This window comes from Pseudarthrobacter sulfonivorans, assembly GCF_024391045.1.
GTDB lineage: Bacteria > Actinomycetota > Actinomycetes > Actinomycetales > Micrococcaceae > Arthrobacter > Arthrobacter sulfonivorans_B.
In genome coordinates this window covers 57,672-219,596 of the sequence record NZ_JANFCZ010000004.1, presented here as the reverse complement: position 1 = coordinate 219,596, position 161,925 = coordinate 57,672, and the positions used below count along the sequence as shown (strand labels likewise).

The following is a 161,925-nucleotide window of genomic DNA, read 5'->3' as shown; positions in this document are numbered from 1 at the left end:
CCAAACCGACATCACCTGTGGTCAGGCCGGTCCAGACGTCAGTGTAATGGTCTTCTCGATGACCTCACTGCCGTCCTGGCCGCGCAACTCCCACTGGTTTTTCCACCTGCACCCGACATACGTCAGCGCCCTGACGACTTCGTCGGGATCAGCCCAACGGCGACTGCGAAGTGGGCTTCGCCATACAGTTCATGATCGAGTCAAACGCTGCCGGACAAGGGCGAACTCAAGTCGGGCGACCTGAAGTCCGTGTGGACCTCCGACCTGGATCCAGGCTCTGTCTTTGCCGCCCGCAACCGCCTCGGTGAGGTCGGCGGGTACTTCGCGCGGGTCAATTAGCGCTTCGGCTCATAGTGGAAGGTCCCCTTAAGGTTGTCCAGGCAGCCAAAAGGTACGGCTAGGTCACCAGAGAACATGCCTACTCCCGCAGTCCGGGCACGTAGTTTCTTACGAAGGGTGAGCAGGCAATGACCGACAAGATTGAGATCGGTCTTCTGGCACTCGCAGTTAAACGGCTGAAGGCCCCGCAGCGCCTGGCCGCGGGACCCTCAGTAATCCATAACAGGGAACTTGCCCCTGTCTTCCCTTCAGGTTAGTCCGATGGCCGCAGCGCACCAAGCACCGATCGAACGGGTCCTTCAACACAGGATTAGCCCGGAGGCCTCGCACCCTACATCCGAGAAACACCAGCCCTGCATGAAGCCATCCGGCTCAAACGTTGGAACGTTGACCTATCAGGCGCCGTCTAGGAAGCCCTGCGTATTTTCAAAGTCGTCTTCGCGACGCCGTGGATTAGCGGCTCTATGAGTGGAACGCCTGCTGGCCGTCACGGCAGCCAAATACGTATGACGTAATCGTTGACAGTGTCAACACCCCGCTTGGCCAGACAAACATGGCCGCCTACTACCGAGCAAACGTCCAGGAGCAGCTTTCCAAGATAGAAGTACAGCGAATCTGGCAACGTCATGTCGTGAACGCCGCCAAGAACCATGAATAGGTGTTGGCCACCCACGACCAACTCGACAGAACCGGAACGAGGTACCGCATAACCCCAGTCGCAGCAGCCGGAAGGCCCACTAGGGGTGGCTTGTGAAAAAGTGAAATATCCGACGCTAAGGTCTTGGGACCGTCGTAGTGGTGGGAGCAAAGGCGGCTGAACGGCTACATCGTGGAGCAGGCCCTCGTACCTCTCCGAGATCTTTCTTACGACGTGGACGCCCACCAGGAATGGGAGTCCGTGATCAGGGATGAAGCCGAATACTTTAACCACATGGCCCAGCGTCTGTGGTGTGACCGATCATCCAAGTCCCAACAGCCAGCCCCGGATCGTCTCACGCTTTAAGGCAGCAGCTCCCCCGCCAACCACTTTGCAGACACCCTGCCTGGTCGTAGGTGAGACCGGGCAGATCATAGAGATGCATTCACAATCTGCTTCATCCCCAATGAAGCAATGACTGCAGCTAAGACCATGAAACATGCAGCCATTATCACTGCGTTTTGGTGGCTGGAAACCACGAAGGCAACAAAGGTCGGGTACACCAGGCGTGTCATGGTTCCAGACAGTCCGAAGGCAGCCATATAGCGAGGTTCACGGGTGGAATCCTCGGGTGAGGAAAACAAAAAGTAGGCTGAGAAACTGGCCAAAGCGATGCAGGCGGAGAGAACAACCGTAACCCCGACTGCAAGCTCGGGACTTATCTTTCCGGCGGCAACGGCGGAACCGAACGCAATGACACCTGTGATGCAGAGGGCTGCGCTGCATGCAAAAATCCATGCCGCGGACTGTATTGAGCGTATGTGGGGGGTAACGAAAGCGAAGATGAGCGCCCCGATGCTGACGTCAATGGCAATAGTGAGAGGGACGATTTCCTGTAGGGACTCCAGGTTGCCCAGCGCAATGAGCGGCAATCCGTAGGTAACCACAGCTCCACCGGACATGATTATTGCTAGTGACAAGGAGACGACGATAAGACCGATAGGTGCCTTCGTCTTATTCCTAGAGAGTTCGCGCACTTCCATTGGCTGCAATGGCATCGTGATGCATCGGTACATGAAGGCGTTCAAGATAAAGGAAACACCGTTGAGAACGATCAACAAAAGAGGGGACACGGTTACGGCGCTCAACTGAGTCGCTGCAGCGCACCATGCGCCAAGTGCCAGGCCCAGCGTGTTGATGAGCTGGCGGAGGGACAGGGTTGCGCTCCGATGTTCTCCCTCCGCAACATAGTTCAAGACGCCTTGGGACCCTGGATAGGTGAATCTCTCTAGAACGACATGCAGGGCCAACAGAACCGAAAATACAGAACCGGGCAGCAGTACCATCAGGAAACAAATCAGGGCGCGTAGTAGTGCCAGATGAACGACCAATGGTCGTGCACCATAGCGCCTTACAGCCTTCGCGCTCAAAGGTGTCAGCAAGACAGCACCGATCGCGCCGGAAGTCAGGCCAAGCGTCACGGATACTGCTGAATCTGTACGGCTAATGCCGAAGAGGACTACCACCGCATTAAACAGCCCCGAGCCGAAAGAGTTCACAAAGGATGCTGTGATGATGAAACGCGTGTTCCGGTTTCGAAGGAGAGTCTTATAAGTATTGAGCACAGATCAGGTCCTCAGACAAAGGGATCCACGGGGACGTTGACCGGTACGCCGTTTAGCGGAACTGACAAGTTTCCCCGGTCAATAATGGCCCGAGTAAGATAAGCGCCCTCCCAGGAGATAAGGGGGTACAACAGAATGTCGTCTCTTGAGAATTCAAGACGCCTTGGGGCGGTGGATTCTGTGCAGCGTTCGACGAGCTCGGCAAAGTACCTGCGGCGATCCTTTGCTAGCGGTCCCGACAGACTACCCAACTTTGTAGTCGATGAAGCCTTCACATACGGAGATTCCATTTTTCCGATGACACCCTCAGCTACCATTAACGCCTCGGCCTGTGAATGTTCCAGAGCGGGTTCGAGGAGATCGCGAATCGCTGAGCCAATGACGAAGACGTCTTCTCCTTCGATGACGCTTATGCAAAGGTAATCATCAGTGCCGACAAGTCCCCAGTAGGACGAAAGAGTAAGACTTCCAGGCAGGGCGAGTGACTCCTGAAACTCAAGCTTAAACACCTCCGAGGAGTACCAAAGCCTAAAGAGCGCCGCACGCTCCACGATTTCCCGAATAGCAGCATGCTCTGATGCGCTGCGATCGGCATGGATAGCCAGCCCGTTAGCCTTGTGCAGACCGGATTTTGTCGTCTGCCAGCGATCTGGGAGCAGCTCGGACCTGCGCATGCCAGGGAATACCGGGTCCTGAGATGCGATCCTTCGTGGAACGACTATAGAGTCGTTAGCCTCCGTAACCCAGCGAATACTCAAAAGTCGCTCGCGAAACTCCCACAGGGAGCTTTGCTCAGCCTGAGACAGGTTGCGTGAACAACCAAAACCGATGACGGTCAAGGGATGACCTTGCACATGCAGTCGTGTGGCATGTCTAACCAGATGCCATTCTGGCCCGATGGACAAAGCATGATGAGTTCGTGTGACCGGCACTGCACGGGCAAGGTCATCCAATGAAGTGATCATAAAGTTCGCTAGACCAATCCTCGAACCATGTTGGCGCAGGACTCACGGACCTGAACGCCGGCTTCGGTCAAGTTGGCGTTCTTCGTAATGGTGTCGTATCCGTGCCAAAAGCGCTTCATGGCGGTATCGCGGGCGTCGAAAAGGGCCGGCCGGTTCTCGGCCAATGCGTAGCGATGAAGCATTCGAGAAATCCTGCTCAGAACGAACATGGCGTGGAAGATACCGTACAGAGGTCGCGGATCCCACCTGATGGGCGCACTGAACCTACCCTCGAAACCGTTCATAATCAGCGGATCAGTGGCCATGATCGCATGAAGCAAGATGTGGCTGGTCTCATGCGTCACATGATCGAGGAAGTACATGATGGGCTCGTCCCGCTCCAGCCCAGGGTCAGGAACCCGCAACAAGATCGCACCCCAGCACCGGGGGCTCGTAATCCCTCGCGCTGTATGACCCTTGAAGAGTCGTATCTGGGCAACAAATGCGTCGAACTCAATGGCCAATTGAGGATCAAGGACCCTCATCGCTTCGATGGAGTTGGTCAACCAGTCCTCTCCCGCGACAAGTTCCGAGGGCGTGAGTTTCTGAATTTCGGGCAGGTTTCCCTCCCTTGATCTAGGGCCGTCGGGGCCTGCAAGGAAGGCATAGATCTCGTTATCCAGCGTGTCCCACTGAAGATTTTCATGCCGGAACCCGTCGAAGTGCTTTTGGTCGTCGGGAATCATGCACAGCTTGCCAAGAGCCGAGCCTACAAGCCCGAAGTTTCGTTCGCGCTGTCCGTAAGTCAGTTGCCATAGAAGCGTGAAATACATCGGATTGATACGTCTGGACGGATCAAGCTTGGCGATATCGCCGAGGGCAGAGTCAACCATCTCGGGATACAGCTTCTTGGCGGCAAACAGGTACTTCTTGAGATCACTGATGAGGAGACGATTCATGTTGCCGCGAAGTTCCTCGGCCCTGAGCTCAGAGGGGATCGCACTGTAGAGCTCATTTTCAGAAGTTAAGAGTTTCATTCTTCTCCGTTCGACGCATGTGCTGGGTCGCCAAAGGCTGGCAACCCAGCACATGCGTTAACATTGCGCCGTCTTCTTGATGATCTGACTAGCTGATCTGGACAGCAGGTGAGGTGATGGCCAAGTAGCTTTCTTCCACCGGCTCAAATTCAAGTACTTCGATCTTTTCGTCAATTACTTCCTGAGTCTTTTCCACTATTCCCTCCTTTCGGTCTGATCTTTTCTGAAAACTACTGTCTCGGAAATGCGGCTTGCTGTCTCTTCATGACGGGACATTTCCAGTAGCATCAGTCCTTCACTTTGAAGGTCGGGGTGCTCATCCAAACCGGACAGTCGAGATGAGAGCTGTGAAGCGATCGTGTGATTGTCGGCCTTCATTACCCCGGTAAATCTGACACGTGTCACAGGTGCCATCCCTACCGATTGGCCAAGATTAAGTATCTCCTCGATTTCTAAAGGGTTCTCATGAAATACGCCAAGGTGACGGTCCACTTTCTTATGCCAGTGGTCGATATTCGACGCCAAAGCATTTTCCGGTTTGCTCATATCCCACTGGACCTCGGAGACAATGATCAGTGCTCTGGCGAGCCTTCTTGCTTCCTCAAGGCATCGACGTGGGGAAGGCAGATGATGAAGGGTATGTCGAATAGTCACGAAATCGAACGAATTGCTGGGACCGCCGGGGTTCTCGGCATTTGCTCTGAAGGTCTTCACCCCGGACCCCTGCAAAAGGGGGTGCGGTCCGTCATTCACATCAATCCCGTAACTGCGAATACCGCGCTCATCCGCTGCTTTGAGTAGTTCTCCGTGACCGAACCCGATGTCTAGCAGGCTCTGAGGCTGCATTCCCAGGACAAACGCGATGTAGGCTCGCAGACTCTCTGCCTCATCTAGCCTGCTCGTTCCAATGACGGTATCGAGTTGATTCTTCATTAGAGGCGGAGGAATGAATCGAACATTCCGGGGTGATCGGAGGAATCTATATCAGGATGAGCGAAGGCCAAGGCTAAGCCGCGACGGGGCCTGGTGCTGGTATTCGGTTCTGACCAATGGATAGCGAAGCCCGTGTGCACCGATGCATCACCAGGCTGGAGGTCCTCGGTGAGGCCGAGCGCCTTCTGCACTGGAGTGTCGAGAACATAATCTACGTCTCCCCTTACGTGCCTGCGTAATGTCCTGTCTCCGCCCATCGGCAGATAGTGCACTCCTCCGTTGTCCACTGTCGACGGATCAAGCGCAATCCATACCGTCAAGAAGTCGGTAGGAATAACGTGGGTCCAGTGCGCGGCATCTTGATGTGGTGGTTTGGGGGTCCCACCTGCGGGTTTAAGCCAAGCCGTAGAGGCGAAGAGAGTGACTTCATTCGTGTCAAAATACGATTTTGCGATACCAACCGCATTGTCTAAGCGACCGTTGGAAAAAATCTCAGGATAGTGAAGGTGAACGTCTTTGGCCTTCCGAGGTATCAGCTTCTCATCTTGGACAAATTGCACGTTCGGACTCCGATTGATCACCATTTCGTGGATCAAATCAGATAGGAAGATCACTGTATCCGAAGATATGACTGAACGAACGTAGGTAAATCCATCAAGTTCGATTCTTTGCACAGTTGCCCCAATTCAACTAGCTCATTTGATGGCATGACATTATTCAGTTTCTGTCAAATTTGCTTGACAGGCTGTCATGCAGGCGAATCTACCATCGAGTAGCTCGCTTGTCATGTCTTGTCTGCCAGTTCATGCGGCTGCTAGACGGCGCGGGTACTGTTGGCGGCGTTGGACTGCCCAGAAGCCCTATGCGCCCGTTTTCCATTATTTCAACAGTTCCTCTGCTCCAAACGGCAGTGCTCGCAGCGCTATCTGTCAGCGCATCGATCGAAACTACGGGTGATGCCCCAAAGAGTGGGTACGACTCCTACCACTCCGTGAAACGACTTTCGAAAATTGACAATGTCTAAGCTGTGTCGGGTAACGTTCGTTCGCGAGACACTCCCGGGAATGTGTATCGAATGTCGGTTTCAGAAGTTGCCTGCACCACTTCATGCGGAAGCATGGCCCGGGTGCACGGGACTGTTGACATCCGTTTGTCAGAAGTCATCTGCACTGTCGGCATTTCCATCAGAAGTTGCCTGCACTAGCCTGAATTATGGTCAAGAGTCGTCTGCACCGTCGGCGCCAGTCATGACATCGGATGACCCGCAGATCTTGGAGCGGGGCCTGCTGGGCATGTCGGATGAGGCGTGGGAGCGCCTGCGCCGGCAGGACGAGGTCATTGCGCCTTTGGCGGCCATGACCACGGTCACCCACGCGGCGGCGGACAGCGCGGCCGAAGAGTTGGGATTGTCGAGACGGCAGGTCTACACCCTGATCGGCCGGCGCCGAAAGGGCACCGGTCTGCTGACGGACCTGGCCCCGGGCCGGTCCGCCGGCGGCCGGGGAGGCGGGCGCCTGCCGGAGCCTGTGGAGGCCGTAATTCGTGAAGTCGTCCGGAAGACTTACCTGACGAAGCAAAAGCCGTCCCTGGCGGTTGTGCACCGCCAAATCATGCGCGAATGCAAGACGCTGGGGTTGGCCGTGCCGGCAAGGAATACTGTCGCCCACCGGATCGAGGCGCTGCACCCGGTGGAAGTCAGGCGCAGGCGTGAGGGCAGCGACGCCGCCCGGCCTCTGCAGTCGGCCGGCGGAAAGGTGCCGGACATCGTGGCCCCGTTGGACCAGGTCCAGATCGACCACACCGTGATTGACCTGATCATCGTCGATGACCGGGACCGGCAGCCCATCGGCCGGCCCTACCTGACGGTGGCCATCGAGGTTTACAGCCGGTGCATTCTGGGAATGGTCGTGACCCTGGAGGCACCGTCTGCGGTGTCGGTTGGCTTGTGCATCGCGCACATGGCATGTGACAAGCGGCCCTGGCTGGAAGCCCTGGGCGTGGACGCGGCCTGGCCGATGAGCGGCAAACCCTGCGCACTCTATTTAGACAACGCTTCGGAATTTAAGAGCGCGGCGTTGCGCCGCGGGTGCGAGCAGCACGGTATCAATCTCAATTACCGGCCACTTGGGCGCCCGCACTACGGCGGCATAGTGGAGCGTATTGTCGGAACGGTGATGCAGCGGGTCCATGAACTTCCCGGGACGACTTTCTCGAACCCGGGACAGCGGGGCAGTTACGATGCCGACAAAATGTCCGCCCTGACCTTGACGGAGCTGGAAAGCTGGCTGGCCTTGGCTGTCGCCGGCTACCACGGCAGCGTCCACGGATCCCTGAACCAGACACCCGCCGGGCGCTGGGACGAGGGCGTGAAAGAGTTCGGTGCGCAGCCTGTCGTTGCGCATCCCGCCGCGTTTCTCGTCGATTTCCTGCCTGTCATCCGGCGCCGAATCACCCGTACCGGTTTCGTCATCGACCACGTCCACTACTTCGCGAACGTGCTCAAACCCTGGATCGCACGGCGGGAGCGGGAGGAAAAATTCATCATCCGGCGGGATCCGCGGGACATCAGCAGGGTCTGGGTGCTGGAACCGGAAGGAACGGCCTATGTGGAAGTCCCATACCGCACCGTTTCCCACCCGGCGGTGACGTTGTGGGAACACCGGCAGGCACTGGCGCGGCTCCGTCAACAGGGACATGACCAGGTCAACGAGGAAGCACTGTTCCGCATGATGGATCAGATGCGCGAGATCACCGCCACGGCCCAAAAAGAAACCCGCAGATCACGCCGGGACCTGCAACGGCGGCGCCACCTCCAGGCCTCCGGACCCGCGATGAACCCGTCGGCTCCACCTGATGAAATGCTCCCGCCCACGAATGACGAGGCGGCAGCCCGTCCTTTTGAAGAGGTCGAGCAGTGGTGAACATCGATGACTACCCGCCGCCGGATCTGTCCCATCTACAGCCCTGGGCGCAGGCTATGGCGCGCCTGCCGGCGGAGGAACGGATCCGGCGCATTCGGGCGGACCGCTGGATCGGCTACCCCCGGGCCGTGCAGACTCTCACCCGGCTCGAAACACTCTATGACTGGCCCGGCAAACAACGCATGCCTAACCTCCTGCTGATCGGACCGACCAACAACGGCAAGTCCATGATCATTGAACGGTTCCACCGCCAGCACCCGGCACACTCCACGGCGGACCGGGAACACATCCCAGTGCTGTGTGTCCAGATGCCCTCCGAACCGTCCGTCCCGCGGTTCTACACGGCCGTCCTCGCCGCGCTCGGTGCGCCCCCGGGACCGCGCCGGCGCGTAGCTGACCTGGAACAGCTCACCCTCGCTGTGCTGCGGCGCGTCGGTGTGCGGATCCTGGTGATTGACGAACTGCATAATGTGCTGTCCGGCCGCGCCGATGTCCGGCGCGAATTCCTGAATCTGCTGCGCTTCCTGGGAAACGAACTGCGGATCCCGCTGGTGGGGGTCGGGACCCGTGAGGCCTATCTTGCGATCCGCTCCGATGACCAGCTCGAAAACCGGTTTGAGCCCGTGACGCTGCCCTTATGGGAAGCCGATGCCGACCTGCTATCTCTGCTGGCCAGCTTCGGCTCCTCCTTCCCGCTGCGTACGCGCTCGAATCTGGGGACCGATGACATGGCCCGCTACCTCCTGACCCGCAGCGAGGGCACTATCGGGGAGCTCACATCGCTCCTGACCGAAGCCGCAGTAGCCGCAGTGGACAGCGGCGAAGAAGCCATCAACCACCGGACGCTGACCCTGGCCGAATATGACGGTCCCAGCGTCCGGCGCCGGAAGTTCGAACGCGAACTCAGATGAGACCGCCGGAACGCTGGCCCTTGCACCCGGCGCCGGCAGAAACGGAATCGTTGTCCTCCTGGCTGCGGCGGATTGCCGCCAGCTACGGCATATACTCCTCCGAACTGCTCGAACACGGCCTCGGCCACCGGGAACTCAGCGACCCCGAGCTCGATCTGAACCCGCCGACGGACCTGCTCGAAGAGCTCGCCAAACGCACAGGTCTTGACCAACACCGCGTAAACGCCATGACAATGGCCGGATGGGTGCCATGGCTCTTCGACAGCCTCGACCCTGCCCCCGACGCTTACGAAACCTATGTGCACCAGCTCTCGGTGCTCCTGCCGCCCAAGCGGCGCACTATCTACACCCCGCGGAAGTGGCTGCCATGGCTGCCGGAAACCGGGACGCGGCGGGGCTGCCCGGACTGCCTGGAATCCAGCCCGACGCTACTGCTCTTCTGGCAATTGCCGCTCATGGCCAGCTGCCCGGTCCACGGGCGCCGACTCGAAACCTACGAAGGACACCCTCCTGACTACATCCTGTGGGCAACTCCCGCCGATGACCAGCGGCCCCTGCCGGAGCCGTTGTCCCTCATGGACCGGCGCACATGGCAGGCGATAACCACCGGATCCGTTGACCTGCCCCGGTATCCGGTTCACGCCGGCACCTGGTTCCGGCTGCTGCGGACCCTCCTGGACGAACTCACCACAGCCCAGGGACGATACGGCCGGCAACTGGACGACGTCCGCCGTGTCTGGAAACACTGCGGACACCCCTTCCGGGCCGGCCTGCAGTCGTGGCAACCCTTCGAGACCCTCCACTGGAGCAGACAGCAGCAACTGCTCGAAGCAGCCGCCGCCGCGATGGAAATGATCGAAGCCGGCTCACTGACCGCCCTGGGAACCTCCGCACACCTCCTCAGGCCCGAACCAAACCCCCGGATCAGCGACGGAACCCCGCCTAGCACACTGACAGCACGCGCCGGCGCTCAAGAAAGACCGACCCTCGATGAGCTCTTGAAACAGGCAGCCGACGCACTGGACGCCTGCATCGCAGCAGCCAAAGAAGACCCGCTCGTAGCGCAGCACCTCTTCGACTTCGCACGGTACGGATGCCGCAGTGACCAATCCCTGCGCGGCCTCCGGCAAACCTTCGCCGAGCTTCAGATACCCCTCGACTTTCTGTCACAAACAGAGAACCAATCACCCTTTGCATGACTTAGAATAAATAACGGGTTAAGTGACATATTTTGCATCCGCTCTGATTTGCAATCCCGTTGTCACTTAAACGAACGTATAAGTGACATAGGGAGCTGCTGTGCTGGTCGGATATATGCGCGTCTCAAAAGCCGACGGGTCCCAGGCGACGGACCTGCAGCGCGACGCGCTGACGGCGGAGGGCGTCGGGCCGGGACAGCTGTATGAGGACAAGGCGTCGGGTAAGCGCGAGGACCGGCCCGAACTGGTCTCGTGCCTGAAGTCCCTGCGGGCCGGAGACACATTGATGGTGTGGAAGCTCGACCGGCTCGGCCGGGATCTCCGCCACCTGGTCAACATCGTCCACGACCTCACCGAACGCGGCATCGGACTGAAAGTCCTCACCGGCCAAGGCGCCGCCATCGACACCACCACCGCCTCCGGCAAACTCGTCTTCGGAATCTTCGCCGCCCTCGCCGAATTCGAACGGGAGCTCATCTCCGAACGCACCCTCGCCGGCCTCGCCTCTGCGCGGGCACGTGGCCGCAATGGCGGGCGCCCTTACAAGATGACCCCAGCAAAACTCCGGCTCGCCGTGGCATCAATGGGGCAACCCACCACGAAGGTCAGCGAACTTTGCACCGAGCTCGGCATCACCCGCCAGACCCTCTACCGGCATGTATCACCCGCCGGAGAACTGCGTCCCGACGGCCGAAAGTTACTGTCCTGCTAGCCATTTGCCGAAGGGCGATCGTCCTTGGCCTAGGGAGACCACAGTGAAGAAACTGATGCCTCGAATACCTCATCCGGCTCGCTTCACCACCTAACGGAAGCGCTCGGTGACCCGGAGCGGCACAGCTCCCGGTCACTTTGCTTTAACCCAGGTCCGGGAGGGCCGCCGCACAGGCAGCTGCAGCTGTGGTAGGCGCCGAGGGCCCGCCAATCCTGTAACGTTGCGTCGCCCTCACCGGCCCTCCGGGACCCACCACTGGAGGTCAGGCCAGCAGGGACGGAGAAAGCCGCGGGCTGCGGGGCAAATGAGGGGTCTAACCCCTCCGTAAATCGGTGCCCGGCTAATTCCGCTATCACTTCCCGGCCTTTCGCTTCCTGTTGATTGTGCCGACCACCAGCCCCAGAAGGCAAAGTGCTCCTAGTGCAAGTTGGAGTACAGCCTTCCAGGTTTCCCCCTGCGTAGTTAGAGTAACGACACCAAGTACGCCCCAGAATATTACTAGCAACGATAGCCAGATGAGCGTTACCCGAGGGGGATTGAAGGGCTTCATTTGGGGTCCTTTTTCGAGCGGTATCGGGGGTGTCAGCACGTAAAGGGAGTAAGGAAAAGAACTCCGAAAGCCCAGAGATCAATGCCGGGCAAAAATATGGATGTCATCGCGATCCCGAAGCCTAGTTTGCATCCCCCCGTCATCTGATCCGGGGGCCCGCCAGTTCCGAAGTTCGGAGAATAGTATGTCGGATCGGGACAGACAAGATCTCCGCAGGCAAAGAATAGCCCGCTTGGATCGCTACTGTTTACAGGATTTGCCCCTGCATAGAGGTAGCGGTTTTGTTCTTGGCCTGATGGGTCGGGTTGAGTGAAGCGGCCGCGGAAGGGGTTGTAGTAGCGGGCGCCGAATTTGATGCGGTTGCTGGTGGTGTCGTTGTATCCGCCGGCGTAGGTCCAGGGGTTGGTGGCTGACTGGGTTCCTGTGGCGGTGGTCGTTTGGCCCCAGGAGTCGTAGGCGTAGGCCGCGGCCGGGGCCTGGGTGCTGTCGGTCAGCAGGATGGTCGAGCCGAGCGCGTCGGTGGTGTAGTAGTAGCTGGCCCCGCTGCTGGTGCGCATGCTGATGAGCGTACCGTCCGGGTCCCGGATAAACGAGGTGCTGGCCCCGCCGGTGGTTTGGCGGGTGGTGCCGAGGGAGCCGTTGAGGAACGCGGTGGCCCCGGCGGTGAGCCGTTCGTCGTTCCGCGGCCCGGCGTAGGTGTAGTTGGTGGTCCCGCCGTTGGTGTTGGCGGTGAACTGGTCAAAGACGTTGTACGCCTGGGTCGTTGTTCCGGCGGTGGTGGTGTTGCCGTTGGCGTCGTAGGCATAGGTTGTTGCCCCGGTCGGGGGTGTGGCGCAGGTCCCGGCGCTGGCCCCGGACCAGCAGAGCTGGTCTGCTCCGTTGTAGGCGTTGTACACGTTGGCGGTCCCGGTCTTGGTGTCCAGGGTTCGGTTGCCGTTTTTGTCGTAGGCCCAGGTCTCAGTGCTGCCGGTGATGGCAGCGGAGGTGAGGCGGTTGACCTCGTCGTAGGTGTAGGTGGTGACGGCGCCTGCCTGGTCGGTGACGGTTTTGCGCAATGCCCCGTCTTTGGTCCCGTTGGTGGTGAAGGTGTAGGCCCGCTTGGCCAGGACGGCCGCGCTGGTGTTGGTCGCGGTGATGGAGGTGGTCCTGCCGGCGCCGTCGTAGACGGTGGTGTTCTTCACACCGTTGGGGTAGGTCGTGGTAGTGCGGCGGTCGGCGTTGTCGTAGCCGAATCCGGTGCATTTGGTGCTGTTCGGGAACACCGGGGTCGCGGGGCAGGACCCGCCGGGTTCGGCCAGGGACACGAGCCGGTTCGCGGCGTCGTACTTGTAATTGACGGTCCCGGTCGGGTCGGTGAAGCTGGTGACATTGGAGGCTGCGTCGTAGGTGACCGAGGTCGTGACCCCGCCGGCGGTTTTGGACGTGGGCCGGTTCTGCGCGTCATAGGTGTAGGTGGTGATCCCGGAATCGTCCTTGCGTTCGAGCAGGTTTCCGCGCCCGTCGTAATCGTAGGAGACACACTTGCTGGCGCAATTGACGCCCTTGTTGATCTCGACCAGCCGGTCGTTATCGTCGTAGTAGTAGTCGGTGACCTGGCCTTTGCCGTCGGTGGAGCTCAGCAGCCTCCCCGAGTCGTAGTAGGCGTTCGTGACCGCCCCGAGCGGGGCGGGGTACGTGATGGTCGTCGGCATGCCCAGGGCCCCGTAGGTGTAGCTGGTGACGTTGCCGTTCCCGTCGGTGGACTTGCAGACCTGGCCCTTCTTCGCCCCGCAGGTCGTGCCGGCAGCGTCGCCCTGGTAGTTCAGCTTCGGGGTCCCGCCGGCCCCGCCCCCGGCGCCCGGGGTGGTGGTCTGGTACCGGTTGTTAGTGGCCGCGTCGTAGCTGTAGGCGGTGGTCTGGTTCTCGCTGCTGATCGATGAGGTGGGCTGGTAGTTCGAGAGCGGATTGCCGGTGTTTGACGGGTACGCGAACGTCGTTTCCGCGCCCGCGGACCCTCCGGCAGGGTTGGTGACCTTCGTCAGGGAGTTGTTCGCGTTGTACGCGTAGGTTGTCGTGTTGCCCAGCCCGTTTAGGGAAGTGAGCCGGTTGTCGTGCCCGTCGAAGCTCCCCTGCGTGGTGTGCCCGAGCGCGTCGGTGATTTTGGTGACCTGCCCGGAGGCGTTGAACTCGTAGTTCGTGTCACGGTTCAGCGGATCCGTTCCCTTGGAGAGCGTTCCGGACGGGTAACTGTAGCCGTAGATGCTCTGGACGGGTTTGCCGGTGGCGTATTTGGCCTGGACGAGCTTTTTCGACGTGGCGTCGTACGCCAAGGTCGTGACGATGTTGGAGTCGTCGGTGATCGTGGTGATCCGGTTGCTCGGAGCCCCGTACCCAAAGATCATGACCTCACCGTTGGCATCGGTGATCTCGGACATCGCCCCGCCGGGTCCGTTGTATTCGAACCAGATATCCCGCACCTCGGCGTCATCATGGATCTGGGAGGGCTGCTCCGGGTTGTTCGGATCATCGTAGGCGAAGGTGACTGGACGGCCGCCGATGGTGTCGGTGATCGTGGTCAGCAGGCCCGCGGCGTCGTAGGTATAGGTGATCTTGTTCGGCGCCGTGGCGTTCTGGTCGTTCTCGGACACGAGCCGAAACACCGACCCGACCTTCGCGTACTCGTTGCTGAACCCGGTGTCGTTGAAACGGATCGTCACCGCCGTTGAGGTGAAATTGGTGATGGTCGCGTTCAGCCCCGGAGGCATCGTCCAGGCCCCGGCGCCGGCCGGGACGAACTTGTATGTCCCGCCATCCGGCGCCGTGTAGGACACGGAACTGTCCGCACCGACGGTCACCGCCGCTTCGGAGGCTCCCACGGACAGCGTCGGGCGTGCATCGTTGAGGGAGTTGTACCGCCAGCCGATGCCCAGATCCCGGCCGGCCCCCTTGATGTGCAGCAGCTGCCCGGCCAGGACCATGTTGCCGTTCGTCGGGTTCCACGAAATGGCCGTCCTGTCCGTCAGGTGCCGCGTCACCATCGACGCCGCGGACCGGTTCCCCGACTTGATCCCGTCCGGACCCGACGCCGGCGGCAAAACCATCGGCGCCATCCCCAGCGCCGGGGCGGCCGCGGCTTCCACACCCGCTCCCCGGGGCAGTGCGCTGGCCGGGGCCCGGCCCGGTGGCTGAACCTTGACCGGCGCTTCAGTCACCGCGAATGAAGGCACGGCGAGGCCCGTGAGAACAACCGCGGAAAGAACGAGACCTGACAAAAGAGACCGTAAAGCAGCCATGCTGCGCCCCCAATTCAATGTGCTCCCCAGTGAGCAACTCGCGCTCCCCAGTGAGCACACGATGATCATCTGCGACCCGACTCCCAAAAGGCAATACCTCAGCTGCCTTTTTTCCATAGAGTTGAAAAACTTTCCGCATGTCAGCTGCGGCGAATGCCGTCGGATGACACACTTTCGGGCACCGGCGCGTCTCCGTGGGAACCACCTTACGGGGCCGTTCCGGCCCTTGAAGTGCTGCGGTTTTTAGTGCCGGACCGGCCACGTCGGGCGCCATTTTCCGGGCCTTCTTACTCCCGTCCATCAGTCACATAGAGTGACCGCTTGACCACCGTTTGAATGCAATTGTCACAAGCTTGACACTATGTAGAACGCCGGAGCACCGGGTGCCTTCGGGCGCGCGGCCTGGCACCGAAGTCCCGCTGCGTGCAGAGGACTTCTGACATCCCGTGCAGACGACTTCTGAAACTGACATCGAACCTCACAACCACGTGGCAAGTTTTGTAGTGCTTCCCGTGTACGTGCCTGTGTAATGCTTAGCGGGGTTAGTGATACGTTTTGGTGATGCGAGTTGGATACGGACGGGTCTCTACCCGCGATCAGCACCCCGAAGCCCAGCATGACGCCCTGACTGCGGCCGGTTGCGAGCAGATCTTCCTCGACATGGCCTCAGGAAAGCTGGCACGCAGGGCCGAACTGGACAAGGCCCTGCTCTCGGCCAACAGGGCAGGGGATCAGATTGTCGTTACCAAGCTCGACCGGCTCGGCCGGTCGCTGGAGAACCTCATCGACCTGTCCAAGACGCTGCAGGAACGCGGTGTGGACTTGGTCGTCCTGGACCAGGGCATCGATACCTCCACAGCCATCGGTCGGATGTTCTTCCAGATCCTCGGCTCGATCGCCGAGTTCGAACACGCCCTGATGTCCGAACGGACCCGTGACGGGCTCGCCGCGGCCCGTGCGCGGGGCCGGACCGGCGGGCAGAAACCAAAACTAGGCCCCCGCCAGGTCAGGCTGGCGCGGGAAATGTATGAAGAAAAGGGGCCCGACGGCAAGCGTGCACACACGGTCGAACACATCGCCCAGGAATTCGGCGTCACCCGGCCCACCATCTACCGACACCTCGCCAAACCATGAACGACGGGCCTTGCGCGCCGCAGCAGAACGGCAGCATGTCCGCGGGACACGGTGGCGTCGTAGATAAGGACTTCTGACGTGGCTCTGCGTTCTTTGCTCACGGCTGCCGAGCGTAGCCAGATTCTGGCAATACCCACTAGAGCAGAGGACATTGCAGCCCACTACACGCTCAGCGAGGCGGATATTTCGTTGATCCGGCAACGCCGCGGGGACGCGAACAGGTTGGGCTTTGCCATCCAGCTGGGTCTGCTGCGTCACCCGGGTATCGCGCTGGCCGAAGACACCGAAGTCGCGCCTGAACTGCTTTCCTGGCTGGCTTCCCGTCTGGCCGTTTCGCCTGATGCATGGACAGACTACGGGGAACGTGAGGAAACGCGGCAGGAGCACGGAAGAGAGATTCGCGCGTATCTGGGCATGTCAGCGTTCGGAATTGCAGACTTCCGCCAGCTTGTGGAGCACGTGGGCAATGTGGCTGCGCAAACAGACAAGGGCCTGCTCCTGGTCGAAAGCGCCAGGGACTTCCTGCGGACAAGGAGGGTCGCTCTGCCTGGCGTCAGCGTCATTGAACGGGCCTGCGCACAGGCCCTGACTAAGGCGAACCGGAACATTTACGCCACCCTGGGAGGCCACCTCTCGGTAGAGCACCAAAAACACCTGGACGGGTTGCTTCTCCGTCGCCCTGAGAGTTCATCGACTCAAATCGGCTGGCTGCGGCAGGCACCGCTGCGCGCCAACGCACGGTCGATGAACGAGCACATTGACCGGCTTACTGCCTGGCGTGCCCTTGATCTCCCGTGGGCGGCGGGCCGGCTGGTTCACCGGAACAGGCTGCTGAAGCTTGCCCGGGAGGGTGCAGCGATGACCGCGGCGGATCTGGCCAGGTTCGAACCCGCACGCCGATACGCGACCCTCTTTGCCGTGGCAGTGGAAAGCATGGCAACCGTCACCGACGAAATCATCGAGCTGCACGACAGGATCATTGGCCGGCTCATCCGGACAGCGCAGAACAAACAGAACCAGGACACGCTTGCGTCCCGTTCCACAGTCACAGCCATGATGCGTATGCACTCAAGGCTCGGTGACGCCCTTTTCGCGGCCAAGGAAAACGGCGAAGACCCCTTCGCCGCGATCGAAACCGCCATCGGTTGGGAATCCCTGGCGACAAGCATCGCCCAGGCGAAGGAACTAACCCGGCCGGCCTTCGAAGATCATCTGGCCCTCGTCAGCGCGCACTTCACCACGCTGCGCCGCTATACGCCGGCGTTCCTTGGCGTCCTTGACCTCCACGCAGCCCCCGCGGCACAGGACTTGCTGGCCGCGATCAACCTCATCCGAGCCCTGAACACCAACGGCGCCAGAAGGATCCCGGAGGATGCACCCACCTCGTTCATCAGGCCACGGTGGAAGCCGCTGGTCTTCACCGACGACGGCTTCCACCGGGGCTTCTACGAGTTCTGTGCCCTCGCGGAACTGAAGAATGCCCTGCGTTCCGGGGACATGTGGGTCGCCGGATCACGTCAGTTCCGCGACTTCGATGACTACCTTGTTGCCGGCGATGACTACACCGGGATAAAGAACTCCGGGAAGCTGCCTCTGATCACCACCGACGGAAGCATCCAGTACCTCGAGGGCAGGCTTGCCCTTCTTCAGAAGCGGCTGCAGGAAGTCAACAACCTCGCCGCCCGCGACGAACTCCCCGGGGTGCTGGTCACCGAGAAAGGTGTGAAAATCACCCCTTTGGAGACGATCGTCCCCGCGCACGCGCAGCCACTGATCGACCAACAAGCGCCATGTTCCCGCGAATCCGGATCACCGACCTGCTGATGGAAGTAGATACCTGGACCGGATTCACCCGCCACTTCACCAGCCTTAAATCCGGCCAGCCGTCCAAGGACAGGCAGCTCCTGCTCACCGCCATCCTCGCTGACGGGATCAACCTGGGTCTGACGAAAATGGCCGAATCCTGCACGGGCGTCAGCTACGCCCAGCTGAACCACCACCAAGCCTCGTACATCCGGGACGAAACCTACAGCGCCGCGCTGGCGGAACTCGTGAACACCCAGCACGGCCACCCCTTTGCCGCACAATGGGGAGACGGGACCACCTCGTCCTCTGACGGGCAGCGCTTCCGGGCCGGCAGCAAAGCCGAGTCCACCGGGCACGTGAACCCCAAGTACGGTGCCGAACCCGGCCGGCTCGTCTACACGCACGTCTCGGACCAGTACTCGCCCTTCCACAGCAAACTCGTCAACGTCGGAGACCGCGACGCGACCTACGTCCTGGACGGTCTGCTCTATCACGAGTCTGAACTGCAAATCCAGGAACACTACACCGACACCGCCGGATTCACGGACCATCTCTTCGCCCTCATGCACCTGCTCGGCTACCGGTTCGCACCACGAATCCGCAACATCGGTGACACCCGCCTCTACACACCCACCAACGATCCCGGACTGTCGGCATTGGCCCCGCTGATCGGCGGGAGCATTAACACCACAACGATCGCCCTGCACTGGGACGAGATCCTCCGCCTGGCCGCGTCCATCAAAACCGGCACCGTAACCGCGTCCCTGATGATGCGCAAACTCGGCGCCTACCCCCGCCAGAACGGGCTCGCCCTCGCCCTGCGGGAACTGGGCAGACTTGAACGGACCCTCTTCCTGCTGGACTGGCTCCAGGACCCCAGCCTGCGCCGCAAAGTCACCGCAGGCCTGAACAAGGGCGAAGCCCGGAACACCCTCGCCCGGGCCGTGTTCTTCAACCGGCTCGGCGAAATCCGCGACCGATCCTTCGAGCAGCAACGCTACCGCGCCAGCGGGCTGAACCTTCTCACCGCAGCCATCGTCCTCTGGAACACGGTCTACCTGGACCGTACAGTTGCCACCCTGACCAGCAACGGCAGTGAAATCAACCCGGACCTCTTGCGGTTCCTCTCACCGCTGGGTTGGGAACACATCAACCTCACCGGCGACTACACCTGGCCCCGCGCCAACCACATCAAACCCGGCAAATACAGGCCACTACGACGCCCCGCAAAACCCTAGCGTCGGATATTTCACTTTTTCACAAGCCACCCCCACTAGCCAGGGTCTTGAACCCGTCACCCCACACACCTGAACAGGCCACCGCGGCGGCCAGGCCACAGCCCGCACACCAGCCGTCCGAGCGACGCGACCACAAGCTTTGTCAACACGTCAAAGCAAAATCGCCTCTGACGAAGGAAAACGTAGTGCCCGAGGTGGGACTCGAACTGCATTCCAGCCCCTGCAAACACTGCGCTCCCCCGGAAACATGCGGAATCCGGTACAGTCCGCCACCAGTCCGACCCGATCTGGAGCCCAGGGTGTGCACATTGTGCACACCCCAAAATTGGCCATTCTGCGCAGCCCGCAACGCCGACCATGAACTTTTCGGCAAGCAATCACATGACCAAACCACGAAACCGCAAGCAGCAGGCCAATCTAGCCAACATGGAAACTTCAGCCCGCTCGCTTCGACGACGTTTCTTCGGTGACGTACTTCGGATACGGGTACTGTCTCAGCGACGTCGCGATGACTCCCCGAAGCCAGTCCACCGGGGGCGACGCAACGTCGCGACGATAGGTGTAAAGGGTGACGCGGCCGGGTTCAAGGGTGAACGGGAGGTCGAACTGCCGGACCAGTCCGTGTGACTCAATGATGTCGGCGAGGGCTTTGGGTACGACGCTGACGTGCTCGGTAACGGCAAGAGTCTGCGCCACCACTGCAAAGCTTGGGAGAGTAACGGTGACTGAGTCACGGACGCCCAGCTCGGCCAGACGATGGACCACATGCTCGTGTCCCAGTGCACTCGAGACGACGACATGCTTTTCAGCTGCGATCTCCTCCAGTGACGGGCTGTTCGAGATGCGCGGATGTGTCGCTGCACAGACGCCTACGTAGGGCATGTCCATGAGGAGCTCTCCCAGTACGTCGCTCTCGTGGAGGGCAGGGATCCCGATCGCGGCATCAATCTCGTTGCGCCTTAGCCTCTCGTGGAGCTGCGAGATGTCCAACGGTATGACGTCAATCCGAACATTCGGCGCGGCTTCAAGGATGGCCGCGACGATGTAGGGGAACAACGCCATAAGACCGAGGTCCGTCATCATGAGGCGGAACCGGTGGGAGGTCGTCGCCGGGTCGAATTCGGAAATGCCCTGCACCGCCGAGTCAATTGTCCGGAGGGATTGGCTCAGCTCCGGGTAGAGGCCGATGGCCGTTGGCGTTGCCTCCAGACCCTTGGGCCCCCGGTGAAAGAGCGGGTCGCTGAAGAGTTTGCGCAGCTTCGACAACGCGTAGCTCACGGACGGTTGGCTGATGGCCAGAATCTCCGCGGCGTCGGTCACGCTGCGCGTCTCATAGACAAGTACGAAGACCCGCAGAAGATTCAGATCGTACTTCCCTGGTTCCTGCATAGAGCAAGGATATGGGATCGACCGTAGCCTGCATAGAATTCATCTATATTCGGATACTTACATTCTATTTGATAAATAACCTTCTGAAACCTAGCCTTGAATCAGTGGTAATTTACACCACAGAACAACCAGGCCAAGGTTCATGGTTGATCCGCTGCCCTCCCCGAGCAGACGATTCCTTTGGCCGCCCTAGCTATTAGAGGTGGCAACAATGACGTACACCGTCGACTCAATGCGAACAGCACCGGAGACCTACGCCTGGAGCCGTTTCGGACAGCCCGAATACACGGACTGGCTCGACGAGAGCCTGTCTTGGAAGGAAACCTGCTACATCGGCGACTGGTCTTTCCTGTGGCAGCACCGCTTCACCGGCCCCGACACGCTCCGGCTGTTTTCGGACATCACCGTCAACAGCTACAAGAAATTCGAAATCGGCCAGTCCAAGCACGCGATCCACACCAACAAAGACGGCAAAGTCATCCACGAAGGTGTGCTGACCCGGTTCGGCGAAGAGGACTTCGTGGTTCACGGCCGCGGTGGGTTCTGGGCCGCATTCAATCTGGAACGCGGCGACTACGACGCCAAGGTGACCCGCGAGGACTGGTTCATCTTCCAGGTGTCAGGGCCCAATGCCATCAAGGTCCTGCACGAACTGACCGATTCCCGGGAACTCATGGAAGCCAAGTACATGTACGCGGTGCCCGTCACCGTTGCCGGGCACGAGATCTTCGCGCTGCGGCAGGGCATGGCCGGCGAGGTCGGATTCGAGCTCCAGGGCCCCAAGCAAATCGCCGAGGACATCTACACCGCGGTGCTGGAGGCCGGTCAGGATCACGGCATCCGTAAGCTGGGCGGCCGGGTAGCCATGATCAACCATCTGGAGGCGTGCTTCCCCACGATCGCCACGGACTACATCCCTGCCATCTTCGACGAAGACATGGCCGACTACCTCGAATACTTCCGTGCCGCCATGCCGGCGTTTGCGCAGCCGGCCTACATCGCCGGCAGCTACAACGGCCAGGAAATCAGCGAATACTACCGCAGCCCCGTCGAGCTGGGGTGGGGCAAAGTCGTGAACACCGACCGGTTCATCCTGTGTGCCGGGCTCGGCGTCGGCGGACAGCAACCCGTGCCAGCCAGGTGCAGGCATACCCTGCCGTGAATAACGCTGCTGTAACGCTGCCCTGCCTAGACTCGGGCTTCATCAAGGGTAGGACGTCGGTTGGAGAACATCGAGGCGGGCCCATCTGGCGACGCGAAGCAGCGCGGCGGACGGCCTGCTTCACGCGACTCATCTGGCAGCCCGCCGTTCTTACGTCTCGAAGGATGGTCATGAACTACATCACTCTGCTCGCTCACATAGCGCGCATCAATCCGGCAATATGGGATGCAATTCACCCGCATGGCCCGTTGATCCGCCAAAGATATGACGCTGTCGCCCTCAACCCCCAGCCGCTCCCTCCGAAGGAGAATGGCGAGCGACTGCAGTTGGAAGCCGGATTTATGGCACGTGAACTCGTCCGACTAGCCGTAGAGGCCGACCTGCGCGGTGATGATCCTATCCGCATGGTGCGTGAAGTGATCGATGACTGGTGCGGCACGCCGTGGCCTCGCAAGTGGCCCTTCCCGTGGCCGGGACCGGGACCGGGACCAACTGATGGTCCCCAGCCTGAACCCTGGCAAATCAACGCCGGTCGGGTCGTCGGCGCCACCGTCTTCGCTTCCTATGCATCCCGGCTCGGGGAAGGACCGCTCAGGGAAGCCTTAGCTGACGGCGCTGAACGATTAGCCCAAGCCGCGGTTGGCGGGTGATCCCCCAATGTTCGCTGCGGTCCTGAGCGGGAAAGGCTTCGGCATGTGAACATCCTTGCTGCAAGGAACTAATCCTCCCAAGTCAGGAGTCAAGCAAACCCGGGGCAGTCCCAGTTCCCCGCTCGTGGACAGCCGACCTCGCGTCCGAGCGGGCACTCACCGCCCGGTTCCAAGCGGTGGCATTGCCCGTGCCCGTCAGGGCGCCGCGGCCGCGGTTCGCGCGCGATGGATCGCTGAGCATTATCGCTTGAGCCGGCGCCTTTGCCGGGGCGTCACCGAGACGCTGTTCTTCGACGGGACGGGGGCATACCACCGAGAATTCAACCTGGGGACTTTTGGCCCTGTTGCGCGGCGGGAGAGGAACGGAAACTTTTCGGTAGTTGGGTCCGACTGCCTACCATTTAGGGGTGACCAAGATGACTTGGAGCAAGGTCAGTAGCTATTCGCTCGGTTTCAACATCGTGGACAAGCAGTTCTATTTCTACTATTCACTCGAAGGCGACTCGTCGGCATACCAAATCTTCGTGAACGCCGCTGAACAGGCCGCTCTGGCGAATATGTTCCGCAATGAGGGTCCCATTTCCTTCAACAGCGAGGGACACTACTTCGTCACTGACCCCGAGAGAATTGGGGAAGGCGAGATCGTCTCCGTGTCGCCGAGCTAGACGGGCCTTCTTTGGTTGCACGTCAAGTCATGCGTGTCTGAAGTCGGCGGAAGATCTGGCGGAAAGCATCGACTTTGTGAATCCATGCCGAACCTCGGCGTGTCAGCCTGGTCCGGGACCAGCAGGGCTTCTGCTGTGGTCGTCGTCTGGAGCTGCGACCGAGGTTGGGGCGGCCTATCGGCTCAATTCCGAGATCGGGCCTGGCGACGACGAATTCGGCTTGGTCGACGCCGTCGTGAGAGCACACGCGGACACCTCGATTACAGTGCCGCCGGCGCCGAGCTCCGTCTTGGGCCGGAGCGGTCTGCGCCGTCCGATGGGCTTTAGCTGAGCGTAGGCTCGGGAAGGCTCACCGTCACGCAGCGTCTCGACGGGAGCGCCCCACCCAGGCCACCGGTTCACTGTCCAGGCGAGCGCCGACGACGGGTGGACGTGGCCGACGGTGGCTGTGGGGCTCATCGAGCCCCACGTCGACCTTTTTGGCGAGGCCTATGTGCCCGGGGAAGGAATCGCTCGTGAAGGTCATCTCAACGAATGGCTCACGACAACGGAGACCTTGGGCTAGAAGGGTCTGACCGGCAGGGGAACAGTGGCGGGGCTGTCCTTTGCGGCTACGCCCTCCACTGCCCCCTATGGAAGGATTGGCTTGGAAAGGCCGCGATTGGCTACGACCCCGGACTGAGCTTTCCCAAAATGAACATAGGGACAGGAAACGGCACCTGACGACCTCCACGGAAAATGTTTTCCCCGGAGCCGCCCGCCCCTTGGCGCGTTGGCCGAGGCCTTCCCTGGGTGTCGTATACCAGCCATTTGCAGGGCCGGTACGGAACACTGGGTGACATCGGGAGGGCAACCGCGCTCACACCACCGCCTCCACGGTGGAGATCGACCACGTGGCGCGTGGCCTTCTAGAACGGCCTTGGGAACACCCGCACCCTGAAGAACGCCCAGACGTCCCCTCTCAAAAGGCTGCGTCCCTGCACGTCGACAGCACAGAGACTAACCGTTTACCCGCGTCTAATCAGGGGTGGTTGAGAAATTTGACGGTCACGCATGGATCGCTCGGCCCGGTTGTGCCGTTGGAAGGTGTCGGGGAAAACTGTTAGTCACAGTCGGCCGCGTGCCGATGCGGCGGTCGTGCTGACGGAGAGCCTTTTCAGGACCGTTCTCAGCCGAGTGAATCAAGGGTGCTCCGGAAGCAGGAACTGTCCCGAAAACCTTCTCACCGGTTCGGGCACGCACTCGTTGCTAAGTCTCCCTGCGCTCGGATTTAGAGGGAATGACAAAGTTTGCCTTGCCAAGTCGATGGCCCACTACATGTCCTATGTGCGTTCCGAGGACACCTACGACAGAGGTAATTAGCGCCAACATGGTATCCGGCGACGGTTTGGGTTCAGCTGTCACGAACACAACTAGGCCGACTGTCAATGCTAAAGCTGCCACGCCAACCAAGGCTGCAGTTAGTTTCCCTGTCCCTTCCGGCTCTTTGGCCATTCCTTGCGCGCCTCTCCCTGACCGCCCCGCTGCTCGACCTGTTGATCGGACCTCACTCCACGAGTTCGGCGCCGTCCTCGAATTCACTCTGGCACAATCTGCCGTCGATAGTATCGACTCAACGACCACCTACGACCGTAAACAGTGGGTCGGGAGCTTCCGTCCGTTCAACAAGACCCTTTATTTTGGAGCTAGGTTTCACGCCGAGTTCACGCGCCACAAGCCGTTCATATGCGTGATAGGTTCGGCGTGCCTCGACAATGTTTCCCTCCGCCAGGTGGACTTCCATCAAGGCCCTTTGGGCGCTCTCGCGCAAGGGATCTATGTCCACGGCGTTTATGGCGACCTCAACGGCTTCAGCAAGGCGATTCAGCCGAATCAGCTGGCAACACAGTGCTTCGAGACCGTGCAACATCCGCTGGCGCAACCTTTCCCGCTCAAAAACAACCCAGTCGTCATACCACCCTGGAAGGAGGTCGAGGGCCTCCATGCTCAATGGGGGTATCTGCAAATCAGATGCAATCGCGGTTCCGGCGATGATCCGCCCGGCCCAGTCTCGCAATGAATGGATATCGAGTCCTGTGTCTTTCTTCAGACCGATTAGTATCTTGTCCACGTCAAGAACCTCGATGCCTGCTCCGCGGAGTCGCCAGAGTGCCGACCTCAAGTTGCCGGACGCACGTTCATCACAAACGTATGGCCACAGCGTTCCAGCCGCGAAGCGGCGGTCTACGCTCCCTTCGTGGAGTGCCACAAAAACCAGGAGCCTCTTGCTACCTTCCGGCACCATGATCCGTCGCTCTGACTGAATTACATAGGGCCCGCCCAACAGGCAAACAGAATTCCCTTCGTGGGTGGACGATTCCCATTTTTTGCTGGTATCAGCCGACATCTTTCCTCCTCGAACGAAAACACGGACGAACGAGAGGCTAGCGGTGACGACGTTACAACACCGTCACCAATTCGTTTCGGTCATGCCAAAGAGGACTCTCCGTCGTTGCTTCCAGATACTTCGTCTACAGCACCATTCCCGTCGCCACTCCTTCTGCCGCACCCGCAGTCACGCCCGTTGTGGTCATACCCGTCGTGGTCATGCCCGTCGTGGTCATGCCCGTCGTGGTCATGCTTGGTGTGTCGATCCCACTCCCCTTGACGATGGTCTTTCGCCCAGTTCTTGTCATAGATGACCAGTATTTCCTCGACCGTCTTGGTCTCTAGTCGAATACAGCGGTCCCTGCCGGCCTCCAGCTTGCACTCCAGGACAGCTCTCGCCCCCGTAAGCTCCGACACCGCTTTGCATCCGTTAGTCCAGCAGTTGAGTGTGGAGCACAGGCAGTCCACGAAATCGCCGATGTCGTCGAACCCGTTCCAAACTCGCCTCACTTCCCGGTCAGCCACCAGTGCCTTTGCGTAGACGGTTTTCAGATCGGTAGTCGCCGGGTCTGCCATGAGTGCGGCGCTGATCCCGTCAATGTCGGCCTTGCGTGCTGCGACGCGAACTTCGAGAGCGGCAGGCTCGCCGACCAGCCGAGTAAAGCAAGCTTGAGCGGCATCCGTCCACTGCTGGTATTTGCTGATCCGCTTGACCAACTCTTCATCCAATTTATCTTGAGTAACACCGCTTACGTCAGTGTCGAACTGGCATTCGTCTTCTCTGCAGCAGCAACCATCCCCCTTCTGGCATGCATCGAGTTCCTCGACGACCTGCAGGAACGCTTTGTCGATGCACCGCACGACCTTTTCCTGTTCGATCTTGCACCGCAGTCGTTCCGTTAGCTGCTTGACTTGATGTCTCAGGTCCTGGACCTTCAGCTGCGAATCGTGTCTTTTCTGCCGGTAGTCCTGCCGCGCTTGTTCGTAATCGGCTTTGGCCTTGACCAACAAGTCTTTGAACTGAGCGTTATATTCAGCCTGTTTCGCAATGCCCCGCATGCGGCACTGTACGTCATCAATCTGTTGTGGATCGCAGGCCGGGTCATCTTTGGGTGCGGATTTGCCGTTGCGCTCGTCCTCGCGCCCTACGTCATTCTCAGTGTCCATCAGCGTTCCTTCCGTGAGCGCGCTGGTAATTCTCACCAGCAGCACCCCCAGCCTTCTATGGCGCTGTCACCGCGTGGTCACGGCTTCTTTTTCACGTCGAGAGGCGGTGAGACGGCCTGGTGACGCAAGGCATCCAGAATGGGCAGCATGGCTGGATACCAGGCCCTCGCTGCCGCCGGATTGAGCATTGTCGCACTACTCAATCGACGGTTTCGCGCGGTCCCGGCGGCCGCACAACTTAACGCCTTCCTGGCCAGCACCAATGAGCTCAAGACGATGAGGAACAATCAGGGCCTGTTGATCCAACAGCCTGCCATCGCTCTCTACTGCTACCGCGTCAGTGTAGATAGTGAAACCAGACCCGGATGGTCCAGCGTGGCAAGCATCGACGGAATACCCCGCATTCCGCTGCGAATGCACTTCCTCATCGCCGCATGGGCGCCGAACGCGTGGGACGAGTTGCGATTTCTGGGGCTCGCGGCACAAACACTGGAATGCGACAGCATCTTGACCGGTCCGCTACTTGACCCCGTCGGGGAGTGGGGAGCCGGCGACGCGGTGCAGATCGTTCCGGACGATCTGGCGCTGGTTTCAATGAGTGAGGCGTTTCAGGCACTGAGCACCGACTTCAGGCTGACGCTGCCATATATTGCGCGGGTCATCTGCATAGAAGGCCGGCTGGAGCCGGGTCGGGAACCGGTGTCCACCGTTGCCACGCGAACTGAGGCGGGCATCTGATGACCGTTGAGACAGCTATCGGCACGGCCAGGATCGTGCATCAACTGGCCCTGGGAGTTGTGTGTCTGGATCAAGTCAGCGGCGCTCCCGTCCGCACTCCGATACGCATAGGCAGGCAGGTGCCGGCTAGTCACCTTCGCAACAGAAACCCGGACCCGAGCTGGCCCTGCAGCGATCTCGAGGACTCCGGGACGGGCCGCTTCAAGCTTCGATACGGATCCTCGGTTCCCGGTCTGCTCGTGGTTCGCGTGGATGATCCGGCCCGAAGGTACGTGCCTCGCAGGTTCTCCGTGCATCTGTGGCCGCCTGCGGCGGTCAGCGCCACCGCACAGGGTCCGTACGTTCCGGTCTCATCCCGTCTGCTGCGGGTGTGGCTCTCGCCAGGGTCGGCGTACGTGTTTCCGCGAGGCACCACTCTGGTCCGCGGCCGGGTAGCCGAGAGGGGCATCCCGGTCCGTTGGGCCCGAATCACCGCCATCGGGCCCAACGGCAGGGTCGCCGGGCGGGCCCACGCGGATGACCGTGGCGAGTTCCTGCTAGTCGTAACCGATCCGGACCAGAATCCGCTTCAGGACACCGTGGACCTGGACCTGGTGGCTTCTGCCCCGGGCGAGCTGAATCTCGTGGATACCCGGGACCGCTGCGCTGACCTGGCCATTGAGACAGTCATACGGTCATCGGTGCCGCCGACTTCGCAAGACCTGGACAATGCTATTCTCCGCGGCGTCAGCCCGCCGCCGCGCTACGTGTCCTCGCTTGTACCCCTGCGACTCAAGAAAGTCCCTATCGGCGCCGAACTCACCCTTCGCAACGACGTTCCCTTCAAACCTCAAGTGTGACCTAGGAGGTCCACATGCCTGAATACCTGACCCCTGGTGTCTACCTCGAGGAAACCAGTTTTCGGTCCAAGTCAATCGAGGGCGTCTCCACCTCCACTTTCGGGATGGCCGGGCTCACTAAATACGGACCGGTCCCCTATGTTGTCGGCCGGGTAGGTGCGGATTCGGTTATTATGACGCCGAAACCCACGCTTGTATCAAGTTTCACCGAATTCGAGCGGGCCTTCGGCGGCCTCGACACCGTTGGGCCCGACGAGAAGGTAAACTATCTCGCCTACGCCGCCCGGGCGTTCTTCGGAAATGGCGGGCGGCGACTGTATGTGGCCAGAGTTTTTAATTTCAGCGGTGCTGTTGACCTGAACGTGCACTTTGCCAGTCTGCCAGTGCCGGTTGCAGGACCGCCTGTGGCAACCTGGCGGGCACGCTGGCCAGGCGAAGCTGGCAGGAAGTTCAGCGTGGAAGTCAGCCTGCAGCGCAGCAAGAACATCCTGGTCCAACAACCCGGGCCGGTCCCGGGCGTGATCATCGGAAAACTGCAGGGAGTCACACCCGAGGCACTTGTCGAAACTTTCGCTAAGCCCGAGGATATTCCGACTAAACCTGATCCGGCGACACGAAAGCCTCGCCTTCCAGTGCCTGCCGCGGTCAAGATCGTCCGTAGGGACGCGGCCGGAGCCCTCGGCTTCTACGACCCGGCTACCAACTCGGTAACCCCCGCCCCGTCAGACGGAAGCGCAGCCAGTCACCTGACAGTCACCGTCACCGTGACCTGGGGAAGCCGGGTGGACGTTTACCCGGGGCTCGAAGTGGGCGCAGACCACCCGCGCTCAATCTCCAAGGTTCTGCAGGCGTTCGACCCTGTCGATGAATTCAGCCTCGTCTGGTTGGACACATCCAACCCCCCACCGGCCGGATCCGACCTGCTGACGGCGCTCCTGTCGCTGGGTGGTAAGACATTTCTGAGCGGAGGAAATGAAGGCGCTAGCCTCGACGCCGCAACCATCGCTGGCGAAGTGGCAGACCCCGACGATGTGACAAAGTCAGCCTCCGGCCTCGAGGCGCTCGCTGAGATCGATGACATAGCCATCGTCTCGTCCCCGAACGCTGTCAGTCTGGACGCGGCACAACATAAGACTGCAACTGACAACCTGATCCAACACTGCGAGGCCCGCGGCGCTTACAGGATCGGAATCATTGATCCCCCAGCCGACCTATCCATTTCGGACGTCCGCAGCTTCCGCTCCCAGTTCGACAGTACATACGCGGCGCTCTACTACCCTTGGGTGAAAATCGTCGATCCCACGGCCAAAGTTGACCCCACAGCGGGTACGACTCTGCTCGACCTGCCGCCGTCCGGCTTCACCGCAGGCATTTACGCCCGCAATGACATCCAACGCGGCGTTCACAAGGCACCGGCCAACGAGGTAGTTCTCGGGATGACACGCTTTGTCCAGAACGTCACCTATGACCGGCAATCGGTTCTGAATCCGGAGGGAATCAACGCCCTGCGGTTCTTCGAGGGCCGGGCCAACCGAGTGTGGGGCGCCCGGACTGTCAGCTCGGACCCGGAATGGAAGTACGTCAACGTGCGCCGGCTGTTCATCTATCTGGAGCACTCCATCGATAAGTCCACCCAGTGGGCAGTGTTCGAGCCCAACAACGAGCGGCTCTGGGCGTCGATCCGCCAGTCCATCGAGGACTTCCTCCTCACGGCCTGGCGAACCGGGGCGCTGATGGGCACCAAACCGGAAGAAGCGTTCTTTGTGCGCTGTGACCGGACCACTATGACGCAGAATGATTTGGACAACGGCCGACTCATCTGCCTTATCGGAGTGGCCCCAACCTATCCGGCGGAATTCGTGATCTTCCGCATCGGTCAGTGGACCGCTGACGCGCAGCAAGGCTGAGGTGTAGTGAATCATGGCAACCCGAGACAACCCTTACGGCGCCTTCAACTTCATGGTCAAGCTTGGTGATGCTGGCGGCGAGGAACTCATCGCCGGCGGCTTCTCCGACGTCAGCGGCCTGGGCAATGAAATTAAGTTCTCCGAGTACCGCAATGGCAATGACCGCGACAACCACGTCCGCAAAGTGCCCAACATCAACAGCACCGACGACGTGACGCTCAAGCGGGGAGTCATCGGCGATCTACGCCTGTTCATCTGGCTACAGAACACCAGCCGCGGCGATATTCAACCTCGCACCGTGACCATCACGCTATTGGATGAGCGGCGGAGCGCCGTCTGTAGCTGGATTCTGCGACAGGCCCAGCCGAAGAAATGGGTTGGCCCCACCCTGACAGGCAAGGGAGGCGGTGAAGTAGCAATGGAGGAACTGCACCTGGTCGCCGAAAGCATTGACTACCAGTCCACGTGACCGCCGGCCTGCAGCTGGGTCGCCCTGGCATCTACCGCCACGCCATGCGTCCGGACGAACCCGCCGCCTTAGATGCGGTGCGGCTGGATGAAACAGGTTTTGTGGGTGTTGCCCTCCGAGGGCCGGTCCACACTCCGGTCCTGGTCACTAGCTGGTCGGGCTATGTGCGCAGCTTTGGCGGCTTTGAACGTCCGAGGGGCGCTCCTAACCGTCTTCTGCCGTACGCGGTACAGGCTTTTTTCGCCCAAGGCGGGGAACGCGCCTGGATCCTGCGCGTGGCTCCGCCCAATGCGCCGCACTCCAGCGCTGACGATGCCACCGCGCAGTTCCGCGTTGGTTCCGTAGACGACGGCGGCCCAGCCCTTGCCGCAGCCAACGAGGGAACTTGGGGCAATGGGTTGCAAATTCGGCTCGGCTATGAGGTGCTGCAATCCTTCGTTAGCACTCTGGACGACGACGGCGGCATCCGGCTACCCGCCGGGGCTGCCTTGGCGCCTTGGACGCTCGTGCGCCTACGCCCGCTGGCCCCCACCGCACCGCCGCTGCTGAACTGGGTGACGGGTGAACGCCGCACCGACCCGCGCATGTCCGGGCGTTCCGCCGTCTTCGAATCGCCGCCGAATGAACCGGCCGCCAAGTCTTTCGGGGTGGACGTTGTTACGGCGGTAATCGAAGTCAGTGAGGCGGGAGCGGCACCCGGCTCCGCCGAACGACTGACCGGGCTGGGGCTGCGACCTGGCCATCCGCGATTTTTACCAAAGGTGCTGGACATTGAGTCAACGCTCTTGCGCTCCGCTGGTGACTGGACCCAGCAATCGCTGACACCGGAACCGCTGCTCGCGGACGCCCGCATCAAGCGCGTACAGGACGGAGCCGATCGCAGCCCGGAAATCGGCTACAACAGCTTCTTCGACGATGGTCCGGCAGACCAGGACCCCTTGGATGAAGAACACCACCGCGGTGTGGACGCCATGGGCAGGGAATCCCGGATCGGGCTGCTCTGCGTGCCGGACCTGACTTGGCGTTCCTTCCACAGCCCGTCCGAACCCGAACCATTGCCAGCCCCGGAATCGCAGGACCGTAGTAACTGCTGTGATTCCTGCAGCAGTTTCCTGCCTGAGGCTGTGGAACCGATCTACGCGCCCAGTGGGGATGCTGCCCCGGGGCTGGACGCCCGGAGTCCCGCGGATCTCGCGGAAATACTGGCGCGCCAGCGGAGGCTGGTGGAAGTAGCCGAGCTGCGGCACCGGTTCGTGGCACTGTTGGATGTGCCGGAAGGCATGTCACGTCGCCAGATCCTGGACTGGCGGGCTTGTTTCCAGACCAGTTACGCGGCAGCCTATTACCCGTGGCTGGGGGTTCCGCGTGCCGACGGCACGCGGACCTCACTTGTCCAGGTGCCGCCGTCATCATTCGCCGCAGGCATCACGGCGGACCGCGAGCGCAGGCTCGGCCTGTCCTGGGGTCCGGCGAATGCCGTCGCTGCCGGAGCGGTGCTGGCGGCCGAGACCGTCACAGATGCCACGCATGACGAACTGCATCTGCGGGGCATCAACGTCTACCGGCAGGAACGGGACGGCTTCCGGCTCTCCGCGGCCCGCACTCTGTCCACCGAACCTGAATACATCCAGCTGAGCGTCCGTCGCCTGATGACCATGCTGGCTCTGACGCTGGAAAGCCAATCTCAGTGGCTGGTGTTCGAACCCAACACTGCGCAGCTGCGCGACTCGCTGCAGCGGATGGTGACCGAATTCCTCCGCGTCCAGCACCGCCTGGGTGCGTTCGCGGGCAAAACGGAGGCGGAGTCCTTCTTCGTCCGGTGCGACGACGGCCTGAACGCACCGCAGTCTCTGGGACTGGGCCGGTTGGTCGCCGAAATAGGAGTGGCCCCCGCCTCGCCGTTGGAGTATCTGGTGTTGCGTATTTCCCAAGACGTCGACGGCGCCCTGCAGGCCTCGGAAACAGGACAGGAAAGCCTCCGTGGATGACGAATTGCTTCAAACATTCAGGTTCCGGGTCACTCTGACACCGAGCGTCCCCGGTCCGCGCGGGGAGCCGATCTGCGTGGACGGGGCCTTCTCCGAATGCAGCGGCCTACAGCTTGAGGCCGACGTGCGGGAGTACCTGGAAGGCGGCCGCAACGACGGCGTCGTCCGCCGGGTGGGGCGCGTCAAGCTCACCCCGGTGGTCCTGAAGCGAGGCATGTTCATCAGCGGCCGCGGCGAAGTGGATGCGCAGCTGTGGAACTGGCTGACCTCGATGGTCAGCGGGGCACTGCCGGTCGCCCGGTACGACGGCGAAATCCGCGTCGATGACGCCTCCGGGGGCCGTCCGCTGGCTCGTTGGATCTTCTCCCGAGGCCTACCGATGAAGGTCTCAGGGCCAACACTGAACGCGAAGACCGGAGAGATCGCCGTAGAGGAAGTCACTATTGCCCATGAGGGCCTGCGGCTGGGAAAGGAGCTGACACAGTGAGCGAAACCCTGGAGAAAGCGAAGCTGGTCCGGCTCGTGAAAACCCCCGGCAAGGGAGCAAAAGCGCGGGCCACCGTTGCCCCAGCCGAGAACGGCACCTTCGACGTCCAGTTCAATCCGACATCCCTGAAAATTTCGCGGCAAAACAATGTGGACAAGGGCGGCTCTACCACCCGTACGCAAGCGCGGCAAAACCCCTCAGCGCAGTCAGCGACCCTGAGTTTCGATCTGGAGTACGACACAGCGGAAGGCGACGCCTCCGGACAACCTGCCGATGTCCGGGACCAGACCGCGAAGGTGCGCCAATTCGTTGAACCTGATAAGGACCACGCGGCGGACGCGCCCCCGCCCGTCCGGTTCGTCTGGGGCACCTTCCACTTCAGCGGCATCGTAACCCAGCTCACCGAGGACCTTGACTACTTCTCGCCCGCGGGACGGCCGCTGCGCGCCAAACTCGCGATCACCATCACCGAACAGGATCCGGCCTGGGAAGCCAACGCCACGGGGCCGGGGGCGCAGGACGCCAAGGCTGCAATCAGACCGGGCGAAGCCGGAGTCCGGACAGGGCTGGGGGCCGCACCTGCCCCCCGACCGGACAGCACCGCCACAGCCCAAGGCGGAGAAAGCGTGCAGCAGCTACTCGCCCGGGTGGGCGCGGATCCGGCTACGTGGCGGGCTGCCATGGCCGGTCTGAACGGCCCTCTCGCGTTGACCGCCGGCACGCAGGTCCAGCTCAGCGCAGGCCTGAGCGCGGAAGCCGGAATGGGCATGTCCGCAGGCTTTGCCGCCGGAAGCCAACTTGGAACTGCCGCGTTGCTCGGCACTGTCCTGGGCATCACTTCTGGCGCCGGTCTCGAAACCGGGACCGATGCCAGTGGCGGCGTCAGGATCAACGCTGGTGCGGCGATCAATGCCGGGGCGGGCGTCACTGCAGAAATGGCGGCGGGATTCGCGCTGGCGGCCGGCGGCGGCGTTTGTGCATCGGTGAACACGATGCTGTCTGCCCGCGCCGAGCTGCAGATCGGAACGGCCCGGGCGGCCTTCGACGTTCCGGCAACCCGAACCACAGCCCTGGCCGGGTCATCCGCCGGCGCTTCCCGGATGGCGCACAATTCGGTGAACGCTGCGGCGCCGTTGGACCCACGGACGCAGAGTTTCGGCATGGCCATTCCTCTAAGACCACGCCCCGGAATCCTCGCTTCTGGGGGAGCCCCAAATACGCCTACGTAATCTTCGCCTGGCACGTCAGACCGGAACGTCCTTCCAGCGGACGTTTGGTGGCTGCGATCGACGCCGTGTGTTCGACGCCGTTACTGGCAATGGAATCACCAGCGACGGCAGCGTGACGCAGCCCAGCCAACATAGAAGGGTCACAAGCGAACAAACAAATTGCGAACAGACAACTGATCGAAAGCGGGAGGTGGGTCACCAATGGGCGTACATGTGGGCGAAATCCACACGGACGTGGCGCCTGCCGCGAGCGCAGCGGGCAGCGCTTCGCAAGCCAGGCTACCCGAACCGCTGGGCGCCGCCCAGGAGCGCTGGGGCGAATTCTGCCGCACAGCGGAAGACCTCGTCCGGCGGACTGCCTGCGAGGGCTTCGATGACTGACCCGCTCCTGGCCGCCGTCTCCCCCGTCTTCACAGTCAATGGCGAACTCATTCCGAGCCTGGCCCGTGACTGTGTCCGTCTGGAGGTGGCGGAGGGCTCTGAGGGCCTGCGCACCCTGCAGGCGACCTTCGTCGCCGTCGGGCCCGGTGCCTCCGGGCCGCCGGCCAGGATGCTCTACCTGGACGGCAGCGCCTTGGACTTCGGCAAGTCAGTCGACGTCGCCCTCGGCCCCCCAGGAACCCAACGCACCGTCTTCGAGGGGACCATCTCCGGAATTGAGGCGGTCTTTCTGGACAGTGAACCCCCGCGCGTCGTGGTGTACGCGGAAGATGCGCTGATGAGGCTGCGAATGACCCGCCGCATGCGCACATACCAGAACGTCACGGACGCGGACCTTGCTCATCGGATCGCCGCCGAGCACGGCCTGCAGACGGACATCGCCGCTGATGGCCCCCGGTACGACGTCGTCCAGCAGGTCAACCAAAGCGACCTTGCCTTTCTGCGCGAACGCGCTCGGCTGCTGCAGGCCGAAGTCTGGTGCACCGGAAGGAAACTGCATTTCACCTCCCGGCCGCAGCGCCGCGGCACTGCGCTGACGCTGGTGCAAGGCAACCAGCTGCTCTCGGTGAAGCTGCGCGCCGACCTCGCCCACCAGCGCAGCGAAGTCGTAGTCACGGGCTATGACGCCTCCACCAGATCCGTTATTGAAGAACATGCCGGCGTCGACATCGTCGAAGGCGAAGCCATGAGCGGACTCAGCGGCCCGCGGGTCCTCGAAAAAGCGCTCGGAGCCAGCGTCTCCCTCCGGGTTCGCGAAGCTGCCCTCACCTCGTCGGAAGCCAAGGCGTGGGCGGACGCGGAAATGCTGCGCCGAGGGCGCGGCTTTGTCACCGCCGTTGGCACCACACGCGGCACGCCGGACATGGTGGTGGGCAGCAACCTGGCTCTTCAGTCCGTGGGCTCTCCCTTCGCCGGCCCCGGCTACTACGTGACCCGTGTGCGTCACGTCTTCGAGCACGAACACGGACTCCGGACCGGGTTCGAGGCCGAGCGCTCAACCATAAACGAAGCCTTCCAATGACTCTGACCCATCCCATGGACGGAGGGACCCCCGGCTACTTCGGGGTGTATCCGGCGTTGGTCACCGACATCGTGGACACCGAAAAGCTCGGGCGAATTGAAATCCGGTTTCCCACGCTGGGAACCACCGGGGACCGGGACGTGCGCGCGTGGGCCACGCTCTGCACACCTTACGCGGACAAAGACCAGGGCCTGGCCATCCTGCCCGAAGTCGGCAGCGAAGTGGTGGCCGCCTTCGAAGCGGGCAATTGGCGCCGCCCCTATATTGTCGGCTGCGCCTGGAACGGCCAGGCCGCGCTGCCGCATGCCCCGGAATCCGCCAACAACATCCGCATGCTGCGATCCCGGGGGGACAGCAGGCTTGAGTTCGACGATACTGCCGGCGCCCTGAAGCTGAGCATCACCATGAGCGCCGGCCACAGAGTGGTCCTCAACGATGCCACCAAGGAGATCACCATCCAGCACCAGAACGGGTGCTCCGTCCGCATAACTGCAGCTGGCGCCATTGAAATCCAGGCCAACTCCCAGGTCAGCGTCACCGCGCCGACGATGAACGTCCACTCCGCCGTCGCGACCTTCGACGGCGTCGTCAAGTGCACCACCCTGCAGGCTAGCGTGCTGGTCAGCTCGCCTGCGTACACTCCCGGTGTCGGGAATCTCTGGTGACCGCCATGGACACTGGATTCCAGTTGCGGGCCCCGTGGTACGTTCGCGAACGCGATCACCTCTCCCTCCAGAACGCGAAAGCGCGCCGCCCCAGCATCCAGATGTACGACGATTCGACCTTCGTGGAGCGACTGCTGAAGGACCCGCGGGACTCGCTGAAGACCGGCGCAGACGACCAATGGAGCTACCCCGTTCCGGTGGCCCTGTCCTCCGGCGTCAAAGGGCGCGAACGGTTCGCCACCAGCACGCTGCTCACCACGGGCTTGCGCAAGCTATACCAGCCCGGCCACGATCGTTTCTATGCCCTGGTGGTGGAGGTCTTCTGCGACCAGTCGGGCCTGCCCCGCGCCGGCTCCCACGAGGACCTCGAGGTCCGCTTCGTCATGCGGCGCCGGTTCACTTCAGTCACTGGCAACAAACGGCCCGTCCGGCAGTTAGCCCGAAACGTGCTGGTGGACCTGGCCAAGACGCAGCACCGCACGGTGGTCACGAAAGGTCTGCCCCGGGACTTGCCGGACGTCTTTTGGGCGGACGACGCTGCCCGCCTCCGGTTCGAGGAGGACAATGCCAAACTGCTGAACGAAGTCCGCTTTCACGCCGATAACCAAGCGTGGATCACCGGCCCGGGCGGAAGCGGCTGGCGCACCGTTGGCCCGTTGGGCAAGGACGAAAAGGAAGAGGACTTCCCAATGTGGCGCCTTCCTCCCGCCGAGGTGGGCGACTGCGAAGCGGCCCACACGCGCTCCCTGTGGTTCGGCGTTATCCCCACGTTCTCGCCCACGCATTGGGTCGACTCGACCAAGAAGACTTTGCCCAAGCTGGACGAGCACGCGGTCTACGAACTCCTCTGTTTTGTGCGGCAGAAACAGGACGCCGCCCGGAAGTGCCCGACGGAAGCATCCTGGGGTGAGGCCACTGAACCCTTCCGACTTGCTGCCCCATACGATCCCGACGGCACCAAGAACCACACGACGTCGGTCACACTGCCCGACTTCCGACGGCTCGCCGCCCGCGCGGGTTCGCCACAAGGGCAAGGCGGGATGCGGGTCACGACGCCCCCCGGTTCCGCACTCCCACCTCCTTCTCTGAAGGATGTTACCGACGGCAAAAGGCAGGATGTCGGACCCGGCGGCAGCGTCTGCACCTTCGCCATCGAACTTTTCTTCATCGTTGCGTTCTTCCTGTTCATGCTCTTTTTGCCGATCGTCGTTTTCATCTTCCAGCTTTGGTGGATGCTCGCCCTGCGGTTCTGCTTCCCGCCGTCCGCGTCGTTCGGAATCCTGACTGACTTCTTCCTCGCCGGAAACAGCCTGCCGGACCTTGCCAAGCCGGCCAACAAGGCGACCAAAGACAGAGTCAACAAGCTGCTGGGTTCGCCCGAGGGGGTCGACCTGCTGATCAAGGATCCGAAATTTGCCGCCAAGCCAGAACTGTTCGAAGAGCTAATAGCCGGCATGGATCCGGCCAAGAACACTGTCACTCCTGCCCCGCCCGTTTCAGAGGAAAAGCCGGACGATCCAATGTGCGGGCAGTCATGATCGCACGAGTTGGCATGCACAAAGTTGAGGGAGTCCAGGCGGCTCCGCCCCGACCCGGGCTGCACAGCGAATCTGAGTCTGCCGCTGCTGACGGCCCAGTTTCAGAGCCCTACCAGACCCTTGTTTGGCGCTCCCCCAATTTGGGCCTGTCGACGGAACTTCCAGTGAGCCGACCGGAGGACCGCCAGGAAAAGGATGCTGAACGCATGGCCAGTCGCGTCGAACACTACGCTCGCCTTGGATCGGGCAATCCGGCGGGAATGCCTAGCGATCTGCGACCGCCGGCGGCCGGTCTACGTCGGACGGCTGCAAACTCGGTCGGATCAATCGTTCCATCGAACTCCGGACAGCCCTTGGAAGAACATACGAGAGCTGCGCTTGAACCACTATTTGGTGCGGCCTTCAGCGAAGTCCGGATCCACACTGACGCCGCCGCCGCTCAAGCATCGGATCGACTCGCCGCCAAAGCCTTCACTGTGGGTCCCCACATAAGCTTCGGTGCAGGGCAGTACCAACCCCGAACAAACCGGGGTCAGCAGCTCATCGCGCACGAACTAACCCATGTTGTCCAGGCGCGTGATCCTGCGGCGAACTCCAGGGTCCAACGCGACGTCATTGAGACCAACCCTGTCCTCATCAAGGCCGGCGACACCACTGCGCAAGGCGAACGAAGGCAAAACATTTCCAATGGCGCTATTGCTACCCTACCCATCTGGGCCAGCAACTACGCGAACCTCTGGCTCACGGCAGGGACCACGGCGCTCGCAGGCGTGCCGGAGCCTGATGACGCGGCGGCGAGGCAGAACTGGTGGATCGCGCTGGCGGGAAATCTCACCTGGGCCGCCACCTCGCTACTCGCTCCAGAGGCGACAGTCGCCATCCGGGTGATGTCTTTCGGCGGGGCAGCCGCCGGCAGTGGTGTCCTTGCGTCCGGGACAGCACCCTCTGGCAAGGGCTTGGTCGGCCTTCAGCTTGCCCGAGCACGCGATGCGATGGTGAGGGCAGCCGGCCCGCTCGTCATAGAGGTCGCCGTGGACTGCGGCTTCGGCCTAGTCGAGGACATCGAAAAGCAAAAGCAGCGTCTGTGGAACCGCATGCTCCCAGGGGTACCGTACGAACAGAGCGAGGCCATCACCGCCAGTATGCAGGCCGGGATCGCTGCAGGCCTGCACCAGTTCCTTGAACAGTGGAAGGCGTGGGAGAGCGGGGACGAGGGAGCAACGCCGGAAAAGCTCGGTGCTGCATTGAAGAAGCGGAGCTGGTTTGAGGATCTCGTCGCTCAACCCGGCGACACGTTTATCCTCATGGAGCAACTCCGCCAACAGTGGAAGGCTGATCATCCCTTCAAGCCAATCCTCACATTTTGATCAAGGGCAAGCATGGTGTTGCTGCGAAGCTGGCACCGCCGCGCTGATGACGCCGCCGCAATACCACTTACGCAGCGCGAGGGGGTTCTTGGAAACCAGGGCCGGCGCCAATACCAATTTCTCCGCGAAACGCCGCCGTGACGCCGCCCGTCACACCATAGACTTATGGCGGACGTGTCCTCAACAGCTCAATCCAATGACATCGCGGACCAGTGGACCGGCGTCGGACTGCGCTTCCCCTTGCGGCCCGGCTCCGAAACCCTCAGCATCGAACGCATCGGCGGCATGGAACTGATCCGACAGTCCATCACCACCATCCTGGACACCCAACCTGGAGAGCGCATAATGCTCCCGTCCTTCGGCTGCGGGCTGCTGCGGTACCTGATGGAGCCGAACACTCTGGGCACGCGCACGTCCATGGAGCAGGACATAGTCCAGGCGCTGTCCCAGTGGGAACCCAGGATCCGCCTGACGAACGTTGCGGTGACGCCCGGAGAGGATCCTTCATTGCTATGGATAGATATCTCCTACGTGCGGCTGGCGGACCTGCGGCCGGACAACCTCGTGTATCCGTTCTATCTGAAGTAGCGACCCAATGGCACTGATCAGCCCGATCCTGGACAACCGATCCTACGAGCAACTGCGCGACGAGCTGATCCGCCGCATTCCCGTCTACGCGCCGGAGTGGACCAACCACAATGAGAGCGATCCGGGCATCGCGCTCGTGGAGCTGTTTGCCTATCTAGGCGAATCGCTGCTCTACCAGTTCAACCAGCTCCCGGATGCCGCGCGGATTGAATTCCTGCGGCTGCTGGGTGTTCGGCCCCGTCCGCCTCAGCCAGCGATAACGCTGCTGGCAGCCACCACCGAGCGGGCAGAGGGCGTGCAGGTCCTCAAAGGCGTGGAGGCCGCCGCGGGCTCCACGCCGTTCCAGACCACAGACGAGGTGTATGTGTGGCCGCTGGAAGTGCTCGCAGCGGGCAAATCGCCTGAGACACCGGCGACGCCGGCGGCTCAGGAGAGCAGCGAGGACGCGCTCGTCCGGGCCAAGGTCAAGACGGAAACCGCCCAGTTCTACCGCACCACGCTGGTCTCGCAGGACCCGCTGGCCGATGGCGCCGTCACGGTGGATGTTAGCGCCCAAGCGGACGGAGCTTTGTGGATTGCGCTTCTCCGGAAGGACACCACTGAGGTGGAAAAACTGGCCAAACGCACGCTCTTCGTGGGGATCGCCTTTGACGAGAAGTTGCCGGAGCCACTGCGCCTCGAGTCGCTGGACGCTGCCGGCGCAGCGGCCTTCCGCTCGGCTGGTCTGACTTCCAGCCCTCCGCCCATGCAGTGGCGGCTGTGGAACGGGCCCCAATCCGAAGCCGCCGCCCCGCAAACAAACAAGCCGCCGGCGTTCCATGACCTGACTGTCCTGGGGGATACCACAAAGGGCTTGGTCACCACTGGCGTGGTCAAGCTGGAGCTGCCCCCCAGGCTTCCGGACCTGACCGGAGCCGCCAGCGGGGGCACGGACAGCCCGCCTCCTCTGGATGATGAGAAGCTGGCCAGGCACGTGATCGCGTGGATCCAGGTCAGCCGCCCGGCACCTCAAACGCCAAACGCCCAAACCGTCAGGAACGATTCCATCGGCAAGGTCCGGTGGGTCGGCGTGAACGCCGTTCAGGCGATCCAGTCCCGAACGGCTGCCGCTGAGCTCTTAGGCAACGGCACCGGCGACGGCGATCAGCGCTACCCGCTGAACCACCACCCCGTAGTCGCTGGCAGCGTCCGGCTGGAAGTGGAGGATGTAGGGGGTTGGAAGCCGTGGCTGGAGGTGCAGAATTTCTCCGACACCCGCCCCACGGATCGGCACTTCATGGTCGACTACGAACACGGGTCCGTGTCTTTCGGCCGCGCTCTCGTGCCGCAGATCGGCGAGCGAATCCGTGTCCTGTCCTACCAATTCGGCGGTGGTGCCGCCGGTAACGTAGGCGGCAGAGCTGTCACTGCCCTCCCCGGTACAGCCGGCGTCAAGGTCACCAATCCACTGCCTGCGGTAGGCGGAAAGGACGGCGTCGGGCTGGCCGAGGCGATGGATGCCATCCCTGCCGAAGTTCACCGCCACGACAGGGCTGTGATCGCGGAGGACTTCCGGGAATTGGCCCTGATGGTGTCCGATGTGCAGCGCGCCGAGACGCTGCCACTCTTGCATCCGGACAATCCCACGGTGCCGGCTGCCGGCGTCGTGAGCGTGATGGTCTTTCCAGAGGCTGATTTGCAGAACCCCGGCGCGCCGCAGCCTGACCTGGGCCTTCTGCGCCGAGTGGCAGCCTATCTGGACGCCCGCCGGCTGGTCACCACGGAGCTGTACATTATTCCCCCCGAGTACGTGAAAATCGGCGTGTCCGTCGGTGTGCAAGTTCGCGACGGCTACCAGGTGGATGCGGTGCGGCGCTGGGTGGAACAGATCCTGCGCCAATATCTGGCACCCCTTCCCCCCTTCGGTCCGGAGGGCGGCGGCTGGCCGCTGGGCCGCACCATCCGCCGTGCGGAGCTCGAGGCGGTGGCTGTCCAAGTGGAAGGGGTCGAGTATCTTGAGGATCTGCTTCTGGCTCCGGTCCCCCAAGTCGGAACAAGCCAAGCCGGGCAGGGCCATCCCGTCCGGGAATCCCAGCAGCGCATCGATCTGATGCCCTGGCAGGTGCCGGAGCTCGCCGAGATCACCGTATTATCCGGACCGCCGCTGCCGCTGGGCACCGACTACGCACCCGCCCCGGCGAAGAAAATTCCAGTCCCCCTTCCTCCGGAGGTCTGCTGATGTATGCGGACCGGACCCTGACCCTGCTGGTACAGCCTGACCAGTGGGCCCGCTGCGCACACGAACACACAGCATTGCTGCCCGGCGGCGGTGTGGTGCTGGACTGGACCGAACCAGCAACCATGCCCGAGGACGACTGTGCGGCCCAGCAGTTTAGTGTCGCCCTGCCGGTTCCGTGCCTCGCCGGCCTCGCCTTTGACCGGTGGTGCCGTGCTTACCGCTCCCGTCCCGAGGCCGGACGGGTGGACGTCTTCGATCAGGACGGCACGCAGTCCCCTACCACGGGCCACGGTACGCTGGGCCGTCCCGGCGCTCTGGCCGTGGACAGGTCCCAGCGGCTGTATGTTGTCGAAGCCTCCGGCCACGCGGTGCTGGTGGTCGATCTGTGGGCCCAGCGGCTGCTGCGCCGGGTTCCGTTCGGCCGCACCCGGCCGGTCGATGTCGCCGCTGATTGCGGGCGGGCAGCGGTACTGCTGCGCCGCCCGGACCAAATCGTATTTCTGGACGGCCGCCGCGGACCCCGGCCGGGCCCCGTCTTGGTGGATCCGTGTTGTTTTCCGGGGCTTGCGCCCACCCGCATCACCGCCCACTTCACCGGCGGCCTCCTGGTGCTCTGGCGCGGCGGCGGACACAGCGCTGTCGCCTCCCCTGACGGTACCGTGCAGCTTGAGGTCGAGGGCGCCACCGACATCGAGGCAACTTCGAACGGTCTGCTTGTGGTCGCCCGGGCGCCCGGGCAGCCGTTCCTACGCTTCCAGCACGATGATGAGTGCGGCTGGACAGAGTTGGAGCCGGCAGAGGCTCCGGACTTCGACGGCGGGGCCCTTACGATATCCCCCGCAGGGCGGATCGTTTTCACGACAGCCTGTGGCTTCTCTTCCACCGCCGGCTCCGCGGCCCGGCATGCGCCGTCCGGATCCGTGGTCACGTACCGGCTCGACAGTGGCCATTACCATACCCGGTGGGGCCGAGTCTTTCTGGAGGCCTGCCTGCCAGCGGGCACCGGCGCCACCCTGAAGTTCCTGACAAGCGAGGGCGAGGACGTGCTGGACCCGGTAGAGGCTACCGCGCCTTCCCGCGGCTCGCGGCCCGTACCGCATCCTGAGCAGACACCCCCGCTGCCTTCCCGCGAACTCCTTGACGGACTAACCCGTGAAGGCACTGTTTTCCGTCGCCCCAATGGACCGGAACAATCATGGCCGAATGCCCCGGAGGGCGGCTTTGCCACCTACGAATCCCAGGTCACCGCCGCTCCGGGCCGCTATCTTTGGCTCAAACTGTGCCTCACCGGAACAGCCAACGCCAGCCCCCGCGTTCGTGCCATACGCATTGAATGCCCCGGCCACCGGTTGCTTAACAGCCTGCCGCGCGCGTGGTCCCGCGACGACGCGGACGCCGACTTCCTGCACCGTTTCCTGGCCCCGTTGGAAGGCACTCTCCATGAGCTGGAATGGCGCGCAGCCGAACGTGCCATCCTGCTGGATCCGCGCACCGCCCCGCAGGAGGCGCTGCCCTGGCTGGCCAGCTTCGCCGGGCTGGTGCTGGACCAGCGCTGGCCGGAATCCGCTCGGCGCACGTTGGTTGCGGAAGCCTACCGGCTTTTCACAAGGCGGGGCACTCGGGGCGCACTGATCCGGATGCTGGAACTGTACCTTGGCCGGGCGCCGGTGATCATCGAAGCCTGGCAGCTTAGGGGCCTCGGCGGCATGGTGCTCGGTGCCGGGCCAGGCGGCGCAGCGGCCCCCGCCGTCGGCGGGAATGCCCGTGCTACCGGTGTGCTGGGCCGCTTCGCGATCGGCGGAGTTGCCCTGCCGGTCAAATCCCCTGCCGGAACCTCCGCGGCTGAGCCAGCAGGCACCGGCCCGGCACTTGGGCAGGATTCCTTCCAGCGCTCCGCGCACCGTTTCACGCTACTAGTCCCGGGTAGGCTCACCGAAGAGCAGCGCGCCGTAGTCCGCAGCATCCTGGACGTGCACCGCCCTGCACACACTGTCTACGAGGTCTGCGAGCTCGGGACCGGGATGCGGGTGGGTCAGCGGCTGCATTTGAACCTGACGTCTTTCGTGGGGCCGGACACCGGCTGGGCCCCGGCCGTATTGGGCCAGTTTAGAGTCGGTGGCGACGGCATCGTCGGTACTCCGGCGGCTGGTTCCCGGGTCGGCGACGCGTCCGTGGGGCAGGTGAGAGTCGGATGACAGACCTATTCATCGGCACCCTGAGCGCCACCGCTTTGCCGCCGACGGGGCAGCCGGAGACCGGCGCGAAGGACGACGGCGGTTACTCCGTTGACGCGGCCGGACCGGCGGGGCTGGGCCGGAGACTGCAGCACATGCTTGAGAATCTGGCCGGGTACCGGCTGGACGAGGCTCTGTCCGGGGTGGATTTCCCCGACGGCGAGTGGTGCCTGCGCCGGCTGGATTTACTGCTGTCCCTGGACCCCGAACGCCCCGGCCCGTCCCTGGAACTCGAATGGGCGAAGGCACTGGTCAATGAATTGCGCCAGCGCATCAACGACGGCACTCCCCGCGTACTGCATTTCCCCAGGCGCGCCGACGCCCTCCACGATCTGGCAGCGTCACTGACTGCCGGAAGCACGGAGAATGCCTGGGCCTGGTACCAGCTGGGGCTTCTTGAACCGTCGGACCCGGACCCTGAGAGCTCCCCGGAAAGGGCTCTACTGGCCGCCCTGCGCCGCTGGCCCGAACAGGCCGTGCCAGCCGTAGTCCATGCGGCACAGTCATCCGGGGCCGCGTCCCTGCACCGACTGCTCGGTCGAGGCGGCTGGTCGGAGCTCGCCGCACTTGTCTTGGCAGCTGTCGGAGCGCATGCCAACCTCATGGTCGGGTCCCTTCAGCGCCGGGAAGGTCCGTCCGGCGGCACCATTGACTTGATGCCGACTGGGCCTGCCAACCGCAAAGAGGATTCCATCCGCGGGAAGGCAGGTTCCGCCCGAGGCCTGGCAGCCGGACGCACCGAGAACTCCTTCGGCGGGAACGCAGATGGCCGCAAAGGTCCCCTGGCCCCGAGCGCACCCGCCTTCGATGCCGGCAGCCGCTTCGCCGACCGCGCAGCCGACGTCATCCGCCACTCGAGTCTGGCTAGAGCCATGAAACGCAGCGTCCTGCGCGCCGATGGTGCAACCGCCGCCGCGTGGGCGGTCCTGTCCCTCGCCGAGGTTGATCCGGGGCTGCTCCGCGGCCCCGAATCAGCGCAGCTACTGCATGCCGTGAGCTTAGGATTTGACCCGGCCTCCGTGTTGGGGAACGCCTTCGTTACGTCCGACGCCCCTGTCGCAGCGGCATCCGGCACCCGTGTACAGTCCGTCACCCAACCGCCGCCGGATGAGCAAGTCCGGCACACAGAGACTCGGGCTAAGTCCGCACTGGAAGCTGCAGACATCCCTGTAAGTGGGGCCGAAGATCCCGAGGAGCCCGAGAACCCGGCCGACGCGGACCAATTTTGCACGCTGTGGGCCGGGCTGCCGTTCCTATTCGCTACTGCAGCGGACGCCGGCATACCTGATGGCCTCCTCGCGGCCCCGGTGCTCTCCGGCAGGCCGCTGCGCTGGCTGCTGCACCGTGTGGGTCAACTGCTGGTGCCTGCAGCACCCAACGACCCTGCCGTCCTGGTCTTCGCCGGGCTGCTTCCGGGAGCGGAACCTCCCGACGGCGATGAAGCATCAGTATCGGAGCTAGCGGCCCTGCAAACCTGGGCCGGCAACTGGGCCCGGACCACAGCTGTGCGCCTCGGGCGCCCGCACCACGATCCGTTCGACGTCGTGGCAGGGACTGCCTTCCGCCGCGGAATCGTCCTCGCCCAGCCCGGTTGGATTGAAGTGCATCTGGATCTGGCGGACGTGGACATGGACATCCGGCGTGCCGGACTGGATCTGGATCCCGGCTGGATCCCGTGGCTGGGGGTAGTGGTGCGCTATGTCTATTCCTAGGCTCGAACGTCAAGGCACATCCCGACCAGCTGTTTCCTACATCAGCGCGGATCTGACCGCCCGCAGCGCGCGGATCGCTCGCGATGTGGCTGCGGTGCTGGAGCTGCACGGAAGTGCAGCGTCCGGCGCCGCCGAAGCTGCGGCATTCCTGAGCAACTGGGCCGATGCAGCTTCCGTGGGTCCCGAATTAGTGGACGCACCGCTGGACGCCCTAGTCTCCCACTTCGCGTTGTCGCCGCCTGAGGTGGATCTGATACTGCTGGCCGGGCTGGCGGAGGAACACGAAGGGATCGCGGCCACATTTCGCAGCCTGCATCCGCAGGGTGAACCCCATCCCACCCTCGGGATCGCAGCCGTGGTCCTCGCCGGCGCACTTGTTCCGGATGTAGCGGAAAACCGTACTCTCGATCCAGCAGCGGCCGGCTCGGCGGACGGTCGTCCTGAGCTGCGACGTCTCTTGGCCGGCCCAGCCGTCTGTAGAGGGCTCCTGCGGCTCGTTGGCAGCGGCCCGCTCTTCGAACGCTCCCTGCGCCTAGCTGACGCGCTCTGGGAGGCACTGCACGGCTATGACATCTGGCCGGCCGCTCTGGCGCGCGTGGACATCGGTCCGGTCCCCCCCGGACTCAGCGGCTGGTTGGCCGGAGCCGGGCCGCGAGCAGCAGTGGCAGCACTGGCGGCAAACCTTCCCTGCACCATAATCGCCGCCGGCTCGGAGGACACGATCACGCTCAGCCGTGCGTCGGCCGTGGCAGCCGCAGCGGGGCGGCGGGTGGCCACGGCACGGCTGAAAGCCGGAGATACAACCGGCGCCGCCCTTCTTGCCATCCATGCGGCCCTGCGCAGGGCCGTACCGCTGCTGATCTTGGCCGGTTCCGACCAGCCGGATCACGCTGAATGGGCGGACCAGAGTCAGTTGACCCTCGGCACCCATGCGGGGCCGGTGCTGGTGTGCTCGGCTACCACCTCGGTACGCGTCTCCGGGTCACGTCCTCTGTTGACTCTGGACACCGGACCGGTGGGAGCCAAAGACCAGCAAGACGCCTGGGCGGCGGCCCTCCCGGGATCCGCCGGGCAGGCCGCGGGTCTGGCGGCCCGGCACCCGCTGGACCCGGCGCTGATCGCCGAACTCGCCGTCGACGCCGCTTCTCAGGGCACCCAAAGCCCCAGTCCCGAGGCTATCCCCGCTACGCATCTGCGGCTTTCACAGGTGACGGCACTGGTCCGGGCCCGCGCCGGGTTGAGCCTGCCCCCCGGCGTTGAACTGCTCAGCCCGACCGTCAAGTGGAGTCAGCTGGTGCTTCCGGACGAATGCGCCTTGCAGTTGCGGGACGCTGTTGCGCGGCTCGACCATCAGGCGGTAGTGCTCGAAGACTGGCAGCTGAGGGACCGGGCGCATGCCGCCCGCGGCACTCGGATGCTGTTCACCGGTCCTCCCGGCACCGGCAAATCCCTCGCTGCCCACGCGGTCGCCGCCGCCGCCGGCACGGATCTGCTGCTGATGGACGTTTCCCGGGTGGTCTCCAAGTGGCTCGGCGAAACCGAGAAGCACCTCGCCGCCGCCTTCGATACTGCGGAACGGACACGGGCGGTGCTACTGCTAGATGAGGCGGACGCGCTGTTCGCCACCCGCACGGAAATTTCCGACGCCAATGACCGCTACGCCAACTTGGAAACAGCTTACCTGCTGCAGCGGCTGGACCATTTCGACGGCCTGGTCATCCTCACCACCAACCTTCGCTCAAACATCGACGCTGCGTTCATTAGGCGGATGGACTTCGTAGTCGAATTCCCGCTCCCGGACGCCGACCGACGGGCCGAGTTGTGGGCCCAGCACCTGCCCCCTGACGCCCTCGCCGGGGACATCGACCTGCCCGCCCTGGCACACCTGTATCCCGTGCCCGGCGGCTGGATCCGAAACGCCGCCATCGCCTCCGCCTACGTGGCTGCAGCCTCAGGGGACCGGATCGGCCAGAGGCATCTGGTTGCTTCTATGCAGCGCGAATATGCCAAGGCATCGCTTCGCTTTCCCGGCGAACCTCCAAGGAGACTAAATGACTGATCAGCCCAGCTCCGAGATGCACGGCTCCACACAGCGCTCCGGGTCCTGCGGCTGCAACTCCTGCAGCGCGGCGGACCTTCAGGCCAGCCCTTTCGTCTCCCTTCGCGTCGCGTACGGCATGCTGCTCGGCGAGTCCGATTTCCACGCCCTGATGGCCAACCCGCGGGGCAAGCAGATGCTTCACAATGCCTGGCTCCACGGCTCCGGCGTGGTGCACGGATTGGACGTCCACCGCGACGGCACACGCAACCTCGAGGTCCTGCCAGGACTGGCTCTGGACGGCGTCGGGCGGGAGCTGTACCAGGACAGCAGGAAGCTGCTCGATGTCCGGCAATTGCTTAAGGACGCCGGCATCACCAGGTCCGACCAAGCAGACCGAAGGGCAGCTGACCAGAGTGACAGCGCCGCAGAAACGCTCACCCTGCACCTGGTCGCGGAGTTTGATGCCTGTCCTTCCAATGCCGTGCCCACTCTTGCCGATCCTTGCGACGTCACCCGCCAACGTGACCAGTTCTCCCGGGTCCGCGAACAAGTGAGCTATAGCCTCCGCCGCACGGGCGAGGACAAGGCGAGCACGAAACGTGCACCTGGGTCCCGAGGCTACCACCGGGTCCGCGTGCTGCTGGGGCTCGAGAAACAGCAGGGCGACGATGACGACGCGGGACGCGACGCCGTCGCCGCCCGGCAGCGAGCCGCTGCGGCGCCTCCTGTCGAAAGGGCCGGTGAACTGTTGCACGAATTCCGTCTGCTCGCCGCGGCCGATGAAGTAGAGCTGAAGGCCGCCATCGACTCCGGCGGCTGCTACCCAACCATCTTCCCCGAGGAGGAGGACAAGGCAGGCGTGGTGCTGGCTGCCGTCGTTCTGTCCCTCCGTGATGCCCCCGGCACGCTCGACACAACCATTGACGACGTGGATATTTCCGTCCGGACGGTCCTGTTGCCCACCTCGGCCGTCCAGGACCTGCTTTGTGGACTGGCCCCGGCGCTGATCGGGATCACAGGGACAGACGACGGCGGTGGCCCGCGCGTTGTCGGCGACGCTTCCCTGTCCGACGACGGGCGCACGCTCAGCTTCGAGGTCAGCGCACCCGTCCTGCAATCCTCGCTGCGCCGGGCCATCGGCATCACGTCGCTGTCCGAACGCGGTTGGGTGGAAGAGGACATTGATACGGTCCGCTATGAGGACAAACCCCAGCGTGTCGTCATCGAACTGGCCGACCGTCCCGTCAATGAGCTCATTCGGCTGATCGTACTCGGCACCGGGCCCACCCCCGTCTACGGCGATAGCCCCCGCGTACCGTTGGCCGGACGCGTGGGCGGTCCTCCCGGTACCGCCGACAACGGCCACGACGCCGTCCTGACGTTTGCGAACCCACTGACCAACAGGAGGGCCGAAGCATGACCGGCATGGTCCAGCAACCCGGCAGTTTACCCGGCCCCACCGTCCCCGGCGACATCACACGCCTGAACCCGGTAGACGGCCTGTTCCTGCGAGGCGAACATCTGGCCGTGATACAGACCTACGCACGACAGCTCGCCGAAGCGGTAGGGACAGTTGGCGGCACTGGCGTGGTGTATGGATACAGCATGGTCTTGGACGGGAAGACGCTGCGAGTCGGCCCGGGTCTGGCCATCGACCCGTCCGGGTGCCCACTGCGCTCCACCGCGGAGGCAGTGCTGGAGCTGAAGGAAACGGCAATCCTCGATCCTAATGGCTTCCTCCGCGTAGAGGTGGGTCCGGCCGAGTGGCCAGCCGGGCATGAGAAGACCTATGGGGACCCCTGCGGGAGCACATGTTCCGGCTCTGGCGAGGGCATCCAGCCGTGGATGGAGACCGGTGTCACTGTTCATGTAGAGCCGGACAGTTTACCGGGCTTAGCCCAATCATTCTCCCGCGACCGACGAGGACGTCTTGCCTCTGCATACTTTGAACGTGAACGCCATCAAGGCAAGCCGTGGCTGGCTACCACACCAAATGGCCAGCCGCTGAACCCTCTGACCCGGTGGCCCTGGGCGGCGGGAACCGAGCGGGCCCCGGCCGGCAGGGTTCCCCTGGCAGCACTGCAACGTTTCAACAACAATTGGGTGCTGGACGTATGGACGGCGCGCCGTGACGTCGGAGGCCCGCCGGCCGCGGCCGCCTGGCAGTCCCGCCTGCAGATGCGTCCGTGGAACATCTTCATGGCGCAGGTTTTGCAGTTCCAAGCACAGCTATCAGCAAATGCGGCAGTACTCGACAAGATCGATTTCGACACCGACACGTTCAAAAAGTACAAGGTTCTGCGGGATTTCCGAAGCCGAGTCAAGATCGACGAAGCAACGCGGCAAGAGCTCGGCGAGGACTTCCTTCGGCAAGTGGATGCAGCGGCCCGATCGGCCCCCTTCGCCAGGGCCAAGTCCGGGGTGTCCCTGGTCTCTCTAGGATTCCAGGAACTGCCTCCAGCCGGCTACCTCCCCGTGCCCCGCGGTGCCCCTACGGTCGAATCCGCAGTCAGTATGTTCTTCGGAACCCACATCGACTACCGCGTGATCTCATGCGACCCGGACTACATTCCGCAGGCCGTCGAAGAAGCACAGCACCGTGAGCGTATTCCGCTGGCTCAGCCGGCGCCGTATCCGCGGGTTGATGTCCTCGTGCCGCGCTATCAAAGCGGCAAGGAGGCGCCCTCCCCTTGGGTGGCATTCGTACGCCGGAGCGAGGGAAATGTACAGCCAACTCCGACGGACCCGATCGATGTTTTCATCGACATCGTCGACCATCAAGGGACTACGACTAAATACACGGAGGGCACAGCGGTCGATCCGAAGAAGAAGATTGTCACTATGGAATACCCTGCCAACGGTTGGGCTTACCCGGGTCAGGAGGTGTCTCTGAAAGTTCTCAAAGAGCTGTCGGAACAAGTACCTGAACCGCGAAACATGGTCATGACGGTCGTGGGTCTTGCTTCAACGGCGGAACGCCGTCCCTTGCTGTCGCTGCGGGCCTCGCTGCTCGCCGCGTCTCTCGACACCGGCCTCCCGGCTCCCCCCATCTACACCTTTAGAGGTGCCGACAAGCAGCGGGAAGCAATTGTCATAGTCTTCGAGCATCAGGGGTGAATACAGTGAAGGCGACACATCTCGAACAGATCGGCGTGTGCATAGTGCGCTTGGAAACACAGACGGAAAACCTCCTCATCGCAGTCACGGCCAGGCGGGATGTCGCACGAAACCTTCATGGAGCCTCCGACGATCGCCCCCGCTACTTCACCAACCCCGACGACGCGCTCGCCGTGATCGCCGGGTTCCTGAATTCCTTTAGAAATCCGGATCGCGAATAAGTTTCGGCTTTCCACGACCAGCGCGGACACGATTGCGGCACGCCCTAAACAGCACCCGCAGATGAATAGCCATCGCAGATGCTCGTGTCGTTCCTTTGCTGCCATTAGCTCCAGACACTGGGAATACTGTTTGGTGCTGACCGGTAAGTGACCCCGCAGAGGGATTGTCGTAGGGTCTTTCTACAAAATCTGGGTGACCTCCATCGCCCGTTCATGGACACCCTTCCGCGGGGCGCCATACCCCACTGGCACGCAGTACTCAAGCAACTCAAGGCCAGTGCGCGCCCCCGGACCCTCTCATCATCCTAGAGTCCTGTGACATTCCTACCATGCCCGGGACAGGAGCCATTTCTCGACGCGGAATACCCCCTTCTGGTAGTGCTGGGCGAAGCCGGAACGGGAAAGACAAGAGTTGCTGCCGTTGCCGTCCGCAACATTTTCGACCACGCCCAACCGACGCACATGAGAGGGGGCTGCCCTCTGAGCTGCACGATGAGCTGGAACTGGTCATGACTGGTACCTGAACCACGCTGGTCAGTCCCGGCGAGCCGCTGCCACACGATGCCGCAGCGGTCGTGTCAGATCTGGTGCGGCCGCATCCCGCAGCGTTCTCCGCGACGCGACTTCAACCGCCTGAGCACATAGTCTGACCGGGACGAGTACATCGCGGAAGGCTGGACGGTGACCGGCCCGAGAGTAAAGCTTCATAGTGCATGTGTGCCGAGGTAGGTGATCGCCGCAACGGCCCGGTGACACCGGTCGGCGACGATCGTGGGAACCCTGGAACGGGGGAAACCACGATCAGAGGCGGGTGACGTCCCATGGGGGGCACTGCCGACCGGGCGACCGAGCCTGTCGGACCGCTGTGACCCAGCTGGGTCAGCAGCCCGCCGGACCCGTGCCGGACAAGGCCGCGCCAGCAGCGCCGGCACGGCGGTCCCCCGCGCGGCGGCCGGCTCCACCTGTGACGGGCAGGACGCTGGCGCACGAGCTGGGCCATGTGGTCCCAAAGACCGACTCCGCGCCGTCGTCGATTACGCCGAGGGCCGGGGACCAAAGAACGAGCCTTGTTGCTGCGTCGCTCGCTTCCGCCGAGGCGCCGCTGCCGCACTTGGGACGCATCCAACGTGCATTCGGGCCGTACGACGTCACCGGCGTACGCACCCAGACGGGCGGTGATGCCGGTGCGATGGCGTCCCAGCTGGGCGCCCGCGGGTTCGCCCTTGATGACCGGATCGGTTTCCGCCAGCCACCCGACCTCAGACTCGCTGCGCACGAGATGGCCCATGTCGTCCAGGCGCACGCCGGCCTGCAGCAAGGGGGACCCGGAGACGACCCGTACGAGCGCAGCGCGACAGCCATCGCCGACGCCGTCGTGTCGGGTCATAGCGCCGTACCGCTGCTGAACAGTGCCCCGCGCGGGCTCGGGACCGTCGGGCTCGACCCGGATCCGCTCACCGGGAATCCGCTCGGCACGACGACGTACGACGACCATGCGCAGATGTGCATCGCGCCCGTGGCGCCGCCGCCGCTGCCGCAGTGTCTGCCCTCCGGGCTGGACCTCGAGATCCCGCACATCCGCCCGGGCGGTGCGCCGGAAGGCACCGTGAAGCAGCGGATCGAGTTCGAGGACCAGATCCTCGACGCGCCCAGCGTCGTGCTGTACGCCGTGCCGCGCTGGGCCGTGGACGTGGCGCACGACGAGTCCCGGGGGGTGTGCGAGACGGGCGAGGAACCGACGTCGGCGCCCGAGGCGCAGCTCCCATTCGGCCCTGGGACGACCGCCCCCGTGTCACCGTTCACGCCAGCCGTCGTGCCCCAGTGGCAGCCGCCGCAGCCGCAGGAGGCTCAAGTCTCACGGCCGCTGCTCGAAGCCCTCGCGCTCCGCGGCGACTACGCGATCACCACGCGGTACACCACGCTCGCCGTCGGCGCGGGGAGCGTGCGGGTGGTCAGGACGAAGAACGGCGTTTCGTTGATCGATGCGGGCGTCGGCCCCCATGCCCACAGCGAGATCACCGCCGAGGTGATGAAGCAGCTCGAGCTGGTGATTGGAGACGCGCCGATCAACGAGGTGCTGCTGTCCCATCTGCATCAGGACCACACCAGCCTATTACCGGAGCTTGCGGCCAAATTCCGGATCGGCACGGTCCGCGTCAATGCCTACCAGCTGCAAGACCCGCGCATGGTCCAGGTCCTCGTGGAGGTGGCCCGCCGACAGGCCCGGCGGATCGGAGAGCAGGTACGCGACCAGGCAAGCGCGACCCGGTCGGCGTGGGAGACCGACCCGAAGACCGGCGTGCTACAATTCGATCCGACAACCCGCGAGGTGCGCTGGAACGAGCACGTCGACCGCCTCGTCGAGGCGGAGCTGGCCAAGTCGGCGATCAGGCTCGAGACGCTCTTCGTGAACAAGGCCGGCGAGCTGCACGTCGTCAAGTCGCCAATTCTCGGCGAGCTGGTGCTGCCGAAGACCGAGTCCGCACCGGTGTTGCTAGAACGTGGCCTGCTCGAGACCGACACGCCCAGCGGAACCCGGATCTCGACGGCACGTCCGAAGATAGCAGAGGACCTCGACGCCCTGATCAAGAAGCAGGTTGCCGCGGCGGCGGCGAACCCACAGGGAACGGTTCCACGGGCCAGCAACGAAAGCATCGACGCCAACGAGACGACGTACGTCATCGAGTTCCAGGGCGGGTTCCGCTTGTTCATCAGCCCTGACAAGCGGGCCCCCGACCTGAAGTCGATGGAGTCCCTGCTCCGCGCGGATGTCGAACGGCTCAACGCCGAGCTCGCCCGGCTCGGTCGCAAGCCCGCCGAGTTGCATGCCTGGGACCTCAGCCACCACGCGCAGAAGGGCTTCGTCAGCGGGACCGGCGAGATGCGGACCCTGATCGAGAGCCTGAGCGCGCTCACCAGGGTCAAGCGCGCGTCCGGCGGCATGACGACGGACATCGTCATCGTGTCCGGCCACATCGACGCCACCAACCCCGCCGCGACACTCGTCGACCCGCTCACGGTCTGGCTGCTGAACGAACTCAAGATCGAAGTTTACGTCGCGGCGAACAAGCAAGCCGTCGACCTGCTCGAGGTGGTGCTGGGGCCGGAGAAGACTATCGCCGGGGTCACTCAGGACCCGTACCGGACCGGAATTGTGAGCAAGGGGCTCCTCCGCAGGTCGGACGCGGCGCTGGACGCCATCGAGAGATCGATCACTGAGCTGCTGGCGACCCGCCCCCGGAAAAAGGGGACTCCGGCCGCGGAGTTCCGCCAGAAAACGGGGGAAAGCAACACCAAGGTCCAAGCCCTGGGACAGCTCCGACGACAGATCATCAAGGCACGTAACGCCTACATAGAGCACTACGAGTCTAAGCTGCGTCCGCCGGATCCCGGCAAATCCGCACCCGGCGTGGCATCCGACGACCCGATCGCCGCCGCCCGGCACACCGCATTGGAGACGCTGCTCGCCGATGAACGGGTCAAGTTCGTAGCGACCGACGCTCCCGTCGGGGAGCCCAAGTTCGACCCGGTTGCCCTCACGCTGCTGAAACAACCACCCGGCGGGATCACCGAGGCACAGCGCCAGATTGCAGACGCGATCCTGCGGGTCGACGCGCTGCGCGAGACACTACGCACGACAGACACCATCGAGACCCGTGCCGAGTTCGCGAAAGAGCTGACTTCGCTTAAGCCGATGCTGTCGAAGTACGCCGAGACCGCGCCGGAGGCGACCAAGGAACTGCTGCAGCACGAGCTGAAGAACGTCGACACCGAACTTGCCCAAGTGACCAAGCCGATCGGCGGTGCGCCGGGCGACGTGGCGAGCGTGACGACACCCGACGGCACGGTCGTCGAGCAGCGCACAAGGTTCACCAAGGCCGACCGGGTCCGCCAGATCGCCGACCTAACCACCCGGCCGATGGGCGCCATCATGATCTATTCGATGGTCAAGAAGAAGGAGGGCGCGACCCAGCAGTACCTCGACGAGCAGATCGACCTCCCCGAGTACCTGATCGGCACGGTGCACACGGCGTACGGCGTCACCGTCGGCGTCCGGATGCTGAACAAGATACCCGTCAGCAACACGGAGTTCGTCGTCCTGGCCGTGCTCGACGTCGTGGAGGCGAGCTCGCACCGGTACGCCACCGACGCGGAGCGCAACGCCTCGATCACCTACTCGTTGATCCGCAACGGGCTGCAGGTCGGGTGTCAGTACCTCGGCGGCGCGATGATGAGGTCGGGGAACGCGTTTGTCGCCGCGGCGGGGTTCGCGCTGCAGTTCGCGGTCGACCCGTTCTTGGAGTGGGTCGGCCTGTACGACTGGCTGGAGCGCAAGTACGACTTCCTGCCGGACGACGTCGCGCGTTCGCGGCAGGAGATCAAGAAGCTGATGAAGGAGTACACGGTCCTGATCGGCCTTCTCGAGTTGGCCGACCGGCCGACCCCGAACGACCAGCTGAAGACCAAGATCGCCGAGGAGGTCCGCGCCTATCGCGAGAAGGTCACCACGAAGGAGCGCGACCTGCTCAAGGCGTTCGCCGGGGGCTACGATGAGGCGAAGACTGCATGGGCCGGTCTGCCCGAGCTCGACATCATGCGGGAGCAGTTCGTGCAGCTTCAGTTTCGGGCGCATCAGGGCGACGCAGAGCACGTGGCGGAGTCCCGCAGGCAGATCCTCGAGTCAATGCAGTCGACCGAAGCCAAGCTCTCCCTCGACGGGATGTCCGCGGAGGAGATCCGCAAGATGGAGCAGTGGGACATGATCGACTCCCGTATCGGCGTGCTCAGGATGATCGGGAGCTGGCTTCTCCGCGAGCCCCGATCCGTCGACTGGGCGATGATCCGCAAGCACGAGAGCGAGCTGACACAGATGCTGGACAACGCCCGCTACCGCCTCGATCCCACGGTCGGCGGGTCGCGGCCCTCGCCCCTGCTGACGCCGGGATCGGAGGCGCGCGCGGCCTACGAACAGCAGCTGTCCGTCCGTGAGGCGAGCGTCGCGGGGATGCACGAGCTCCTGCTGGGCGTCGAGCGCGTCGACCCGGCCCTCAGCCCGACCGACGCGACGATCATCCAGGCCGAGCGCTTGGTGGCGCAGTACGCCGCCAACTTGGCCATCGTTCCGCCGTTCCAGGGCCTCACTGCGGAGCGCCTGCAGGAGAACTCCTACGACCTCGCGAAGACCTACGTCACCTATGTGGACGACCACGGGGACTACCGTCAGGCGCTGGAGAAGCTGCAGGTCACCGAGCTGGCGATGCAGTCGGCCGGCGCGCACATGGACATGGTCGTCGCGCCGGTAATGTCGGAGTCCGTCTCCTCCTTCGTGCGTACTCGGGTTGAGAGGGTTCAGGCCGCGATGGCCGAGCAGCTGACCGACCGCGTCAAGCGCGGGTTCCTCTACCCTGACGAGGCGAAGCAGCGCGCGATAGAGCTGCGCGTACTGGAGAACCGTGCCGTTGCCGCCAAGCTCGGCGAGAAGGATGCGCCGGCCCTGTCGTCGGCCGCCCGCACAGCGATCATCGAGCGGGATCTTAAGGTCTCGACCGTCGGCACGGTCGTGGACCGGCTCAACGCGATGCCGATGCTGTCGCGCGTCGGCGCCAGCGGCTACATGGACAGCGTCTACCGGTACGTCGACCGTCACACGCCGGAGAGCGGGAACGCCCTCGTGGGCGACCTGCGCCGGACGGCCGAGGTTCCCGGGCTGGCCGATGAGAGGGTCGAGGTCCACCTGTACGTGCCGTTGAACGCAGCGGCGGACAAGCTTTGGGGCAAGGGCAACTGGTTCATGCACGGCGACCCGATCATTGGGCGCAGCGTGTTCGCTGACGTCCCGGTCGGGACCCTGGCGTTCGATGACGACGAGGTCGAGAACAACTTCAAGCGGGTCCGGTTCGAGGAGCTGAAGCCGTGATGCCCGAACCTCTTGCCGTTGGCTGCCTCGATGCGCTGCGTCGTACCAGCATCTCGCTGGCCGGCACCGAGCGCCGGGTCACCCTGGACCCCCCGCGCTGTGCGGACGTCGCGGGTCTCGTCGTCGACCCGCCCCGGCGCCCCGGCCGCGAACGAGCGTTGTTGCGCGGCGAGCTGGTGCAGACCGTCGATCTGGATGGCGCGCCCATATGGGCCGAGCACGCCGATCTGATTATCGACGACCCGGTGGCGCTACCCGCGGTCATTGCCGCTCGGGAGCGCTTGTACGCGTTTCTGGTCGAGCAAGGCCGTGCATTTGCGGTGTGCCCGTCCTGCGCCGCGGACGTCGAGCTGGATCTTGCGTTCTACGCCGTCGCACTGCGCCTCGCGCCTTGGCAGGTGACCGATGGACCCTTCCTTGCGGTTCCCCGCCTGGCGCTCCCCGAGCCGCCCGCACCGCCGATGCTGTGCCCGAACGAGGAACGCCCGGCGGTGGTGCGCAAAATCGCACCACGGCCGCCGTCACCACTGCGCGCCGAACGGATCGACTTCGTGCTCCCGTCGGTCCGGGCCGGCCTCACCGGGACTGACGATGCTGTGGCCGGCTCGCTCGGCGACATCGAGCCCGCGGTGGAGGCGGCGGCCTGGCGCAGGTGGGCACCGCCGGGGCAGGACCAACCAGATGAACGGATGTACTGGGCGCCGACCCGGGCCGGGTTCCGCGCGATGCTGCGGATCTCGGTGGCTTTGACGTCACTGCGCGACGCCCGGTCGAGACCGATCGCGCCGACCCCGGAGTCGGTGGAACAGCTCCTATTCGCAGACCTCCAGTTCCTCGACGTGCTGTACACGGCAACGCATGATCTTCCCGTCGAACTGCCAGCGGATGGCCGCGAGCCAAGCGGCACAGTGCACTGTCCGTCGGGCCATCCGTTTCTCCCCGTCCGCTAAGCCGACAGGAAGCGAACAAGGCCAACCACGGCCATCGAAAGGGTTATAAAGGAGGCCCGTATGCCCGTTACATTTATTGGGTCCCCGAGCGCCGGGGGCATGGTCGCTGGACCCGGTATGACTTTCTCGCCCTGTCACTGATGATCCGGGGGGTGTTGTCGCCGGGTTCGGAGGCACTTGTTGACCGCTGATAGGGACAAGGCCGGACCAATGGGTCCAGGTCTCTTAGTAACGTGGGTGCCGGCATCGGGTGTCGTGACTGCGGCCATATAGTGGTGCAAAGGAGCGCCGATATGGATCAGGGATTCGACGTTTATTGCGGACTCGATGTCGGCAAGAGCGAACACCATGCCACCGCGTTGAACCGCGCCGGCGAACGTCTTTTTGATAAGCCGTTGCCGCAGGACGAAGCCCGGCTGCGGGAGCTCTTTATGAGCCTGCAGCACCATGGGACCGTGCTAATCGTCGTGGATCAGCCGAACACGATTGGCGCGCTTTCCGTGGCAGTGGCCCGGGACTGCGGGTGCGAAGTCGCCTACCTGCCGGGCCTGGCAATGCGAAAAGCAGCGGATCTGTATCCCGGAAACTCAAAAACTGATGCCCGTGACGCGTTCATCATCGCCGAGACGGCCCGGGCGATGCCGCACACCCTTCGCGCGGTCGACCGTGACAGCGAGGTGCTTTCGGCACTTAAGGTGCTCTCCGGGTTTGATACCGACCTGACTCACGAATGCACGCGGGCAATCAACCGGCTCCGATCACTGATGCTGCAGATCTTTCCTGCCCTGGAACGAGCCTTTCCCGGCACCATCCTGACCCGTTCCCTGGTCTTGGAACTGCTGATCAAATACGCGGGCCCGACCGGTCTTCGTGCCGCCGGACGTGGGAACGTGCTGCGCTGGGCCCGCAACCACAGCCGCAAAGACCCGGCCACGCTCATCGACACCGTGTTCGCCGCCTTGGGCGAGCAGACAGTCACCGTCGCCGGGACCGAGGCCGTGGAGCTGGTCATCCCGCGCGTGGCCGCCCAGATCAAGGAACTCAAACACCAGCGGACCATCGTGGCAGAAGAAGTCGAGAAACTCCTGGACGACTTCCCTCTTTCCAAGGTCTTGATGTCCATGCCGGGAGTCGGCATCAAGACCGCCGCCACCATACTCCTGGCCATCGGCGACGGAAGCAGCTTCCGGACTTCGGGACACCTCGCTGCCTACGCCGGCATCGCACCCGTCACACGGCGCTCCGGCACCTCCATCCGCGGAGAATTCCCTGCCCGCTCCGGCAACAAGGAACTCAAGAACGCACTGTTCCGATCCGCCTGGATGGCCTCCTGCCACGATCCGCTATCCAAGGCCTACTACGAGCGGAAGCGCGCCGAAGGGAAGAAACACAACGCTGCCATCATCTGCCTCGCCCGGCGCCGCTGCGACGTCATCTTCGCCATGCTCAAAAACGGAACCCTCTACCAGGAAAAAGCTCCCCAAGCCGCTTGACTAAAAGCATAGGGACACCCCCCATCCCAGAAGCAGAGGACCAACCAGCCAGGGCTCTGAACCCACCACCCTCGTAACTTCATGGGCCACCGCGGTGCCAGGCCAAGCCGAGGACAAGCGTCAGAGGGACCCGAGCACGGTCAATGTCAACACCTTAAAGCAAAAACCCCTCCGACGAGGGGATATGCTGTGCCCGAGGTGGGACTCGAACCCACACACCTTTCGATACCGCATTTTGAGTGCGGCGCGTCTGCCAATTCCGCCACTCGGGCGCGGAATACGAGATGCAAACCGGTACGCCCACAGCTGATTGTGAGCAACGCGATCGCTTCACGTACGCGGAATTACTCTACATGCAGATAGGCTAAATTCCAGAATCGCGCCGCTGAAGCCGCAACAGACCATGCAGTTCAAAGTACGGCCGCGGGCGCACCTAAAATGGTGATGTTCCCCCGTACCTTTCCAAGGAGATCCCGTGACTGAACCGACGGAGTCAAACCCCACGTCCCAGCCGGCGCGCCGCGTCATTGTGGCCGAAGATGAAACCCTCATCCGGCTCGACATCATCGAGATCCTGCGCGGCGAGGGGTACGACGTCGTGGGCGAGGCAGACAACGGCGAGAAGGCCGTGCAGCTCGCCGAAGAACTCAAGCCGGACCTCGTGCTCATGGACGTCAAGATGCCGGTCATGGATGGCATTAGCGCCGCCGAGAAGATTGTCAAGGCCCGCATCGCCCCCGTGGTCCTGCTGACGGCGTTCAGCCAGAAGGAACTCGTGGAGCGCGCCCGCGACGCCGGCGCCATGGCGTACGTGGTCAAGCCGTTCACCCCCGCGGACCTCATCCCCGCCCTAGAGATCGCCCTCTCCCGGCACGAGGAAATCAAGGCCCTCGAGAGCGAGGTTTCGGACCTGCAGGAGCAGTTCGCCACCCGCAAGCTCGTTGAGCGCGCCAAGAGCCTGCTCACCACCAAGATGGGCCTGACGGAGCCGGAGGCCTTCCGCTGGATCCAGAAGACCTCCATGGACCGCCGCCTCAGCATGCGCGAAGTCGCCGAGACCATCATCAACCAGGTCAACTAGGCCCCAAGCTCCCAGCGGGACCCAGCGGTTAAACGAAAGGACCCCTGCCAGCCGGCAGGGGTCCTTCCATTTAATTCCTTAGGACGTCGGCCAGGGGCCGAGCTTCTCCCTGGGCGCACCTGCGCTGCCGTCGCCCAGGCTGCCGGCGTCGGCGAAGTCGCCCACCCTGTGTGCCTTCAGGATGTTGGTGGAACCGGCCTTGCCGGGAGGGGAACCGGCGGCGATGACCACCAGGTCACCGTCCTTCACCAGCTTCATCTCCAGCAGGCTGCGGTCCACCTGTGCGGTCATCTCATCGGTGTGGCCCACCATGGGAACCAGCACCGGCTGGATGCCCCACGTCAGTGCCAGCTGGTTCCATACGTGCTCCACCGGGGTGAAGGCGAACACCGGCCTGATGGGACGCAGCCGGGAGAGGCGGCGTGCGGAATCACCGGACTGGGTGAAGGTACAGATGTACTTCGCTTCCAGCTGGTCAGCGATTTCGACGGCGGCACGGGTGATGGCGCCGCCACGGGTCTTGGGCTTGGTCCCCAACGGGGGTACGCGCTCCAGGCCGTGGACCTCGGTGGATTCGATGATCCGGGCCATGACCTTGACGGTCTCGATCGGGTACTTGCCCACGCTGGTCTCACCGGAGAGCATGACAGCATCCGCACCGTCAAGGACGGCGTTGGCGCAGTCGGACGCTTCCGCGCGGGTGGGGCGCGGGTTATCTATCATCGATTCGAGGACCTGGGTGGCCACGATGACCGGCTTTGCCCAGCGGCGTGCCAGTTCAATGGCGCGCTTCTGCACGATCGGCACTTCCTCAAGGGGAAGTTCCACACCGAGGTCGCCTCGGGCCACCATGATGGCGTCGAAGGCGTCGATGATTTCGTGGAGCTGCTCCACGGCCTGCGGCTTTTCGATCTTGGCGATGACCGGCACGCGGCGGCCTTCTTCGTCCATGATCTCGTGCACGCGGGTGATGTCTGACGCGTCGCGAACGAAGGACAGCGCAATGAGGTCCACACCGCGGCGCATCGCCCAGCGAAGATCGTCCTCATCCTTTTCGCTCAATGCCGGAACGTTCACGGCCACGCCCGGAAGGTTGATGCCCTTGTTGTTTGACACCATCCCGCCGACGGTGACCACCGTGACCACCTTGACGTCGTCCACCGCGGTCGCACGCAGCGCCACCTTGCCGTCGTCGATCAGCAGGGCATCGCCCACCTTGACATCTTCGGTCAGGCTCTTGAGCGTGGTGGAGCAGATGTCCTTGGTGCCGGGAACATCCTCAGTGGTGATGGTGAAAACGTCACCCTCGGCGAGGGCGTGCGGGCCATCCACAAAACGGCCCAGACGGATCTTCGGCCCCTGCAGGTCGGCCATGATGGCCACCGGCTTGCTCAGCTGGGCTGCGGCCTTGCGAACGTTCTCGTAGGTGTTGTCGTGCACGGAATAGTCGCCGTGGCTCATGTTCATCCGGGCAACGTCCACACCGGCTTCCAACACCGCCAAGGTGTTCTCAAAGCTGGCAATTGCCGGGCCAAAAGTGGCCACAATCTTAGCGCGTCTCATATACCTACCCTAATAGTGTGCTGCATTGGTTAAGTCGTTATGGAAGTGAACCTGAGGCGAACTGACCGTGCGTCGAAGTCCGGACGTCAGAGCACGGCGATGGCGCGGTCCGTCGGTGCCACGGGCGCGGGCAGGATGGTGCTGCCCATGAGGAACTTGTCCACCGCGGCAGCGCAGGCACGGCCTTCGGCGATGGCCCACACAATGAGCGACTGCCCGCGGCCGGCGTCACCGGCCACGAAGATCCCCTCGGTGTTGGTCATGTAGTAGCCGTCACGGGACACGTTGCCGCGGCCGTCGAATTCGGCGCTGACCTGCTCGGTGATGCCGGCCCGCTCCGCCCCGGTGAAGCCCAGGGACAGGAACACCAGGTCAGCCGGAATAATCCGCTCGGTGCCTGCCTTCGGGAGACGCTTGCCGTCCACGAATTCCGTTTCAGCCACCTTCACGCCGGTGAGCTTGCCGTTCTCCCCCACGAACTCCACGGTGGAGGCGAGGTAAGTGCGTTCGCCGCCCTCCTCGTGCGCGCTGGCCATTTCGAACAGGGTGGGGAACGTCGGCCAGGGCTGGTGCCCCGCGCGTTCCGACGGCGGCTGCTTGCCGATGGCGAGCGTGGTCACCGAAGCGGCCCCGTGGCGGTGCGCGGTGCCGAGGCAGTCCGCGCCCGTGTCGCCGCCGCCCAGGATCACCACGTGCTTGCCCTTGGCATGGATCTGGTTTTCCACGGTCTCCCCCGCCACCACGCGGTTGGCCGGAACCAGGTAATCCATCGCGTAGTGAACGCCGTCCAGGTCGCGGCCGGGAATGGGCAGATCACGCGGGACGGTGGCGCCGGTGGCAACCACCACGGCGTCATACCGGCGGCGCAGCTGCTCCCACGTCACGTCGGTACCCACGGCAACGCCGGTACGGAAGCGGGTGCCTTCAGCCTTCATCTGCTCGATGCGGCGGTCAACCTGTTCCTTCTCCATTTTGAAGTCGGGTATGCCGTAGCGGAGGAGTCCGCCGATCTTGTCGTCGCGCTCATAAACCGCCACGGTGTGGCCCACGCGGGTCAGCTGCTGCGCCACGGCCAGGCCGGCGGGGCCGGAGCCGACGACCGCAACGGTCTTCCCGGTCAGGCGCGTCGGCGGCAGCGGGGTGACCCAGCCGTTGTTCCAGGCATCGTCAGCGATGGAGACCTCAACCTGCTTGATGGTGACGGCGGGCTGGTTGATCCCCAGGACGCACGACGCCTCGCAGGGCGCCGGGCACAGCCGGCCGGTCCATTCGGGGAAGTTGTTGGTGGCATGCAGCCGCTCAATCGCTTCCTCGCCCTTGCCCCGCCACGTGAGGTCGTTCCACTCCGGGATCAGGTTGCCCAGCGGGCAGCCCTGGTGGCAGAACGGGACGCCGCAGTCCATGCAGCGGCCGGCCTGGGCCTTCAGGACGCCCTTTTCCTGGGCCTCGTAAACTTCCTTCCAGTCCATGATGCGGACCGGAACCGGGCGGCGTGGCTGTGTTTCGCGCTGGCGTACTTTTAGAAATCCGCGTGGATCAGCCACCGGTTACCTCCAGGATTCGAGCCCATACTTCTTCGCCGTCGGGGTCAAGGCCCTCTTCGATGGCGCTGAGCCGGGTTTGCTGGACTGCCGCGTAATCGCGCGGCAGCACTTTGGTGATGCGGGCTGCAGTGTCGTCGAAGTTCTCCAGCAGCCGCGCAGCGTGCAGCGACTCCGTTTCTTCAACATGCTTGACCAGCAGGCCGTGGACAATGTCCCGGTCTTCGGCGTCGAGTTCCACGAGTTGAAGTTCCCCGGACTCCAGCGCGTCCTTGTTGACCCGTGTGGTCCGCAGGTCCAGCACGTAGGCGGTGCCGCCGGACATGCCGGCACCGAAGTTGCGTCCGGTCCGGCCGATAATCAGCGTCTGGCCGCCGGTCATGTACTCGCAGCCGTGGTCGCCGATGCCTTCAACAACGGCGGTGGCTCCCGAGTTGCGGACCAGGAAGCGCTCGCCCACCTGGCCGCGCAGGAACATTTCGCCGCTGGTGGCGCCATAGCCGATCACGTTGCCGGCAATGACGTTCCCCTCAGCTTTGAAGACGTTGGACCGGTCCGGCCGGACAATGATGCGTCCGCCGGAAAGGCCCTTGCCCACGTAGTCGTTCGAGTCGCCGAACAGGCGCAGTGTGATGCCGGCGGGCAGGAAGGCACCCAGCGACTGTCCCGCAGTGCCCGTCAGGGTGATGTCGATGGTGTCCGGCGCCAGCACGTCGGTGCTGAACGTCTTGGTCACCGTGTGGCCGAGCATCGTGCCCACCGAGCGGTCGGTGTTGATGACGTCCACCGCGATTTTCACCGGGCTGCGGTCGGTCAGCGCCTCCGTGGCCATGGTGATCAGCCGCTGGTCAAAGTGCTTGTCCAGCTCGTGGTTCTGCGAGGTCATGTTGCGCAGCGGGGCATCGTCGTCGAACTCGAGGCCGTGCAGGATCGGATCCAGGTCCAGGCCGTCGGCCTTCCAGTGGTTGATCGCCTCCCGGGCATCCAGCACCTCGGCATGGCCAATGGCTTCCTCGATGCTGCGGAATCCGAGTTCCGCGAGGATCTCGCGGACTTCCTCGGCCAGGAACTCGAAGAAATTGACCACGAACTCCGGCTTGCCGCTGAAGCGGGCCCGCAGTTCGGGGTTCTGGGTGGCCACACCCACCGGGCAGGTGTCCAGATGGCAGACGCGCATCATGATGCAGCCTTCCACCACGAGCGGCGCGGTGGCGAAACCGAACTCCTCACCACCCAGCAGGGCAGCAATCACGACGTCGCGGCCGGTCTTCAGCTGACCGTCCACCTGCACTACCACGCGGTCGCGCAGGCCGTTAAGCATCAGCGTCTGCTGCGTCTCGGCGAGGCCGAGTTCCCACGGCACACCCGCGTGCTTGAGCGAGTTCAGCGGCGAGGCGCCGGTGCCGCCGTCGTGTCCGGAAACGAGTACGACGTCGGCCTTCGCCTTCGTGACACCCGATGCCACAGTGCCGATCCCCACTTCGGAGACGAGCTTGACGTGGACCCGGGCCGAGGGGTTGGCGCGCTTGGCATCATAGATGAGCTGCGCGAGGTCCTCGATGGAGTAGATGTCGTGGTGCGGGGGCGGCGAGATGAGTCCGACGCCGGGTGTTGAGTGCCGCGTCCGGGCCACCCACGGGTAGACCTTCTGCGCCATCAGCTGGCCGCCTTCGCCGGGCTTGGCACCCTGCGCCATCTTGATCTGGATGTCGTCCGCGTTGGTCAGGTACAGGCTGGTGACACCGAACCGGCCCGAGGCGATCTGCTTGACGGCGGAGCGGCGTTTCGGGTCCAGCAGGCGGTCCACGTCCTCGCCGCCTTCACCGGTGTTGGACTTGCCGCCCAAGTGGTTCATGGCGATCGCAAGCGTCTCGTGGGCTTCCTTGGAAATGGATCCGTAGCTCATGGCGCCGGTGGAGAAGCGCTTCACGATGCTGGAGACGGACTCCACTTCCTCCAAGGGCACAGCGGGACGCTCGGTCTTGAACTTGAGGAGCCCACGCAGGGTCATCAGGTTCTCGGACTGGTCATCCACGCCCTTGGTGTAGGCCTTGAAGATGTCGTAGCGGCGTTCACGCGTGGCGTGCTGCAGCCGGAACACCGTCTCCGGGTTGAACAGGTGCGGCTCGCCGTCCCGGCGCCACTGGTACTCGCCGCCGCCAAGCAGCGGGCGGTGCGGCTGCTCGATGCCGCCTTCCGGGTAGGCCATCTGGTGCCGCGCCGAAACCTCGGCCGCAATGACGTCCAGGCCCACGCCGCCCAGCTGGGAGTGCGTGCCGGCGAAGAATTCGTCCACCAGCTCCTGCCCAAGGCCCAGGGCCTCGAACGTCTGCGCACCGGTGTAGGACGCAACGGTGGAGATGCCCATCTTGGACATGATCTTCAGGACACCCTTGCCCAGGCCCTTGATCAGGTTGTAGACGCCGTCCTGCGGGGTCACTCCCACCACGTCGCCGCTGGAAATCAGCTGCTCCACGGATTCCATGGCCAGGTACGGGTTGACGGCCGACGCGCCATAACCGATCAGGACCGCAACGTGGTGCGTCTCGCGGACGTCGCCGGCCTCGACCACTAGGGCGGTCTTGGTGCGGTTGGCACTGCGGAGCAGGTGGTGGTGCACTGCGCTGACCAGCAGCAGCGACGGAATCGGCGCCCACTGGGCGTTCGAGTCGCGGTCGGAGAGCACCACGTACTGCACGCCGCGGTTGATGGCGCCGGAAACCTGCTCGCAGATTTCGGTGAGACGCGCACGCAGCGCGGACTCGCCACCTTCGGGGCGGTAAAGGCCACGGACCTTCATGGCGATGCGGTCGCCGTCGGGCGTTTCAATGTTGGCGATCTTGGCGAGCTGGTCATTATTGATCACCGGGAACGGCAGGGAAACCTGCGGCTGCCGCACCTGCTTGGTGTCCAGCAGGTTGCCGTTGGGGCCGATGGCAGTGGTCAGCGAGGTGACCAGCTCTTCACGGATGGCGTCCAGCGGCGGGTTGGTGACCTGCGCGAATGACTGCACAAAGTAGTCGAACAGCAGGCGCGGCCGCTTGGACAGCACCGCCACCGGAGTGTCGGAACCCATGGCACCCAGCGGTTCGGCACCGGTGCGGGCCATCGGGCCCAGGAGGATCTTCAGTTCCTCGGTGGTGTACCCGAAGGTCCGCTGGCGGATGTTCACCGACGCAGCGGTGTGGACCACGTGCTCGCGCTCGGGGAGGTCCTTGAGGTCGATGAGGTTTTCTTTGAGCCAGGCGGCCCATGGGTTCGCTTGGGCCACTTCGGCCTTGACCTCTTCGTCATCAATGATCCGGCCGGCGTCGGTGTCCACCAGGAACATCTTGCCCGGCGAAACCCGGCCCTTCTTGACCACTTTGGAGGGTTCGACGTCGATGACGCCCACCTCGGACGCGAAGACAACCAGGCCGTCCTCGGTGATCCAGTAGCGTCCCGGGCGCAGTCCGTTGCGGTCCAGGGTGGCACCCACCAGGGTGCCGTCAGTGAAGGACACGGCAGCGGGGCCGTCCCACGGTTCCATCAGCAGTGAGTGGTACTCGTAGAACGCACGCCGTGCGGGATCCATGGTGGCGTGGTTCTCCCACGCCTCGGGGATCATCATCATGATCGAGTGCGTGATGGGGCGGCCGGAGAGCCATAGCAGCTCTGCTACTTCGTCGAAGGACGCGGAGTCGGAGGCACCGGGCGTGCAGATGGGGTACAGCTCTTCGGGGGAATCCCCCAACAGGGGGTTGGCGAGCTGGGACTGGCGGGCGCGCATCCAGTTCCGGTTGCCCTTGACGGTGTTGATTTCACCGTTGTGGGCGATGGTGCGGAACGGCTGGGCCAGCGGCCAGGAGGGGAACGTGTTGGTGGAGAAGCGCGAGTGGACGATGGCCAGCTTGGTCTTGAAGCGCTTGTCGGAGAGGTCCGGGTAGAACGGCTCCAGCTGGGCCGTGGTGAGCATGCCCTTGTAGACGATGGTGCGGGAGGACAGGGACGGGAAGTAGACACCGAACTTGTTCTGGGCACGCTTGCGGATCCGCCACGCGCGGGCGTCGAGCTCATTGTGGCTCAGGGTCTCGCCGGCGGCCGAGGCAAAGAAGGGCTGGGAGAAGTACGGCATGCAGGCACGGGCCATGGCACCGACCAGGTCGGCCACAATGGGCACTTCGCGCCAGCCGAGGACGGTGAGGCCTTCGTCGGCGGCGAGGCCTTCAATGCCCGCCTTGGCGGCATCGGCCTCGCGCTGCTCGGACGGCAGGAAGGCCGTGCCGGCCACGTACTGTCCGGGCGCGGGTAGTTCGAATTCTGTGACCGCCCGGAAGAATTCATCGGGGATCTGCATCAGGAGGCCGGCACCGTCACCGGTGCCTTCGTCTGCGCCCACGGCACCGCGGTGCTCGAGGTTGCGCAGGGCAGTCAGGGCGGCGTCGACGATGTCGTAGCCGGGCTCACCGCGGAGTGTGGCGATGATCGCCAGGCCACACGCGTCTTTTTCATTGTCCGGGTTGTAAAGACCCCGGGCCTCCGGCAGCGCAGCGAAGCGCTTGAACGGAGAGACGGGGCCGTCGGATCCTATTTTTTCGGACCAACGTGGGCTATGAAGATGGGTCATTGAAGACGTCCTTCCTCGAGATCGTACGTATGGAAGGGACACCGTTGGCCCCACTTCTGAGCGCCGGTGTGATGGGCACAACAAAGTGTTTATTTACAGGAAATTGTAGGCCAGACAGGCCTGCTGAACGAAGAGTTACGCAGGCCGCTGGCCCGGGCTTGACCGGGCAGCGGCTATCTGCTGTCCGGGCGGGCCCTGTTTGCCACGACATTGTGGTGGGTGGGCGCTCCGAGCGGTGGCTCTGCTGCCCTGCCGTGCCGGCGTCCTACCTGCTGGTGCCAGCCTCCGGCGCGGATTCCGATACCTCGCGGCCGGAATTTCCGGTCTCCGGCGTCACGGGGATGGCCTTGTTGCCGTCCCCGGATGCCGGTTCCTCTTCCGTTGGGGTGGAAGAATTTCCGGATCCATTTTGGATATCAGGCAGATTATCATGCGATTCACTATCTGAGACACGGGTATCCGCATCGCGGACAGCCGGGACGGTGGCGGCGGCTTTGACCCCGGCGTCGTCCCCGGTCTTGTCCGTGACCTGGTCCTGGTCTGAGCCGGCCACCGGACCGCGGTCTGCAAGATAGGGTGTGTCCGGTTCCGGCCTGCCCTTCATCCCTATCAGGATGAAGACCACCAGGGCTGCGACGAACACAAAGATGCTGGTCCAGACGTTGAGCCGGGTGGTGATGCCGAAGAGGTTGATCTGCTCGGCCTCGTCGATCCGCATCGCTTCGATCCAGACCCGGCCCAGCGTGTAGTACATCGCGTAGAGCCAGAAGAGCCGGGCACGGCGGAAGTGGAACCTGCGGTCAAGGGCCAGCAGGATCAGCACGCCCGCGATGTTCCAGAGTGATTCATACAGGAACGTGGGGTGGAAGAGCGTATCTGCCGGCATCCCCGCGGGGAAGTTGGGGTTGTCGGCGTCGATCTGCAGGCCCCAGGGCAGCGTCGTGGGACCGCCGAAGAGTTCCTGGTTGAAGTAGTTGCCCCACCGGCCCACGGCCTGCGCCAGCAGGAGCCCCGGTGCCGCGGCGTCCAGGAAGGCGGTCAGTTTCACGCCCGCACGCCGGCAACCGATCCAGGCGCCCACAACACCCAGGACAACGGCGCCCCAGATTCCCAGGCCGCCCCGCTGGATCTGCGGGATCAGCCAGAGGTCGCCGGTGCCGTCGAACCCGGGACCGAAGTACTGGTCCGGCGACGAGACAACGTGGTACAGCCGTCCGCCGATAATGCCGAAGGGAATCGCCCAGATGACAATGTCCCAGACGCTGCCTTCCGGCGCACCGCGCCGGGCCCAGCGGACCGACGTGAGCCAGAGGCCCAGGACGATGCCTGCCAGGATGCACAGGGCATAGGCGTGGATCCGCAGGGTCCCCCACGGCAACGGGATGTCGAAGCCGGACCAGTCAGGGCTGGGGATGCTGGCCGGCACCAGGGCGGCGGCGTGAAGGAGCGTCTGCATAGGGGCTAGGCCACTTCCCTGGCGAGTCCGGCGCTCAGGTCGCGGGTGAGTTCTGCGACGGCGGGGACACCGCCGTCGCGGATTGCGGCCACCAGCGCGGTGCCGACGATGACGCCGTCGGCGTAGGCAGCGATCTCGCGGACGTGGCCGGCGTTGGACACGCCGAGCCCCACGCAGACACGCTCGGCCCCCGCGGCATGGGTGTCGGCAACGAGCTGCTCGGCGCTGCTGCTGACATCCTGGCGGGTGCCCGTGACGCCCATGATGGACACCGCGTACACAAAGCCACGGCTCGCCTTCACGGTCATGGCCAGGCGCTCGGGAGTGGAGGAAGGAGCCACGAGGAAAACCCGGTCCAGTCCGTACTTATCCGAGGCGGCGAACCATTGCGACGCTTCGTCCGGGATGAGGTCCGGCGTAATCAGCCCTGCTCCCCCGGCCTCGGCCAGCCTGCGGGAAAACTCGTCAACGCCCATCCGGAGCACCGGGTTCCAGTAGGTCATGACCAGCACGGCAACATCGGTGGCTGCCGTAATGCCGGCCACGACGTCGAACACGCTCTCCACGCGGAAGCCGTTGGCGATGGCCTCGGTGGTGGCCGCCTGGATAACCGGGCCGTCCATGACCGGGTCAGAGTAGGGAATGCCGATTTCGATCAGGTCGGCACCGTTCTTCGCCATGGCGATGCCGGCGTCGATGGTGGCCTGGACATCGGGGTACCCGGCCGGCAGGTAGCAGACCAGGGCTGAGCGTCCGGCGTCGCGGGCGCGGTCGATGGCGGCGGCGGACTTGCTGGCCGTCAGTTCAGTCATCAGTGGTCCTCGTTGTTGTCAGCGGCAGTGTGATCTGCGGCGGCCGTGCCGGCCGCGGCAGGGACCGCTTCCGTCTCGGCGCGGTCGGCAGGTCCCTTGGGCTTGCGCGTGGAAAGGGTGGTGCCCTTGACGTTTCCGTCCTCGTCCAGCATGTGGAACCACTCGGCGGCGGTCTCCACGTCCTTGTCGCCGCGGCCGGAAAGGTTGACGATGATCACCGTGTCGGACGGGTTGGCGCTGCCTTCGGTCAGGCGCTTGCCCACCTTGATGGCACCGGCGAGGGCGTGGGACGACTCGATGGCGGGGATGATGCCTTCAGTGCGGCACAGCAGCTTGAACGCGTCCATGGCTTCGGTGTCCGTGATGGGCTCGTAGGTGACGCGGCCGATATCGGCCAGGTAGGCGTGCTCCGGGCCCACGCCCGGGTAGTCCAGGCCGGCCGAGATGGAGTGCGACTCGATGGTCTGCCCGTCATCGTCCTGCATGAGGTAGGAGCGCGCACCGTGCAGGACGCCGGGCTTGCCGAGCGTGATGGTGGCCGCGTGCCGGCCGGTTTCGACGCCGTCGCCGCCGGCCTCGAAGCCGTAGATCTTGACGCTGGGGTCATCCAGGAAGCCGTGGAAGATGCCGATCGCGTTGGACCCGCCGCCGATGCAGGCAACGACGGCGTCGGGCAGCCTGCCGGTCTGCTCCAGGATCTGTGCCCGGGCTTCCTCGCCGATGACTTCGTGGAAGAAGCGCACCATTGCGGGGAACGGGTGGGCGCCGGCGGCCGTGCCCAGCAGGTAGTGCGTGGTGTCAACGTTGCTGACCCAGTCCCGGAGGGCGTCGTTGATGGCGTCTTTGAGGGTCTGGGAACCGTTCGTTACCGGCACCACCGTGGCGCCCAGCAGCTGCATGCGGGCGACGTTGAGCGCCTGGCGGCGGCAGTCTTCGGCGCCCATGTAGACGACGCATTCGAGGCCGAGGAGGGCGGCGGCGGTGGCACTGGCCACGCCGTGCTGGCCCGCGCCGGTCTCCGCGATCACTCGGGTCTTGCCCATGCGCTTGGCCAGCAGGGCCTGGCCCAGCACGTTGTTGATCTTGTGCGATCCGGTGTGGTTCAGGTCCTCGCGCTTGAGGAAGATCCGGGCCCCGCCGGCGTGCTGGGAGAAGCGCTTGGCTTCTGTCAGCAGCGAGGGACGGCCGGAGTAGTTCTTGTTCAGGTCTGCGATCTGGGCCAGGAACTCAGGATCGGCCTTGGCCTTTTCGAAGGTGTCCTCAAGCTCGTCCAGTGCGGCGATGAGCGATTCGGGCATCCAGCGTCCGCCGTAACCGCCAAAATACGGCCCCGGGGCATGCTTCAGTGAGCCGCCCTGCAGGAATGCCTCGGCGGCGTTGTTCTCAGCGTTTTCTGAGGGTGCATCAACCATCAGTCTCACCGTCCTGTTCCAGTTGATCGTTCAGAAGTGTTGTGCCGCCGGCACCGGGGCCGGCGGTTGCGCGCTCTAGGCGCGCGCGGCGATGGCGGCGGCGCCGGCCGCAGTGAACTCGGCGATCCGCTCCCGCGGAGTCGAATCGCTCACCAGGGCTTCGCCCACCAGGATCGCGTTGGCGCCGCTCGCGGCGTAGTGCGTTACGTCGTCCACGCTGCGCACGCCGGATTCGGCGATCACCAGCGCTTCGCCGGGGATCAGGCCGGCGAGGGACGCGAAAACGGAACGGTCGACGTCGAGCGTCTTGAGGTTGCGGACGTTGACGCCGATGATGCGCGCCTTCGCCGCCACGGCACGTTCGATTTCCGCTTCGGTGTGGGTCTCCACCAGGACGTTCATGCCCAGTTCGCGGCTGAGGGCGCTGAATTCCTGCAGCTGGGCGTCGGAGAGCGCCGCCACGATGAGGAGGATCAGGTCCGCGCCGTGGGCACGGGCTTCCCAGATCTGGTACTCGTCGAGCGTGAAATCCTTGCGAAGCAGCGGAATATCCACGCGGGCACGGACGGCGTCCAGGTCAGCGAGGGAGCCCCTGAAACGCCGCTGCTCGGTGAGGACACTGATCACGGCGGCGCCGCCGTCGGCATACTGCGCCGCAAGTGACGCCGGATCCCCAATGGTGGCCAGATCCCCCTTCGAGGGACTGCGGCGCTTGATTTCGGCGATGACTTTGAGCTGGTCGCGCGGTGCTGCCGGACCGCCAAGGGCCGCCCACGCATCACGCGCCGGGGCGGCCGCGACGGCCTGTTCCTTCAGTTCCGCAAGGGAAACCAGGCGCTTTCTGGCCTCCATATCCTCCCTGACACCGGCATTGATGTCATCGAGAACGGTGGCCATCAGTGGCCGGTGTTCTTCAGCTTGCTGCCTTCGACGCCGTAGCCTGCCTTGCGCATGATGTAACCCAGGATCAGGCCGAGGACCATAACGCACGCGCCGGCGATGAAGATGGGAGTGTTGGCGATGACAAAGGCAATCGCCGCAATGAGTGCGCCCACCAGCATGACAATGACGCAGGTCCACGCAGCGGGGCTGTTGCCGTGGCCCAGATCCTGGCTGTGGTCAACGCCGTGGTGCACAGCAGGTGCCGGGGCGGTTTTGGACGCGGGTGCGGGTGCTTTGCTCATGTGAAATCTCCTCAGGATCAATACTGCTTACATTCTGCCATTTTTTGGCCACAAACTGCCCATCGGCGGCCCTGGCCGCGGTTTGAGCGCCTTGCCGTGGGCGGCTGCCGGCGGAGCTCAGGTGGGGTCGTCGCCGCGCGAGAGCCTGTCCCAGCTGTCGATCTCGTCCACCGGCCCTGCTGCCGTGGCGGAAGTTCCCGCCCCCGCAGCTGACACGGCCGCGTCATATTTGGTGCGCGACTTCCAATACCGGCCCGCCGGCACGATCAGCAGGGCGCCGAGTGCCAGCAGAATTCCGACGACGACGGCGAGCACCGGGAAGGCGGTCACCTCGGTTCCGGCGCGGCTTCCGTTGACCCCGGTGGCGGCAGCGATGGAGCCCTGGGCGGCGGAAAGCGGATCAGACAACACGGTAGCGGCTGCGGTAACGATGCCGGCTGCGGCGAGCACCACAATGACGGTAATGACCCACCGGGCCACCTTCCCGGCAATGGAAGCGGCCAGCCCGCCGGCCAAGGCCACCAGTGCCAGCGCTGTCACGGCCGTGGCTGCCTTGCTGCCTTGCACCGCAAGGCTGTTCTGGCCCCCCGCTGCCTGGCCCGCCTGGTCAGGGTCAAGCGTGACCGTGATCCACGTCTGGGTCGTCGTGCCGAAAACTGCCAAGGCCAGCACGGCGATCAGGAGGACCAGCGTGGATTTCCGGGCCCACACGGGGGTCATTCGCGGGCCTCCCCCGGGTCGGGAAGCGACCCCGCGGAAATGTTGCGTAAGGATCCCGCCGTATGCACTGCCCGGAGCGGCGCGGCGGCCTTGTTCACGGTTTCGATCGCTTCGGTGGGGTTCACCGAGTCCGCCACGATGCCACCGCCGGCCTGCACGTAGGCGCGCCCTTCCCGGAGCAGCGCGGAGCGGATGGCGATGGCCATATCCATGTCGCCGGCGAAGTCGAGATAGCCCACCACACCGCCATAGATCCCGCGCCGGTGCGGCTCAAGCTGGTCCAGCAGCCGCAGGGCCCGGGGCTTGGGTGCGCCGGAGAGCGTGCCGGCCGGGAAGGTTGCCTTCAGGACGTCGTAGGCCTTGGCCTGCGGGGACAGCGTCCCCACCACCGTGGACACCAGGTGCATGATGTGGCTGAACCGTTCCACCTCCATGAACTGGGTGACGTCCACCGTGCCGGCTACGCAGACCTTGGACAGGTCGTTGCGGGACAGGTCCACCAGCATCAGGTGCTCGGCGCGTTCCTTCTCGTCGGCCAGGAGCTCTTCCGCCAAGGCTTTGTCGCCTTCAACCGTCTTGCCGCGGGGCCGCGATCCGGCGATGGGGTGCGTGATGACTTCGTCGCCGGTCACGGTCACCAGGGCCTCCGGGGAGGACCCCACGATGGTGTACTCCCGGCCGTCGGCGTCCTCAAGGCTGAAGAGGTACATGTAAGGGCTGGGGTTCGTGTTGCGCAGGACCCGGTAGACGTCCAGGGGCGAGGCTCCGCACTCCATTTCGAAGCGGCGGGAAATCACCACCTGGAAGACTTCGCCGTCCACGATGGCTTCCTTGCCCCGGTCCAGGGCCTCCAGGTAAGCGGGTTCGGCCCAACGCTCCTGGACACTGGAGGCGAAGTCCAAGGCAGCCGGTTCCAGGACGGACACTGGCTGCGCTACCGGTGTGCTCACTTTGCCGAGCAGGGCCTGCACCCGTTCGACGGCGTCGTGCCACGCCTCGTCCACCCGCTCGGAGCTGTTGTCGAAGTTGATGGCGTTGGCGATGAGCAGCACGCTGCCGTCATGGTTGTCATGGACGGCCATGTCCGTCACCAGGTTCAGTGCCAGCTCCGGCAGGTGGAGGTCGTCCTCGGGCGGGCTGGTGAGCCGTTCCCAGTGCCGGACGGTTTCCCAGCCGAGGAAGCCCACCAGTCCGGACGTGAACGGCGGCAGCCCTTCGAACCTGCTGGTCCGCAGCGCGTCAACGGTATCGCGGATGGCGTCCACAGGGTTGCCATCCATGGGCACGCCTGCAGGGGGCTCCCCTAGCCAGTGCGCCTGGCCGTCCTTAGTGGTCAGCGTGGCCCGGGACCTGGCTCCGATGAACGAGTACCGCGACCAGGTGCCGCCAACCGCCGCGGACTCCATCAGGAAAGTTCCTGGCTGGCCGTTGGCCAGCTTCCGGTACAGGCCGATGGGAGTTTCAGCGTCCGCCAGCACTTTGAGCGTCACGGGGATGACCCTGCTGGTGCGGGCGAGTTCGCGGAACTCCTCGAGGCCCGGGCTGATGATTCCAAGGTCCTGCATGGCTATGCTTCTCCGCCTGTTCTTGTGTGCCGCCGCGGGCGGCATCCGTCGTGGTACTGGCTTGGTGCTGGCAAAAGTGTGAAAGCTGCGGCGGGTTCCGCCCAGGGATCGGGTCAGGAGGCCGGGCCGGTCCGGACGTCCAATTCGCGTCCGTCGAAGCAGGTCCGGGTTCCCGTGTGGCAGGCCGCGCCCACCTGGTCCACCCGGACCAGCAGGGCATCGCCGTCGCAGTCCATGGCCACGGACTTGACCCACTGGACGTGGCCGGACGTATCGCCCTTGCGCCAGTATTCCTGGCGCGAGCGGGAGTAGAACGTGACCCGGCCGCTGGTCATGGTGCGGTGCAGCGCCTCATCATCCATCCACCCCAGCATCAGCACCTCGTTCGTATCGAACTGCTGGACCACTGCCGCAACGAGACCGGCGCTGTCGCGCTTGAGCGCGGCTGCCACCTCAGGTGGAAGCGGATTGGAGGTGGGTGCCGGGACGGGCACGGGGGCGGGGGCAGGCTGCTCAGACATCAGGTCAAGTCTAGTGCCTGATCAGCGGCCCCTAAATATACGTCAACGGGCATATAAGGAGGGTGTCAGCGACGGGGCCTCCACCGTGGCGATTCTGCTGCCCAACTCCCTGCTCTCGTGCTAGTTTCACAAGTGATGCATTACGTTGACCCGTCCCGCGAAGTCCTGGCCGAAACCCTCCTGGCGGCCGGTCCTGATGCCCCCACCCTCTGCCGAGGCTGGCGCACCAGGGACCTTGCCGCGCACCTTTACCTGCGCGAACGCAAGGCGGCCGTGGGGCTTGGCCTGATCATCAAGAGCCTCTCCAAAGCCTCGGACAAGGCCACCGCCAAACTCGCCGCGAAGCTGAAGGCGCCGGACGACTACGCGGGCCTCGTGAACACGTTCCGCAGCGGTCCACCGGCCCTGTCCCCCATGAAGATCAAGGCGTTGGACGAGAGCTCCAACCTGATCGAGTACTTCGTCCACACGGAGGACATCCGCCGGGCCGTTGACCGCTGGGCTCCACGGGCCCTGGACGAGGCGTACTCGGACGCGCTATGGGACGAGCTCATCAAACGGGCCGCCATCCTGTACCGCGGCGTGGATCTCGGCATTGTGCTGGTGCGGCCCTCCGGCCCCCGGCACGTGGCCAAGCGCGCCCCTGTTTCGGTGGCCATCGTCGGCGAGCCGGGCGAACTGCTGATGCACGCCCACGGCCGCACCCGCCACGCCCTCGTCACGTTCGAAGGCCAGCCCGACGCCGTCGCCCTCCTCCAGTCAGCCGAAGTAGGACTGTAGAAACAAGGGCCTTTGACCAGAGTGGGCGAAAGTGGGCCCACGCCCGCAGGGTTCCCTGGCCGAGCTTGCGAGGTTAGGGGGCGGGTGGGGACTAGCGGACTTCGAAGCCTGCTTCGCGGATGGCCTGCTTGACCTGGGCCATCATGTTGTCCGGGCCCCAGTGGAAGATCGAGGCGGCCAGGACGGCGTCGGCGCCTGCAGCCACGGCCGGCGGGAAGTGGGCGGGTTCGCCGGCACCGCCGGAGGCGATGATCGGCACCTTGACGGCGGCCCGGACCAGCCGGATGAGCTCCAGGTCGAAGCCGTCCTTGGTGCCGTCCGCGTCGATGGAGTTCAGCAGGATTTCGCCGATCCCGCGGTCGGCAGCTTCCTTGGCCCACGCGATGGCATCGATGCCGGTGCCGGTGCGGCCGCCGTGGGTGGTTACTTCGAAGCCCGACGGCGTGGGCTGGGATCCGGGGCGTGTCCGGCGGGCGTCGACTGACAGGACCAGGACCTGGGACCCGAAGTGCCGGCTAATCTCGTTGATGACGTCCGGCCGGGCGACGGCTGCCGTGTTGATGGAGGCCTTGTCTGCGCCGAAACGCAGGAGCTTGTCCACCTCGGCCACGCCGCGGACGCCGCCGCCGACCGTCAGTGGTATGAAGACTTCCTCGGCGGTGCGGCGGACCACGTCGAACGTGGTTTCGCGGTTGCCCGACGAGGCCGTGACGTCAAGGAATGTCAGCTCATCAGCGCCCGCATTGTCGTAACGGTGGGCCAGTTCCACAGGGTCGCCTGCGTCGCGGAGCCCTTCGAAGTTGATGCCCTTCACGACGCGGCCGGCATCGACGTCGAGGCACGGGATGACTCGTACAGCTACAGCCATTGCTACTCCTAAATCAGATGCGGCAGGCGTGGATGCTGCTGACCAGGATGGCGCGGGCGCCAAGGTCGTAGAGCTCGTCCATGATGCGGTTGGTCTCCCGCTTCGGGACCATGGACCGCACGGCCACCCACTCGGAGTCCCGCAGCGGGGAGACGGTGGGTGACTCCAGGCCCGGGGTCAGGGCTGCGGCCTGCTCCACGAGGTCCTTGCGGATGTCGTAATCCATGAGGACGTACTGCCGTGCCACCAGGACACCCTGGAGGCGGCGCATGAGGACCTCAATCTCCCTGGCGGTGCCGTTCGCGGCGCCGCCTTCACCGGTGCGGCCGATCAGGACGGCCTCGGACTTGAGGATCGGATCACCGAAGATCTCCATGCCGGCGGCCTTGAGGGTGTTACCGGTTTCGACGACGTCGGCAATGGCGTCCGCGACTCCCAGGCGTACGGAGGATTCGACTGCGCCGTCGAGCCGCACTACATGGGCGTTGACGCCGCGTTCCGCGAGGTAGCCGCGGAGCAAACCGTCGTAGCTGGTGGCGAGGCGTTTGCCTTCGAGCTCCTCCACCTTGGCGAAGTCGCCGACCGGACCGGCGAAGCGGAACGTGGACGCTGCGAAGCCCAGGGGCAGCAGCTCCTTTGCCTCCACCTCGGCGTCCAGCAGCAGGTCGCGGCCGGTGATGCCGACGTCGAGGATTCCGCGGCCGACGTAGACGGCGATGTCGCGGGGACGGAGGAAGAAGAATTCGATGTCATTGTCCGGGTCCATCATGACCAGTTCGCGGGTGTCGCGGCGTTGGCGGTAGCCCGCCTCGGACAGCATCGCGGACGCGGATTCGGACAGGGAGCCCTTATTGGGGACGGCTACTCGCAGCATGGGGGTCTTTCTTGTTGGGAAGGTCTGTTGATCAAGCAATCGGGCCACGGAGGGCGCGCGGGCCGGGAAGGCCGGGCGGCGCCGCAGTGGCTACAGATGCTTGTAGACGTCTTCCAGGGTCAGCCCTTTGGCGAGCATCAGAACCTGCAGGTGGTAGAGCAGCTGGGAGATTTCCTCGGCCGCGGCTTCGTCGGACTCGTACTCGGCAGCCATCCAGACTTCGGCCGCTTCCTCCACGACTTTCTTGCCGATGCCGTGGACTCCGGACTCCAATTCAGCGACGGTGCGGGAGCCTGCCGGGCGGGTGGCTGCCTTCTCACTCAGTTCAGCGAACAGCGTCTCGAAATTCTTCACGCCCTACAGCCTACTTGCTGCGGGCAGCACGGCGCGTGTCGGGCCGTAGCATGACGGGGGCGATGTGAGTGAACACACACCGCGCCCCGCCAGCCCGGGACCTCTATTTGCCGTACGGCTTGAGCAAAACGGCGGTGGCGAGGGCCGCCGTCACCGCTTCATGGCCTTTGTCCTCGTTGGAGCCGGGCAGGCCGGCACGGTCCAGGCCCTGCTGCTCCGTATCGCAGGTCAGCACGCCGAAGCCCACCGGCACCCCGGTGGAGACGCTCACGTCCGTAAGTCCCGACGTCGCCGCCTGGCACACGTACTCAAAGTGCGGCGTACCGCCGCGGATCACGACGCCGAGGGCCACTACCGCGTCAAAGTGCGGTGCCAGCCGCGCGGCAGCGACCGGAAGCTCAAAGGCGCCCGGAACGCGCAGGACGGTCGGTTCGCTGATGCCTGCGTCCTTGGCGGCGCGCAGGGCGCCGTCGAGGAGACCGTCCATGATCTGGGTGTGCCAGCTGGCTGCAACGATGGCCAGCCGGAGCTGCGACGTTTCCGCCGGGTTGAGGGTGGTGAGGTCGATATCTGGTGCGCCGTGTCCGCTCATGCGTATTTCGTGTTCCGTTCAGTCTTGTTCGTTGTCAAAAGTGTCAGCCGCGGCTGCAGGCACTGTGGCCACGTGGGTGTCCAGCGTCAGCCGGTGCTCCATGCGGTCCTTCTTGGTCTGCAGGTAGCGGATGTTCTGGTCGCGGGACGGCACCTCGGTGGGCACCATTTCCACAACCCTGACGCCCGCCTGTGCCAGCCTGTTCTGTTTGTCCGGGTTGTTGCTGAGGAGCCGCACTTCGTGGAGTCCCATCTCCGCCAGGATCTGGGCAGCGGCTTTGTAGCAGCGGGCGTCCACCGGCAGGCCGAGCTGTTCGTTGGCCTCCACAGTGTCGAAGCCGGCTTCCTGGAGGGCGTAGGCCTTGATCTTGTTGGCCAGGCCGATGCCGCGCCCTTCCTGGCCGCGCAGGTACAGCAGGGTGCCGCCGTATTCGTTGATCATCTCCAAAGCGAAGGCAAGCTGTTCGCCGCAGTCGCAACGGTACGACCCGAAAACGTCCCCCGTCAGGCATTCCGAATGCAGGCGCACCAGCGGCGCCCGGCCGTCGAGCGGCGGATTGGGCGACGTGACGGCTAGGTGCTCGGCACCGGTGGCCAGGTCAATCCAAGCCTGGGCCACAAAGTCACCAAACGGGGTGGGCAGTTGGACGATGGGTCCGCCGCTTACCGGGTGAGGAGTCTTGCCGTTACTGGCAGCCTTCGGGTGGTGGCCGTTCATATGGCCGTCATCCGAAACACGTGAAGCCGTCATTGTTCCTCCTCTACTCCGTCCGGGCGTCCGGCCCGGTGTCACTGTCCGCGGGGGCCGCAGCCCCTGCTTCAAGATAAGCCACAAGATCCTCAATGGAGATCAGGGGGCATCCGTGTTCGGCAGCGAACGCCCGCAGGCCGTCAAGCCGCATCATTTCACCGTCGTCGTACACCACTTCGGCGATGACGCCCACGGGCTCCAGACCGGCAAGCCGGCAGAGGTCCACGGCCGCTTCGGTGTGGCCGGGGCGTTCACGCACTCCCCCATTAACGGCCCGCAGCGGGAAAATATGCCCGGGCCGTGTCACGGCGGCGGGTCCGGCGGCGGGATCTGCCAGGACACGTGCGGTCAGGGCGCGGTCCGTGGCGGAAATCCCGGTGCTTACCCCCACGGCCGCGTCGCAGGAAACGGTGTACGCCGTGCCCTTGGAATCCTCGTTCACGGCCGTCATGGGCGGCAGCGCCATGGCGTCGGCACGGTCGCCGGTCAGCGGGACGCAAATGACGCCGGAGCTGTACCGGATGGTCCAGCCCATCAGCGCGGGTGTGGCGTGCTGGGCGGCGAAGATGATGTCGCCTTCGTTTTCACGGTCCTCGTTGTCCACCACAAGCACGGGCTGGCCCGCAGCGATGGCGCGGACGGCCACCTCCACCGGGTCCAGGACCGTCGCCGCGGCCGTCACCGTGCTCCCGTCGAGTGCCGGCTCCAGCCGGATGGTTACGTTCATCGGTTTCCTCCGTTCGCTGCGCCGGTGCTGAAGGCCATCAGCCGCTCGGTGTATTTGGCCAGCACATCCACTTCAAGGTTGACCCGGCTGCCGGTGATCTTGGCGCCCAGGCCGGTTTCGGCGAGGGTGGTGGGGATCAGCCCTACTTCAAACCACGGTTCAGCTTCCGCCGCCGGGCTCACGGCGGTCACGGTGAGCGACACGCCGTCGATGGCGATGGAGCCTTTTTCCGCGATGTAGCGGGCAAGGTTCGCCGGCACGCCAAACCGGAGGCGCTCCCAGTTGCCGAGGGCCTCGCGTTCCAGCAGCTGACCAACGCCGTCGACGTGGCCCTGGACAACGTGTCCGTCCAGCCGGCCGCCCGCAGGGACGCAGCGCTCCAGGTTGACCGAATCTCCGGCCGCGAGTTCACCGATGGTGCTGCGCACCAGCGTTTCGCCCATGACGTCAACGCTGAACTCCTTGCCGGCGATGTCGGTGGCGGTCAGGCAGACGCCGTTCACGGCAATGGAGCCGCCAAGGGCAAGGCCCTCGGTGGTGCCGGGGGCGCGCAGGCGGAGGGTTGCGCTGGTATCGCCGTCCCGCTCCACGGACAGCACCTGTCCTTGTTCGGCAATTATTCCGGTAAACATCAGTAGCCTCCCATGGCTGGTTCCGCGGCAGTGCGGGATGGTTGTGGTTCCAAAGCTTCGAGGGGTTCGGGGCGCAGGTGCAGCCTCAGGTCCCGGCCCAGGGTCTGGACGGCGCCGCCGTCTGACGGGTCCCATTCCCAATGCCGGGCGTCGGCGAGGGTGGTGATTCCGAGGCCGCTGAGGGCAGGCGTTCCGGAGCCAAGCAGGGTGGGCGCGAGGTAGACGATGAGTTCGTCCACGAGCCCGGCCGCCAGGAATGAGCTGAGGATGCGGGACCCGCCTTCCACCATGACGTGCCGGATGCCCTGGGCATACAGCACCGAGAGCGCCTCGTGCGGATCGCGCGTCGGCAGGTGCAGGACGTACCCATCCTCACCGTGGACTGCCGCGTCCGCCGGGATCTCCCGGAGGCCCATGACGGCGCGCAGCGGCTGCTTGCCGGACGTTGTTCCGGATGCGTCGCGCGCCGTGAGCCGGGGGTTGTCCACCAGCACCGTCTGGGTGCCCACGAGGATGGCGTCGATCCGTCCCCGCAGGCCGTGGTTGTCCGCGAGGGACTCGGGGGACGAAATCCACTGGCTGGTCCCGTCCTCCGCAGCGATCCGGCTGTCCAAGGTCTGGGCGATGTGGAGGGTCACGAAGGGCCGGTGGGCGGCCACGGCCAGGAACCATTGGCGGTTGAGCTCGAAAGCTTCGACGGCGGCAAGCCCGCTGCGGACCATGACGCCGGCATTCCGCAGGGTGGCTGCGCCGCCGGCGGCCGGGTCATGGGGGTCATCAACGGCGTAGACCACATCCTTGATCCCCGCGGCGATGATCGCCTGTGTGCAGGGACCTGTCCGGCCGCTGTGGTCGCAGGGTTCCAGGGTGATCACCATGGTGCAGTCGGTCAGGTCCAGCCCTGCCGCTGCGGCCTGGCCTATCGCGTCCGCTTCGGCGTGGGGCGTCCCGGCACCGCGGTGGTACCCGGTCACCAAGGGCCGCCCTTCGGCATCGATGACGACGGCGCCCACCAGGGGGTTCGCTCCGCGCGGCCCGCGCAGGGCTGCTTCGAGGGCGGTATCCATGGCGGCGGTCTCGGCGGCGCTGAATGCCGTGACGTTGCCGGCCCCGGTCATAGGGCGGCCGCCGTTGTGGCGTTTGCGGCGTCCCGTGTGCGGGGCGCCCTGGCTTCAAAGAGCCATCGCAAAGGGTTCATGTGTGTGTCGTTCCTTCCCTCTAGAACCGCGATGGCTCCGGGGGTATACGACAGCAGAAGGCTTCGGCGTCACCATGACGCCGCAGATACAGCTGTACGTGCTTCTCTCATCCAGACTTTAACTGTCGGTACCGGAATTTCACCGGTTCAACCGTCCGCCGGTTCCCTCCCAGGTGGGGAAGCACCGGCTCGCGGGTCGCGGACTATCACCGCCGGTTCGGACTTACACCGACCCCGGAGCACGTATTGTGTGTTGCTATTGTGCCATAACTGACAGGAGGCCCGGACTATTCCCCGGACCTGCTGCGTAACTTAAGGCTGCCGGCCTCGCGCAACCGTCCGATGGCGGCGGCGGGGTCCCCGGCACCGTACACGGCCGAGCCGGCCACAAAGACGTTGGCGCCCGCTTCGGCGGCCCGAAGGATCGTCTCCTCGGTGATACCGCCGTCGACCTGGAGGGCCACCTCCAGCCCGGAGCCGTCAATGGCCGCGCGGGCCCGGCGGATCTTGGGAAGGGTCAGGTCAAGGAACGCCTGGCCGCCGAAGCCCGGCTCCACGGTCATGATCAGGAGCATGTCCAGTTCTTGGAGCATGTCCAGATACGGTTCCACTGCAGTGGCAGGACGGAGTGCCATGCCGGCCTTGGAACCACGGGCCCGCAGTTCCCGGGCCAGCTTGACCGGCGCAATGGACGCCTCGGCGTGGAAGGTCACCGACGCCAGCCCTGCGTCGGCAAAACCTGGCGCCCAGCGATCGGCGTCGGCGATCATCAGGTGGGCGTCCAGCGGGACAGGACTGACCGCCTGGATCCGCTGGACCACGGGCAGCCCAAGGGTGAGGTTGGGGACAAAGTGGTTGTCCATGACGTCCACGTGGACGGCGTCTGCGTTGCTGATCCGCTGCAGTTCGGCTTCGAGGTTGACGAAATCGGCGGAGAGGATGCTCGGGTTGATGCAGCATTGCGGCATGGGCAAACCTTTCACGGGTCAGGCCTTCTTGCGGATGAGGGCCAGGAACATGGCATCGGTGCTGTGGATGTGCGGCCAGAGCTGGGCCGTGGAGTCGTGGCCCGCCCCCAGGTTCCCGGTGAGGCTCACACTGTCCATTACGGCGCCAGCGTCCAGCAGTTCCAGGTCCTCGCGTTTGCGGAGCGCGTCGGTGACGACGGCGGTTGTTTCGGCCGGGTGCGGGGAACAGGTGACGTAGGCCACCACTCCGCCGGGGCGGACGGCGTCCAGCGCTGATTTGAGGAGGGCACGCTGCAACGGACCGAGATCGGCCAGGTCCTTGGGGGTGCGCCGCCAGCGGGACTCCGGCCGGCGTCGAAGGGCACCGAGTCCGCTGCAGGGAACGTCCACTAAGACACGGTCGAAGGACCCGGGTTGTTCAGTGCCCACCTCCCGGCCGTCGCCGGTCCGGACGCGCCAGACATCCTTCGGTACGGCGGACAGGGCCTGGCTGACGAGCTTGGCACGGTGCGGGGCCGGCTCGTTGGCGAGCAGCGTGGCACCTTGTTGCCGGGCGAGGGCGGCGAGCAGCGCGGCTTTCCCGCCCGGACCGGCGCACAGATCGAGCCAGCGTTCGTCTGCACCGTTGGGCTCCGGGTTGGTAGCCGGACCGAGATCGGCGGCGGCCATGGCCCGGGCCACCAGCTGTGAGCCGACGTCCTGGACGCGGGTGCTGCCTTCGCGGACCGAGGCGAGCCTGCCCAGGTCTCCGCCGCTGGAAAGTGCTGAGCCTTCCACGAGTTCACCCGGGGTGGCCCCGTTTTCCAAAGCCTCGTCCAGGCTGCCGAGCCCCGGCAGGGCGACCAGGTTGACCACCGGTGCGGCGTTGTCGGCTTCCAGGAGGTCGTTGATTTCGGTGGCGGAACGTCCGTGCGCCACGAGGGACTGGCGCATGGCCCGGACAATCCACTCGGGGTGGGCGTACCGGAGGGATGCGATCTTGGTTTCATCGCTTTCCCCGGCCACCAACAGCTCCAGCCACTCGTCCAGGGTGTGGGCCGTGACCTTCCGCAGGACCGCATTGATCAGGGCGGACGGGCCAGCGCCGATCACTGCGCGGGCCAGTCCCACCGTCTGGTCCAGTGCAGCGTGCGCGGGAACGCGCATGGCCAGCAGCTGATGGACGCCGATGCGCAGGGCATCAAGGATGGCAGGGTCCAGCTGGTCCAGCGGCCGGTCCACGCAGTGGGCCAGAATGGCATCGTAGGTGCCCTGGCCCCGCAGGGCACCGTAGCTCAGCTCGGTGGCGAATCCGGCGTCGCGTTTGTCCAGGCCGTGGTGGCGGATGCGGGACGGGAGCACCAGGTTCGCATAGGCGTCCTCTGCGGCGACCGCACGGAGCACCTCGAAGGCCACCAGGCGTGCAGGATCGGCCCGGCGCGTGCGCTGAGCGGGAGCGTTCTCGGTGAAACTCTTCTGGGAACTCCGGTTCCGTTCGCGGCCCTGGGCATTCCGCTTGCTGGAGTCGCGCGGTCCGCCCTTGCCCCGGCCGCTGCCGCCCCTGCCTCGGCCGCCTGCATTACCGCCGGACTCGCTCATTCGAACACCACGCTTTCAAGTGAAGCCATGCCGCGGGCCCAATCCGCCGCGGCCATCATTTTTTTGCCGGCAGGCTGGATCCGGGTCAGCTCCACCGCGTGGGACCCTGTCCCCACCAGGACGTTTTTGCCGTCCAGCACCAGCGTCCCGGGCGCCAGGGCCGGGGCGCCCGGACGAAGCCGGACGGGTTCCAGCTTGACCCGCTGACCTTCCAGCATGGTCCAGGCCCCGGGCTCGGGAGTAACCCCCCTGGCCCGCCGGCCGATGGCCAACGCGGGCTGCTTCCAGTCGAGCCTGCCGTCATCGATGGTCAGTTTGGGTGCCAGCGAAATGTCGCCTGCCTGCGGCTGGGGTGCGGCCTTCCCGGCATCAATGGCGGACAGTGTTTGTGCGAGCAGGACCGACCCACTGTGGGACAGCCGTTCCAGCAGGGCGCCGGCAGTGTCGTCGACCCTGACGCTTTCGGTCAGCGTTCCGAAAACAGGTCCGGTATCCAGTCCTTCTTCCAGCAGGAAGGTGACGGCGCCGGTCACATCATCCCCGGCGATGACGGCCCGCTGCACGGGGGCAGCCCCTCGCCAGGCAGGCAGGAGCGAAAAGTGCAGGTTAATCCAGCCATGAGGCGGCACATCCAGGGCGGCGCGGGGAATCAATCCGCCGTATGCCACGATGGCTGCGACATCCGGTTTGGCGGCCGCGATTTGCGCCGTCACGGCGTCATCAACGCGGGTGGCGTGTATGACGGCGATGCCCAGTTCCGCGGCACGCGCAGCAACGGGCGACGGCGTGAGCACGCGTTTGCGGCCAATCGGCGCATCCGGGCGGGTCAGGACAGCGACGACGTCAAAGCCCGACCGGACCAGGGCATCCAGGGAGGGAACGGCGACAGCCGGTGTCCCGGCAAAAAGGACCCTCATGGGTTCGTGCCGCCGCCGAAGCCGGTCCCGCCAAAGCTGGCGCCCCCAAAACTGGACCCGACCGTTTTGGCGCGCTTCGCCGTCGTGCGTTCCGTAATGGCGTCGTAGTTCGCGTTGCGGATGGAACGCAGTGCGGTCTTCCGGTCCTCGCCTTCGAGGCGGTCGGTATAGAGGATGCCGTCGAGGTGGTCGGTCTCGTGCTGGAAGCAGCGTGCCAGCATTCCCTCGCCCTCCACGGTAACGGGGTTGCCGTGCAGGTCCACGCCGGTGACTTTGGTGGCCCTGAACCGGCGGACGGGGAATCCCAGACCGGGGATGGAGAGGCAGCCTTCAACGTGGTCGGGCTGGTAATCGTCGCTGTTTTCGAGGACCGGGTTGATGATGTGGCCATCGACCCCGCCCACCCGGTACGTAAAGACGCGCTGGCTGACGCCGATCTGGGGAGCGGCCAGGCCGGCACCCTCCACGTCCTCCATGGTTTCGGTCATGTCCGCGACAAGCTTGGCGAGCTCGGGCCCGAATTCCGTCACAGGATCGGCAACCGTGCGCAGCACGGGATCTCCAATGATGCGGATGTTCAGAATGGCCATGTGCTGTCTTTCCTCACGGTGGGTGTTGGCGAACCTATCCAGTTTAGGTGCAGGGGCCTGGCTCCCGGGACTGACGCTGTGGAGCGCCCACGGTACTGCTAGGCGCTGCGAACCTGCGCGGACGGCGGCGGAGCGACTGGAAGGAGGGCGTTGCCGGCGGCGAGTGTGTCCGCCGAGAGCTCCCAGACCCGGCGCAGGGCGCAGAACTTCCACCAGTGGTGCTTGAGGACATCGGGGTTGGCACGGACCGGGCGGACCTCAGTCTCACCGATGGCCACCGCAAGGAGCAGCGGGCTTTCCCCGTACTTCCACGGCTCCCACTCCCCTGCAACCGGGTCCACCAGACTTTCCTCGGCCTTCATGCCGGCCACCAACTGCATGACCACCTTGTCATCCAGCGGTTTGACCGTACCGTCCCGGGTGGTGCCTTTGGTCTTGTAGTCGATAAGGCAGATCCGCCCGTTGATGCGGGCCACGAGGTCCAACGTCCCGGCATAGCCCACGGACTTGTTCCACACGGTGATTTCGGGGGCGATCGGTTCCACATCGTAGAGTTCCCACCACTCGTCAAACCGCACGGCAAAGGCTTCTTCCCCGTTGGCCGCCAGAGCCTCGCGGGTTTCTTTCATGGCATGCGGCCGGCCCAAGGCCCGGAGGGCAACCTGCTCACAGTAGTTATGGACCCGGTCCCCGCGCCGGGCGGCATCATCGCGGTAGGTTTCGGCTGCCTTGGAGGCCCGGTTCACGGCCTGCCGGATTTTTGCCGGGCTGCCCAGGCATTCGGCGAGCAACGGGTCCTTGGCCAGGCTGCTGGCACCCATGTATCCGAACCAGCCATCCAGCCCGTGCGGCTGCTGGCCGATGACGGTGGTGATGGACGGAACAGAGAACTGTTCGGAGGTGGACCGCGCATACATGCGGCCGTATTCCGTGGCGTGGGCAAGGAGTGGATCAGTCATACAAAGACTCTTTCACAGGGGGCTGACATTACCGGTGGACACAAAAAAGTCCGTTCCCGCTCAGGTTGAGCGGGAACGGACTTGATTCCTCGGTGGGCGATACTGGGTTCGAACCAGTGACCTCTTCGGTGTGAACGAAGCGCGCTACCACTGCGCCAATCGCCCCGATGCCTTTGAATGCTAGCCGACCCGACGGGGTTTATGGAAATCGAGATTGCGCCGCAGCCGAATTACAGGTCTGTAATTCACAAAAACCCCTAGATTGCAGGGATCCGCGCCCGCCGCCGCCCGACCGGGATGCCCGATTTGGAGATTCCCTGAACCTCCTATAGAGTTCTTACTCGTTGGAACGCGAGGAAACGCCCGAAACGGCGCGGAATCAACGGTCAACATGCGGACGTAGCTCAGCTGGTAGAGCACCACCTTGCCAAGGTGGATGTCGCGAGTTCGAATCTCGTCGTCCGCTCGCAGGACACTGTCACGGCAACGGCTCTTCGGAACCGGCGCTTACACGGTGGGTTGGCCGAGAGGCGAGGCAGCGGCCTGCAAAGCCGTTTACACGGGTTCGAATCCCGTACCCACCTCGGTGAAAACCATGGTTTTCCGGTTCATCCCGGATGGCAATGGGCGATTGGCGCAGCGGTAGCGCGCTTCCCTGACACGGAAGAGGTCACTGGTTCGATCCCAGTATCGCCCACCAAGCAAGGAAACTTGCTTCATGCAGTACTTTTGGCTTCTGCCGAAAACTACTTCATACGCGGACGTAGCTCAGCTGGTAGAGCACCACCTTGCCAAGGTGGATGTCGCGAGTTCGAATCTCGTCGTCCGCTCTCATTTCCTTAGATATACCCCATCAAGCCGGTCGTCCGGTTCCGGGCGATTGGCGCAGCGGTAGCGCGCTTCCCTGACACGGAAGAGGTCACTGGTTCGATCCCAGTATCGCCCACAGCAGCAGCTCCCCCGGGAGCTGCTTTTTTTGTTGCCCGATTTTAGCCAACGGAAGCAGTCACCGGATCCGCGCTCAGCGAACGCCCACCACGCCTTATTCCCTTGGCACGCCAGGGAGACGGAGCTAGGATCGGTTGCGGAGGAGCGACCTGGCTCCGCGATTGAAGGGAGGTGCTCGTGGGACTAATTGACGATCTTAAGGGCAAGGCTCAGGGCCTGATCCAAGGCAACGAGCAGGCCATCAAGGACGGCATCACCAAGGCCGGGGACTTCGTCGACACCAAGACCGGCGGCAAGTTCGCCGAGCAGGTCGACAAGATCCAGGATGGCGCTTCCAAACTCGTTGATCAAAACGGAACACCGGACGAGGCCCCTGCCGCTGAGCAGGTCCCGCCGGTCAACCCGGCTCCGCCGGTTGAGCAGGTTCCGTAACAAGGATTTGGCCCGGGCTTAGCCCAGGTACGTCAAGGAGGTGTGGGTCCCGCCGGGAGGCGGCACCCGCACCTTTGGCGTTTAACGGGCCGGAGGCAAGCACACCGGCGGCAACCCCGGCCTGGCGGCTGTTCCCCGCGTCATGGACTAATCCCCGTGAAACGCCACGGGAAAAGTCCATCAGGCGGGGAAAACCCGCGGCAGGACTTGCGGGGAAAACCCGCGGCGGGCCTACCGGAGCCGGGCCCACCGCGGGCCTGCCGGAGCCGGGAAAGCCTAGGAGGGTTCGTGGTTCTGGCCTTCACGGGCCAGCGCGGTGAGGCGGGAGACGGCGCGGAAGTACTTCTTCATGTACCCGCCGGCCATCATCTCGTCGGTGAACAGCTTGTCGAACGGGACGCCGCTGGCCAGGATGGGCACGTCCTTGTCGTAGAGGCGGTCGGCCAGCACCACGAACCGCAGGGCAACGGCCTGCTCGGTGATGGTTTCAACGTTGCGCCACACCACGCCGTCGATGCCGTCAATAAGCTGCCGGTACCGGCTGGGATGCACGCCGGCAAGATGGCCGATCAGGGAGCTGAATTCATCCTGCGCCACGGTCTTGCCGTCGAACTCAGCCTTCATCTGGGCCGAAAGCTGGCTGTTCTTCAGCGGGGCCGGGGCAGCCGGCAGGCCGCGGTGGCGGAAGTCCTCGCCGTCGATCCGGATCACGTCGAACTGGTCAGCGAGGACCTGGATCTCACGGGCGAAGTCGACGGCGGCAAAGCGGCCGTCACCCAGTGAGCCCGGCAGGGTGTTGGACGTGGCCGCGAGCTTCACGCCGGCGTCGGCCAGTTCACGCATCAGCCGGGACATCAGCACCGTGTCGCCCGGATCATCGAGCTCGAATTCGTCGATGCACACCAGCTTGTAGTGGCTGAGGGCCTCCACGGTCTTGCGGAACGACAGGGCGCCCACCAGGTTGGTGTACTCCACGAAGGTGCCAAAAGCCTTGGGCCCCGGGGCCGCATGCCACAGTGACGCCAGCAGGTGCGTTTTACCCACGCCGAATCCGCCGTCCAGGTAGATCCCTGCCCTGGTTTCGACCTTCTTGGCGAAAAGTTTCTTGAACAACCCGGCTCCGTCGCCGGCACCGACACCGGCCGCGAATCCTTCCAGCGCCTTGACCGCCGCCGCCTGGGAGGGCTGGTTGGGGTCCGGGCGGTAGCTGCCGAAGGAAACCTGGCCGAACCGGGGGGAAGGATAGAAACCCTTAAGGAGCTCATCCACCGATACCGCCGGAGTGCGTGCGGCAAGCTGTTCGATCTGTACCAAGGTGGTCCGTTCTGCTGGTGGGTTGTCCCCAGAAAGAATACCGGCAACCACCCGTGGCTCCCCCAGCGGGACCGCCTTCTGAGGCCTCCGCATGACGAAGACCACATTTCCCCCGGTTAACAGGCGGGCGGACAGGCCGGTCTGCCGTGGCTAGGCTGGAGTGAGGTTCGGACCGCAGATCCGCCATTTACCTCGATGAAAGGTCATCTCCATGCCCTACGCCGTTGAACAGAACGAGAAGTTTGCCGCTTACGCCAACCCGGAGCGCCTGGTGTCCACCGAATGGCTTGCCACCGCGCTGGAGTCGGGCGCAGTTGCCGACGGCAAGTTAGTGGTGGTCGAGTCCGATGAAGACGTCCTCCTCTACGAGACAGGCCACATCCCGGGTGCCGTCAAAATTGACTGGCACACGGACCTCAACGATGACGTGACGCGTGACTACGTGGACGGCGAAGCGTTCGCCAAACTGGCCGCCTCGAAGGGGATCTCCCGTGATTCCACAGTGGTCATCTACGGGGACAAGTCGAACTGGTGGGCGGCCTACGCCCTGTGGGTCTTCACCCTTTTCGGTCACGAGGATGTGCGGCTGCTCGACGGCGGGCGGGACAAGTGGATTGCCGAAGGCCACAAGCTGACCACCGAACGGCCCTCGCCCGCCCCCGGCGAGTACCCGGTGGTGGAGCGCAACGATGCTCCCATCCGCGCGTTCAAGGAAGATGTCCTGGCCCACTTCGGCAAGCCGCTCATTGATGTCCGTTCCACCGAGGAGTACACCGGCCAGCGGACCCACATGCCGGCCTACCCGGAGGAAGGCGCACTGCGGGGCGGCCACATTCCGACGGCAGCATCGATCCCCTGGGCACGCGCGGCAGCCGGTGACGGCACCTACCGCAACCGCGAGGAGCTGGAGGCGCTGTACCTGGGCGAGGCCGGACTCAAGGAGGGCGACGACGTCGTGGCCTACTGCCGCATCGGCGAGCGTTCCAGCCACACCTGGTTCGCCCTGAAGTACCTTCTGGGCTTCGAGACCGTGCGCAACTACGACGGCTCCTGGACTGAGTGGGGCAACGCCGTCCGTGTGCCGATTACCAAGGGAACCGAGCGCGGGACGGTACCGGCGTAAGCTGGACGTGATGAATACCCAAGCCCTTCCCGCCGCGCTGGCGGAAATAGTTGACGATTTCCAGGCCCTGGCTGAACCCGAGCGGCTGCAATTGTTGCTGGAATTCTCCCAGGGTCTCCCCGAGCTTCCGGACCGGTTGAAGGACCATCCCGAACTCCTGGAACAGGTGGTGGAATGCCAGTCGCCGCTGTTCCTGACCATCGAGGTGGAAAAGAACGACGCCGGTGCCGCCAATGCGGTGCGGCTTTACTTCAAAGCACCCCAGGAAGCCCCCACAACACGCGGATTCGCGGGAGTTCTGCATGAAGGACTTGACGGTCTCAGCGCTGCGGAAATCCTGGCCGTTCCGGATGACATGCCGGAGCAGCTGGGGCTCACCCGTGCCATCACGCCCCTGCGGATGCGGGGCATGACTGCCATGTTGGGACGGATCAAGCGCAAGGTTGCCGCCACCCAGCAGCTCGAAGCCTGAGGTCCGGACCCGCCAGGCCATGGGACGGAAAACCTCGTCGCAGGGAACGCCGGCCACCGCAGCACTGGCTGCGGCCGGCGTTCCCTGTGTGCTTCATCCGTACGTACACGATCCGGCTGCTTCCAGCTACGGAATGGAGGCCGCCGAAGTCCTCGGCATCCCGCCGGAGAAGATCTTCAAGACCCTGATGGTGGAGGTCGAAGGCCGGCTGGCGGTGGCAGTGGTCCCGGTCAGCGGCAACCTTGACCTCAAAGCCTTCGCTGCCGCCCTCGGCGCCAAGAAGGCGGTCATGGCGAACCCGGCTGCCGCCGAACGCCGCACCGGCTATGTCCTGGGCGGGATCTCTCCGCTGGGACAGCGCCAGTCCTCACCCACAGTGGTGGATGCCAGCGCCCTCAGCCTCACCACGATGCTGGTGTCCGGCGGCCGGCGCGGCATGGACATTGAACTGGCCCCGGCCGAGCTCATCCGGCTGACGTCCGCCCTGACAGCGGCTATCGGCACCCGCGCCGGTTAGGGCTCCTGCGGATCGCGCTGACCCTGCGGACCGTGCTGGCCGGGGTTGGTCCGGGGAGCAAGGTGGACGCCGAGCCAGGCCTTGACCAGGCCCTCCCAGCGCTGAGGATCAACGTTCCATTCCTTGGTGTGCCTGGCGCGGCTGAAGGACTCGAAAGTAACCATGTCCGGATTCCGTTCGGCCAGGACGGCCGAGGGCTCATACGGCACGTACTCGTCGTCGACGCTGTGGATGATCAGCGTGGGTGTGCGGACCTCGACGGCACGCGCCACCCAGTCCATGGCCTTGAGGTCGACGGGTGCGGAGAGGCCGGTGAGCCTGCGCCCCAGCGGGTGGCCCAGCATCAGTTGCCCGTAGCGTCCCACCAGGGACGGAATCCTGTTCAACTGGGCATGGTGGGCCAGTACATTGACCCAATTGATGACCGGCGCATTCAGGACCATCGCCCGGATCAGGTGCCGGTAACGCGACAGATCCGCCGTCTGCAGGCAAATGGCACCGCCCATGGACCAGCCGAAGAGCACAATCTCCTCGGCGCCGTGAGCCAGCGCGTACTCGATGGCCGCTTCCACATCGCGCCACTCCGTGGACCCGAGGCCATACCGGCCGTCGTCGGCGGACGGGGCAAGTCCGTCGTTCCGGTACGAGATCAGCAGGCTGGTCAGTCCCAGTTCCCGGGCCGGGCTGACGGCGCGCATTGCCTCCTGGCGGGTTGCCCCGCGGCCGTGCACCATGATGGCCCAGATCCGGGCACCGCCCTCTGATGCTCCGCCCGCTGCATTCGCGCCCGCTGCCCTGATAAGCCACGCCGGCGCCTGGCCGCCGTCGACCTCGATCAGCACGTCCTCTGATTCGATCCCGGCGGCGGCCGGATCCGGGTAAAGCGCACCGCTCCACCAGCCGCGGCGGGCGGCGCCGAAGTCGCCGGCGTAGACGGCCTCCACTTCCCGCAGGACCGTGCCGTCCGCCGGCGAGTAGGACACGATCCGACCGATCCGTGCGTGGCCCTTGCCGCCGTCGAAGAAGAAGCCGTAGACACCCTCCACGGTTGTTTCCGGCGTGGCCGCCAGGATGACCTGCATTCCGGCACCCTCCCCGATGACCGCCAGGACTTCCTGGTCCGCCGTCCGTTGCTTGACGGGAGTGATCACCCGCCGGGCAAAGTACAGGGCGAGGGCGGAGGAACCTGTGGCAAGCAGGCCCGCAATCGACCCGCCCCCGATTGCACCGCCCAAAGCCCACTTGGCGCGCAGCGAGATGCCACCCTCGGTGTGGTTCGGAGCTGTCGGCGCGGGCGTGCGGGGGGAAGGTGCCATGCAACCATTCTTACCGCCCACGGCCGGTTGGCCACATTTCCGCTGCCGTGGCGTCCTGTGCAGGCCCCGCTGCTCACGACTAGGCTGATGCCATGAGCGATCCAATCGTCATTCTGACTGAAGAACCCCTGGGTGCAGATGACCGTGTCAACATCCAACGGCTGGTGGACGGCTCGGACACGCGCCTTGTCCTGCTGGTCCCGTCGAACACCGAGCGGCATCTCCTGGTGGACTTCCTGGAGAATTTGTCCATGCTGGATGTCGCCAAGGCCTTCCGGGACCTGACCGCGCACGCCCCCGACCCCAGCGCCGAACGGGCGGAGGCCGCGGAGACGCTGACGGTCTCGCTGGCCGCCCTGGACGGGCTGGGCGGCGGTGTCACCGGCGAAGTGGTGGATGGCGGCGCCGTGAGTGGCCTGGTTGCCAAGGTGAAGGAACTGGGTGCTTCCCAGGCGGTGGTGATCACCCGGCCGCATGCGGTTGCGGACACCTTCCACACGGATTGGGCCAACAAGGCCCAGGATCAGCTGGGGCTCCCCGTCCTGCACCTGTATGCCGGTTCGGGATTTATCGGCGACTCCTGAGCGTTGAGGACAACATGAGCATCTTTGGAAAGAGCGTTTTCGGAAACAAGGCCACCGACTCCATCCCGGCATCCATGGCAGGGGCCGGCACTGGCGCGCCGGAGCCCGCCGTCCGGAAGTCCGACGACGAGTGGCGGCAGGAACTGACCCCCGAGGAGTACCACGTCCTGCGCCAGGCGGGCACAGAGCGCCCCTACACCGGCGAGTACGTGGACACCCACACTGAGGGTGTCTACCAATGCCGTGCCTGCGGGGCGGAACTCTTCCGGAGCAACGAAAAATTCGACTCCCACTGCGGCTGGCCATCGTTCTGGGCGCCCTTGGCTGACGGCACGGTGCGGTACATCCACGACCGCACGCTGGGCATGGACCGGGTGGAGGTGCGGTGCTCGAACTGCGACTCCCACCTGGGCCACGTGTTTGCGGGGGAAGGTTACGGAACTCCCACTGACCAGCGGTACTGCATCAATTCGGTCTCCCTGAAACTGGTCCCGCGGGATGCAGACGGGTCCGAATCGGCAGGGTCCTAGGACCGCCAGGACGAGGCCGGGCCGCACCTGGCAGCACTTGCGTGCCAGCCAAGCATGAGACTTTCTTATGCTCGGCCGTCTTTTGGGTTAGCGACCCTGGTTGCTTGCTACGCTCGCCGTAGATGCCCCAAGCAAGAAAGGCTGTCCGCAATGACCGTCACCACCACCGCCCGCCCCACCAGGATCACTGCCGAAAACCCCGCCTGGCTGAGACTCAGGAGCGCCGCCGAATCGCTGCAGGCACTGCAGATCCAGGACGGTTCGGTGCCTGACGCGGGACGCCATGCCGCGGCCGCCGCCGACGTTGCCGCCATCACCGAAGCGATCAGCGAACTGGCGCCCCTCTTCCCGCACGACGCCGCTTACCTGGACGCCGTCGTCGCGGACTTCGAGGCCTGGGCGAAAAATGGCTTCGGCGTGCCGGACTTCCTCTCCTCGCTACTGGCTTTCCAGCCGCAGCTCCAGCGCCAGGACGGCCTGGCACACCTTGTCGTCTTCCCCATGTACACCCAGAACGGAAGCACCAGCAGACTGGTGGAAGCTGTCCTGGTGGAGGTCATTTGGCCCGAGTTCGTGGCCGAACTGGAGGCCGGAGACTATTCCAACAAGCTCTTTGTGCCCATCCGGTTCCTGGACTTCACCCGCGGCTACAACACCAACTCGGCCGTCCTTTTCCCGGAGACTGTTGCCGTCCGGGAAACGCCCACCTTTACCTGGGGCGCCATTTTCGCGGACCGTGAAGCCGCGCGTTTCCGACGCGTCCTGCGTGCGGCCGCGGACATCACCTGCCTGGACCTGCCCGAAGGCGCAAAGGAACTGCTGGCCGACCAGGAACTGGCAGAGGCCACCTTTGTGATGTGGGACCTGATCCACGACCGCACCCACATGCGCGGGGACCTGCCCTTTGACCCGTTCATGATCAAGCAGCGGATGCCCTACTTCCTGTATTCGCTCGAAGAGCTGCGCTGCGACCTCACCGCCTTCCGGGAGTCCGTCCGGATCGAAAAGGACGACGACGCCAGGCCGGAGGCGCGGCGACACGCGAAGCTCGTGCAGTACGCCATCATCTTCGACCGCATCTTCCGCTTCGCGATCACCGGCAGCCGGGTGCGCAACTATGACGGCCTTGGCGGCCAGTTGCTCTTCGCCTGGCTGCACCAGCACCACGTCCTGCACTGGACCGACACCCGGCTCCGCATCGACTGGGACCAGGTGCCGGACGCGGTGATTGCTTTGGGGACAGCCATTGATGACCTCTACTGGCGCTCCATCGACCGGCCCAAGACGGCCCATTGGCTGGCTGCCTATGACCTGATTTCCGCCACGGTCACGCCCAGTCCGGCATCGGTCTGGGCCAGGGGCGCCGATGCCCTTCCCGTGTCCGGCCCGCCGCGCGGCCTCACGGACCAGGTGCTGGATGACGAATTCCCGCTGTCCATGTTCTACGAGGCATTGGAGAGGAAAATGCGCCCGGTCATCGAATCCACCGCAGGCATCACAGGAGCCTCCGCCCTATGAACGACAACCACATGAACGTCCTGGTCACCGGGGGCAGCGGACCCTCCGGGGTGGCCGTGGCCAAGGCGCTGCGGCAGGGCGGGTTCCGGGTCTTCACGGTGGGTTCGGACAAAGCGCGGATCGACGCCGCCGCTGCACAATCGGGCGACGGCGTCACTCCCCTGGTGCGCGACCTCGCGGATTTGGCCGGCGTACACGCCCTCCGGGCCGAACTGGCGGAAACGGCCGGAACGATGGACGCCGTCATCCACCTGGTGGGTGGCTGGCGGGGAGCCCAAGGCATCACGGACCAGAGCGACGCCGACTGGGACTTCCTCGAACGCGGCGCCGTCACCACGCTCCGGAATGTGTCCCGGGTCTTCTTCGACGACGTGGCAGGCTCCGGCGCGGGCAGGTTTGCCATCGTCTCCTCCACCGCGGTTGAAAAACCAACGGCGGCGACGGCCAGTTACGTGGCAGCCAAGGCCGCTGCGGAAGCATGGACCATGGCCATGGCCGACGGCCTGGCCCGGTCGGCCGCCGCCGCGGGCACAGAACTGCGCGGCGCCGCCGTCGTGCTCGTGGTCAAGGCGCTGGTGGACGCAGGGCTGCGGAAGGCGCATCCCGAACGCACCTTTCCCGGTGCCACCGATGTCGAAGACCTGGCGGCCGCCGTCGTCGGACTGTTCAGCCGCCCGGCCACCGACCTGAACGGCCGGAAGCTGCGGCTCGTTCCGGAACCCGGCATGCAGGCACCCGCCGCCCATCTGACTTCCCTAGACTGAGAACGTGAGCGAATCAATGACAACCACGGCGCATGCCGTCACCCGGCCGTCCGGCGCCACCGCGCGCCTGCACGATCCGTCCATCCGCGGCTTCGCGTCCGACAATTACTCAGGCGTCCATCCTGAGGTCCTGGCCGCCCTCGCGGCAGCCAACGAAGGCCACCAGGTGTCCTACGGCGAGGACGACTACACGGCCCGCCTGCAGGAACTGATGGATGAGCACTTCGGACCTGGCATCGAATGCTTCCCGGTCTTCAACGGCACGGGCGCCAACGTCTTGTCCCTGCAGTCCCTGCTGCCGCGCTGGGGTGCCGTGGTGTGCGCAGCGACGGCCCACATCAACATGGATGAAAACGGCGCCCCGGAACGCATCGGCGGCATGAAGTTGCTGCAGGTCCCCACCCCGGACGGCAAGCTGACCCCGGAGCTGATCGACCGCGAGGCGTGGGGCTTCGGCGACGAGCACCGCGCTCAGCCGCTGGCCGTCTCCATCACCCAGACCACCGAGCTGGGCACCTGCTACACGCCGGACGAGGTCCGTGCCATCGCCGAGCACGCCCACTCCAAAGGCATGAAACTCCACATGGACGGCGCCCGGCTGGCCAACGCGGCTGCCCACCTTGGCGTACCGCTGCGGGCTTTCACGCGCGACGCCGGCGTGGACATCCTCTCCTTCGGCGGCACCAAGAACGGGCTGCTTTACGGCGAGGTGGTGGTGGCCCTGAACCCCGAGGCCGCCCACGGCCTGGTCTACCTGCGCAAGATGAACATGCAGCTCGCCTCGAAAATGCGGTTCCTCTCGGCCCAGTTCATTGCACTGCTGGAGGGCGATCTGTGGCTTCGTTCAGCGGCCCACGCGAACGCCATGGCTGCCCGCCTCAGGGCTGCCGTGGACACGATTGACGGCGTGGAGCCCACCCAGAAGACCGAGTCAAACGGCGTGTTCGCAGTCCTCCCGGCCGGGGTGGCTGACCGGTTGCGCGAATCCTTCCGTTTCTACGACTGGGATGAAGCCGCCCGGGAGGTCCGCTGGATGTGCTCTTTCGATACCCGCGAAGAGGACATCGATGCCTTCGTGGACGCAATCCGCCGGGAACTTGCGGCCCACCATGAAGGCAGGACGGCCAGGTAGCATGACCGGCCGACGGCGAGCCTGCGCTGTGTGCCTGGCCCTGTTGCGTAATCTGCGATGGTGAACGCACTCGCCCAGGTTCCCCCGGAATTTCTCCACGCCTTGGGAACACTCAGGAAAGCCCGGTGCCGCAGTGAACTGCGCCTGGCGGAAATTCCGGCGCCGGCGCGGCTGGCACCGTTCGCGGTGGCACTCGGAGCCGAGGTCATGGCGCCCGGTCCCGGCAGCGGCACCACTCCTCTCCACGGCCCCGCAGCCATGGCCCTGGCCGCAGCCTCAGGCACGGAGGACGAAGACACCGAGCTGGCCACCGGCCGGTTCATCCTGCTGCATGACCCCGAAGGCTCCGCGGTCTGGGACGGGGAATTCCGCATCGTGACCTACATTCGGGCCCAGCTTGAGCCCGAGATGGGCAATGATGAAATGCTCGGCACCGTGGCCTGGACGTGGCTCGTTGAAGCCCTCGAGAACCACAAGGCCCCCTACCGGGCGGCCGGCGGGACTGCCACCCGCGTCCTGTCGGAGAGCTTCGGCACGCTTTCGGACCGGCCCGGGTCGATCGACATCGAACTGCGCGCTTCGTGGACCCCGGCGTCGTCGGACGTCACGGCACACCTGGAGGCGTGGTCCGACATGGTGTGTACGTTCGCCGGCCTGCCTCCCCTGCCCGACGGCGTCTCCGCACTTCCCAACCGCCGCCGGAACTAGGACCGCACCCTGTCAATGACCACTGATCGCTAAACTGAAAGCATCATGACCCCACACACTCCGGATAACACCACAGCCGGCGCCCCGGCTGATGACACTGATGACACAACTGACCACATCATGGTGGAAGGCTTCGACAGCCAAGTCCCCGTGGTCATTGACCTCGACGCACCCCGTGACGGCGTGCCGCTGGTCATTGAAACGCAGTCCGGGCTGGAGCGGTGCGCGGCAGCCATCGCCGCCGGAACCGGGCCCGCGGGGGTCGACGCCGAACGTGCCTCGGGATTCCGCTACGGCCAGCGCGCCTTCCTGGTCCAGATCCGCCGCGAAGGCTCGGGCACCTGGCTGATCGACCCCGAACCATTCGATGACCTCGCCATCATCAACGATGCGCTCAAAGGCGTGGAGTGGATCCTGCACGCGGCCAGCCAGGACCTGCCCTGCCTGCTGGAGCTCGGCATGTGGCCGGACAAACTGTTCGATACGGAATTGGCCGCACGCCTTGCCGGACTGCCCCGCGTGGGCCTGGCTGCCGTCATCGAACAGCTGCTGGGCTTTGGACTGGCTAAAGAACACTCCGCCGCTGACTGGTCCACCCGGCCGCTGCCGGAACCCTGGCTGCGCTATGCGGCCCTGGACGTGGAAGTCCTGACGGAGCTGCGCGAGGAACTCATCGACCTGCTGGTGGCGGACGGCAAGCTGGACTACGCGGAGCAGGAGTTCGCCGCCATCCTCGCCGCCGGCGTGGCGCCGCCCAGGATCGATCCCTGGCGCAAGACTTCGGGCCTGCACCAGATCCGGGACCGCCGGCAGCTGGCGGCAGTCCGGGAAATGTGGCTCGAACGGGACTCGCTGGCGCAAAAGCGCGACGTCGCACCGGGCCGGCTCATTCCCGATTCCGCCCTCGTGTCCGCGGCCAAGGCCATGCCCGCCACCGTGCCCCAGCTCCTGGGCACCAAGGGTTTCCACGGGCGGGCGGCGCAGCGCGAGGCGCCCCGCTGGCTTCGGTGCATCGCTGCTGCCCGGGACCTTGAGGAGCTGCCGCCGCTGCACCTGCCCACCAACGCCCCTCCCCCGCCCCGCGTCTGGGCGGACCGCGATCCTGAGGCCGCCGCCCGCCTGTCCACGGCCCGCCCGCTCCTGCAGGCCAAGGCCGACGAGCTGAACCTGCCGATGGAAAACCTGCTCACTCCTGACTACCTGCGCCGCGTGGCCTGGCGTCCGCCGGTGGACGTCACCGTCGAGACGGTGGCCGCCGACCTCCGCTCCCTGGGTGCCCGCGAGTGGCAGATCGGCCTGGCCGCGCCGCTGATCACTGCCGCCTTCCTCAACCCGCAGCCGCTGCCGCCGAAGGAACCCAAGGCCGCCGAGTAGCACCCCTGCCGGGACTCTTGCACTCTATGTTACTCACGAGTAACATAGAGTGCACTGCCGCCCTGAGGAGTGCTGCCGGCTTTTTTGTCCAGATAATCGCCCTGACGGGCCCGGAATGACGGATTATCTGGAAAAAAACTCGTCGCATCCTCGGACGGTGCCAATGTCTCGATGAGGAGTAAACGTGAGCCAAGCCCGTCCCAGCGGAGAACACAGCAGCGGATCCCCGCGCACTGTCCGCGACGTCGTCTTTGTTGACGGCGTCCGCACCCCCTTCGGGAAGGCCGGCGAGAAAGGCATCTATGCCGGCACCCGCGCCGATGACCTGATGGTGAAGTGCATCCGCGAACTGCTGCGCCGCAACCCCTCCCTGCCCGCGGCGCGGATCGACGAAGTGGCCGTAGCTGCCACCACCCAGACCGGAGACCAGGGCCTGACGCTCGGCCGCACGGCTGCGCTCCTCGCCGGGCTCCCCCGCACCGTGCCCGGCTTCGCCATCGACCGGATGTGTGCAGGGGCCATGACCGCAGTCACCACGACGGCGAGCGGCATCGGCTTCGGCGCGTACGACGTCGTGATTGCCGGCGGTGTGGAGCACATGGGCAACCATCCGATGGGCTCGGGCGCCGATCCGAACCCGCGTTTTATGTCCGAGCGCCTGGTTGATCCGGCCGCGCTGAACATGGGCAACACAGCCGAAAACCTCCATGACCGCTTCCCCGCCATCACGAAGGAACGCACCGACGCCTACGCCATTGCCTCGCAGCAGAAACTTGCGGCGGCCTACGCCAGCGACCGGATCCAGCCGGACCTTGTCCCGGTGGCCAGCCTGAAGCCGGGCCAGGGCTGGACGGTGAACACCGTTGACGAGCCGCCCCGGCCGGGCACCACGTTAGAGGACCTCGCGGCCCTGCGCACACCGTTCCGCGCCCACGGCCGGGTGACGGCAGGCAACGCCGCCGGCCTGAACGACGGCGCCACCGCAGCGGTGCTGGCATCCTCCGAGGCCGCCGCGGAGCTGGGCCTGCCGGTCAAGATGCGCCTGGTCAGCTACGCCTACGCGGGAGTTGAGCCCGAGGTGATGGGCATCGGTCCCGTCCCCGCCACCGAAAAGGCACTCAAGAACGCCGGACTCAGCATTGAGGACATCGGACTGTTCGAGATCAACGAAGCCTTCGCCGTCCAGGTGCTCAGCTTCCTGGACCACTTTGGAATTTCCGACGACGACCCCCGCGTGAACCGCTACGGCGGCGCCATCGCAGTGGGCCACCCGCTGGCCTCCTCCGGCGTCAGGCTCATGAACCAGCTCGCCCGGCAGTTCGAAGAAGACCCTTCCGTCCGGTACGGCATCACCACCATGTGCATCGGCCTGGGCATGGGCGCCACCGTCATCTGGGAAAACCCGCATCATTCTGACTACACAGACTCCAGCGCTGCCAGCACCGAAACGGCCGCCGCAGCAACCACCGAAGGAGCCGCCGCATGAGCGCCGCCGATTTCATCAAGCTTGCCGAACTCTTTCCGAATGAGACTGTGACGCACTCGTATGTGCAGGACATTGACCTGCCGGCGGCACCGGGCCGGCCAAGCCCTGGAGTCTTTGCCCTGATCACCCTCGATAACGGGCTGGACCACTCCAAACCCACCACGCTGGGCCCGAACACCCTGCTGGAACTCGGCACCGTCCTGGAGGGGCTGAAGGAACGCGCCGCCCGCGGGGAAATCGTGGGCGTCGGCGTCACCGGCAAACCCTATTTCCTGGTGGCCGGTGCGGACCTGTCCGCGGTCAAGTCCCTGGAGAACCGGGAGCACGGCCTGTGGATGGCCCAGCTCGGACACGATGTTTACGCAACCCTTGCCAACCTCGGCGTCCCCAGCTTCGCCTTCATCAACGGCGTAGCCCTCGGCGGCGGCCTGGAGATCGCGCTGCAGTCCACCTACCGGACGGTGTCCACCGGGGCGGGCGCGCTGGCCCTGCCTGAGGCGTTCCTTGGCCTGGTCCCGGGCTGGGGCGGCGTCTACATCCTGCCGCGGCTGATCGGCCCGGAGAACGCGGTCAAGGTGATGATCGAGAATCCGCTCAGCAACAATCGCACGCTCAGCGGAACGCAGGCCTTCGAACTCGGCGTCGCCGATGCCCTGTTCGAACCCGCCGACTTCCTGGAACAGTCCCTCCTTTGGGCTGCGAAGGTGATCAGCGGCGAGGCTGTTCCGGAACGGGCCAGCGCCGTCGATCCCGCCGATCCCGCCGTCGCCGGTCGGTGGGCCGCGGCAGTGGCCGCCGGCCGGTCGTTCGTGGAAGCCAAAACGTCCAACGCCTCCCCGGCACCGGCAAAGGTCCTGGACATCATGGAGGCCAACCGGACCATGAGCCAGGCCGAGTCCGCAGCCCTCGAGTGCGAGACGCTGGCCGGGCTGATGCAGAGCGATGAATTCCGGGCCACGGTGTACGCGTTCCTCGACCTGGTGCAAAAGCGGTCCAAGCGGCCGGCAGGTGCGCCGGACCGGAAGCTTGCCCGGCCGGTGACCAAGGTGGGCGTGGTGGGTGCGGGCCTGATGGCAAGCCAACTCGCGCTGCTGTTCGCCCGCCAGCTAAAGGTCCCCGTGGTCATGACGGACATCGACCAGGCTCGGGTGGACAAGGGCGTGGGCTATGTCCACGCCGAGGTGGAGAAGCTCCTGGGCAAGAAGCGGATCAGCCCGGACGCCGCAAACCGCACCAAAGCACTGGTAACAGGTTCCGTGTCCAAGGAAGCCTTCGCGGACGCCGACTTCGTCATCGAAGCCGTCTTTGAGGAGCTGAACGTCAAGAAGCAGGTCTTCGCCGAAGTCGAGGCCATCGTCTCACCGGAGTGTATCCTCGCCACCAACACCTCATCCCTCTCCGTCACGGCCATGGCGGCTGACCTCCAGTACCCGGAACGGCTGGTGGGCTTCCACTTCTTCAACCCGGTGGCCGTCATGCCGCTGCTGGAAGTCGTGCGCGCACCCAGAACCGGGGATGCCGTGCTGGCCACCGCGTTTGAGCTGGCCAAGGGCCTGAAAAAGACCGCCGTGCTGGTCAAGGATGCCCCCGCCTTCGTGGTGAACAGGGTCCTGCTGCGGCTCATGGGCGAGGTGGTGGCGGCCTTTGATGAAGGCACCCCGGCCGAGGTCGCGGACAACGCCCTCCGTCCCATGGGGCTGCCGATGACCCCGTTCACCCTGGGCGCCATGGTGGGCCTGCCGGTGGCGCAACACGTCCAGGAATCCCTGCACGCCGCGTTCGGCGACCGCTTCGAGGTGTCCGCCAACCTGCAGAAGCTGATCGACAACGGCGTGAAGTCACTCTGGGCCCCGAGCGCAGACGGCAGCCAGGAAATCCCCGCGTCCACGCTGTCCCTGATGTCCTTCGGCACGTCCCCCTCCACCGGAGCCGACGTCCTGCACCGGGTCCAGGACGCCCTGGCCGAGGAAATCGGCCTGATGCTCACCGAAGGTGTGGTTGCCGGCCCCGAGGACATCGACCTCTGCATGATCCTCGGCGCCGGCTGGCCCATGTTCCTGGGCGGCATCACGCCCTACCTGGACCGGATGGGGGCTTCGGAACGGGTGAACGGCAAGCGGTTCCACGCACCGGGAACCGCCTCCAGCGCCGCGGCGGCGGCTCCCAGCCACGCCTGAAGCCCCTCGGCTGAGGAGTTTTTGGCCAGATAATGCCGTTCTTAGGCCTTTAAAGCCGGATTATCTGGCCAAAAACTCCGAGGGGGGCTTCACACGTCCCGCAGGCGGCCAGCGTCGAGGCGTACCAGCCGGTGCGCCAGGGAGCGCGCATAGGCCAGGTCATGCGTTACGAGGACGACGGCGGCGCCCTCCTCCGCGGCGTGCCGCACCGTTGCGTCCAGCATCGCCAGGCTGTGGCGGTCGAGGGCGACCGTCGGCTCATCCAAAGCCATCACCCGCGGCTGCCTGGCCAGCACCGTGGCCAGTGCGAGGAGCCGCTGCTGCGAGGCCGGCAGTTCAGCGGGGTGCTTTTGGGCCACCTCCGCCAGGCCCACGGCGGCCAAAGCCCGTCCCACCGAGGCCGTGGCAGCAGGGCCGCCAGCCAGCCCGAAGCCGACTTCCCGCTCCGCTGTCCGCTCAAACAACTGGTCCCGAGGCTCCTGGAAGAGCAGCCCGACATCCGCGGCCACCCTGCCGGGGAGCAGCCCGGCGATGTCCTGCCCGCTGACCCGGACGCTGCCGGCCAGCGGCTGCTGCAGCCCGTTCAAGTGCCGCAGCAAGGTGGACTTGCCGGCACCATTCGGCCCGATGACGGCAACGATTTCACCGGGGTGCACTGAAAGGCTGACGCCGTTCAGGACCGAGGGCCCGGGCGTGCGTAGGGCGGACCGGCCCAACCGCTTCCGGTCCTTCGGCCGTTCATAGGCAAAGCTGACATCGCGGAGCTCCAGCGCCGGAACGCCCGACGGCGCAGTTCCGCCCCCTCTTGGACGGGCCCGGGCCGCCTGGTCCGGCGGCAATCCGTCCCGTTCGTTCCGGGCCACCACGACACCGGCGGCGGCGAGATCAGGAGTGGTGGCCAGTTGCGCCGGCGTTCCCGCCATGACCGACGCGCCATCATGCAGCAGGATCCAGCGGTCTGCGTCGGACAGCAGGGCGTGCACGGCCTGGCTCAAAACGACGACGGCGGTGCCACCGGCCACGAGGTTCCGCAGCAGGACCGTCAGGGCCCCAGCACCGTCGGTGTCCAGCGAGGCGAAAGGTTCGTCAAGTACCAGTACCGGCGGGCTGGTGATAACGGCACAGCCAATGGCGAGGCGGCGAAGCTCACCCCCTGAGAGCCTGGCCGGGTCACGGTCCAGCAGATTGCCCAGCCCGGTGAGGGACGCCACCCGGCGGACGGCCTCCTGCATCTTCGGCCGGCCCGTCCCGAGGTTCTCCAGGCCGAAGGCCAGCTCTTCGGCCACGGTGGCACGAACGGTGGACAACGACGCCGCCGCGTCCTGCGGCACAAAACCAACCTGCCGGCACCACCCGGCCGGGTCGATCCGTGGATCCTCCGGCGCTCCCCGGAACTCGAGCCGGGTGCCGGCCAGTTCCAGGAATCCATCCATGGCGCCGCCGCTGCCGGGACGCAGCCAACCGGCCAGGAGCCGCCCCAGGGTTGACTTGCCGCTGCCCGAACCGCCCAGGACGGCTGTCAGGGATCCTGGAGCCACCGACACGTTGACACCCGCCAGTGCCGGGCCCGAAGCACCGTGGTACGTGAAGCTCGTCACGCGGGCCGCCAGCGCCGGAGTGAACGTGCCGGACATCCTCAGGCACCCGCCGTCGGGAGCGCCACCCGGGCCGCGATGGCAGCAACAGCGGCCAGTAACAGCACCAGCCGGAGCACACGCTGGAATGGCGGATCCGGAACCTCGCGGTAGCTCGTGCGGGGGCCCCTGCTGCCGAACCCGCGTGCCTCCAATGCCTGGGCGCGTGTTCCGGCCTCGTCAACCAGGGAGAAGACCAGCGGCACCGCCTGCAGCCGGAACGCGACCATGCGCTGCACCCAGCCCCGGCGGATCACCAGGCCGCGGGATTCCTGCGCTTGCCGGATCCGCAGCACCCGCCCGCTGATGGCCGGCAACAGGGTCAGGGTCGAGGCCAGGACATAGGCGAACCGGCCGCTGACTCCCCGCGACGACAGGGCCGCCACCAGGTCAGGCACGCTGACACGGAAGGAAAACAACAGCAGCGCCAGGACGGCGGCCGAAAGCTGCGCCGTTCGTTCGGCGGCGAACTCCAGGCCTTCGGCCGTCAGCCGCGCCGGTCCCCACTCAGCCAGCACGGTGATTCCCCCGGGAAAGAACAGTCCGTGCAGCACCAGCAGGGACAACCCCAGGGGAAGCAGAATCGCGACTGCGGCCGGGAGCAGCCGGTGAGCGATTCCGGCCGCCAGCGCGAGCCCCACGGCACCGGCACAAACGGCGACGGACAGCGGCCAGCTGGCGGCCGCCGTCGTGATCACCGCAGTACTTCCGGCAGCCGCCAGCGACGTCAGGGGGTGGAGGCGCATCAGGGACGGATCAGGAGTTCCGGCCGGCCAGCACGCGGTGGCGCCGTACGAAGGGGAACTGCAGCCTGGTGCGCCGCGGCAGGGCGTACACCAGGAGGGCCACGAGCGTGAAAACAATGGCCTTGTCCATCGGGTCCGAGATCAAAGCCTGCTTGGTGATGGCCGCCAGCAGGCTGTCACCCATGGCACGGAAGGCGCTGACGATGGCGCCGGTTGCCAGGCCCGACGTGCCGCCAAAGACGAAGGCGGCAACGGGAGCGGAGACCACGCCGCTGATGATCCCGGTCAGGAAACCGGCCACGGGGGCGAGGTAGAAACGGCGGAAGAGCCCGTAGCGCGCGGCGAGCCCGGCAAGGCAGCCGATCAGGGCGGCGCCGGCGGCGAACGGCAGGACCGTGGGGTTGAAAAAGGACCAGATGATGCTGCTCAGGGCGCCGGTGGCAGCTCCTGCCGCCGGACCGGCCAGGACGGCGATCAGCACGGTGCCGATGGCGTCGAGGTAAAAGGGCACCAACGTGCTCCCCACGAACTGGCCCAGCACGATGTTAAGCACCAGGGCAACCGGAATCAGCACCAGGGTGGACACCGGAAGCGTGGGCAGCACGGCCACGATCAGCAGGACGGCTCCCACGAGGAACCCGGACAGTGCTGTCAGCGCCGAGGCGCTGCCGGGGCCGCCGGTAATGTCGTCGGGCTGGTTCAGGACCAGGTAGATGTAGGTCCCTGCGATGGCCAGGGCGCCGAGAATTTCCAGGAGGCGGCGCTTCCGGGCTGCGGCCGGTGTGTGTGGCGGCAACGTGAGAGATGGCGATGACATGGCGTTCCTTCTGGGGGGCAGGTTCTGACACCCGGCATGTCCGGGCGGCGCGAAACGCCGCCTATGTCACCTCGGCGGCAGCCGGGGGCATCAGCGCCGGCCCGGTCCGCGGTCCATTCTACCGGGACGGACAGGCGCGGAGAATGCAGCGTAGACTCCCTGAAAACCCGCCTCGACGCGCCGCTGACTACGGAAAGGCCGAACCATGCCCCATTACGATCTCGCCATCATCGGTTCCGGATCCGGCAACTCCCTGATCACCCCGTTCTGGGACGGCAAGCGGGTTGCCCTCATCGACGGCGGTGTCTTCGGCGGCACCTGCGTGAACGTCGGCTGCATCCCGACGAAAATGTTTGTGTACCCGTCGGCCTTGGCAGCCGTTCCCGCTGAAGCCTCGCGTCTCGGCGTCGACCTCACCCTTGAGAAGGTGCGCTGGAATGCCATCCGCGACCGGATCTTCGGCCGGATCGATGCCATCTCCGACGACGGCCGGCGCTACCGGGCAGAGGAATTGGAGAACGTTGATCTCTATGAGGAGTTCGTGCGTTTCACCGGGCCCAGGTCGCTGCGGACGGAGTCCGGTACCGGCATCACCGCCGACCAGGTGGTGGTGGCCGCCGGCTCCCGGGCGGTGAAGCCGGACGTCCCCGGCATGGACCTTCCCCAGGTGCATACCTCGGACACCGTCATGCGCATCGACGGGCCGCCCCGGCAGGTGGTGGTGGTTGGCGGCGGATACATCGCCGCGGAGTTTGCCGCCATCTTCCACGGCTTCGGGTCCGAAGTGGTCCAAGTCAACCGGTCCGGGCGTCTCCTTCGTGGCAATGACGAGGAAATTGCACGGCACTTCGCCGAGGCCGCCGCCCGGCGCTGGAAGCTGGAGCTCGGCTTCGCGCTGCGGTCTGTGGAGGACAACGGGGACGGCCGGGTCACTGCAGTGTTCGACGACGGCGACGGCAGGCAGTTGCGTCTCGAGACGGACATCGTGCTCCTGGCCACGGGACGTGTTCCCAACACGGACCGGCTGGACGCCGGCGCGGCCGGCTTTGACCTGAACGCGGACGGGACGTTGTCCGTGGACGGGCAGCTGCGGATCCTCGCCGGCGGTCAACCGTTGGAGGGTGTCTATGCACTGGGTGACATCGCCAACCGATATCAGCTCAAACACGTGGCCAACCGGGAGGCACGGGTGGTGGCCCACAACCTCGAACACCCGGACGGGCTGCGGAGCATCGACTACACCGGCGTTCCCTTTGCGGTGTTCAGCAATCCTCAAGTCGCCGCCGTCGGCCTGACGGAGGAGGAAGCCCGGAGCGGCGCCCGTGACGGGGAGGATGTTGTGGTGGCTGTTCAGGAATACGGCAGCACCGCGTATGGCTGGGCAATGGAGGACGCCGAGGGAATCGTCAAGCTGATCGCCGACAGGTCCACGGGCCTGCTGCTGGGAGCACACATCATGGGCCACGAGGCGTCCATCCTCATCCAGCCGCTGGTCCAGGCAATCGCCCTGTCCACCACGGTGCCCAACCTGGCACGTGGGCCGTACTGGATCCACCCGGCGCTGACCGAGGTGGTGGAAAACGCCTTGCTGGCGCTGGACGTGGACGTGCCGGCCGACGCGCCGCTGTAGGCGCGGCTCCGCAGGCGCGGCCGGCAGGGGGCCCGCCGGGAGGCCGCAGGGTCAGCGCAGCCGTGCCGCCAGGCCGCCGATGGACCGGATCAATTCCCCGAACGCCTGCTCAGGCTTGTTGTCCGCGACGATCCGGGCGTTGGGCGGCTGCTTCCACAGGTTCCGGTAGTCGGCCACGGTGGTGCCCATCAACAGCGCCGATTCCACTTCAACGTCCACGGTGGCCAGGCGGGTCGCGTAGTCGAGCCTCCCGGCTGCCACACCGGCGGCGAAGTAATCGTGCACGTGCGCCACGTATCCCTGCCCGTAGAGCCGGTGGAACTCGAAGTAGAAACGCAGGGCATCGGACAGGTGCCGTACCAGCGGGCTGTCCGCGGTGCTCCTGAGCCCTTCAGGCTGCTTTGGCAGCACCAGCTCACGCTCCGAGCAGCCCGCTGCCTCGGCGAGCCGCATCACGTGCTCGGGCCGCAGCTCGATCCGCTCAGTGGTGTCCAGCGAGCAGACGATGGGCAACCGGTCCACCGGCAGGCCACGGTAGGCTGCATAGACTTCCTTGGCCGCCTGCGGATCAACGTGGGTGTTCCACTCGGCGGTCGGGGTGGTGTTCCCCTGGTGGTAGAAGCTGCCGCCCATGATCACCACTTTGCCCAGCAGTTCGGGCAGCCGGGGTTCACGCCGGATGGCCAGCGCAAAGTTCGTCAGCGGCGCCGTAATCAGGGCCGTCAGCTCCCCCGGGCTGGCCCGGGCCGCCTCCACCCACAGGTCAGCGGCATGCCGGGGCGATACCGTTCCGGACGGCGGCGGCAGGACGGCGTAGCCGATGCCCTGGGGTCCGTGGGTTTCCGGCGTGGTCACCAGCGGGATGGCCAGCGGACCCTCAGCGCCGACGGCGACCGGCACCCCTGTCCGTCCGCACAGCTCCAGCATGGCGAGCGTGTTTAGCGCCACCTGGTGCGCGTCCACGTTTCCCGGCGACGCCGTGACGGCCGCGAACTCCACGTCGGGAAGGGAGGCCAGGTAGGCCAGCGCCAGGGCGTCGTCGATCCCGGTGTCAACATCCAGCAGGAGCCTGGTCATCGGCGTTCCTCCTAGAAGAGTGCGACTTTGGGGACCTTCGGGAAGATCGTGTCGAGTTCGTCCAGCTCGGCCGGCGTGGGTGTCCAGGCAACGGCCTCGGCATTCTGGCGGATCTGTTCGGGCTTGGTGGCCCCGGCGATCACACTGCCCACCGACGGCTGCGCCGCCAGCCAGGAGAAGGCAACCTGAACTTCGGTCAGGTCCCGTTCTGCCGCGAACGCGCTGAAGCGGCCGAGCTGGTCCCAATCGGCGTCGTGCACCATGTTGGTCCGCGTATGGCTCAGCCGGGACCCTGCAGGTGCGGTGTCCGGCGAATACTTTCCGGTGAGCAAACCGTTGGCCAGCGGGAAATAGGGCAGCACTCCCAGGCCGTAGGCCTCGGCCGCGGGCGTGACTTCGAGCTCGGCCCGCCGGTCCAGGAGGTTGTAGTGGTTCTGGGTGGAAATAAACCGCGTCCCGCCGTTGGCGCGGGCCACAAATTCCGCCTCGGCAATCTGCCAGCCGGCCCGGTTTGAGTGCCCGATGTAGCGGACCTTGCCGCTGGTGACCAGGTCATCGAGGGCGGACAGGGTTTCGTCGATGGGGGTCAGCGGGTCCGGGGTATGGAACTGGTACAGGTCAATCCAGTCCGTGCCGAGCCTGCGCAGCGACGCTTCCGCTGCCCGCACAATGTAGCGCCGGGAGCCCCTGGCACCAAAGTCAGGACCGTTGGCGCCGCGCAGGTCCATCCCGAACTTGGTGGCCACCACGGCGGTGTCGCGCCGCCCGGCGAGGGCTTTGCCGAGCATGGTTTCGCTGAGTCCCGGCTCCTTGCCGTAGTTGTCCGCAACGTCAAAGAGCGTGACGCCGGCATCCAGCGCCGCATGCACGACGGCGTCAGTCCCCTCCTGGGATTCGGTCACGGTATTGGCGCGGCCCAGGTTGTTGCAGCCGAGCCCCACCACGGAGACGGACAGCCCCGATATACCCAGTCGGCGGTATGCAGTCATGTGTTTTTCCCCTAGAGACTAAAGCTGTTGGCGGGCTTCGCGGAGTGCTTGAGTTTGAAGTTTGCCGGTTCGCTGAACGCAGCGGCGCCGATGCTCAGCTTGGTGAAGTCCAGGTCCTCGCCGCGGCTGCAGACCTTGATGGCGTTGACGGCCTTGTTGACGTCCGGGCACAGGCAAAAGATGTTCAGCTTGTACTCGCTGAATTCGCAGCGTTCAACAGTTCCCAGACCGCGCCAGGCCAGGTGGCTGATGAGCGCGTTCTTGGCTTTTTCCTCAAGGTAGCGGTCCCGGTCGGTGCCTTCCTTGGTTTTGAGGGCGAACTGGGCAACCACCCAGAACTGCTCGTCGTCGGGGATTTCGGCGTAGCCGTCCTCCGCGCACTGTACCGCGAAGGCATCCATCAGGCCTTCCGCGGCTGCGGCGTCGGCAACGTCGGTTTCCTCGGTTGTGCTCTGGTGGCCCACCACGCCGTAGTTCATTACAAACTGGCTGTAGTCCTCGTCGAACCAGCCTTCACGGAAGTGGAGCACTCCCTCGTCGTCCCGTTTGTAGACCCTGATGATGCCGCTCATGACCGACCCTTCGTAAACCATTCAACGTCTGAACCGTCGAACGGTGCCTGTTGCGCCTTGACGGCCTGATAAAGCTCTTCCGTGGCCACCTGGATGTCGTGCACCAGGAGTTCCGGATAGTTCATGGTGGCTGCATGCTCTGCAAACTCGTCCTGGTCATCGATAAAGACGCCGCGTCCGTCCATCCGGATGACGTCCAGATCCATGTCGATCACATGGAACTCGGTGACGGCCGGCCGGATTTCAGTCCACTCGTGGGCCACCGCGAGATCAATGTAGATCCGGACCCCGTTCGGGTGGGCGGAATCGTAAAAGGTGGCAACCCAGTCCCCGGACCGGGGCACCAGCAGCACCGCGTCTGAGCGGGTGTAGAACGCGGCGCCGGGCCGCGAGCAGAACTCATTGGTTCCCTGGAAGATCCACCAGCCGTGCCGGTCCTCCCCCAGATACTTGCCCGGCACCACCCAGTGGGCCTTCCCGTTCCACTTCCGGTTCCTCGCCACCACCAGCTGGCCTGGCTGGAGTCCTGCCGGAATCCTCGTGGTGCTGGTGTGCGTGGCCGGCCCGTATTCCCCTGCGGCGCCAGGATACTTCAGGGCGTCTTCGTCCCTCACAGGATCGGGAGGCTGCCGGTGGTGGGGTGCTCCTGGCCCGGCAGCGGGCGGGCAAACGGAACCTTTGTTCCCAAAACCTGAGCGACGACGTCGTGCGTTATTTGCTGTGCCGTCAGGCCGACGCGTTCCATGACCTGGCTCCTGGTGCCGTGGTCCAGGAACTCCGCGGGAAGGCCCACCTCATTCAGAGCGGTGTCCACTCCGGCGGCGCGCATTTCCTGCCGGATCCGTGATCCCACTCCGCCGGCGCGGACGCCGTCCTCGATGCAGATGACCAGCCGGTGATGCGAGGCGAGTGCGATGATGGAGCGCCGCACGGGCAGCACCCAGCGCGGGTCCACCACCGTGGTGCTGATGCCCTGGGCACCGAGCCGGTTGGAGACGTCCAGGGCCAGTTCGGACATGGCGCCGACGCTGACGATCAGGACGTCGTTCTCCGATGAGCCTGCGGGGCGGCGGGCCAACACGTCCACACCGTCGCTGAGGCGCTCGATGGCTTCCACTTCGGCCCCTACCGTGCCTTTGGAGAAGCGCACCACAGTGGGCGCGTCATCGATGGCGACGGCTTCTCGAAGCTCTTCTCGCAGCCTGTTGGCATCGCGGGGCGCGGCAAGGTGCAGCCCCGGCACAATCTGGACCATGGCCATGTCCCACATGCCGTGGTGGCTGGCCCCGTCCGGACCGGTCACGCCGGCGCGGTCCAGCACGATTGTGACGCCGGCTTTGTGCAGGGCGACGTCCATCAGGAGCTGGTCGAAGGCACGGTTGAGGAAGGTGGCGTAGACAGCCACCACCGGATGGAGTCCGCCGAACGCCATGCCGGCGGCGGAGGTCAGTGCGTGCTGCTCGGCAATGCCGACGTCGATCACGCGGTCGGGATGCTTGGCGGCGAATTTGTGGAGCCCGACGGGGATCAGCATCGCACCGGTGATGCCCACGATGTCGGGGCGCTCGTCGGAGATGGCCGCGATTTCATCGGCGAAAACAGAGGTCCAGGACTGTGCGCCGGAGGCTCCCGTGGGCTCACCGGTTTCGGGGTCGATGATGCCTACAGCGTGGAACTGGTCTGCCTCATGGGCGCGGGCGGGTGCATAGCCGTGGCCCTTTTCGGTCATGGCGTGGACAATGACGGGCCCGGCGTAGTTCCTGGCCGTCGACAGGGCATGTTCCATGGCCTGGAGGTTGTGACCGTCAACGGGACCGATGTACTTCATGCCGAGGTCTTCGAACATCCCCTGCGGCGCCCACCAGTCCTTGACGCCCTTTTTCATGGCGTGCAGGCTCTTGTAGGTGAACTGGCCCACCGGGCCGCCGTTCTGGAGTTTCTTCTTCCACCAGTCCAGGGTGCCCTCGTAGGCGGGTGCAGCGCGGAAGGAATCAATGGTGGGACGAAGCGAGGCGAGATAGTCGGCGAAGCCGCCGACGGTGGGTGCGTATGAGCGGCCGTTGTCGTTCACGACAATCACCACACGGCGCCGTTTGTCCGCCGCGATGTTGTTGATGGCTTCCCAGGCCATTCCGCCGGTGAGCGCACCGTCACCAACGATCGCGACGACGTACCGGTCACCTTCTCCGGTGAGCTGCCGGGCGCGGGAAATGCCGTCCGCCCAGGAAAGGGACGATGAGGCGTGCGAGCTCTCCACGATGTCGTGTTCAGACTCTGCACGGGACGGGTAGCCGGACATGCCGCCCTGCTGGCGCAGGGTGCTGAAATCCTGGCGGCCGGTCAGGAGCTTGTGCACATAGGACTGGTGCCCGGTGTCGAACACGATGCTGTCGCGCGGTGAATCGAAGATGCGGTGTACGGCCAGTGTCAGTTCCACCACACCGAGGTTGGGGCCCAGGTGTCCACCCGTCTGGGAAACATTGGATATGAGGAAGCTCCTGACTTCATCAGCCAGTTCTTCGAGCTGCCCCAGGGACAACCCATGCAGGTCCTGCGGATTCCGGATGGTGTCCAAGATTCCCAAATGACCCCTCCTTCGGGTGGTAGACGTGCCTATTAACTCTAACGCCTTGGGTGAAATGCAAAGCCGAAGCCCCGGCTGGTCGCTGACCGGCCGGGGCTTCGGGAGGATGCTGCGGTGAGCAGAAACCTACTAGTTGGCGGAGATCTGGCGCAGGACGTACTGCAGGATGCCGCCGTTGCGGTAGTAGTCCGCTTCACCCGGGGTATCGATGCGCAGTACCGCGTCGAAGGACTTCGCGGTTCCGTCTTCGGCGGTGGCGGTGACCTTCAGGGTCTTGGGCGTGGTGCCTTCGTTCAGGGCGGTGACGCCCTCAACCGAGAAGGTTTCCGTGCCGGTCAGGCCCAGGGTGGCCGCTGACTCGCCGGCCGGGAACTGCAGGGGCAGGACGCCCATGCCGATCAGGTTGGAGCGGTGGATGCGCTCGTAGCTTTCGGCGATGACGGCCTTGACGCCCAGGAGCGCCGTGCCCTTCGCAGCCCAGTCACGGGAGGATCCGGAACCGTATTCCTTGCCTGCCAGGACCACCAGCGGGGTGCCGGCTGCCTGGTAGTTCTGGGCGGCGTCGTAGACGTATGCCTGCGGGCCGTCGGCCTGGGTGAAGTCGCGGGTGAAGCCACCCTCGACGCCGTCCAGGAGCTGGTTCTTGATGCGGATGTTCGCGAACGTGCCGCGGATCATGACTTCGTGGTTGCCACGGCGTGAACCGTAGGAGTTGAAGTCCTTGCGCTCCACACCGTTGGCCAGCAGGTACTGGCCGGCCGGGGTGTCCGACTTGAAGGAACCCGCCGGTGAGATGTGGTCGGTGGTGACCGAATCGCCCAGCTTCAGCAGCACGCGTGCGCCGGTGATGTCCTGGACGGGCTCCGGCTGCGCCTTCATGCCCTCGAAGTACGGGGGCTTCCGGACGTACGTGGAGTTCGGATCCCAGGCGAACGTGTCACCGGCAGGCGTGTCGAGCGCCTTCCAGCGTGCGTCGCCGTCGAAAACGCCCTCGTAGCCGCGGGCGAACATGTCCTTGTCAATCGAGGAATCGATGACCTGCTGGACCTCAACCGGGTTCGGCCAGATGTCCTTCAGGAAGACGTCGTTGCCGGCTTCGTCCTTGCCCAGGGAATCGGTGTCGAAGTCGAAGTCCATGGAACCGGCCAGGGCGTAGGCGATGACCAGCGGCGGGGAGGCCAGGTAGTTCATCTTTACGTCCGGGTTGATCCGGCCTTCGAAGTTGCGGTTACCGGACAGCACGGCGGTGACGGAAAGGTCGTTGGCCTGGATGGCCTCGGAAATTTCAGCGTCCAGCGGGCCGGAGTTGCCGATACAGGTGGCGCAGCCGTAGCCCACGATGTAGAAGCCAAGCTTCTCCAGGTACGGGGTCAGTCCGGACTTCTCGTAGTAGTCGGTGACTACCTTGGAGCCGGGAGCCACGGAGGTCTTGACCCACGGCTTGGCGACGAGGCCCTTTTCGACGGCGTTGCGGGCCAGCAACGCGGCTGCCAGCATCACGGACGGGTTGGACGTGTTGGTGCAGGACGTGATGGAGGCGATGGACACCGCTCCGTGGTCCAGCTCGAACTCGCGGCCGTCTTCGGTCTTGATGTGCACCGGGCTGCTCGGACGCCCGTTGGCGCCGTTCGCTGCGGACACAACACGGCTGGTCTCGGTGGTGTGCGAGTCAGCGTGCGTGAAGGACGGCGCATCCGAGGCCGGGAACGATTCGTCGAGGGACTCGTCCACGCTGCCGTCTTCGATGGCGACGTAGTTGTGGATGTCCTTGCGGAACTGCTCCTTGGCATCCGTGAGCTCGATGCGGTCCTGGGGACGCTTCGGGCCGGAGATGGAGGGAACAACCGTGGACAGGTCCAGCTCGAGGTACTCGGAGAACTTGATCTCCTTGGAAGGATCGTGCCAGAGGCCCTGCTCCTTGGCGTAGGACTCCACGAGGGCGACGTTCTCCTCGGACCGGCCGGTGAGGCGCAGGTAGTCCAATGTGACGTCGTCGATCGGGAACATTGCGGCCGTGGAACCGAATTCCGGGCTCATGTTGCCGATGGTGGCGCGGTTGGCCAGCGGCACGGCCGCGACGCCTTCGCCATAGAATTCCACGAATTTGCCCACCACACCGTGCTTGCGGAGCTGCTCGGTGATGGTCAGCACAACGTCCGTGGCGGTGGCGCCGGCGGGGATGGACCCGGTCAGCTTGAAGCCCACAACGCGCGGGATGAGCATCGAGACGGGCTGTCCCAGCATGGCCGCTTCGGCTTCGATACCGCCAACGCCCCAGCCCAGGACACCCAAGCCGTTGACCATGGTGGTGTGCGAGTCGGTGCCAACGCAGGTGTCGGGGTACGCCCGGACCACGCCGTCAACTTCGCGGGTCATGACCGTGCGCGCCAGGTACTCGATGTTGACCTGGTGCACGATGCCGGTTCCCGGCGGCACAACCTTGAAGTCGTCGAACGCCGTCTGGCCCCAGCGAAGGAACTGGTAACGCTCGCCGTTGCGCTGGTATTCGATCTCCATGTTGCGCTCCAGTGCGCCGGAGTTGCCGAAAGCGTCGATCTGGACGGAGTGGTCAATGACCATTTCCGCAGGAGCCAACGGGTTGACCCGCTTGGGGTCGCCGCCGAGTTCCTTGACCGCTTCACGCATGGTCGCCAGGTCCACCACGCAGGGGACGCCGGTGAAGTCCTGCATGATCACGCGGGCAGGCGTGAACTGGATTTCTGTGTCGGGCTGGGCGTTCGGGTCCCAGCCGGCCAAGGCACGCACGTGATCGGCAGTGATGTTCGCGCCGTCCTCGGTCCTCAACAGGTTCTCAAGCAATACCTTGAGGCTGAACGGAAGGTTTTCTGCACCTTCAACGGAGTTCAACCGGAAAATTTCGTATTCGGTTCCGGCTACATTAAGTTTGCCTTTTGAACCGAAGCTGTCCACTGTGCTCATCGCAGGACTCCTCTCGCAACAGTTTCATCTTTGTCGCGCGGTAGACCGCTTGCTAGTTAGGCAGGCCTAAGTAGTGCTGGCCACAAAATTGCAGAGGTCAGCGGTGAATACTCACCCGTGAATACGGCGCGACGTGGGATTACTACCGTCATCCTAGTATCTTCCCCGGGCCGGCGTCAGCAACGCCACCGTCTCCAGGTGGTGGGTGTGCGGATACAGATCAAACGCACGCAGTCCGGCCAGCGACCACCCCGCCTGCTGGAAGTACCCCACGTCACGGGCAAACGACGCCGGATCACACGAAACGTAGGCAACGGCACGCGGTCCGGCGGCAACCAGTTGGCTGACCACGGCCTTGCCCGCGCCCGCGCGGGGTGGATCCAGCACCAGGGCATCAAAATTCCGCGGTTTCTGGCGGAGGATGCGCTCCACGCGGCCCTGCACGATTTCCACCTGCGGGGCCCCATGGAGGTTCTTGCGGGCGTCCCGGCTGGTTCCCGGGGAGCCTTCCACTGAAAGGACGGCGCCCGTCTGGCCTACCGCATCCGCCAGCGGCGCCGTGAACAGCCCGGCTCCGGCGTAGAGGTCCGCCACCACTGAACCCGGCTGGAGGAAGCCGCCCGCGTGGAGGAATTCTGTGACAGCACCCACAAGGGTCCCGGGCGCGTCGCGGTGGATCTGCCAGAAGCCCGCACCGGTCACCCGGTACTCGTGGCCGGCGGCTGACTCCTGCACCCAGGTCCGGCCACGCAACTGGCTGACTTCCTCGGTGAGGGGATCGAAGGAGGCCACGGAAACGTCGTCCGGGAGCTGGGCGGCGACAGCGTTGAGCCGTTTGGGGCTGGTTCCGGGTGCCGGGGCGAGCAGCACCAGAGGGCGTGAACCGTTCGACGGCGCTGCTACTTCAACGCGTTCGATGCCCTGGAAGTCGAGGTCCCACAGCCGCAACCGGTTAATGCCCTCGGAGGCCAGGGGCATCTCCCGGACGGCAATGACCTGGTCCGAACGGTGCGCGTGCATGCCCAGTTTTCCGCCGGCGGTGACCGAGAAGCTGGCCCGGGTCCGCCACCCAAGCCCGGTCCCGGCGTCGTACGTTGCATCCGCCCCGGACGCGGACGCAGGGCCGCCGCCCTCTACTGCCTCCACCAGGTTCACCGTGTCCAGGCCCTGGATTCCGGGCAACGCTTCGACGCCGGCGAGGCGCTTGAGCTGTTCCGCCAGGACCGCCGATTTCAGGCCGCGCTGGTGGGACAGGGAAATGTGGCCGAATTCGGCACCGCCCACGGGCGGGTGCCCATGCTGCCACGACCGGAGGGAATCCGCCGCGTGCCAGAAGTGCTCCACGCGGTCGGGGGAGGCCGCCAGCACTTCCACGACGTCGGCCCGCCAGAATTTGGCCGACTCCCCCGCTTCGGTCACGCGGACACGGACCTTTTCGCCGGGAATCGCGTGCCGGACGAAGATCACCCTGCCTTCGTGGCGGCCCACACAGTGGCCGCCATGGGCCACCGGGCCAATGTCGAGTACCAGCTCGACGGCGGCCTCCTGGGCGGGTGCGGTGGCGGACGTGGGCTGTGGGGTCATTGGATATCCTGCAGGTTCTTGGCTTCTTCGGACGATTTAAGCTGCCACGGAACGCTGGCCACCATGACGCCAGGTTCGAAGTGCAGCCGGGTCTTGATGCGCAGTGCTGTCTGGTTGTGGACCAGCTGCTCCCACCACTTGCCCACCACGTACTCGGGGATGTACACCACCACGAGGTCGCGGGGCGAGTCGCGGCGCATGTTCTTCACATATTCCATGATGGGGGTGATGGTCTCGCGGTACGGGCTCGCCAGGACAGTGAGCGGCACCGGGATCTCCAGCTTTTCCCAGTCGGCCACGGTGTGGGCGGTCTCTTCGGCGTTGATGTCCACGGTGATGGCGTCAAGCCGCGAGGGCCGTGACGCCCGCGCGTAGGCCAGGGCGCGCAGCACGGGCTTGCGCACATGCGAGACCAGCAGGACGGCGTGCACACGGGACGGCAGGGCCCGCGGGGAGGAGTCCTCGTCCACGGCCAGCTCCTTGGCCACATTGTCGTAGTGCGCGCGGATGCTCCACATGATCAGGAACAGGATGAACATAGCCAGCAGTGCGATCCAGGCCCCCTGTTCGAACTTGGTGATCAGCACGATGACCAGCACCAGGGCCGTCATGCCGAAGCCGATGGTGTTGATGGTGCGGGACTTCATCATCCGCCGCCGGACGGCCTTGTCCTTGGCAAGCTTCAGGTGCCTGCCCCAGTGCCTGATCATGCCCAGCTGGCTGAGGGTGAATGAGATGAAGACGCCCACAATGTAGAGCTGGATCAGCTTGGTGACGTCGGCGTTGAACGCCACGATCAGTACCAGTGCGCCGGCGGCCAGGGCAATGACGCCGTTGCTGAAGGCCAGGCGGTCTCCCCTGGTGCGCAACTGGCGGGGAAGGTAGCCGTCCTGGGCGAGGATGGAGCCCAGCACGGGAAAGCCGTTGAACGCCGTGTTCGCGGCGAACACAAGGATAATGCCGGTGGCCGCCACCACGATGTAGAACGGGATGGACCCGGGGCCGAAGATGGTCTGCGCGATCTGGCTGATGGCCGGAGTCTGGATGTAGCCCTCGGGCAGAGGCAGGCCGTTCAGGAGGAATTCGGTGGCCGGGTCAAGCACAATATGGACCCGGGTGGCGTTGGCCAGGTAGATAATGCCTGCCAGCATCGCAGCGCCGATGGAACCGAGCAACAGCAGCGTGGTGGCCGCGTTTTTGCTCTTGGGCACCTTGAAGTTGGGCACCCCGTTGCTGATGGCCTCAACACCGGTCAGGGCGGCGGCGCCCGAGGAGAAGGCCCGCAGGAGCAGGAAGGCGCCGGCCAGTCCCACCAGGCCTTGGTCGAAGCCGGGTGCAGGCACAATCTCAAAGTTCGCCGAGGGCGCCTCGCCCAGCTGGCCGGTGATCGCCTGGAAGGCGCCCACCGCCGTCATGCCAAGGATCGCGGCCATAAAAATGTAGGTGGGAACCGCGAAAACGGTCCCGGCCTCCTTGATCCCGCGGAGGTTGACCAGCGCGAGGAGGACCACTCCGATGGTGGCCAGGAGCGCCTGCTGCCCGTGCAGGGAGGGAATTGCCGTGGTGAGGTAGGCCGCAGCGGACGACATCGAGACCGCCACGGTCAGGACGTAGTCCACGAGGAGGGCGGAGGCCACCGTCAGCCCGGCGTACTTACCGAGGTTTTCGTTGGCGATTTCGTAGTCTCCACCACCGGAAGGGTAGGCATGGACATTCTGGCGGTAGGACGCCACCACCGTCAGCAGGACCACCATGACGGCAAGGCCCACCCACGGCGAAATGGCCACGGCGCTCACCCCGGCGAGGGCAAGGGTCAGGAGGATTTCGTCCGGCGCGTAGGCCACTGAGGACAATGCGTCGGAGGCGAACACCGGCAGTGCTATCCGTTTGGGCAGCAGGGTGTGGGCGAGCCTGTCATTCCTGAAGGGCCTGCCCACCAGCACCCGTTTGACGGCATTCAATATTGTCAGCACTCCACAAAGCTAGTCTTATTCGCGGCGCATGTCATGACGGCGTCGAAGCGGCTGCCGTACCCGGCCTGCCGGTAGAGTTCTTGCAGCAGCAACAGCCGACGGAAGGTAAGGAAACACGGTGGCGCATTTCGTGATCATGGGATGTGGCCGGGTGGGGGCGACCCTGGCGCACACGCTGGAGGACGCCGGCCATTCCGTCGCGATCATCGACCAGGACGACCGGGCGTTCCGCCGGCTCCGCCCGGGCTTCACCGGGCGCAAAGTCACCGGTGTGGGCTTCGACCGGGACACGCTCCAACAGGCCGGAGTGGCCGAGGCCTACGCCTTCGCCGCTGTGTCCAGCGGTGACAACTCCAACATCCTGGCAACCCGGGTGGCGCGCGAGACCTACCACGTCCCCCATGTTGTGGCCAGGATCTACGATCCCGGCCGGGCCGAAATCTACCAGCGGCTCGGCATTCCCACCGTCGCTGCCGTGCGTTGGAGCGCGGACCAGGTGCTGCGCCGCATCTTGCCCGAGCAGCACCTCGCCGGCGATTTCCGCGAGCCCTCGGGGCGGCTGGTGCTCAGCGAAGTGGATCTTGAGACCGGCTGGATCGGCCACCGGATTACCGAGATCGAAAAAGCTGCCAGCATCAGGGTGGCGTACCTCACCAGGTTCGGCGAAGGCATGCTGCCCCAGTCGGGCACCCTCTACCAAGACGGCGACACCGTGCATGCCATGCTGCCGGTGGACCGCAGTTCCCAGGTCGCCCAGATCCTGGCCAAAGCACCTGCCAAGGAGTTGTAGTGAAAGTTGTCATCGTCGGTGCAGGCAGTGTGGGGTCCTCGATCGCCAGGGAACTGCTGGCGCACAAACACGACATCCTGCTGATCGACCTGAAGCCTGAGGTCATCGGCCGCAGCGGTCTGCGCGGCGCGCACTGGCTGGTGGGCGATGCCTGCGAGCTCAGTACCCTGCAGGGGGCAAAAGTGGAGGACGCCGACGTCGTGGTCTCCGCAACGGGGGACGACAAGGTCAACCTGGTGGTCTCACTGCTGGCAAAAACCGAATTCGGCGTGGGCCGTACCGTGGGCCGGGTCAACAACCCCAAAAACGACTGGATGTTCAACGATTCCTGGGGCGTGGACGTGGCCGTCAACACGCCTCAGCTGATGACGGCGCTCGTGGAAGAGGCGGTGGAAATCGGTGACCTGGTCAGGTTACTGACGCTGCAGACCGGGGTTTCCTCCCTGGTGGAGTTCACCGTGCCGCACGATTCCCATGTCATCGGCCTGACAGTTGGCGACATCAGCTGGCCGGAAGACGCCACCCTGGTGGCTATCCTCCGTGACCACGCGCCCATTACACCCAGCCGCGACGACGTGATCGACGGCGGCGACGAGTTGTTCTTTGTCACCACCATCGCCGCCGAAGACGAACTGCGGGCACTGCTGTCCGCGGAAACGGGTGAGGCTGCCGGCCACGACGCACACGAAGGCGTGCAGCCCGCCGGGTATCAGGCGCCGGAGGACGACGGCTTCGACGGCTGAGCGTCGGCGGCGGCCGGTGCTGGCCGGGTGACCAGCCACGCGATCCACACGCCCAGGATGTACAGCGGGGCACCCATGATCAGGCGGGTGGTGGCCAGGGCCGCGAGTCCGTCCGGCCCCATCAGGTACAGCGGGACCTGGACCAGCAGCCGAAGCACCAGGACAGCCACAATGATCCACGTGCCCAGGCGGTAGGCCCTGACCCGGGCTGGGTCCCTCCGCCATTCAACGCCTTCGTTGCGGATGAAACCGAACAGCAGGCCCGCCAAAGGCCACTTGACGGCAATGGAGAGGACCATGCCGAGGATGTAGGCGGCGTTGGTGAAGAAACCGGGAAGGTAGAAGTCCTCAGCCTTGCCTGTGGTGTTGGCGAGCCAGGCCGATATGCCCACGCCCACGACACCGGCGAGGGCCTGGGTCAGCGGGCGCCGCTGGGCGAGGCGGACCACGGTAAAAACTGCGGCGGATGCCAGTGCCGCCACAAGCGACGGTGTGAGGTCCCTGGTGATGGTGAACGCCACGAGGAAAACCAGGCCCGGCACGATGCTCTCGGCGATGCCCTGAATGCCGCCGGCACTCTTGAGGACGTCGATCCGGCCGTCATGGGTGCGGTGCAGCCCCGCTTTGGCCGCATAACCTTCCGCAAGTCCGGCCATCGGGGACTGTTCAGGCCCGGACACTTCGGGATGGTCCGGTTCCGGACTGGGCCGGCCCGGGCCGGAAACAGGTCCGGAAATCGGTCCGGAATGCGGTTCGGGCAGCTGGGACGGGCTCATTAGTGCTCCTGGCTGGAGATGATTTCGTAGCGCGGATTGAACATGGTGGGCAGGCCGTGGCTTTGGGTCAGCATGCCTTCGACGCGCACTTCGGTGCCGGCTTCGATGCCCGGCACCCTGCGCCGGCCCAACCAGACCACGCGGAGGCGCTTTTCGTTTACATGACCGGCGCCCGCCCCGGTACCCGGACGGGCATCGTCGGGATCCGCGACGATCGCCGTGAACGCCGGACTTTCATTGGGCGGCAGGAACGTCACCGATTCGATGTACCCGTGGCACAGGACCCGGCCCTTTTCCGGGAGCCGGCTGACCGGAATCCCGGCCTGCGGCGTCGGGTCCGGGGACCCCTGGGATTCAGCCAATCTGGGTGATTTCCGGGCCGCGCTCCGGCTCCGTGAATTCGGGGGCGTGAGGCGGCGGCGTGGTGCTGGCGTCCTTGGGCAGGCGGAGTTGGAGGAGGTCCCGCGGCGGCATGGGGCTGTCGCCACGGATCACCACGATCCGGCGGAACAGGGCTTCGAGCGGAGCAGCGGCCTCACGCTCCATGGCCGCGTCGCCGCCAAGGACCCCGCGCAGGAACCAACGCGGTCCGTCCACGCCGATGAAGCGGGCCACCCGGTAACCCTGGCTGCCATCCGGGGCGCCGGCAGGCAGCTTGGCCACCAGTTCAGTGCCGAAGGCGCCCTCGACTTCCTCCACCTGACCGCCCTGGCTTCCCACGGACTGGCCGATCTGCTCACGGATTTCGTCCCACAGACCCTCGGTTTTGGGGGCCGCAAAGGCCTGCAGTTGCAGGCTTGAACCGTTCAGGTCCATGGTCACGGCAACCACACGCTGGGTTGCTTCCTCGACCTCGAGCCGGAGCTGAAGTCCCTCACTCGCAGCAATGAGCAGGGCCCCGAGATCAACGTAGCCGTCACGGCTGTCGATTTCGGACACATCGAAGGGTCCATTGGCCCGCCGGTCCGTATCTTCCGGGGCTGCCGGAAGGGACTCCTCTGATTCCGCCTGCGTGGAGGATTCGTCCAGTTCGGCGTCCTGTGCCTTCTTGGATTTCCTGCCGAGCCCAAAAACCATGGGTTTGTCTCCTTAGTTGTGAAAGCACCCGGCCGGGCGCTTTGCCCCGCTGAAATCATCAACGCTGCAGGGGGCAGCCTTTGCGCCGCCGCGTGTACGTTGTGGTTGCATGCTGGTGGCGGCGGTCAGGCGTTTTGCGGGGTGAATCCGCCGGTGGAACCGAACCCGCCGGCGCCCCGAACGGATTCGCTCAATTCGTTGACAGGGACAAATTGCGCGTATTCCACCCGCTGGATGACCATTTGTGCAATTCTATCGCCGCGCCGGAGTTCGATGGCCTCCCGCGCGTCGGTGTTCAGCAGCGTCACGGAAATTTCCCCGCGGTAGCCGGCATCCACTGTGCCCGGCGCGTTGACGATGGTCAGTCCGTGCTTCGTGGCGAGGCCGGACCGGGGGTGGATCAGCGCGACAAAGCCGTCCGGAAGTGCGATGGCGACGCCCGTGGGCACCAGTTTCCGCTCGCCTGGCTGCAACACCACGTCCTCCCTTGCCCTGAGGTCCGCGCCGGCATCACCGGGGTGCGCGTACGACGGCGCTGCCAGGCCGGCGTCGAGCATTTTCAGCTGCACCTGGAGCGTGGGGGCAGCGTGCAGGGCAGGTGCGGCGTGGGGGGCGGCCGGTTCCGGCGCAGAGCCGGACAGACCAGAGCCGGAGGCACCGGGGCCGGGAGCGGTTTCAACAGTGGCGAGTTCGTCAGTCACAGTCACTCACTCTAACGCGCAGCCACCGGTCCCTCCTAGACGCGTGTGCGACCCCGGCGGGCGGCCAAGATGAATTAGCCGCCCAAAGATGGAAAGCTGATGGCATGCCCGAATCCAGTTCAGCCACACCTGTCCCCAATGTCCCGCCCGCCGGTGCCCCGGCGGCTTTCCGGGAGAGGCTGTGGCCCAACGTCTGGATCTGGATCATCGCGGCGGGGATCTCCGCCGCCGGCATCCTGGTTCTCGCTCCCATCAGCATGGGAGCGGGCTACACCGCCGCGGTGGTGATGTTTGCGATCATTGCCATCCTGCTGGTGCTCTCGACTCCCACCATCATGGTCACCGACGAGGCCTTGACCGTGGGCCGGGCCACCATCGATCGCCGGTTCATCGGCTCCGTGGAGACCTTCAGGGGCAAGGACGCGACGGCGCAGCGAGGCACGAAGCTCAACGGCCTCGCCTACCTCTGCATCCGGGGCTGGATTGATCCGGTGGTGCGGATCGAGATCACCGACCCCTCCGACCGGACGCCCTACTGGCTGGCCTCCTCACGGCGGCCCGAGGAACTCGCCGCCGCGCTCTCCGGGAAGTAACGCCCCCGGAACGTCAGGTCCGCCGGAAGCCGGGAATTTCCGGACCCGGGAAGGAAGACCTGCGAAAAACGCATCGGCGCCGGGAATCCTGGCGCCCGCGGCAAGCGCGTTTTCGTCCGCCTCCCCCGCTGCAGTCCCGGAATATCGCGGCGCGCCCTTGCTCCTAACCGAAAACAGGGCGCGTCAGTGGCAGAGTTTCGATTGATAGTAATGCCAGGGTGGAGGATTTGCATGCAGGATCTACGGCTTGTAGGCGTACACGACGACGGGGAGCATCTCCTGTTGAGCGGTGCCGGCGGCGAGATGTTCCGGCTGCCGATTGATGAAGCACTGCGGGCGGCCAGCCGGTCTTCGGCGAAAACGGCGAATGCCGTTGCGTCCGTTGCCATGTCGCCGCGGGATATTCAGGCCCGGATCCGCAGCGGTGCCACCGCAGCGGAAGTGGCCGAGCTCTCCGGGCTGCCCCTTGCCAAGGTGGAGCGGTACGAGGGCCCGGTCCTTGCTGAGCGGGAATACGTGGCCCAGCAGGCGCGCAAGGTGGAAGTGGCCTCACCTTCCCCCGGGCACGACACCTACCGCTCAATTTTCGGGGACAACCCCGCCACCCTCGATGACATGGTCAGGCACCGGCTTTCTGCCCACGGCGTTGAGCCGTCCTCCGTTGAGTGGGATTCCTGGCGGCGCCAGGACGGAAGCTGGACGGTTGCGGCCCGGTTCGAACCGCAGCGGGAAGGCCACGCCGGTATCGGTGAGGGGCCGCCGGCGCTGTGGACCTTTAGCCCGGCCCGGAAATCGCTGCAAAACACCAACCGCTGGGCCCAGCAGCTGAGCGAACTCGAACCATTGGACGGCCCCGTCCCCGCACGCCGGCTCACCGCAGTGTCGGACCGGCCGTTCGACTTTGAAACCGACGCTGAGGCCGCTGCCCGCAACGCGACCGGTCCGCAGCCCGTTGTGCCGGCCAAGGAATCCGATGGACTGCTGGATATGCTTCGTTCCCGCCGCGGCCAGCGCCTGGGTGTGGACGAGGACGCCGACGACGCCTTGGCGCTGCTGCTGACCCACGGAGTTCCGGCCGCGCACCCGCGCCCGTCTGAGGTTGTGCCGGAGCAGGCAGATGAGGACCCGGAGCAGGCCGGCGCGGACGACGCACCTGCGGAGGGCACCGAGCCGGAAAGCGAAGCACCGGCGGCGCCCGGGGATCCCCTGGTGCGCAGGCGTGACGGGCGTCCGTCCATGCTCTCGCGCCTCAGCCTCATTCCGCCGCACCGCGACGCCGACGATGAGGATGACATCCTGAAACTGCACGACGGCGTCAGCACGGAGACGCGGGAAATCACCATTGTGGCGTCCCCGCTGCGTCCTGCGGCTCCGGATGCCCCGGCTGAAGGCCAGGGAGACTCCGGTGCGGGGGCCCCGAGTGTGGGATTGGACGAACTCCTGGGCGGCGGCCCCCGTCGGGCAGCCTACGCGGCCGGGAGCGATCAGCCGGCACCGGGCCGGCACCATGAGGCCGATTCGCCGGAGCGTCAGCCGGCCAAGCCGAAACGGTCCACCGTGCCCAGCTGGGACGAGATCGTTTTCGGCACCAAGCGGGAATAAGCCTCAGCGGCGGCGGGGTTTTCCTTCGGCCGCAAAGCACAGGAGCGGAACTTCACGTTCGGCTTTGGTGAGTGACCCGTGCTGGCCCACCACTTCCATGGCCGCAGGCCGCACCCGGCGGGTGTCATAGAGGGCCAAAGCATCCCGCGCGGCAATCATCACGTCCCCCATCCGGGGCGCGACGGCAGGACTCACGGGCCCGAACAGACCGGCTGCGACGGCGTCTTCCCGGCCAAATGCCCAGATCCTGTCGCCAAAGCGGGACCGCCAGGCGGCGAGCAGCCGCTCGCGGGCGCTGGCCTCGGCCGGGTCGTCAAGGTAGAGGTGCACCATCCGCGGTTCTCCGGCTGTATGCCGAACCCCCTCAATCAGCGACAGGTCCGCCGCGTAGTCGATCCGCTGCTGTTCCGGCACGTCCAACATGCCGTGGTCCGCGGTGAGCAGGACGGTGGTCCCGGCCGGCAGGACGGAATTGAGCCGTTTGACGGTTGCGTCCAGCTCTTCGAGCTGGTGTTCCCACTGTTCGGACTGGCAGCCGTAGCGGTGGCCTGCCTTGTCCAGTTCGTTGACGTAGAAGTACATCAGCGAAGGTCCGGCCACTGCCATCGCTTCGGCGGCGGCGGCCGTGCGGGCGTGGGCCGTGACGGCGGAGACGAAATTGCCGCCGCGCAATGCTGCCTGGGTCATCGGTGAATTGCCGAACTGCGGCAGGCTGACGGTGGTGACGGTGACTGAAGCGGCGGCGCGCTCGAACACAGTGGGGTGTGGCTGCCAGGCGAGCGGGTCGACGTTGGCGTCCCAGTTCCCCAGCATGTTGACCACTTTGTCCTGCACGGGGTCCAGGACGTCATATCCCACCATGCCGTGCCGGCCGGGCGGGAGTCCGGTGCCAAAACTGGCCAGGGCTGCTGCCGTGGTTGAGGGGAAGGTGGAGTCTAGCGACACCGGAACTTCTCCCTGCCCGGCCTGCATAACGGAGCGCAGGAAGGGGGTGTGGGCGGACTTTTGCTTCAGCAGGTTCCGGCCCAGCCCGTCCGCCAGGACCACACAGACACGCTGCGCGGGCGGCAGCCCCAGGGTATTGGTGAACCCCTCCACGCCGAGGCTTGCCGCGGCGCTGGTGAGGACCTCGGCAACGGACCGCCTGCCAAAGGCGGGGGCCGGCGGCATGTTCAGTGGCCGGGTGGTCCCTTCGGACAGAGCTCCAGAGGTTGTTGTTTTTGCTTGCTCCGGCATCTCAGCGCTGGTGCCCGCGGCTGAGCCTGTTGCCGAACACGCCGGTCCGGGGCCGGGGCTGGATGGCCTGGCCGGTGTGGAGCAGCGGGGCTGTGGAACCGGTGTTCACGGCCCGGAGGGCGCGGGCAAAGAGTTTGGCATCCTGGACTGCCTGGGGGCCGTCTGCTTCGGCGCTGATGCGCAGGACGATGTCTTCCTGGGCGATGGTGCCGCTGTAGCCGTGGTCAGCCTCGCACTGCGGGTCACCGCAGCTGGCCGGTCCCATGTCCAGGCGCTGGCCGCCGGACCAGGCGATGGCAAGGGTGACTTCCTTGACCGGATCGGAGGGCTTGTAGTTTTGTGGCTGGGAATACATGTAGCTCAGGACCACCGAACGGATCTGCGCCACCGGCACGGACTCGGTGGAGATCTGGGCGACGATTTGTTCGCCGGCCTCATCGAGCTGCTGGTCATCCACGTGGGTGATCACCAGCATGTCGGAGGTCAGGACCAGCACCGTGATGTGGCGGCGGACCTCAGCCCGGTCAAAGTGGGTTTCCAGGTGCACCAGGTGGGCCACGCATTCGCGGCCGTCCAAGGCGTCGTCCACGACGTCAGCCACCAGCGGCGGGTAGAAGCCGGCCTTCTGGAGGGCGTCGTCCAGGCTTAGTGCCTGCGGCGTGTGGCTCTGTGAGCTGTGGGGTCGGGGTGCCTGGTTGTCATTGCCGGGCATGGATGGCGTCGACTGGGAAGGCTGTGAGCTCATGCCCTCATTTTCACAGATCGGCCGGGGACATGCTAACTGCGCTCAGCCCAGCATGGCACGGCGGGCGCTGTCCGTACGCCTGGCGGCGTTGCCGATCCGGATCTCCGCAGCCAGGATGGACAGGCCCTGGGTGCCACATAGGACAGGGTTGAACTCGACAAGCGCGATTTCGGGATGGTTGTCCTTCATCCAGGCCAGCCTGCGGGCCAGGTCCTCGAGGGCGGCCAGGTCGACGGCGGGCAGGCCCTGGTAGCCCGACAGCTTGCGGGTGGCCCGCGGCGCACGGATGAAATCCTTGACATCAGTAACTGAGAGCGGCGGGACCCGGTGGGCCCAATCGTCCAGCAGGTTGACGGCGTCCCCGGCCAGGCCGAAGGAGATTACCGGCCCCAGGAGCGGATCCTCGATGGCCCGGAAGGTGCAGGCCTGCCCTACGGGCGCCATTGACTGCACCTCCAGAGAGGATGAACCATAGGGCGCCAGCGACCGCCGCATTTGCACGATGGTCCGGCGCAGGGAGTCTGCGTCCTCAATGTCCAGCCGCACCCCACCCAGGTCCAGTCGATGCCGGAGGGCCGGATCCGTGGTTTTCAGGGCCACCGGCCACCCGAGCCGGTCTGCTGCCTCAACCGCCTCAGCCTCGGACTCGAACCCGGCGGACGGCAAAACCTGAATGCCGTAGTGCGCCAGCAGTGACGCCGTGGACGCGGCGTCCAAGGCCTTCAGCTCGGCTCCCTGGACATCACGGAGCTGTTCCTCCAGGAAGAAGCCCGCGCTTTCCGGATCGCAGCCAGCGGGCTCCACCACCAGGCCCGGATCCCGGGCAAGCCATTCGGAATAGCGCACGACGGCGGCGAGCGCCGCCACAGCCGCGCCGGGGTTGGAGAAGCACGGTACGGTCAGCGCCCCGGAGCCTACCATACCCTCCACGTAGACGGAGGCATCAAGGATTCCCGTAAAGGCCGCCACTGCCGGTTTGCCGGCTTCCGCTGAGCACTCGGCCAGCACCTCGGCGATGCTGTCCACCGTGAGGCCGCGGGCCGGCAGCAGCGCAGCCACCACAGCGTGGACGGCGTCAGAGGCGAGCGTCTCCCGGAGCTTGCGGCGGAGGGCCGGCAGCGCAACAGACATCCCGGCGTCGAGATCCACGTCGGTGACGATCCCGTGCACGGCCAGCCCGTGGGCTTCGGAGCTGTCGGCCACCACTTTGCCCAGTGCCATGGAGTTGCTGAAGATGGCCACGCCCGGGCCTGCGGGCAGCGGCTGCCCGGCAACAATCTGGGAAACATCCATGAGTTGCTCGACGGTTTCCACCCGGATGACGCCGGCTTGCCGCATCATGGCATCCAGGGCCCCGGCCGGCGCCTGGGTGGTGCGGACGGCATGGCCGGGCGGGAGCCGCAGGCCCATGGTCTCGGACTTGGCCACGACCACCGGCTTGCTGCGGGCCAGCCGCCGTGCGATCCGGGAGAATTTGCGCGGGTTGCCGATGGACTCGAGGTAGAGGCCCACGGCGGTGGTGCCGGCGTCGTCCTCCCAGAACTGCATGATGTCGTTGCCGGAGACGTCCGCCCTGTTGCCCGCCGAGAGGAACGTGGACAGTCCCAGCCGGCGGCGGCTGGACGCCGCGTAGAGGGCCACGCCGATGGCTGCCGACTGGCTGAACAGTCCCAGGCCGCCACGGAGCGGCATCGCAGGTGCCATGGACGCATTGAGCAGAACGTCGGGGTGTGTGTTCACGATCCCCAGTGACGACGGTCCGATGACACGCATGCCGTTGGCACGTGCCTTCCGCACCAGGTCGCGCTGACGCTGCAGGCCGCGTTCGCCGTCGTCCGCGAAGCCGGCGGACGCAATGACCAGCCCTTTGACTCCGGCCGCGGCGCAGTCATCCACCACACCCGGCACTTCCGTATACGGCACAGCGATGACCGCGAGCTGTACCGGGTCCGGGACCTCGGAAAGCTTGCCGTACGACATCATCCCGGCGAGCTCCAGCGCCTCGGGGTTGATGGCATACACCGGCCCCGGGAAACCGCCTTCGATGATGTGTTCGAGCAGTTGGTGGCCTACGGTCCCCCACTTGCGGCTGGCGCCGATGACCGCGATGGACGACGGCGTCAGCAGGTCCCGCACGCTCTTCGCCTCGGCGCGGTGCTCGCGTGACTCCATCACGGCCCGCGATCTTTCCGTGGGACCGATGTTGAACTCCAGGCTGACCACGCCGTCGTCGAAATGGCGTTTGACGTCATAGCCGGCGTCGGCGAAGACCATCAGCATTTTGCGGTTTTCCGGCAGCACCTCGGCGGTGAACCGGCGGATGCCGTTTTCGTGGGCGGCTGCGGCGAGGTGTTCCAGGAGGATGGAACCGATTCCCCTGCCCTGGTGGACGTCCGCGATGTTGAAGGCGACCTCGGCTTCCGTCGGATCATCGAGCCTGTCGTAGCGGCCGATTCCCAGGATTTCGCCGCCAAAGGTGATGACCAGCGCCACCCGGTCCTTGTAGTCCACTTCCGTGAAGCGTTTGACCTCTTTGGTGGACAGCCGGGCCTTGAAGGTGAAGAAGCGCATGTAGATTGAGTTCTGTGACTGTCCGGCATGGAAGGCCTGGACAGCGTCCGCGTCGCTGGGATGAATTGGCCTCAGGTGCGCGGTGCCGCCGTCCCTGAGCACGACATCGGCTTCCCAATGTTCCGGATATTCGCCGTCCCCGGGCTGATCCACCATAGGCTTAGCCTAACCACAAACGGACGCCGCAGGCCCTGCGCCAACAAAACGGCGCCGGAAAACTGCGCCCTGCCAGAGCACCACCAGAAGGATCCACCAGTCATATGGCCCGCCGCCAAAGCCCGCCCCCTGCCGGGGCAGCCACCCAGGATTACGTCGAGAACATCGTGGACATCGATGTCACGTCCGAAATGGAAGGCTCCTTCCTGGAGTACGCCTATTCGGTGATTTACTCCCGGGCCCTGCCGGACGCCAGGGACGGGCTCAAGCCGGTGCAGCGCCGCATCCTGTACATGATGAGCGAGATGGGCCTCCGGCCGGACCGCGGCCACGTCAAGAGTGCCCGTGTGGTGGGCGAGGTCATGGGTAAGCTCCACCCCCACGGCGATACGGCCATCTACGACGCCATGGTGCGCATGGCCCAGGACTTCTCACTGCGCCTGCCGCTCATCGACGGCCACGGCAACTTCGGCTCGCTCGACGACGGCCCGGCGGCCCCGCGGTACACCGAGGCCCGCCTCGCGGCGGCGGCCCTGACACTGACGGACCACCTCGACGAAGACGTGGTGGACTTTGTCCCCAACTACGACAACCAGCTGACCCAGCCGGACGTGCTGCCGGCCGCGTTCCCCAACCTGCTGGTCAACGGCGCCACCGGCATCGCCGTGGGCATGGCCACCAACATGGCCCCGCACAACCTGGTGGAAGTCATCTCAGCGGCAAGGCACCTGATCGCGCATCCGGACGCCACCCTCAATGACCTGATGCGGTTCGTCCCCGGACCGGACCTTCCGACCGGCGGCCGCATCGTGGGCCTGGACGGTATCCGCGACGCGTATGCGACCGGGCGCGGATCTTTCAAGACCCGCGCGAAGGTGGAGATCGAACAGCTCTCCGCCCGCCGCACGGGCCTGGTGGTCACCGAACTGCCGTACATGGTGGGCCCGGAAAAGGTGATCGAGAAGATCAAGGATGCGGTCAACAGCAAGAAGCTGACGGGCATCAGTGACATCGTGGACCTCACAGACCGCAAACACGGCCTGCGCCTGGTGATCGAGCTGAAGAACGGCTTCAACCCGAACGCGGTCCTCCAGCAGCTCTACCGCTACTCCCCCATGGAAGATTCCTTCGGCATCAACAACGTGACGCTGGTGGACGGCCAGCCGCAGACGCTGGGGCTGGTGGACTTGCTGTCCGTGTATGTGGGCCACCGCATCGATGTGGTACGCCGCCGCACGACGTACCGGCTGGGCAAGAAGAAGGACCGCCTGCACCTGGTGGAGGGTCTGCTGATCGCCATCGTGGACATCGACGAGGTCATCCAGATCATCCGGTCCTCGGACGAGGTGGCCGCCGCCCGCGAACGGCTGATGTCCATCTATGACCTCACCGAAATCCAGGCCAACTACATCCTGGAACTGCGGCTGCGCCAGCTGACCAAGTACTCCCGGATCGAGCTTGAAAAGGAACAGGACGAGCTGCGCCGCGAGATTGCCGAGCTTGAGGCCATCCTGGGCTCGGAGCAGCGGCTGCGAGAACTTGTGTCCACGGAACTGGGCGACATCGCGGAAAAATACGGCACGCCCCGCCGGACCGTGCTGCTCGAATCCGAGGCCGTCTCCCCCACAGTGGCCGCCGCCCTGGCTGCCGCCCCCGGAGTGAAGGGCAAAGCCGCGCCGCTGGCCCTGGAGATCCCCGACGATCCGTGCTGGGCGATCCTGACCGCGTCCGGCCAGATTGCCCGCACATCCAACCAGGACCCGCTGGCCGAGTCGGGACCCCGCGTCCGGCATGACGTCTTCCGATCGGTGGTCAGGACGTCCGCCCGCGGAGAGATCGCCGCGGTCACCTCGCAGGGGCGCATGCTGCGGCTCCAGGTCATGGACATGCCGGTACTGCCGCCGATGTCAGGCCTGCCCAACCTGGCGGGCGGTGTCCCGGCCAAGGACTTCATTACCCTGAACAAGGGTGAGTCGCTCGTGGCTTTCGTCCCGTTGGACGAGGTCCTGGCCATCGGAACGGTCCAGGGCGTGGTCAAGCGGGTCCAGCCGGATTACCCCCTGAACCGCGAGGACTGGGAAGTCATTGCCCTCAAGGACAAGGACACCGTGGTGGGCGTCGCTCCGGCCGGCTCCGACGACACCGACCTCGTGTTTGTGACCCGCGAAGCGCAGCTGCTCCGGTTCAGTGCGGCCAACGTCCGCCCGCAGGGCCGCACAGCAGGCGGCATGGGCGGCATCAAGCTCGGCGCCGGCGACCACGTGGTGTTCTTCGGTGCGGTGGCCCCGAACGATGACGCCGCCGTCGTGGTTACCATCGCGGGGACCGACGGCGCCCTGCCGGGGACCGCGCCCGGCGCCGCGAAGGTGACCGCTTTCGCCGAGTATCCGGCCAAGGGCCGCGCCACGGCGGGTGTCCGCGCCCACCGGTTCCTCAAGGGCGAAGACACCCTGCTGCTGGGCTGGGCAGGGCACGGACCGGCCAAGGCATCCTCGCTGGCCGGCGTGGCCAGGTCGCTGCCGCAGGAACACGGCCGGCGTGACGGTTCGGGCATTCCGCTGTCCCAGGCCGTGGATGCGGTGGGACCGGCCATGGCCTGGGCCGATCCGGCCTAGACTGCTGCCATGCCTATCACTCCTGACCAAAAGGACTGGACGTGGGTGCTGTCCCGGCCATGCCCGGAATGCTCCTTCGACGCTTCCACCGTCACCCCTGCCACCGTGCCGGGGAGTGTGGAGAACATGCTGCCGCGGTGGCGGGCCGTCCTGCGCCGCCCCGAGGTGGCGGAACGTCCGGACGAGGGCACTTGGTCGGCGCTGGAGTACGCCTGCCATGTCCGCGACGTCTTCACCCTGTTCGACCAGCGGCTGAACATGATGCTGGAAGCCGAGGACGCGCGCTTCGAGAACTGGGACCAGGACAACACAGCCATCGAGAAGGACTACGGCAGCGCCGATCCGGCGGTGGTCAGCACCGAACTGACAGCCGAGGGCGAGCAGATCGCGGAGTCCTTCTCCAGGGTCCGCGAGGAGGACTGGGGCCGGACGGGCCTGCGCGGCAACGGCTCCGAGTTCACCGTCCTGACCCTGGCCCAGTACTTCCTGCACGACGTGGTGCATCACTTGCACGACGTCGACGGCTGACACTATGGCGAATAACAGCCTGGCGAATAACAGTCTGGCAAATATCGGCCTAGCGAAGGCTCCCGGCCGGAGACGGCACCCTGACGCTGCCCGCGCCACCGGTCCGTGAGGCCGCGGAGAGGTCCAGCAGGGTGTCGGCCGGATGGATGTCGGCCGGGTTGTGGGTCACCATGACCACCGTGCGGTCCATGAGCCCGGCGCGGAGGTCGGCCAGCATGTCCCGTCCCGCCGCCGCGTCCAGGTGGGCTGTGGGCTCGTCCAGCAGGATCACGTCCGCGCCGGTCAGGATGGTCCGCGCCACCGCGAGCCGCTGCCGCTCACCACCGCTCAGGAATGAGCCGCCCGGCCCGATCCTGGTGTCCAGTCCGTCAGGAAGCCGTGACACCAGGCTGTTAAGGCCGACGGCGGCCAGCGCTGCCGTCAGCTCCGTGTCCCGTGCTGCAGACGGGAGCGCTACGGACGGAAGTTCTGCGGAGGTGGGTGCCGGAGCAGGCAGGCCCAGCAGCAGGTTGCCGCGGAGCGTTGAATCGAACAGGTGCGCCTCCTGGGGGCACCAGGCCGCCGTCCCGGTCACCGCTGCCTTGCCTGCTGCGGCCGGGAGGAATCCCAGCAGCACCGCGAGGAGCGTGGATTTGCCGGCACCGGAGGGACCGGTCACGGCCAGCCAGTTCCCGGGCACGGCTGTCGCCGAGACCCGTGAGAACACCGTGCCGCCGCCTGGCCACGCTGCCGAAAGGTTAGAGAGTTCCACTCCCGAGGCGCCCCCGTCGCGGGCAGGGACGTGGTGCAGCCCGTCACCTTCCGTTTGCCCGGCTGCGTTGGAGTCCTCCCCGGCTGCGTCTGCCTCCAGCACGCCGGAATCCGCGACCCGCCGCATGACCGCACGCAGGGCGGGGAACTGGCGGACCGCCGTCGTCATGGCTGCATAGGGTTCCACCAGCGCCAGTTGCAGGAGCACCATCACCGCGGCCGTGGCCGGTTCCATGGCGCCGGAAATGACCTGGGGTGCGGTGAGCACGGCCGCCGCGAGTGCCGCCGTTCCGCACGCAGCCACTGTGAGGGCCTGGCCCAGGCCTTCCGCCCAGGCGGACCGCTGGGACGCCCGGGTTGCCGTGCGGTCCTCGGAGCGCAGGGCATCCAGGACTGTTGCGGCGATGCCGTTGGCGTGCAGCTCCGCCCGGGCGTCCAGGGCAGCGGAGGTGCGCCGCAGCACACCGGCGCGCAGCCGCTGTTCCGCGGTGGCGGACTGCCTGTCGCCCATGAGCGCAGCTGCGGGCGCCACGATCAGGCTCACGGCGGCGGCAATGGCCACCGCAGGCAGTGCGGCCGGCGCCACCAGGGTGGTGGCCAGCAGTGCCGAGCCGGCCACCGCAAGGGCAGTCACGGGCGGCAGGACAACGCGCGGCAGCAGGTCCCGGATGGTATCGACGTCGTCAATCACCGTCGCCAGGACGTTGCCGCCCTGCAGGAGCCGCCGCAGTGACAGGGCCTTGCGGCTCAGCGATTCCCAGAGGCGGCCGCGGAGCCGGGTGAGGGCGCTGAAGACGGCGTCGTGCAGCAGGAGCCGTTCCCAATAGCGCAGGACGGCCCGCCCGATCCCGAAGAACCGTACGCCGACGATGGCAGTCAGCAGGTAGAGGATGGGCGGCTGCTCGCTCGCCCTGATGATGAGCCAGCCGGACAGCCCGGACAGGGCCACGGCGAAGATCGCGGCGAGCGTCCCCACCACGGCGGCGCCCGTGAACCGGCCGGCCACCGGGGCCAGGAGGCCGCTGAGCAGCTTTGCCGTGGGAGCCGGGCGGACATCCTCTGCCACGGGCACGCCGTGGCCGGGGGTTACGGTAGCCGGCTGATGTGCACCGCCGCCGGCTGCGCTGTCGAGGCTCGCAGTACAGTCCAGTCCTGCTGCAGCCTCCGCCGCGCGCGGCATGGCAGCGGTCCTGGACCGTGCCGTGATGCCGCGGGCCGAGACGGGCACCAGGTGGTCGGCCAGTTCGCGGGTCTGTTGGTCGTGGGCCACCAGGATCACGGTGACCTGGCCGCGGAGGGCGCGGACGGACTCCTGCACCAGCGCGGCTGAAACGGCATCCAGGTGGGCGGTCGGTTCGTCCAGCAGGAGGATGGTGGCACCGGCCCGGATCCGGGCCAGGCCGCGGGCCAGGGCCACACGCCGCAGCTCCCCCGGGCTCAGCTCGGCGGGATGATGGCCGGCAAGGTGCCCGGCGGCAGCCGCGGCCAGGCACTCCCGGGCCGCATCCTGCGCCTCGTGGTCCGCCACATGCCCGGATCCGCCGTTGATGTACAGCGTGACCTCTTCGAGGACCGAGTCCGCCACCATGACCGGGTGCTGCGGAACCCAGGCGACTGCGGCCCGGTCAAAGCCGGCCAGGTGCCCGGACACTTCGGTTCCGCCGCCGTGGCCCACTATGCCGGCGAGCACGCCGAGCACTGTGCTCTTGCCCGCGCCGCTGGGGCCGTCAAGGGCCGTGATCCGGCCCGGCGGGGCGGTGAAGGTGAGAGGCCCGACGGCGGCTGCCGACCTGCCCGCGTGGGTGACCGTGAGATTGGTGACAGTCACCCCGGCGGGGCCGACGGCGGAAGGCCCCGTGCCGTCGTCGTCCGCGGGACGGATACCGCGGGCAGGAACTCCGGCGGACGCCGCCGCGGTGCGCCCTGCAGGGAGCGGCTGCGGCTCGGGCGCCTCGGTAACTGTCCGGGTGGCTGCGAGCGCTGCCCGGCCGTCGTCGCTGGCGTGGTGGGCGGTGCCCAGTTCGCGCAGCGGCAGGTAGCAGTCCGGTGCGAGGATGAGCGCCAGGAGGCCGGCTTCGAGGGCCATGTCGCCGTGGACCAGGCGGACACCGATGAAGACGGCCACCACGGCCACGGAAATGGTGGCGATGAGTTCCAGGGCCAGGGCGGACAGGAACGCGGTGCGCAGCGTTCCCATGGTTTTGGTCCGGTATTCGTCGGAGATTTCCTCCAGGGCCTTGCGCTGGGCGGTGGCACGGCCCAGGCCAACCAGCACGGGCAGCCCCTTGGCCAGCTCCAGCATGTGGGCGGACAGCCGGGTGAGGGTTTCCTGCGCCTCCCGGACGTGGTCCTCCGTGTACCTGCCGATCAGCACCATAAACAGCGGGACCAGGGGAACCGTCAGGACCACCACCACGGCACTGACCCAGTCGGCGAAGAGGATGCGCGCACCGAGGAGCAGCGGGATCGTGGCACAGTTCACCAGCGCGGGCAGGAACTGGGTGTAGTAGCTGTCCAGCGCGTCCAGGCCTCGCGTCGCCAGGACGGCCAGGCCGCCGTCGCCCGGGCCGGCACTCCGGGCGCCGTTCCGCAGCGCGCGGGCCAGCAGTTCCTGCCTTAGCTCTTCCTTGATGCCCAGGGCGGCGCGGCGGGCGGCGATCCCCTGCGCCCATACGGTGACGGACCGCAGGACAACGCCGGCCAGGCCCCACGTCAGCTGGTCCTGCCAGGAGGCGCTGACCGTAGCCAGCCCCGCCAGCATGGCCGCCACCGCCTGGCCCATGAGGACCAGGGAGAGGGCTTTCAGGGCTGACAGCAGGCCAAGCCAGTAGATGGCGGAACGCGTGGCCGGTCCGGCCGGGAAGTCTGGGCGCACGCAGGTTCAGCCCTTCGTGGTGAATGCCCGGGCGGCAACAGCCGGCAGGAAGCTGTGGGCGGCCGGGATGTGCGCAGCGCTGACCCGGCGGCGGAACACCCAGTACGTCCACGCCTGGTAGGCGATCACCAGGGGGAGGCCGAACGCGGCCACCACACTCATGAGTCCCAGGGTGTAGTCCGAGGAGGAGGCGTTGGCGATGGTCAGGTCAAACATGGGGTCCAGCGTGGAGGGAAGCACCACCGGGAAGACTGCACCGAAGATCGAGGCGCTGCCCAGCACCAGGAACCCGCCCATTGCCGCAAAGGCGCGGCCTTCGGATCCGCGCTTGGCCAGGAACCATGCCGCGACGGCGGCCACCACCGCCAGGAGCACTGCCGCCCAGGTCCACGGCTTGCCTTCCAGGAACTGGATAACCAGGGCCCAGGCAGCCAGCGGAAGCAGCAGGACGGGCAGCAGCCGGACGAACCAGGCGCGCGCCCGGTGCCGCACATCGCCGTCGGTCTTCAGCGCCAGGAACGCGAGCGCATGCAGGAGGGAGAACCCCACCACGGCCAGCCCGCCCAGGACGGCGTAGCCGCTGAACCAGGCCATGGCGCCGCCTTCGCGGTCGCCGTTCGCGTTCAGCGGCAGGCCGGTGGTGGTCAAGGCCAGCGCGGCGCCCACGCCGAAGGCGGCGAAGAAGGAGCCCAGCGCGATGGCCCAGTCCCAGCGTGCACGCCAGCTGTGGTTGTCCACCTTGCCACGGTATTCGAAGGCCACCGCACGGAAGATCAGGGCCACGAGGACCACCAGAAGGGGCAGGTAGAGGGCGGAGAACAGCGAGGCATACCAGAGCGGAAAGGCCGCGAAGGTGGCGGCGCCGGCCGTGATCAGCCACACCTCGTTGCCGTCCCAGACCGGGCCGACGGTGTTGAGCAGCACCCTGCGCTCGGTGTCGTTCCGGGCGAACAGCTTCATCAGCATGCCGACGCCGAGGTCAAAGCCTTCCAGGAAGAGGTAGCCGGTCCAGAGCAGCGCGATGACAATGAACCAGATAGTGGGCAGCAGTTCCATATCGAATATCCTCTGCTCTGCTTAGTAGGCGAATGCCAGGACGTCGTCGGCGGGTTTGGCGGGGGCGTCGGGGCCCGGGGTGCCGTCCGGGTGCTCGTCAGCCGGCACGCGGGCCAGTTCCGGCATCGCAGAGACCACTCCGCCGCGGATGTATTTGACCAGGAGTTTGACCTCCACGACCAGCAGGACTGCGTAGACAGCGGTCAGGACGATGAGTGAGGTCAGCAGTTCACCGGCCGACACTCCGGGCGAGACGGCCGCCGCGGTGAACATAAACACCTGGTCGATGCCGTTGAGGTCCGGGTTGGGCGCCACGACGAAGGGCTGCCGGCCCATCTCGGTGAAGATCCAGCCTGCGGCGTTGGCGCCGAACGGGGCCAGGATTCCGAAGACTGCCAGGCGCATCAGCCAGGGAGACGCGGGTACGGTGCCCTTCCTGGTCAGCCAGAGGGCCACGAGGGCTGCCAGCGCCGCCAGTCCGCCGAAGCCGATCATCATCCGGAAGCCCCAGTAGGTGACCTCCATGACGGGCACGTACTGGATTTCCTGGCCGGCACGCTCGCCGTAGATGGGGTTGTCCGGCAGGTGCGTGCCGTAGTCGGCCTTGTACTGGTCCAGGAGACCGTTGACGCCCCTGACCTGGGTGGTGAAGTCACCGTTGGCGAGGAAGGACAGGATGCCCGGCACTTCGATCACAGCCGTGATGTCGTCGCAGTTCTTGGACCCGAGGTTGCCCACGCTGAGCACGGAGAAGCCCGTGCCGTCGTGGCAGGCAGCCTCGGCCGCCGCCATCTTCATGGGCTGCTGTTCAAACATCAGCTTGCCCTGCAGGTCGCCGGTGACGGCGGTGCCCGCGAACGAGATCATGGCCACGATGGCGCCGATACGCAGTGAGCGGATCCAGACTTTGTAGTCCGTCTTGTCCCGGCCGGGAATCGAGGCTTCGCCGGGAACCACCCTGCCGTCCGGACCGATGGTGTCGATGCCGTCCTTGCGCCGGCGCCAGAGGTGGTACCAGGCGATGCCGAGGAGGAAGCCGCCGGCCACGGCCAGGGCGCCCATCAGGGTGTGCGGGAAGGCCACCAACGCGGTGTTGTTCGTGAAGACTGCCCAGGCGTCCGTCATGACCGGCCGGCCGTTGATGATTTCCGCGCCCACCGGGTGCTGCATCCAACTGTTGGCCACAATGATGAAGTAGGCGGAGAAGACTGATCCCACCACCGCTATCCACAGGCAGGCGAGGTGGATGGCCGGCTTCAGTTGCTTCCAACCGAAGATCCACAGCCCCAGGAACGTGGACTCGACGAAGAACGCCAACAGCGACTCCAGTGCGAGCGGAGCCCCGAAGATGTCACCGACGAACCGGCTGTATTCGCTCCAGGCCATGCCGAACTGGAACTCCTGCACGATGCCGGTGGCCACGCCCATGATGAAGTTGATCAGGAACAGCTTGCCCCAGAACTTCGTCATCCTGAGGTACTCGACCTTGCCGGTCCGGTGCCAGATGGTCTGCATGACGGCCACCACCAGGCCCAGCCCGATTGTCAGGGGCACCATCATGAAGTGGTACACGGTGGTGATGCCGAATTGCCAGCGTGCGATTTCCAGAGCTTCCACAGCAGTCCCTCGGGGTTGGGGTTCAACTTCTACGAAACGTAGAACTCTTACTTCTACAGAGTGTAGAACAATGCGGCAGGCACTGTAAAAACAAGACTTGCACGCCCTCCCGGCCCCTACAAGGCCGCGCAACCCGCCGTGTTCTACCGGACGTAGAAACTCAGGCAAAAAACAGGTAAATTTGATTGTGTATCTGTAGTCAAGAAATGCAGGCACCGCGGCGCTCAGCCTGCGGATGCGGGAACAAGAAGGATGTAGGCAATGGCAAGTCTTGGGGAACTGGAACGGGCAGTGATGGACCTGCTCTGGGCGGGCCACGAAGCAGCCACCGCAAATACCCTGCGTGACAAGCTGGCAACCAGCACGGAGGCGAAAGGCGACGCTGCAGGCCATGAGGGTAAGGAACTTGCCGTCACCACCGTGCTGACGGTCCTCTCCCGGCTGGAGAAAAAGGGCCTCGTCGAGCGGGAACGCGGCACCAGGCCGCACCGCTACCAGGCGGTTTCAAGCCGGGAAGAACACACAGCCGAACTAATGCACGAAGTGCTGGGCTCCGCCCCGGACCGCGAAGCCGTCCTGGCGCAGTTCATCGGGTCTGTTACAGAAAGCGAAGCCGAAACACTGCGCAAACTGCTCGGCCACGTCTAGCGGGCCGATGTTCTGGACCTCATACCTCCTGGCGGTCCTTGCGATAGTCCTGGCGTGGCCAGTGCCTATCTTTCTTTCGCGTGCCCAGTGGCCGGGCCGGTCACCTTTCACCGCCATGCTTCTCTGGCAGGCCATTGCTCTCGCCGGCGGGCTTTCGATGATCGGTGCCATGCTGGTCTACGGGCTCGAGCCGGTGGGCGACAACCTGCTGGCCGGGCTCCGGGCCCTCGCGGGCATGGTGCTCTTTAATGCGCCCACCACGGCGCTGGGCTTCTGGCATCTGTTTGCCCTCTCCGCGGCAGCACTGCTGACCGCGCACCTGGTTTTCACCCTGCTGCTCACGTATTACAAGATCGAGCGGCAGCGCCGGCGCCACCGTGAACTGCTGGCTCTCCTGGCCTCACCCTCCGCAGAGGGGGCAGGAACCGTGGTCATCAGCCACGACTCCCCCGTCGCCTACTGCCTGCCCGGCGGGGCACGTTCGGTCACTGTGCTCTCCGACGGCCTCATGGCAGCCCTGGAGCCGGCCGAGCTGCGGGCAGTCCTGGGCCATGAGAACGCCCACCTCAACCAACGCCACCACCTGCTCCTCTGGGCGTTCGCCGCCTGGCGCCAGGCGCTCCCCTGGCTTCCCACCACCCGGCTGGCCCAGGAGTCGGTGAACTCGCTCATCGAGATGCTGGCTGATGACGTAGCGCTGAAGTCGGAGAGCCGGGCAACCCTCATCAAGGCCATAGCAATCGTGGCCAGCGGTTCGGCGGGGGGCGGCGCTTTCCGCCCGGCCGGCCGGGCAGGCCTGGCCCTCGACGGACTGGAGGCCGCAGCCGGTGTTACCGGCTCCGACACCGCCCGCACCACGGCTTCGCGGGTCAGCCGGCTGTTGTCGCCTCAGCCTGAACTTTCTGCCACGGCCCGCGGCTCGGTCCTGGCCGGCTGCATCCTGCTGCTGGCACTGCCCACGGCCCTGCTGATTGTGCCCGGCCTGCTGGGCTAAGCAGGCCGGCCCTGGCCTGCCCGTCAGGCGTCGATCCGCTCCCGGTCCAGGCTGGAGGCACCGGCAATGATGAAGTCCTTCCGCGGCGCCACGTCCGAGCCCATCAGCAGGTCGAATGTGTCCTCGGCCTGCTTGGCGTTCTCAATGCCCACCTTGCGCAGGGTGCGGTGCCGCGGATCCATGGTGGTCTCCGCCAGCTGTTCGGCGTCCATTTCGCCGAGGCCCTTGTACCGCTGGATCGGCTCCTTGTAGCGCTTGCCTTCCTTGGCCAGCCGGGAAAGGAGCGCGTGGAGTTCCGCCTCGGAGTAGGTGTAGATCATTTCGTTGGCCTTCTGGCCCGCGTTGATCACCTCGACGCGGTGCAGCGGCGGGACGGCGGCAAAAACGCGGCCCTCGTCGATCATGGGCCGCATGTACCGGAAGAACAGGGTAAGCAGCAGCGTGCGGATGTGGGCGCCGTCGACGTCAGCGTCTGTCATGAGGATGACCTTGCCGTACCGGGCCGCGCTGATATCGAAGCTGCGGCCTGAGCCGGCCCCGACCACTTGGATCAGGGCAGCACACTCCGCGTTGGAGAGCATGTCCCCCACCGAAGCCTTCTGGACATTGAGGATTTTGCCGCGGATGGGCAGCAGAGCCTGGAAGTCCGACGACCGTGCCAGCTTTGCCGTACCCAGCGCCGAATCACCTTCCACAATGAACAGCTCTGAACGCTCGACGTCGTCCGTCCGGCAGTCGGCAAGCTTGGTGGGCATGGAGGACGTTTCCAGGGCGTTCTTGCGCCGCTGCGTTTCCTTGTGTACCCGCGCGGAAATACGCGACTTCATCTCGCTGACGATCTTTTCGAGCAGCAGCGCGGACTGGGCCTTGTCGTTGCGGTTGGCGGAGTTCAGCTTGGCGTTGATCTCGTGCTCCACCACCTTTGCCACAATGGCCCGCACTGCCGAGGTGCCGAGGATCTCCTTGGTCTGGCCTTCGAACTGCGGCTCAGCCAGCCGGACCGTCAGGACAGCCGTCAGCCCGGCGAAGATATCGTCCTTTTCAATTTTGTCGTTGCCGGCCTTGAGCTTGCGGGCGTTGGCTTCCACTGACTTCCGGAACGTTTTGACCAGGGCCTGTTCGAAGCCTGACTGGTGCGTTCCGCCCTTGGGCGTGGAGATGATGTTCACAAAACTGCGGACCGTGCTGTCATAGCCGATGCCCCAGCGCAGGGCGACGTCCACTTCGCAGTCGCGCTCGACCTCGGCGAGCTGGCTGTGGCCACGCTCATCGAGTACCGGCACCGTTTCCTTGAACTTGCCCGAGCCGTGGAGCCGCCAGATGTCGGTCACGGCGGGGTCTGCGGCGAGGAAGTCGACAAACTCCGAGATGCCGCCGTCGTGGTGGAACACTTCCTCATGGGGACCTGCTTCACCCGGTGTTCCGGCCAGCCTGCGTTCGTCCCGGACGGTGAGCTTGAGGCCCGGAACCAGGAAGGATGTCTGGCGCGCCCGCGCAGCCAGTTCGTCGTAGGAGAACTTCGCGTCCGGCGTGAAGATCTGCCGGTCGGCCCAGTAGCGGATCCTGGTCCCGGTCACCCCGCGCTTGGCCTTGCCAATCACGTCCAGTACGGAGTCATTAACAAACGGTTCGAACGCCGATGCCGGATCGGACTTGGTGCCCGAGTCCTTGAACCGCCCGGGTTCGCCCCGCCGGAACGACATCTTGTAGGTCTTGCTGCCCCGGTCCACTTCCACGTCCAGCCGGGAGGACAACGCGTTGACCACGGAGGCACCCACGCCGTGCAGGCCGCCGGAGGCGGTGTAGGAACCGCCGCCAAACTTGCCGCCCGCGTGCAGCTTGGTGAACACGACCTCGACGCCGGTGAGTCCCGTCTTAGGCTCCACGTCGATGGGGATGCCGCGGCCGTCGTCGTGGATTTCCACGGAGTTGTCTGAATGCAGGATGATCTTGATGTCGTGCCCAAAGCCCGCCAGCGCCTCATCCACCGAGTTGTCGATGATCTCCCAGAGGCAGTGCATCAGGCCGCGCGAGTCGGTGGAACCGATGTACATGCCGGGGCGTTTGCGGACGGCTTCGAGGCCCTCCAGGACAGAAAGGTGCCGGGCGGTGTACTCAGAACTTGGTGCCACGGGTGGTGAACTCCTTCAGTGACGGAACAGCTGGCGCTGCGGACGCTCGTTCAATGCTAGTCGGCGCGGGCCCCGGGAAACTGCTTTCACACCCCGCGGGAGCTGTGGCCGCGGCCACTCGTGACTCCCCCGTGACCCTAATCCGCGACTTGAGACATTCTTGTGGCTACGCGGTCAGCGAACTTGACCCGTCCTTGCGATGGGATTGCTACGAATGCTGGTTATATAGACATACAGATCTACTAAGGAGGCCGATATGACAACAGCAGTGGCAGACCGCACACTCAACGCACTGGACCGGTGCGATCGTTGCGGGGCTCAAGCATATGTCCGCGTTGTACTTGAGACCTCCGGCGGTGAGCTGCTTTTCTGCGGCCACCATGCCCGTGCAGTTGAGGCGACCCTCAGGCCCATGAGCTCTGACTGGCACGATGAGACCGGCAGGCTTCACGAGAAGGCTCCCGTAGCCGTCGACTGACCTGCAAGACATCCGGACAGGACCCCCTCCCGCTGGGAGGGGGTCCTGTTTGCTTTAAGCCCCCTGGCCAAGCCGGGGCGCCGCAGACCGGAGTGCGGCAAAAGCAACGCGGGGTCAGTTTCTGCACCAAAATCGTTCGATTCAGTGCAGGAACTGACCCCGCGTTGCGTGTGTTCCGGTTCTAGTCCAGGTAGTCCCTGAGCACCTGCGACCGCGACGGGTGGCGGAGCTTGGACATGGTCTTGGACTCTATCTGGCGGATACGCTCACGCGTGACACCGTAGACCTTGCCGATTTCGTCTAAAGTCTTCGGCTGGCCGTCGGTGAGGCCGAAACGCATGGCCACCACACCGGCTTCACGTTCCGAGAGTGTGTCAAGTACCGAGTGGAGCTGTTCCTGCAGCAGCGTGAAGCTCACGGCGTCGGCAGGGACCACGGCCTCGGAGTCCTCAATGAGGTCACCGAACTCGGAGTCGCCGTCCTCGCCAAGCGGGGTGTGCAGCGAGATCGGCTCGCGGCCGTACTTCTGGACTTCCACGACCTTTTCAGGCGTCATGTCCAGTTCGAGGGCCAGCTCTTCGGGCGTGGGTTCGCGGCCAAGGTCCTGCAGCATCTGGCGCTGGACGCGGGCCAGCTTGTTGATTACCTCCACCATGTGCACCGGGATGCGGATGGTGCGGGCCTGGTCAGCCATGGCACGGGTGATGGCCTGGCGGATCCACCACGTGGCATACGTGGAAAACTTGAAGCCCTTGGTGTAGTCGAACTTCTCCACTGCACGGATCAGGCCCAGGTTGCCTTCCTGGATGAGGTCCAGGAAGAGCATGCCGCGGCCGGTGTAACGCTTGGCGAGCGAAACCACCAGGCGGAGGTTGGCCTCGAGCAAGTGGTTCTTGGCACGCTTGCCGTCGTGAATGACAAACTCAAGCTCACGCTTGAACTTGGGGTCCATGGAACCGTCGTCGGCGTTGATCTTCTCTTCGGCAAAGAGCCCGGCTTCGATCCGGAGCGCCAGGTCGACTTCCTGCTCGGCGTTGAGCAGTGCAACCTTGCCGATCTGCTTGAGGTAGTCCTTAACGGGGTCAGCCGTGGCACCGGCGGACATGACCTGCTGGACGGGGGCATCGTCGTCGTCGGCGTCCGAGTAGACAAAACCCTTGCCGGTGGCTGCTGATGCGGCCTTGGCGGCGTCGATCTCGGTGTCATCGCCGGCATCGGCGCCCTCAAGCACGATGTCGTCGAGGTCTTCGACTTCATCCTCATCGGAATCGGATGCGCCGCGGGCGGTTTTTCCGGCTGCCTCGGCGGCAGCTTTGGCGCCGGGCTTGGGCCCGCGCTTCTTGGGCTCAGGCTTGCCGTCGACGGCGGTGTCACCGGCGGCGTCCTTGACGGCTTTGTTGGCTGCCCGCGTTGCTGCTCGCTTGGCGTTCGTTGCAGCCTGCTTCTCCTCAGGGGACAAGACGTCCTGAGTGGCGGGGTCCTTCTTCGCGGAAGACGGGGTCACAGAAAACCTTTCTAGCGGCGGTCTGTGGAATCACCATACGGGCAACACCACTATGACCCTGTCAAGTCCGTGATCAACATCAGGCGCAACCACGGCCGGCAGAGCCTATAAATAGAACTGCCAGCACGGCTGTAATGTTCCCGTAAGGGGGGCATTACGTGCACTTGATACACGGACCCAACCGGGTCTCGGCAACCATTGTCTCACGGTTTTCCCCTGCAAGGCTCAAGAAGCAGCAGGACCTAGGCTGCATCCGGTTCGAATCGACGCCAGGCCGCCTCCTTCCGCGCGGCCCAGCCGCACAGGGTTCCGCGGCGCACCAGTTCCAGCATGAGTTCAGCCAGCCGGTAGCCCGGTTCCTCGTCCAGGGCCCGGCCGAGGTAGGCGGCAGCGTAGGATCCCCTGCCCCGGCACCACGCAATCCAGCCGCGGCCCGTGAGGGCTGCCGCGCCGGACTGTCCGCCGCAGGCCGCCAGCTGTTCCAGGACGGCATCCAGCCGGTTCAGGCCGTCCCAATCCGGAGCGCCAGGTTCCAGGCCCAGCAGGACCTGGCCGTAACTTGGCAGGCCGCGGCTGTCATCCGGCACGGTTCCGGCATCCCGCGGGTGCAGGCCCGCGGGACTGACAGGCGCGAGGGTGCAGTCGTCGTCGAAGATGCCAAAGTCCTCGGCGCCCGCGAGGGCCGCCGGCGTGCCCGCCGCAGCCATAACAAAAACCGCATCCCGCCAGGCCGGAGCGCGGAGGGAGGCCCGAAGGTACGCGACACTGTCCGCGGGCAGCTCCTCTGCTCGTGCCAGGACCAAACCCCATTGGGCCAGGAGGGTGTTGAATTGTTCCCTGCTCCCCCGGCGCCGGTCGAGTTGCGCTGCCCAGGCGTCTTCCGCCGCGAGGACTGCGGCTCGCTCTGAACCTGTGACGGCAGCGGCCTGCAGGGCGGCGTTTGCGGGCGCCGGGCCCACGCTGCTGCCGCGATAGACCATCTCGGCGTTCAGCATGCTGTCCCTGATGACCTGCACCGGCATGCCCGGCAAGGGGCAGCACGCCAGGTCGGGGCAGTTGGCGCTCCGCCAGTAGTCATCTCCCACGTACCACGCGTCGCGTACCGCCATTCCCGCGGCGTCGAGACTGCTTTCCAAGGCAGCCAGGAGACCCACGTATGTCCCCGGCGGTTCCATCCAGCCGTGGTTGGTGAAGATGGCCAGCAGCGCGCCGTTGGCATTGCGGTCTGCGGAGAGGTAGTCGCGCACGGTCCGGGCGTAACCCCTCGGGTCTGCGAGTGTTTCCGGGCCGGGGAGGTCAAGCCGAAGGGTCGCGCCGAGCCGAGTACCGTGCATGGTCATGGCCACCAGGCTGTCTGCGGGCCAGTACCCCAGGGAGTGCGGAATGAACCCGAGGATGTCTTCAGGGCCTCGGACGGTCAGGTGTTCTGGAGGTTTCATGACTCCAGCTTTGGCCCGGCGCCGGCTGCATTGAAGCCCCTACCCGGGCTATGTCAACAACTGCCCGCCCCAGGCAGATGTGGAGGAGAAGTGCCGGACCTAGTCCGCGCTGTCCTGCCGGCGCCGCGCGACGCTGGCCCGCCGCTGCTGTGCCATGGCCTGGAGCAGCGGGGGTACCACCACGCCCTGCGCCGCCATCTGCCGGCGCACCTTGCGCCGGCACCGCAGCATCATGACGGCGCCGAAGGCCAGCAGCAGGAAGTGAACGCTCAACGCGATCCGGAAGGGTTTCAGGCCGTAAAGCTCGCCGCCGGAATAGCCGCTGGCCAGCAGGACGTCCAGGACGAAGCCGATCAGGAAGATCGCCACCAGTGCGGCGATGAATCCCCCCACGTTGACAATCCCCGTGGCGGTACCGATCCGGTGCGTGGGATTAAAGGTCCGGGCAAAGTCGAAGCCGATCATGGACCCCGGGCCGCCGATGGCCAGCACCACCACCAGGATGGCGAGCAACCACAGCGGAGACGGTCCCGGTGTCAGCAGGACCACGGCCCAGGCTGCGGCCGTGGCTCCCGAGATCAGCAGCACCATGGTGGAGCGGCGGAGCGGGTGCCTGGCGACAAAGCTTCCAATGAAAGGACCGGCGGCGAGTCCGGCGGCAACGTAGAGGGTCATCAGTCCGGCCACCGTTCCGGGCTCCAGGCCCTGCCCGGAGATGAGGAACGGGTAGCCCCAGGTCATCGCAAACACCGTGCCGCTGAACTGGATGGTGAAGTGGCTCCACATGCCCAGCCTGGTCCCGGGCTGGTGCCAGGCGCTGGCGAGTGAGACGCCGGTTGCCCGCAACCCCCGGCGGACTTCCGGGGTGGCCGTTCCGGGCGGCTGGTCCTTCAGGAGAACCACCACCAGGACCACTGCCAGCGCGGACATGCCGGCGAGCATCAGGAAACCGGGGGTCCAGCCGAAGGAATGCAGCACAAAGGCGAACGGCAGCACGCTGAAAAGCTGCCCCAGCTGGCCGGACATACCCGTCAGCTGCGTGACCAGGGGGACCCGCGCCGGGGCGAACCACAGGGGAATCAGGCGGATGACGGAGACAAACGTCATGGCGTCGCCGGCACCCACCAGCACCCGGCCGGCCACGCCGCCGGGAATGCTCTCCGCAAAGGCGAGCTGGAGCTGGCCCAGCCCCATCAGGATGGCTCCGCCGGAGATCATGGCCCGCGAGCCGAACCGGTCCACCAGCACGCCCACCGGGATCTGAAGGCCTGCATAGACCAGCAACTGCAGCACGGTAAAGAAGGAGATCGCCGAGGCACTGGCATGGAACCGGTCGGTGGCTTCCAGCCCCACGACGCCGAACGACGTGCGCTGCGAGACCGCCACCAGATAAGCGAAGATACCGATGGTCCAGATCAGCCAGGCTCGGGGGGAAGTCACCCCTTCATTATGCCCGGGCCGCCCCGGGGATCGTGGCAACCGTCTGCCATGCGGACACGTCGCCACGGGCGCCCGCCCGGTCCGCGCAGGAGCAGGGCGGGCAAGCTCAGGCCACGCTAGAGGCCGGGGTTCTCGCGGGCAAGGTACGCCTCAACGGCGGCGCCCAGTTCTTCCCCGTTGGGCAGTTCGTCGTTCGCATCCGCCAGCAGTGAGCGCCGTACCGTGCCGTCCGCCTTCTCGTCGTACCGTTCCTCAAGGCGGGAAACCACCTGCCGGACATCGTCGGAGGCCTCGACCTGCTCGCCGATCTGGCGTGCCACCTCACGGCCTGCCTCGCGCAGCCTGTCGGTGGGGAGCATCAGGGATGTGGCCGCGCCCAGGAATTCGAGTCCGGCAACAGCGGCGGTGGGGTATTCCGCTTCGGCGAGGTAGTGCGGGACGTGGATGACGTAGCCGGCAACGTTGCGTCCGGCGCCTACGAGCCGGAGTTCCAGGATGTGCCCCACAGCTGCGGGGACTTCCACCGTGGGCTTCCACACCGAAATGCCCTCAATAAGTTCGGGCCGGTTACCGTGGACCGTGACGCCCACCGGGCGCGTGTGCGGCACCGGCATGGGAATCGAATGGATCCAGGTCACGAGGTTCACATCGAGCTTTTCCACGATGCCCACAACGGCGCGGCTGAACCGCTCCCACTGCAGATCGGGTTCGAACCCGGCCAGGAGGAGGAAGGCGTTGCCAAGCCCGTCCTTTAATTTGTACAAGGCGAGCTTCGGCGCCTGGTAGTCCTGAATATGGTCTTCAACGAAGGAGATGTGGGGCCGGCGCGACCGGTAATCGATGAGCTGGTCGGCGTCGAAGACTGCCACCGTTTCGGCCTCGAGTGTGTCCAGCAGCTCCGCGTTGATCTGCTTCACGACGTGGCCGGCATCGGCAAAGCCGGTGAAACCCATCACCAGGTTCAGCCCGCGAAGCTCCGGGCTGTGGAACAGCTCGATGTTGCTCGCGTAGAGCGCATCGGGGTCCAGCAGTGAGCCGGAAATCCGTTCAAGCACAACGTCTTCCTTTCGAGGATTCAAGTGGACAGTTTGTACAACACCGCCGGGAGGCCCGGCATTCCGCCGGCCGGTGTGGCGCAGGTCTCAGGAGATTCCGCTCCCGCGGCCACCAGCGGCTACGATCGACAAGTGGCCTGCCGGACGGGCTTGGCCGGCACCCCGGCCCCATCGCGGCCGGACGGCCGCAGGATTTCCGTGGCCGGCGTCAGACATCCATTCCTGCGCGCACAGCCTTTTCGAGAATTGAGGACTTTACCCCGTGGTCAAGAATACTGAAATCAACCTTAGTACCCTCGCCAAGGACCTGAAGAGGGCCACCAGTGACGCCGTGGTCATCGGCGTGGGACAGGGTCCCGACGGCCCGGTGCTGCTCGATAACCCGCTCGCTGCGAAGTCAGCCGAGGCGCTGAACGAATCCCTCAAGGTCCTGGGCATCACCGGGGCAGCCGATCAGGCGGTACGGCTCCCGGGCCTGCCTGAAACCGGCGCCGGCGTGCTCGTCCTGGCGGGAGTCGGCAAGGTCGCCGCCGGCCAGCCGCTCTCCGGGGAAGCCCTCCGGCGCGCTGCCGGTTCCGCCGTCCGCCAACTGGCAGGGCTGCCCACAGTTGTCCTCGCGTTCCCGACGACGGGAGTCGCCGACGTCGCGGCCGTCGCCGAGGGTGCCGCCCTGGGCGCGTACTCCTTTACCGAACACAGGTCCACCAGCGACGGCCTCAAGGACCCGGTGCGCAACGCGGTGATCTACACGGACGTCGCTTCCGGCGACGAACTGACTGCGGCGCTGAAGCGTGCAAGCCTGATCGGAGAGGCAGTGAACGCCACCCGCTCGCTGGTGAACCAGCCGCCCAGCCACCTCTACCCCGAATCATTCGCCGAAGCCGCGAAGGAACTGGCCAAGGGCCTGTCCGTCAAGGTGACCGTCTGGGACGAAAAGCGGCTGGAGAAAGAAGGCTTCGGCGGCATCATGGGTGTGGGCAAGGGTTCCAGCCGCCAGCCCCGCCTCGTGAAAGTGGAGTACGCCCCTGCGAAGGCGACAAAGAAGATCGCCCTCGTCGGCAAGGGAATCACCTTCGACACCGGCGGCATTTCCTTGAAGCCCGCCCTCGGCATGGGTGACATGAAGAGCGACATGGCGGGCGCCGCCGTCGTACTTAACACTGTCCTGGCAATCGCCCGCCTGGGCTTGCCCGTCAAGGCCACCGCCTGGCTGTGCATCGCCGAGAACATGCCCGGTGGAGCGGCATCGCGGCCCGCAGATGTCCTCACCATGTTCGGCGGAAAGACCGTTGAGGTGCTGAACACCGACGCCGAAGGCCGCCTGGTCATGGCGGACGGCATCGTCGCGGCGAGCCGCGAATACCCGGACGCCATCATCGACGTCGCCACGCTCACCGGCGCCCAGCTGATTGCCCTCGGAAACCGGACGGCCGGGATCATGGGTGCAGACAGCGTCACAGGCCCGCTCAAGGCCGCCGCCGACCGTGCCGGCGAGCTGGTGTGGCCCATGCCGCTGCCCGAGGAACTGCGTCCAAGCATCGACTCCCAGGTGGCGGACCTGGCCAACATCGGCGAACGCCACGGCGGCATGATGACCGCCGCCGTCTTCCTGCGCGAGTTCGTGGGCAAGGGCAAGGACGGGGAGCAGATCCCCTGGGCCCACATCGACATCGCCGGTCCGTCCTTCAACAACGGCAGCCCCTACGGCTACACGCACAAACAGGCCACCGGCTGCACCGTGCGTACCCTGCTGGCCTACGTGGAAGACGTCCTCGCGGCCGCTTAGCCAGAACCCCGACACGTGTGACGCGGCTTTGTGGCAGCGGGAGGATCCCCTGGCCACAAAGACGCGTGACACTCACCACAAGCGCTCCACAAACACGGCGGCGAGGTGGAGCATGGATAAGTGGTTCGCTAAGGTGAACCACGGTAGTCACAAATGAAAGCGAACCTGCCTGCTGGCATAATCACGGCAGTACAAGTTCCAAGACCAGATGATGCGCAAGATCGCGTCATCGTTCACGCGAGGGAGCGTCTAAGTGGCCGATCAGGCAACTGCGCAAGAATTCGACATCCTGGTACTCGGCGGCGGAAGCGGCGGCTACGCCACCGCGCTGCGTGCCGTTCAGCTTGGCTTCACCGTCGGCCTCGTGGAGAAGGGCAAGCTCGGCGGCACCTGCCTGCACAACGGCTGCATCCCCACCAAGGCACTGCTGCACTCTGCAGAGCTGGCCGACCACGCCCGCGACTCCTCCAAGTACGGCGTGAATGTCACCCTGGACAGCATCGACATCAACGCTGTCAACGCATACAAAGACGGCATCATCGCTGGCAAGTTCAAGGGCCTGCAGGGCCTCATCAAGTCCAAGGGCATCACTGTCATCGAAGGCGACGGCAAGCTGACCGCCCCGGACACCGTCACCGTTAACGGCACGGCTTACAAGGGCAAGAACATCGTGCTCGCCACCGGTTCCTACTCCCGCACCCTGCCGGGCCTGGAAATCGGCGGCAAGGTCATCACCTCGGACGAAGCCCTCACCATGGACTACATCCCGAAGAGCGCCATCATCCTGGGCGGCGGCGTGATCGGCGTCGAGTTCGCATCAGTCTGGAAGTCCTTCGGCGTCGACGTCACCATCGTCGAGGGCCTGCCCTCGCTGGTCCCGAACGAGGACGCAACGATCGTGAAGAACTTCGAGCGTGCCTTCAAGAAGCGCGGCATCAAGTTCTCCACCGGTGTGTTCTTCCAGGGTGTTGAGCAGAATAACGACGGCGTCAAGGTCACCTTGGTGGACGGCAAGACTTTCGAAGCCGACCTGCTCCTCGTTGCCGTGGGCCGCGGCCCCGTCACCGCCAACCTGGGCTACGAGGAAGCCGGCGTCACCATCGACCGCGGCTTCGTCATCACCAACGAGCGCCTCCACACCGGCGTCGGCAACATCTACGCCGTGGGCGACATCGTTCCCGGCGTCCAGCTGGCACACCGCGGCTACCAGCAGGGCATCTTCGTGGCCGAGGAAATCGCCGGCCTGAAGCCCGTCGTCGTCGAGGACATCAACATCCCCAAGGTCACATACTCCGAGCCGGAGATCGCCACCGTTGGGTACTCCGAAAAGGCTGCCAAGGCGAAGTTCGGCGACGACCAGGTGGAGACCCAGGAGTACAACCTGGCCGGCAACGGCAAGAGCTCCATCCTCGGCACCAGCGGCATCGTGAAGCTGGTCCGCCAGAAGGACGGTCCTGTCGTGGGCGTACACATGATCGGTGCCCGCATGGGCGAGCAGATCGGTGAAGCACAGCTGATCGTGAACTGGGAAGCCTACCCCGAGGATGTGGCCGCACTGGTCCACGCCCACCCGACCCAGAACGAGGCCCTGGGTGAGGCCCACCTCGCACTCGCGGGCAAGGCCCTGCACGGCTAAACAGGCCCCGTTTCACCGCAATACATCAGGGTTTGGTGCACCCGGCTCATTCTGCCGGGTGCACTAAGCTCGAACAGGCAGCAATCATCCGCACTAAAGATCAATAAGGAGAACGGGGACGACATGTCTGAATCCGTTAACTTGCCCGCCCTCGGTGAGAGTGTCACCGAAGGAACCGTCACCCGCTGGCTCAAGCAGGTAGGTGACCGGGTAGAGGTGGACGAACCGCTGCTCGAGGTTTCCACCGACAAAGTAGACACTGAAATCCCCTCTCCGGTAGCCGGCATCATCGAGGAAATCCTCGTGGCCGAAGACGAGACCGCCGAGGTCGGCGCACCCCTGGTCCGCATCGGCGACGGTTCCGGCGCCGGCGCCGCTCCTGCCGCTGCTCCGGCCGCAGAAGAAGCTCCCGCCGAACAAGCACCGGCAGCGGAAGCACCGGCTGCACCTGCTGAAGAAGCTCCCGCCGCACCTGCCGCAGCGCCAGCTGCAGAGGCCGCGGCCGCCGGCGGCGGCGAAGGCCACGAGGTCACCCTCCCCGCACTGGGCGAAAGCGTCACCGAAGGCACCGTCACCCGTTGGCTGAAGTCCGTGGGCGACACCGTGGCTGTTGACGAGCCGCTGCTCGAGGTATCCACCGACAAGGTTGACACCGAGATCCCCTCCCCTGTCGCCGGCACGCTCCAGGAAATCCGCGTGAACGAGGACGAGACCGCAGAGGTCGGTGCCGTCCTGGCCGTCATCGGTTCCGGCGCGGCAGCCCCGGCCGCTGCTGCACCCGCTGCCCCCGCAGCACCCCAGTCCGAGCCTGCAGCACCTGCTGCCGCCCCTGCCCCCGCCCCGGCTGCACCGGCAGCACCCAAGGCGGAAGCAGCTCCGGCTCCCGCAGCAGCTCCGGCTCCCGCGGCCGCTCCGGCTCCCGCCCCCGCTGCCGCACCGGCGCCTGCTGCAGAATCCGCAGCCGGTGGCGAGTCCGGCTACGTCACTCCGCTGGTCCGCAAGCTGGCCAACCAGCACGGTGTTGACGTGTCTGCACTGTCGGGCACCGGCGTCGGTGGCCGCATCCGTAAGCAGGACGTACTCGCCGCAGCAGAAGCCAAGGCCGCCCCGGCAGCAGCTCCTGCCGCAGCCGCTGCCAAGCCGTCCGCCGCTCCTGTGGTTGCTTCCAGCCTCCGCGGAACCACGGAGAAGGCCCCCCGCATCCGCCAGGTCATCGCCCGCCGCATGCGTGAGTCGCTGGACACTTCCGCCCAGCTGACCCAGGTGCACGAAGTCGACATGACCCGCATCGTCAAGCTCCGCACCGCAGGCAAGGACAACTTCCTCGCCACCAACGGCGTCAAGCTGACCTACCTGCCGTTCATCGCCAAGGCTGTAGCGGAGGCCCTGAAGCAGCACCCGAAGCTGAACGCAGAGTACAACGAGGAAACCCAGCAGATCACCTACCACAACGCCGAACACCTGGCGATTGCGGTGGACACCGAAAAGGGTCTCCTGGTTCCCGTTATCTCCAACGCCGGCGACCTCAACCTGGGCGGCATTGCCGGGAAGATCGCCGACGTCGCTTCCCGCACACGCCAGGGCAAAATCGGTCCTGACGAACTGTCCGGCGGCACCTTCTCCATCACCAACATCGGCAGTGTCGGCGCGCTCTTCGACACCCCGGTCATCAACCAGCCGAACGTCGCAATCCTCGGGACCGGCACGATCGTCAAGCGTGCCGTTGTGGTGTCTGACGAAAATGGCGATGACTCCATCGCCATCCGCTCCATGATGTACCTGTCGCTGACCTACGATCACCGACTGGTGGACGGCGCTGACGCAGGCCGCTTCCTCCAGACCCTGAAGGCACGCCTTGAAGAAGGCGCCTTCGAGGCCGAACTGGGTCTCTAGCCCCCAAAGGGCAGGACAAGCGAAGGGCGGGGGAGGCGCGGGTGGGACACCACCGGCACCTGCCCCGCCTTTTTCTTTGGCACCGAACGTTTCATGGCGCTGTACTTTTCGCGGCGCTCTGCGTGGCTTTGCTACATTGCGTAGAACCTACTGGATAAGCTTGGTCCCATGACTATCGTCTTCAGCATCCTGGTGTTTCTGCACATCGTCGGCGCCGCAATGATTGTTGGCTACTGGATCGCCACCCTCAAAGAGCCCACGGTCCACCCCCGCCAGCGGGACGGCGCCTTCGTGCAGCTCCTGACAGGCATCGCCATGATGGGCATCATCCCCATGCTGCCCAACGCGGACCCCAACTACTTCAAGCTCGGCATCAAGTTCGCCATCGGTCTGGCCGTCGCGGTGTTGGCTGTCATCGGCACCCGAAAGGTCAAGAAGGGTGAGCCGGTCTCTACCGGACTCGCCCACGGCGTGGGCGGACTGGCCCTGGTCAACATCGCCATCGCCACGCTCTGGAACTGATCGCCCAAGAACCACCCGCGACGGCGCCGCTCCCTTCTCCGGGGAGCGGCGCCGTCGCGCATTAAGCCACCGGCCGCGGTCACAATCCACTGAGAGCGGACAGCCCGTGCAAGCGTGCATGCGAGTCCCTAGGATGGGAACCGGCGGGGGCGGCAACGGCCGGCCCCGGTTCGTATCGACTTTGAGGAGTGGACATGGCAGCAATACGCACCGCACACACAGTATGGAACGGCGACCTGATGTCAGGGTCGGGACAGACCACCCTGGACAGCTCCGGCCTGGGCACGTTTGACGTTACCTGGAAGGCACGCACCGAGGCGGCCGAGGGCAAGACCAGCCCCGAAGAACTGATCGCGGCAGCCCACGCGAGCTGCTTCTCGATGGCTTTCAGCCATGCCCTGGCGCAGGCCGGGCACGCTCCCGAGGAAGTAAACACCAAAGCGGACGTCACCTTCGTTCCGGGCACCGGCATCACCGGCAGCCACCTGACCATGTCGGCGAAGGTCCCGGGCCTTTCCGAAGAAGAATTCCAGCGGATCGCCAACGAGGCCAAGACGGGCTGCCCCGTTTCCGGCGCCCTCGCCAGCATCGAGATCACCCTGGACGCGACCCTGCAGTCCTAACAGCTCCTGCGGACTGGCCGCGGCGGAGAACAACTAAGGCCCTGCTCCTTTCCGGATAACCGGTGGGAGCAGGGCCTTATGCGTTGAAAGGCGGCCGCTGTCAGCTGCGGCGGCCCGGGAGCGGCGCGGGCCGCAGCCGACGGTAGCCTTCGCGGACCGGCGGCCGGTCCGTAGGCAGTTCCTGGATCATTTCCCGCAGGGCACCGATGCCGTATTCCAGCTGCGGATCCTGCCCGGCCGCGTAGGCGTGCGGCGGGTAGGTGACTTCGATGTCAGGATCCACGCCGTAGTTTTCCACGGACCAGCCCACGCCGCCGCCGAACCAGGTGGCGTAGCGCGGCTGGGTGACGCCGGTGCCGTCGGCCAGGGAGAACCTGTTGTCGATGCCCACCACACCGCCCCAGGTCCGCGTGCCGATGACCGGCCCGATGCCCCGCAGCTTGGACACCTGAGTGATGATGTCGCCGTCGGACCCGGCAAACTCATCGGCGAGGATGATCACCGGGCCCCGCGGGGCGTGGTGCGGGTACGTGCGCGGACGTTCCCCGCGCGGCATGCTCCAACCGGTGACCTTCCGGCCGATCAGCTCGGCCACCAGCTGCGACGTGTGGCCGCCGCGGTTGCGCCGGACATCCACGATCAATCCGTCGAGGGCCGTCTCGGTGTCAAGGTCACGGTGCAGCTGGGCCCAGCCGTTGGCCATCATGTCCGGGATGTGGAGGTACCCGTAGCGACCGCCCGAGGCCTCCCGGACCGTCCGCCGGTTCGATGCCACCCACTCCTGGTAGCGGAGGCGTTCCTCGTCCCTGACCGGGACGACGGCGATGCGCCGCTGCTTCCCTGCCTCCGTCCCGTGGCCGGAGCCGTTGCGCAGCGTCAGCTCCACAGCACGCCCGGCGGCGCCCACCAGCTGGCTGGCAGGTGTCACCGATTCGGACAGCGGCACCCCGTCAATGGCCAGGAGCACGTCCCCCGCCTTGGCGGCGGCACCGGGCCGGGTCAACGGTGAGGTGGCCAGCGGGTCAGAGGACTCCCCCGCCAGGATCCGGGTGATTTCCCAGCCGGCGGCCGTGAAGGCAAGGTCGGCGCCCAGCCGCCCCTGGCCGTTGCTGCCGTTTTCGGGGACCAGCGCGGGCCGGACATAGGCATGGGACGTGCCCAGCTCACCGTGCAGTTCCCACAACAGGTCCACCAGGTCGTCGTGCGATCCCAGCCGGTCCACTAGAGGCCGGTACCGCTTGTGGATCGATTCCCAGTCCTGGCCGGCCATGTCCTCGGCCCAGAAGAAATCACGCTGCAGGCGCCAGGCCTCGTCAAAGGCCTGGCCCCAGACGCTGACCGGGTCCATCATGACCCGGATCCGGCCCAGGTCCACCTTGACCAGTTGCCCTGATTCCTCGTCCGCCTTGGCGGCGGAGGGAACAACACTGACCTGCTTGTCATTGATCAGAACCACCTTCCGGCGGTCTCCGGAGACCCGGTAACTGTCCAGAGCTTCAACCAGGGTGGCGGGTTTGCGCCGTGCGACGTCGAAACGGACCAGGCTGGGGCGCGCGTCCTTGTCGTCCCGGCTGGCCTTGCCGTCGCCCGTGACGCCGGCGAGTGCCCAGTCAAGCCACAGCAGCGCACCCTCCGTGGCTGTCAGCGCCGTGTAGTTTCCCTGCGGCACCGGGACGCCAATAACGCGGTGGGCGAGGCCGTCCGGATCCACCTGTACTTCGGCCGCGTCCGCCCCGTCCGGCTTTTCGACCGCATTGGTGGCGGTTGCCAGGTCAACAGCGGGACCAAAGGGCGACGGCGTTGCGGCCGCAAGTGCCACGAGGTAGGGCTTGATGGGGCTCGGGAACGAAAGGTCAAAGGAGTGTCCGTCGTACACCGGGTCAAAGCTGCGGTTCGACAGGAACGCCAGGAACTTCCCGTCCGGTGTGAAACTCGGCGAACCGTCGCAGAAGCGCCCATCAGTGACCTCAACAATCCCCTCTCCCAACTGCGCCACTCGTGCCAGCCGCAGCCGGCTCCGGGATCCGAACGACGTGACCGGTTCAGACCACGCCAGCCACTGCGAATCCGGCGACCACGCCAGTTCCTCGATGGTGCCCTCGCCGATGCTGGTCACCGGTGAGAGCTCCCCCGTCACCGTGTTGGCCACGTACACATCCCCGAACGAAGTCCCCACGGCAAGCCACTTGCCGTCGGGGCTGGCTTCCATGGAGCTGGCGCGCGAGGGCTTCGGAAAGGCGATACGGGCCGTGCCCTCGGCCGGGGTTTTGGCCGGAACGACGGCGGTGTTGGTCCCTGCGGTGTTCCCCGAGGGGTTAACGCCTGCGGCGGGGCCGGCAGCAGGGGACGTGGCATCATCGGCAACCACGACGTCGGCGGTCACCACAGCGGCCGAACCGGCCGCCGGAACGGGGCGCGGAAGCATTGGGGCCATCTCCTCCTCCGCTGCTCCACCACGGGCGGCCGCCGCGGCCGGAATCGCAGGTGCGTGGACGGCCGCGGGGGCAGCAGCAGGTGCGGCAACTTCGGGAGCGATTTCCCTGATGTGGATGGCCTCCGCACCGTCGTGGTCGGCAACGTAAGCGAGACGTCCGCCGTCGAGCGGCCTGGGCAGCCGCGCCCGGACGCCGGGGGTTGCTTCGACGACCCGGGAGGGACCGTCCTTGTGCCGGATCCAGTGGATGGTGCCGTGGGCCTCGACGGCGCTGGCGGAGCCGGCGGCGTCCGGGATCACCGCGCCCAGGTGCTTCGGAACCTTCAGCAGGGCGGGCCGCCGCGACTGCGACGCCGAGCCCAGGGTGATATCCAGCCGCACGGCCTCCGAGGACAGGTCATTGAGGACCCAGAGTTCACCGGCGGATTCGAAGACGACCCGTTCGCCGTCGCTCGCTGCGTGCCTGACGTAGAAGTCTTCGTGGTCCGTGTGCCGGCGCAGGTCACCGCCGCCGGGAAGCACCGAATACAGGTTGCCGAACCCCTCATGGTCGGAGAGGAACGCGACCCGACCCTTCACCCACATGGGGTCGGTGAGGTTTCCGTCCAGTTCGGGAACCAGCCGGTCGAACTCGCCGTTGCCGTCGGCGTCAATCCACAGCTTGCCGGCGGTTCCGCCCCGGTAACGCTTCCACCAGGCGGGCTCGCGGGACAGCACGCTGGCCAGGACAACCGGCCGCTCGTCTCCGACTTCCGGACCGAAGGCCACGGACTCCACGGGACCGAAGGGGAGCTCCTCGGCCCAGCCGCCCTCCACGGGCAGGCTGTAGGCGTAGGTGTGCCGGCTTTCGGCCTGGCGGAAGGCACTGGTCACCACGACGTCACCGGCGGCGGTGAAGCCCTTGACCTTCGTGGTGGCGTGGCCGAAATACGTCAGCTGGCGGTAGCCCCCGCCGTCCACCTCGGCTGAAACCACTTCCGGGGCTGTCCCCTGGACAACAGTCCAGACCAGCCGCTTGCCGTCGGGAGTGAAGCGGGGATTGCGCGCAGGCAACTGCAGTGATGAAACACGCCACGCCCGGCCGCCGCTGAGCGGCGCGATCCAGACGTCGTCCTCGGCCACAAAAGTGACCAGATCGCCGTGGACATGCGGAAATCGGAAGTAGCTCGAAGAAGTCATCGTTCGATCATAGTCAACCCACGCTGACGTCCCCGGGAGGTACTACGGTTCCGTCTGAGGTTGGGCCGTGGTGAGATGGATCATGCACATCGTCATAGCCGGAGCCTCCGGGCTGATCGGCACCCATTTGACCGCAACGCTCCGCGCAGCCGGCCATGAAGTGGTTACCCTGGTCCGGCGCACACCCTCCTCGCCCGGTGAGGTCCAGTGGGATCCCGCAGCCCGCCGCCTGGACCCGGCGGCCCTGTCCGGCGCCGGCACCGTCATTAACCTCTCCGGGGCCGGAATCGGTGACAGGCCCTGGACCCGGCACCGGATCACCGAGCTGTTCACATCACGGCTGAGCGCCACCCGCACCCTGACCGCAGCCATGGACCGGCTCGACGTACCGCCCGCGACGTTCATCAGCCAATCCGCCTCCGGGTACTACGGCGACTCCGGACCCGCGCAGCTCCAGGAGAACGCCTCGCCGGGTGCCGGCGTCCTGGCCCGGCTCTGCCTCGAATGGGAGGCGGCCGCGCACGAGGCCCCCGCCGGCGTCCGGGTAGTGACGACGCGTATGGGGATCGTGCTCAACCCGACCGGCGGTGCGCTGGGGCGGCTGCTGCCGCTGATCCGGCTGGGCGTCGGCGGCCCGCTGGGCAACGGCAGGCAGTACTGGCCCTGGATCACGTTGCCCGACGTCTCAGCGACCTTTGCTTTCC

General features: G+C 65.3%; 124 protein-coding genes, 7 tRNA genes, 1 pseudogene and 1 riboswitch (1 of these 133 cut by a window edge). Of the genes and pseudogenes, 68 read left to right on the top strand and 64 right to left on the bottom strand.

From position 1 onward, the window contains the following. Nucleotides 1-1,407: 1,407 nt before the first annotated feature. The 5 genes from NQJ30_RS04815 to NQJ30_RS04795 form a co-directional block, all read right to left on the bottom strand. The gene (locus NQJ30_RS04815) at nucleotides 1,408-2,601 is read right to left on the bottom strand and encodes a hypothetical protein (protein WP_255768605.1); all 1,194 of its coding nucleotides are present in this window, start codon (nucleotides 2,599-2,601) and stop codon (nucleotides 1,408-1,410) included. Nucleotides 2,602-2,612: 11 nt separating this feature from the next. Further along, nucleotides 2,613-3,440, bottom strand: a complete 828-nt coding sequence (locus tag NQJ30_RS04810; protein WP_255768604.1) for a hypothetical protein — start codon at nucleotides 3,438-3,440, stop codon at nucleotides 2,613-2,615. A gap of 134 nt (nucleotides 3,441-3,574) precedes the next feature. Then, nucleotides 3,575-4,582, bottom strand: coding sequence for an aKG-HExxH-type peptide beta-hydroxylase (locus NQJ30_RS04805; protein WP_255768603.1), 1,008 nt, complete (start codon nucleotides 4,580-4,582; stop codon nucleotides 3,575-3,577). A gap of 195 nt (nucleotides 4,583-4,777) precedes the next feature. Then, a complete protein-coding gene (locus NQJ30_RS04800; protein WP_255768602.1) occupies nucleotides 4,778-5,515 on the bottom strand; it encodes a class I SAM-dependent methyltransferase in 738 nt (245 codons plus the stop codon). Then, nucleotides 5,515-6,189, bottom strand: coding sequence for a phytanoyl-CoA dioxygenase family protein (locus NQJ30_RS04795; RefSeq protein WP_255768601.1), 675 nt, complete (start codon nucleotides 6,187-6,189; stop codon nucleotides 5,515-5,517). Before NQJ30_RS04795 ends, NQJ30_RS04800 begins: the two co-directional genes overlap by 1 nt. 573 nt (nucleotides 6,190-6,762) lie before the next feature. Between NQJ30_RS04795 and NQJ30_RS04790 the strand changes: the two genes are divergently transcribed. From NQJ30_RS04790 to NQJ30_RS04775, 4 genes are all read left to right on the top strand, one after another. After that, the gene (locus NQJ30_RS04790) at nucleotides 6,763-8,436 is read left to right on the top strand and encodes a Mu transposase C-terminal domain-containing protein (RefSeq protein ID WP_255768600.1); all 1,674 of its coding nucleotides are present in this window, start codon (nucleotides 6,763-6,765) and stop codon (nucleotides 8,434-8,436) included. After that, on the top strand, nucleotides 8,430-9,347 hold the full coding sequence (locus tag NQJ30_RS04785; protein ID WP_441339088.1) for a TniB family NTP-binding protein: 918 nt from the start codon (nucleotides 8,430-8,432) through the stop codon (nucleotides 9,345-9,347). Before NQJ30_RS04790 ends, NQJ30_RS04785 begins: the two co-directional genes overlap by 7 nt. Then, on the top strand, nucleotides 9,344-10,546 hold the full coding sequence (locus NQJ30_RS04780) for a TniQ family protein (protein WP_255768599.1): 1,203 nt from the start codon (nucleotides 9,344-9,346) through the stop codon (nucleotides 10,544-10,546). The genes NQJ30_RS04785 and NQJ30_RS04780 overlap by 4 nt, the downstream gene beginning before the upstream one ends. Before the next feature lie 100 nt (nucleotides 10,547-10,646). Next, nucleotides 10,647-11,258 (top strand): recombinase family protein, encoded by a 612-nt coding sequence (locus NQJ30_RS04775; RefSeq protein WP_255768598.1) that lies wholly within the window; start codon nucleotides 10,647-10,649, stop codon nucleotides 11,256-11,258. Nucleotides 11,259-11,840: 582 nt separating this feature from the next. Here the strand turns inward: NQJ30_RS04775 and NQJ30_RS04770 are convergent. Then, nucleotides 11,841-15,014, bottom strand: a complete 3,174-nt coding sequence (locus NQJ30_RS04770; protein WP_255768597.1) for an RHS repeat-associated core domain-containing protein — start codon at nucleotides 15,012-15,014, stop codon at nucleotides 11,841-11,843. A gap of 627 nt (nucleotides 15,015-15,641) precedes the next feature. On the opposite strand from NQJ30_RS04770, the gene NQJ30_RS04765 reads away from it, so the two are divergent. After that, on the top strand, nucleotides 15,642-16,214 hold the full coding sequence (locus tag NQJ30_RS04765; RefSeq protein ID WP_255768596.1) for a recombinase family protein: 573 nt from the start codon (nucleotides 15,642-15,644) through the stop codon (nucleotides 16,212-16,214). A gap of 78 nt (nucleotides 16,215-16,292) precedes the next feature. Further along, nucleotides 16,293-19,258, top strand: a pseudogene (locus NQJ30_RS04760) (Tn3 family transposase). 435 nt (nucleotides 19,259-19,693) lie between these two features. Here NQJ30_RS04760 and NQJ30_RS04755 read toward each other — a convergent pair. Continuing rightward, nucleotides 19,694-20,647 carry a LysR family transcriptional regulator gene (locus NQJ30_RS04755; RefSeq protein ID WP_255768595.1) on the bottom strand — a complete coding sequence of 318 codons (954 nt, stop codon included), beginning with the start codon at nucleotides 20,645-20,647 and terminating at the stop codon, nucleotides 19,694-19,696. Nucleotides 20,648-20,879: 232 nt separating this feature from the next. Here NQJ30_RS04755 and NQJ30_RS04750 point away from each other — a divergent pair, with 232 nt between their 5' ends. From NQJ30_RS04750 to NQJ30_RS04740, 3 genes are all read left to right on the top strand, one after another. After that, complete coding sequence (locus NQJ30_RS04750; protein WP_255768594.1) at nucleotides 20,880-21,809, top strand: hypothetical protein; 930 nt, start codon at nucleotides 20,880-20,882, stop codon at nucleotides 21,807-21,809. A 170-nt stretch (nucleotides 21,810-21,979) separates the two neighbouring features. Next, nucleotides 21,980-22,459, top strand: a complete 480-nt coding sequence (locus tag NQJ30_RS04745; protein WP_255768593.1) for a hypothetical protein — start codon at nucleotides 21,980-21,982, stop codon at nucleotides 22,457-22,459. A gap of 416 nt (nucleotides 22,460-22,875) precedes the next feature. After that, complete coding sequence (locus NQJ30_RS04740) at nucleotides 22,876-23,124, top strand: hypothetical protein (protein WP_255768592.1); 249 nt, start codon at nucleotides 22,876-22,878, stop codon at nucleotides 23,122-23,124. A gap of 1,612 nt (nucleotides 23,125-24,736) precedes the next feature. On the opposite strand, the gene NQJ30_RS04735 is transcribed toward NQJ30_RS04740, so the two are convergent. After that, nucleotides 24,737-25,510 (bottom strand): AfsR/SARP family transcriptional regulator, encoded by a 774-nt coding sequence (locus tag NQJ30_RS04735; RefSeq protein WP_255768591.1) that lies wholly within the window; start codon nucleotides 25,508-25,510, stop codon nucleotides 24,737-24,739. 80 nt (nucleotides 25,511-25,590) lie between these two features. After that, the gene (locus NQJ30_RS04730; protein WP_255768589.1) at nucleotides 25,591-26,658 is read right to left on the bottom strand and encodes a hypothetical protein; all 1,068 of its coding nucleotides are present in this window, start codon (nucleotides 26,656-26,658) and stop codon (nucleotides 25,591-25,593) included. Between the two features lie 147 nt (nucleotides 26,659-26,805). Between NQJ30_RS04730 and NQJ30_RS04725 the strand changes: the two genes are divergently transcribed. The 23 genes from NQJ30_RS04725 to NQJ30_RS04615 all read left to right on the top strand — a co-directional run bounded on the left by NQJ30_RS04725 (nucleotide 26,806) and on the right by NQJ30_RS04615 (nucleotide 59,838). Further along, a complete protein-coding gene (locus NQJ30_RS04725; protein ID WP_255768588.1) occupies nucleotides 26,806-27,396 on the top strand; it encodes a DUF4255 domain-containing protein in 591 nt (196 codons plus the stop codon). Nucleotides 27,397-27,686: 290 nt separating this feature from the next. Beyond that, a complete protein-coding gene (locus NQJ30_RS04720) occupies nucleotides 27,687-28,235 on the top strand; it encodes a hypothetical protein (protein ID WP_255768587.1) in 549 nt (182 codons plus the stop codon). Nucleotides 28,236-28,249: 14 nt separating this feature from the next. Next, nucleotides 28,250-30,142, top strand: coding sequence for a phage tail sheath family protein (locus tag NQJ30_RS04715; protein ID WP_255768586.1), 1,893 nt, complete (start codon nucleotides 28,250-28,252; stop codon nucleotides 30,140-30,142). 13 nt (nucleotides 30,143-30,155) lie between these two features. Beyond that, the gene (locus NQJ30_RS04710) at nucleotides 30,156-30,611 is read left to right on the top strand and encodes a phage tail protein (protein ID WP_255768585.1); all 456 of its coding nucleotides are present in this window, start codon (nucleotides 30,156-30,158) and stop codon (nucleotides 30,609-30,611) included. Next, nucleotides 30,608-32,599 carry a phage tail sheath family protein gene (locus NQJ30_RS19035; protein WP_255768584.1) on the top strand — a complete coding sequence of 664 codons (1,992 nt, stop codon included), beginning with the start codon at nucleotides 30,608-30,610 and terminating at the stop codon, nucleotides 32,597-32,599. The genes NQJ30_RS04710 and NQJ30_RS19035 overlap by 4 nt, the downstream gene beginning before the upstream one ends. After that, on the top strand, nucleotides 32,592-33,086 hold the full coding sequence (locus NQJ30_RS04700) for a phage tail protein (protein ID WP_255768583.1): 495 nt from the start codon (nucleotides 32,592-32,594) through the stop codon (nucleotides 33,084-33,086). The genes NQJ30_RS19035 and NQJ30_RS04700 overlap by 8 nt, the downstream gene beginning before the upstream one ends. Continuing rightward, entirely contained in the window at nucleotides 33,083-34,315 is a 1,233-nt protein-coding gene (locus NQJ30_RS04695) for a CIS tube protein (RefSeq protein WP_255768582.1), read from the top strand. The genes NQJ30_RS04700 and NQJ30_RS04695 overlap by 4 nt, the downstream gene beginning before the upstream one ends. Nucleotides 34,316-34,516: 201 nt before the next feature. Next, nucleotides 34,517-34,696, top strand: a complete 180-nt coding sequence (locus tag NQJ30_RS04690; RefSeq protein WP_255768581.1) for a hypothetical protein — start codon at nucleotides 34,517-34,519, stop codon at nucleotides 34,694-34,696. Next, nucleotides 34,689-35,777, top strand: a complete 1,089-nt coding sequence (locus NQJ30_RS04685; RefSeq protein WP_255768580.1) for a phage late control D family protein — start codon at nucleotides 34,689-34,691, stop codon at nucleotides 35,775-35,777. Before NQJ30_RS04690 ends, NQJ30_RS04685 begins: the two co-directional genes overlap by 8 nt. Further along, the gene (locus tag NQJ30_RS04680; RefSeq protein WP_255768579.1) at nucleotides 35,774-36,442 is read left to right on the top strand and encodes a phage baseplate assembly protein V; all 669 of its coding nucleotides are present in this window, start codon (nucleotides 35,774-35,776) and stop codon (nucleotides 36,440-36,442) included. Before NQJ30_RS04685 ends, NQJ30_RS04680 begins: the two co-directional genes overlap by 4 nt. A gap of 5 nt (nucleotides 36,443-36,447) precedes the next feature. Further along, nucleotides 36,448-37,980 carry a hypothetical protein gene (locus NQJ30_RS04675; protein WP_255768578.1) on the top strand — a complete coding sequence of 511 codons (1,533 nt, stop codon included), beginning with the start codon at nucleotides 36,448-36,450 and terminating at the stop codon, nucleotides 37,978-37,980. A 206-nt stretch (nucleotides 37,981-38,186) separates the two neighbouring features. Next, entirely contained in the window at nucleotides 38,187-39,347 is a 1,161-nt protein-coding gene (locus tag NQJ30_RS04670; RefSeq protein ID WP_255768577.1) for an eCIS core domain-containing protein, read from the top strand. Nucleotides 39,348-39,521: 174 nt separating this feature from the next. Continuing rightward, a complete protein-coding gene (locus tag NQJ30_RS04665) occupies nucleotides 39,522-39,935 on the top strand; it encodes a GPW/gp25 family protein (RefSeq protein WP_255768576.1) in 414 nt (137 codons plus the stop codon). Between the two features lie 7 nt (nucleotides 39,936-39,942). Beyond that, a complete protein-coding gene (locus NQJ30_RS04660) occupies nucleotides 39,943-42,153 on the top strand; it encodes a putative baseplate assembly protein (protein ID WP_255768575.1) in 2,211 nt (736 codons plus the stop codon). Next, nucleotides 42,153-44,348, top strand: coding sequence for a phage tail protein I (locus tag NQJ30_RS04655; protein ID WP_255768574.1), 2,196 nt, complete (start codon nucleotides 42,153-42,155; stop codon nucleotides 44,346-44,348). The genes NQJ30_RS04660 and NQJ30_RS04655 overlap by 1 nt, the downstream gene beginning before the upstream one ends. Next, on the top strand, nucleotides 44,345-46,099 hold the full coding sequence (locus tag NQJ30_RS04650) for a hypothetical protein (protein WP_255768573.1): 1,755 nt from the start codon (nucleotides 44,345-44,347) through the stop codon (nucleotides 46,097-46,099). The genes NQJ30_RS04655 and NQJ30_RS04650 overlap by 4 nt, the downstream gene beginning before the upstream one ends. Beyond that, a complete protein-coding gene (locus NQJ30_RS04645; protein WP_255768572.1) occupies nucleotides 46,086-48,158 on the top strand; it encodes an ATP-binding protein in 2,073 nt (690 codons plus the stop codon). The genes NQJ30_RS04650 and NQJ30_RS04645 overlap by 14 nt, the downstream gene beginning before the upstream one ends. Further along, nucleotides 48,151-49,560, top strand: coding sequence for a hypothetical protein (locus NQJ30_RS04640; protein ID WP_255768571.1), 1,410 nt, complete (start codon nucleotides 48,151-48,153; stop codon nucleotides 49,558-49,560). The genes NQJ30_RS04645 and NQJ30_RS04640 overlap by 8 nt, the downstream gene beginning before the upstream one ends. Beyond that, on the top strand, nucleotides 49,557-51,257 hold the full coding sequence (locus tag NQJ30_RS04635; RefSeq protein ID WP_255768570.1) for a hypothetical protein: 1,701 nt from the start codon (nucleotides 49,557-49,559) through the stop codon (nucleotides 51,255-51,257). The genes NQJ30_RS04640 and NQJ30_RS04635 overlap by 4 nt, the downstream gene beginning before the upstream one ends. Before the next feature lie 5 nt (nucleotides 51,258-51,262). Then, nucleotides 51,263-51,478 (top strand): hypothetical protein, encoded by a 216-nt coding sequence (locus tag NQJ30_RS04630; RefSeq protein ID WP_255768569.1) that lies wholly within the window; start codon nucleotides 51,263-51,265, stop codon nucleotides 51,476-51,478. Between the two features lie 1,111 nt (nucleotides 51,479-52,589). Further along, nucleotides 52,590-57,395: an eCIS core domain-containing protein gene (locus tag NQJ30_RS04625; protein ID WP_255768568.1), complete on the top strand. Its 4,806-nt coding sequence runs from the start codon at nucleotides 52,590-52,592 to the stop codon at nucleotides 57,393-57,395. After that, entirely contained in the window at nucleotides 57,392-58,345 is a 954-nt protein-coding gene (locus tag NQJ30_RS04620; protein ID WP_255768567.1) for a hypothetical protein, read from the top strand. The genes NQJ30_RS04625 and NQJ30_RS04620 overlap by 4 nt, the downstream gene beginning before the upstream one ends. A gap of 293 nt (nucleotides 58,346-58,638) precedes the next feature. After that, nucleotides 58,639-59,838, top strand: coding sequence for an IS110 family transposase (locus tag NQJ30_RS04615; RefSeq protein ID WP_255768566.1), 1,200 nt, complete (start codon nucleotides 58,639-58,641; stop codon nucleotides 59,836-59,838). Nucleotides 59,839-60,028: 190 nt separating this feature from the next. Here the strand turns inward: NQJ30_RS04615 and NQJ30_RS04610 are convergent. Next, a tRNA-Leu gene (locus NQJ30_RS04610) sits at nucleotides 60,029-60,110 on the bottom strand. Nucleotides 60,111-60,313: 203 nt separating this feature from the next. Between NQJ30_RS04610 and NQJ30_RS04605 the strand changes: the two genes are divergently transcribed. After that, nucleotides 60,314-60,919, top strand: coding sequence for an ANTAR domain-containing response regulator (locus tag NQJ30_RS04605; RefSeq protein WP_255768564.1), 606 nt, complete (start codon nucleotides 60,314-60,316; stop codon nucleotides 60,917-60,919). 78 nt (nucleotides 60,920-60,997) lie between these two features. On the opposite strand, the gene pyk is transcribed toward NQJ30_RS04605, so the two are convergent. The 11 genes from pyk to hisI all read right to left on the bottom strand — a co-directional run bounded on the left by pyk (nucleotide 60,998) and on the right by hisI (nucleotide 76,299). Beyond that, on the bottom strand, nucleotides 60,998-62,482 hold the full coding sequence (pyk, locus tag NQJ30_RS04600) for a pyruvate kinase (protein WP_255768563.1): 1,485 nt from the start codon (nucleotides 62,480-62,482) through the stop codon (nucleotides 60,998-61,000). 86 nt (nucleotides 62,483-62,568) lie between these two features. After that, nucleotides 62,569-64,026, bottom strand: coding sequence for a glutamate synthase subunit beta (locus NQJ30_RS04595; RefSeq protein ID WP_255768562.1), 1,458 nt, complete (start codon nucleotides 64,024-64,026; stop codon nucleotides 62,569-62,571). Further along, the gene (gene gltB / locus NQJ30_RS04590) at nucleotides 64,019-68,629 is read right to left on the bottom strand and encodes a glutamate synthase large subunit (protein WP_255768561.1); all 4,611 of its coding nucleotides are present in this window, start codon (nucleotides 68,627-68,629) and stop codon (nucleotides 64,019-64,021) included. Before gltB ends, NQJ30_RS04595 begins: the two co-directional genes overlap by 8 nt. A gap of 265 nt (nucleotides 68,630-68,894) precedes the next feature. Beyond that, nucleotides 68,895-70,085 (bottom strand): prolipoprotein diacylglyceryl transferase, encoded by a 1,191-nt coding sequence (gene lgt, locus NQJ30_RS04585; RefSeq protein WP_255768560.1) that lies wholly within the window; start codon nucleotides 70,083-70,085, stop codon nucleotides 68,895-68,897. Nucleotides 70,086-70,090: 5 nt separating this feature from the next. Then, nucleotides 70,091-70,897, bottom strand: a complete 807-nt coding sequence (gene trpA, locus NQJ30_RS04580) for a tryptophan synthase subunit alpha (protein WP_255768559.1) — start codon at nucleotides 70,895-70,897, stop codon at nucleotides 70,091-70,093. Next, nucleotides 70,897-72,309: a tryptophan synthase subunit beta gene (gene trpB / locus NQJ30_RS04575; protein WP_255768558.1), complete on the bottom strand. Its 1,413-nt coding sequence runs from the start codon at nucleotides 72,307-72,309 to the stop codon at nucleotides 70,897-70,899. The genes trpA and trpB overlap by 1 nt, the downstream gene beginning before the upstream one ends. A 75-nt stretch (nucleotides 72,310-72,384) precedes the next feature. After that, nucleotides 72,385-73,206 (bottom strand): indole-3-glycerol phosphate synthase TrpC, encoded by an 822-nt coding sequence (gene trpC, locus NQJ30_RS04570; RefSeq protein ID WP_255768557.1) that lies wholly within the window; start codon nucleotides 73,204-73,206, stop codon nucleotides 72,385-72,387. Then, complete coding sequence (locus tag NQJ30_RS04565; RefSeq protein ID WP_255768556.1) at nucleotides 73,206-73,493, bottom strand: HGxxPAAW family protein; 288 nt, start codon at nucleotides 73,491-73,493, stop codon at nucleotides 73,206-73,208. The genes trpC and NQJ30_RS04565 overlap by 1 nt, the downstream gene beginning before the upstream one ends. A gap of 117 nt (nucleotides 73,494-73,610) precedes the next feature. Beyond that, nucleotides 73,611-74,213, bottom strand: coding sequence for a Trp biosynthesis-associated membrane protein (locus NQJ30_RS04560; RefSeq protein ID WP_255768555.1), 603 nt, complete (start codon nucleotides 74,211-74,213; stop codon nucleotides 73,611-73,613). Continuing rightward, complete coding sequence (locus tag NQJ30_RS04555; protein WP_255768554.1) at nucleotides 74,210-75,778, bottom strand: anthranilate synthase component I; 1,569 nt, start codon at nucleotides 75,776-75,778, stop codon at nucleotides 74,210-74,212. The genes NQJ30_RS04560 and NQJ30_RS04555 overlap by 4 nt, the downstream gene beginning before the upstream one ends. A 113-nt stretch (nucleotides 75,779-75,891) precedes the next feature. Next, nucleotides 75,892-76,299 (bottom strand): phosphoribosyl-AMP cyclohydrolase, encoded by a 408-nt coding sequence (hisI, locus tag NQJ30_RS04550; RefSeq protein WP_255768553.1) that lies wholly within the window; start codon nucleotides 76,297-76,299, stop codon nucleotides 75,892-75,894. A gap of 135 nt (nucleotides 76,300-76,434) precedes the next feature. Between hisI and NQJ30_RS04545 the strand changes: the two genes are divergently transcribed. Further along, nucleotides 76,435-77,079 (top strand): TIGR03085 family metal-binding protein, encoded by a 645-nt coding sequence (locus NQJ30_RS04545; RefSeq protein ID WP_255768552.1) that lies wholly within the window; start codon nucleotides 76,435-76,437, stop codon nucleotides 77,077-77,079. A 91-nt stretch (nucleotides 77,080-77,170) separates the two neighbouring features. Here the strand turns inward: NQJ30_RS04545 and hisF are convergent, their stop codons facing one another. From hisF to NQJ30_RS04475, 14 genes are all read right to left on the bottom strand, one after another. Then, nucleotides 77,171-77,947 (bottom strand): imidazole glycerol phosphate synthase subunit HisF, encoded by a 777-nt coding sequence (gene hisF / locus NQJ30_RS04540; protein ID WP_255768551.1) that lies wholly within the window; start codon nucleotides 77,945-77,947, stop codon nucleotides 77,171-77,173. A 13-nt stretch (nucleotides 77,948-77,960) separates the two neighbouring features. Continuing rightward, nucleotides 77,961-78,821, bottom strand: a complete 861-nt coding sequence (gene hisG / locus NQJ30_RS04535; protein ID WP_255768550.1) for an ATP phosphoribosyltransferase — start codon at nucleotides 78,819-78,821, stop codon at nucleotides 77,961-77,963. 90 nt (nucleotides 78,822-78,911) lie between these two features. Then, a complete protein-coding gene (locus tag NQJ30_RS04530; protein WP_028270786.1) occupies nucleotides 78,912-79,175 on the bottom strand; it encodes a phosphoribosyl-ATP diphosphatase in 264 nt (87 codons plus the stop codon). Between the two features lie 103 nt (nucleotides 79,176-79,278). Beyond that, the gene (ribH, locus tag NQJ30_RS04525) at nucleotides 79,279-79,767 is read right to left on the bottom strand and encodes a 6,7-dimethyl-8-ribityllumazine synthase (protein ID WP_255768549.1); all 489 of its coding nucleotides are present in this window, start codon (nucleotides 79,765-79,767) and stop codon (nucleotides 79,279-79,281) included. 18 nt (nucleotides 79,768-79,785) lie between these two features. Further along, the gene (ribA, locus tag NQJ30_RS04520) at nucleotides 79,786-80,517 is read right to left on the bottom strand and encodes a GTP cyclohydrolase II (RefSeq protein ID WP_255768548.1); all 732 of its coding nucleotides are present in this window, start codon (nucleotides 80,515-80,517) and stop codon (nucleotides 79,786-79,788) included. 10 nt (nucleotides 80,518-80,527) lie between these two features. Next, nucleotides 80,528-81,244 carry a 3,4-dihydroxy-2-butanone-4-phosphate synthase gene (ribB, locus tag NQJ30_RS04515; protein ID WP_255768547.1) on the bottom strand — a complete coding sequence of 239 codons (717 nt, stop codon included), beginning with the start codon at nucleotides 81,242-81,244 and terminating at the stop codon, nucleotides 80,528-80,530. Next, nucleotides 81,241-81,876, bottom strand: coding sequence for a riboflavin synthase (locus NQJ30_RS04510; protein WP_255768546.1), 636 nt, complete (start codon nucleotides 81,874-81,876; stop codon nucleotides 81,241-81,243). Before NQJ30_RS04510 ends, ribB begins: the two co-directional genes overlap by 4 nt. Further along, entirely contained in the window at nucleotides 81,876-82,994 is a 1,119-nt protein-coding gene (gene ribD / locus NQJ30_RS04505; protein WP_255768545.1) for a bifunctional diaminohydroxyphosphoribosylaminopyrimidine deaminase/5-amino-6-(5-phosphoribosylamino)uracil reductase RibD, read from the bottom strand. Before ribD ends, NQJ30_RS04510 begins: the two co-directional genes overlap by 1 nt. Before the next feature lie 174 nt (nucleotides 82,995-83,168). Beyond that, a riboswitch (FMN riboswitch) is annotated at nucleotides 83,169-83,321 on the bottom strand. Between the two features lie 40 nt (nucleotides 83,322-83,361). Then, a complete protein-coding gene (gene rpe / locus NQJ30_RS04500; protein ID WP_255768610.1) occupies nucleotides 83,362-84,042 on the bottom strand; it encodes a ribulose-phosphate 3-epimerase in 681 nt (226 codons plus the stop codon). A gap of 18 nt (nucleotides 84,043-84,060) precedes the next feature. Then, the gene (locus NQJ30_RS04495) at nucleotides 84,061-85,620 is read right to left on the bottom strand and encodes an RsmB/NOP family class I SAM-dependent RNA methyltransferase (RefSeq protein WP_255768544.1); all 1,560 of its coding nucleotides are present in this window, start codon (nucleotides 85,618-85,620) and stop codon (nucleotides 84,061-84,063) included. Next, on the bottom strand, nucleotides 85,617-86,537 hold the full coding sequence (fmt, locus tag NQJ30_RS04490; RefSeq protein ID WP_255768543.1) for a methionyl-tRNA formyltransferase: 921 nt from the start codon (nucleotides 86,535-86,537) through the stop codon (nucleotides 85,617-85,619). The genes NQJ30_RS04495 and fmt overlap by 4 nt, the downstream gene beginning before the upstream one ends. Beyond that, nucleotides 86,534-87,127, bottom strand: a complete 594-nt coding sequence (gene def, locus NQJ30_RS04485) for a peptide deformylase (protein WP_255768541.1) — start codon at nucleotides 87,125-87,127, stop codon at nucleotides 86,534-86,536. Before def ends, fmt begins: the two co-directional genes overlap by 4 nt. A gap of 98 nt (nucleotides 87,128-87,225) precedes the next feature. Continuing rightward, entirely contained in the window at nucleotides 87,226-88,086 is an 861-nt protein-coding gene (locus tag NQJ30_RS04480; RefSeq protein WP_255768540.1) for a cytochrome, read from the bottom strand. 93 nt (nucleotides 88,087-88,179) lie between these two features. Further along, nucleotides 88,180-88,251, bottom strand: a tRNA-Val gene (locus NQJ30_RS04475). 228 nt (nucleotides 88,252-88,479) lie between these two features. On the opposite strand from NQJ30_RS04475, the gene NQJ30_RS04470 reads away from it, so the two are divergent. From NQJ30_RS04470 to NQJ30_RS04445, 6 genes are all read left to right on the top strand, one after another. Then, nucleotides 88,480-88,552, top strand: a tRNA-Gly gene (locus NQJ30_RS04470). A 47-nt stretch (nucleotides 88,553-88,599) separates the two neighbouring features. After that, a tRNA-Cys gene (locus NQJ30_RS04465) sits at nucleotides 88,600-88,670 on the top strand. Nucleotides 88,671-88,711: 41 nt separating this feature from the next. Further along, nucleotides 88,712-88,786: transfer RNA gene (locus NQJ30_RS04460), tRNA-Val, on the top strand. Between the two features lie 57 nt (nucleotides 88,787-88,843). After that, a tRNA-Gly gene (locus NQJ30_RS04455) sits at nucleotides 88,844-88,916 on the top strand. Nucleotides 88,917-88,960: 44 nt separating this feature from the next. Continuing rightward, nucleotides 88,961-89,032, top strand: a tRNA-Val gene (locus NQJ30_RS04450). 179 nt (nucleotides 89,033-89,211) lie between these two features. After that, the gene (locus NQJ30_RS04445; RefSeq protein WP_255768539.1) at nucleotides 89,212-89,466 is read left to right on the top strand and encodes an antitoxin; all 255 of its coding nucleotides are present in this window, start codon (nucleotides 89,212-89,214) and stop codon (nucleotides 89,464-89,466) included. A gap of 276 nt (nucleotides 89,467-89,742) precedes the next feature. Here the strand turns inward: NQJ30_RS04445 and zapE are convergent, their stop codons facing one another. Next, complete coding sequence (gene zapE, locus NQJ30_RS04440; protein ID WP_255768538.1) at nucleotides 89,743-90,780, bottom strand: cell division protein ZapE; 1,038 nt, start codon at nucleotides 90,778-90,780, stop codon at nucleotides 89,743-89,745. Nucleotides 90,781-90,991: 211 nt separating this feature from the next. Here zapE and NQJ30_RS04435 point away from each other — a divergent pair, with 211 nt between their 5' ends. Genes NQJ30_RS04435 through ybaK form a run of 3 tightly spaced genes read left to right on the top strand, consistent with a single transcriptional unit; the run spans nucleotide 90,992 to nucleotide 92,892 of the window. After that, on the top strand, nucleotides 90,992-91,903 hold the full coding sequence (locus NQJ30_RS04435) for a sulfurtransferase (protein ID WP_255768537.1): 912 nt from the start codon (nucleotides 90,992-90,994) through the stop codon (nucleotides 91,901-91,903). Between the two features lie 10 nt (nucleotides 91,904-91,913). Further along, a complete protein-coding gene (locus tag NQJ30_RS04430) occupies nucleotides 91,914-92,375 on the top strand; it encodes a SufE family protein (RefSeq protein WP_255768536.1) in 462 nt (153 codons plus the stop codon). A 19-nt stretch (nucleotides 92,376-92,394) separates the two neighbouring features. Beyond that, nucleotides 92,395-92,892 carry a Cys-tRNA(Pro) deacylase gene (ybaK, locus tag NQJ30_RS04425; protein ID WP_255768535.1) on the top strand — a complete coding sequence of 166 codons (498 nt, stop codon included), beginning with the start codon at nucleotides 92,395-92,397 and terminating at the stop codon, nucleotides 92,890-92,892. On the opposite strand, the gene NQJ30_RS04420 is transcribed toward ybaK, so the two are convergent. Then, on the bottom strand, nucleotides 92,889-94,208 hold the full coding sequence (locus NQJ30_RS04420; protein ID WP_255768533.1) for an alpha/beta hydrolase family protein: 1,320 nt from the start codon (nucleotides 94,206-94,208) through the stop codon (nucleotides 92,889-92,891). The genes ybaK and NQJ30_RS04420 overlap by 4 nt on opposite strands. Nucleotides 94,209-94,300: 92 nt before the next feature. Here NQJ30_RS04420 and NQJ30_RS04415 point away from each other — a divergent pair, with 92 nt between their 5' ends. From NQJ30_RS04415 to NQJ30_RS04375, 9 genes are all read left to right on the top strand, one after another. Next, the gene (locus NQJ30_RS04415) at nucleotides 94,301-94,792 is read left to right on the top strand and encodes a hypothetical protein (protein WP_255768532.1); all 492 of its coding nucleotides are present in this window, start codon (nucleotides 94,301-94,303) and stop codon (nucleotides 94,790-94,792) included. 74 nt (nucleotides 94,793-94,866) lie between these two features. After that, the gene (msrB, locus tag NQJ30_RS04410) at nucleotides 94,867-95,322 is read left to right on the top strand and encodes a peptide-methionine (R)-S-oxide reductase MsrB (RefSeq protein ID WP_374113217.1); all 456 of its coding nucleotides are present in this window, start codon (nucleotides 94,867-94,869) and stop codon (nucleotides 95,320-95,322) included. Between the two features lie 150 nt (nucleotides 95,323-95,472). Next, nucleotides 95,473-96,840 (top strand): DUF6421 family protein, encoded by a 1,368-nt coding sequence (locus NQJ30_RS04405; protein WP_255768530.1) that lies wholly within the window; start codon nucleotides 95,473-95,475, stop codon nucleotides 96,838-96,840. After that, nucleotides 96,837-97,604, top strand: a complete 768-nt coding sequence (locus tag NQJ30_RS04400; RefSeq protein WP_255768529.1) for an SDR family oxidoreductase — start codon at nucleotides 96,837-96,839, stop codon at nucleotides 97,602-97,604. Before NQJ30_RS04405 ends, NQJ30_RS04400 begins: the two co-directional genes overlap by 4 nt. A gap of 16 nt (nucleotides 97,605-97,620) precedes the next feature. Then, a complete protein-coding gene (locus NQJ30_RS04395) occupies nucleotides 97,621-98,736 on the top strand; it encodes a threonine aldolase family protein (RefSeq protein WP_255768609.1) in 1,116 nt (371 codons plus the stop codon). 57 nt (nucleotides 98,737-98,793) lie between these two features. Further along, nucleotides 98,794-99,444 carry a DUF3000 domain-containing protein gene (locus NQJ30_RS04390; RefSeq protein ID WP_255768528.1) on the top strand — a complete coding sequence of 217 codons (651 nt, stop codon included), beginning with the start codon at nucleotides 98,794-98,796 and terminating at the stop codon, nucleotides 99,442-99,444. 45 nt (nucleotides 99,445-99,489) lie between these two features. Continuing rightward, nucleotides 99,490-100,818, top strand: coding sequence for an HRDC domain-containing protein (locus NQJ30_RS04385; protein ID WP_255768527.1), 1,329 nt, complete (start codon nucleotides 99,490-99,492; stop codon nucleotides 100,816-100,818). 184 nt (nucleotides 100,819-101,002) lie between these two features. Beyond that, on the top strand, nucleotides 101,003-102,304 hold the full coding sequence (locus NQJ30_RS04380) for a thiolase family protein (RefSeq protein ID WP_255768526.1): 1,302 nt from the start codon (nucleotides 101,003-101,005) through the stop codon (nucleotides 102,302-102,304). Beyond that, nucleotides 102,301-104,481, top strand: coding sequence for a 3-hydroxyacyl-CoA dehydrogenase NAD-binding domain-containing protein (locus NQJ30_RS04375; RefSeq protein WP_255768525.1), 2,181 nt, complete (start codon nucleotides 102,301-102,303; stop codon nucleotides 104,479-104,481). Before NQJ30_RS04380 ends, NQJ30_RS04375 begins: the two co-directional genes overlap by 4 nt. 89 nt (nucleotides 104,482-104,570) lie before the next feature. On the opposite strand, the gene NQJ30_RS04370 is transcribed toward NQJ30_RS04375, so the two are convergent. Genes NQJ30_RS04370 through NQJ30_RS04360 form a run of 3 tightly spaced genes read right to left on the bottom strand, consistent with a single transcriptional unit; the run spans nucleotide 104,571 to nucleotide 107,678 of the window. Next, nucleotides 104,571-106,115: an ABC transporter ATP-binding protein gene (locus NQJ30_RS04370; protein WP_255768524.1), complete on the bottom strand. Its 1,545-nt coding sequence runs from the start codon at nucleotides 106,113-106,115 to the stop codon at nucleotides 104,571-104,573. A gap of 2 nt (nucleotides 106,116-106,117) precedes the next feature. Continuing rightward, on the bottom strand, nucleotides 106,118-106,861 hold the full coding sequence (locus NQJ30_RS04365; protein WP_255768523.1) for an energy-coupling factor transporter transmembrane component T: 744 nt from the start codon (nucleotides 106,859-106,861) through the stop codon (nucleotides 106,118-106,120). A 10-nt stretch (nucleotides 106,862-106,871) separates the two neighbouring features. After that, nucleotides 106,872-107,678, bottom strand: coding sequence for an ECF transporter S component (locus NQJ30_RS04360; protein ID WP_255768522.1), 807 nt, complete (start codon nucleotides 107,676-107,678; stop codon nucleotides 106,872-106,874). 205 nt (nucleotides 107,679-107,883) lie between these two features. Here NQJ30_RS04360 and NQJ30_RS04355 point away from each other — a divergent pair, with 205 nt between their 5' ends. Then, entirely contained in the window at nucleotides 107,884-109,308 is a 1,425-nt protein-coding gene (locus NQJ30_RS04355; protein WP_255768521.1) for a mycothione reductase, read from the top strand. 51 nt (nucleotides 109,309-109,359) lie between these two features. On the opposite strand, the gene NQJ30_RS04350 is transcribed toward NQJ30_RS04355, so the two are convergent. From NQJ30_RS04350 to NQJ30_RS04315, 8 genes are all read right to left on the bottom strand, one after another. Continuing rightward, the gene (locus NQJ30_RS04350) at nucleotides 109,360-110,385 is read right to left on the bottom strand and encodes a nucleoside hydrolase (RefSeq protein ID WP_255768520.1); all 1,026 of its coding nucleotides are present in this window, start codon (nucleotides 110,383-110,385) and stop codon (nucleotides 109,360-109,362) included. Nucleotides 110,386-110,396: 11 nt separating this feature from the next. Further along, nucleotides 110,397-111,374: an aldo/keto reductase gene (locus NQJ30_RS04345; RefSeq protein ID WP_255768519.1), complete on the bottom strand. Its 978-nt coding sequence runs from the start codon at nucleotides 111,372-111,374 to the stop codon at nucleotides 110,397-110,399. An 11-nt stretch (nucleotides 111,375-111,385) separates the two neighbouring features. After that, a complete protein-coding gene (locus tag NQJ30_RS04340) occupies nucleotides 111,386-111,946 on the bottom strand; it encodes a hypothetical protein (protein WP_255768518.1) in 561 nt (186 codons plus the stop codon). Beyond that, nucleotides 111,943-112,560 carry a DUF402 domain-containing protein gene (locus NQJ30_RS04335; protein ID WP_255768517.1) on the bottom strand — a complete coding sequence of 206 codons (618 nt, stop codon included), beginning with the start codon at nucleotides 112,558-112,560 and terminating at the stop codon, nucleotides 111,943-111,945. The genes NQJ30_RS04340 and NQJ30_RS04335 overlap by 4 nt, the downstream gene beginning before the upstream one ends. After that, on the bottom strand, nucleotides 112,557-114,530 hold the full coding sequence (dxs, locus tag NQJ30_RS04330) for a 1-deoxy-D-xylulose-5-phosphate synthase (RefSeq protein ID WP_255768516.1): 1,974 nt from the start codon (nucleotides 114,528-114,530) through the stop codon (nucleotides 112,557-112,559). The genes NQJ30_RS04335 and dxs overlap by 4 nt, the downstream gene beginning before the upstream one ends. 129 nt (nucleotides 114,531-114,659) lie before the next feature. Beyond that, nucleotides 114,660-117,470: an aconitate hydratase AcnA gene (gene acnA, locus NQJ30_RS04325; RefSeq protein WP_255768514.1), complete on the bottom strand. Its 2,811-nt coding sequence runs from the start codon at nucleotides 117,468-117,470 to the stop codon at nucleotides 114,660-114,662. 153 nt (nucleotides 117,471-117,623) lie between these two features. After that, nucleotides 117,624-119,054 carry a class I SAM-dependent RNA methyltransferase gene (locus tag NQJ30_RS04320; RefSeq protein WP_255768512.1) on the bottom strand — a complete coding sequence of 477 codons (1,431 nt, stop codon included), beginning with the start codon at nucleotides 119,052-119,054 and terminating at the stop codon, nucleotides 117,624-117,626. Further along, nucleotides 119,051-121,027: an APC family permease gene (locus NQJ30_RS04315; protein ID WP_255768511.1), complete on the bottom strand. Its 1,977-nt coding sequence runs from the start codon at nucleotides 121,025-121,027 to the stop codon at nucleotides 119,051-119,053. The genes NQJ30_RS04320 and NQJ30_RS04315 overlap by 4 nt, the downstream gene beginning before the upstream one ends. 118 nt (nucleotides 121,028-121,145) lie before the next feature. Here NQJ30_RS04315 and NQJ30_RS04310 point away from each other — a divergent pair, with 118 nt between their 5' ends. Further along, a complete protein-coding gene (locus tag NQJ30_RS04310) occupies nucleotides 121,146-121,817 on the top strand; it encodes a potassium channel family protein (RefSeq protein WP_255768509.1) in 672 nt (223 codons plus the stop codon). Next, complete coding sequence (locus NQJ30_RS04305; protein ID WP_255768508.1) at nucleotides 121,817-122,560, top strand: potassium channel family protein; 744 nt, start codon at nucleotides 121,817-121,819, stop codon at nucleotides 122,558-122,560. The genes NQJ30_RS04310 and NQJ30_RS04305 overlap by 1 nt, the downstream gene beginning before the upstream one ends. Here NQJ30_RS04305 and NQJ30_RS04300 read toward each other — a convergent pair. The 4 genes from NQJ30_RS04300 to dut form a co-directional block, all read right to left on the bottom strand. Next, nucleotides 122,527-123,336 carry a DUF3159 domain-containing protein gene (locus NQJ30_RS04300; protein ID WP_255768507.1) on the bottom strand — a complete coding sequence of 270 codons (810 nt, stop codon included), beginning with the start codon at nucleotides 123,334-123,336 and terminating at the stop codon, nucleotides 122,527-122,529. The genes NQJ30_RS04305 and NQJ30_RS04300 overlap by 34 nt on opposite strands. Then, nucleotides 123,336-123,698: a hypothetical protein gene (locus tag NQJ30_RS04295; RefSeq protein WP_255768506.1), complete on the bottom strand. Its 363-nt coding sequence runs from the start codon at nucleotides 123,696-123,698 to the stop codon at nucleotides 123,336-123,338. The genes NQJ30_RS04300 and NQJ30_RS04295 overlap by 1 nt, the downstream gene beginning before the upstream one ends. Then, nucleotides 123,691-124,413 (bottom strand): DUF3710 domain-containing protein, encoded by a 723-nt coding sequence (locus NQJ30_RS04290; protein ID WP_255768505.1) that lies wholly within the window; start codon nucleotides 124,411-124,413, stop codon nucleotides 123,691-123,693. Before NQJ30_RS04290 ends, NQJ30_RS04295 begins: the two co-directional genes overlap by 8 nt. 125 nt (nucleotides 124,414-124,538) lie before the next feature. Beyond that, complete coding sequence (gene dut, locus NQJ30_RS04285; RefSeq protein ID WP_255768608.1) at nucleotides 124,539-125,054, bottom strand: dUTP diphosphatase; 516 nt, start codon at nucleotides 125,052-125,054, stop codon at nucleotides 124,539-124,541. A 164-nt stretch (nucleotides 125,055-125,218) separates the two neighbouring features. On the opposite strand from dut, the gene NQJ30_RS04280 reads away from it, so the two are divergent. Further along, nucleotides 125,219-125,707 carry a DUF3093 domain-containing protein gene (locus NQJ30_RS04280; protein WP_255768504.1) on the top strand — a complete coding sequence of 163 codons (489 nt, stop codon included), beginning with the start codon at nucleotides 125,219-125,221 and terminating at the stop codon, nucleotides 125,705-125,707. 231 nt (nucleotides 125,708-125,938) lie between these two features. Continuing rightward, nucleotides 125,939-127,309, top strand: coding sequence for a septation protein SepH (sepH, locus tag NQJ30_RS04275; protein ID WP_255768503.1), 1,371 nt, complete (start codon nucleotides 125,939-125,941; stop codon nucleotides 127,307-127,309). 3 nt (nucleotides 127,310-127,312) lie between these two features. Here sepH and NQJ30_RS04270 read toward each other — a convergent pair whose 3' ends face one another. Genes NQJ30_RS04270 through NQJ30_RS04260 form a run of 3 tightly spaced genes read right to left on the bottom strand, consistent with a single transcriptional unit; the run spans nucleotide 127,313 to nucleotide 132,017 of the window. Next, nucleotides 127,313-128,545 (bottom strand): alkaline phosphatase family protein, encoded by a 1,233-nt coding sequence (locus NQJ30_RS04270; RefSeq protein ID WP_374113215.1) that lies wholly within the window; start codon nucleotides 128,543-128,545, stop codon nucleotides 127,313-127,315. Between the two features lies 1 nt (nucleotide 128,546). After that, nucleotides 128,547-129,290 (bottom strand): DUF5998 family protein, encoded by a 744-nt coding sequence (locus NQJ30_RS04265; protein ID WP_255768501.1) that lies wholly within the window; start codon nucleotides 129,288-129,290, stop codon nucleotides 128,547-128,549. Between the two features lie 42 nt (nucleotides 129,291-129,332). Next, a complete protein-coding gene (locus tag NQJ30_RS04260; RefSeq protein WP_255768500.1) occupies nucleotides 129,333-132,017 on the bottom strand; it encodes a bifunctional acetate--CoA ligase family protein/GNAT family N-acetyltransferase in 2,685 nt (894 codons plus the stop codon). Between the two features lie 104 nt (nucleotides 132,018-132,121). On the opposite strand from NQJ30_RS04260, the gene NQJ30_RS04255 reads away from it, so the two are divergent. Further along, nucleotides 132,122-134,632 (top strand): DNA gyrase/topoisomerase IV subunit A, encoded by a 2,511-nt coding sequence (locus NQJ30_RS04255; RefSeq protein WP_255768499.1) that lies wholly within the window; start codon nucleotides 132,122-132,124, stop codon nucleotides 134,630-134,632. A 9-nt stretch (nucleotides 134,633-134,641) separates the two neighbouring features. Continuing rightward, nucleotides 134,642-135,160, top strand: coding sequence for a DinB family protein (locus NQJ30_RS04250; protein ID WP_255768498.1), 519 nt, complete (start codon nucleotides 134,642-134,644; stop codon nucleotides 135,158-135,160). A gap of 49 nt (nucleotides 135,161-135,209) precedes the next feature. Here the strand turns inward: NQJ30_RS04250 and cydD are convergent, their stop codons facing one another. The 3 genes from cydD to NQJ30_RS04235 are packed head-to-tail and all read right to left on the bottom strand — an operon-like array spanning nucleotide 135,210 to nucleotide 141,458. Then, nucleotides 135,210-138,785: a thiol reductant ABC exporter subunit CydD gene (cydD, locus tag NQJ30_RS04245; protein WP_255768497.1), complete on the bottom strand. Its 3,576-nt coding sequence runs from the start codon at nucleotides 138,783-138,785 to the stop codon at nucleotides 135,210-135,212. A gap of 6 nt (nucleotides 138,786-138,791) precedes the next feature. After that, nucleotides 138,792-139,841, bottom strand: a complete 1,050-nt coding sequence (gene cydB, locus NQJ30_RS04240; protein ID WP_255768496.1) for a cytochrome d ubiquinol oxidase subunit II — start codon at nucleotides 139,839-139,841, stop codon at nucleotides 138,792-138,794. Between the two features lie 21 nt (nucleotides 139,842-139,862). Then, nucleotides 139,863-141,458, bottom strand: coding sequence for a cytochrome ubiquinol oxidase subunit I (locus NQJ30_RS04235; protein ID WP_255768495.1), 1,596 nt, complete (start codon nucleotides 141,456-141,458; stop codon nucleotides 139,863-139,865). A 261-nt stretch (nucleotides 141,459-141,719) separates the two neighbouring features. On the opposite strand from NQJ30_RS04235, the gene NQJ30_RS04230 reads away from it, so the two are divergent. Both NQJ30_RS04230 and NQJ30_RS04225 read left to right on the top strand, forming a co-directional pair. Then, entirely contained in the window at nucleotides 141,720-142,106 is a 387-nt protein-coding gene (locus tag NQJ30_RS04230; protein ID WP_190988886.1) for a BlaI/MecI/CopY family transcriptional regulator, read from the top strand. A 7-nt stretch (nucleotides 142,107-142,113) separates the two neighbouring features. Then, the gene (locus tag NQJ30_RS04225; protein WP_255768493.1) at nucleotides 142,114-143,100 is read left to right on the top strand and encodes a M56 family metallopeptidase; all 987 of its coding nucleotides are present in this window, start codon (nucleotides 142,114-142,116) and stop codon (nucleotides 143,098-143,100) included. Nucleotides 143,101-143,123: 23 nt separating this feature from the next. Here NQJ30_RS04225 and NQJ30_RS04220 read toward each other — a convergent pair whose 3' ends face one another. Continuing rightward, nucleotides 143,124-145,232, bottom strand: a complete 2,109-nt coding sequence (locus NQJ30_RS04220; RefSeq protein ID WP_255768492.1) for a DNA gyrase/topoisomerase IV subunit B — start codon at nucleotides 145,230-145,232, stop codon at nucleotides 143,124-143,126. Between the two features lie 256 nt (nucleotides 145,233-145,488). Here NQJ30_RS04220 and NQJ30_RS04215 point away from each other — a divergent pair, with 256 nt between their 5' ends. Continuing rightward, the gene (locus NQJ30_RS04215; protein WP_255768491.1) at nucleotides 145,489-145,710 is read left to right on the top strand and encodes a DUF7455 domain-containing protein; all 222 of its coding nucleotides are present in this window, start codon (nucleotides 145,489-145,491) and stop codon (nucleotides 145,708-145,710) included. 181 nt (nucleotides 145,711-145,891) lie between these two features. Here the strand turns inward: NQJ30_RS04215 and NQJ30_RS04210 are convergent, their stop codons facing one another. From NQJ30_RS04210 to NQJ30_RS04195, 4 genes are all read right to left on the bottom strand, one after another. Beyond that, complete coding sequence (locus NQJ30_RS04210; protein ID WP_255768490.1) at nucleotides 145,892-147,214, bottom strand: RNA polymerase sigma factor; 1,323 nt, start codon at nucleotides 147,212-147,214, stop codon at nucleotides 145,892-145,894. Nucleotides 147,215-147,456: 242 nt separating this feature from the next. Beyond that, nucleotides 147,457-148,653: a DUF4192 domain-containing protein gene (locus tag NQJ30_RS04205; protein WP_255768489.1), complete on the bottom strand. Its 1,197-nt coding sequence runs from the start codon at nucleotides 148,651-148,653 to the stop codon at nucleotides 147,457-147,459. Nucleotides 148,654-148,752: 99 nt separating this feature from the next. Next, nucleotides 148,753-150,093 carry an MFS transporter gene (locus NQJ30_RS04200; protein ID WP_255768488.1) on the bottom strand — a complete coding sequence of 447 codons (1,341 nt, stop codon included), beginning with the start codon at nucleotides 150,091-150,093 and terminating at the stop codon, nucleotides 148,753-148,755. Nucleotides 150,094-150,209: 116 nt separating this feature from the next. Beyond that, nucleotides 150,210-151,148, bottom strand: coding sequence for a proteasome assembly chaperone family protein (locus NQJ30_RS04195; protein WP_255768486.1), 939 nt, complete (start codon nucleotides 151,146-151,148; stop codon nucleotides 150,210-150,212). Between the two features lie 262 nt (nucleotides 151,149-151,410). On the opposite strand from NQJ30_RS04195, the gene NQJ30_RS04190 reads away from it, so the two are divergent. The 5 genes from NQJ30_RS04190 (at nucleotide 151,411) to NQJ30_RS04170 (ending at nucleotide 157,608) form a co-directional block, all read left to right on the top strand. Beyond that, nucleotides 151,411-152,934 carry a leucyl aminopeptidase gene (locus NQJ30_RS04190; RefSeq protein WP_255768485.1) on the top strand — a complete coding sequence of 508 codons (1,524 nt, stop codon included), beginning with the start codon at nucleotides 151,411-151,413 and terminating at the stop codon, nucleotides 152,932-152,934. 253 nt (nucleotides 152,935-153,187) lie between these two features. Further along, nucleotides 153,188-154,570 carry a dihydrolipoyl dehydrogenase gene (gene lpdA, locus NQJ30_RS04185; RefSeq protein WP_255768484.1) on the top strand — a complete coding sequence of 461 codons (1,383 nt, stop codon included), beginning with the start codon at nucleotides 153,188-153,190 and terminating at the stop codon, nucleotides 154,568-154,570. Nucleotides 154,571-154,693: 123 nt separating this feature from the next. Then, complete coding sequence (gene sucB, locus NQJ30_RS04180) at nucleotides 154,694-156,463, top strand: 2-oxoglutarate dehydrogenase, E2 component, dihydrolipoamide succinyltransferase (protein ID WP_255768483.1); 1,770 nt, start codon at nucleotides 154,694-154,696, stop codon at nucleotides 156,461-156,463. Between the two features lie 168 nt (nucleotides 156,464-156,631). Next, nucleotides 156,632-156,985, top strand: a complete 354-nt coding sequence (locus tag NQJ30_RS04175; protein WP_255768482.1) for a hypothetical protein — start codon at nucleotides 156,632-156,634, stop codon at nucleotides 156,983-156,985. A gap of 194 nt (nucleotides 156,986-157,179) precedes the next feature. After that, nucleotides 157,180-157,608 carry an OsmC family protein gene (locus NQJ30_RS04170; RefSeq protein WP_255768481.1) on the top strand — a complete coding sequence of 143 codons (429 nt, stop codon included), beginning with the start codon at nucleotides 157,180-157,182 and terminating at the stop codon, nucleotides 157,606-157,608. A gap of 100 nt (nucleotides 157,609-157,708) precedes the next feature. On the opposite strand, the gene NQJ30_RS04165 is transcribed toward NQJ30_RS04170, so the two are convergent. After that, nucleotides 157,709-161,221, bottom strand: coding sequence for a S41 family peptidase (locus NQJ30_RS04165; protein WP_255768480.1), 3,513 nt, complete (start codon nucleotides 161,219-161,221; stop codon nucleotides 157,709-157,711). Nucleotides 161,222-161,303: 82 nt separating this feature from the next. Here NQJ30_RS04165 and NQJ30_RS04160 point away from each other — a divergent pair, with 82 nt between their 5' ends. Continuing rightward, nucleotides 161,304-161,925 carry the 5' portion of a TIGR01777 family oxidoreductase gene (locus NQJ30_RS04160; protein WP_255768479.1) on the top strand. It continues 269 nt past the right edge of the window, so only the first 622 of its 891 coding nucleotides appear in the window; its start codon is at nucleotides 161,304-161,306; its stop codon lies off the right edge, out of view.

Bases quoted from the DNA above. Each gene is read 5' to 3' on its own strand.
- NQJ30_RS04805 (WP_255768603.1), bottom strand. From the start codon at position 4,582: ATGAAACTCTTAACTTCTGAAAATGAGCTCTACAGTGCGATCCCCTCT.
- NQJ30_RS04800 (WP_255768602.1), bottom strand. From the start codon at position 5,515: ATGAAGAATCAACTCGATACCGTCATTGGAACGAGCAGGCTAGATGAG.
- NQJ30_RS04790 (WP_255768600.1), top strand. From the start codon at position 6,763: ATGACATCGGATGACCCGCAGATCTTGGAGCGGGGCCTGCTGGGCATG.
- NQJ30_RS04780 (WP_255768599.1), top strand. From the start codon at position 9,344: ATGAGACCGCCGGAACGCTGGCCCTTGCACCCGGCGCCGGCAGAAACG.
- NQJ30_RS04765 (WP_255768596.1), top strand. From the start codon at position 15,642: ATGCGAGTTGGATACGGACGGGTCTCTACCCGCGATCAGCACCCCGAA.
- NQJ30_RS04755 (WP_255768595.1), bottom strand. From the start codon at position 20,647: ATGCAGGAACCAGGGAAGTACGATCTGAATCTTCTGCGGGTCTTCGTA.
- NQJ30_RS04750 (WP_255768594.1), top strand. From the start codon at position 20,880: ATGCGAACAGCACCGGAGACCTACGCCTGGAGCCGTTTCGGACAGCCC.
- NQJ30_RS04745 (WP_255768593.1), top strand. From the start codon at position 21,980: ATGAACTACATCACTCTGCTCGCTCACATAGCGCGCATCAATCCGGCA.
- NQJ30_RS04740 (WP_255768592.1), top strand. From the start codon at position 22,876: ATGACTTGGAGCAAGGTCAGTAGCTATTCGCTCGGTTTCAACATCGTG.
- NQJ30_RS04735 (WP_255768591.1), bottom strand. From the start codon at position 25,510: ATGTCGGCTGATACCAGCAAAAAATGGGAATCGTCCACCCACGAAGGG.
- NQJ30_RS04730 (WP_255768589.1), bottom strand. From the start codon at position 26,658: ATGGACACTGAGAATGACGTAGGGCGCGAGGACGAGCGCAACGGCAAA.
- NQJ30_RS04725 (WP_255768588.1), top strand. From the start codon at position 26,806: ATGGCTGGATACCAGGCCCTCGCTGCCGCCGGATTGAGCATTGTCGCA.
- NQJ30_RS04715 (WP_255768586.1), top strand. From the start codon at position 28,250: ATGCCTGAATACCTGACCCCTGGTGTCTACCTCGAGGAAACCAGTTTT.
- NQJ30_RS04710 (WP_255768585.1), top strand. From the start codon at position 30,156: ATGGCAACCCGAGACAACCCTTACGGCGCCTTCAACTTCATGGTCAAG.
- NQJ30_RS04690 (WP_255768581.1), top strand. From the start codon at position 34,517: ATGGGCGTACATGTGGGCGAAATCCACACGGACGTGGCGCCTGCCGCG.
- NQJ30_RS04685 (WP_255768580.1), top strand. From the start codon at position 34,689: ATGACTGACCCGCTCCTGGCCGCCGTCTCCCCCGTCTTCACAGTCAAT.
- NQJ30_RS04680 (WP_255768579.1), top strand. From the start codon at position 35,774: ATGACTCTGACCCATCCCATGGACGGAGGGACCCCCGGCTACTTCGGG.
- NQJ30_RS04675 (WP_255768578.1), top strand. From the start codon at position 36,448: ATGGACACTGGATTCCAGTTGCGGGCCCCGTGGTACGTTCGCGAACGC.
- NQJ30_RS04670 (WP_255768577.1), top strand. From the start codon at position 38,187: ATGGCCAGTCGCGTCGAACACTACGCTCGCCTTGGATCGGGCAATCCG.
- NQJ30_RS04660 (WP_255768575.1), top strand. From the start codon at position 39,943: ATGGCACTGATCAGCCCGATCCTGGACAACCGATCCTACGAGCAACTG.
- NQJ30_RS04655 (WP_255768574.1), top strand. From the start codon at position 42,153: ATGTATGCGGACCGGACCCTGACCCTGCTGGTACAGCCTGACCAGTGG.
- NQJ30_RS04650 (WP_255768573.1), top strand. From the start codon at position 44,345: ATGACAGACCTATTCATCGGCACCCTGAGCGCCACCGCTTTGCCGCCG.
- NQJ30_RS04645 (WP_255768572.1), top strand. From the start codon at position 46,086: ATGTCTATTCCTAGGCTCGAACGTCAAGGCACATCCCGACCAGCTGTT.
- NQJ30_RS04640 (WP_255768571.1), top strand. From the start codon at position 48,151: ATGACTGATCAGCCCAGCTCCGAGATGCACGGCTCCACACAGCGCTCC.
- NQJ30_RS04635 (WP_255768570.1), top strand. From the start codon at position 49,557: ATGACCGGCATGGTCCAGCAACCCGGCAGTTTACCCGGCCCCACCGTC.
- NQJ30_RS04615 (WP_255768566.1), top strand. From the start codon at position 58,639: ATGGATCAGGGATTCGACGTTTATTGCGGACTCGATGTCGGCAAGAGC.
- pyk (WP_255768563.1), bottom strand. From the start codon at position 62,482: ATGAGACGCGCTAAGATTGTGGCCACTTTTGGCCCGGCAATTGCCAGC.
- gltB (WP_255768561.1), bottom strand. From the start codon at position 68,629: ATGACCCATCTTCATAGCCCACGTTGGTCCGAAAAAATAGGATCCGAC.
- lgt (WP_255768560.1), bottom strand. From the start codon at position 70,085: ATGCAGACGCTCCTTCACGCCGCCGCCCTGGTGCCGGCCAGCATCCCC.
- trpA (WP_255768559.1), bottom strand. From the start codon at position 70,897: ATGACTGAACTGACGGCCAGCAAGTCCGCCGCCGCCATCGACCGCGCC.
- trpB (WP_255768558.1), bottom strand. From the start codon at position 72,309: ATGGTTGATGCACCCTCAGAAAACGCTGAGAACAACGCCGCCGAGGCA.
- trpC (WP_255768557.1), bottom strand. From the start codon at position 73,206: ATGGCCACCGTTCTCGATGACATCAATGCCGGTGTCAGGGAGGATATG.
- NQJ30_RS04565 (WP_255768556.1), bottom strand. From the start codon at position 73,493: ATGAGCAAAGCACCCGCACCCGCGTCCAAAACCGCCCCGGCACCTGCT.
- NQJ30_RS04560 (WP_255768555.1), bottom strand. From the start codon at position 74,213: ATGACCCCCGTGTGGGCCCGGAAATCCACGCTGGTCCTCCTGATCGCC.
- NQJ30_RS04555 (WP_255768554.1), bottom strand. From the start codon at position 75,778: ATGCAGGACCTTGGAATCATCAGCCCGGGCCTCGAGGAGTTCCGCGAA.
- hisI (WP_255768553.1), bottom strand. From the start codon at position 76,299: ATGTCTGAGCAGCCTGCCCCCGCCCCCGTGCCCGTCCCGGCACCCACC.
- NQJ30_RS04545 (WP_255768552.1), top strand. From the start codon at position 76,435: ATGCATTACGTTGACCCGTCCCGCGAAGTCCTGGCCGAAACCCTCCTG.
- hisF (WP_255768551.1), bottom strand. From the start codon at position 77,947: ATGGCTGTAGCTGTACGAGTCATCCCGTGCCTCGACGTCGATGCCGGC.
- hisG (WP_255768550.1), bottom strand. From the start codon at position 78,821: ATGCTGCGAGTAGCCGTCCCCAATAAGGGCTCCCTGTCCGAATCCGCG.
- ribH (WP_255768549.1), bottom strand. From the start codon at position 79,767: ATGAGCGGACACGGCGCACCAGATATCGACCTCACCACCCTCAACCCG.
- ribA (WP_255768548.1), bottom strand. From the start codon at position 80,517: ATGACGGCTTCACGTGTTTCGGATGACGGCCATATGAACGGCCACCAC.
- ribB (WP_255768547.1), bottom strand. From the start codon at position 81,244: ATGAACGTAACCATCCGGCTGGAGCCGGCACTCGACGGGAGCACGGTG.
- NQJ30_RS04510 (WP_255768546.1), bottom strand. From the start codon at position 81,876: ATGTTTACCGGAATAATTGCCGAACAAGGACAGGTGCTGTCCGTGGAG.
- ribD (WP_255768545.1), bottom strand. From the start codon at position 82,994: ATGACCGGGGCCGGCAACGTCACGGCATTCAGCGCCGCCGAGACCGCC.
- rpe (WP_255768610.1), bottom strand. From the start codon at position 84,042: ATGCCGCAATGCTGCATCAACCCGAGCATCCTCTCCGCCGATTTCGTC.
- NQJ30_RS04495 (WP_255768544.1), bottom strand. From the start codon at position 85,620: ATGAGCGAGTCCGGCGGTAATGCAGGCGGCCGAGGCAGGGGCGGCAGC.
- fmt (WP_255768543.1), bottom strand. From the start codon at position 86,537: ATGAGGGTCCTTTTTGCCGGGACACCGGCTGTCGCCGTTCCCTCCCTG.
- def (WP_255768541.1), bottom strand. From the start codon at position 87,127: ATGGCCATTCTGAACATCCGCATCATTGGAGATCCCGTGCTGCGCACG.
- NQJ30_RS04480 (WP_255768540.1), bottom strand. From the start codon at position 88,086: ATGACTGATCCACTCCTTGCCCACGCCACGGAATACGGCCGCATGTAT.
- NQJ30_RS04435 (WP_255768537.1), top strand. From the start codon at position 90,992: ATGCCCTACGCCGTTGAACAGAACGAGAAGTTTGCCGCTTACGCCAAC.
- NQJ30_RS04430 (WP_255768536.1), top strand. From the start codon at position 91,914: ATGAATACCCAAGCCCTTCCCGCCGCGCTGGCGGAAATAGTTGACGAT.
- ybaK (WP_255768535.1), top strand. From the start codon at position 92,395: ATGGGACGGAAAACCTCGTCGCAGGGAACGCCGGCCACCGCAGCACTG.
- NQJ30_RS04420 (WP_255768533.1), bottom strand. From the start codon at position 94,208: ATGGCACCTTCCCCCCGCACGCCCGCGCCGACAGCTCCGAACCACACC.
- NQJ30_RS04415 (WP_255768532.1), top strand. From the start codon at position 94,301: ATGAGCGATCCAATCGTCATTCTGACTGAAGAACCCCTGGGTGCAGAT.
- msrB (WP_374113217.1), top strand. From the start codon at position 94,867: ATGGCAGGGGCCGGCACTGGCGCGCCGGAGCCCGCCGTCCGGAAGTCC.
- NQJ30_RS04405 (WP_255768530.1), top strand. From the start codon at position 95,473: ATGACCGTCACCACCACCGCCCGCCCCACCAGGATCACTGCCGAAAAC.
- NQJ30_RS04400 (WP_255768529.1), top strand. From the start codon at position 96,837: ATGAACGACAACCACATGAACGTCCTGGTCACCGGGGGCAGCGGACCC.
- NQJ30_RS04395 (WP_255768609.1), top strand. From the start codon at position 97,621: ATGACAACCACGGCGCATGCCGTCACCCGGCCGTCCGGCGCCACCGCG.
- NQJ30_RS04390 (WP_255768528.1), top strand. From the start codon at position 98,794: ATGGTGAACGCACTCGCCCAGGTTCCCCCGGAATTTCTCCACGCCTTG.
- NQJ30_RS04385 (WP_255768527.1), top strand. From the start codon at position 99,490: ATGACCCCACACACTCCGGATAACACCACAGCCGGCGCCCCGGCTGAT.
- NQJ30_RS04375 (WP_255768525.1), top strand. From the start codon at position 102,301: ATGAGCGCCGCCGATTTCATCAAGCTTGCCGAACTCTTTCCGAATGAG.
- NQJ30_RS04370 (WP_255768524.1), bottom strand. From the start codon at position 106,115: ATGTCCGGCACGTTCACTCCGGCGCTGGCGGCCCGCGTGACGAGCTTC.
- NQJ30_RS04365 (WP_255768523.1), bottom strand. From the start codon at position 106,861: ATGCGCCTCCACCCCCTGACGTCGCTGGCGGCTGCCGGAAGTACTGCG.
- NQJ30_RS04360 (WP_255768522.1), bottom strand. From the start codon at position 107,678: ATGTCATCGCCATCTCTCACGTTGCCGCCACACACACCGGCCGCAGCC.
- NQJ30_RS04355 (WP_255768521.1), top strand. From the start codon at position 107,884: ATGCCCCATTACGATCTCGCCATCATCGGTTCCGGATCCGGCAACTCC.
- NQJ30_RS04350 (WP_255768520.1), bottom strand. From the start codon at position 110,385: ATGACCAGGCTCCTGCTGGATGTTGACACCGGGATCGACGACGCCCTG.
- NQJ30_RS04345 (WP_255768519.1), bottom strand. From the start codon at position 111,374: ATGACTGCATACCGCCGACTGGGTATATCGGGGCTGTCCGTCTCCGTG.
- NQJ30_RS04340 (WP_255768518.1), bottom strand. From the start codon at position 111,946: ATGAGCGGCATCATCAGGGTCTACAAACGGGACGACGAGGGAGTGCTC.
- acnA (WP_255768514.1), bottom strand. From the start codon at position 117,470: ATGAGCACAGTGGACAGCTTCGGTTCAAAAGGCAAACTTAATGTAGCC.
- NQJ30_RS04320 (WP_255768512.1), bottom strand. From the start codon at position 119,054: ATGACCCCACAGCCCACGTCCGCCACCGCACCCGCCCAGGAGGCCGCC.
- NQJ30_RS04300 (WP_255768507.1), bottom strand. From the start codon at position 123,336: ATGAGCCCGTCCCAGCTGCCCGAACCGCATTCCGGACCGATTTCCGGA.
- NQJ30_RS04290 (WP_255768505.1), bottom strand. From the start codon at position 124,413: ATGGTTTTTGGGCTCGGCAGGAAATCCAAGAAGGCACAGGACGCCGAA.
- NQJ30_RS04280 (WP_255768504.1), top strand. From the start codon at position 125,219: ATGCCCGAATCCAGTTCAGCCACACCTGTCCCCAATGTCCCGCCCGCC.
- sepH (WP_255768503.1), top strand. From the start codon at position 125,939: ATGCAGGATCTACGGCTTGTAGGCGTACACGACGACGGGGAGCATCTC.
- NQJ30_RS04270 (WP_374113215.1), bottom strand. From the start codon at position 128,545: ATGCCGGAGCAAGCAAAAACAACAACCTCTGGAGCTCTGTCCGAAGGG.
- NQJ30_RS04265 (WP_255768501.1), bottom strand. From the start codon at position 129,290: ATGAGCTCACAGCCTTCCCAGTCGACGCCATCCATGCCCGGCAATGAC.
- NQJ30_RS04260 (WP_255768500.1), bottom strand. From the start codon at position 132,017: ATGGTGGATCAGCCCGGGGACGGCGAATATCCGGAACATTGGGAAGCC.
- NQJ30_RS04255 (WP_255768499.1), top strand. From the start codon at position 132,122: ATGGCCCGCCGCCAAAGCCCGCCCCCTGCCGGGGCAGCCACCCAGGAT.
- NQJ30_RS04250 (WP_255768498.1), top strand. From the start codon at position 134,642: ATGCCTATCACTCCTGACCAAAAGGACTGGACGTGGGTGCTGTCCCGG.
- cydB (WP_255768496.1), bottom strand. From the start codon at position 139,841: ATGGAACTGCTGCCCACTATCTGGTTCATTGTCATCGCGCTGCTCTGG.
- NQJ30_RS04230 (WP_190988886.1), top strand. From the start codon at position 141,720: ATGGCAAGTCTTGGGGAACTGGAACGGGCAGTGATGGACCTGCTCTGG.
- NQJ30_RS04225 (WP_255768493.1), top strand. From the start codon at position 142,114: ATGTTCTGGACCTCATACCTCCTGGCGGTCCTTGCGATAGTCCTGGCG.
- NQJ30_RS04215 (WP_255768491.1), top strand. From the start codon at position 145,489: ATGACAACAGCAGTGGCAGACCGCACACTCAACGCACTGGACCGGTGC.
- NQJ30_RS04205 (WP_255768489.1), bottom strand. From the start codon at position 148,653: ATGAAACCTCCAGAACACCTGACCGTCCGAGGCCCTGAAGACATCCTC.
- sucB (WP_255768483.1), top strand. From the start codon at position 154,694: ATGTCTGAATCCGTTAACTTGCCCGCCCTCGGTGAGAGTGTCACCGAA.
- NQJ30_RS04175 (WP_255768482.1), top strand. From the start codon at position 156,632: ATGACTATCGTCTTCAGCATCCTGGTGTTTCTGCACATCGTCGGCGCC.
- NQJ30_RS04170 (WP_255768481.1), top strand. From the start codon at position 157,180: ATGGCAGCAATACGCACCGCACACACAGTATGGAACGGCGACCTGATG.
- NQJ30_RS04165 (WP_255768480.1), bottom strand. From the start codon at position 161,221: ATGACTTCTTCGAGCTACTTCCGATTTCCGCATGTCCACGGCGATCTG.